Source organism: Ruegeria sp. CF8, assembly GCF_056537285.1.
In genome coordinates this window covers 1-181,362 of sequence record NZ_JBQFRG010000010.1, presented here as the reverse complement: position 1 = coordinate 181,362, position 181,362 = coordinate 1, and the positions used below count along the sequence as shown (strand labels likewise).

The 181,362-nt window shown below is 56.1% G+C and carries 176 protein-coding genes, 1 tRNA gene and 1 pseudogene; 79 read left to right on the top strand and 99 right to left on the bottom strand.

All coding sequences use genetic code 11. The features are described from left to right. Positions 1-169 precede the first annotated feature (169 nt). Both msrQ and msrP read right to left on the bottom strand, forming a co-directional pair. Positions 170-784, bottom strand: a complete 615-nt coding sequence (gene msrQ, locus ACR0EV_RS20130) for a protein-methionine-sulfoxide reductase heme-binding subunit MsrQ (protein WP_480801740.1) — start codon at positions 782-784, stop codon at positions 170-172. Positions 785-788: 4 nt separating this feature from the next. Next, positions 789-1,691 carry a protein-methionine-sulfoxide reductase catalytic subunit MsrP gene (msrP, locus tag ACR0EV_RS20125; RefSeq protein WP_480801739.1) on the bottom strand — a complete coding sequence of 301 codons (903 nt, stop codon included), beginning with the start codon at positions 1,689-1,691 and terminating at the stop codon, positions 789-791. A 302-nt stretch (positions 1,692-1,993) separates the two neighbouring features. Here msrP and ACR0EV_RS20120 point away from each other — a divergent pair, with 302 nt between their 5' ends. Continuing rightward, positions 1,994-2,809, top strand: coding sequence for a cyclase family protein (locus tag ACR0EV_RS20120; protein ID WP_480801738.1), 816 nt, complete (start codon positions 1,994-1,996; stop codon positions 2,807-2,809). 53 nt (positions 2,810-2,862) lie between these two features. Here the strand turns inward: ACR0EV_RS20120 and ACR0EV_RS20115 are convergent, their stop codons facing one another. From ACR0EV_RS20115 to ACR0EV_RS20105, 3 genes are all read right to left on the bottom strand, one after another. Next, positions 2,863-3,702, bottom strand: a complete 840-nt coding sequence (locus tag ACR0EV_RS20115; protein ID WP_480801737.1) for a hypothetical protein — start codon at positions 3,700-3,702, stop codon at positions 2,863-2,865. Between the two features lie 126 nt (positions 3,703-3,828). After that, complete coding sequence (gene clpB / locus ACR0EV_RS20110; protein WP_480801736.1) at positions 3,829-6,447, bottom strand: ATP-dependent chaperone ClpB; 2,619 nt, start codon at positions 6,445-6,447, stop codon at positions 3,829-3,831. A gap of 126 nt (positions 6,448-6,573) precedes the next feature. Then, on the bottom strand, positions 6,574-6,891 hold the full coding sequence (locus ACR0EV_RS20105) for a hypothetical protein (protein ID WP_480801735.1): 318 nt from the start codon (positions 6,889-6,891) through the stop codon (positions 6,574-6,576). A gap of 141 nt (positions 6,892-7,032) precedes the next feature. On the opposite strand from ACR0EV_RS20105, the gene pyrF reads away from it, so the two are divergent. Both pyrF and ACR0EV_RS20095 read left to right on the top strand, forming a co-directional pair. Further along, positions 7,033-7,737 carry an orotidine-5'-phosphate decarboxylase gene (pyrF, locus tag ACR0EV_RS20100; RefSeq protein ID WP_480801734.1) on the top strand — a complete coding sequence of 235 codons (705 nt, stop codon included), beginning with the start codon at positions 7,033-7,035 and terminating at the stop codon, positions 7,735-7,737. A 350-nt stretch (positions 7,738-8,087) separates the two neighbouring features. Next, positions 8,088-9,341, top strand: a complete 1,254-nt coding sequence (locus tag ACR0EV_RS20095; RefSeq protein WP_480801733.1) for a DNA polymerase IV — start codon at positions 8,088-8,090, stop codon at positions 9,339-9,341. A gap of 2 nt (positions 9,342-9,343) precedes the next feature. Here ACR0EV_RS20095 and ACR0EV_RS20090 read toward each other — a convergent pair whose 3' ends face one another. After that, positions 9,344-10,204: an N-formylglutamate amidohydrolase gene (locus ACR0EV_RS20090; RefSeq protein ID WP_480801732.1), complete on the bottom strand. Its 861-nt coding sequence runs from the start codon at positions 10,202-10,204 to the stop codon at positions 9,344-9,346. 148 nt (positions 10,205-10,352) lie between these two features. On the opposite strand from ACR0EV_RS20090, the gene ACR0EV_RS20085 reads away from it, so the two are divergent. The 5 genes from ACR0EV_RS20085 to ACR0EV_RS20065 all read left to right on the top strand — a co-directional run bounded on the left by ACR0EV_RS20085 (position 10,353) and on the right by ACR0EV_RS20065 (position 12,308). Next, positions 10,353-10,427 (top strand) — tRNA-Val (locus ACR0EV_RS20085). Between the two features lie 90 nt (positions 10,428-10,517). After that, positions 10,518-10,643 (top strand): type B 50S ribosomal protein L36, encoded by a 126-nt coding sequence (gene ykgO / locus ACR0EV_RS20080; RefSeq protein ID WP_008755722.1) that lies wholly within the window; start codon positions 10,518-10,520, stop codon positions 10,641-10,643. Positions 10,644-10,850: 207 nt separating this feature from the next. Then, positions 10,851-11,228 carry a hypothetical protein gene (locus ACR0EV_RS20075; protein ID WP_480801731.1) on the top strand — a complete coding sequence of 126 codons (378 nt, stop codon included), beginning with the start codon at positions 10,851-10,853 and terminating at the stop codon, positions 11,226-11,228. Next, a complete protein-coding gene (locus tag ACR0EV_RS20070; protein WP_480801730.1) occupies positions 11,221-11,724 on the top strand; it encodes a hypothetical protein in 504 nt (167 codons plus the stop codon). The genes ACR0EV_RS20075 and ACR0EV_RS20070 overlap by 8 nt, the downstream gene beginning before the upstream one ends. 26 nt (positions 11,725-11,750) lie before the next feature. Further along, positions 11,751-12,308 carry a hypothetical protein gene (locus ACR0EV_RS20065; protein WP_480801729.1) on the top strand — a complete coding sequence of 186 codons (558 nt, stop codon included), beginning with the start codon at positions 11,751-11,753 and terminating at the stop codon, positions 12,306-12,308. Between the two features lie 170 nt (positions 12,309-12,478). Here the strand turns inward: ACR0EV_RS20065 and ACR0EV_RS20060 are convergent, their stop codons facing one another. Then, a complete protein-coding gene (locus ACR0EV_RS20060; RefSeq protein WP_480801728.1) occupies positions 12,479-12,802 on the bottom strand; it encodes a SemiSWEET transporter in 324 nt (107 codons plus the stop codon). A gap of 248 nt (positions 12,803-13,050) precedes the next feature. Between ACR0EV_RS20060 and ACR0EV_RS20055 the strand changes: the two genes are divergently transcribed. The 3 genes from ACR0EV_RS20055 (at position 13,051) to ACR0EV_RS20045 (ending at position 15,257) form a co-directional block, all read left to right on the top strand. Continuing rightward, complete coding sequence (locus ACR0EV_RS20055) at positions 13,051-14,067, top strand: Fe(3+) ABC transporter substrate-binding protein (RefSeq protein WP_480801727.1); 1,017 nt, start codon at positions 13,051-13,053, stop codon at positions 14,065-14,067. A 117-nt stretch (positions 14,068-14,184) separates the two neighbouring features. Continuing rightward, a complete protein-coding gene (locus ACR0EV_RS20050; RefSeq protein WP_480801726.1) occupies positions 14,185-14,739 on the top strand; it encodes a helix-turn-helix domain-containing protein in 555 nt (184 codons plus the stop codon). Continuing rightward, positions 14,736-15,257, top strand: a complete 522-nt coding sequence (locus ACR0EV_RS20045; protein WP_480801725.1) for an N-acetyltransferase family protein — start codon at positions 14,736-14,738, stop codon at positions 15,255-15,257. Before ACR0EV_RS20050 ends, ACR0EV_RS20045 begins: the two co-directional genes overlap by 4 nt. 15 nt (positions 15,258-15,272) lie before the next feature. Here the strand turns inward: ACR0EV_RS20045 and phhA are convergent, their stop codons facing one another. Continuing rightward, a complete protein-coding gene (gene phhA, locus ACR0EV_RS20040) occupies positions 15,273-16,073 on the bottom strand; it encodes a phenylalanine 4-monooxygenase (RefSeq protein WP_480801724.1) in 801 nt (266 codons plus the stop codon). A 119-nt stretch (positions 16,074-16,192) separates the two neighbouring features. Between phhA and ACR0EV_RS20035 the strand changes: the two genes are divergently transcribed. Further along, positions 16,193-16,651: an Lrp/AsnC family transcriptional regulator gene (locus ACR0EV_RS20035; protein ID WP_480801723.1), complete on the top strand. Its 459-nt coding sequence runs from the start codon at positions 16,193-16,195 to the stop codon at positions 16,649-16,651. Between the two features lie 111 nt (positions 16,652-16,762). On the opposite strand, the gene ACR0EV_RS20030 is transcribed toward ACR0EV_RS20035, so the two are convergent. Together ACR0EV_RS20030 and ACR0EV_RS20025 are read right to left on the bottom strand one after the other, a co-directional pair. Continuing rightward, the gene (locus ACR0EV_RS20030) at positions 16,763-19,552 is read right to left on the bottom strand and encodes a bifunctional aconitate hydratase 2/2-methylisocitrate dehydratase (protein ID WP_480801722.1); all 2,790 of its coding nucleotides are present in this window, start codon (positions 19,550-19,552) and stop codon (positions 16,763-16,765) included. Positions 19,553-19,733: 181 nt separating this feature from the next. Further along, positions 19,734-21,080, bottom strand: coding sequence for a serine hydrolase domain-containing protein (locus ACR0EV_RS20025; protein WP_480801721.1), 1,347 nt, complete (start codon positions 21,078-21,080; stop codon positions 19,734-19,736). 346 nt (positions 21,081-21,426) lie between these two features. Between ACR0EV_RS20025 and ACR0EV_RS20020 the strand changes: the two genes are divergently transcribed. Then, positions 21,427-22,413 (top strand): DMT family transporter, encoded by a 987-nt coding sequence (locus tag ACR0EV_RS20020; RefSeq protein WP_480801720.1) that lies wholly within the window; start codon positions 21,427-21,429, stop codon positions 22,411-22,413. A gap of 162 nt (positions 22,414-22,575) precedes the next feature. Here ACR0EV_RS20020 and ACR0EV_RS20015 read toward each other — a convergent pair whose 3' ends face one another. Continuing rightward, positions 22,576-23,340 carry an alpha/beta hydrolase gene (locus tag ACR0EV_RS20015; RefSeq protein ID WP_480801719.1) on the bottom strand — a complete coding sequence of 255 codons (765 nt, stop codon included), beginning with the start codon at positions 23,338-23,340 and terminating at the stop codon, positions 22,576-22,578. Between the two features lie 9 nt (positions 23,341-23,349). Continuing rightward, on the bottom strand, positions 23,350-23,523 hold the full coding sequence (locus ACR0EV_RS20010; RefSeq protein ID WP_480801718.1) for a hypothetical protein: 174 nt from the start codon (positions 23,521-23,523) through the stop codon (positions 23,350-23,352). 129 nt (positions 23,524-23,652) lie between these two features. On the opposite strand from ACR0EV_RS20010, the pseudogene ACR0EV_RS20005 reads away from it, so the two are divergent. Together ACR0EV_RS20005 and ACR0EV_RS20000 are read left to right on the top strand one after the other, a co-directional pair. Next, positions 23,653-23,802: pseudogene (locus tag ACR0EV_RS20005) on the top strand (TetR/AcrR family transcriptional regulator); the annotation flags it as partial. A 21-nt stretch (positions 23,803-23,823) separates the two neighbouring features. Further along, on the top strand, positions 23,824-24,234 hold the full coding sequence (locus ACR0EV_RS20000; protein ID WP_480801717.1) for a TetR/AcrR family transcriptional regulator C-terminal domain-containing protein: 411 nt from the start codon (positions 23,824-23,826) through the stop codon (positions 24,232-24,234). Between the two features lie 51 nt (positions 24,235-24,285). Here the strand turns inward: ACR0EV_RS20000 and ACR0EV_RS19995 are convergent, their stop codons facing one another. Beyond that, positions 24,286-25,299 (bottom strand): AraC family transcriptional regulator, encoded by a 1,014-nt coding sequence (locus ACR0EV_RS19995; protein WP_480801716.1) that lies wholly within the window; start codon positions 25,297-25,299, stop codon positions 24,286-24,288. A 112-nt stretch (positions 25,300-25,411) separates the two neighbouring features. Between ACR0EV_RS19995 and ACR0EV_RS19990 the strand changes: the two genes are divergently transcribed. The 5 genes from ACR0EV_RS19990 (at position 25,412) to ACR0EV_RS19970 (ending at position 32,543) form a co-directional block, all read left to right on the top strand. Next, complete coding sequence (locus ACR0EV_RS19990; protein ID WP_480801715.1) at positions 25,412-27,175, top strand: acyl-CoA dehydrogenase family protein; 1,764 nt, start codon at positions 25,412-25,414, stop codon at positions 27,173-27,175. Between the two features lie 21 nt (positions 27,176-27,196). Then, positions 27,197-28,006: a methylthioacryloyl-CoA hydratase gene (gene dmdD / locus ACR0EV_RS19985; protein WP_480801714.1), complete on the top strand. Its 810-nt coding sequence runs from the start codon at positions 27,197-27,199 to the stop codon at positions 28,004-28,006. A gap of 16 nt (positions 28,007-28,022) precedes the next feature. Then, positions 28,023-29,636 (top strand): AMP-binding protein, encoded by a 1,614-nt coding sequence (locus tag ACR0EV_RS19980; protein WP_480801713.1) that lies wholly within the window; start codon positions 28,023-28,025, stop codon positions 29,634-29,636. Position 29,637: 1 nt separating this feature from the next. Continuing rightward, on the top strand, positions 29,638-30,741 hold the full coding sequence (locus tag ACR0EV_RS19975) for a dimethylsulfoniopropionate demethylase (protein ID WP_480801712.1): 1,104 nt from the start codon (positions 29,638-29,640) through the stop codon (positions 30,739-30,741). 269 nt (positions 30,742-31,010) lie between these two features. Then, positions 31,011-32,543 (top strand): phospholipase D family protein, encoded by a 1,533-nt coding sequence (locus ACR0EV_RS19970; RefSeq protein WP_480801711.1) that lies wholly within the window; start codon positions 31,011-31,013, stop codon positions 32,541-32,543. 335 nt (positions 32,544-32,878) lie between these two features. Here the strand turns inward: ACR0EV_RS19970 and ACR0EV_RS19965 are convergent, their stop codons facing one another. Both ACR0EV_RS19965 and ACR0EV_RS19960 read right to left on the bottom strand, forming a co-directional pair. Next, positions 32,879-34,246: a sensor histidine kinase gene (locus ACR0EV_RS19965; RefSeq protein ID WP_480801710.1), complete on the bottom strand. Its 1,368-nt coding sequence runs from the start codon at positions 34,244-34,246 to the stop codon at positions 32,879-32,881. After that, complete coding sequence (locus ACR0EV_RS19960) at positions 34,243-34,911, bottom strand: response regulator transcription factor (RefSeq protein ID WP_480801709.1); 669 nt, start codon at positions 34,909-34,911, stop codon at positions 34,243-34,245. Before ACR0EV_RS19960 ends, ACR0EV_RS19965 begins: the two co-directional genes overlap by 4 nt. A gap of 139 nt (positions 34,912-35,050) precedes the next feature. On the opposite strand from ACR0EV_RS19960, the gene ACR0EV_RS19955 reads away from it, so the two are divergent. From ACR0EV_RS19955 to ACR0EV_RS19930, 6 genes are all read left to right on the top strand, one after another. After that, the gene (locus ACR0EV_RS19955) at positions 35,051-36,139 is read left to right on the top strand and encodes a tricarboxylate transporter (RefSeq protein ID WP_480801708.1); all 1,089 of its coding nucleotides are present in this window, start codon (positions 35,051-35,053) and stop codon (positions 36,137-36,139) included. A gap of 76 nt (positions 36,140-36,215) precedes the next feature. Then, complete coding sequence (locus ACR0EV_RS19950) at positions 36,216-38,246, top strand: tripartite tricarboxylate transporter permease (protein WP_480801707.1); 2,031 nt, start codon at positions 36,216-36,218, stop codon at positions 38,244-38,246. After that, positions 38,243-39,310: an isocitrate/isopropylmalate dehydrogenase family protein gene (locus ACR0EV_RS19945; RefSeq protein ID WP_480801706.1), complete on the top strand. Its 1,068-nt coding sequence runs from the start codon at positions 38,243-38,245 to the stop codon at positions 39,308-39,310. The genes ACR0EV_RS19950 and ACR0EV_RS19945 overlap by 4 nt, the downstream gene beginning before the upstream one ends. Continuing rightward, a complete protein-coding gene (locus tag ACR0EV_RS19940) occupies positions 39,307-40,395 on the top strand; it encodes a 4-oxalomesaconate tautomerase (protein ID WP_480801705.1) in 1,089 nt (362 codons plus the stop codon). Before ACR0EV_RS19945 ends, ACR0EV_RS19940 begins: the two co-directional genes overlap by 4 nt. A 50-nt stretch (positions 40,396-40,445) precedes the next feature. Next, positions 40,446-40,682, top strand: a complete 237-nt coding sequence (locus tag ACR0EV_RS19935; RefSeq protein ID WP_171096718.1) for a hypothetical protein — start codon at positions 40,446-40,448, stop codon at positions 40,680-40,682. After that, a complete protein-coding gene (locus ACR0EV_RS19930) occupies positions 40,679-41,659 on the top strand; it encodes a D-2-hydroxyacid dehydrogenase family protein (RefSeq protein WP_480801704.1) in 981 nt (326 codons plus the stop codon). The genes ACR0EV_RS19935 and ACR0EV_RS19930 overlap by 4 nt, the downstream gene beginning before the upstream one ends. Before the next feature lie 188 nt (positions 41,660-41,847). Here the strand turns inward: ACR0EV_RS19930 and ACR0EV_RS19925 are convergent, their stop codons facing one another. The 10 genes from ACR0EV_RS19925 to ACR0EV_RS19880 all read right to left on the bottom strand — a co-directional run bounded on the left by ACR0EV_RS19925 (position 41,848) and on the right by ACR0EV_RS19880 (position 53,464). Continuing rightward, entirely contained in the window at positions 41,848-43,536 is a 1,689-nt protein-coding gene (locus ACR0EV_RS19925) for an ABC transporter ATP-binding protein (protein WP_480801703.1), read from the bottom strand. Then, positions 43,533-44,447 carry an ABC transporter permease gene (locus ACR0EV_RS19920; RefSeq protein WP_480801702.1) on the bottom strand — a complete coding sequence of 305 codons (915 nt, stop codon included), beginning with the start codon at positions 44,445-44,447 and terminating at the stop codon, positions 43,533-43,535. The genes ACR0EV_RS19925 and ACR0EV_RS19920 overlap by 4 nt, the downstream gene beginning before the upstream one ends. Continuing rightward, complete coding sequence (locus ACR0EV_RS19915) at positions 44,444-45,412, bottom strand: ABC transporter permease (protein ID WP_171096722.1); 969 nt, start codon at positions 45,410-45,412, stop codon at positions 44,444-44,446. The genes ACR0EV_RS19920 and ACR0EV_RS19915 overlap by 4 nt, the downstream gene beginning before the upstream one ends. Continuing rightward, positions 45,413-46,966, bottom strand: coding sequence for an ABC transporter substrate-binding protein (locus ACR0EV_RS19910; protein ID WP_480801701.1), 1,554 nt, complete (start codon positions 46,964-46,966; stop codon positions 45,413-45,415). It abuts the gene before it with no gap. Positions 46,967-47,021: 55 nt separating this feature from the next. Beyond that, on the bottom strand, positions 47,022-48,596 hold the full coding sequence (locus tag ACR0EV_RS19905) for an ABC transporter substrate-binding protein (protein WP_480801700.1): 1,575 nt from the start codon (positions 48,594-48,596) through the stop codon (positions 47,022-47,024). A 309-nt stretch (positions 48,597-48,905) separates the two neighbouring features. Then, a complete protein-coding gene (locus tag ACR0EV_RS19900; protein WP_480801699.1) occupies positions 48,906-49,892 on the bottom strand; it encodes a zinc-dependent alcohol dehydrogenase family protein in 987 nt (328 codons plus the stop codon). Between the two features lie 79 nt (positions 49,893-49,971). Further along, the gene (locus tag ACR0EV_RS19895) at positions 49,972-50,817 is read right to left on the bottom strand and encodes an enoyl-CoA hydratase/isomerase family protein (protein ID WP_480801698.1); all 846 of its coding nucleotides are present in this window, start codon (positions 50,815-50,817) and stop codon (positions 49,972-49,974) included. Between the two features lie 91 nt (positions 50,818-50,908). Continuing rightward, the gene (locus ACR0EV_RS19890) at positions 50,909-51,697 is read right to left on the bottom strand and encodes an SDR family NAD(P)-dependent oxidoreductase (protein ID WP_480801697.1); all 789 of its coding nucleotides are present in this window, start codon (positions 51,695-51,697) and stop codon (positions 50,909-50,911) included. Between the two features lie 12 nt (positions 51,698-51,709). Further along, entirely contained in the window at positions 51,710-52,675 is a 966-nt protein-coding gene (locus ACR0EV_RS19885) for an LLM class oxidoreductase (RefSeq protein ID WP_480801696.1), read from the bottom strand. Between the two features lie 12 nt (positions 52,676-52,687). Continuing rightward, the gene (locus tag ACR0EV_RS19880) at positions 52,688-53,464 is read right to left on the bottom strand and encodes a CmcJ/NvfI family oxidoreductase (RefSeq protein WP_480801695.1); all 777 of its coding nucleotides are present in this window, start codon (positions 53,462-53,464) and stop codon (positions 52,688-52,690) included. A 107-nt stretch (positions 53,465-53,571) separates the two neighbouring features. Between ACR0EV_RS19880 and ACR0EV_RS19875 the strand changes: the two genes are divergently transcribed. From ACR0EV_RS19875 to ACR0EV_RS19865, 3 genes are all read left to right on the top strand, one after another. Then, positions 53,572-54,483, top strand: a complete 912-nt coding sequence (locus ACR0EV_RS19875) for a LysR family transcriptional regulator (protein ID WP_480801694.1) — start codon at positions 53,572-53,574, stop codon at positions 54,481-54,483. A gap of 878 nt (positions 54,484-55,361) precedes the next feature. Continuing rightward, a complete protein-coding gene (locus ACR0EV_RS19870) occupies positions 55,362-56,462 on the top strand; it encodes an Acg family FMN-binding oxidoreductase (RefSeq protein WP_480801693.1) in 1,101 nt (366 codons plus the stop codon). Next, the gene (locus tag ACR0EV_RS19865) at positions 56,452-56,901 is read left to right on the top strand and encodes a MarR family winged helix-turn-helix transcriptional regulator (RefSeq protein WP_480801692.1); all 450 of its coding nucleotides are present in this window, start codon (positions 56,452-56,454) and stop codon (positions 56,899-56,901) included. The genes ACR0EV_RS19870 and ACR0EV_RS19865 overlap by 11 nt, the downstream gene beginning before the upstream one ends. 38 nt (positions 56,902-56,939) lie before the next feature. Here the strand turns inward: ACR0EV_RS19865 and ACR0EV_RS19860 are convergent, their stop codons facing one another. The 3 genes from ACR0EV_RS19860 to ACR0EV_RS19850 all read right to left on the bottom strand — a co-directional run bounded on the left by ACR0EV_RS19860 (position 56,940) and on the right by ACR0EV_RS19850 (position 59,555). Next, positions 56,940-57,650: a hypothetical protein gene (locus ACR0EV_RS19860; protein ID WP_480801691.1), complete on the bottom strand. Its 711-nt coding sequence runs from the start codon at positions 57,648-57,650 to the stop codon at positions 56,940-56,942. Positions 57,651-57,755: 105 nt separating this feature from the next. Continuing rightward, positions 57,756-58,928, bottom strand: coding sequence for an adenylate/guanylate cyclase domain-containing protein (locus ACR0EV_RS19855; protein WP_480801690.1), 1,173 nt, complete (start codon positions 58,926-58,928; stop codon positions 57,756-57,758). A gap of 126 nt (positions 58,929-59,054) precedes the next feature. Further along, positions 59,055-59,555 (bottom strand): CIA30 family protein, encoded by a 501-nt coding sequence (locus ACR0EV_RS19850; RefSeq protein ID WP_480801689.1) that lies wholly within the window; start codon positions 59,553-59,555, stop codon positions 59,055-59,057. Positions 59,556-59,647: 92 nt separating this feature from the next. Between ACR0EV_RS19850 and ACR0EV_RS19845 the strand changes: the two genes are divergently transcribed. Further along, the gene (locus ACR0EV_RS19845) at positions 59,648-60,010 is read left to right on the top strand and encodes a MipA/OmpV family protein (RefSeq protein WP_480801746.1); all 363 of its coding nucleotides are present in this window, start codon (positions 59,648-59,650) and stop codon (positions 60,008-60,010) included. 167 nt (positions 60,011-60,177) lie between these two features. On the opposite strand, the gene gyrB is transcribed toward ACR0EV_RS19845, so the two are convergent. Together gyrB and ACR0EV_RS19835 are read right to left on the bottom strand one after the other, a co-directional pair. Then, positions 60,178-62,595 carry a DNA topoisomerase (ATP-hydrolyzing) subunit B gene (gene gyrB / locus ACR0EV_RS19840; RefSeq protein WP_480801688.1) on the bottom strand — a complete coding sequence of 806 codons (2,418 nt, stop codon included), beginning with the start codon at positions 62,593-62,595 and terminating at the stop codon, positions 60,178-60,180. Between the two features lie 114 nt (positions 62,596-62,709). After that, the gene (locus ACR0EV_RS19835) at positions 62,710-63,282 is read right to left on the bottom strand and encodes a TetR/AcrR family transcriptional regulator (RefSeq protein ID WP_480801687.1); all 573 of its coding nucleotides are present in this window, start codon (positions 63,280-63,282) and stop codon (positions 62,710-62,712) included. A 100-nt stretch (positions 63,283-63,382) separates the two neighbouring features. Here ACR0EV_RS19835 and ACR0EV_RS19830 point away from each other — a divergent pair, with 100 nt between their 5' ends. Continuing rightward, the gene (locus ACR0EV_RS19830; RefSeq protein WP_480801686.1) at positions 63,383-63,949 is read left to right on the top strand and encodes a carboxymuconolactone decarboxylase family protein; all 567 of its coding nucleotides are present in this window, start codon (positions 63,383-63,385) and stop codon (positions 63,947-63,949) included. Here ACR0EV_RS19830 and recF read toward each other — a convergent pair. The 6 genes from recF to mutM all read right to left on the bottom strand — a co-directional run bounded on the left by recF (position 63,946) and on the right by mutM (position 70,576). Further along, positions 63,946-65,043 (bottom strand): DNA replication/repair protein RecF, encoded by a 1,098-nt coding sequence (gene recF / locus ACR0EV_RS19825; RefSeq protein ID WP_480801685.1) that lies wholly within the window; start codon positions 65,041-65,043, stop codon positions 63,946-63,948. The two genes, ACR0EV_RS19830 and recF, sit on opposite strands and share 4 nt — an antisense overlap. A gap of 59 nt (positions 65,044-65,102) precedes the next feature. Beyond that, positions 65,103-66,224 (bottom strand): DNA polymerase III subunit beta, encoded by a 1,122-nt coding sequence (dnaN, locus tag ACR0EV_RS19820; protein WP_480801684.1) that lies wholly within the window; start codon positions 66,222-66,224, stop codon positions 65,103-65,105. Positions 66,225-66,449: 225 nt separating this feature from the next. Beyond that, entirely contained in the window at positions 66,450-67,835 is a 1,386-nt protein-coding gene (gene dnaA, locus ACR0EV_RS19815) for a chromosomal replication initiator protein DnaA (protein ID WP_480801683.1), read from the bottom strand. A 554-nt stretch (positions 67,836-68,389) separates the two neighbouring features. After that, entirely contained in the window at positions 68,390-68,653 is a 264-nt protein-coding gene (rpsT, locus tag ACR0EV_RS19810) for a 30S ribosomal protein S20 (RefSeq protein ID WP_039541017.1), read from the bottom strand. 228 nt (positions 68,654-68,881) lie between these two features. Continuing rightward, positions 68,882-69,658, bottom strand: a complete 777-nt coding sequence (locus ACR0EV_RS19805) for an enoyl-CoA hydratase (protein WP_480801745.1) — start codon at positions 69,656-69,658, stop codon at positions 68,882-68,884. 66 nt (positions 69,659-69,724) lie between these two features. After that, positions 69,725-70,576, bottom strand: a complete 852-nt coding sequence (mutM, locus tag ACR0EV_RS19800) for a bifunctional DNA-formamidopyrimidine glycosylase/DNA-(apurinic or apyrimidinic site) lyase (RefSeq protein ID WP_480801682.1) — start codon at positions 70,574-70,576, stop codon at positions 69,725-69,727. An 86-nt stretch (positions 70,577-70,662) separates the two neighbouring features. Here mutM and ubiE point away from each other — a divergent pair, with 86 nt between their 5' ends. Further along, a complete protein-coding gene (gene ubiE / locus ACR0EV_RS19795) occupies positions 70,663-71,415 on the top strand; it encodes a bifunctional demethylmenaquinone methyltransferase/2-methoxy-6-polyprenyl-1,4-benzoquinol methylase UbiE (RefSeq protein ID WP_480801681.1) in 753 nt (250 codons plus the stop codon). Next, the gene (ubiB, locus tag ACR0EV_RS19790) at positions 71,415-72,944 is read left to right on the top strand and encodes a 2-polyprenylphenol 6-hydroxylase (protein WP_480801680.1); all 1,530 of its coding nucleotides are present in this window, start codon (positions 71,415-71,417) and stop codon (positions 72,942-72,944) included. The genes ubiE and ubiB overlap by 1 nt, the downstream gene beginning before the upstream one ends. Before the next feature lie 95 nt (positions 72,945-73,039). On the opposite strand, the gene ACR0EV_RS19785 is transcribed toward ubiB, so the two are convergent. Continuing rightward, positions 73,040-74,215: an acetyl-CoA C-acyltransferase family protein gene (locus tag ACR0EV_RS19785; RefSeq protein ID WP_480801679.1), complete on the bottom strand. Its 1,176-nt coding sequence runs from the start codon at positions 74,213-74,215 to the stop codon at positions 73,040-73,042. Positions 74,216-74,328: 113 nt separating this feature from the next. On the opposite strand from ACR0EV_RS19785, the gene ACR0EV_RS19780 reads away from it, so the two are divergent. The 5 genes from ACR0EV_RS19780 to ACR0EV_RS19760 all read left to right on the top strand — a co-directional run bounded on the left by ACR0EV_RS19780 (position 74,329) and on the right by ACR0EV_RS19760 (position 79,003). Beyond that, complete coding sequence (locus ACR0EV_RS19780) at positions 74,329-74,892, top strand: helix-turn-helix domain-containing protein (protein ID WP_480801678.1); 564 nt, start codon at positions 74,329-74,331, stop codon at positions 74,890-74,892. Positions 74,893-75,002: 110 nt separating this feature from the next. Continuing rightward, a complete protein-coding gene (locus tag ACR0EV_RS19775) occupies positions 75,003-76,187 on the top strand; it encodes a glycine C-acetyltransferase (protein ID WP_480801677.1) in 1,185 nt (394 codons plus the stop codon). Positions 76,188-76,201: 14 nt separating this feature from the next. After that, positions 76,202-77,230: an L-threonine 3-dehydrogenase gene (tdh, locus tag ACR0EV_RS19770; protein ID WP_480801744.1), complete on the top strand. Its 1,029-nt coding sequence runs from the start codon at positions 76,202-76,204 to the stop codon at positions 77,228-77,230. A gap of 63 nt (positions 77,231-77,293) precedes the next feature. After that, on the top strand, positions 77,294-78,172 hold the full coding sequence (locus ACR0EV_RS19765; RefSeq protein ID WP_480801676.1) for a tryptophan 2,3-dioxygenase: 879 nt from the start codon (positions 77,294-77,296) through the stop codon (positions 78,170-78,172). Positions 78,173-78,175: 3 nt separating this feature from the next. After that, complete coding sequence (locus ACR0EV_RS19760; RefSeq protein WP_480801675.1) at positions 78,176-79,003, top strand: alpha/beta hydrolase; 828 nt, start codon at positions 78,176-78,178, stop codon at positions 79,001-79,003. Positions 79,004-79,239: 236 nt separating this feature from the next. Here the strand turns inward: ACR0EV_RS19760 and ACR0EV_RS19755 are convergent, their stop codons facing one another. The 7 genes from ACR0EV_RS19755 to pip all read right to left on the bottom strand — a co-directional run bounded on the left by ACR0EV_RS19755 (position 79,240) and on the right by pip (position 87,879). After that, positions 79,240-80,178: an HlyD family secretion protein gene (locus ACR0EV_RS19755; RefSeq protein ID WP_480801674.1), complete on the bottom strand. Its 939-nt coding sequence runs from the start codon at positions 80,176-80,178 to the stop codon at positions 79,240-79,242. A 407-nt stretch (positions 80,179-80,585) separates the two neighbouring features. After that, the gene (gene infB, locus ACR0EV_RS19750) at positions 80,586-83,060 is read right to left on the bottom strand and encodes a translation initiation factor IF-2 (protein ID WP_480801673.1); all 2,475 of its coding nucleotides are present in this window, start codon (positions 83,058-83,060) and stop codon (positions 80,586-80,588) included. An 8-nt stretch (positions 83,061-83,068) separates the two neighbouring features. Further along, positions 83,069-83,692: an RNA-binding protein gene (locus tag ACR0EV_RS19745; protein ID WP_480801672.1), complete on the bottom strand. Its 624-nt coding sequence runs from the start codon at positions 83,690-83,692 to the stop codon at positions 83,069-83,071. 22 nt (positions 83,693-83,714) lie between these two features. Further along, on the bottom strand, positions 83,715-85,334 hold the full coding sequence (nusA, locus tag ACR0EV_RS19740) for a transcription termination factor NusA (RefSeq protein ID WP_480801671.1): 1,620 nt from the start codon (positions 85,332-85,334) through the stop codon (positions 83,715-83,717). After that, complete coding sequence (rimP, locus tag ACR0EV_RS19735) at positions 85,334-85,924, bottom strand: ribosome maturation factor RimP (RefSeq protein ID WP_152459779.1); 591 nt, start codon at positions 85,922-85,924, stop codon at positions 85,334-85,336. Before rimP ends, nusA begins: the two co-directional genes overlap by 1 nt. 159 nt (positions 85,925-86,083) lie before the next feature. After that, complete coding sequence (locus tag ACR0EV_RS19730; RefSeq protein ID WP_480801670.1) at positions 86,084-86,905, bottom strand: ABC transporter substrate-binding protein; 822 nt, start codon at positions 86,903-86,905, stop codon at positions 86,084-86,086. Then, positions 86,902-87,879 carry a prolyl aminopeptidase gene (gene pip / locus ACR0EV_RS19725; RefSeq protein ID WP_480801669.1) on the bottom strand — a complete coding sequence of 326 codons (978 nt, stop codon included), beginning with the start codon at positions 87,877-87,879 and terminating at the stop codon, positions 86,902-86,904. Before pip ends, ACR0EV_RS19730 begins: the two co-directional genes overlap by 4 nt. 48 nt (positions 87,880-87,927) lie before the next feature. On the opposite strand from pip, the gene ubiG reads away from it, so the two are divergent. Both ubiG and ACR0EV_RS19715 read left to right on the top strand, forming a co-directional pair. Next, entirely contained in the window at positions 87,928-88,674 is a 747-nt protein-coding gene (gene ubiG, locus ACR0EV_RS19720) for a bifunctional 2-polyprenyl-6-hydroxyphenol methylase/3-demethylubiquinol 3-O-methyltransferase UbiG (protein WP_480801668.1), read from the top strand. 10 nt (positions 88,675-88,684) lie between these two features. Continuing rightward, positions 88,685-89,275, top strand: a complete 591-nt coding sequence (locus ACR0EV_RS19715; RefSeq protein WP_480801667.1) for a hypothetical protein — start codon at positions 88,685-88,687, stop codon at positions 89,273-89,275. 100 nt (positions 89,276-89,375) lie between these two features. On the opposite strand, the gene ACR0EV_RS19710 is transcribed toward ACR0EV_RS19715, so the two are convergent. The 4 genes from ACR0EV_RS19710 to ACR0EV_RS19695 are packed head-to-tail and all read right to left on the bottom strand — an operon-like array spanning position 89,376 to position 91,703. After that, complete coding sequence (locus ACR0EV_RS19710; RefSeq protein WP_480732813.1) at positions 89,376-89,816, bottom strand: MarR family winged helix-turn-helix transcriptional regulator; 441 nt, start codon at positions 89,814-89,816, stop codon at positions 89,376-89,378. Positions 89,817-89,830: 14 nt separating this feature from the next. Beyond that, positions 89,831-90,661 (bottom strand): carbon-nitrogen hydrolase family protein, encoded by an 831-nt coding sequence (locus ACR0EV_RS19705; RefSeq protein WP_480801666.1) that lies wholly within the window; start codon positions 90,659-90,661, stop codon positions 89,831-89,833. Beyond that, entirely contained in the window at positions 90,661-90,918 is a 258-nt protein-coding gene (gene grxC / locus ACR0EV_RS19700) for a glutaredoxin 3 (protein ID WP_050605571.1), read from the bottom strand. The genes ACR0EV_RS19705 and grxC overlap by 1 nt, the downstream gene beginning before the upstream one ends. Before the next feature lie 38 nt (positions 90,919-90,956). Then, a complete protein-coding gene (locus ACR0EV_RS19695) occupies positions 90,957-91,703 on the bottom strand; it encodes a ComF family protein (RefSeq protein WP_480801665.1) in 747 nt (248 codons plus the stop codon). On the opposite strand from ACR0EV_RS19695, the gene ACR0EV_RS19690 reads away from it, so the two are divergent. Both ACR0EV_RS19690 and hemH read left to right on the top strand, forming a co-directional pair. Continuing rightward, complete coding sequence (locus tag ACR0EV_RS19690; protein WP_480801664.1) at positions 91,702-92,532, top strand: class I SAM-dependent methyltransferase; 831 nt, start codon at positions 91,702-91,704, stop codon at positions 92,530-92,532. The two genes, ACR0EV_RS19695 and ACR0EV_RS19690, sit on opposite strands and share 2 nt — an antisense overlap. 57 nt (positions 92,533-92,589) lie before the next feature. Beyond that, positions 92,590-93,639, top strand: coding sequence for a ferrochelatase (hemH, locus tag ACR0EV_RS19685; RefSeq protein ID WP_480801663.1), 1,050 nt, complete (start codon positions 92,590-92,592; stop codon positions 93,637-93,639). A gap of 112 nt (positions 93,640-93,751) precedes the next feature. On the opposite strand, the gene ACR0EV_RS19680 is transcribed toward hemH, so the two are convergent. Further along, positions 93,752-93,934 carry a hypothetical protein gene (locus ACR0EV_RS19680; protein WP_170433947.1) on the bottom strand — a complete coding sequence of 61 codons (183 nt, stop codon included), beginning with the start codon at positions 93,932-93,934 and terminating at the stop codon, positions 93,752-93,754. Between the two features lie 139 nt (positions 93,935-94,073). Beyond that, positions 94,074-94,673, bottom strand: coding sequence for a L,D-transpeptidase (locus ACR0EV_RS19675; RefSeq protein ID WP_480801662.1), 600 nt, complete (start codon positions 94,671-94,673; stop codon positions 94,074-94,076). Positions 94,674-94,843: 170 nt separating this feature from the next. Between ACR0EV_RS19675 and dalA the strand changes: the two genes are divergently transcribed. Continuing rightward, the gene (gene dalA, locus ACR0EV_RS19670; protein ID WP_480801661.1) at positions 94,844-95,359 is read left to right on the top strand and encodes a divisome-associated lipoprotein DalA; all 516 of its coding nucleotides are present in this window, start codon (positions 94,844-94,846) and stop codon (positions 95,357-95,359) included. Between the two features lie 53 nt (positions 95,360-95,412). Here dalA and ACR0EV_RS19665 read toward each other — a convergent pair whose 3' ends face one another. From ACR0EV_RS19665 to ACR0EV_RS19635, 7 genes are all read right to left on the bottom strand, one after another. Beyond that, the gene (locus tag ACR0EV_RS19665; RefSeq protein ID WP_480801743.1) at positions 95,413-95,877 is read right to left on the bottom strand and encodes a PTS sugar transporter subunit IIA; all 465 of its coding nucleotides are present in this window, start codon (positions 95,875-95,877) and stop codon (positions 95,413-95,415) included. Between the two features lie 58 nt (positions 95,878-95,935). After that, positions 95,936-96,499: a ribosome hibernation-promoting factor, HPF/YfiA family gene (hpf, locus tag ACR0EV_RS19660; RefSeq protein WP_050605577.1), complete on the bottom strand. Its 564-nt coding sequence runs from the start codon at positions 96,497-96,499 to the stop codon at positions 95,936-95,938. Positions 96,500-96,751: 252 nt separating this feature from the next. Beyond that, entirely contained in the window at positions 96,752-97,510 is a 759-nt protein-coding gene (gene lptB / locus ACR0EV_RS19655) for an LPS export ABC transporter ATP-binding protein (RefSeq protein WP_480801660.1), read from the bottom strand. Continuing rightward, complete coding sequence (locus ACR0EV_RS19650) at positions 97,510-97,995, bottom strand: LptA/OstA family protein (RefSeq protein WP_480801659.1); 486 nt, start codon at positions 97,993-97,995, stop codon at positions 97,510-97,512. Before ACR0EV_RS19650 ends, lptB begins: the two co-directional genes overlap by 1 nt. 3 nt (positions 97,996-97,998) lie before the next feature. Next, entirely contained in the window at positions 97,999-98,598 is a 600-nt protein-coding gene (gene lptC, locus ACR0EV_RS19645; RefSeq protein WP_480801658.1) for an LPS export ABC transporter periplasmic protein LptC, read from the bottom strand. Positions 98,599-98,609: 11 nt separating this feature from the next. After that, entirely contained in the window at positions 98,610-99,572 is a 963-nt protein-coding gene (locus ACR0EV_RS19640; protein WP_480801657.1) for a KpsF/GutQ family sugar-phosphate isomerase, read from the bottom strand. Further along, the gene (locus tag ACR0EV_RS19635; protein ID WP_480801656.1) at positions 99,569-100,183 is read right to left on the bottom strand and encodes a ribonuclease D; all 615 of its coding nucleotides are present in this window, start codon (positions 100,181-100,183) and stop codon (positions 99,569-99,571) included. Before ACR0EV_RS19635 ends, ACR0EV_RS19640 begins: the two co-directional genes overlap by 4 nt. A 133-nt stretch (positions 100,184-100,316) precedes the next feature. Here ACR0EV_RS19635 and ACR0EV_RS19630 point away from each other — a divergent pair, with 133 nt between their 5' ends. The 8 genes from ACR0EV_RS19630 (at position 100,317) to ACR0EV_RS19595 (ending at position 107,481) form a co-directional block, all read left to right on the top strand. Beyond that, the gene (locus ACR0EV_RS19630) at positions 100,317-100,574 is read left to right on the top strand and encodes a metal-sensing transcriptional repressor (RefSeq protein WP_480801655.1); all 258 of its coding nucleotides are present in this window, start codon (positions 100,317-100,319) and stop codon (positions 100,572-100,574) included. A gap of 3 nt (positions 100,575-100,577) precedes the next feature. After that, positions 100,578-101,897 carry an MFS transporter gene (locus ACR0EV_RS19625; RefSeq protein ID WP_480801654.1) on the top strand — a complete coding sequence of 440 codons (1,320 nt, stop codon included), beginning with the start codon at positions 100,578-100,580 and terminating at the stop codon, positions 101,895-101,897. A gap of 54 nt (positions 101,898-101,951) precedes the next feature. Beyond that, a complete protein-coding gene (locus ACR0EV_RS19620; protein WP_171096551.1) occupies positions 101,952-102,380 on the top strand; it encodes an Lrp/AsnC family transcriptional regulator in 429 nt (142 codons plus the stop codon). Between the two features lie 73 nt (positions 102,381-102,453). Further along, positions 102,454-103,152 carry a transglycosylase SLT domain-containing protein gene (locus tag ACR0EV_RS19615; protein ID WP_480801653.1) on the top strand — a complete coding sequence of 233 codons (699 nt, stop codon included), beginning with the start codon at positions 102,454-102,456 and terminating at the stop codon, positions 103,150-103,152. A gap of 9 nt (positions 103,153-103,161) precedes the next feature. Further along, a complete protein-coding gene (gene flhA, locus ACR0EV_RS19610) occupies positions 103,162-105,249 on the top strand; it encodes a flagellar biosynthesis protein FlhA (protein WP_480801652.1) in 2,088 nt (695 codons plus the stop codon). After that, positions 105,246-106,019, top strand: a complete 774-nt coding sequence (locus tag ACR0EV_RS19605; protein ID WP_480801651.1) for a flagellar biosynthetic protein FliR — start codon at positions 105,246-105,248, stop codon at positions 106,017-106,019. The genes flhA and ACR0EV_RS19605 overlap by 4 nt, the downstream gene beginning before the upstream one ends. Next, complete coding sequence (locus tag ACR0EV_RS19600; RefSeq protein WP_480801650.1) at positions 106,016-107,104, top strand: EscU/YscU/HrcU family type III secretion system export apparatus switch protein; 1,089 nt, start codon at positions 106,016-106,018, stop codon at positions 107,102-107,104. The genes ACR0EV_RS19605 and ACR0EV_RS19600 overlap by 4 nt, the downstream gene beginning before the upstream one ends. A 29-nt stretch (positions 107,105-107,133) precedes the next feature. Continuing rightward, positions 107,134-107,481, top strand: coding sequence for a hypothetical protein (locus tag ACR0EV_RS19595; protein WP_480801649.1), 348 nt, complete (start codon positions 107,134-107,136; stop codon positions 107,479-107,481). A 17-nt stretch (positions 107,482-107,498) separates the two neighbouring features. Here ACR0EV_RS19595 and ACR0EV_RS19590 read toward each other — a convergent pair whose 3' ends face one another. From ACR0EV_RS19590 to ACR0EV_RS19550, 9 genes are read right to left on the bottom strand one after another with little or no spacing between them, the layout of a single operon-like run. Further along, the gene (locus ACR0EV_RS19590) at positions 107,499-107,999 is read right to left on the bottom strand and encodes a flagellar basal body-associated protein FliL (RefSeq protein ID WP_480801648.1); all 501 of its coding nucleotides are present in this window, start codon (positions 107,997-107,999) and stop codon (positions 107,499-107,501) included. 24 nt (positions 108,000-108,023) lie between these two features. Then, a complete protein-coding gene (gene flgH / locus ACR0EV_RS19585) occupies positions 108,024-108,755 on the bottom strand; it encodes a flagellar basal body L-ring protein FlgH (RefSeq protein ID WP_480801647.1) in 732 nt (243 codons plus the stop codon). Beyond that, complete coding sequence (gene flgA, locus ACR0EV_RS19580; protein WP_480801646.1) at positions 108,755-109,171, bottom strand: flagellar basal body P-ring formation chaperone FlgA; 417 nt, start codon at positions 109,169-109,171, stop codon at positions 108,755-108,757. The genes flgH and flgA overlap by 1 nt, the downstream gene beginning before the upstream one ends. Beyond that, on the bottom strand, positions 109,171-109,956 hold the full coding sequence (gene flgG, locus ACR0EV_RS19575) for a flagellar basal-body rod protein FlgG (protein WP_480801645.1): 786 nt from the start codon (positions 109,954-109,956) through the stop codon (positions 109,171-109,173). Before flgG ends, flgA begins: the two co-directional genes overlap by 1 nt. 21 nt (positions 109,957-109,977) lie before the next feature. After that, positions 109,978-110,688: a flagellar hook-basal body complex protein gene (locus tag ACR0EV_RS19570; RefSeq protein WP_475191727.1), complete on the bottom strand. Its 711-nt coding sequence runs from the start codon at positions 110,686-110,688 to the stop codon at positions 109,978-109,980. Further along, positions 110,688-110,960 (bottom strand): flagellar biosynthetic protein FliQ, encoded by a 273-nt coding sequence (locus ACR0EV_RS19565; RefSeq protein ID WP_171621143.1) that lies wholly within the window; start codon positions 110,958-110,960, stop codon positions 110,688-110,690. Before ACR0EV_RS19565 ends, ACR0EV_RS19570 begins: the two co-directional genes overlap by 1 nt. A gap of 4 nt (positions 110,961-110,964) precedes the next feature. After that, positions 110,965-111,255: a flagellar hook-basal body complex protein FliE gene (fliE, locus tag ACR0EV_RS19560; RefSeq protein ID WP_480801644.1), complete on the bottom strand. Its 291-nt coding sequence runs from the start codon at positions 111,253-111,255 to the stop codon at positions 110,965-110,967. Between the two features lie 12 nt (positions 111,256-111,267). Further along, complete coding sequence (gene flgC, locus ACR0EV_RS19555; RefSeq protein WP_480801643.1) at positions 111,268-111,654, bottom strand: flagellar basal body rod protein FlgC; 387 nt, start codon at positions 111,652-111,654, stop codon at positions 111,268-111,270. Positions 111,655-111,665: 11 nt separating this feature from the next. Further along, positions 111,666-112,052 (bottom strand): FlgB family protein, encoded by a 387-nt coding sequence (locus tag ACR0EV_RS19550; RefSeq protein WP_480801742.1) that lies wholly within the window; start codon positions 112,050-112,052, stop codon positions 111,666-111,668. Between the two features lie 87 nt (positions 112,053-112,139). Here ACR0EV_RS19550 and ACR0EV_RS19545 point away from each other — a divergent pair, with 87 nt between their 5' ends. The 6 genes from ACR0EV_RS19545 (at position 112,140) to ACR0EV_RS19520 (ending at position 119,376) form a co-directional block, all read left to right on the top strand. Beyond that, positions 112,140-113,477: a FliI/YscN family ATPase gene (locus tag ACR0EV_RS19545; protein ID WP_480801642.1), complete on the top strand. Its 1,338-nt coding sequence runs from the start codon at positions 112,140-112,142 to the stop codon at positions 113,475-113,477. An 86-nt stretch (positions 113,478-113,563) separates the two neighbouring features. After that, positions 113,564-114,403 (top strand): flagellar motor protein MotB, encoded by an 840-nt coding sequence (locus tag ACR0EV_RS19540; protein WP_480801641.1) that lies wholly within the window; start codon positions 113,564-113,566, stop codon positions 114,401-114,403. Between the two features lie 91 nt (positions 114,404-114,494). Beyond that, positions 114,495-115,790, top strand: a complete 1,296-nt coding sequence (locus ACR0EV_RS19535) for a flagellar hook protein FlgE (RefSeq protein WP_480801640.1) — start codon at positions 114,495-114,497, stop codon at positions 115,788-115,790. Between the two features lie 33 nt (positions 115,791-115,823). Next, on the top strand, positions 115,824-117,275 hold the full coding sequence (gene flgK / locus ACR0EV_RS19530; protein ID WP_480801639.1) for a flagellar hook-associated protein FlgK: 1,452 nt from the start codon (positions 115,824-115,826) through the stop codon (positions 117,273-117,275). A gap of 2 nt (positions 117,276-117,277) precedes the next feature. Beyond that, positions 117,278-118,285 carry a flagellin gene (locus tag ACR0EV_RS19525; protein ID WP_480801638.1) on the top strand — a complete coding sequence of 336 codons (1,008 nt, stop codon included), beginning with the start codon at positions 117,278-117,280 and terminating at the stop codon, positions 118,283-118,285. Then, a complete protein-coding gene (locus ACR0EV_RS19520) occupies positions 118,282-119,376 on the top strand; it encodes a flagellar basal body P-ring protein FlgI (protein ID WP_480801637.1) in 1,095 nt (364 codons plus the stop codon). The genes ACR0EV_RS19525 and ACR0EV_RS19520 overlap by 4 nt, the downstream gene beginning before the upstream one ends. A 48-nt stretch (positions 119,377-119,424) precedes the next feature. Here the strand turns inward: ACR0EV_RS19520 and ACR0EV_RS19515 are convergent, their stop codons facing one another. Genes ACR0EV_RS19515 through ACR0EV_RS19475 form a run of 9 tightly spaced genes read right to left on the bottom strand, consistent with a single transcriptional unit; the run spans position 119,425 to position 127,003 of the window. Continuing rightward, positions 119,425-120,069 (bottom strand): DUF1523 family protein, encoded by a 645-nt coding sequence (locus tag ACR0EV_RS19515; RefSeq protein WP_480801636.1) that lies wholly within the window; start codon positions 120,067-120,069, stop codon positions 119,425-119,427. A 10-nt stretch (positions 120,070-120,079) separates the two neighbouring features. Then, positions 120,080-120,346, bottom strand: coding sequence for a hypothetical protein (locus tag ACR0EV_RS19510; RefSeq protein ID WP_480801635.1), 267 nt, complete (start codon positions 120,344-120,346; stop codon positions 120,080-120,082). Position 120,347: 1 nt separating this feature from the next. Next, positions 120,348-121,685, bottom strand: a complete 1,338-nt coding sequence (locus ACR0EV_RS19505; RefSeq protein WP_480801634.1) for a DUF6638 family protein — start codon at positions 121,683-121,685, stop codon at positions 120,348-120,350. Next, entirely contained in the window at positions 121,682-122,074 is a 393-nt protein-coding gene (locus ACR0EV_RS19500; RefSeq protein ID WP_480801633.1) for a hypothetical protein, read from the bottom strand. Before ACR0EV_RS19500 ends, ACR0EV_RS19505 begins: the two co-directional genes overlap by 4 nt. 40 nt (positions 122,075-122,114) lie before the next feature. Next, positions 122,115-122,405, bottom strand: a complete 291-nt coding sequence (locus ACR0EV_RS19495; RefSeq protein WP_480801632.1) for a hypothetical protein — start codon at positions 122,403-122,405, stop codon at positions 122,115-122,117. After that, a complete protein-coding gene (locus ACR0EV_RS19490) occupies positions 122,405-124,336 on the bottom strand; it encodes an AAA family ATPase (protein WP_480801631.1) in 1,932 nt (643 codons plus the stop codon). The genes ACR0EV_RS19495 and ACR0EV_RS19490 overlap by 1 nt, the downstream gene beginning before the upstream one ends. Before the next feature lie 54 nt (positions 124,337-124,390). Further along, complete coding sequence (locus ACR0EV_RS19485; protein ID WP_480801630.1) at positions 124,391-125,509, bottom strand: hypothetical protein; 1,119 nt, start codon at positions 125,507-125,509, stop codon at positions 124,391-124,393. A 33-nt stretch (positions 125,510-125,542) separates the two neighbouring features. Further along, on the bottom strand, positions 125,543-125,917 hold the full coding sequence (locus ACR0EV_RS19480) for a hypothetical protein (RefSeq protein ID WP_480801629.1): 375 nt from the start codon (positions 125,915-125,917) through the stop codon (positions 125,543-125,545). A gap of 6 nt (positions 125,918-125,923) precedes the next feature. Next, complete coding sequence (locus ACR0EV_RS19475) at positions 125,924-127,003, bottom strand: hypothetical protein (RefSeq protein ID WP_480801628.1); 1,080 nt, start codon at positions 127,001-127,003, stop codon at positions 125,924-125,926. A gap of 268 nt (positions 127,004-127,271) precedes the next feature. On the opposite strand from ACR0EV_RS19475, the gene ACR0EV_RS19470 reads away from it, so the two are divergent. The 4 genes from ACR0EV_RS19470 to ACR0EV_RS19455 all read left to right on the top strand — a co-directional run bounded on the left by ACR0EV_RS19470 (position 127,272) and on the right by ACR0EV_RS19455 (position 132,116). After that, positions 127,272-128,747: an NAD-dependent succinate-semialdehyde dehydrogenase gene (locus ACR0EV_RS19470; protein ID WP_480801627.1), complete on the top strand. Its 1,476-nt coding sequence runs from the start codon at positions 127,272-127,274 to the stop codon at positions 128,745-128,747. Positions 128,748-128,875: 128 nt separating this feature from the next. Further along, positions 128,876-131,059, top strand: a complete 2,184-nt coding sequence (locus ACR0EV_RS19465; RefSeq protein WP_480801626.1) for an esterase-like activity of phytase family protein — start codon at positions 128,876-128,878, stop codon at positions 131,057-131,059. 165 nt (positions 131,060-131,224) lie between these two features. Continuing rightward, a complete protein-coding gene (locus ACR0EV_RS19460) occupies positions 131,225-131,566 on the top strand; it encodes a hypothetical protein (RefSeq protein WP_480801625.1) in 342 nt (113 codons plus the stop codon). 178 nt (positions 131,567-131,744) lie between these two features. Beyond that, positions 131,745-132,116 carry a hypothetical protein gene (locus ACR0EV_RS19455; RefSeq protein WP_480801624.1) on the top strand — a complete coding sequence of 124 codons (372 nt, stop codon included), beginning with the start codon at positions 131,745-131,747 and terminating at the stop codon, positions 132,114-132,116. Positions 132,117-132,240: 124 nt separating this feature from the next. On the opposite strand, the gene ACR0EV_RS19450 is transcribed toward ACR0EV_RS19455, so the two are convergent. The 6 genes from ACR0EV_RS19450 to ACR0EV_RS19425 all read right to left on the bottom strand — a co-directional run bounded on the left by ACR0EV_RS19450 (position 132,241) and on the right by ACR0EV_RS19425 (position 138,491). Further along, complete coding sequence (locus ACR0EV_RS19450; RefSeq protein ID WP_480801623.1) at positions 132,241-132,708, bottom strand: Hsp20 family protein; 468 nt, start codon at positions 132,706-132,708, stop codon at positions 132,241-132,243. A gap of 123 nt (positions 132,709-132,831) precedes the next feature. Then, positions 132,832-133,632 (bottom strand): trypsin-like serine peptidase, encoded by an 801-nt coding sequence (locus ACR0EV_RS19445; protein ID WP_480801622.1) that lies wholly within the window; start codon positions 133,630-133,632, stop codon positions 132,832-132,834. 11 nt (positions 133,633-133,643) lie between these two features. Continuing rightward, entirely contained in the window at positions 133,644-134,435 is a 792-nt protein-coding gene (locus ACR0EV_RS19440) for a trypsin-like serine peptidase (RefSeq protein ID WP_480801621.1), read from the bottom strand. 118 nt (positions 134,436-134,553) lie between these two features. Next, entirely contained in the window at positions 134,554-135,867 is a 1,314-nt protein-coding gene (gene glcF / locus ACR0EV_RS19435; protein ID WP_480801620.1) for a glycolate oxidase subunit GlcF, read from the bottom strand. A 4-nt stretch (positions 135,868-135,871) separates the two neighbouring features. Further along, complete coding sequence (locus ACR0EV_RS19430; RefSeq protein WP_480801619.1) at positions 135,872-136,990, bottom strand: FAD-binding protein; 1,119 nt, start codon at positions 136,988-136,990, stop codon at positions 135,872-135,874. Positions 136,991-137,051: 61 nt separating this feature from the next. After that, the gene (locus tag ACR0EV_RS19425) at positions 137,052-138,491 is read right to left on the bottom strand and encodes an FAD-linked oxidase C-terminal domain-containing protein (RefSeq protein WP_480801618.1); all 1,440 of its coding nucleotides are present in this window, start codon (positions 138,489-138,491) and stop codon (positions 137,052-137,054) included. Between the two features lie 82 nt (positions 138,492-138,573). Here ACR0EV_RS19425 and ACR0EV_RS19420 point away from each other — a divergent pair, with 82 nt between their 5' ends. After that, the gene (locus ACR0EV_RS19420) at positions 138,574-139,284 is read left to right on the top strand and encodes a DUF599 domain-containing protein (RefSeq protein WP_480801617.1); all 711 of its coding nucleotides are present in this window, start codon (positions 138,574-138,576) and stop codon (positions 139,282-139,284) included. Positions 139,285-139,319: 35 nt separating this feature from the next. Then, positions 139,320-139,667: a hypothetical protein gene (locus ACR0EV_RS19415; RefSeq protein WP_480801741.1), complete on the top strand. Its 348-nt coding sequence runs from the start codon at positions 139,320-139,322 to the stop codon at positions 139,665-139,667. A gap of 3 nt (positions 139,668-139,670) precedes the next feature. Here the strand turns inward: ACR0EV_RS19415 and ACR0EV_RS19410 are convergent, their stop codons facing one another. The 4 genes from ACR0EV_RS19410 to ACR0EV_RS19395 all read right to left on the bottom strand — a co-directional run bounded on the left by ACR0EV_RS19410 (position 139,671) and on the right by ACR0EV_RS19395 (position 142,549). Then, on the bottom strand, positions 139,671-140,156 hold the full coding sequence (locus tag ACR0EV_RS19410) for a flavodoxin family protein (protein ID WP_480801616.1): 486 nt from the start codon (positions 140,154-140,156) through the stop codon (positions 139,671-139,673). Between the two features lies 1 nt (position 140,157). Beyond that, the gene (gene rlmH / locus ACR0EV_RS19405; RefSeq protein WP_480801615.1) at positions 140,158-140,628 is read right to left on the bottom strand and encodes a 23S rRNA (pseudouridine(1915)-N(3))-methyltransferase RlmH; all 471 of its coding nucleotides are present in this window, start codon (positions 140,626-140,628) and stop codon (positions 140,158-140,160) included. Positions 140,629-140,672: 44 nt separating this feature from the next. Beyond that, positions 140,673-141,032 (bottom strand): ribosome silencing factor, encoded by a 360-nt coding sequence (rsfS, locus tag ACR0EV_RS19400; protein ID WP_058276550.1) that lies wholly within the window; start codon positions 141,030-141,032, stop codon positions 140,673-140,675. Positions 141,033-141,196: 164 nt separating this feature from the next. Continuing rightward, on the bottom strand, positions 141,197-142,549 hold the full coding sequence (locus ACR0EV_RS19395) for a mechanosensitive ion channel family protein (RefSeq protein WP_480801614.1): 1,353 nt from the start codon (positions 142,547-142,549) through the stop codon (positions 141,197-141,199). A gap of 90 nt (positions 142,550-142,639) precedes the next feature. On the opposite strand from ACR0EV_RS19395, the gene ACR0EV_RS19390 reads away from it, so the two are divergent. The 7 genes from ACR0EV_RS19390 to ACR0EV_RS19360 all read left to right on the top strand — a co-directional run bounded on the left by ACR0EV_RS19390 (position 142,640) and on the right by ACR0EV_RS19360 (position 149,638). Beyond that, entirely contained in the window at positions 142,640-142,747 is a 108-nt protein-coding gene (locus tag ACR0EV_RS19390) for an isopropylmalate isomerase (RefSeq protein ID WP_171096595.1), read from the top strand. A gap of 44 nt (positions 142,748-142,791) precedes the next feature. Beyond that, the gene (gene leuC / locus ACR0EV_RS19385) at positions 142,792-144,195 is read left to right on the top strand and encodes a 3-isopropylmalate dehydratase large subunit (protein WP_480801613.1); all 1,404 of its coding nucleotides are present in this window, start codon (positions 142,792-142,794) and stop codon (positions 144,193-144,195) included. Positions 144,196-144,232: 37 nt separating this feature from the next. Further along, positions 144,233-144,787, top strand: coding sequence for an HdeD family acid-resistance protein (locus ACR0EV_RS19380; RefSeq protein WP_480801612.1), 555 nt, complete (start codon positions 144,233-144,235; stop codon positions 144,785-144,787). Between the two features lie 42 nt (positions 144,788-144,829). Next, on the top strand, positions 144,830-145,435 hold the full coding sequence (gene leuD, locus ACR0EV_RS19375; RefSeq protein WP_480801611.1) for a 3-isopropylmalate dehydratase small subunit: 606 nt from the start codon (positions 144,830-144,832) through the stop codon (positions 145,433-145,435). 333 nt (positions 145,436-145,768) lie between these two features. After that, positions 145,769-146,599 carry a hypothetical protein gene (locus tag ACR0EV_RS19370; RefSeq protein ID WP_480801610.1) on the top strand — a complete coding sequence of 277 codons (831 nt, stop codon included), beginning with the start codon at positions 145,769-145,771 and terminating at the stop codon, positions 146,597-146,599. Beyond that, a complete protein-coding gene (locus ACR0EV_RS19365; RefSeq protein ID WP_480801609.1) occupies positions 146,596-147,624 on the top strand; it encodes an endonuclease/exonuclease/phosphatase family protein in 1,029 nt (342 codons plus the stop codon). The genes ACR0EV_RS19370 and ACR0EV_RS19365 overlap by 4 nt, the downstream gene beginning before the upstream one ends. Before the next feature lie 166 nt (positions 147,625-147,790). Then, positions 147,791-149,638 carry a dihydroxy-acid dehydratase domain-containing protein gene (locus ACR0EV_RS19360; RefSeq protein WP_480801608.1) on the top strand — a complete coding sequence of 616 codons (1,848 nt, stop codon included), beginning with the start codon at positions 147,791-147,793 and terminating at the stop codon, positions 149,636-149,638. Positions 149,639-149,829: 191 nt separating this feature from the next. Here the strand turns inward: ACR0EV_RS19360 and ACR0EV_RS19355 are convergent, their stop codons facing one another. Continuing rightward, positions 149,830-150,753 (bottom strand): Rossmann-fold NAD(P)-binding domain-containing protein, encoded by a 924-nt coding sequence (locus tag ACR0EV_RS19355; RefSeq protein ID WP_480801607.1) that lies wholly within the window; start codon positions 150,751-150,753, stop codon positions 149,830-149,832. An 84-nt stretch (positions 150,754-150,837) separates the two neighbouring features. Between ACR0EV_RS19355 and ACR0EV_RS19350 the strand changes: the two genes are divergently transcribed. Next, positions 150,838-151,731, top strand: a complete 894-nt coding sequence (locus ACR0EV_RS19350) for a LysR family transcriptional regulator (RefSeq protein WP_480801606.1) — start codon at positions 150,838-150,840, stop codon at positions 151,729-151,731. Between the two features lie 3 nt (positions 151,732-151,734). On the opposite strand, the gene ACR0EV_RS19345 is transcribed toward ACR0EV_RS19350, so the two are convergent. Next, complete coding sequence (locus ACR0EV_RS19345) at positions 151,735-152,262, bottom strand: redoxin domain-containing protein (protein ID WP_480801605.1); 528 nt, start codon at positions 152,260-152,262, stop codon at positions 151,735-151,737. 91 nt (positions 152,263-152,353) lie between these two features. On the opposite strand from ACR0EV_RS19345, the gene leuB reads away from it, so the two are divergent. After that, complete coding sequence (gene leuB, locus ACR0EV_RS19340; RefSeq protein ID WP_480801604.1) at positions 152,354-153,457, top strand: 3-isopropylmalate dehydrogenase; 1,104 nt, start codon at positions 152,354-152,356, stop codon at positions 153,455-153,457. 54 nt (positions 153,458-153,511) lie between these two features. Here leuB and ACR0EV_RS19335 read toward each other — a convergent pair whose 3' ends face one another. Further along, positions 153,512-155,686 (bottom strand): transglycosylase domain-containing protein, encoded by a 2,175-nt coding sequence (locus tag ACR0EV_RS19335; protein ID WP_480801603.1) that lies wholly within the window; start codon positions 155,684-155,686, stop codon positions 153,512-153,514. 258 nt (positions 155,687-155,944) lie between these two features. Between ACR0EV_RS19335 and ACR0EV_RS19330 the strand changes: the two genes are divergently transcribed. Together ACR0EV_RS19330 and ACR0EV_RS19325 are read left to right on the top strand one after the other, a co-directional pair. Next, positions 155,945-156,283 (top strand): P-II family nitrogen regulator, encoded by a 339-nt coding sequence (locus ACR0EV_RS19330; protein WP_170537262.1) that lies wholly within the window; start codon positions 155,945-155,947, stop codon positions 156,281-156,283. A gap of 34 nt (positions 156,284-156,317) precedes the next feature. Next, entirely contained in the window at positions 156,318-157,631 is a 1,314-nt protein-coding gene (locus tag ACR0EV_RS19325) for an ammonium transporter (protein WP_480801602.1), read from the top strand. A 69-nt stretch (positions 157,632-157,700) separates the two neighbouring features. On the opposite strand, the gene ACR0EV_RS19320 is transcribed toward ACR0EV_RS19325, so the two are convergent. From ACR0EV_RS19320 to ACR0EV_RS19305, 4 genes are all read right to left on the bottom strand, one after another. After that, positions 157,701-158,885 carry an amino acid aminotransferase gene (locus ACR0EV_RS19320; protein ID WP_480801601.1) on the bottom strand — a complete coding sequence of 395 codons (1,185 nt, stop codon included), beginning with the start codon at positions 158,883-158,885 and terminating at the stop codon, positions 157,701-157,703. Next, positions 158,885-159,739 (bottom strand): 3-mercaptopyruvate sulfurtransferase, encoded by an 855-nt coding sequence (sseA, locus tag ACR0EV_RS19315; protein WP_480801600.1) that lies wholly within the window; start codon positions 159,737-159,739, stop codon positions 158,885-158,887. The genes ACR0EV_RS19320 and sseA overlap by 1 nt, the downstream gene beginning before the upstream one ends. A 93-nt stretch (positions 159,740-159,832) precedes the next feature. After that, positions 159,833-160,102 carry a CBU_0592 family membrane protein gene (locus tag ACR0EV_RS19310; protein WP_171096622.1) on the bottom strand — a complete coding sequence of 90 codons (270 nt, stop codon included), beginning with the start codon at positions 160,100-160,102 and terminating at the stop codon, positions 159,833-159,835. Next, positions 160,099-160,662, bottom strand: coding sequence for a helix-turn-helix domain-containing protein (locus ACR0EV_RS19305; protein ID WP_480801599.1), 564 nt, complete (start codon positions 160,660-160,662; stop codon positions 160,099-160,101). The genes ACR0EV_RS19310 and ACR0EV_RS19305 overlap by 4 nt, the downstream gene beginning before the upstream one ends. Positions 160,663-160,770: 108 nt before the next feature. Between ACR0EV_RS19305 and ilvD the strand changes: the two genes are divergently transcribed. Continuing rightward, entirely contained in the window at positions 160,771-162,603 is a 1,833-nt protein-coding gene (ilvD, locus tag ACR0EV_RS19300; protein ID WP_480801598.1) for a dihydroxy-acid dehydratase, read from the top strand. A gap of 233 nt (positions 162,604-162,836) precedes the next feature. Next, entirely contained in the window at positions 162,837-164,537 is a 1,701-nt protein-coding gene (locus ACR0EV_RS19295) for a sulfatase-like hydrolase/transferase (RefSeq protein ID WP_480801597.1), read from the top strand. 135 nt (positions 164,538-164,672) lie between these two features. Here ACR0EV_RS19295 and ACR0EV_RS19290 read toward each other — a convergent pair whose 3' ends face one another. After that, positions 164,673-165,491: a sulfotransferase family protein gene (locus ACR0EV_RS19290; protein ID WP_480801596.1), complete on the bottom strand. Its 819-nt coding sequence runs from the start codon at positions 165,489-165,491 to the stop codon at positions 164,673-164,675. A 143-nt stretch (positions 165,492-165,634) separates the two neighbouring features. Here ACR0EV_RS19290 and ACR0EV_RS19285 point away from each other — a divergent pair, with 143 nt between their 5' ends. Both ACR0EV_RS19285 and ACR0EV_RS19280 read left to right on the top strand, forming a co-directional pair. After that, entirely contained in the window at positions 165,635-167,212 is a 1,578-nt protein-coding gene (locus ACR0EV_RS19285; RefSeq protein ID WP_480801595.1) for a DUF5928 domain-containing protein, read from the top strand. A gap of 327 nt (positions 167,213-167,539) precedes the next feature. After that, a complete protein-coding gene (locus tag ACR0EV_RS19280; RefSeq protein WP_480801594.1) occupies positions 167,540-171,139 on the top strand; it encodes a flavoprotein in 3,600 nt (1,199 codons plus the stop codon). On the opposite strand, the gene ACR0EV_RS19275 is transcribed toward ACR0EV_RS19280, so the two are convergent. The 6 genes from ACR0EV_RS19275 to ACR0EV_RS19250 all read right to left on the bottom strand — a co-directional run bounded on the left by ACR0EV_RS19275 (position 171,136) and on the right by ACR0EV_RS19250 (position 179,729). Further along, complete coding sequence (locus tag ACR0EV_RS19275) at positions 171,136-172,299, bottom strand: hypothetical protein (RefSeq protein ID WP_480801593.1); 1,164 nt, start codon at positions 172,297-172,299, stop codon at positions 171,136-171,138. The genes ACR0EV_RS19280 and ACR0EV_RS19275 overlap by 4 nt on opposite strands. Continuing rightward, positions 172,300-175,587 carry an ATP-binding protein gene (locus tag ACR0EV_RS19270; protein ID WP_480801592.1) on the bottom strand — a complete coding sequence of 1,096 codons (3,288 nt, stop codon included), beginning with the start codon at positions 175,585-175,587 and terminating at the stop codon, positions 172,300-172,302. 272 nt (positions 175,588-175,859) lie between these two features. Then, positions 175,860-176,363: a hypothetical protein gene (locus ACR0EV_RS19265; protein ID WP_480801591.1), complete on the bottom strand. Its 504-nt coding sequence runs from the start codon at positions 176,361-176,363 to the stop codon at positions 175,860-175,862. 24 nt (positions 176,364-176,387) lie between these two features. Beyond that, complete coding sequence (locus ACR0EV_RS19260; protein ID WP_480801590.1) at positions 176,388-177,596, bottom strand: glycosyltransferase family 39 protein; 1,209 nt, start codon at positions 177,594-177,596, stop codon at positions 176,388-176,390. Between the two features lie 793 nt (positions 177,597-178,389). Continuing rightward, entirely contained in the window at positions 178,390-178,533 is a 144-nt protein-coding gene (locus ACR0EV_RS19255) for a hypothetical protein (protein WP_480801589.1), read from the bottom strand. 398 nt (positions 178,534-178,931) lie between these two features. Then, positions 178,932-179,729 (bottom strand): glycosyltransferase family 32 protein, encoded by a 798-nt coding sequence (locus ACR0EV_RS19250; protein ID WP_480801588.1) that lies wholly within the window; start codon positions 179,727-179,729, stop codon positions 178,932-178,934. Positions 179,730-180,157: 428 nt separating this feature from the next. Here ACR0EV_RS19250 and ACR0EV_RS19245 point away from each other — a divergent pair, with 428 nt between their 5' ends. Beyond that, positions 180,158-181,027, top strand: coding sequence for an amino acid ABC transporter substrate-binding protein (locus ACR0EV_RS19245; RefSeq protein WP_480801587.1), 870 nt, complete (start codon positions 180,158-180,160; stop codon positions 181,025-181,027). The last annotated feature ends 335 nt before the right edge of the window (positions 181,028-181,362 follow it).

Below are 181,362 nucleotides of genomic sequence, written 5' to 3'. Positions count from 1 at the left end.
AAAAAAACAAAAAACCAAAAGTTTTTTGAAAACACCCAAATACCTAAACAAAATCAACCGGTTAGACTGATGAAGAGAAGAGGGAACGGGCCAGAAATTGCTTGCAACACCCCAAAACTCGCAGCACCGCACCCTTATGCACACAGTTACCCACAGACTCGCTTCCGCATCAGGCTGAATCGGCCGTCTTCGATCCGGAAACGAGTCGTGGCATCGGCAAACGCAGGGCAAGAAGTACGAGAATGATCGTCAGATAGACCAGCGGCTCGATCTGGAACCCTTTGGCCAGCATCACGTAGTGCAAGGCACCCAACAGCGCGATTGGGTACACCAAACGGTGGAGCTTGCGCCAACGCGGTCCTAACCTGCGCACCGACCAATTGTTGGATGTCACCGCCAGCGGCACCATGAGGAGAAATGCCGCCATGCCTACTGTGATATAGGGGCGCTTGAGAATATCCGCCCAGATCTGGCTGGGAAGCTGCACATCCAAAACCAACCAAACTAAAAGATGCAGGCTTACATATGAGAACGTCAGCACTCCGATCGCACGTCGAAACTTCATCAGATTCAGACCTGCAAACCTGCGTAGGGGCGTGATTGCCAGACCAGCGATCAAAAGTTGCAGCGCCAGTTCCCCATAGCGATGTTCCAGCGCTTCGATCGGGTCGATACCCAGCCCCCCGGTCAGGCCCAGATAGAACAGCCAGGGCGCAGGTAGCGCCCCAAGCAGGTAAACGGCCCATACCGGAATACGGCGGAATATCTGGTTCACGGCCTGCATGGTCTTAGTAGTTTTTGGTCAGATCCAAGCCTTCATACAGGCTGGCGACCTCTTCCTCATAGCCGTTGAACATGAGAGTGGGGATTCGTTTGGCAAACAGACCGCCCCCAATGCGACGCTCGGACGCCTGTGACCAACGCGGGTGATCTACATTTGGATTCACATTGCTGTAGAATCCGTATTCGCGGGGGTTGGACATGTTCCAGCTTGTGGGCGGCTCTACGTCAGTCAGAGTGATGCGCACAATCGATTTGATCGACTTGAACCCGTATTTCCACGGAACCACCAAACGCAAAGGCGCGCCATTCTGGTTCGGGATCGTTTTCCCGTAAATTCCTGTGGCCATGATCGTCAGCGGGTGCATCGCCTCATCCAGACGCAGCCCCTCGCGATAGGGCCATTCGAGAATCGGGAAACGGGTTCCGGGCATTTCATCCGGACGGTATGCAGTTTCGAAAGCGACATATTTCGCACCTTCCTGAACGCCGGCCATGTTCAGCAAGTCGGCAAGTTCAAACCCGTTCCAAGGAATAACCATGGACCAGGCCTCGACGCATCGGAAACGGTATATCCGCTCTTCGATGGTCATCTCTGACAGAATGTCTTTGAAGTCATACTCACCCGGGCGATCCACCAAACCGTCGATCTTGACGCTCCAGGGTTCAGTCACCAGAGATCCGGCATATTTGGCAGGATCGTCTTTACCGGTCCCGAACTCATAATAGTTGTTGTAGGTCGTGATCTCTTCCCATGTGTTGGGTTCTAACGCGTCTTGCGCTGCAGCCGGGCGCGCCATCGCGGTCAGTCCGACACCCGCCAGCCCGGCCATCACCTGCCGCCGGTTCAGGAACGCCGCCTGTGGGGTGACGTCGGCTTGTGTCAAAGAATTAGTCCAGCGATGCGCCATATGGGTCTCCGTTCGGTACTTACGTCTGTATTGACGTAATGCGCTGATAGCACAGCGCCAGCGAAACAGGCGTAACGATTGAGCGAAGTGACTGTAACGTTCTCAATTCAGGCCACCTGCAACGACCAGAGTAATTCTACCTGTTCAGCTCTTATTTGCACCGGGTTTGGCCGAGCTGTTTTCCAGAAACCTTTACAAAAGCGCCTACCGGACTGCACTCTGTCACGCAGGCATCTCACGCGATCCTGCGCGTTGCTTGCCTGCCATTGCAGCCGTATCGCTGCAGAAAGGGAGGAAGAATTATGTGTGACATCTGTGTAATGAGCGCCGTCAAAGACAGGATGCTGTCTCGGCGCGGGTTCTTCAAAGCTGCAGCTGCGACAAGCGTCGCCGCCGTCGCAACCGGTGGCACAGCCCCCGCGGCACTAGCCGCAGGACATGGCAGTGTCGAGGACATGACCCACACGCTCAGCCCGGAATTTCCGACATGGGGCGGGGATCCCGGTATTTCGGCTGAACAGGCTTTCAACTTTGCAGATCACGGATTCAACCTGTTCAACCTTTCGATCAATGAACATACCGGCACCCATATCGACGCCCCACTGCATTTTTCGGCGGATGGCACCTCGGTGGATGAGATCCCGGTCAACGATCTGGTGGCCCCATTGTGCGTCGTGGACATCGCCGCCCGCGCGGCAGACGATGCAGACACACGTGTCACCCCGGACGACTTGAAAGCGTGGATCGCAGCAAATGGTGACATCCCAGATGGTGCCTGCGTTGCGATGCACTCAGGTTGGGGCGGCAAGACCGCAACCGACGGGTTCCGTAACTTCGATGGCGAAGCGCAGCACTATCCCGGTTTTCATGTCGAAGCGGCGCAGATGCTGATGGAGGACACCGGCGCGCGGTCAATAGCGGTGGATACACTGTCGCTGGATCACGGCATGTCGGCAGATTTTGCCACCCACTACGCATGGCTGCCCTCAGGTCGGTTTGGGATTGAATGCCTGGCCAATCTGGATCGGGTGCCGACATCCGGTGCAACACTGGTCATTGGTGCACCAAAACATGCAGGCGGCACAGGAGGCCCAGCGCGGATCTTTGCGTTGGTGTGAACTCACTGAATGACGACTGACAGAACTCCACCATCCCGGTGGTGTTCTTTCTCTCATTGACGGCATTTGGACCTGACCGCACGCACGGTGACTGCGGATTGGTACTGATCCTCAACAGAGCCTGCTTCCAGATTAAACGCCCTCAGCTCTGCCAGCGCATCCGCCATTGGCGCCAAAGTCTCGCAGGGCTCCCCAAGCCAGGCTTCGTTAATCAGACGCACCTGCAACATTTTCTCCTGCATCAGAAACTGGCTGCCCGATAGTTCGATTTGCTCGACAAGCGGAACAGCCTCTCGCAGGTGCTCCCGCGCGGCTTCAATGTCATGGGCAGGACCTTGCGCAAATTGAATACGCGCCTTGAGTATCTGCTGGTCAATCGCGTCGATCGGTTTCAGATCATCCACCTCGACTGTACCGGCAACTCGCAACGCGTCGTCAGTCCGACTCTGCACCAACAATGCCTCTGCCAACGCATTGAGGTCGTGACGCTTCAGCATCTCGGGCTGCTCATCCCAGGTCAAATAAACGGTGTCAGTCAAACGCGCAATCTGACCACGTTTCGCTTCGATCAGCGCAAAGGCGACATTTTCATCGCCCTGAGTCTGAAGCTGATAAATCTCGCTGTTGATATCCTGTAGCTGGTCCAGTCGCGATATAGCCGTATTACGCTTTTCCTCGAGCCGGATGTCCTCGCGACTGAGATAAAACTTGTCGAATTCCAGATAGGTTGTGAACAGCAGGGCCGGGATACCGACGATGTAGATGGCGTCTCGAATTTTGTCGGTGGGAATCCGATCCCAAAAGGTCTTTGGTTTGGGCGTGGATAGTTCCGTGAGCAAGACAATTGCGTCTTCAATCTTGTCCAATCTCTGGTTTGAGTCATCCTGAGACATAAGAAAATTCACTCGCAAAAAAGGTTCAAACAGTATTAGTTACGCGCGCCCTAGCCGAATAATGCGGACGGCTAAGTCAGAATAACAAAAAACCCGCCGGAATGGCGGGTTTTCTGAGTTGGGAAATTAATGCACCACGGCATCATCCGGGCGGGGTCGGTCTGACGTCCCCAGCCGATCGCCAATGATCAACCCGTCCGAACCCGCGGTGACGGGAACGGTCTCGCCGTCCTTGATCTCACCGGCCAGCAGCGCTTCGGCCAACGGGTTCTGAAGCGCGCGCTGGATCACGCGCTTCAACGGGCGCGCGCCAAAGACCGGATCATAGCCTTCGTTGGCCAGCCATTCCTTGGCACCGTCGTCCAGCGCCAACTCGATCTTGCGGGCAGCCAGACGTTTCTGCAGACGCGCCATCTGGATATCAACGATGCCATCCATATCGGCCCGCTTGAGCCGGTCAAAGATGATGGTTTCGTCCAGACGGTTCAGGAATTCCGGCCGGAAATGCGCCCGGACCGCATCCATCACATCCCGTCGTGCCTGCGCGCTGTCCGCACCTTCGGGCAACTGGCTGAGCGCCTGAGACCCAAGGTTCGACGTCAGGATGATCAGCGTCTGCTTGAAGTCCACGGTGCGGCCCTGACCATCGGTCAGCAAACCATCGTCAAGAACCTGCAACAGCACGTTGAACACATCCGGGTGCGCCTTTTCGACTTCGTCAAACAGCACAACCTGATAGGGCCTACGCCGCACGGCTTCGGTCAGCACACCGCCTTCGTCATAACCGACATAGCCCGGAGGGGCACCGATCAGACGGGCGACCGCGTGTTTCTCCATGAACTCGGACATGTCGATACGCACCATCGCGTTGTCGTCATCGAACAGGAAGTTCGCCACGGCCTTGGTCAGCTCAGTTTTCCCCACGCCGGTAGGCCCGAGGAACAGGAACGAACCCAGCGGGCGACCTTCGTCATTCAGGCCCGCACGCGCACGACGCACGGCGTTGGCAACAGCAGTGACCGCCGCATCCTGACCGATCACGCGGGAATGCAGATCGTCTTCCATCCGCAGCAGCTTCTCACGCTCACCTTCCAGCATTTTCGAGGTCGGGATACCCGTCCAGCGCTCGACCACAGCAGCGATCTGAGTCGGGCGCACCGTTTCCTCGGCCATCATCGCATTGCTTTCGGCGTTTTCGGCCTCGGTCAACTTTTTCTCAAGCTCTGGGATGACGCCATAGGACAGCTCACCGGCTTTTGCGAGATTGCCTTCGCGCTTGGCGATTTCCAGATCAGCGCGCGCCTTGTCGAGCTGTTCCTTCAGATCACGGGCACCGGCCAGCTTGTCGCGTTCGGCCTGCCATTGGGCCGTCATCTCGGCGGATTTCTCCTGCAGGTCGGCCAGATCCTTTTGCAAGGTTTCCAGGCGATCTTTCGATGCCGCGTCGTCTTCAAGCTTCAGCGCCTCTTCCTCGATCTGCATCTGCAGGATCTGGCGATCCAGCTGATCGAGTTCCTCGGGCTTACTATCCACCTCCATCCGCAGTCGCGACGCTGCCTCATCAACAAGGTCGATGGCTTTATCTGGCAGGAATCGGTCAGTGATATAGCGATGCGAGAGCGTCGCCGCCGATACCAGTGCCGAGTCCGAGATGCGCACGCCGTGGTGCAGCTCGTACTTTTCCTTGATGCCCCGCAGGATGCTTATCGTATCCTCGACGGTTGGCTCGGTCACCATTACAGGCTGGAATCGACGGGCAAGTGCCGCATCTTTTTCAACGTATTTACGGTACTCATCCAGCGTGGTCGCGCCGATACAATGCAGCTCACCCCGAGCAAGCGCAGGCTTAATCAGGTTTGCAGCGTCCATCGCGCCGTCGGATTTACCAGCGCCGACCAGTGTGTGCATCTCGTCGATGAACAGAATGATCTCACCAGCGGCCTCGGTCACTTCGGTCAAAACGGCCTTGAGGCGTTCTTCGAACTCACCACGGTACTTCGCACCAGCGATCAGCGCACCCATGTCGAGCGCCAGCAGCTTCTTGTCCTTCAGCGATTCCGGCACATCTCCGTTGACGATGCGCAGGGCCATACCTTCGGCAATCGCGGTTTTACCGACGCCGGGTTCCCCGATCAGAACCGGGTTGTTCTTTGTGCGGCGCGACAGAACCTGCATCGAGCGGCGGATTTCCTCATCCCGCCCGATGATCGGGTCGATCTTGCCCTCTGCCGCGGCCTCAGTCAGGTCTCGCGCGTATTTCTTGAGCGCATCATAGCCCTCTTCCGCCGAAGCGGTGTCAGCGGTGCGACCCTTGCGGATGTCGTTGATCGCTTCATTTAGTTTCTGGGCGGAAACAGCTCCGGCTTCCAAAGCTTCCTTGGCTTTGGATTTCACCATACACAGCGCCATCAAAACGCGTTCGACCGGCACAAAACTGTCGCCCGCCTTGGTGGCAATCTTAGTGGCCTCGTCCAGAACCTTGGCGGTCTGGCCATCCATGTAAATCTGGCTCGCGTCACCGCTGACCTTAGGGATTTTCCCCATCGCGGCGTCCAGCGCCTCGACCACGCGGTTGGGCGCGCCGCCCGCGCGTGTGATCAGGTTGCTGGCCAGCCCCTGATCGTCATCCATCAGTGCTTTGAGTATATGTGTGGGCTCCAGCCTCTGGTGCCCTTCGCGCAGCGCAATGGTCTGCGCTGCTTGCACGAATCCCCGTGCCCGCTCGGTGAACTTGTTCAAGTCCATGATATTCTCCTTCTCCAAGCGCCCCGTTTTGACATGCCCGCTTGGCGGCACATATCGGTCGAAGCCTCACATTCAATCTGGGAAATATCTTTTCCGGTTCAAGAGGCTAAGGCGCAGAAATCACGCCTATTCGCGCTGTATGGTGTAAACGGTGTAACCCCCGGTCTCGGCAACCTGGATCGCACCCAGATCATCCACCAAAGACTGCGCCGCCGCACTTCCCGTCGGGCATGACACCAGATCGGCCGTGTGATCCAGGAAATTGCCGGTAAAGGCCGTTTCGCCCGTAAGCTGACACCAATCACCCTCGGATCTGTAGCCGCCCACAAGACGCAGATCATCATTCGTCGGTGCAGGTGCAGCCCCTGTTTCAGGTGTTTCGGGTGGGGTTTCGTCACATGCAGCCAGCGCAACCAATACGCCCAGCACAACCAGCTTTTTCATTTTCTGTCCCTTGTTCTGAAATCAAGTGCTCAATACCCGGCACGATAGCACAAAATGAACGTGCCCGCGCCCGGCTTCGAAGATGGACAGAACCGCCTGAACCCGCTAGGACGCAGACGTTTGCCAAAAAGGAGCGCCCCCATGTCCGATGACCGTCTGATCGTAGCCCTCGATGTCCCCAATGCCCTGCAAGGTCTGGCCATGGCTGAACGGCTGGGAGACAGCGTCTCGTTCTACAAGATCGGTTTGGGTATGCTGACCGGTGGTGGGTTGGCTTTGGCCAACGAACTGAAACAAGACCACGGCAAACGCATCTTCCTGGACATGAAACTGTTCGACATTGGCAACACAGTGGAAAACGCCGTGCGTGGGCTGACACAGTTCGATCTGGATTTCCTGACCGTGCATGGCGACCCGCATGTGGTGCGCGCCGCGAAAGAGGGAGCGGCGGGCAAGGATCTGAAAATCCTCGCTGTGACGATCCTGACTTCGCTGAACCGTGACGATCTGGACGCCAGCCTTCTGAAAGACGGCGACGTGCAGGATTTGGTTGTCGAACGCGCCGCCAAGGCGCTGGAAGCCGGAGCAGATGGCGTCATCGCCAGCCCGCAGGAGGCCGCCCTGATCCGCGCCCTGCCCCAGGCCGAAGGTCGCCTGATTGTAACCCCCGGTGTGCGACCTGCCGGTGCTGCGCTGGGTGATCAGAAACGTGTGGCTACGCCAGCCAGTGCGATTCTGGATGGTGCAGATCACATCGTGGTTGGCCGTCCGATCTATCAGTCACAAGACCCGAAAGCCGCTGCCGAAGCCGTTCTGGCAGAGCTAAATTCTTTGAAAGTTCACTGACTGAACCAGATCAATTCGTCAGGTTTGCACGTTCGGTTTGCCAGATAACAAATTGACCTTACGTCACTTTGCGGGGAAACCGCGCCAAATCGTCCCTGTGCCGGAAAACACACATTCAAGTTGCGAGTTTTTACAAAACCGTCATCGGCCTATCGAAACTTGGGAAATTCAGCGATTCTGAGGGCAATACTCCCCAACGAACCGCTTCTTCCTGAGGTTCGTTACTTCCCCCCGCCACGCAGCGGGGGGCTTCTTTTCGGAAGGCCACACCGCAAAACCGGACCTTTGATCCAGCACCGAAGCTGGTATAAGTGACCTCCAAGCCAACTGCGGAACGCATGAGGGCGCAGATGCCCGGTCTTTGCCGAGATTGCCTGACACCTTTGACAAACGAACGGCGCTGTCCGGCCTGCGGCAGCCCCAGGGTCAAGTTGCACCCCGAGCTCTTTGACCTGTCCATCGCTCATATGGATTGCGACGCCTTCTATGCATCGGTTGAAAAGCGCGACAATCCCGAGCTTGCTGACAAGCCCGTTATCATTGGCGGCGGCAAGCGAGGCGTCGTTTCAACGGCGTGTTACGTGGCCCGGATCCGGGGGGTGCGTTCCGCGATGCCCATGTTCAAAGCGCTGCAACTCTGCCCGGACGCGGTAGTTATAAAACCGCGCATGTCCGTTTATGCTGAAGTGTCGCGCGACATCCGCGCCATGATGGATGAGTTGACGCCGGTCGTCGAACCACTGTCCTTGGACGAGGCGTTCATGGATCTGTCAGGCACCGAAAGACTGCACGGTGCTCCGCCTGCCATCATGTTGGCCCGGTTGGTCAAACGGATGAAAAACGAATTGGGCGTGACAGGGTCCATCGGGCTGAGCCACAACAAGTTCCTTGCCAAGGTTGCGTCGGATCTCGACAAACCGCGCGGGTTTTCGGTGATCGGCAAGGCCGAAACGGAGACGTTCCTAAACGACAAACCCGTGCGGCTGATCTGGGGTATTGGCCCAGCGGCACAAGAATCGCTGGACCGGGCGGGGATAAGAACCTTCAACGATTTGCTGCGCTGGGATCAAGAGGCGCTGACGGCACGCTTCGGCGCAATGGGGTATCGCCTGTGGCATCTGGCCCGGGGGCAGGACAAACGACGTGTCTCGGCCCATGAGCCGATGAAGTCGATCAGCAATGAGACCACATTTTTCGAAGACACGGCCAACCCCGAGATTCTGGACGGGCATTTGTGGCGCATGGCCCTGAAAGTTTCGGACCGGGCCAAAGCCAAGGATCTGGCGGGGCGGGTAGTGACGCTCAAGCTGAAGAAAGCCAATCACAAAACCCTGACCCGGCGTGTGTCGCTTCGCGATGCAACCCAGATCGCCGACCGGATCTATCGCACTGCAAAAGGGTTGTTTGATCAGGTCGGCGATCAGGGGCCTTACCGCCTATTGGGGTGTGGTCTGTCTGATCTGTGCCCGGCAGATCAGGCCGACATCTCGGGCGATCTGCTTGATCCCGGCGCTGCACGCAGGTCGCAGGCGGAACGGGCCACCGACGAGATCCGACAAAGGTTTGGCTCGGATGCCATTGTAAAAGGCCGCGCGCTGCGCTGACGCTACTCTGCCGCCAGGCGAACCGGTTCCGACCCGATGCTGGCAATTTCGCGCACCACCTGCCGCAAGAGTTTCGAAAACGCCATAAAATTGGCGTTTGGTGCGATCTTCTCTTCGTCCATATAAAGCGCGCGGTCGATCTCGATCTGAATGGCGTGCTGATGGCGCCCCGGACGACCGTAGGTCTGGGTGACATAGGCACCGGCGAAGGGCGCGTTTCGCGCCACGTTCAATCCCGCCGCAGCAAAGGCCGATTCAACAAGGTCCACGACTTCGGAAGACGCTGACGCGCCAAACCGATCGCCCAGAACAATATCTGGACGTTTGCTGCGCGCCGTGCCGGCCATCGAGACCGCCTCATGCGGCATCGAATGGCAATCCACCAGAATTGCCTGACCAAATGTCTCATGCGATTCGGCCAGCAGGGATTTCAATCTTGCGTGATAGGGACGCCAATACGTATCGATACGCAAACGTGCTTCATCCATGGTCAGCTTTCCGCTGTAGATTGCACGACCGTTGGCCACGACGCGGGGAATCACCCCCAACCCAGAAGCGACGCGCGGATTGTGCCCATGTCTGCGCGCACCGCTGATCAGGGCCGGGTCCAGTTCATCCAGACTGCGATTCAAGTCCAGATATGCACGGGGCATGGCCGCTTTGATGAAGGGCGCTCCATGTTCGGCCGCAGGTGCAAACAGTTGATCCACAAAGGCATCTTCCGATGACCGAATCACATTTTGATTCAGCACCGAACGTTTCAGAAAAGCCTCAGGATACTCTCGCCCACTGTGCGGAGATGAAAAAACCACACAAGAGGTTCGGTTTTCGGGCATATCCAAGACATAGGCTGTGTTCTGCATGATCCCTCCGCGTTCGCAATCAACATAGACCGGAAAATAGTTCTTCCAAACCCCTTGAACCCCTGAACGACTCCTTTTATAGACCCCGCTACCGGCGCGGGTATCCGCGCCCCATTTCGTTATGGGGCTGGGCACGCAAAGGGAAAGTGGGCGGTTAGCTCAGCGGTAGAGCACTTCGTTGACATCGAAGGGGTCACAAGTTCGATCCTTGTACCGCCCACCATCTATTCACTGTTCCGGTCTTCCGGGGCACCCGACTAACCCAGGCGCTGGCCACGTCTTTGATGAAGGCGCCGCAGATTGGAGACAGACCATGAAGGTCAAGAACTCGCTCCGCTCGCTCAAGAACCGGCACCGTGATTGCCGGATTGTGCGTCGCAAAGGCCGCGTCTACGTGATCAACAAGACGCAGCGCAAGTTCAAAGCGCGTCAGGGCTAAGAACTGCATAAATCTTTTAAAGAACCGCGCCTTTCAGCGCGGTTTTTTTGTGCCTGAAATCAACCTGCAAATGGTGAGTCTGCCGCACGTACGCTACTGCGGTAATTCGATGAGTAAAAGCGGCTAAGTCTTAGACTGACATTTCTCATTGTTATAAGTCGTTCTCGTGTTAACGTTTGACTGTTTTATGATGTCAGGAGGTCTGTTTTGGCCAACGATGACCCTAATGCGGTATTTGGGACAACGCTGACGGACATGGTTGCCGATATTGGCAAAAGCGTTGCCCAGGCTGCGGAACAACTGAGCCGAGACCAGTTGGAAGCACTAAAGAACTATCCGCAAGAACTGCGCGACATGGGCATACCGCCTGTCTTTTATCATATGCAAGATGTCGACGTTGAGCTGAAAGTGGTCATGGAAATGTCCAGCGAGCAAGGGCAAGAAGACAGGCTGTTCAGCTTTCTTTGGGGTCCCAAGCTGACGCAGACCGATACGCTCGACTCAAAAAGCGCGTCCACCATGCGCATGCGTTTTGTCCCCGGACCCGTTCACGAGGATGAGACCGGCAGGCCCGAAGATGGCTAAACCTGATCGAAAGCAACCGATGGAAGTTCGGGTTACCGAAATGCCCGAAGCGTTTACGCTTTTGCTCAAGTCGCTTTCGGACAGGCTGACCGCCATGGAGACACGCGAAAACGAACTCAGGCAGACCATCTCGGACCTGGAAGACAGGATCGAAGAGTTGGAGAATGGCGGTGAAATGATGGTCGGGGCCGGTTTGCCGCCCGTGACGAACCCATTGGCCAGTGCTGCCGCCGAGGTGATGGCAGACGATAAAGACACGCAGATCGTCGACGCCCAGAAATTCTCGCAAGCACTGGGAGAACAGATTCTGGCCGGATCTAACGACAGCGACGATTTCACCATCGACAACGTGAAAGTCGAAGCCTTCGTTGGATTGGGCCAGGATGGTGAAACGGCCCAGATTGCGACCAATGCAAAGAAGCAGGTGATCAGCCAGAACGCTTCAAAAGTTACATTTTCCGTCAGGAGGCGGTCCCCCACAAAGATTATCAAGTAGACTGAATTTGGAACAGGAGTTCGAAGATGAGTATCGGGCAGGAATTGCTAAACGTCCCATTTGCGGAAATGGTTCAGAAACTGGCCCTTTCCGTAGCCGAGTCGCAATCAGAACTGGATCGTCATTCGACCGATGTCGCCAAATACATGGCCGACCAAAAGATTATGCTGCCCGACCTGTCCAACCCAAGTGGACCCGGCAAAGAATTCAGCCTTGTTTCGATGGGCTTTCTTCCCGCGTTTTATGCTGTTCAGGAAGCTGAGATCGAAGTGAAAATGGCGATCTCGATGACGAAACAAAAGGAAAAGTCAGGCAGTGCATCCGTCAAAGGCGGCTGGGGGCCGGTGGCCGCACAGGTCAATGCCAGCTATTCCTCTCGCTACGCATACAGCCAGGAAGGCGCGAGCAGATTGACCATCAAATTGGCACCTGCAGATCCCCCTATTCTGCTTCAGAAATATATGGAGGCTGTGACCGCGGCGATGCTTGCCGAAAATCCGGTGATGGGTGAAGACCCCGACCCGGAGCCTGAGCCGGCCCCGCAGCCTCGTCTGACAGGAAAGCAGTCAAAGAAACGGCAATAACTTAGTCGTGGACGGCTCAGATTGTCGCAATCTGAGCGGTACGTCGCAAAGGCGGCAGTTTTTGAGTCCTGTGTGACACAGCGCCAGTTCTATGTACTTCTGCGCCTAGACCCGAAGTGAAAGGTAACGAACTGCGCCGTTTGGCGCGGTTTTTCTACGCACGACGCTTTTTAGAACGTGACCCCGGCGTGAATCAGAATCCCGATGACCATCAAAATGTTTAGAACCATTGAGATGCCATTGCCGACATAGATCGGAAGCTTTCCCACAACCAGACCGTAAGCGAACCACAGGAAAGAGACAGCAGCATAAAGCGACCATGACACCAACGATTGGCCAGTCGCGTGTTCTGTATGCGTAAAATAGAGCTTCATCAGTTGCGGCAGGGTCGCAAATGGTCCGACGACGCCTACAAAAACCATAAAGCTTTCGTAGCGCGCCATCCAATGGCCTAGGTTTGATTTTTCCAGTTTTTCCGCAAGTGTTTCGGGCATCAACCGATCCTTTTCGTGCACTAATCAATCCGACTCTGCCTGTCGCAGAAAAGCTGTAAGCCCAAACTAACTCGCGCGGCCCCTGCGGCCAATACGTCTAAAAACGTTTCTGGTTTACACTCAAAACCCCTTTCAGACACTTACCCAACTATTTTCGTCGGATTTCCTTGCATCCCGCCGGGAATCGTATAATTGATCAAATCAGTCGGATTAATGTCCGCTCTCTGAATTCAACAATGGGACGCATCATGCTGAACTCCTCCACCTGCATCGTCGCCGCACTGTCGGCATTGATCGCCACCTCCGCCGTCGCTGAAGGGGAACTGAACCTTTATTCGTCGCGCCACTATGACACCGATGAACGTCTGTATACCGATTTCGAAGACGCAACCGGTATCAAGATCAACCGCATCGAAGGCAAAGCCGACGAATTGATCGCGCGTATGGAAGCCGAAGGCGCAAACTCGCCTGCTGACGTGATGCTGACGGTCGACACATCGCGCCTGGCTCGTGCCAAGGACGCAGGCATCTTGCAGGCTGTCGAAAGCGCAACGCTGGAAGAACGCATCCCTGCAAATCTGCAAGACAGCGACAACCAGTGGTTTGGCTTTTCGCAGCGCGGTCGGATTATCTTTTACAACAAAGAAAACGTCGCCAACCCACCGGCCACATATGCCGATTTGGCCAAGCCAGAATACAAGGGCCTGATCTGCATCCGCTCGTCGACCAACACGTACAACCAGACCCTGTTGGCTTCGATCATCACCCATGAGGGCGCCGACGCAGCGAAATCCTGGGCCGAAGGCATTGTCGCCAACATGGCGCGTGAACCGCAGGGCGGCGACACCGATCAGCTGCGTGGCATCGTATCGGGCGAATGCGACATCGCAGTCTCGAACACCTATTACTTTGCACGGGCAATCCGCAAAGATGTCAAAGGCCTGTCTGCTGACCGCGACATGATCGGGTGGGTCTTCCCGAACCAGGAAGGTTACGGGGCGCACATGAACCTGTCAGGCGGCGGCGTTGCAGCAAACGCGCCGAACAAAGAAAACGCGATCCTATTCCTTGAGTATCTGGCAGGCGATCAGGCGCAGCAATATTTCTCGGCAGGTAATGACGAATACCCGGCTGTACCTAGTGTCGCGCTGGCCGAATCTGTCGCCACCTTGGGAGAGTTCAAGGCCGACGAAGTTAACCTGTCCGAAGTTGCCAAGAACATTCCCGAAGCACAAAAGATCTTTAACGAGGTTGGCTGGAAGTAACCTTCCAATTCCACGCAAACCACAAAGGGTGCGAGGTTTCCGCACCCTTTTTCGTTTACAGTTTATTTATTTTGTACTATTTTTCTCGTATCTGGAAATTTTTCTATTATTTGATCCATGCTCGACACGCTTTCGAACCGCCTTGCCAGCCGATTGAATGAACTGCGCCGTGGGCGTGGATGGTCTCTGGACCAATTGTCTGAGCACAGTGGCATCAGCCGCGCCACCTTGTCTCGGATGGAGAAGGGAGACGTCAGCCCCACGGCAGAAAACCTTGGTCGTTTATGTGCCGCGTACGACTTACCGATGTCACGCCTGTTGATGATGGTCGAAGACAGTTTTGATCCCAAGGTTCCGTTTGAACGTCAGACGGAATGGAGCGATCCCGAGACAAGATACACCCGCCGCGCCGTGTCTCCACCTGCAAACGGTCTGAATGCCGAGGTCGTGGAATGCCACCTGCCGCGTAACACCGTGATCACTTATGAGACGCCGCCCAAGTCGGGGCAAGAACATCACCTGATCCTGATCGATGGCGCGCTTACACTGACGGTTGACGGAACGCCACACGATCTGAGCGCGGGAGATTGTCTGCGCTATCACCTGTCCGGTCCGACCCGGTTCGAAACAGGCGCCGAACGAGGCGCACGGTATCTATTGGTGCTGGTATGATCACGCGTCTGACCTGTTCCGAATTTGATGTCGCCGTGGATGATCTGGCTGAGATTTTGCACGCCTGTGTCCATGACGGAGCCAGTATTGGGTTTATCCTGCCCTTTGCGAAGGAAGACGCGCGGAATTATTGGCAGCAGAACGTGCGGCCGGGATTAAACGCAGGCGCTTTAGAGATCTTTGCGGCCTGTGACGGCGCGCGCGTTTTAGGAACCGTGCAGCTTATCCCGGCAGCCATGCCCAACCAACCCCACCGTGCGGATGTCGCAAAGCTGCTGGTTCACCCAAACGCGCGGCGTCGCGGGTATGGCCGCGCTTTGATGGCGGCGCTTCTTCACCACGCCCGCAGCTTGCACCGCACGATGCTGGTGCTGGACACGCGCAGCAGCGATCCCTCACTACTGCTGTATCAAAGCCTCGGGTTTCAGATTGCAGGTGAAATACCGAATTATTGCCGCAACCCGTTCGAACCCCAGTTGGAACCAACAACATACATGTACAAAGACCTGTCCGCCTGAAGATGGGCGGCGCGGCTACTCCGCTGCCGTAACCTTTTCAGGGAACTTGTTTGGCAAAAGCCCCAGACGACGCGCGTGCCGCACATCGGCCAATAGATCGCGCTCGGCTGCTTCGAACAGATCCTCAGGGTCGTCCAGGACAAAGTACCCCATCTGGTGCATGTCGATCCGATAGGGCGTGCGCAGAATAGTCAGGATATCAAACGCGTCGCGATCCGGGATGTCGCTGGTTACGGCATAAACCAGTTCGGTCGGCGACGACGCCAGCCCCGATCCCAAAGCCTTGATCTGACCATCCTGTCGGCGCAGCCCAAATTCGATGGAAAACCAGTATAGCCTGATCAGCCACGCATAGTCTGCATCTGTCGCCTGCTGGCCTGCCTTCCCGATGGCGTGGCTGAACGCGGCAAAGCGTGGGTCACTGAGCAACGGGGTGTGGCCGAAGATCTCATGAAAAATATCCGGCTCTTCGATATAGTCGAAATCCTCGCGCGAGCGAATAAACGACGCTGCGGGAAAGACGCGATCTGCGAGCATACCAAAAAACGTCTTGAACCCAATAAGGGCCGGAACCGGCTTCACCCGCCACCCCGTCAGGTCCAGCAGCCGATCCGAGATATCAGCGCAAGACGGCACCTTGGTCTTTGGCAACTCAAGACGCGCAAGTCCGTCCAGATATTCGCGCGCCATGTAGCGCTGAACATTATCCTCCTGCGCTGCGTATAGATCGGCCCAAACGGCGTTTTCTTCATCCGTATAGGCGATATGGCCACGCGCGTCGGCGACTTTGGCAACGTATTTGGTCGATTTAGGCATCCGCTTCCTCCTGATGAGGAACAGGATACCGCGTCACACGTGAGGGATTTGTTTTGATTACTGACGATTTCTCGCTAGTTTGACCGAAATAGACCGTAAAATCTGAAATAGCGAAACATATGCTTCATCCTGCTGATATCGATATCCTGCGCGAGCTTCAGATCAGTGGACGTCTGTCAATGCAGGAGCTGGCGGACCGAACCGGATTATCGGCCTCGCAATGCTGGCGGCGTGTTCGCGATCTTGAAGCGTCCGGAGTGGTTACAGGCTATCGCGCGCAGGTGCCCGCCAAGGCCGTTGGTCTGAACGCGATCGCGTATGTCCATGTTGCGCTCAAGGATCATCAGGAAAAGAACATTGCAGATTTCCTACGTTTGGTCGAAACCGAACCTCAGATTGTTGAATGTGCTTCGATCACCGGGGATCACGATTTCATACTAAAAGTCTATGCTAAGACGCCCGAAGATCTGGAGGTCTTCATCATGCAACGTCTCTTGAAGTCTGGACTGGTCCGCGACACGCGCAGCAACTTTGTTCTTCGCCAAACTAAGACCCGCGGACCCTTACCTATACTTTGAAGGCGGATCTCCTTCTCAGCAAACGAAATCACACCTTAAACTCAACAAATGAAAACGCCCGGCCACCTTCAGGGTGCCCGGGCGAACTATACTCGGTGTCAACGACGTCGATTAGAAGTGAGCTGACTTCGTGCCCGCCGGTTTTTCAGTCAAAGGCGCGAACTTGGTCAGGTCGATGCCTTCAACAGCGGTCTTGTACTCGTCGATATTTGGGGTGCGGCCCAAGATGGCCGACAGCACGACAACCGGGGTCGAGGCCAGCAGGCTTTCACCTTTCTTGTCCGGCGCATCCGCCACGACGCGGCCCTGGAACAGGCGGGTCGAGGTGGCCAGAACCGTGTCGCCCTTGGCGGCTTTTTCCTGGTTACCCATGCACAGGTTACAACCCGGACGTTCCAGGTACAGGATATTTTCGTACTCGGTGCGGGCATTCTGTTTCGGGAAAAGATCGTCGAATTCGAAGCCCGAGTATTTCTCAAGCACTTCCCAGTCACCCTCTTCCTTCAGCTCGTCGATGATGTTGTAGGTTGGGGCCGCGACGACCAGCGGTGCCTTGAATTCGACCTTACCGGCTTCCTTCTCAAGGTTCTTCAACATCTGGGCGACGATCTTGATGTCCCCCTTATGCACCATGCACGAACCAACAAAGCCCAGATCGACATGCTTTTCAGCGTTGTAGTACGAGATCGGGCGGATCGTGTCGTGGGTGTAGCGTTTGGACACATCGGCGTTATTGACATCCGGGTCGGCGATCATCGGTTCGACAATCTGATCCAGATCGACAACGACTTCAGCGAAGTATTTCGCGTTGTCATCCGGTTGCAACGCGGGCTTTTCACCCGATTTGATCTCGGCGATGCGCGCGTCCGCGATATTGATCAGCTTTTGCAGCATGCCGTTTTCATGTTCCATGCCTTTGTCGATCATGATCTGGATGCGCGACTTGGCCAGTTCCAGAGAACCGATCAGGGTCTCATCATTCGAGATACAAACCGAAGCCTTGGCTTTCATCTCGGCTGTCCAGTCGGTGAAGGTGAATGCCTGATCCGCCAGCAGCGTGCCGATATGAACTTCAATCACGCGGCCCTGGAACACGTTATCGCCATGCTGGTCCAGCATCTGCGCTTGGGTAGCGTGAACCACGTCGCGGAAATCCATGTGATCGGCCATTTTGCCTTTGAAGGTCACCTTGACCGACTCCGGGATCGGCATCGAGGCTTCACCGGTCGCCAGTGCCAGCGCCACGGTGCCCGAATCTGCGCCAAAGGCGACGCCTTTGGACATGCGGGTGTGGCTGTCGCCGCCGATGATGACCGACCAGTCATCTACAGTAATGTCATTCAACACTTTGTGGATCACGTCCGTCATCGAATGATAGACGCCTTTGGGGTCACGTCCGGTGACAAGGCCGAAATCATTCATGAACTTCATCAAACGCGGCGTGTTGGCCTGCGCCTTGGCATCCCAGACCGATGCGGTGTGACAACCGGATTGATAGGCCCCATCAACGCCGGGCGCCACAACGGTCGCGGCCATCGCCTCAAGTTCCTGCATGGTCATCAGACCGGTGGTGTCCTGCGAGCCGACAATGTTGACCTTGACGCGAACGTCCGAACCCGCGTGCAGGGTTTTGCCCGGCGTGGTGCCCAAGGCGTTCTTGTTAAAGATCTTCTCGACAGCGGTCAGGCCTTGGCCCTCGTGGCTGATTTCTTTGGACGGGGCAAAGACCACAGGTGCTTCGACACCCAGCGTTTCGGCTGCGAATGTTTGCAGCTTTTTTCCAAACACAATGGCGTAAGAGCCACCGGCCTTCATGAATTCCACTTTTTGCGGGGTAAAGGACGAGGAAACGTCGACCAGCTCGTCGCCATCTTCGCTCAGCAGTTTGTGGTCTTTGGTGTTGATCTTCAGAACCGTACCTGTGGCCACCGAGTACTTCTCTTCCAAGATCGGGTTGCCGTCGTTGTTCAGGATCGCGTTGCCGTCTTCGTCGACTTTCTTGACCCAGTTTTTCAGGTCAAGACCGATGCCACCGGTCACGCCGACGGTGGTCAGGAAGATCGGAGAGATGCCATTCGTACCCGCGACAATTGGGGCAAAGTTGACGAAGGGCACATAGGGGCTGGCCTGCTTACCGGTCCAAAGCGCCACATTGTTTACGCCGGACATACGCGAAGAGCCAACACCCATGGTTCCCTTTTCAGCGATCAGCATGACACGTTTGCCGGGGTGCTGAAGCTTCAGATCCTGGATTTCCTGCTGCGCCTTTTCCGAGATCAGGCACTTGCCGTGCAGTTCGCGGTCGGCGCGCGAGTGTGCCTGATTGCCCGGCGACAGAAGGTCTGTGGAAATGTCACCTTCGGCAGCAACATATGTGACGATTTCGATTTCCTCGTCGATGTCGGGCAGCTTGGTGAAAAACTCGGCCTTGGCATAGCTTTCCAAGATATCCCGCGCGACGGTGTTGCCGTCCTCGAGCGCGGCTTTCAGTCGGTCGGTATCGGCGTCGTACAGGAAGACTTGTGTTTTCAGCACTTCCGCCGCTTTGCCAGCAACCGCCGCGTCATCGCCCAGCGCAAGGTCAAGAAGAACCTCGACCGAGGGGCCACCTTTCATGTGCGACAACAGCTCGAACGCAAAGTCCTGCGAGATTTCTTCGACGTCAGCTTCGCCCAGAATGATCTCTTTCAGAAAGCTGGCCTTTTCGCCGGCAGCGCTGGTTGTACCAGGCAGCGTGTTGTAAATGAAGTAGTTCAGCGAATCCGCGCGATGTTCGTGCTGAGGATCACGGATCTGGTCAATGATCTCTTTCGTCAAGGCGCCATCATCGATGGGTTTTGGGCTCAGGCCCTGTTCTTTGCGGGTTTCGATTTCGTTCAGGTAATCAGTATAGAGGCTCATGACGGGTCCGACCATTTTGCTGGGTGTACCGGCAGTCAAAAAAGCCGGTAAGTTATAATTTGTATGCGGCGGTATACTAAAACTGCGCCACATGCAAGTCCCAGACCTGCGACCCGGTGTCCCGAGCCGGTTGCAGCCTGCCAAGGTCGTTACCCTCGCAGGAGCGAGATGAAGAGGTCAGCTAAGACGGATCGTCCCCAAAGGCTGTAATCAACGCTTGCGCCAACGGCAAGGAAGAGTAACCCAACCGAGACGGGGTCAATCCCATCCGCAGAACGATCATGTCATGAGACGGGAACACACCGATGAACTGGCCATCATGCCCCTGTAGCCAGTATGCGTCTTCAAAGGGCGGAAAATCTCCCGGAGAGTCCAGCCAAAGATGCCCTTTGGCATAGCGCCCATCCGAGGCACCCACCGGTTCGACCATCCAGTCCACAAACCCCTCGGGCAAGATCCGGGTATTGTCCCAAATACCCTTTTGCAACAAAAGCTGACCAAACCGGGCCCAATCGCGGGCCGTGGCATACATATAGCTGGACCCGATGAACGTATCGTTGGCATCCGTCTCAAGGATCGCCGAGGTCATGCCCAGCGGCTCAAACAGCGCAGTTTGCGGGTAAGTTAGCCCGCCATCTGGCAACTGATCCTGCCAAACACGGGACAAAACAGTGGTTGTTCCGGAAGAGTAATTGAAATCCGTACCGGTTTCAGCTTCAGGTGCTCGATCCGCTGCAAAGCCAGCCATATCATTGCTGAGATACAGCATTCGGGTCACATCAGAGACGTCGCCATATTCTTCATCCCAGTTCAAGCCGCTGGTCATGGACAGCATGTCAGCCAAGGAAATGTCACGACGAGAGTCCTCGGTCCAGTCCGGAAAGCTATCGACCAGATTATCTGCAAGGTTCATCTGACCTGCTTCAATTAACGTTCCAATCAATCCGGCCGTGACGGTTTTGGTCATGGACCACCCCAGCAAAGGGGTTTGAGCGTCAAACCCGTCGGCGTAGCGTTCAGCCACGATCCGCCCGTTTCGAACCACGACGACCGCGCGATACCCTTCACCAAGCAAGCTTTCATCAGACATGACGGCCTGAACCTTTGCATCCTGCGAAAGGGCCGCGTCGTTGCCTTTTGGCCAAAGGCCAGCAGGCAAAGGGTCGGGCGCCACAAGCGTTTCTGCGCTTAGAGCAACATCATGAACGTTGGTGCAGCCAAGCCCGTCGCGATACTGAGAGGTTGCGGGGGCAAAAAACCGAAAAAGCCTGGCTTGAACTATTTGCGCCTCTTGATCAACCTCTATCGAGACTTGTTTGAGAAGCGGATGTCCCGGAGCTTGCACATCTACGGCCAGCACCTCATCGGGATCACGTCCGGCAATGAAAACGTTCGAACAGACGATTTTGGCCGAGTAATTTGTACCGACCTTCAGCAGATCGGGTGGCGCAATCAGCAGGTAGCTTACCAGCCCCACGACGCCCACGATCACTATACCGCCAATTGTTTTCACTATTTTCCCGAACATCTGACTGCACCGCCTCTATTGTCATTATGCCCAGTGACGTTAGCGGCAACGTGGCCGCGTTTTCCACACTTCCGTTACGTAGAAGTCAGCCCCCCATTGTCAGATTCATGCGTTACGCATCATCCCAATGGTGCCACTTCCGACCGAACCGAGCGACCAGTCCTCGCGGGAGTCGGCGCTTCAATGACATAGCCGTTATGCCGGGGCTGGAAATCCAAAGAAACAAACTTGCCCTAACGCACAATACAAGTTGAGTTTCACGTCGGCACGCGGCGACCAAAGAACGTCGCAAAGTGACGTGACCCGTTTGCTGGCTCGTGTTAGTGGCCCCATGAAAGGGCACCTCATGACGGCCGATGTAAAGCTGCAAAACCCAACAGCAGGTATTGCATTCATTCTGATAGGAATTTTGGCGATTTCTATCAACGATATGCTGATCAAGTTCCTGTCTGGCGGTTACCCCCTGCATCAAATGGTTTTCACCAGATCATTGATCGGGATCGGGTTCAGCCTGGCTTTGGTGCAGATGGAAGGCGGTTGGCGCATCTTGAAAACCGATCAACCCGGGCTTCATCTTTTGCGTGGGGTTCTCATCGTTGTTGCCAATTTGACATTCTTTACGGCGTTGGCTGTCATGCCTCTGGCCGAAGCAACCGCAGTATTCTTCGTTGCGCCCCTGATGATCACTTTGCTTAGCATTCCGTTGCTTGGGGAAAAGGTTGGCCCCATGCGCATCGGCGCCGTGATTGTGGGTTTCCTCGGCGTGGCAATTATGACTCGCCCTTGGGAAGCCGGCGGCGCGCGCGACGTCAGTCTTTTGATGTATGCCCTGCCTGTGGTGGCGGCATTTACCTATGCCCTCAACAACGTGCTCACCCGTTTGCTTGGTGCGAAATCCAAAGCATCAGCGATGGCTGTCTATATTCAGGCGTGTTTTATCGTTGTCAGTTTACTGTTCTGGTCTGTAGCAGGGGACGGGCGCTTTGCCGACGCATACGAAAATGAAAGCTTGATCTTCTTGCTAAGGGCTTGGGTTTGGCCAGAAGGCACTGATCGATGGTTGTTTGTCGGGCTAGGGTTCAATTCGGCAATCATTGGGTATTGCCTGGGTCAGGCTTACCGAATGGCTGACGCCGCCACGGTGGCACCGTTCGAATATGTCGGTCTTCCTTTGGCAGTGTTTTGGGGATGGGCGATTTGGGGCGAACTGCCAAATCTACCTGTCGCGACTGGCATCGTGCTGATCTTGGGATCTGGATTGTTTGTCTTTTTGCGCGAGCGCCAGAAAAAGAGGAACGTGATTACTCGAAAAAGAGTGCATCGTCGTTATTAAGTATCACCGCTGGCTCAACTGCACTTGGCAGCGCTTTTTTTGAGCGTGAATTGCACGCAACGCTGACCTCGTTCTAAACGTTTTTAAACTGCATGACTTCACTGATGTCGCGCTCGTGCCCAAAAAAGGTAGAGGCCTGGCAGCGGCCTCTACCAAGTCAGGTCACTTATTGAAGAACTCCGCTACAGCATCGGTCGATGCCTTTACCGCCTCGGGCTTGTAGAAGAAATCCACATGCGAGAAGTCATCAAACGCCAGTTCCTCGTGCTCATTCGTCAACTTCTCAACAAACTGCGTTGAGCAGAGCGCTGTGGAAGCATTTGTGCCGTAGATGGTCAGGGACGGCTGCGCAATCTTGTCTGCATAGGCTTCACCGATGGAAATCAGCGACTGCATGGGCTGATCGCCGATGTGCATGTTTGTGTAGGTCGCAACCGAAACCGGACCTTTGACACCATCACGGCCGTAGTAGTCATAGGTCTCGCCTGCCATCGCAGGGTAAGCGGCCGCGTCAACGAACTCTTCGCGAGACATTTCGTCGGTCAAACCGAACGGCGCAACGTAGTCGGGATCGCCCGTTTCATACATTTTTTGTGTTGATGCGTTCGCGGAAGCGATCAACTGGTTTGCTGCGTCACGGTCGGCCCACTGGAAGGCATCGGCTGCCATCATGCCCGACACCATTGCGATCTTCTTGATCCGATGATCGGTCACAGCGGCGGATGCGATGATCGAGCCGCCTTGGCAAACGCCCAAACCGTAGACTTCATCCACGAACGGAAGCGTGCCTAGGTAGGAAACAGCGTCCCAGGTGTTTTCGATTAGCCGGAACATGTAGCGGGATTGCTTGTGCTCTCCGGGCAGCGCAGGGGACGAGCCCATGCCGAGGTAATCAAACCCGAGATAGATGAAGCCCCGTGCGGCCATTTCCGGGCCCTATGTGGCCGGGATCTGATCTTTGACCTGCGGGAGCGGGCTGGCGCCAACGATTGCTTTGTATGTCTTGGTCTCATCAAAGCCTTCGGGCAGGTAAAGATCGCCCGCCAAATCCACGCCAAAGGATTTGAAGGTGACTTCGTTCTTACCGGCTGTGAGGTTTTGGGGTGTCATGGTCTTGTTCCTTTCGGGGTCAGACGGCTTTGCGCCTTGCTAAAGTAAATCGTTTTGTTTACTTATGGTGAAGAGCGATAAATTGTAAACTAATCTTTTTACTTTTTGAGGCAAGAATCGTGAAACGTACTGAAAAAAAAACGAAAAGATATCATCGATGCGGCCATCGACGAGTTTCGTGAACAAGGTTTTCTGGGCGCAAAAACCACTTCAATCGCCAAAAAAGCGAACGTATCGAGTCGCACGCTCTACAATCACTTCGAGAGCAAGGAGGCCCTGTTTGAAGCGATCTCACAAATCATGCTGGAGCAGAACCGAAGTATGGAGCCAGTGCCCTACGACCCGGATCGCGATTTCGTTGAACAATTGAAGGAAGCACTTTGGAGCTACATCGGCGTGATCACCGAAGAGACAGCGATCGGATTAAACCGGATGGTCATTTCGGAATTGATCCGTGACATAGACCGGTCACGGCAATTCTTCACTGAAACCGCAACACACGACTACCCGATAACAAGGCTGGTCAGCGAGGCGATGGACGCAGGTGTAATTCGCAAAGCCGATCCGGTTTTCGCGACCAACCAGCTTTTGGCGCTTATCAAAAACTTCTTCTTTTGGCCCGAGTTCTTTCTCGGTGAGAATCCGACACCCAAAGAGGCGTTGGACGATTGTGTCGCGATGTTTCTGGCCTACTACACAGCAGACGCCTGAACCATTGGCGCAATTGAACGCTTTGTATCTCGGAGCCTACAGAAATCGAGTTCACATCCGGTATGATCCCGGTGTCCGGCTTGTCCACTTTCGGAACGCTCTGTGGAAATTCGCAGGGGCCGAAAAGCCGGTGTCGAAGGCGATTTGATCGATACTGTCCGTGCTTTGCTGTAGTGCACGGATCGCGATATCGCGGCGCAGGGCATCCTTGATGTCCTGAAAGGATGTTCCTTCGTCTTTCAAGCGTCTGTTCAATGTCCGGGGCGTCATTTTCAAGGCTCGGGCTGCATCCGTAAGCTGGCAAGATTGCCATGTCGCTCCGTAAAGAAAGGCCCGAACACGAAGGCTGTTTGTATGCGCCCGAGAGCCTGTGAATATCCAATCCAGCGGCGCGCGCTCAAGAAACACCGACGCCTCCTCAGTGCTGCGGGTGATCGGGCGGGTGAATTGGCGAGGGTCAAAACGAATGCTGGTTTGCGGGGCGTCGAATTCGACAGGGCACGGGAAGACAACCGAATAATCCGCAGCAAATTCCGGGCGGGGAAAGGCAAAGCAAACCATTTGAACTGGCGTTTCCGACCCGCTGAGCCAGGACAACAACCCGTGCGCCAGTTTCAGGATCAGCATGTGGCCAAAGCGCTGCGGTTGGGTTTCGCCCAAGTAAGGCACCAGAGCCAGTTCTACCTCATTTGGCCTGTTGCGCAGGTCAAAATAGAAGTCATCCAAAAGCAGGTTCCAGAACGTCGAGAAACGATAAAGGGCCGAGGTCAGGCTGCTTGCTCCGCGCTGCACCGTCACTAGATGTTGCAGGGCGCGGGGCCGGATCGGGCGGCTCCAAAGCCCCATCATTTCGTCCCCGGTTTCAGGCGCAGCAAGCTGGTAAAGCTGCGCAATTTCATTGAGGGTAACACGTTGATTTGGTGCCATCGGACCGGCCTGAAGACCAGCGCGCCCTAGCAGAGAAGTCATCTCTTTCGGCGCGCAACGGGATCTAAGTGCGTCCAGCCAGTCCTGAATGAATTCTACTGAGACGGTCGTCAGCGAGATAGGGTCATGACTGGTCACAGGAACCTCAGAGTGGCGTGATCGGATAGTATTTTGGCAAAATATGAGCTTATAGGCAATCCAGTCGACAGGTAGATGACGTAAACCCATAGTTTTCTACAGTGAGCCTGGAATGTCCTATCAGCCGCCCGTTCAGGATTTGATGTTTTGCGTCGAACACTTGTCTCATTGGGAGCAGGTGTCTTCCTTCGCGGTGTATTCAGACTATGACCTGGACGATATTGGCGCTGTACTGGAAGGCTATGCCCGGTTCTGCAGCGAGCAGATCGCACCCTTATCGCATATCGGCGACACGCTGGGCGCCCGGTTTGACAACGGGCGCGTGACCATGCCTGAAGGCGATGCCCAAGCTTACGCTCAATTTGTTGAAATGGGATGGCAAGCGCTGGCTCACCCGGTGGAGTATGGCGGCATGGGGTTGCCGAAGACCGTCGGCGCGGCTGCGGTCGAGATGCTGAATGCCGCCGATATGAGCTTTGGCCTGTGCCCTTTGCTGACCGATGGGGCCATTGAGGCATTGCTGCTGACTGGTTCGGACGAACAGAAAGCCACCTATCTGGAGCCGCTGATTGCAGGGCGCTGGTCTGGCACGATGAACCTGACCGAACCGCAAGCGGGCAGCGATTTGGGCCGGGTGGCAACAAAGGCGGTGCAGCGTGAGGATGGCAGCTATGACGTGTCGGGCACCAAGATTTTCATCACCTATGGAGCCCATAACCTGACCGAGAACATCATCCATTTGGTGTTGGCCCGCACGCCTGACGCACCTGCCGGGCCAAAAGGGTTGAGCCTGTTTATCGTGCCGCAGAAACTGGTCGACGCAGATGGAACGGTCGGGTCCGAAAACACAGTCAACTGCGTGAGCATTGAACACAAGCTGGGTGTTCGCGCCAGTCCGACGGCTGTATTGGAGTACAAACAGGCCACTGGATTCTTGATCGGCGAAGAAAATCGTGGGCTGGAATACATGTTCATCATGATGAACGCTGCGCGTTTTTCCGTTGGTGTGCAGGGTATTGCGACGTCAGAGCGAGCCTATCAACGTGCGCTGACCTATGCGCGCGAGCGCGTGCAAAGCCGCCCTGTCAACGGTCAGAGCAAGGATGCAGTCGCCATCATCGAACACCCGGACGTGCGCCGTATGCTGATGCGGATGCGCAGCTTGACCGAAGGTGGGCGTGCAATGGCGGCGGCGACTGCGGGGTTGCTGGACATCGCACACCATCAGGACAATCCAGAGATGGCTGCTCTGGCCGAATTCATGGTTCCGCTGGTCAAAGGTTTTTGTTCGGAACGCGCAGTCGAGGTTGCCTCGTTAGGTGTTCAGATCCACGGTGGTATGGGTTTTATCGAGGAAACCGGTGCCGCGCAACATTATCGCGATGCCCGCATTCTACCGATTTACGAAGGCACCACCGCCATTCAAGCCAACGACCTTTTAGGGCGCAAGGTGATGCGCGACGGTGGCGAAACTGCCCGTCTCTTTGCTGCCCGAATTGCTGAGACCGAAGCACTATTGACGGAAGGCGACACAACTGCGCAAGCGATAGGTGCAAGCCTTGCGCAAGCACGCGAAGCGTTTGAATCGGCGCTGAACTGGTTGTTGGAAAACAGCCGCAAGGACATCGACGCAGCATTTGCCGGCTCTGTCCCCTTTCTTATGCTGGCAGGAACCTTGGCTGCCGGTTGGAAGCTGGCAAAGGGCGCTTTGGCCGCGCAAGCATCGCTGGACGCCGGGCAGGATGCTCAATTCATGGCCCAGAAAATCGCGACTGCGCTTTTCTTTGCACAACACATTCTGCCCGAATGCACCACAGAACACAGCCGAATCCTGCTGGGCGCGCGCAGCCTGCTTGACGCGAATTTCCCCGAATAACTCCTCCAAAGGACCCGACCCATGAATGACGTCGTGAACCCCGACACATATGAAAACCTTGCAATTTCAGAGCGTGAAAACGGCTTGTATGTCGTTACGTTGAACCGTCCTTCAAAGCGCAACGCGCTGGATGTGGCCACTATCGAGGAACTGATCCGCTTTTTCAGCGGTGCCCGTATGGCTGGTGTCAAAGCTGTGGTGCTTGCTGGTGAAGGCGACCACTTCTGCGCGGGCCTTGATCTGGTTGAGCATTGGAAGGCCGACCGCAGCCCGGATGACTTCATGCATGTCTGCCTGCGCTGGCATGAAGCGTTCAACAAGATGGAGTACGGCGGCGTGCCGATCATCGCGGCATTGAAAGGTGCGGTCGTGGGCGGAGGGCTGGAACTTGCCAGTGCGGCGCATATCCGGGTCATAGACCCTGGCACCTATTTCGCCTTGCCTGAAGGCCAACGCGGGATTTTCACCGGTGGTGGCGCGACAATCCGAGTGTCCGACATGATCGGCAAATATCGCATGATCGACATGATCCTGACGGGTCGCGTTTATCAGGGGCAAGAGGCCGTCGATCTGGGGCTGGCGCAATACATCACCGAAGACGGCGGCAGCATGGCAAAAGCGATGGAGCTCGCAGAGCAAATCGCACAGAACCTGCCCCTGACCAATTTTGCAATCTGCTCGGCGATCAGTCACTTGAACAACATGTCAGGCATGGACGCAGCCTATGCCGAGGCTGTGGTAGGCGGTGTGGTCAACACCCAACCCGCCGCTCGGGCGCGCCTTGAAGCCTTTGCAAACAAAACTGCCGCCCGTGTGCGGCCAAACAGCTAAGTCAGGCGGAATCGGGATGCGCCATCATTTCGAAGCTCTTCAGAAGACGCGGGCAAATCACGTCCCCTTGTCACCATTGTCCTTTCTGCACCGCGCCGAAAGCTTACACGGTGCGCGAACAGCAGTGGTTTATGGCGATATCCAAAGAACATGGGCCGAAACTGCAAACCGCATTCGCGCAGTTGCCGGTGGGCTGGTCGAACTTGGCGTGCGGAAGGGCGACACTGTTTCGGTGCTCAGCCCGAACATCCCAGAGCTCTTTGAGCTGCACTTTGCCCTGCCTTTGACCGGCGCAGTGCTCAACACGCTGAACACGCGTCTGGAACCGGAAACCATCGCCTACATCCTGGATCACGCGGACACCAAGCTGGTGATCGTGGACCGGGAGCTTGTACCGCTTCTGTCCAAAGCTTTCGACCTGCTCGGTCGAACTCTGCCGGTGGTCGAAATCGCTGATCCTGCAGTTACTGGGGAGAGCCTTGGTGGTCAGACCTATGAAGCGCTGACCAAAGCCGCGCCCCTGTCGATCGAACTGCCGGAAGATGAGTGGGATGCCATTGCGTTGAACTACACGTCCGGCACATCCGGGCGCCCAAAAGGCGTGGTTTATCACCATCGCGGCGCTTATCTGATGGCTCTTGGCACCGGGACGGCATGGCAGATGCCCCCCTATCCCGTCTATCTGTCGGTGGTGCCGATGTTCCACTGCAATGGCTGGGGACACCCTTGGTTGATGGCTATGCTTGGGGCAAAAGTTGTGTTCACGCGCGCTCCAGCCGCTGACCGCATTCTGGGCGCGATCCGCACCCACGGCGTAACGCATTTCGGTGCCGCGCCTATCGTGTTGCAAATGCTGGCCGAAGCCGAAAGTGGCGCGACCCCATTTGAACCCGCAATCCGTGTGTTGACCGCGGGTGCACCACCACCGCCTTCAGTGCTGGAAAAGACCCGTGCAATGGGGTTTGACGTCATGCAGGTCTATGGGCTGACAGAGACCTACGGCCACATCTCTCAATGTCTTTGGCAGGACGACTGGGATGATCTCAGCCCGGCTGAACAAGCGGAATTGCAGGCCCAGCAAGGTATTGCCTTTCCAATGGTCGAACAGGTCACAGTGATCGACCGCGAAACCGTAGAACCGGTTGCGCGTGACGGTTCGACACAAGGCGAGATCGCCATTCGCGGTAACACGGTGATGGCAGGGTATTACAAGGACCCAGCGGCCACCGCGACAGCTTTCGAAGACGGTTGGTTCTGGTCCGGCGACGGCGCGGTCATTCACCAAAACGGCTATATTCAGATACGCGACCGCCTGAAGGACGTGATCATTTCGGGCGGCGAGAATATCTCGTCCGTCGAGGTCGAAGCCGTATTGTACCGTCATGAAGCAGTTCAGGCCGCAGCGGTCGTGGCGATGCCCCACGAGAAGTGGGGAGAAGTCCCCTGCGCTTTTGTCGAACTGCGCGAAGGTTCCGAAACAACGTCTGACGAGATCATCGCCTTCTGCCGTGACCATCTGGCGGGGTTCAAAGTGCCCAAAGCCGTTATCTTCGAATCCCTTCCCAAAACCTCCACAGGCAAAATCCAGAAGTTCCAACTTCGGGACCGCGCCAAAGCAATGGACCTTTGATATGCGTCTGCTGTCCCAATCCCGCCGCCTGCGCCAAACACCTTTTTCCGAAGGGGTCGAGGATAAAGGCGTTACTGCCTACACCGTCTATAACCGGATGCTGCTGCCCACAATGTTCGAGAGCGTCGAGGCCGATTATCGGCACCTCAAATCTCATGTGCAGGTCTGGGATGTGTCTTGTGAGCGGCAGATCGAACTGAATGGGCCTGATGCGGGTCGTCTGATGCGGCGGTTGACCCCCCGCAACCTGGAAAAAATGCAGGAAGATCAGTGTTACTACGTTCCAATTGTCGACGAGAACGGCGGCATGCTGAACGATCCGGTGGCGATCAAACACAGCGCGGATCGCTGGTGGATCTCAATCGCCGACAGCGACCTGTTGCTGTGGGTCAAGGGCCTTGCAGTCGGCGCGGGCATGGATGTGCGGGTTTTTGAGCCTGACGTTTCGCCGCTGGCCATTCAAGGGCCAAAGTCGGATGATCTAATGGCTCGCGTGTTTGGAGACGAAGTGCGCGACATTCGCTTTTTCCGTTACAAACGGATGGTGTTTCAGGACACATCCTTTTTGGTCGCGCGCTCTGGTTACTCGAAACAGGGTGGGTTTGAGATCTATGTCGAAAACGGTGCCTACGGGATGCCGCTGTGGAATGCGCTGTTCGAAGCCGGAATGGATCTTAACGTTCGTCCGGGATGTCCAAACCTGATCGAACGGATCGAAGGCGGGCTGTTGAGCTATGGCAACGATATGACCATGGAAAACTCTCCGCTGGAGTGTGGTTTGGGCAAATTCTGCAAACCGGGCGAAGACAGTGACCACATTGGCAAGCACGCACTTGCGCGCGAGGCCGCAACTGGTCTGGCCCGACAGATCCGCGCGATCTCTATCCCCGGTGATCCCGTGCCACCTGCCCGCTCAGCTTGGCCACTGCTCAAGGATGGAAAACGGGTTGGTCAGGTCACGTCCGCTGCCTGGTCACCGGATTTTGAAACCAATGTCGCTATTGGCATGGTCGATGCCGGACACTGGGATGCTGGTTCTGTTCTGACGGTCAGAACCCCAACCGGTGACCGACAGGCCAAGATTCAGGAAACGTTCTGGATATAGCCCAAACCAAGGTGACGCCCGCGTCTGAAATTTTGGTTCGACAACGCCGCTATAACAAGACACGCATTCTCCAGCGCTTCGACGCATTTGGGTTCTGCCGGGGGACTGTTTGAATTGCGGTTGCGTTACGTCGCGAACCGATAAGTTGGCAGTTGAGGGTTGTGCGAAACCAACGCTGACGACCCAAACAACCTCAGGCTTCAAAGAACACTCTTGCAATCGCGTGCGCTGGCATAGTCACCTAGGCCAAAGGAGGCCGGAGGAAGCCTATGGCGCGTTGGAAGTTTGTGATTTGTGTTTGGAGCGCGCTGGTACTTGTCGCATGCGCTCCTAAAACCCGCACTTACGAAAAGACGGTATCGGCCGCATTGCCAGCCTATTCGGGCACCGCTCTGAGTCAGTTGGCCAATCGCTTGGGGGATCCCAAAGACGGCCGGTCAGGTGTCAAGCTGATCAGTGATGGTGAAGAAGCGCTTGCCTCACGGCTGTTGATGGCCGCCGCCGCCGAAAGAACGTTAGACGCTCAGTACTACCTTCTGCATGACGACCCGACGGGACATCTTTTTGCAGCCAGTCTGTTACAGGCCGCAGATCGGGGGGTTCGTGTCCGGCTGTTGTTGGATGACATGGATACGTCCAGCTACGACGCGATGACCGCCGCATTGGACCATCACAAAAACATTGAGATCAGGCTGTTCAATCCGTTCTGGCGAGACCAAAGCCTGTTGGTCGCTGGACTGACGGACTTCAAGCGCATCAATCGCAGAATGCACAACAAATCCATGACAGCTGACAACGTGTTTACGATTGTGGGTGGAAGGAATATCGGCGCCGAGTATTTTCTGGCGCGGAAAGAAATGAACTACGCAGATCTGGACGTGCTGGCCGCTGGCCCTGTTGTAGGTGAAGTTTCACAAAGCTTCGACGCTTATTGGAACAGCGAATTCGCAGTCCCCGCCCGCGTGGTTGTGGGAGAGCCCGAAGATTTTGACCTAAGCGATGCGCGAAGCAGGTTGAATGAACTGGTCGAGGAAGCAAAGCAAACACAGTATGGCGCTGCCCTTAGAAAGTCAGCACAAGAGAACTTCGCAGATGGGGCCTTTTCACTGGATTGGCTGCCCGCGAAGCTTTACGCTGATCCGCCTTCAAAAGCGGCCGGACTTGAAGGTTCAGACCCCATTCTTGCATCGCAATTGCTTCCGTATTTTGAGAATGCCAGCAGTGAGGTGAATATCGTTTCTGCCTATTTCGTACCGCGCAACAACGGTGTGAAATGGCTGACCGAACTTGAACGTCGTGGTGTCGAGGTAAAGGTGGTAACCAATTCGCTGGCCTCCAACGACGTTGCACCCGTTTACGCGCATTATGCCAAAAAACGCCGAGCGCTTTTGCGCGGTGGAGTAGAACTCTACGAGTTGCGACCCGACGCCTATCAAGTCCAACGCCGCGGCATAAACTGGGCTCAGTCCAGATCCGGCCTGCACTCCAAAGCTTTCGCCGTTGATGACCGGTACTTGTTTGTGGGATCTTTCAATTGGGATCCGAGGTCAGTCAAAATCAACACCGAGATGGGAATTCTTATAGACTCGCCCGCATTGACCACACAAACCATGAGTGCGCTAGACGACGCGCTACCCGCATACACTTACAGTGTAACCCTTGAGCAAGCTGGTCAGCTTAAATGGACGACACGAAGCGATGATGGCGAAGTTCTTGAATATCAATCCGAGCCAACGGGATCAGCCTGGGACCACATAGTTGCCGGGTTTCTGAGTATATTGCCAATCGGGTCTCAGCTTTAGGTCTATTGAGAAATAGTTTGACGACATGTCGTGGGTAAGTTGGCTTCGGTGTCCCACTCGTCCAATTGAGAAAACGTTTTAGCGGGAGAATAGTCGTTCCGGACCTTACCCACCGCCGTCTTGGGCGCGTTCTTGCGTGGCACGGTACCCTTGTTCTCTAGGTAACCGTTCACCGTCTTCCAATCCGAGGCTGCCCACGGCCTGAGGTTGACGTGACTGGCACCGTTGTCTGACCAACCTCCTCCTCGAAGTTAGGCAGAAATTGGTCGATGACGTGCTCGTATAGAGCCCGAGGTAATCAGGGCTTTTTTCAGGCAATACCGCCCAGACAGAGCTTATTGAATCCTTGGAAGCTCAAGCGTAAGGCTCGCTCCTGCTACAGCTGGATCGATTGAGACCTGCCCCCCGTGGCGGCGGGCTACGGCTGAAACGATCGACAAACCTAACCCGCTTCCCTCCGAGGGTTCCAGTTGTGAAAACCGGCTGAATACGGCGTCGCTTTGGTCCGGTGTAAGGCCGGCACCATCGTCGGCAACAGTCAGCCGGACCGTGTCCCGAGCGCTCTGTAAAACAACCGAAATTCTGGTCAGTTCAGAACCTCCATGTTTCAGCGCATTATCAAGCAGGTTTTTGATTGCCTCCGACAGAAATATCCGGTCACCCGCGACAGCGATTGGTGAATCTGGCATCGTGACTTCAAACTCGATACCCTTTGCGAGGATGTGAACGCCCATCTCTGCGCAGGCCTCTTCAACCACCGAGCGGAAGTCAATCTTTTCCATCTGATCCTGATGCGTTGGTTGCCTCAGCCGTTCCAACGACAACAGTTGCTCGGCAACTGTGGCCGAGTTTTTAGCCGCCGCTATAAGTTCTACAATACGTTTGTCTCTGTCTGCGTCTGTTTTTGCGCCTCGCAAAGCCTCGGCCATCGATTGGACTGCAGCGGCTGGATTGCGCAGCTGATGCGCGGCTTCAGAAATGAACACCTGATGCGCGTGGATACTGTGTTCGACTTGCTCAAACAGCCGGTTCAGAGTTTTTACAATCCCATGGACCTCGACCGGAACCTGGCGTTTGATTTCACTCAGGTCATCGGGTGAGCGCAAGTCGATGGCGTTCTGTAAATCCAGTAAGGGCCGCAGACCACGCGCGACGCCGAACCAGACAACAATAGCGAGGGTCACCAGCAGGATACCCATCAGGATCGCCGCACGGATTGACAACTCATTGGCAAAGGCATTGCGATCCGCGATGCGTTGCCAGACCGTGACCGTTGCATCACCTACCAGATTTTCTAAGGTGACCCGTTCAGTCATTTTCAGAACGCGCACCGGCTCGTCCCGATATAGCGCTTCAAAAAACTGAGGTTGGAACACGTCCTGCTCCGTTGGGTTCGGGGCAGCCGGTGGATAGGCATAGCCGGTTACGTAAATACCGCCAGGGCCAGTTACGTGGTAGAATATCTCTCCGCCCGACGCATCGCGGATCAAGCTGCGGGTGGTCGGCGACAGGGCATCACCTTCTGAAATCGCCACATCACGCGAAATCGCCAGACCCGCAGCTAGCAGGCTGTCATCAAAAAGTTCCTGTGCCGTTTGCTGGGCAACCGTGTAGCGCCAATATCCAAGCAGGATCGCAAGCAGAACCAACGGCGTCAGGATCAGCGTGAAAAGCCGGAGCCGGAGCGAACCTTGTTTGATCACTTCTGAACCTCAAGCAGATAGCCAAGGCCACGGGCAGTCTTGATCCTGATGCCAAGGTTCTGAAGCCGCTTACGCAAACGCGACACATGAGGTTCGACGGCAGAATCCTCGACATCGGCCCCCACACCATAGACGTAGTCGGTAAGCTGGCTTTTTGGCACAATCCTGCCCCGCCGTTCCAGCAGGCATTCCAGGACGGCCATTTCACGGCGTGGTACATCAAGCACCTGGCCTTTTGCGCTCACCTGACGAGAGGTGCGGTCGAATTCCAGATCTCCGATGGTTTCGCGGGACCCGTAGTCCAGTTGCTTACGACGAGAAAGAGCGCGAATGCGGGCCTCAAGCTCGTCCATTTCGAAGGGTTTGACCAGATAATCATCGGCGCCCATATCCAGACCCGAGACCCGATCACTGGTTTCGGTGCGCGCAGTCAGCAGGATGACAGGCGCACTGTCACCCCTATTGCGCAGAGACCGCAGAACCTCGAGCCCTGACCGGCCAGGCAGATTGATATCCAAAACGATCAGATCCGCGCCTTCCTGTTCAAGATATTGGTCGGCTGCGTCTCCATCCGTCAGCACGTCTGCGGCATGGCCACGGTCCCGCAGGCGATAGGCAATGGCGTTGGCGAGGGTTTCATTGTCCTCGACGATAACAATCCGCATTTGGGCTCCTGCAAGTTTCGCGCAAGGTTGGCCCTCCATGATTGCCAGATGGGAGGGGGAATCAACCCCGCAGTTCTATTTGCGATCATGGTAGCGCCAAGGGCGCTGGCGTGGTTGTCTGGTCAACAGGGAGGAACCAATGGCCATTTCCAAATTCACCCGCCGCGCGGTCGTGGGGCTGATCGCCGCCGCCGGAATCGCTGCACCTGCCGCCGCCGAGGTTGATTTCTCGGGCAAGACAATTGAGTGGGTTATACCCTTCTCGGAAACAGGCGGCTCTGCCAAATGGGCCAACTTCTTTGCGCCCCTTCTGTCCGAGGCGCTGCCTGGTCAGCCAACCGTTGTGGTCAAATTCATGCCCGGCGCAGGCTCAACCAAAGGAGCCAACTGGTTCCAAAAGCAGAGCCACGATGATGGAACACTCCTGTTCGGCACGTCGGGTTCGACTCAGTTTCCCTATCTGCTAAGCGACCCGCGCGTGCGCTATGAATACAACGACTGGATTCCGGTCATGGCATCGGGCACCGGCGGTGTCGCCTATCTGAACGCTGAGGATGGCGCCAAGTTTGACGGTTCGGCAAATGCACTGAAAGACATCAACTTTATTTACGGCTCGCAAGGGGCCACACGTCTGGATCTGGTGCCGCTGCTGGCCTGGCAGATGTTGGGCATGAATGTAGAGCCTGTCTTCGGCATCAAAGGCCGCGGTGATGGTCGTCTGATGTTCGAACGTGGCGAAGCCAACATCGACTACCAGACATCTTCCGGCTATCTGGGCGGTTCCGCCCCACTGGTTGAATCCGGTCAGGCTGTGCCGATGATGACATGGGGTGCACTGGACGCCGACGGCAATATTGTCCGAGATCCGACCTTCCCTGATATTCCAACCTTCAAAGAGGTATGCGAAGCCACCGATGGCTGTGAAACAAGCGGTCCGGCATGGGACGCCTGGAAAGCCTTTTTCGTGGCCGGCTTCCCGGTGCAGAAACTGGCCTTCCTGCCGGGTGACACCCCGCAAGAGGTCGTTGATACCTATACCGCCGCGTTCCAGGCCGTGACCGAGCGTGCTGACTTTGCAGACATCTCCTCAAAGCGGGTGGGTAAGTACCCTGTATTCGTGGGTGACGGCTCGCAAGCCGCACTGCAGACGGCCACGAGTGTCGATGACAATGCCAAGGAATTTGTCCTGAACTGGCTTAAAGAGGCCTATGGCGTCGAGCTGAACTAAGTCGATCCTCTCAGCGCGTGCCCAGCTGCGGGCACGCGTTTTTCCTACACTAGACAATCTATGAAAGGCGGCCGCTATGGAGGTTTTCGCCACCGCTCTTCCTGCGCTCAGTGACGCGTGGGGTCTGATCCTGCAACCCATCGTTCTGGGATATCTTGTTCTCGGTGTCGTTATGGGGCTGGCCGTAGGTGTGTTCCCAGGACTAGGAGGCATTGCCGGATTGTCCTTGCTGTTGCCTTTCATGTTTGGAATGGACCCGATCCTTGGGCTGGCACTGATGATCGGTATGGTTGCCGTTGTCCCGACCTCTGACACTTTCGCTTCGGTTCTTATGGGCATCCCCGGTAGCTCTGCCTCGCAAGCGACAGTACTGGATGGCTTCCCGATGGCCAAAAATGGCGAAGCAGCCCGCGCGTTGTCGGCCGCCTTCGCCTCTTCGCTGTTTGGTGGGCTTGTCGGTGCAACTTTCCTGACCATGTTCATTCTGGTCGCGCGGCCCATCGTACTGGCCTTCGGTTTGCCCGAGATGCTGATGATCACCATCCTGGGCCTGTCGATGGTTGCCATTCTGGCGGGGCGCATCCCTTTGAAGGGTGTTGCCGCAGCCGGATTGGGGTTGATGGTCGGCACCATCGGAGAGGCCGATGCGGGTGGCTCTTTGCGTATGGCGACCTATGACATTCCTTATCTAACGGACGGTCTGAAACTGGTAATAGTGGGTTTGGGCATCTTTGCCGTTCCCGAAATTGTCTCACTGCTGCGGCAGGACCGATCCATTGCCAAAGGTGCCTCGCTGGGTGCCGGTTGGTTTGACGGGGTCAAAGACTGGGCGGCAAACATATGGCTTTCGGTCCGCTGTTCGATAATCGGGGTGGTCGTTGGCGTCATTCCCGGCCTCGGTGGCTCGGTCGTGGACTGGATTGCCTATGGCCATTCAGTGCAATCCACGAAAGACAAAAGCAAATTCGGTAAGGGCGAAGTGCGCGGTGTCATCGGGCCTGAAAGCTCGAACAACGCCAAGGAAGGTGGCGGGCTGGTACCAACGCTGCTGTTCGGCATCCCGGGCTCCGGGTCTATGGCGATCTTCATCGGCGCGGTGGCTCTGTTGGGCTCCGGCGATATCGAAGTTGGACCGAGCATGCTCAAAGACAACCTCGATATCACGTATTCTATCGTCTGGTTGCTGGCGTTGGCCAATGTCGTGGGGACGATCCTGTGTATCGCGGCCTCAGGCGGCATCGCAAAACTGACCACGATCCGATTCACGTATCTGGCACCGTTTCTGTTCATGCTGATCAGCTTTGCGGCTTTTCAGTCCGGTCAAAACTTCGAAGACCTTCTTGCCTTGTTTGTAATCGGTCTGATTGGCATCTTCCTGCGCCGTTTCGACTGGTCGCGCCCGGCCTTTCTGATTGGGTTCGTGCTGTCGAACCCGGTTGAGAAGTTCACCAATCAGGCTTTCCAGATTGCCTCATTCAGGTTCCGAAAGAGCTTTGCTGAAGGCATGGAGTATGTCTTCAGCCCCATCGTAATCGTTCTGATCATCGTCACCGTGGTGTCCGTCATTCTTGGCATTCGGCAGGCCAAAATGATCATGTCCGAGGGTGAAGTCCAATCAGGTAGCAAGCGCGCTCCGCTGGTCTTCCTGCTGGTGATTATGGCTTATCTGATCGTGGCGTTGGTCAATGCCAACATGATCCCTGACTACAACATGACCGATAAGATCATCCCGCTGGTGATCGGCGGTGTCTCATTGTTCTGCTGCGTGATCCTTTTGTTCCAGATGATGCGCCGACCCGAAGGCGATCCGATCTTTGCCGACAAGGAACTTGCCGGCGAGGACGCCAGCGCGCCGCACGGCCTTTGGTCAACTCTGGCGTGGTTTGCTGGTTTGATTGCAGCCACATGGGTCGTCGGCTTCATCCTCGCCCTGATCGGGTTCCTGATCTCATTCTTCCGCGTTCGTGCCGGTTCCAGCTGGCCGATGACCCTGATCCTTACCGCCTGCGGCATTGGTTTCATGTGCGTGATGGCCGGGGCGTTGAACAGGGATTTCCCACCCGGTCTGCTTCAAGACATGGTGAACCTGCCGTGGCCGCTGAAATGAACGATGCACTGACACTACTGTGCCTTGAAGGGGACGGCATCGGGCCAGAGATCATGGCCGCAACGCTGGCGGTTCTGCAAGCCGCCAGCCCGGTTCTGAACCGAGAGATCAAGATCGAGCAAAAGGATATCGGTTTTACCGCGTTGGAGGCGGAAGGGTCGACGCTCCCACAAGCAGTAATTGAAGCCGCCAAAACTGCAGACGGCGTTATACTTGGACCGGTATCGCACAACAGCTATCCATCCGTCGATCAAGGCGGGCACAATCCGTCAGGCATTCTGCGCAAAGAGCTTGAGCTTTTTGCCAACCACCGCCCAGCCAGAACATGGCCGGGATTGGATGCACCGTCCCGCAAGGCGTTTGATCTGGTGGTGATGCGTGAAAACCTCGAAGGCTTTTACGCTGACCGCAACATGTACGCTGGTGGTGGTGAATTTATGCCCGAACCGGACATCGCGCTGGCTTTCAGGAAAGTCACGCGTGCGGCCAGCATGGACATTGCTCGAGCCGGGTTCGAAGTGGCCGGGTCGCGCCCTTCCAAAAAGGTGACCGTAGTTCACAAGGCCAACGTCATGCGCATGACCGACGGCTTGTTCCTCGATTGCACCAGAACCATGGCCGACGAGTTCCCTAATGTGGCTTACGACGAAATGCTCGTGGATGCTGCGGCAGCTCATCTGGTTCGGGACCCTTCGCGGTTTGATGTGCTGATCACGACAAACATGTTTGGTGACATTCTCAGCGACCTGGCTTCGGAACTGGCCGGAGGGCTGGGATTAGCCGGATCTCTCAACTTCGGATCTCGACACGCAGTGGCGCAGGCCCAGCACGGTTCTGCACCGGATATCGCGGGCAAAAATTTGGCCAACCCGGTCTCGCTGATTTTGTCCGCGGAAATGTTGCTGCGGCATTTGCGCGAAACCGCAGCGGCCGATCTGATCCGCACATCTGTGGGCTTGGCTCTGTCCTTGCCCGAAACGCGCACGCGCGACCTTCGCGGCGCGCTTGGCACCCGTGAGTTCACCGAAGTTCTGACAAACCTTGTCGAGGAAGGCACGAGATGACCCAAACGGCAATCCCCTACATTTTCATGCGAGGCGGCACCTCGCGAGGCCCTTATTTCCGCAGGTCGGACCTCCCCGAAGATCTGGATACCTTGGCTGAAGTTCTAATCTCGGTTGTCGGAGCCGGCCATCCTCTGAATATCGACGGCATCGGCGGTGGCGCGGCAGTCACCACCAAGGTCGCGATGCTGTCGATCAGCGACGATGACTGGGCGGACATCGACTATTTCTTTGCCCAGGTGTCCGTTGAGGAAAAGCTGGTGGATTTCAAACCGACCTGCGGCAACATCCTGTCTGGGGTCGGCCCCGCCGCAATTGAGATGGGGTTGATTAAGCCCAAAGGCGATCTGACCGAAATCCGTATCCGAGCTGTAAATACTGGGGCGCGGGTCGTAGCCAAGATACAGACACCAGGCGGTGAGCTGACCTATGATGGTGACGCAGAAATTGCGGGTGTCCCGGGAAATTCCGCGCCGGTGCAATTGAGTTTTATGGGGGTCGTCGGCTCCTCTACCGGGGCCTTTTTGCCCACGGGTAATCTGCGCGATACTGTTCAGGGTGTCGAACTGACTTGCATGGATGTCGCCATGCCAATGGCCATTGCCCGCGCGGTCGATTTTGGCCTGACAGGGTATGAAAGCGCCGAAGAACTGGACACAAATCGTGAATTTTTCGATCGGATGGAAGCCATTCGGATAAAAGCCGGACAATTGATGGGCATGGGGGATGTTTCACAGTCGGTGACACCCAAGTTCGGGATTTTGGCGCCAGCCAAAGACGGTGGAACTATTGCCGTCAGATACTTCATGCCGTGGAAGACACATCCAACGATGGCGGTGACCGGCGCGCAGTGCATGGCATCATGCGCTTTGACACCTGGCTCAGTTGCGGAAGGGCTGCTTGAGCGTGTCGACAAGAGCCCCGCAGAGGTCGTTTTGGAACACGCTTCGGGGAAAATCGACGTCCTCGTGGATTTTTCAAATGAAGACGGGTTTTCGTTGAATGCTGCTGGGTTGGTGCGCACAGCGCGCAAGCTGGCCGAAGGCTCAATCTACGTGCCGCAAAGTATTTGGGTTAGCAGTTGATAGGGTGCATTTCAATTGGTATACAGTGGTATACAATAGGAGATGTTGCGATGGATGACTACTCGGAATGCCTCGACATTGCCCGCCAGGAACTCAAACTTGCGCAAGCGGCGCTACGGCGAAACATGGCAGAATACCCAACACCGATTGCAGGGTGCGATGAGCAGTTCAATCACTTGCTTGATCAAAGCCAACGCGTTCGCAACGCGCTGGCCGCACTTGAAGCACCAAATTTCATTCCAACACCAAGAAAACTCACCCCGGGTCGGAGTTTAGAAAGCCGATGAAAGTTCACATTCTGGATGACTGGTTCGACACCCTGCGCGGTTTGCCTTGTTTCGCCAAGCTTGCTGAGCACGACGTGACGATCTGGACCGATCATGTTGAAGATATCGACAAATTGGCGTCCCGGTTGCAGGACGCAGAGGCCATTGTGCTGTTCCGCGAACGCACCAAAATCACACGAGAGTTGCTCGCGCAACTTCCTAATCTCAAACTGATCAGCCAACGCAGCGTATATCCTCACGTCGACCTGGACGCTTGTTCGGATCAAAACGTGTTGCTCTGTTCAAACATGCACGGCGGAACGCCTTCCTATGCTGCAGCAGAACTGACTTGGGCGCTGATTATGAGTGGTGCGCGCGATTTACCGTCGCAGATGGCTTCGGTCAAAGCTGGGCGTTGGCAAGCTGGGGTGGGCAAGACTCTGCGAGGCCGCCAACTGGGTCTCTATGGCTACGGTCGCATCGCTCGCGCAGTTGCCGACTATGCCAAAGCTTTTGGGATGAAAGTGGTCTGGTGGTCCTCAGACGAAGGTCGGGCACGTGCCATGGCGGATGGGGTCCAAATTGCGTCCAGCCGCGAGGCATTCTTCACCGAAAGTGATGTCGTTTCGCTTCATGTGCGGCTGAAACCGGGCACGCATGGCATAATAACTGCGTCTGATCTTGGACGCATGCAGCCGGGTGCGTTGTTTGTGAATACATCCCGCGCAGGGCTTATCGCGCCAGACGCGTTGCTGAACGCGCTCAACACCGGTCGTCCCGGAAAGGCGGCCATTGACGTATTCGACACCGAACCCCTGACCGACCCGAACGATCCGTTGCTGTCTCATCCGAACCTGATCGCCACCCCACATATTGGGTTTGTGACCGAGGACGAATTCGACCTGCAATTCGCTGATATCTTCGATCAGGTGAATGCATACGCCGACGGCGCGCCGATCCATATGATCAACCCCGAAGTCTGGAACAACACGAACTAGGTTTCACCGAAACTACAAGTTTGCAACCTGAGCCTTCAACGATCGTAGGTCCAAAAGATCGACCTTACACTCTGCGACGGACTCGTTACAAAAGGGCCTCCACGCGGATTCTTCCGTCGGTCGCTTGCATCAACACCTCTCAAGTCAATTTCTTCTTAAAAAGAGGATGCAGAACAACGGCCGTAGGGTTACGCCAACTGCTTTAGGCGAGGCATCAAATCCAAGAGCTCCCGAGTATACGAATGCTGCGGAGCTTCGAACAACGAATCCGTCTCCTGAACCTCAAGCAACTTCCCATTACGCATCACGCCCACACGGTCACACATCTGACGTACGACCGGAAGATCATGGCTGATAAAGAGCATAGTCAAGCCGAGATGTTCCTGCAGATCTTTGAGAATATTCAGGATTTGCGCTTGAATGGATACGTCTAAGGCGCTGGTCGGCTCATCGCAGATCAGAAAACGGGGCTGAGTTGCGAGGGCGCGCGCAATACAAATGCGCTGACGCTGTCCACCGGAAAACTCATGCGGATACTTGCGCCACGCGTCCTTGGCTAGCCCAACCCAGTCAAGCAGTTCGCGCACACGCGGTTCGATAGCGGGCTTGGGCAGGATTTTGTGATGATGGATGGGCTCGGCCACGAGGTCCCCGACCCTCATGCGGGGATTCAGGCTGGAGAACGGATCTTGAAAGATCATTTGGATCTGGCGGCGGTAGGCTTGCAGGGCCTCTGCCTCCATGACTGTGACGTTTTCGCCATCAAAGATAACCCGTCCGCCATCTACGGGATAGAGCGTTCCAATCATCCGCGCGACCGTGGACTTGCCAGAGCCACTTTCGCCGACAAGACCGAAAACCTCACCGTCGCGAATGTCGAAACTCACCTGATCGACGGCAGTGAAGTACTTGCGTTGCGATGGCAGCAGCCCGCCTTTTTGCAGGAACGTTTTAGTAATGTTTTCGACTTCCAGCAGCTTGCCTGTTTTGGACAGATCGGTCTTGTCCCAATGAGCTGCCAGATCGTCGATCTTGAAAGTTCTTTCCCGCTCGCCATAATTGACCACTGGGAAACGCTCGACCTTGGTGTGCGGGCGCGGCACGGCGGCAATCAGGGATTTGGTATACTCATGTGTCGGTGCGCCGAGGATCTGATCGGTCGTGCCGCTTTCAACCACATGACCGGAGTACATCACGGTCACCGTGTCGGTGGTGTCGGCGATAACGCCCATATCATGGGTGACGAGGATCACGCCGACCTGACGCTCTTTCGCGAGTTCCTTGATCAGATCCAGCACCTGCGCTTGGACAGTCACATCCAAGGCCGTTGTGGGTTCGTCCGCGATCAGAACACTGGGCTCGGTACAGAGTGCAAGCGCGATTACCACCCGCTGACGCATCCCGCCGGAAAACTGGTGCGGGTACTGGTTGAAACGGTCCGCCGGGTCAGGGATGGACACGCGATCCAGCAGGGCAATGGCGCGCTTTTTTGCCTCGGACGCGGACAGGCCAAGATGCAGTTGGATCGTCTCGACCAATTGCTCACCAACCGTGAACAGCGGGTTTAGCGAGGTCAGCGGGTCCTGAAAGATCATCCCGATCTCTTTGCCTCGGATTCGGCGTTTGTCTTCGGCGTCCAACTCGTCAATGCGGCGCCCATTCAGCCAGACCTCACCCTCTGAGACATGGGCCGGAGGGTCTAGTAGGCCGATCACAGCGTTGCCGGTCATGGACTTGCCTGCACCGCTTTCGCCGACAACGCCCCGGATTTCACCGGGGTGGAGGTCATAGGTGACATGCTCGACCGGCTTGAAGATGCCGTGGCGGGTGGGGATTTCCACCGTCAGGTTACGGATCGAAAGAACGGGATCGGTCATTTCAGCCTCGGGTTCAAAACATCGCGCAGCCAGTCACCCAGCAGGTTCACACTCAGCGCCAGTGCCAGCAGGGTGCAAGCCGGGAAGAACAGAATCCACCACTCGCCTGAGAACAGGAAACCCTGCCCGATACGGATTAGCGTGCCCAGCGACGGTTGCGTAGGTGGCGCACCAACGCCCAGGAAACTAAGAGTCGCCTCGGCAATGATCGCCAGCGCCAATGAGATGGTCGCAATCACCAGCACCGGTGACAGCACATTGGGAAGGATATGGCGCAGCATGATTGTCAGCGGGCTTTGCCCGATGATGCGTGCAGCGGCGACGTAGTCCTTGTTTTTCTCGACCAGCGTTGCGCCCCGGACGACCCGCGCGAACTGGACCCAATCGGACAGGCCAATGGCCAGGATCAGCACCCAGATCGCCATCTGGTCGCGATACTCCACCGGAGTAATGCCTTTGGCGATGCCAAAGATCAGCATGGCCAAAAGGATCGAGGGGAAAGTCAGCTGAACATCCGCCGTGCGCATGATGATCGTTTCAGTCCAGCCACCGAAATAGCCTGAGAGCAGGCCCAGAATGATACCCAGAACCATGGCGAACAGAACGGCCGCCACCCCAACAAATAACGAGATCCGCATTCCATATAGGATGGTCGAGAACACGTCCCGTCCCTGATCGTCTGTGCCCATCAGGAAGCTTTCGCCAGTAAAGGCATTCGGTTCCATCGGTGGGGTGAAGCCGTTCATCAGGTTCAGGCTCGACGGATCGAACGGATTGGTCGGCGCAATCAGCGGAGCAAGGACGGTGGCGAGGATCAGGATCAAAGCCACCGTCGCCGAGACCATGGCGACGGGCGAGCGACGAAAGGCGTAGAACTGGTCGCTGTCCAGAATGCGTCTCACTCGGCTCATGCGCTGACCCTCAGGCGCGGGTCGATGAAGGCATAAAGGATGTCGACCGCAAGGTTGATGGTGACGAAGATGACTGAGATCATCATCAGGTAAGCTGCCATGACAGGGATATCCACGAACTGGATTGCATTGATGAACAGAAGGCCCAGGCCCGGCCACTGGAACACCGTCTCAGTGATGATGGCGAAGGCAATAATGGCCCCTAGTTGCAGGCCGATGATGGTGATGACCGGGACCATAGTATTCTTCAGCGCATGGCGGAAATTGATGGTCCGGTCGCTGAGGCCGCGGGCGCGGGCAAAACGGATATAGTCTTGCCGGAGGACTTCCAGCATTTCGGACCGGACCAGCCGCATGATCAGGGTCATCTGATACAGACCCAATGTAATCGCTGGCAGGATCAATGCCTTAAGCCCGCTGCTGGTCAGCAAGCCGGTGTTCCACCAGCCCAGATCCACCACTTCTCCGCGCCCAAAGCTGGGTAGCCATCCAAGTTCGACTGAGAAGACGTAAATCAACAGGATGCCGATCAGGAAGGTCGGCAGAGACACACCGATCAGTGATGCCGACATGATGAAATTCGCGGCAAACCCGTCTCGCCGAATTGCGGTGAAAACACCCAATGCGATGCCTAAGACTATGGCAAATACGGCCGAGACCAGCGCCAGTTCCAGCGTGGCTGGAGCGCGCTCGGCCAAGATTTCAGCGACCGGACGCCCCTGACGGAAGCTGACGCCGAAATTGCCCTGTACCGCTTCTTGCAGAAACTTCACATATTGCACCGGAAACGGCTGATCGAGGCCCAGCTGAGCCCGCAGACGTTCCACATCTTCCATAGTCCGCTCTTGCCCCAGCATGTTGTCGATCGGGTCACCGACAAAACGGAACATGGAAAAGGCGACAAGGCCCACAACGAACAGAACCAGCGCCGACTGGGCAACGCGCCTGATAATGTATGACAGCATTTAGTTGACCGTGACCCATCGCAAAAGGAAGAAGTTATCCGTCCGCTGCGTCAGCTCGATATTGCTGCGCGCACCCCAGACCAGAGCCTCGACGTACAGCGGCACATAAGCCACTTCGTCCTGTAGGATGGCTGCGACTTCATCCAGCATGGCCTGACGGGTGGATTCATCAATCTCGGACTGGATCATCGGCAGCAGCTCATCCACGCGCGCGTTCGAATAGCCGCCGAAGTTCCATGATCCCAGCTTCTTTTCTTCGTTCGGGGTAGAAGCAAGGAAGCGCACGGGATGTTCGGCATCGAAAGTACCGGGCGACCAGCCCAGCAGGTACATGTCGAAATTATCGGCCCGCAGCTCAGGCCAGTAGTTCTGAACCGGCATAGCGTCGAGCGTCACATTCAATCCAACTTGGGTCAGCATGGCGGTGATTGCCTGACAAACGGATTCGTCGTTCAGGTATCGGTTGTTGGGACACTTAAAGCTGATCTCTGCCCCCTCTGCCCCAGCCTCAGCCAGCAACGCCTTGGCACCTTCGGGATCAAACCCATAGGGGTCTGCGTTTGCAGCCGAATAGCCGCGCATCGCAGGACTGACCAACTGGCTCGCCACCTCTGCATTACCGCGCATGATGGTTTGCAGGATAGCGGGAACGTTAACTGCCTTTGCCACCGCCTCGCGGACGCGCGCGTCTTGGAACAGGTCTGAGCTACCCTGCCCGGCTTCGCTCGCGCCTTCCTGCTGGTCGAGTCCCAGCATGATTACGCGCGCTTCGACGCCCTGAATGACCTTCACATCCGGATTGCCTTGCAACCGAGCCACGTCCTGAATGGGGACCGGGTTGATGAAATCCACATCTCCTGAAAGCAAAGCCGCCAGAGCGGTTGCCGGATTCTGGATGGGCACCAGTTCGGCGCGGGTCAGGTTGTGTTCTGCTTCGCCCCACCAGCCTTCGAAGGGCTCGAGAACGGTACGCAGGCCAGGCTCACGTGCGGTGACTCGGAAGGCACCTGTGCCATTGGCGTTCAGGGTCGCATAGTTACCTGCTTCTTTGTCGGGAAGGGCTGCGTCGTTTGCCTCGGCCCAGCCGCTATCCATGATCATCCAGTTAGCAATGCTGTCCGGGAAGATCGGGTTTGGCGCGGTGGTCATCACGTCGACGGTGTAATCGTCAACCTTGACCACCTCGCTGACGGGCGCGAACCAGCTGCGCGTGTCGGAATTTTCATCGGACGCGCGCTGGTACGAGAATATCACGTCATCCGCGTTGAATTCGGACCCATCATGAAACGTCACGCCCTCGCGCAGGTTGAACCGCCAGCCTGCGCCGTCCCCAATGGTTTCCCAACTGGTGGCCAGCGCCGGTTCGATGGTCATATCCTTGCCCCGGCGCACAAGCCCTTCGTAGACATTGTTCAGAAACCCCAAAACGGGGGCAGAGTTGACCGCATGAGGATCCATTGTTTGCGGGTCCGTTGTAACGGCAAACGTGAACTCTTTGGCTGAGACAGGAAAGGCAAGCGCGCCCAAAAGCGCGGCAGTGGTCAGACGTTTCATGATAGCTCCCACTTTTTGGTGGCGGGCCCCTTAGTTCGAGGCCCGGCCACGTTTCTTAGTTCAGGCCGAAATGCTTGACCATAGGCTGATCTTCGGGATCAACGTTGATATCCAGGTTTTCAGCCATGCCCCAGTTCAGCACTTGATGGTGGATCGGAATATAAAGCTGTTCGTCCTGCACCACACGCCAGATCTCGGCGATTGCCTGATCGCGAGCAACTAGATCAGTGTTCGACGCCAGCGACTTGATCTTGGCGTCCAACTCATCGTTGTCGTAACCCGTGCCATTCCACGTCCCAATGTCGCTTTCACGGCCATGGACGAGGAAGTTAAAGATGTACTCTGAGTCGTAAGTTGGTACGCCCCAACCCAGCATGTAGAAATCGGTCTTGCCATCCGTGATCAGCGGGAAGTGCTGCGCCTTCGGTTTGGCATCCAGATTCACAGTAATACCAATCTGACCCAACATCCCGACAGCGGCCTGACAGATGCCTTCATCGTTGATGTAACGGTCGTTGGGACAATCCAGCCGGATCGAGAAACCGTCGGGATAGCCCGCCTCGGCCAACAGAGCCTTCGCGCCTTCGACATCCGTGCTGCTTTCACCGTCCATCTCGGCGGTCCAGCCGTTCACGAAGGGCGGAGCGATCATCCCCGCAGGTTGCGACTGACCGCGCATGACCACCTGTTGGATGGCGTCTCGGTTGATCGCCTTGGACATGGCCTGACGTACCCGGACGTCGGCAAGGGGGTTCTTGCCATCGACGTTATCCGCCTCGATGTCGTCCCCACCTTGGTTCATACCAAAGAAGATCACCCGGTTTTGCGGTGCTTGCTTGACGACCAGCCCGTCTACGGCGTTCACACGGTCCAGATCCTGCACCGGCATATCCTGAAGAAAGTTCACCTCGCCCGACAGCATCGCCGCAACGCGGGTGGCGTCGTTCTGGATGGGTGTATAGATGATTTCGCTGATTGCCATTGGGAACTCATCACGACCCCAATAATCCTCGTTCCGCTCCATCACCGTTCTGACGTCCGGTTCGCGGCTGACCAGTTTGTAGGGGCCGGTTCCATTCACATTGACGGTCGCAAAGGTGATCTCTCCGCCTTCAAAGTCCTGAACGTTGATCGCGTTGTTCGCCTCGGTCCAGCCTTTGTCCATAATGAACAGGTCAGTGAGGTTCGCAGGCAGAATGGGGTTCGGACCGTCCGTCTCGATCTCGATCGTGTGGTCGTCGACGGCGCGTACCTCAACAATCGAGTTGATCAACTCTTTCATGTCCGAGTTCGGCTGCTTCGCACGATTGATGCTGAACACAACATCCTCGGCGGTGAAATCAGCGCCGTCATGGAATTTCACACCCTGACGCAGGTTGAACACCCAGACATTCGGATCGCTCTCGCTGGGGGCCCAATCGGTGGCCAGCGCAGGCTCAAAAGCGCCGGACGTGTCGCGGATAATCAGAGGTTCATACATCTGGTGGCGCACAGTATGCGTCGGCCCTTCGTTCTGCGAATGCGGGTCAAGCGTCAGCGCATCCCCCGAGCGCGCCCAGCGCAGGGTTTCTGCATTGGCCATCGACGTCGTCGTCATCAACAGCGCAAGCGCGAGTATTGGTTTGTTCATGTTTTTCTCCCATTTTGCAGATGCTTATCTGCTTTGAATTCACGATGCTCTGTCGCAAATTTCTGTGAACGTTATGGTTGTGGATAGCATACCAACTGCGAATGCATGTCAATCGTTCAACGCGGTGCTGAGTTGCCAAACGTTTGCAACACGGAATTTTTTGATGGCAGCTACTCTCTAAAAAACATCGTAACCTGCGCTTCAATTGTCGTTGAAGTCAAAGAACTTTTATAAGGCGGCACCAATTGCAAACCGTACTAGGGCGGTGAGCAAGACTATCGTCCACTCACCAATCCCAGCGGAACCAGACTACAGCTCTAAAACAACTTTTCCGACCGCAGCTCCGGTTGTAAGGCGCTTGTAAGCTGCGTCGACATTGGTCCATCCGAACTTATGTTCGTCAACAATCGGTTTAAGCCCGCCAGCGTCGACAAGATCTGCCAGCTTCTGCAGGGTTTCACCATGGGTTTGCCGCCCGACATTGTGCATCATCGGGATCAACATGAAGACGACGTGCAGGGACAAGCCTTTGAAATGCACAGGCGTCAAATCGATTTCGACCATAGCGACCGTTGAAGCGACATGGCCGTTGAGTTTTGCAGCTTCGAACGAGTTCGTCATGTTCGCTCCACCCACAGTGTCAAACACCACGTCGAAGCCTACGCCTTCGGTATGTTCAGCCACATAGTCCGCGACTTTTTGGGTCGTGAAATCCACGGGCCGTGCACCCAGACCCTCGATCAACGCCAATTGATCCGAACCGCGACCAGTTGCGGACACGTTGGCACCAAGGTAACGGGCGATTTGGACGGCGACATGGCCAACGCCACCTGCGCCGCCCTGAACCAGCACATTTTGCCCTTCGCTGACACCGGCGCGGGTCAACCCTTCGTAGGCGGTGATACCGACAAGAGGTAACGCTGCGGCTTCTCGCATGCTCAGAGTCTTCGGCTTGTGTGCAATCAGACGGGCGTCCGAGTTGATATACTCTGCCAAGGCACCCGGCAGGTTCATCAATCCACCGGCGCAGCCGTAAACCTCATCACCGGGGGCAAAATCGGTTACGCCTTCACCAATTGCGACAACCGTACCAGCAAAGTCCATGCCAAGCACGGCGGGTAATGCAGGGGACAGGGGCAGGTCTGCTCCCATGCTTCGGATCATTGTGTCGACGGTGTTGACACTGGTCGCGGCCACTTTGACAACCACATGTCCAGAAGTCACGACCGGGTCGGGCATTTCAACACGCTCGAATGGTGCGTTTGGTCCATAGGAGTTTAGAACCATTGTTTTCATTGGGATGTTCCTTTTGCAACGTAGCATCGGGCGCATCGCTTTTTTGCGCACCCGATGGGATCAGCGTTTTGGTGGTTGGTCAGTTGATGTCCTGCACCTGCATCACGAGATCGCCCCATTTGCGCTGGTTTTCGATGTCGTGTTCCAAACCTTGTTCATCCGCGATGGTGAAACGTTTGACGGCCGGAGTTTTGCTGGTGGCCTGATAAAGCCAATAGGCTTCTGCCTTCAGCGCTTCATCAATGGGTTTGTCGATGGATTCATAAACCATCTGCTTGCAGGCATTGATCGATTCCGCCGGGAATTTTGCGATCCGTTCAGCCAGCGCGGTCACATACGGGCCAATTTCATCCGGCTCTAAAGCCTTGTTGATGGTGCCCAGGCGTTCTGCGTCATCCGCGTCATAGTCCTGCGCACTCAGGATGATCTCAAGCGCTTTGCCAAGGCCGGTCTGACGTGCCATGCGCGAGGCGCCACCACCGCAGGGCAGAATTCCCATGCCGACTTCCATCTGCATAAACTTGAACTTACCCCGCGCGGCAAAACGCATGTCGAGCGCCAAGGCCAATTCGTGCCCACCGCCACGTGCAAACCCTTCCAGCTTTGCGATGGTGGCTTGTGGAACTTTGCTTATCCGCTCGCATACTGACTGAAGATCCAGAAGCTGTGCATCCTCGCGGGATACTGCCTCGGTCGACATGTCTTTGAGCAACTCGGTATCGTAGTGGCAGACCCAGATTTCTGGATTGGCAGACTGAAAGATCACGACCTTGGTTTCGCGGTCCCGCTCTAACCGCATGGCCAGACTGTTGAGATCGGCCAGCATTTCCTGGCCTTGAACGTTTACGGAGCCGAAATTGAACGTCACTGTGGCGACGCCGTTTTCAACCGCAACTTCAAAGGTTTGAAAGTTCTCATATTTCATCAGGCAATCCTTTCTTGGGCCTCGACGCGGTGTGCGCGAGGGATAGGGGAGTGTTGAATGTGGCGTGTGTGGCGCTTCCACGCCGCTTTGGTCAGGCCTTCTGGCTGACCAAAACTCTGATTGTGTTCATGACGTCGGCAACATGATCTTCGTTAAGCGCTGCAGCATGCGGGTTAGCGAAAGCGCCGCTATCATTGTCGAAATAGGCACCAGACGCACCAGCGAAGCGCTCACCCAAGGCAGCTTCAATCAGGATAGCCGCGCCAATGCTCATGTCGTTCCCGGATACGCCGAAGCCTTCTTTGACCATTTTTGAGGCCAACAGAGATCCGGGATTTACGGCTACCATGACCGGTGCTTCGGTATGCGACTTGGCCCATTCCTGGGTCCAAATGGTGATGGCCAACTTGCTCTGAGCATAGGCTTCCATATCCGCCATCGGCACATTGCCTTGCATGGCGGTCGTATTTACGGGCGCTTGTGCCGCCGATGACAGATTCACAACGCGACCGTCTTTGGGAATGATCGGCAGCAGCAATTCGGTCAACAGATACGGTGCAAGCGTGTTGACGACAAAGCGGATGTCCTGCCCATTCTCTAGCACGGTTTGCGGGGCTTTCAGCACTCCGGCGTTGTTGATCAAAACATCCAGCTTGTCATGTTTGGCCCGTACACTTTCGGCCAGTTTTTGCACAGCAGACAGATCGCTCAGATCAGCGGCGTAGCTTTCAACGTTCCCGCCGATTGCGGCGGCGGCGCTCTCCAATTTGGGCAAACTGCGCCCATGCAGAAGTACTTTGTGCCCATTGGCGGACAGTTTCTGTGCCGTGAGCAAACCAATACCGTCGGTTGAACCTGTAATGAGAATAGTCTTGGTCATTGGTCTGATCCTCTAGGAAAAGTCAGGCAGCACAACGTCCGCCAAGTGTTTAAGGGTTTGGTCGATTGGGGCCTGATTGAATCTCAGGTTCAGTGCGACGTGATTGACCCCGAGAGCTTCGATCTCACGCAGATAGCTAAGCAAAAATTCGGCGCCGGACTGAAACCCAAGATGGATTGAACGCGGTGGTGCAGCGGGGTCGGCAATGACATCGACATAGAGCGATTGCATAACGGGCTTATCCGGTTGGCCCGCCGCCTTCACGCGTTGTCGGTAATCCGCAATGACTTGCCCTTGGGCCGACGCGTTGCGCGGATAGGTCATCCAACCGTCACCGTTCTGTGCCACCCAATCGGGTGTTTGCTGGCTGCCACCGGTAATGAGCATCGGCAGGCGGGTTCCATGCGGTTTGGGCAACAGGTCAATCCCACCAGATAGCGTACCTTGCGCGTTTTCATGTGTAGGGTAATCCGATCCAACCGCGCGAATGTATTCCACGCTATCGCGGAAACGAGCCCCGCGGTCATCATAGCTTTGGTTCATCGCCGGGTACTCCTCGGGCCGATCACCGGAAGCAACCCCCAACAGCAATCGCCCACCCGAGAGTACATCTGCGGTCGCCGCCGCCTTGGCGACATGGGCTGGGTGACGCAGTGGCAGGATCACACTCGACGTTCCAAGCGCAATCCGGTCCGTCGCCGTTGCCAACGCACCCAGATAAACAAAAGGATCGAAAACCTGTCCCGGATCACCGAAACTGGGCACATTAAACGGAACGTCCCGCAGCCAAAGTGCCGCGAACCCAAGATCCTCTGCATTCTGAGCAGCTTCCAAATGACCTTGCAGCTTCGGTTTTGCGCCGACGGCGTATGGCTCGAGCGGTAACACAAGACCAATGCTCAACCGCCCCGGACGAAACACCCGATTGTAGGCCGTGTTGATCTTCGCAAACTCAGTAGGCTGCCTATCATCCAACATGTCTGTGCCCCTTTAATAACGAACCAAAGTACGGCTCTCGATGCTTTTACGGATGGTTGTAACGTTTGGGTCCTCGACCATGTCGAGCGCGCTATGCGCAATCGAAGGTAGCCCTTGATTGTCATAGATGTTGAAGATCGCGACCTCATCCGGCGTCATCTTGGAACGATAAATCCATTCATGCTTGGGGTTTCCTACCAGCCCCATGACTTGCCCTTTGCGGTCAGGATAGATCAGGTCCAGAAGAACCCAGTCTGACGGGTCAACAGATGACGGATGAACAAAGCCTAGGGGAGCCGAGTTAATTGGATCATCCACAGGACGCCATACATTGATAAAGGCATAGTGACCTTGCGCCCATTCAGCCGCGACTTCATCGCCCAACAGGTCGACGAGCCGCTGTTCAGCCCCCTCCTTACTATAGTCACTATGGACGTTGCGTGCGGGTTTACGCGTCGCGTTCGGGGCATCTACCCGAACCGTATGATCAAAAACCAAAACCTCGCGAACGCCCAACTTGTCCGCAAGCATCGCTGTCAGCTCGGCATCGTATGTCGGTTTCCAAGCCTCACCCGCAAAGTCATTCACCAGCGTTTCCTGAAGCGTGAATTCAACAGCATCAGACGAAAATGAAGTTGAGTTGGTCGCCGCACGGGTATCTGCCAAAGCGACGACGGCGGGGGTCAGCACGGGGGAAACAAGGTTACCAGCAATCCCGCCTGCATCCAGTTCAAAAGCCTGCCGATAGGGCTTGTGAACGTGGTAGTTGACTGTGGCTGTCCGCGTCATCGGCGCCTCCTCTCCAAGCTGTGTTGCATCGGTGAGGGGGATTTAACGCCGATCCAATTGCATATAAACTGCCTATTTATGGATTTATAATTCGGGAATTATATATAATGGGACTTGATACAGACGCGCTGCGATTGTTCGTTATGGCAGCAGAAATGCTGAATATCAGTGCGGCGGGGCGTGCATTGGGTATGGCTCCAGCCGTCTCAAGCGCAAAGCTCGCCAAGTTAGAGCAAAGTCTGGGTTCCGAACTTTTGCACCGTACGACTCGCAAAGTGTCGCTGTCGGTCGAAGGTGCAGATTTCCTGCCTTTCGCCCGAGAGATCATCGCACAGGAGGAGGCTGCACTTACAGCGTTGGGCAAACAAACACCCACCATCCGAGGCACCTTGCGCTTCGCCGCGCCGAGCACCTTTGCACAGCTCTACATAGCGCCGATTGTACCAAAGTTTCTCAAACAGCACCCCGACCTCACACTCGATTTACGCCTATCGGATGTTCAGTTTGATCTGATTGAAGGGAGTTTTGATCTTGCGCTCAGGAACGCGCCGCTTGTCGACACCAGCCTCAAAGGTCGAAAGCTGGCAGATGACCGCCGCATTCTTTGTGCTGCACCTCACTATCTGGAAACGTACGGCACCCCCAAAACACCTGACGATTTGACCAACCACCACCTGATCGCTTTCCAAAATCGCCAACCGCGCCCGCTGACGGGACCAGCGGGCGAAAAAGGGGTTTTCGATCCAGGATCAGCAAAGGGAAAATTGATTATCGATGACGGCCAAAGCCAGGTGTGTGCCACGTTGGCAGGGGCAGGAATTTCTTTGAACGCCCTGTGGAGTGTGCACGAGCATCTGAAATCGGGCCGATTGGCGCACGTCTTACCGAACTTCAATGCCAAAGAGGACAATGTTCTTTGGCTTATCTATCCCAAGTCCAATGTGTTGTCCCCTAAGGTTCGCGTTTTTATGGATTTTCTGATCGAAGAGATTGGCGCGAGACCGCCTTGGGAATTTTGAACCCAAAGTCAGTCAACGGCTTCAAAGTGTCAGCAAGCCAAGGTTTATGAAGACGCTAAACGGACGCGCAATGTAAAATCGTATACGTCTTCTTTGTCCGCAACAGGTGAACTCATAACTCTCTGTGTATTGTCCTCACAGCGAACAACTGCTTTCGCGGGCCGCACCGCACCATTTCATTAATGTAGTCGAAATTCCGCTTTGGTCCGGTCAGACTGATCCTACAACCTGTGTAGGTATGCTCATAATGCTGCGCTTCCTTCACTGATTTCATTGAAGAAGACCTTGAGTTTTCGCCCATAGATTTGCACGGTGTTTGCGCAAAACTTTGCACGATTAGCCCAAAAGCCTGCACTCCAACTCGAAAGCACTCTGGCCTCTGTCCTTAGGTGCCCGAAAAAGTGACCCAAAGCCAGCGCCTAACAGCTTTTAGCGCATCTTAGGCAGCATGTCTCAATGCTGGGTTGCAGAAAAAATACTAAAGGCTATCGACGACAAACCTAAACCGATGTCCGGCTCAAGACACCAAATACTGCGCAGCTGTCTAAGCGATTAGCGAAGGTCGACCGGATGTCGACCCTGTGAACGTCATCGAGCACAAAGGCTCCAAGCCAAAGCTATGCTTTGTGGGATACTCAATAAGCAACGCCTTAATAGCCTCCGATCTTCTCGTGCTCGTTCTTTAAGCGTCTATAAGAACTGATTGTTTTAACATCCCTAGCACCCCGAATACTTGTCGGACACGGTAGTCCGCAATGGCGCCCGGCTGTTCTAGTTTTCTTTTCTCCAAGTCATAAAACCAGTCAACGCATCCATCGAGGTTGATTTAATACGATTTCGTATTATTTAGTTCGATATCGTACTATTGGAGACTCAAGATGCCAAATCGAAGACGTTTTCTCAAGATTCTAGGCGGAGGCACAATTCTGGCGGCAACGGGCGCGGTCGCGTTCCTCGCTACACGCACGCCGCATGACGCGTTGGCTCCGTGGACGCCAAAACCGTATGACGACCCACGCAAGGCTGCTTTGTCCTACGCAATTCTCGCCCCCAATCCACACAACTTGCAACCTTGGCTGGTCGAGTTCGTTGGGCAAGACAGGGTGCGCATCCACCGTGATCCTAATCGCGAGCTTCCGGAAACCGATCCTTTCCACCGCCAGCTCTATATTGGCCTTGGTGCATTTGTTGAGACGATGGTACTGGCAGCAGGTGCTCTCGGGTTTGATACCGAGGTCAAATTGCTGCCAGATGGGGATGAAGGGCCTATTGCAGAAGCAGTGTTTGTACCTGGAGGGGCAACCGATCCACTTTCAGATCAAATCCTCAACCGACATTCAAACAAAGAACCGTATACTGAACAGCGGCTGTCCGAGGCGGAATTGTCGGTCCTTGAAGACTACGCCACTCTGATAACCGACGAAGATTTAGTGGCCCGTATTCAAGACCTTACGAAACGCGCTTTCGAAATCGAAATGCGAACACCGCAGACCTTGAAAGAATCCGTTGACCTCATGCGGATCGGGAAAGCAGAAATCAACGCCAACCCGGACGGGATTGAATTACGCGATCCGTTTCTGGAAACGCTGCGACTTACTGGCCTATTGGACAATGAGACCCTGATGAACGTTGACCACCCAGGCACTCAGTCACACATGCGAGGCTACTTCGCCATGCTAGACGCGACGCCGCAATACGCTGTTCTCACGACAGCCACAAATACGCGAAGCGATCAACTCAATGCCGGGCGCCAATTGATGCGTTTTTGCTTGAAGACAACCGAAATGGGCCTGGGCGTTCATCCGGTTAGTCAGGCGCTTCAGGAGTATCCTGAAATGGCCGATGAATACGCTCTCGCGCATGAGCTTCTTGCGTCACCGGGCCACACGGTGCAAATGTTGCTGCGTTTGGGGTATGGACCCGAGCCAATTGCTACACCCCGCTGGCCGCTGGAGACACGAATTCTGAATGAAGCCTGAAGATGAGACCAACGAAGTTTACCGGTTCTTCACCGAGGTCGGGATCATCAACCAGCTGATCTCGACCAAGCTTGAAGCGTTCTTACCTGGCAGAATGACCGCAACCCAATTTGGTATATTGGGCCACCTGGTCCGGCGCCCCGAGGGGGAAACGCCACTACAGCTATCGAACGCTTTTCAAGTGCCTAAGACGTCGATGACGCACATGCTCGCGAGCCTTGAAAATCATGCTCTGATTAACCTTGAAACCAACCCCAATGACAAGCGTTCGAAAATAGCCCGGTCCACGTCGCAAGGCGCGGAGTTTTTGAAAGCTTGTACCGAGCGGATGTCGGAATCCCTGGATCCAGTTTTGACCGAACTCGGTTCAGGTCCGTTTCACAATTCGCTGCCGCATCTGACGCTCATACGCGAAGCTTTGGATAGCGAACGGGACTAGACAAAAACTAGTATTGGCCAGAATACGAAGCCAAATTCTCAGAACATCATGCAATCTCCGCCCGGCGGCAGCGGCGGTGATCCTTCAGGTAAGGTGGGCGTGTAGTCAAATGTCACAATCTTCGCGCCGCCGTCGAATGCCACGAACAGTTGGTTAGATCCCGGCCTAATGGCGATGCCTTCCGGGTCAGTTCCGAATTCCAACAGACTTTGCTGGGCGAGCAGTTGGCCATCTGCCGTGAACTCATACAGGCTGTTTGACCCTTCCCAGTCATCAACAATCAACATGTGACCGGTGCGTGGGTCAATCGCAATGCCTTGTGCCTCGCTTAACGGGGGAGAGAGCTTCATGGTATCCAACCTCGCCGTCAATGCACCCTCTGAAGTGAACCAAGACAACCGTTCCGGGTCATCTTCTACGGTCACGATCTGCCCCTGGGCATTGATCGCGATGCCTTCGGTATCCGCAAAACCACCTTCAAGTTCAAAGGGTGCTCCTAAAGTGACTCCTTCTTTAGAGACACGTTGAAGACGGCCGAGACCATCACCCAGTAACAAGTGATCCCCTTCAACAGCAATTGCTTTGATCCGAAAGAGATCGCTGGATATTCGGCGCAACTCATCCCCTTGCAATGTAACGAGAATTGCTTCGGGCCCCTCGTTGGCAATCCACAAGCCACAAAACGTTGGATCGTAGTCAAGGCTTGCGGGTTGGTTGAGCTCGTAGCGCCCAGTTTCGCGAAGCTCCAATGCCGTGGCCGGAGAAGCCCCAGCGCAGATCAATAAGGCTATGGTTCTTGCAAACACTCAGGATGCTCCCGGAAAGGTATGTTGTTTTAAAAAAACTATACCTGATTATTGCGCCCCTTCAGTGAGAAAGAACAGTTCAATGGGTTGAGCAAGGCCACGTATTTCGTGATCCCCACAGCTAACGAACATGTTCGGCGCAGCACTTGCAACGGCTGACGTCGCCAACACCCTCTGACCAATTGATTTTGTTAAGTTTTCAATTCGGCTTGCGACGTTCACCGCACCACCCAAAACCGTAAAATCAAGCCTGCCGGGGCTGCCGATGTTACCGTAGCTGACCTGCCCAACGTTGATCCCAATTCCAATGTCCAAGGGCGGTTTGTGGAACTCGTCTCGTCTAGTGTTGAGAGCTTTCAAACCACTCAGCACACTCTGCGCTGCAAGAGCCGCCATTCTGCAACGGTCGGCATGGTTTTTTTGAGCTTCAATAGTGAAGATCGACAGGATGCCATCACCCATGAACTTGAGGACGTCTCCACCGTTGTCTTCTACGGCTTTGACTACCAGATCAAAATAGTCGCTGAGCGTGTCGAAGACTTCTTCTTCCGAAGAGGTTTCGGAAAGTGCCGTAAAGCCTCGCAGATCAGAGAACATAACCACGGCATCCAGAGTTGTTCGCTCACCGCGCTTGATGTTGCCGCTCCAGACTGCCTCGGAAGGCCCATCTCCTAAATAGGTTCGAAGTAGACCTTTAGACGATTTTCGCATCGTCACAGGTTCCAGAGCGGAAGAAAGGGCAGGTAAGACCGCTTCAATCAGCCTTAGATGTTCCGGCGAGAATCCATCCGGCGCCTGTGTAACGAACGTACAACCATGCAGCGATCCATCACCGTAATAAAGCAAAGTAGCGTAGTAGTCGGTGCCGCCTTGCTCTGCAAATTCCAAATAGGATGAATGCTCTGTTTCTGAGTCCAGTTGCTGGAGACTTTTGTGAAGCGGCTTTCTATTCGCCAGAATATACTCGAATGAGCTCCCAACATAACCATCCGTCAACGTCGTCTCATGTGTGACATCGTAGCTGTCGGTGCCGTTGGGCGTCCAAACCACGCCCCAAGCAATAAGCAGTGGATTGGCAAAGCGCTGGCCAATGTTTGCTCGCCACAGCGGAACTCCGGCTTCGACCAAGGAAGAACAAAACTGTGACACCACCTTTACGGGATCGCCGGAGCGACGACCTTCTGTAATCATCCATTCGGTTAGTCGAGTGACTTCTTCCATGTACCCAAGTTAGTCGCTTGCAAAGGATGAGCAAAGACTACTGGAATTGCATTGTCGCTTACATTTATTGAGCCGCCTGATCTGATTGGTTCAACAGAAGATTGTAGCCCCTCGCTTGGGCGAACTTCAGTAGAATCCAATCTCGCTGACGTCTACGCGGGCCTCGTGATCGCGCCCGTAGGCTACAACTCCAAGTGAGGTGATTGCGTCCGCAACAGGAATAGCGCGCAATATGGCGCCAGAAGCCTTGAAACCTGACAGAGGCAAATAGACTTCGGTCCAGCCTTCAGAAGTTGCGAAAGCGGCCTGATAGTATTGCCACGGAAGCACCGTGCCGCGTGTTCTGAGGTGAACGAAATATTGCTCACCGTTCCCCCGTACCAATAATCTGACGCCTGATACACCCTCATCTGGCCGGTCAGACAACTTGCGCCGGAACTGGATGAAGCCGCCGTTATTGTCCGTACTGACGGTTCCGGTCAGCCGCGCGAATGCAACATCACCTTCCGAAGGAAACTGCACCTGATCTGAGGACACTCCTCCCATGACGGTGTCGGCAACGTAGTCCCAACGTGTCTCCGGAGACTTGGAAAAGTCTTCAGTCAGTTTTTCATCAGCCTGAGCCATTGTGCATCCGATGATAACAAGACCTGAAACAAGCCCAATGAAGTTGGCACGCATATTGTTCCGTCTCAGTTCAACACCGCAATGGAAAGGTTATACGCTATGGTGCTGTCGGCCATCAGAGCCTCGTTGGAGAACTCTCCGCTTTCTATATTCTGAAGCCTTACGAGAAGCTCGCGCTTCGCATCGGACCACGGCTGACTTTCGGCAGCGGCCAGTACAACCGCACCTACTTTGGTGTTTCCGGAGCCGAGGCTAAAGCCTCAGATTTCCGTGCATTTGCGCCGTCAAGTGGCCTTACTAGCACCAGCATCGATCTGATCGGAACCTACCAGTTAGGATCAGACTGGTGGATTGAAGTGAACGCCCGTTATGAGCGATTCAGCGACGATATCGCACGTTCGCCAAGTGGACTTTCTGCGCGTCGCAGACCTTCGCGAGAATCCAAGGCTCCTTAGGGAGGCCCTTTGCGGGATTGAGCAACGCAAAGGGCCATAACCGCAACGACTAAGCCAAAAACTGATTGAATTCATCGCTTAGGCAAACAATCGCGCAGCGCAAAACTATGGGCGAACTACGCAAACTTATGGGGTGCGCGAAGTCTTATGCGCAAACCTACAACCTGTCAGAAATCAAGATTCTCCACGCTCAGGGCGTTCTTCTGGATGAATTCCCGGCGTGGCTCGACAACGTCGCCCATGAGCTTGGTAAATAGATCATCTGCTTCAACCATGTCATCGACGCGGACTTGCAACAGCGTGCGGGCATCCGGGTCAAGCGTGGTTTCCCACAACTGGTCGGGGTTCATCTCACCCAAACCTTTGTAGCGTTGCAGCGACAGGCCCTTTTCGCCTTCTTCCAGAATGGCGCGCAGCAAATCCAGCGGCCCGTGGATAACCTGAGACCGGTCGCGGCGAACCAACGTTGCAGGCGTGTTGTACACTTCTTGCAGGCTTTGGGTGAAACTGCCGGTCTTACGCGCCTCGCCCGAGCGCAGCATCGGGCCATCCAGCGTACGCACCTCTTCCACACCCCGAAGGATACGGGCCAAACGGATACCGTGATCCTGTGTGATCCGGCCTTGCCAACCGCGCTCATATTCCAGCGCGATCAGGTCCAGTCGGGCTGCAACCTTGTCAGCCACGCCCTGCAGGTCGGCATCAACCGCACCCGGAACGAAGGCCCCGGCGACGGCGGCCTGTTCCAGAATATGGCGCGGATAGTGCGTCGGGAAAGCGTCCAGAACACGCTTCAATTGACGCGCTTCGTCCACCACCCGCGTGAGGTCTTGGCCGATGATTTCTTCACCCGAGCCAAGTTTCAGCACAGCGCCCTCGACGCCCTGATTGATCAGGTAGTCATCCAGCGCTGCCTGATCTTTCAGATAAACCTCTGATTTACCTCGAGAAACCTTATAGAGAGGCGGTTGGGCGATGTAGAGATACCCACCCTCGATCAGTTCCGGCATCTGCCGGTAGAAGAAGGTCAGCAACAGCGTCCGGATGTGTGCACCGTCCACGTCGGCGTCGGTCATGATGACGATCTTGTGGTAGCGCAGCTTTTCGATGTTGAACTCATCGCGACCAATACCAGTGCCCAGCGCCATAACCAGATTGCCGATTTCCTGCGACGACAACATCCTGTCAAACCGGGCGCGTTCCACGTTCAGGATTTTCCCGCGCAGGGGCAGAACAGCCTGAGTCAGACGATCCCGGCCTGTTTGCGCGGAACCACCCGCCGAGTCCCCCTCGACCAGAAAGACTTCGGTCTTGGACGGGTCTTTCTCCGAACAATCCTTCAGCTTACCGGCCAGATAGTTCACATCCATCGCCGTCTTGCGGCGGGTCAACTCGCGAGCCTTACGCGCAGCCTCACGGGCCAGAGCGGCCTCAATGATCTTGCCAACGATGCCCTTGGCTTCATTGGGGTTTTCTTCAAACCACTCGGCCAGTTTTTCGTTCATCAGGCTTTCGACCGCAGGTCGCACCTCGGACGAAACCAGTTTGTCTTTGGTCTGGGACGAGAATTTCGGATCCGGTACCTTCACCGACAGCACGCAGGTCAGACCCTCACGCGCGTCGTCCCCTGTAAAACTGACCTTTTCCTTCTTTGCGATCCCGCTGGACTGCGCATAGTTGTTGATCGTCCGGGTCAGAGCGCCCCGGAATCCGGCGACATGCGTCCCGCCATCCCGCTGCGGGATGTTGTTGGTAAAGGGCAGAACCGTCTCGTGATAGCTGTCATTCCACCACATCGCGATTTCAACGCCGATGTCATCCCGCTCGCCCTTGATATAGATCGGCTCAGGCATGGCCGGGGTCTTGGACCGGTCCAGATATTTGACGAATTCCTTGACGCCGCCTTCATAGAACAGCTCGGTTTCCAACCGCTCGGCAGGGCGTTCATCAATCAGGATGATCCGTACACCCGAGTTCAGGAAGGCCAGTTCGCGCAGACGCTTTTCCAGCGTGTCGAATGAGTATTCGAGGTTCGAGAACGTGTTGGTCGAGGCCAGAAACCGCACCTCAGTCCCAGTGCGATCCCCGCATTCGTCAACGACTTTCAGATGTTCCGCCGTTTCACCACCTTCGAACCGCGCGACGTGCTCTTTACCAGCCCGCCAGATGCGCAATTCCAGCCAGTCGGACAGAGCGTTCACGACTGAAACGCCCACACCGTGCAAACCGCCCGACACCTTGTACGAGTTGCTGTCGAACTTCCCGCCCGCATGCAGCTGGGTCATAATGACTTCAGCCGCTGAAACACCCTCTTCCGGGTGAATATCAACAGGAATTCCGCGCCCGTTATCACTGACCGATACGCTGGAATCCGCATGGATTTTCACGGTCACATGGTCAGCATGACCCGCCAAGGCTTCATCGATCCCGTTGTCGACCACCTCATACACCATGTGGTGCAGGCCCGAGCCATCATCCGTGTCCCCGATATACATGCCGGGGCGCTTTCGAACAGCCTCCAACCCTTTGAGAACCTTGATGGAATCTGCGCCGTATTCTTGAGGAGCCTGTGCGTCTTCGGACATTCAGTCAGTACCTATATTATTTTGGTAACTTATACGTTTTCTGGTGGGGAATGTCACGCGATCCCCCAAGATTTTGTGTTTGCGAGGGTCGTTTTTTGCCTGCTGGTTACAGGCTCACAAGCGATCAATGTCAGCGGCGATATCCGCAGCGATTTCATCTGCGTCGACATCCTCGCGCTCTGCCGACAATCGCAACCCAAGAATGTCAGACTGATACCGCGCCGCCAGTCGATCCGGGTCATGTTCAGACCGAATTTCACCAGCATTCTGAGCGCTTCGGAACAGCTCAGCAAAACACGCTTTCATCTCAGTCATGTGCCGCGCAGCTTGATCTGCAAGATCGTGATCTTTCGCCTGCAACTCCGCATATGTCCTTGCCAACATGCAGGCTTTCGTCGGGTTTTCGACCGCTTCAATCACCAAACGGGGCTGCGCTTTCAACGCCCCTTTAGGCCCCAACTTTTCCGCCAAAGCCTTTAGACGCTTTACGCCCTCTTGCGTGTAGCTTTCCAACGTCAGCGCATAAAGCGCGTCCTTCGATCCGAATGCCGCATAGAAACTACCGGGCTTCAGCTTCAGCTCCCGCTCCAGATCCTTGAGCGAGGTTCCGGCCCAGCCCTGACGCCAGAAGATGTCCTTTGCTTTCGCGATCAGTGCATCACGATCATATGCGGGTTTCCGAGGCATCAGCATCACCAATTCTTGAACGATCACTCAAATATATACTTGAGTGATCACTCAAGAAACCCTAAATACGACTCATCGCGCCAGAAACAGGAGTTCCGACATGGCCAATTTCCCGTCTCACGACCTCGAGTCCGCCCCTGAAGGGTCAAAACCGCTTCTTGAAAAATCGCAGGCCGCATTTGGCCGCTTGCCAGGTCTGCACAAGGTGATGGCCGAAAGTCCCCAGCACCTGGAAGGCTATCAGGTTCTGCACGGCCTCTTCCTGCAGACCGATTTCGACAATGATGAGAAAACCGTTGTCTGGCAGACCATCAACGTGGAAAACGAATGCCACTACTGCGTGCCCGCGCACACCGGTATCGCCAAGATGATGAAAGTCTCGGACGAAATCACCGAGGCACTGCGCAATGAAACTCCGCTGCCTACAGCCAAGCTCGAGGCACTGCGCACCTTCACTCTGCAAGTGATGGAAACACGCGGCAACCCGACCGAAGAACAGCTGCAGGCGTTCTTTGACGCGGGCTACTCGCACCGCGCGGTTCTGGATGTGGTGTTGGGTCTGGCACAGAAAACCATGTCGAACTACGTCAATCACATGGCCAAAACCCCGGTCGACGAAGTTATGCGTGGCTTCCTGTGGGAACGTAAAGTCAGCGAACCGGCCTAAGCGGTCACGACCGAGCCCTCATCCCCTTCGGTGACAACCACCGTCTGTGCCCGGTCCCCCAATTCAGCAAACAACTCAGGCCCGGTACCCGTCATCCAGGCCTGAGCACCCAGAGCGCAAATTTCCTCATAAAGCGCCGCGCGCCGATCTGCGTCCAGATGGGCAGCCACTTCGTCCAACAGAACAATCGGAGGCGCCCCAACCATCTCTGCCAGTGCCCGCGCATTCGACAAAATCAAAGACACAAGCAACGCCTTCTGCTCACCGGTCGAACAATCCTTGGCCGGAACGCCTTTGGCAGCAAACACCCCATACAGGTCTGACCGATGCGGCCCTACCAAAGTCCGACCCGCCGCCAGATCCCGGAATCGGCTCTCATTCAAGGCGTCACGCAGATCCTCTGCTGTCTCAGGCATCGCACCTTCAGTCTGGACCAGCTCCAGCTCAGCCGAAGGAAAAGCCGTCTCCGCCCGATCCTGCGCGGCGCGCAGATGATCCAACGCCGCAACGCGAGCGGCATGTATGCGATGCCCGGACTCGGCCATCTGACCCTCAAGGGCCGCATACCAATGGGCATCCCGGACCTGCTCTTTCAGTAAACGATTCCGCTCGCGCATGGCTTTTTCATAGATCAAAGATGCTTCGGCATGGGCTGGGTCAAAACTCAGCGCGATACGGTCCAGAAATCGCCGCCGCCCTTCAGCTCCTTCGATCCAAAGCCGATCCATCGAAGGGATCAGCCAAACAACCCGCGCCAGTTTCCCCAGTTCAATCTGGCTCGTGGTTTTTTCGTCAATCCGAACCTGCCGCGCCGCGCCGCCCTCGGACCAGGTTTCCACCTCGTAACGCTGCCCCTGCGCATCCAATATCCCCGACAGCTTCCACCCCAACGCCTCAGGCCGTCGTGTCATCTCAGCCGCGCTTGCCCGACGCATACCACGACCGGGCGAAAACAAAGATACCGCTTCCAGAATATTGGTCTTGCCAGCCCCATTGGGCCCGTGAATCGCAACCGGCCTCCCGTCCAGCGACAGGCGCGCCAGTTTGTGAGACCGAAAATGCGAGACCGTAAGCTCGGTCAGGGCCAATCCCATGACCCCTCCCTTCATCTTTTCAAAAATACTCCCGCCGGAGGCGTCGCGCGTCAGCGCGATCAGACGCGCATCGGCATCACAACGTAAACCGCGCTTTGATCATTGCCTTCACGCATCAGGGTCGGATCACCTGCCGAATTGAACAGGAACACAGCGTTTTCACGATCGACCTGAGATGCAATCTCCAGCAGATACTTGGCGTTGAACCCGATCTCCAACCGCTCGTCTCCATACGCGACGGCCAGTTCTTCTTCAGCCGCACCGCTATCCGGAGCGTTGACGGACAGGACCAACTTGTCGCCATCCAACTGAAGCTTGACCGCACGCGACCGTTCTGAAGACACTGTCGCGACCCGGTCTACGGCCTGCGCAAACTCGGCAGCATCGACCTCAAGCTTGCGGGTGTTTCCTTGCGGGATGACGCGTGTGTAGTCGGGGAAGGTGCCGTCGATAACCTTCGAGGTCAGGGTTATATCCGGCGTGGCAAAACGCACTTTGGTTTCGCTGACCGAAACAGCAATATCCATCTCGTCATCGTCCAGCAGCTTGCGCAGCTCGCCTACGGTTTTGCGTGGCACGATCACACCCGGCATATCTGCGGCCCCGTCCGGCAGATCCGCATCAATACGCGCCAGACGGTGGCCATCGGTGGCAACGCAACGCAGCACTTTACCGCCATCCGAGCCGTCAGCGACATGCATGTAGACACCATTCAGATAATACCGGGTCTCTTCGGTCGAGATGGCGAATTTCGATTTGTCGAACAGCCGACGCAGCAGCGCCGCTGACGCGGTGAAATTCGACTGATATTCCGAGGACGCCATAACCGGGAAATCCTCTTTTGGCAGCGTCGCCAGCGAGAAGTTCGACCGGCCTGCTTCAACGGTCAATCTACCAGCCGCGCTGTCTGCTGTGAGGGTCACCAATGCCCCGTCCGGCAGTTTGCGCACGATTTCATGCAAAGTGGTCGCTGCAACCGTGGTCGCCCCGGCTTTCTCGACTTGCGCAGGGGCTTTGTCGACCACTTCGATGTCCAGATCAGTGGCGCGGAATTGGGCCACATCGCCCTCGGCCTCAATCAAAACATTCGCAAGTATGGGTATGGTGTTGCGCCGTTCCACAACGGATTGGGCCTGCGAAACGGCCTTGAGAAGGGTGCCGCGTTCAATGCTGATCTTCATACCCTCAGTTCCTCTGACTTGCGTACCGACATGGGCGGGACTGGCACGTTAGCGGTTCCACCCTGAGGCACAAGGATTTTTTACGGATTTCTGGGTTGGAAAGCCCGTAGCGTCAAGGGCATCGTGCCCGACAAGCCTCAGTTCTGGTCCAACCGTGGATTAATGCGCACAAGAAAACACCCCGGACGCAAAGTTCCGGGGCGTTTGCTTCATGAAAAGCGCAGATCAGGCTTCCAGCGACCGCCGTAGCATTTCAACATCTTCAGCGATCTGACCATCGGTCAGCTTCAGTTCCTCGATGCGCTTCACACCGTGCATGACCGTTGTGTGGTCACGCCCGCCAAAACGGCGGCCAATCTCAGGCAGCGACCGACTGGTGAGCTGCTTGCACAGATACATCGCAACCTGACGCGGGCGCGCGTATGACCGCAGGCGTTTGGGGCCGATGATGTCGGACAGTCGAATATTGTAATACTCGGACACTTTCCGCTGAATCTCTTCAACGCTGATTTTGCGTTCCGAGGCGCGCAGGACATCGGCCAAACAATCCTGTGTCAATTCCATATCGATTTCGCGGCCCACCAGCGATGCGAAGGCGAACAGACGGGTCAGAGCGCCTTCCAGAACGCGGACATTGGTCGAGATGCGGTGGGCCAGAAACTCCAATACACCGTCAGCAATCGCCAGATCAGGATAGGTGCTGCTGTACTGCTGTACCTTGTTCTGCAGAATGCCCAGGCGCAGCTCGTAATCGGTCGGATGCAGGTCGACGACCAAACCGCATTGCAGGCGCGACTTCACACGGTCTTCCAGATCCTTGATCTCACCCGGCGCGCGGTCGGCGGAAATGATAATCTGCTTATTCTGATCCACCAGCGCATTGAAGGTGTGAAAGAACTCTTCCTGAGTTGAATCCTTACCCGCGATGAACTGCACGTCATCCACCATCAGCACGTCAACCGACCGGAACAGGTGTTTGAAATCCATCATCCGGCGTTCGCGCAGAGCCTGAACAAAACGGTACATGAATTGTTCGGCGGACAGGTAGAGCACATTCAGTTCAGGATGCTTGGTTTTCAATTCCCACGCGATCGCGTGCATCAGGTGGGTCTTACCCAAGCCCACGCCGCCATACAGCACCAGCGGGTTGAATGTGACCGGACCCCCTTCAGACACACGGCGCGCAGCGGCATGTGCGAGTTCGTTGGGTTTGCCGACAACAAAACTGTCAAACGTAAAACGGACGTCCAACGGTGCAGCCTGCAACGACTCGAGCGCATCCTGAGCACCCTCGGTCACCGGCGCGGCCACAGGATCTGCGCGCACCTCGGGAGCAGCTTGTACAGCAGGCTTCGGACGCGCAGGCGAATTTGCAGGAACCCGGAAATCCAGCCGCTGCACAGTTTCCCCTGCTGTGTTCAATTCATACAATATCAGATCTGCAAAGTTCTGGCTGACGTAGTTGCCCACAAAATTGGTCGGCACGGAAAAAACCGCCACACCGTTTTGCAGCTCTTTAAATTCCAAAGGCTCGATCCAGGTGGTGTAGTTGTTCCGACCAACAGCCTTTAGCAACTTGTTTCGAAGTAGTCCCCATTTCTCTTGTGTCATTCAGCGCCTCACGCATCCCATTCTTATTGGCCTGTCGGCCTTATTCATACGAATCCGGTCACCCGGTTATGGATTCACGCACACAAAGGTATCCCTGCGCCAAAACCTGCCCGGTTTGGCGGGATGTCTTTCGAATGCGCACGTGTCCCGTAAAACGCCCGGAAATAAGTGAGCGTCCGGTAAACCGGGTTGCACGTCGCACTCTCAATTTTTAGACAGGGCCGAGAAGACCGGGTTGACCCCGGGTTTCACGGCAGATCGGCAGCCTGGCGTCAGCCAGTCGTCGCCCACTTCCTCAAGTCGACCTGATGCCCGTCAGTTCGACCGAAGAAACAGCCTGTCCCCCCAAGCGAGTGAATCGCTGATAACAGTGGTAACAACTCCAAGCGGGGCGCGGCAACGAAACTCTGATATTGACTCGGTTCTTTGGCCGAAAGAATCTCTCAGTTTTGTGAAGGCGCGGTTTTCCGGCAACACGAAAAAAGGCGCCGCTTCACGCGACGCCTTAAATATAGATCAGCGTTGCTGACATGACCATTGGTCAATCTGAGGTATTAGCCCAGTGCTTTGACGCGGGCCGACAGACGCGACATTTTGCGGGCGGCTGTGTTCTTGTGGAAAACACCTTTGGTGACGCCGCGCATCAGCTCGGGCTGAGCGGCACGCAGAGCGGCAGTTGCCGCGTCCTTGTCACCAGAAGCAATCGCTTCTTCGACTTTACGCAGATAGGTGCGGATGCGCGAACGACGCGCTTTGTTTACTGCGAAACGCTTTTCGTTCTGACGTGCGCGTTTCTTTGCCTGGGGCGAATTTGCCATGTGTCTCTGACCTTCGTTCGGTACGGTTATCTTGGTTTGCGCGCCACGGACGTATCCGCACCGGATCAGAAATCACGAGTGTGAGTCGGGCCAAGCGGGCCGCACGCGCATGTATGGCGGCGGTATGTATCCAAGTTTTTTAGGTTTGCCAAGCCGATTCTCAGACCCTCTACAATGAAAACAAGAAGGCGGGCACATGGCCCGCCTTCGAACATGATCTGGAAGGTTTTACTTGTCGCGAAATTGCGGCGCCCGCTTTTCGAGGAATGCGGCCATGCCCTCTTTCTGGTCTTCGGTTGCAAACATCGAGTGGAAAACACGACGTTCAAACAAAAGCCCTTCGCTCAGCGGCAATTCATAGCTACGGTTCACAGCCTCCTTGACGGCCCCAGCTGTCAGCAAAGATTTTTCCGCGATCTTCTGAGCTGCACCCACAGCTTCTTCGATCAGTTTTTTGGCTGGAACGACACGGCTGACAAGACCCGCACGCTCTGCCTCTTCGGCGTCCATGAAACGACCGGTCAGGTTCATATCCATCGCCTTGGACTTGCCAACAAAGCGCGTCAGGCGCTGCGTTCCGCCAATACCAGCGACAACACCTAAATTGATCTCAGGCTGCCCAAACTTGGCTGTATCCGCAGCAATAATAAAGTCACACATCATGGCCACTTCGCAGCCACCGCCCAGAGCATACCCAGCCACGGCCGCTATGATCGGTTTGCGGATGGCCGAGACACGATCATTTGCCGAAGCAAACAAATCTGCGCTCAAGACATCGACAAAGCTCATCTCGGACATTTCCTTGATGTCCGCGCCTGCGGCAAACGCTTTGTCGGATCCGGTGAGCACGATGCACCGAACCTTGTCATTGCGATCGGCTTCTTCCAGCGCGTCGCAAAGCTCTCCCACCAATTGGGAGTTCAATGCGTTCATTGCATCCGGTCTGTCGAGTTTGATGAGGGCGACGTGGTCTTCGATTTCGACGATGATCGTCTCAAAAGCCATGAGTTGAAAGCTTCCGGTTGTTCCGTTCAAGTACGATTCCTTATCACGCGAATTCTCTGGATCAAGTTATCTTTGGCATTGCGCACAGTAGAAGGATGAGCGTCCCGATTGGGTGATTCTCTTAATTGGAGCGTTACAGCCCTCAGTCCGGCAAGGCTCACCTTCACGCCCATAGACATCAAAGCTGTGCTGAAAATATCCAAGTTCTCCATCGGCTTGCCGGAAATCTCGCAAGGAAGAACCGCCCGCTTCAATGGCGTCCTGCAACACTTTCCGGATGATCGGAACCAATGCGGCAACACGTGATGCAGAAATCTGCCCGGCTTTGCGACGTGGCGACACCTTGCCGCGATAAAGCGCCTCGCAGACATAGATATTGCCCAATCCGGCAACGATTCCCTGATCCAGCAGCGCGGATTTGACCGGAGAGTTCTTACCTTTGAAGGCCTCGATCAGATGGTGTTCGTGGAAGTCATTGCTCAAGGGCTCTGGCCCCAGAACCGACAGCAGCTTGTGGTCATCGGCCGTGGCCGTCGGCAACAGATCCATCGCCCCGAACCGTCGCGGATCATTGAATGTGATGCGCGCGCCGTTAGCCATGTGAAACACAACATGGTCGTGTTTCTGAGCCGCTGGGTGCTCATGCACAAACTGCCCAAGTGGATCACCCGAAACCGTCATGCGACCTGACATACCCAGGTGAATCAGCAAAGTCTCTCCGCTGCTGAGATCGGCCAGGATGTATTTCGACCTCCTTCGCAACCGCTCCACCCTCTGGCCACTAAGTCGCTCGGCCATGCGCCCGGGAAAGGGCCAACGCAGATCCGGGCGGTTCACATCCGCTCGTTCAATCACCGCCCCTTCCATGGTGGGACTCAGGCCGCGTCTAACTGTCTCGACCTCGGGCAATTCCGGCATTACACGGCTCCTAATCCAAAGGGCCGCATTGTGCCCGCCTCTCTTGGCCCTATAACAGAGGCGAAATTCGACAAACGGCAAGGCAAATGTCCGACAACAGCGACAAGACCACTCATTTCGGGTTCGAAACCGTACGCGAGGCCGACAAGGCCGGTCGTGTACAGGGCGTGTTCAACTCGGTCGCCTCGAAATATGACGTGATGAACGACGTCATGTCGATGGGCATCCACCGGGTCTGGAAAGATGCGATGATGGACTGGCTGGCGCCACGTCCCGGCCAACGTCTTCTGGATGTGGCGGGCGGTACGGGCGACATCTCGTTCCGCTTCCTCAAGCGCGCTGGCCATGGACACGCCACCGTTCTGGACCTGACCGAACCTATGCTGGTCGAAGGCCGCCAACGCGCCGAAGCCGACCAGATGTCAGACAGCCTGAACTGGGTGGTCGGCGACGCCATGGCCCTGCCGTTCGAAGACAATACGTTCGATGTCTATACGATCTCTTTCGGCATCCGAAATGTGACCCGTCCACAAGAGGCACTAAACGAAGCGTACCGCGTGCTGAAACCCGGAGGCCGTCTGATGGTGCTGGAATTCAGCCAGTTGCCCAATGACGGTCTGCAAAAGCTTTATGACCTCTACAGCTTCAACGTAATTCCCCGCATGGGCAAGCTGATCGCCAATGATTATGACAGCTATCAGTATCTGGTGGAATCAATCCGCAAGTTCCCTGATCAAGAGACATTTCTGAGCATGGTTCGTACCGCCGGGTTCGAAAATGCCAAATATCGAAACCTAAGCATGGGCATCGCCGCTCTGCATTCCGGCTGGAAGATCTGATGCGCGGCCCTCACAACATCATCCGCCTGATCCGCACAGGCGCCACTTTGGAGCGCACGGGTGCCATGAACGTGGTGCTGGACGCTTTTGAGGCCCCCCGGTCGCTGCGGATTGTTGCCCATGTGCTGGGCAAACCGTTTCAATGGCTGGGCTACAAGGGCGATCCCGATATGCCGCCCGCTACACGTGCTCTGACGGCGCTGGGTCCGGCCTACATTAAATTTGGTCAGGTGCTGTCCACCCGCCCCGATGTTGTCGGCAACGAACTGGCCGAGCAGTTGCGCGTTCTTCAGGACAAACTGCCCCCCTTCTCTAAAGCCGAGGCCATGGCCGAGGTGGAAAAAGAGCTGGGACAACCCGTCGCCGAGTTATTCAGCGATTTCAGCGAACCCATCGCTGCAGCCTCCATCGCGCAGGTCCACAAAGCCAAACTGGTCAGCACGGGCGAAGACGTCGCCGTCAAAGTGCTGCGCCCCGGCATCGAGCGCGCCTTCCGCAAAGACGTAGACGCGTTCTACTTCGCGGCCCGTATCGTGCAGCTTTGCGCACCTGGGGCCCGGCGACTGCGCCCGATGGAAGTGATCGAACATTTCGACGGGGTTGTCCGCGGTGAACTAGATCTGCGGCTGGAAAGCTCTGCCGCATCGGAATACGCAGCCAACACCAAGGACGACGCCGGGTTCTGGTTACCACCGGTGGTCTGGTCCCTGTCCGCGCGTCGCGTTATGACCCTCAGCTGGGCCGACGGTATCCCGCTGGGCGATAACGCAGCCCTCGACGCGGCGGGTCACAATCGTCGCGATCTGGCCGAACGTGTGCTGCGCCTGTTCCTGCTGCACGCCCTTCGCGACGGCTATTTCCATGCCGACATGCACCAGGGTAACCTGAAGGTCGCCGCAAACGGTGACATCATTGCCTATGACTACGGCATCATGGGCCATATCGACGAGTACACCCGCCGGGTCTATGCCGAGATCCTCTTTGGCTTCATCCGCCGCGACTACAAGCGCGTGGCCGAGGTGCATTTCGAAGCAGGTTACGTGCCCGCAAACCAAGATGTGGACGAATTCGCCCGTGCCCTGCGCGCAGTCGGCGAACCCATCTTCGGCATGGACGCTTCACATATCTCGATGGGCCGCCTGCTGAATTATCTGTTCGAGGTGACAGAACGCTTCGGTATGGAAACAAGAACCGAACTGATCCTGCTACAACGCACCATGGTGGTGGTTGAAGGCGTGGCGCGCTCACTCGACGATCACATGAACATCTGGGAGGTTGCCCGCCCCGTGGTCGAAGACTACATCAAACGCTCGATTGGTCCGCGTGCTGCACTTAGAGATTTTGGAAAAACCGCGATGGTGCTAGCCCGTTTCGGCCCGCGCCTGCCAGCGCTGGTCGAAAACGCACTGATCGCGCAAACCCAAAAAGACGACCAAAAGAGCAATGGCTTTAGTGCGTATGCCCTACCTGCCGCGATTGGTGCCGGGTTCGGCATAGCCGCAACGCTGATAGCCATAGCACTCAGCTAAGGCAAACCTGCCCGCTTCATCTGGCTAAAAATACCTTCGGGGGGAATTGCGCATGGCGCAATGGGGGGCAGACAGCCCCCCTGCTCCGTTCTGGCTCAGAGCCGCTCGATGGCAAGGGCAATCCCCTGACCACCGCCAATGCACATGGTGATCAAAGCTTTTGACCCACCCGTACGCTCCAACTCGTACAGCGCCTTGAGGGTAATGATCGCGCCGGTCGCGCCAACCGGATGGCCCAGCGCAATGGCACCCCCGTTGGGGTTTACCTTGGCCGCATCCAGACCAAGTTCCTGATTGACAGCCAAAGCCTGTGCGGCAAAAGCTTCGTTGCTTTCGATCACATCGAAATCACCTGCCGACAAACCGGTCTTTTTGAACAGGTTTTGCACCGCCGGGACCGGGCCTATTCCCATAACTTCGGGCCGCACACCGGCATGGGCATACCCGATTACGCGTGCTTTCGGTTTCAAGCCCGCTTTTTCCGCCGCGTCCGCCGTTGCCAGAACCATCGCCGCCGCGCCGTCATTGATACCAGAGGCATTCCCCGCCGTGACTCGTCCGTCCTTTTTGAACACGGGCCTCAACCCGGCCAGCGCCTCTGCCGTAGTCGCTTTGGGGTGTTCATCGACCTTGAAGTCGACCATGTCGCGCTTGATCTTGACCTGCACCGGCGCGATTTGGCTTTCGAAAAACCCGCCTTCAATCGCCGCTGCCGCGCGGGTCTGGCTGGTCATGGCGAACTCGTCCATCTGCTCACGGCTGATCTGATGTTCGTCCGCCACGTTTTCGGCGGTGACACCCATATGCCCTGTACCAAACGGGCAATTCAGGGCGCCCAGCATCATATCGAGCGAGGTAACATCGCCCATCTTCGCGCCCCAACGCGCCTGAGGCACGATGTAAGGGCTGCGCGACATGCTCTCGGCACCTCCTGCCACAGCAAACTCTGCATCGCCCAGCATTAGGGACTGCACGGCGGATACAATGGCCTGAGCCCCCGAGCCGCACAGACGGTTCACATTCATCGCTGGCGTACCGTTGGGGATACCCGCCTGTATCGCAGCCACGCGCGACAAATACATGTCTCGTGGTTCGGTGTTGATGACATGACCAAAGACAACGCTGCCGATTTGCGCGCCTTCAACACCTGAACGTTCAAGGGCCGCTTCGGTGGCAACAGTGGCCAGATCGATCGGAGCGGTCGAGGCCAAAGCGCCACCAAATGTGCCGATGGCGGTACGCGCACCATCCAGAATCACTACGTCAGTCATATTTTCTCCTCCAAAACCCGCGCGCATTATGCACTTGCAGCATGATCTTCAAATTAGACTCACTGTCACGCCCGGAATTGACATTACGTTGCGCAACACGCATGGATTCCGTCATGACGGAAAACACAGACGATATCCTGAACCTCCTGCCGGCACGCCTGAAAGAGGCACGCCGGGCAAAAGGACTGTCGCTTGAGGCGGTTGCAAACCTCAGCGGTGTATCCCGGTCGATGGTCAGCCAAATCGAGCGCGGCGAAAGCAGCCCGACGATCTCGACCCTGTGGAATTTGACCCGAGCCTTGCAGGTGGATTTTGCAGGTCTGTTGGAAGGTGCAAAAGCCAGTGACCAGATCGAGGTTCTGCGAAGCTCTGAGGTCCCAAGCATCGACAATATGGGGCAGAATTGCCGTATTCGCATCCTGTCCCCGCCCGAAGAAGCCGGAGGTCACGAGGTTTATGATATTGAGTTCGACAAAGATGGGGCTTTGAACAGCCAGCCCCATGCCCGCGGTGCGCGTGAACAGTTGACAGTTCTGGAAGGTTCGGTCCGGGTCACATCGGGCAGCGCCATCTCAGATCTCAGCCAAGGTGACACCGCTCGCTATGCCGCGGACATTGTGCATTCCATTTCCGCCAATGGGCCCGCACGGGTTTTTTTGATCGTAAAGAACGCGTGATACCGGCAATATTCCGCCTTCACGGATTTTTTTCCTTCATATTGTAATTCCCCTATTTGGGAAATTCATCCGCTATGTTAGATGTGCGACTCAGTTGAACGGAGGTCGCCATGGCAGATGCATTCTTGTCCCACATCACGGACACACTCGCGCAGATCGAATCCGAAGGTTTGTACAAACGCGAACGAATGATTACCTCGCCTCAGGGCGGTGAGATTTCGGTGGGTGGCAAGCAGGTAATCAACCTGTGTGCCAATAACTACCTGGGTCTGGCCGATCATCCGGCGCTGATCGACGCCGCAACGAACGCTATGGGCCCAAAAGGCTTTGGCATGGCCTCGGTCCGGTTCATCTGCGGCACGCAAGACATTCATCGCGAACTGGAGCAGAAGCTGGCCGCATTCCTGAACAAGGACGATGCGATCCTGTTTGCTGCCTGTTTTGATGCCAATGGGGGGCTGTTTGAGCCTTTGTTAGGGCCTGAAGACGCGATTATCTCAGACAGTTTGAATCACGCCTCGATCATCGATGGGGTGCGGCTGTGCAAGGCCAAGCGCTATCGCTATTTGAACAACGACATGAACGACCTCGAAGCCTGGCTGAAACAGGCACGCGAGGACGGGGCACGGCATATCATGATCGCAACGGATGGCGTGTTCTCGATGGATGGTTATCTGGCCAACCTGCCGAAGATTCGCGAGCTGGCGGACAAGTACGACGCCATTGTCATGGTTGATGATTGCCATGCCACTGGCTTCATGGGGCCGAACGGTGCGGGCACGCCGGATCATTTTGGTGTCGACGTGGACATTCTGACGGGAACCTTGGGCAAGGCACTTGGGGGGGCAATCGGCGGTTACATCGCCGGGCCGCAGCCAGTGATCGACCTGCTGCGGCAGCGGGCGCGGCCCTATCTGTTCTCAAATTCGCTGCCGCCCTCCATCGTCGCTGCTGGTCTGGAAGCCATTCGTTTGGTCGAAGAAGGCGACATGCTGCGCGCCCAGTTGTTTGGCAACGCCAAATACTGGCGTGCGGGGCTGGAAAAGCTGGGCTTTGATCTGCTGCCCGGCGAACACCCGATTATCCCCGTCATGCTGGGCGAAGCAACACTGGCGCAGGACATGGCGTCAAAGCTGTTTGATGAGGGCGTCTATGTCTCGGGCTTCTTTTTCCCTGTCGTTCCGCGCGGACAAGCGCGGATCAGAACTCAGATGAATGCGGCTCTGACCAAGGATGAATTGGATCGCGCGCTGACCGCCTTTGGCAAAGTCGGCAAAGAACTGGGAGTGATCTGATGCGCCCCAACACCATGAAGGCACTTGAGAAATCCAAGCCCGAGGAAGGGCTGTGGATGGTGCAGGCCCCGGTTCCTGAAATTGGCCCGGAAGAGGTGCTGATCAAAATCAACAAGACTGGCATCTGCGGTACCGATATCCACATCTGGAATTGGGATGAATGGGCCTCTGCCACGGTGCCGGTTCCGATGATCACCGGTCACGAATTCGCCGGAGAGATCGTCGAGATCGGGCGCAACGTGACCGGGCTTGAGATCGGTCAGCGGTGTTCCGGAGAGGGGCATCTGATCACCACCGATAGCCGCCAGAGCCGCGCGGGCAAGTTCCACCTCGACCCCGGCACTCGGGGCATTGGCGTGAACGAACAGGGTGCATTCGCACAGTATCTCAAGCTACCTGCTTTCAATGTGGTGCCCTTGCCGGATGACGTTCCGGATGAAATCGGAGCGATCCTCGACCCGCTCGGCAACGCGGTACACACCGCGCTGAGTTTCGATCTGCTGGGTGAGGATGTTCTGATCACCGGCGCGGGCCCGATCGGCATCATGGCCGCCGCCGTTGCGCGCCACGCCGGCGCACGTCATGTCGTGATCACAGACATCAACCCAGACCGTCTGAAACTTGCCGAGCATGTGGTGCCGACTCTGCGCACGGTTGATGTGTCCAAAGAAGACCTACAGGACGTCATCACAGACCTTGGCATGAAGGAAGGCTTTGACGTGGGCCTGGAAATGTCTGGTTCTCAAGCTGCACTGGACCAGATGGTCGAAGCACTGGTTATGGGCGGCAAGATCGCCTTGCTTGGCATTCCACCGGGCAAATCCCCGGTCGATTGGTCTCGCATCGTCTTCAAGGCGATCACTATCAAAGGTGTTTATGGACGTGAAATGTTCGAGACATGGTACAAGATGATCGCCATGTTGCAGAACGGTCTGGATGTCAGCCGCGTGATCACACACCAAATGAAAGTCGATGATTTCGCCGAGGGTTTTGCCGCGATGAAATCCGGTCGATCGGGCAAAGTGGTTCTGGACTGGACCTGAGACTCTGGCCCTGCGCCGCGTCACCCCCTAAACAGGGTGAAACAGAAGCGTCTGGAGGGGCACATGGGCGACAAGGACAAATTTTTGGAGCGCGGGATCGAGGAGTCCCTCGTCACCGATTTCACGCAGGCCCATCGCAAGAGCTATGGCGATTTTCTGCAACTCAAGACCCTGCTGAACCTGCAAAAGACCTTTCAGGACCCTGCACAACCCGATGAGATGCTGTTCATCATCATCCATCAGGTCAGCGAGCTGTGGTTGAAACTGATGCACCACCAACTGGTTGAGGTGCGTCATTACCTGCAACAAGACGAGTTTGGCCCGGCGATGAAGAACCTCGACAGGGTCAAGGCGATCCAGCGCCAGTTGATTGCGGCTTGGGAAACGCTGCTGACCATGACGCCTGCCGACTACATGACCTTTCGGCAAGCACTGGGCAGTTCCTCTGGGTTTCAAAGCTATGGCTACCGTCAGATCGAATTCATTCTTGGGAACAAGGATGCCGCAACACTGAAAGTACATCAGCATGATCCGGAAGTGATGGGGATGCTGAATGATGCGCTGACCAAACCGTCCCTTTATGACGAAGTTCTGTTCATGCTGGCCCGCAAAGGGTTCGATGTTCCCCCAGATCTGTTGGAGCGCGACTTTGCGCACCCCTATTCCGGTGACCCGCGCGTGGTGAAGATTTGGGTGCAGGTGTTTCAGGACACCGGCGCGTATTGGGATCTCTACGCACTGGCCGAAAAGCTGATGGATGTGGAATCCCTGTTCCAGCGATGGCGCTTTGATCATGTCACGGCGGTCGAGCGGGTGATCGGCAATCAACCCGGCACCGGTGGTTCCAGTGGTGTGTCGTTTTTGCGTAAAGCCTTGGATTTGCGTTTTTTCCATGATCTCTACGATGTACGCACCGAATTGATGTATGCGGATCAGGAGTAAGCAATGCTGTATCGGGGCTTCACGCAGGCCGAGTTGGATCAGGAGTATTCCCCCTCTTCGATGATCGGCGGAGACCTCACACCCTATCTGGACAGCTACGCCGCGCTCAGCGCTCAGCACCGCGCGCAGATGGAGGTGATCGGGAACATCTCTTACGGTGAGGGAACCGCTCAGGTTCTGGATTTCTTTCCCGCTAAAGGGGCCGGTGCGCCGCTGCATGTCTTTATTCACGGGGGCTATTGGCAAGCCCTCAGCCAGCGCGATTCGGCGATGATGGCTCCTGCACTGATCGAGGCTGAACAGTCGTTTGCGACCCTGAACTACACTCTCGCACCGGATGCGCGGATCGGAGAGATGGTCGAAGAATGCCGCGACGCATTGCTCTGGCTGGCAACCAATGCGCCTGATCTGGGTTTTGACCCGTCGCGGATCACGTTGTCCGGGCACAGCGCCGGAGCGCAATTGGCGAGTATGGTCATGGCCAGTTCAGCCAACGACCTTGCCCGCGCGGGTTTGCGCGTGCGCGACGTGATCCTGATCAGCGGCATCTATGATCTGGAGCCGATCAGCCTGACGCCGATCAATGACCCGCTGCAACTGACCCCGGTTGAGATCAACGACCTGTCACCCACCCGCCACCTTCCGCCCCCCGGCCCGCGCTATCACGTGACGGTGGCGGAAAGGGACACGCCCGAGTTCATCCGCCAGAGCCGGGATTATGCCGAGTTACTGCGCAAGGCCGGGCATTCGGTCGGTTTCGAGTTGAAGCAGGGGATGCAGCATTTCGACATCATCATGCATCCGGGGACGTTTTTATCGGACACGCGGTAGTTAAAGGTATTCGAAATCAAACTGCTTTGACCCGTTCGCCGAGATCCAAGTTAACAGTTTTTATCCGAGGTTTTTGCCGGAGCTATGGATGACTGCTTCCTAACCCAAAGCGGACTGGTTTTTCATGGCTCTAGGTTAAACCTTTGTGTCCACCAAAGCTGAACCGATCTCGACCCGATAACGCCTAGAAAAAATCAGTTAACAGCTTTCCGTACAAAATTGGCTGCGGACGAGGCTCAGAGATAAGCAACCAGCCCCCGAATTCTAAGGAGGATCTTCGCAAGTATCTCAAATGGTCCGGCATCAGGACTGTAGACTGTCGCTGACCCAACCATACCAAGCTGTGCCGCATGCGCCGGTAGATCATCCGGCCAATCCAGAATAACTAGGACTTCAGAGCTTGATCCTATGGAAGCGGCAGAAAGCAGATCTGAACTCACCGGTATTTGTCCACCTGAAGTACCCGGAGAGATCAGTGAAACGCTGGAATTCAGGATCTTTCCTGGTGCCGCGTCCAAAACAAGTTCCGCCGGCATGCCTGCTGTCAACACACCTGATCCGTTTTGTTTGAACACGCCAACCAAGCGTAAAGAATCTGTTGCGATAAAGGGCATGACCGACGCTGTGGATCGAACCTGATTGCCCGGCGACAGATTTACGGCTGTAACTATACCGGCCTGCGGTGCAAATACTGTAGTGTCTTCCAAGTCAATCAGCGCAGAACGCAATTGTGCCTTCGCGGCATCCAACGCTGCGCGGCCTTCATCAAGATCCTGTTGCGAAACCGACAATCCCGGGTTCTTGTCAAACGCGGATTGTTGTCGATCCAATGTCAATGTTGCGATTTCCACCGAGGCTTCAGCCTCGTCAACAGCAGCCTGATAAGGTGCCGGGTCTATTCGGAAGAGCACGTCTCCGGCTGCGACGGATTGATTAGGCGTTACTGGAACTTCAGTAACGACACCGCGCACAGACGGTGCAATTTCCACTACCACACCCATGACGGCAACACGACCCGACGGCGTGGTCGTATTCAATTGCGCTACAACGTAAAGACAAATACCCAAACCAACGAGTGCAGAGATAGTTTTGCTGGTTCGGTTCCATGGCAGCAGTTTCAATTTGAAGAAGATCAGCCAAAGAACCCCGAAATACAGCAGCAGAATAAGTACCATGTAACTCCCTAGCGCATAACAGATTTACACATCTTGATAGAATTATAGGAAAACTCGACCCGCTCGACTACCGAATCTGCATCAATCAAGTTGACTAAGGCTTAGACGATGGCGATTCAGCTTGCCCCAAAACGGCCCATTACAATGCGCAAACACGGGACCAATAGCCATTTTAAAAGAAGGATTCTTGGTCCCTGAATTTCGGACCCAAAATACTGCATGCAACGCACGCAAGTCATTGAGTGTGTCAATCCAGCCTTATTGAGACGAACCAACAAGAGAAGGTTTGCCGTTACTGCTCGCAACGCCAATGTCTGCCTTGCCCAATCAGCAGGCTTTAAAGTTCAGAAATAGCGAAAAAAAGCGGCCCAAGGGGGCCGCTTTTGGTAACTTAGTTCTGAACCGGATCAATCCAGTGTCCGGGTGACCTCTTCGCGCTCGAAGATTTCGATCACGTCGCCCGCGCGGATATCGTCGTAGTTCTCGAACGCCATACCGCATTCCTGACCCGACTGAACTTCGGCCACTTCGTCCTTGAAGCGCTTGAGTGTCTTCAGCGTGCCTTCGTGGATCACCACGTTGTCGCGCAGCAGGCGGACGCCTGCGGAACGGCGGGCAACGCCTTCGGTGACCAGACAGCCGGCCACTTTGCCAACGCCTGTGACCTTGAAGACTTCGCGGATCTCGGCATAGCCGATGAACTTCTCGCGGATTTCGGCGCTCAGCAGCCCGGATGCAGCTGCTTTCACGTCGTCCACAAGGTCATAGATCACCGAGTAATAGCGGATCTCAACGCCCTTCTGGTTCGCGGTGTTCCGAGCCGATGCATTGGCACGAACGTTGAAGCCCATGACCGGCGCGCCCGAGGCTTCGGCCAGGCCGATATCCGTTTCGGTGATCGCACCCACACCCGAGTGCAACACGCGTACGCGCACTTCGTCGTTGCCGATTTTTTCCATCGCCTGAACGATGGCTTCGGCAGACCCTTGCACGTCGGCTTTGACGAGGATCGGCAGCTCGGCGACGTTCTCGTCTTCCTTGGCCTTCTGCATCAGCTGTTCAAGGGTCGTCGCGGCACCTGCGGCGGCGCGTTTGTCCTTGGCGGCTTGTTCGCGATAAGCGGCGATTTCGCGGGCCTGCGCTTCGGTCTCGGTCACGTTCAGAACGTCACCGGCCTCGGGCGTGCCGTTGAGACCCAGAACCTCGACCGGAACCGAGGGGCCAGCTTCTTTGACGCGGTCGCCCTTGTCGTTGATCAGCGCGCGGACCTTACCGTATTGCTCACCCACAACAAAGATGTCGCCCTGACGCAGCGTGCCGTTCTGAACCAGAACGGTGGCCACTGGGCCACGGCCCACATCCAGCTGCGCCTCGATCACGGCACCTTGGGCGGCGCGGTCGGGGTTGGCTTTCAGTTCCAGAATCTCGGCTTGCAGCGCAATGGCTTCCAACAGCTCGTCCAGACCCTGACCGGTGATGGCGGACACTTCGACGTCCTGAACCTCACCCGACATTTTCTCGACGATCACTTCGTGTTGCAGAAGATCGGTGCGAACCTTGTCCGGGTTTGCATCCGGCTTGTCGACCTTGTTGATCGCCACAATCATCGGCACTTCGGCCGCTTTGGCGTGGTTGATCGCTTCGATCGTCTGCGGCATCACCGCGTCATCCGCCGCGACCACCAAAACCACGATATCCGTGACCTGAGCCCCGCGCGAACGCATCGAGGTAAAGGCCGCGTGGCCAGGCGTATCCAGGAAGGTCAGCGTGGTGCCGCCATCGGTTTTCACCTGATAGGCGCCGATATGCTGGGTAATGCCACCGGCTTCGCCAGCCACGACGCGTGCGTCGCGGATTGCGTCCAGCAACGAGGTCTTACCGTGGTCAACGTGACCCATGATGGTGATGACCGGCGGGCGCGGCTTCAGATCTTCATCGCTGTCTTCGACCTCTTTGATGACGTCTTCAACATCCGAATCAGAAACACGCGTGACCTTGTGGCCAAATTCTTCGATGATCAGTTCAGCAGTGTCAGCGTCGATGGTCTGGTTCTGCGTGACCATCATGCCCATCTGCATCAGCGATTTGACAACGTCAGCTACGCGCTCGGCCATACGGTTAGCGAGTTCCGAGACCATAATCGCCTCGGGCAGCTGTACGTCGCGGATCACCTTTTCCCGCTCAACCGTGCCGCCCATGGCTTTCTGGCGCGCACGCTCTTGCTTGCGCTTCATCGCAGCCATCGAGCGTTGGCGGTTGCCTTCGCCACCAGTGGCCTGACCCAGTGTCAGCTTGCCCGAACGGCGGTTATCGTCACGACCTTTGCCGCGACCGCGCTGTTCGCGTTCGCGATCCTGTTTTCGCGGGGTCGCAGCAGGTGCAGGCTTGCTCGCCGGAGCGCGTGCCGCTTTGGGCTCTTCCGGTGCGGGCGCTGCAGCGGCGCGTTTGGCGGCTTCTTCCGCCTCTTTGCGCTTACGCTCTTCTTCTTCCGCCTTTTGACGGGCGCGCTCTTCCGCTTCACGCTGCTCGCGTTCCTTGGCTTCCTGTTCCGCACGGCGGCGGGCACGCTCTTCTTCGCGCGCCTTTTCAGCAGCCTCACGTGCAGCGGCCTCTTCAGCCTCGCGGGCCTTGGCGGCCTGCAATGCCTTCATCCGGCGTGCCATTTCCGCGTCGGAAATACCTGCAGGGCGACGCGACGGATCACCCGAAGGTGCAGCACCGCCACCCGGCTTTGCCGCGCCCGGCTTGGGGACCACCACGCGCTTGCGTTTGGTTTCCACCACGACATTCTTGGTGCGTCCGTGGCTGAAACTCTGTTTCACATTTCCGGGGCGTGCCCCGCCACGAAGACCCAATGTCTTTTTGCCGTCATTATCGCTCATAAAGCTTCTTACCCTTCCGCGCGGCCCCTGCCGCCGTCATCCGTTTCGCGCAAGCCACGCAGGCGCTGCGCTTCCTCTACAACACGTTTGGCGAGTCCGCCAGAGGCCATGGCAGCATGAATCACCGTTTGGCGCCCAAATGCCTGCCCTAATTCGTCCGCAGTCAGCCAACCGATGTATTTTCCGAAGTGCGGCGTGCTGAGTTTGGACTTGCCGCGCCCCGATCCATCAATGGCCTGAAGCAGCACGTGCGCCTCTTCCCGGTCCAGCCACGTCTTGACCTTTTCATATCCGGCAACCGCGTCACCGGACTTGCGCGCCAGACTGAGCAACTCAACCACGCGGCGCGCGATCTGTTTTTCAACTTCGTCGCTCAGATCCTTCGACACAGAAACCTGTGCCTTGAACCCGCGCGCAAACAGTTTCTTGCCAACGGCCTTGTCCAGTGCGGCGCGATCTGCTGCCACATACACCCCACGCCCCGGCAGTTTTGCCGCAACATCGGGATAAACCTGACCGTCCGGTCCCGTCACAAAGCGGATCAGCCCGAATTTGGGCTGAACCTCGCCCGTGGCGATGCACTTGCGTTCGGGTCCGTCAGACCGATCTTTATGTACGCCACCGCGACCCATACGCGCCACCCGAGGCCTGAGATCAGGCCTCGACCTCCTCGTCTGCAGCGTCGCCGTCGACATCCTCTTCCGCCTGCTCCAGCTCGGCTGGATCAACCCAACCCAGCAGGATACGTGCGGTCATGACCATGTCCTGCGCTTCTTCCAGCGTCACACCGAAAGGTTCAAGTACTCCGTCATCCTTGATGCGTTCGCCATCGACCGTGGTCCAGCCACCGGCCAATTCCCAGTCCGCGCAGGTTGCGAAGTCTTCCAAGGTCTTCACATCATCCTTGGCCAGCGCTTCTACCATCTGGGGTGTCAGGCCCTCAAATTCAATAAGGCTGTCCTCGGCGCCCAGCGCACGGGCCGCGTCCAAAGCCGCTTTCGCCTGTGCTTCCAGGAATTCGCGGGCACGGGTCTGCAGTTCCTGTGCAGTGCCCTCGTCAACACCGTCAATGACCAGCAGTTCTTCGATTTCAACATAGGCAACCTCTTCGAGGTTGGTGAAGCCTTCGGAAACCAGCAATTGAGCAAAGAATTCGTCCAGATCGAGGCTGTCCATGAACAGTTTGGTGCGGGCCTCGAATTCCTTCTGACGACGTGCCGATTCTTCGGCCTCGGTCATGATGTCGATGTCCAGACCGGTCAGCTGGCTGGCCAGACGCACGTTCTGACCGCGACGGCCAATGGCAAGGCTCAGCTGTTCTTCGGGGACCACAACTTCGATCTTGCCGGCTTCTTCGTCCAGAACCACCTTGGAAACCTCAGCGGGCTGCAACGCATTCACCAGGAAGGTCGGCTGGTCTTCGTTCCACGGGATGATGTCGATCTTCTCACCCTGCAATTCGTTCACAACCGCCTGTACACGGCTGCCACGCATACCAACGCAAGCACCGACGGGGTCAATCGAACCGTCATACGAAATCACGGCGATCTTCGCGCGCGAGCCGGGGTCACGGGCCACGGCCTTAACCTCGATGATGCCGTCATAGATTTCCGGCACTTCCATTTTGAACAGCTCGGCCATGAATTCCGGCGCGGTACGCGAAAGGAAGATCTGGTGGCCGCGAACCTCACGACGCACTTCCTTGATATAGGCGCGCACGCGGTCATTCGGGCGATAGCTTTCGCGACCGATCTTGTCATTTCGGCGCAGAACAGCCTCGGCACCACCCAGATCGACAATGACATTGCCAAATTCTTCGCGCTTGACCGCGCCGTTGATGATGGTGCCTGCGCGATCCTTGAATTCTTCGTACTGACGATCACGCTCGGCTTCGCGAACCTTCTGCAGAATGACCTGCTTGGCAGACTGAGCAGCGATACGGCCCATTTCAACCGGAGGCACTTCTTCAACAAAGACGTCACCGACCTCGGGCGCTTCCATGTACTGGCGCGCCTGCTCAACAGTCATCTCGGCCTGATAGTTCTCAAGTTCTTCATCCTCGACCACGGTGCGCACGCGGGTAAAGGTCGCCTTGCCGGTCTTGCGGTCGATGGACACGCGAATGTCCATTTCCGCGCCGTAACGGCTCTTGGCGGCACGGGCGAGCGATTCCTCCATCGCTTCGACAACCAGACCGGGGTCGATCATCTTTTCACGGGCCACGGCCTCGGCGGTCTGCAGCAGCTCCAGCTGGTTGGCTGAGGTGATTGCCATCAGTTCGTCTCCTCTTCGGACCCTTCGGTCTCAATCTCGTCGAAAGCGTTTTCGTTCAGGGCACCGGCGTCTTTACGCTGGCGCAGCATTTCCTTGATCAGATCGTCGGTTAGGACCAGCTTGGCGTCGCTCAGCCAGTCGAATTGCAAACCGATGGTGATCGTCTCGTCCCCCTCGGGGATGTTGATCAGAACCTCATCCCCTTCGATCCCGGCCAATTCACCCTTAAAACGGCGGCGGCCGTCGATCAGTTCGGCGGTCTCGATCTTGGCCTCATAGCCTTCAAACGTCTCAAAATCCTTGAGGCGGGTCAGAGGGCGGTCGATGCCGGGGCTGGACACTTCCAGCGTGTAGGCGTCAAGGATCGGATCTTCGACGTCCAGCGTGGCGCTGACCGCATTGGAAATCTCGGCGCAGTCATCCACTTCGATGCCGCCATCAGGCTTGTCAGCCATGATCTGCAGCGTGGTCTGCTTGCCGCTCATCAGGCGAATACGCACGAGTTCATACCCCAGATCTTCGATCACTGGGGTGATGATCTCGGCCAGTCGCCGATCAATAGCAGCTTTGGCTATCAGGTCGTTTGTCATCTGGTTCCCTACCCTTCAAACGGGCACAAAAAAACGGGCGCGCGGCCCGTCGAATTTTCCGGTGGAGCCTTGAACCAGAAGTCCAACGCGCCGCTGTTGAAACTGCATATACGCAGGATGGTCCGAGTCTGCAACCCCCGGCAGGAGCCGCAGCCGAATTTACGCCATCCACCACCGTTCTGCGATACGGCCATCGTCCAGCACCGACGACCCGGCAATCTGGCGTGGCATCCCGACAGCACCTGCTACGGCAAGGGCTAGGTCCGCCTCGGACGGGTGAAACCGAAGACCGCGGACGCCCTGCATTTCCGCCTTATCCGGCAGAGCCGCCACATCTACATAACCATCGCGCAGCGCTTCGGCCCGCACGCTGGCATCCGGGATCACGATGACCTCTATCGCATCGACCCATCCGGCCTGACCGTCCTTGTAATGCCCCGCCACTCGACGTCCCAGGAAATGTCGCCCATCTTCGGCACGTTCGACGCGGTAACAGCCAGTGCCGTTGGCGGCGTGCAATGGCGACACAGTTTGCCCCGCTCGCGTAATGACAAACCGACTGTCCGCCAACATAAATGGCAAACCCGGATTGGCCTGAGCCAACTCCAGGTGCAGGCGATTGGGCGCCAGAGCTTCGGCGTGCCCAACTTCCGCCAAAACGGCCAGCACGTCCGCAATATCCAATGCTGCATCGTCGTGGAACACCGCATCATCGCGCAAATCGAAGGTCCAGATGCGCGCTTCGGCATCGGTCTGCCATCCTGTTGCAAGCTCGCCCCTGAGCGTGCCGTCGGGCGCGATCTCGGTCAGAGTGTCGAAAACAGCCCCGCGCGCAACTTGTTCCAGGCTGTCGTCACGTGGAACGGCCAGTCGCAACGTGCCACCCTTCTTCGGCGTATCTGCCAAAGACGCACCAGTTGCCGCCAACAGCGCGGCAGCAGCACCCGAAGCAAACAAAGCACGGCGGTCAATCCGGGTCATGCCACACCCTCCGCCACGCGATCCATGATGCGCACAAGCTCGGCACTGATGCCGGGTTCAGACAGAGCATGTCCCGCCTGCCGCACCATCTTCAACTCGGCATTTGGCCAGCGTTCAGCCAGATTCCATGCGGCCTGAGGCGGGCAGATCATGTCGTAACGCCCCTGAACGATATGTCCGGGGATATCGGCGATCCGGTCCATCTGATCCAGAATCTGCCCATCCTTTTCCAAAAACGCCTTGTTGATGAAATAGTGATTCTCGAGCCGCGCGAAGGTGCGGGCATATTCGCCCGGGCTTTCGCCCACCGATCCGTTGGTATGGATCGAAGCCAGCGCATTTTCCCAATGCGACCAGGCGCGTGCATATAGAATTTCGGTCGCGCGATCGCCCGAGAACAGGCGTTTGTTATAGGCGGCGATTGTATCGTCCAACTCAACCTCGGGCAGCAGAGACGTGAATTTCTGCCAGTGTTCAGGCCAGAACCGCCCTGCACCACCTCCGTAGAACCAGTCCAACTCGGCCTGTGTGGCCAGAAACACACCACGCAACACCAAGCGGCTGACCCGATCCGGATGCGTCTGCGCATAGATCAACGCCAGCGTCGCCCCCCAGCTTCCGCCAAACACGATCCACTCATCAATTTCGAACAGTTCACGCAGCCGCTCGATATCAGCGACAAGATGCCACGTCGTGTTGTTTTCGACCGATGCAGTGGGTCTGGACCGACCACATCCACGCTGATCAAACAGAATCACCCTGTACGCACGCGGATCAAAATAGCGCCGCATAGCAGGGCTGCAGCCGCCCCCCGGGCCTCCGTGAAGGATAACAACCGGTATCCCATCGGGATTGCCGCATTGTTCCACATAGATACGGTGCCCATCGCCCATATCGACCATGCGCTGATCGAACGGGTCGATCGGCGGGTACAGATATTGAACTGCGCGCTTTTGGTCCGGGTACTTGTCCATTATGGCCCTATATAGTCCTTAAGCGTAAAAGAGCACACGGAGACAGGAATGCAAGCGCATCCGAACACGGTGGACCCTTCCGAGATCGCAAAATTCGAGGCGATGGCGGCAGAATGGTGGGATCCTCATGGGAAATTCAAACCTCTGCACATGCTGAATCCGTGCCGTCTGGACTATATCACACAGCAGATCGCAGGTGAGTTTGACCGTGATCTGACCGCGCCGAACCCGTTCGAGGGCCTGCGCCTGCTGGATATCGGCTGCGGTGGCGGGTTGCTGAGCGAACCCATGGCCCGTCTTGGTGCCACTGTCGTGGGCGCCGACGCCGCCGAACGCAATCTGCCTGTGGCCCGCATCCATGCGGAACAATCAGGGCTTGAGATTGACTATCGCCACACCACGGCCGAGGACATGGCCGCCGCTGGCGAGCAGTTCGACGTGGTTCTGAACATGGAAGTTGTCGAGCATGTCGCTGACCCGCAAAGCTACCTGACCGCCACGCAACACTTGCTGAAACCCAGCGGGCTGCAGATTTGTTCCACCATCAACCGAAATCCGAAATCCTATGCGATGGCTATCTTCGGGGCCGAGGTGGTCATGCGCTGGCTGCCGCGTGGTACGCATGAATGGAACAAGTTCATCACACCTGATGAACTCTTCGACCTGCTGCGCCAGGCTGGGCTTGAACCAGTGGATCGCAAGGGGTTTGTGTTCAACCCCATTCTATGGAGCTGGTCGATCTCGGACCGGGATCTGAGCGTGAACTATGTGACGGCGAGTGTGAAGCCGAAGTGAGGCAGGTTTTTTGAATCGACTTTTAAGTTGCGCGCCATGGCGCGCGGTATTTTGTGGTGCGGCAATTTCCACTTCTACCCTGTTCAATAGCTTGCATGTCGCAGCACAAGAAGCAGGAAACGCACCGGGAAGGTTCGTGTACGAGCATGACGGTGTTCCGCTGTATGGCTATGTAAGCGATCCAAAAGTTTCAGAGTCGGTTCAGGAAATTGCAGATCAATACCTGTCCTCGAACTTGAATCAGTATGATCTAGTAAGGGCGGTTTCTTTTATTGTTTTTATTGACCCCGAAATAGTTTCGGAACGCAAATTTGTGAAACCAGTCGATTTAGAACTGACGGAGGAGATGACAGAACCATTTGCCAAACACGAACTCTCTAACGAAGCATGCAATGTAGGAAGAATATTCTCCACGAATGAAGAAGAAAAAGGAGAGTATTTGGTGTGGCTTATCCATGGTGGGCAATTTGAGGGCAAAGAAGGAATTGAATCTTGCCTTCTTTTCGCGGCGGCGGCTTCGGCCGGAATTTGGTTGGGTGATTTTCCAGCTTTGGATCCCCGTGATTTAAGGCAACTTCTGGATAGAATGCACTTGGAATGAAGCGGCCGTTTAGACCGCATTACATTGCATGAGCATCAAGTCTGCCAGCGCCCGACCAAACCAGTCCTAGATCCACCTTGGGACAACGGTTCGCTGATCCCTACTCCCCCTCCAACTGCAACCGTAAATCTCTCAACACCGGAAGCGTGCTGCGGACGCGCTCCAGCCCAAGCTCTCCGACCACGCGGTTGATCAGGGGGGCAATCGAAGAAATCGCCTGATCGCGCGCGCGCCGACCAGCGGGGCTGATCGCCACCATCTTGCGGCGGGCATCGTCCCAGTCGGGGCGGATGTGGATGTATCCGGCCCATTCCAGCTTGGCCAAAGTGTTGGTCATGGCTCCGCGTGTGACATGGAAGGTGCTGGCCAGTTGCGCCGGGGTGCGCTCGTCGCCGACATAGACCAGATGGTTCAACACCGAGAAATGCGAGATTTCCATGCCCTTGGGCAGCACACGGCTCAGCCGGTTGCGCAACAATTGGTCTGCAGTCAGAATCTCGCTGAACAGCGTGACCGCCAGGGCATTTTTTTCGTCCGTCATAGCTCGGTTCTGGATCAGGGGCCGTCGAAAGGCCGCACATGCGTCAATGAGGGCACGCGGCGGCGCGCCTCTGTCACAGAACTATCATCCAAATCAAAAAAGTGAATGCCCGGATCGGTACCTGCGTCGATCAGCACCTCTCCCCACGGGGCGACTACCATGCTGTGGCCGTGCGTGTAGCGGGTTTTTCCGCGCGTCTTGGGATGTTCCCCGGTCTGCGCCGGAGCCAGCACCCAGCAGCCGGTCTCGATCGCGCGGGCGCGCAACAGCGATTCCCAATGCGCGGCACCTGTGACGGGTGAAAACGCCGCCGGAACGGTCAGGATGCGTGCCCCCGCCTGCGCCAGAGCAGTGTGCAAAAGGGGGAAGCGGATATCGTAGCAGATGGTCAGCCCCACCTTGCCAAAATCGGTCTCGGCCACAACCGCGCGGTCGCCGGGCCGGTAATTGGCCGATTCGCGGAAGGTCTCGGTTTCCGTGACCTGCACGTCGAACATGTGGATTTTGTCATACCGCGCCACGATCTGACCCTGCGGGTCGATCATGAAGCACCGGTTGGCAAAGCGGCCATCCGCGTCATGGGTTTTGATCCCCAGCGAACCGATCAAAAGCCACACATCCAGTCTGACGGCCTCTTCTCGCAAGCCCGCCAGGGTGATGTCGTCTTCTTCATGCTGCAGAACCTCGCGCTGGCGCGTGGTGCTGGTCGAAACGCAGTTCGTAACCTCGGGCGTCAGAATGAACCGCGCGCCTTGCCCGGCCGCCTGGGCCATCATGGAGCGCACCAAATCCAGATTTTCGGCCGGATCGTCCGACGAGGTGATCTGCAGCAGCGCGGTCTTCATCAGGCCGCCAGCAGCCGGTCGAGCTTGCCCTGACGTTCCAGTTCATACAGATCGTCACAACCACCCACATGCTGTGTGCCGATAAAGATTTGCGGTACAGTGCGCTTGCCACCGGCCCGCTGGATCATCTCGGGTTTGCGTTTGGGGTGCATCAGCACGTCGACTTCCTTGAACTCGACGCCCTTCTGTTTCAGCAGACGTTTGGCCGCATGGCAAAAACCGCATAGCGGCGAGGTGTAGATTTCTACCGGCTTCATTTTCCGTTCCCTTTGGGTTTCGCGCAATCTTGGGCGAATTAGGCATCCTTGGCAACGCGCGCCAGTGCCAACACGAAAATATGATTTGCCCCTGCGGCCTGACACACACGGGTGCAGGCAGCCAGAGTCGCGCCAGAGGTCATCACATCGTCCACCAGCAACACGTCGCGGCCTTTCAGATGCCGTTCCCTGCGCGGGTGGACGCGAATCGCATCTTTCAGGACCTCGGCCCGTTCTTGCGCCGTTTTGCCATCCAGAACCGGTGTTCGTCTGCTTCGCACCAAAAGGTCCGGCACACAGTCCAGCCCACTTTCCTGAGCCAGATGCTGCGCCAACAGAGCCGACTGATTGTAGCGCCGTTTGAGCAGACGAGACCAATGCAACGGCACCGGGGCGATCACCATTTCCGGTCGTAGCAGTTCACGCCCTGCCTGCGCCATCCATCGTGCTGCGGGCCGAGCCAATTCAGGCCGGTCACCATGTTTCAAAGCAAGGATCAGCGCACGCGCCTTGCCATCATACAACAACGCTGATCGGCCTGCATTCCACGGCGGTGGGGCGTTCAGGCAGTCGTCGCACTCGATCCGATACCCATCCTGCGCGCCCATCAGCGGCACCCCGCAGCTTTCGCAAACGGTGCCGCCAATAAAAGGCGTTTCGCGCCAGCAGGATCCGCACAACCCAAAATCTGACTCGGTCAGCGCGCCGCATCCCATGCAACGCGGCGGGTAAATCAGTGCAAGTGCGGTTTGAATCCGCTGCGCGATGCGATACTTGCGAGCCATGAAACTGCCTGAGCCCAACACACCCTCTCTGTTTGATCGCAAAACCATCCTGCGCCACCGCGCCCGTGTGCTGGATGACGCCTTCTTCCTGCATCGCGCTGCAATTGACGAGGTGCAGGATCGGCTCTCTATGGTTAACAAAGCCTTTACAGTGCCTGCGATCGTGAGCCCGTTTGCACAGCTTTGGGACGGTGTTCTTTCGGATGCTGTCTTGGTCCAGGATGACGACGTACTGGCGCTTCAGCCCGGCGCCCATGATCTGGTCATCCACGCGATGGCCCTGCACTGCGCCAATGACCCCATTGGGCAACTGATCCAATGCCATAGGGCGCTGCAACCCGATGGGCTTTTGCTGGTCGTGTGTTTGGGCGGGGAAACTTTGCAGGAACTGCGCGCCGCTTTGGGACAGGCTGAGATCGAAATCACGGGCGGCCTGAGCCCCCGCATCGCACCGATGGCGGAACTTCGAGACATGGGTGGATTGTTGCAACGGGCCGGTCTGGCTTTGCCTGTAGCGGATTCGGTGCCGCTGACGGCGGAATACCGCGACATTTGGCATCTGATGCGCGATCTGCGTCATATGGGTGAAACCAACGCCTTGTCTGCACGGCTAAAGCGTCCGACCAGACGGGCCGTATTCGAGACCGCACAGCGTATATATGCGGATCACTTTTCGACCGCTTCAGGCCGCTTGGCCGCCACGTTCGAACTGATTTGCCTGACCGGATGGTCACCGCATGATAGTCAACCCAAACCGCTGCGCCCGGGATCTGCCCAAGCCCGTCTGGCCGACGCCTTGCGCACCACCGAGGGCAAACTGCCTGATTGACGTGCGGATAAATCCCCTTATCTCAGGCCGGACCACAAGAAATTCAGGAAGTCCCATATGTTCGACGCTATCCGCCCCGCACACGCTCCTACGGATCATCCCAAGATCAGGATGGGTCGCGTCGGCATTTTGCTGGCCAATCTGGGCACGCCGGACGATTACACTTATTGGCCCATGCGGCGGTATCTGAATGAGTTTCTGTCAGATCAGCGGGTCATCGATTACCCGAAATGGAAATGGCAGCCGATTCTTCAGGCTATTATCCTAAGCAAACGGCCATTCAGCTCGGGTGAGGCTTATAAGTCGATCTGGAATCACGACAAAGGCGAAAGCCCGCTGATGACGATTACCAAGGATCAAACGGCAAAACTGCGTGCGGCAATGCACGACCGCTACGGCGATCAGGTGATGGTCGATTTCTGTATGCGGTACGGAAATCCCTCAACCAAATCCAAAGTACGTGAGTTGGTGGCGGCAGGATGTGATCGCATTCTGTTCTTCCCGCTTTATCCGCAATATGCAGGCGCAACGACGGCCACAGCCAATGACCAGTTTTTCCGCGCGTTGATGGAGGAGCCCTGGCAACCTGCATCCCGCACTGTACCCGCCTATTTCGACCAACCAAGTTACATTGACGCGCTGGCACAATCTGTTGAGCGCGCCTATGCGGAAATGGAGACAAAACCGGACATTCTGGTCTGTTCGTACCACGGAATGCCGGATCGCTATCTTCAGCAAGGGGATCCCTATCATTGCCAATGTGCCAAGACGTCCCGGCTGCTGAAAGAACGGTTGGGGTGGTCGGACGATCAGCTTGTGTCGACATTTCAATCGCGATTCGGCCCGGAAGAGTGGCTGAAGCCTTACACGGTGGATCACGTGGCGGACCTGGCAAAGCAAGGCAAGAAGAACATCGCCGTCATCGCCCCTGCTTTCTCGGCCGACTGCATCGAAACGCTGGAAGAGATCAACGAAGAGATCAAGGAAAGCTTTGAAGAAGCGGGCGGTGAAACCTTCACCTATATCCCTTGTCTGAACGACGACGACGCGCATATCGCGGCGCTGGGAAAAATCGTCGAGGACAATCTGCGCGGCTGGCTGGACTAACGCTGGCCGACGCCAAGCACGGCGCAATCGTTTCAACTGGCCGGTTTTAACTTTCTGAAACAAAAAAGGCGGTGGATTGCTCCACCGCCTTTTTCATGAATTCCGTGTCGGCTTAGCTTGCAGCAACAGCAGCAGCAACAACAACCAGCAGGATCAGCGGCAGCAGGATGCCCTGCGAAGTGCCCTGAGTTTCTTCAACAACAACCGGTGCTTCAACAACCGGCTCTTCCAGGTTGCCTGCGTATGCGGTCGAAGCTGCGGCTGTCAGAGCTGCGGCGAGAACGAGTTTTTTCATATTAACCTCCAGAATTTGCACGGTTCCAATGCCCGGAACCGCGCACCTAAGACTTACCTCGTGTTTTTTTCTAATCAGCATTGGCGCTGGATTGCAATTGCAACTTGAGCGCTAAGCGGGTTCGCGCAGGAAAATGTCGTCAAATTAGCAACACTTGCGTGCCGACCTTCGTCATAGAAAAGAGTTCAGCAATATCGTCGTTGAAGAGCCCGATACAGCCATTAGACGAGCGACGCCCAATTTTGCGCGTATCGTGGGTGCCGTGGATACGGTAATACTTCCAACCCAGATATAAAGCGTGCGTTCCCAAAGGGTTATCTGGCCCCGGCGGGATATAGTCCGGCCATTCGGGGTTTCGTTTCTTCATCGACGGTGTTGGCGACCAGCTGGGGCCTTCAACTTTGCGGATGACGCTGGTGCGTCCGCGGCGGGTCATCTCTTCGGTCAAAGGCACAGATGAGGGGTAGAGTTTGTATGTTGATTGATCATCTGACCAATAATGCAGCGCGCGCGACACCGTATCGACCAAAATGGCGCCGTTTCTTGTGTTCGAGAAATACGGCTGCCAGTCCAAGGCTCGGAATCCGGACACATTTCGGCGCACGGGCGGTTCGGGCTCGGGCGCAGGGCGCAACGGGTCGCCTGGAATGTACTGGGCCAGTGCAGGTGACGCCAGCGAGGCGGATACACCGGTCAGAAACACCCGGCGAGTGGGCGACAGAATACGCTTTTTAACCATGACTATCGGGTCCTGTGTTCTAGTAAGCTCTGAAATCTGACCTATTCTATTGCGAGAATGCTTCAGTCGCAAACCAAACCGGCAGAATCACGCAAGCCGGAACGATTGTACGTTTGCTCCGCGCACTCAGGCGCGTTATGCCGTGTTGAAACACAATAATCAGGTCGATCATGACGCGTATCGTTTCTTTACTGTTGATTTGCTTTGTCGCGCTGGCGGCATGTACAAGCACCCAGCCCACCAGTCTTGGTGCGGATGGCCGCCCATTGCCCACAGTCTACAAAATCCGTGGCAACCCGGAAAAACTTCAATTCCGGATGCTGGACTCGGTCAACGCGCTGCGTCAGGCCCAAGGCCTTCAGGCAGTGCAATTGAACTCACAACTGAACGCTGCAGCAGCAACGCATTCCAAGGATATGGCGCGCCAGAACCGCCCCTGGCACTTTGGGTCAGACGGTTCATCCCCGATCGATCGTGCCGCACGCGTCGGGTATTTCGGCACGTTTCTGGGTGAAGCGATATCCGAAACTTACGAGACTGAGACCGAGACACTGGCCGCCTGGATGCAGGAGCCTGGACCCCGCGCTGTCATTATGGACCCGAAGGCAACCCAGATGGGATTCGCCTGGCACCAGGAAGGCGGTGGCAAAATCTGGTGGACACTGGAAATGGGAACTGGCGGCTGATCCAGATCAGACTGAAAACAAAAAAGTCCCCTGTTTTCGGGGACTTTTCTTTTTTATGCAGCTTGCATGGACTGGGCTTCGGTCAAGATCGCATAAAGCTTGACCGGATCAGGGTTCGCCCGAAGTTTGTTACAGACCGAAGTATCGCGCAGCGTACGCGACACCAAAGCCAACGCTTTCAGATGATCCACGCCAGCCTCTTCCGGCGCAAACAGCGCAAAGGCTATATCCACGGGCTGACGATCAACCGAACCGAAATCGATGGGTTTTTCCAGCATGACAAAAGCGCCTGCAACCGCTTCCAGTTCGGACAACCGCGCGTGCGGCAGGGCAACACCATGTCCAACGCCAGTCGGACCAAGGCTTTCACGCTCAAGCAGAGAGTCGACCACCATCTGGGCGTCCAGACCCATGGTAGCGGCCGCAACTTCGCCGATCTCTTGAAACAGCCGCTTCTTGCTGGAAACAGCAGAAAGTACACGCACTGCCTCGGGCTTCAAAATGCTCGAAAGCTCCATGATCACGCTCCATGGCACGGCACCCGCATAAGCGGGTGCGGCCCCGTTGTCTTGCCTGTTACGGATCGATCCAGCCGATGTTCCCGTCATCGCGACGGTAAACAACGTTCAATCCATCCTTGTTCTCATTCCGGAACACCAGCACCGGAGCGCCAGCAAGTTCCATTTGCATCACGGCTTCCCCAACGCTCAGAGACGGAATTTTCGTCTCCATCTCAGCCACAATCATGGGCTGCAGCGATTCGGGCTCGTCCGCCGTGTCCGATTCGTCAGAGGCGAGGATATAAGAGGACGCACCAAAGAGTTCAACCGGCTCTGCGCGGTCCTTGTGGTGGTCCTTCAGACGGCGCTTGTAGCGGCGCAATTGGGTTTCCATCTTGTCGCAGCATGCCTCAAACGCTGCGTAAATCTCGGTAGCGTGCGCCTTGGCTTGGGCAGTCAGGCCCGTGGACAGGTGCACCGTTGTTTCGCATACATATTCATGCGCTGAACGGGAAAAGACGACGTTGGCATCTGTCGGCCGCTGAGCATATTTGCCCACAACCTCGCCCAGCTCGGTTTGCACGTGTGTCTGCAAGGCCGCGCCGATGTCGATCTGTTTTCCGCTGATTTGGTAACGCATGTGATCTCCTTCACAATTCACACCCATTCTGACGTCACGGTACGCGACGAACTTGTTTTTATCGGGTGGGGGGTCGCGGCATTTTCTGCGGTTGCCTTAAAACCTGCCCTTCAATGAAGGGACATCGAGATCCAGACTGGAACCGAGTAAATGCCATGGTCCAATTGAGGCAAGAGACGAAGGAAGAGTCAATCAAAACAGGCGTGTATATACGCGATTTCCGTCATGCATCTGATGCAAACCGGCACAAGCCTATGAAATACGGAAGTTTTCGCCCAGATAGACCCGACGCACGTTCTCGTTTTCCACCACTTCATCAGGGGTGCCGGACATCAGCACTTGGCCGTCATGCAGGATGTAAGCACGATCTACAATTTCCAGCGTTTCCCGGACGTTGTGATCCGTGATCAACACACCGATTCCCCTTTTTTTGAGGTCGGCCACCAGATGCCGAATATCCCCGACACTAATTGGATCAACACCTGCAAAAGGTTCGTCCAACAGCAGATATTTCGGATCGGCGGCCAAACAGCGCGCGATCTCGACACGGCGGCGTTCTCCACCAGACAGGGCCAAGGCGGGCGCACGGCGCAAGTGTTCGATGGAAAAATCCGACAACAGTTCTTCCAGACGTTCTTTACGCCTGTGTGCGTGTGGAACCGTGATGTCCAAAACAGCAGCAATGTTGTCTTCGACACTCATTCCGCGGAAAATCGACATTTCCTGAGGCAAATAGCCGATCCCCAACCGCGCACGCCGATACATCGGCAGCGTTGTGACGTTCTGACCATCAATTGTCACTTTACCTGCTTCGGGAAACACAAGCCCAGCCACGGAATAGAATGTTGTGGTTTTGCCCGACCCGTTCGGCCCCAAAAGCGCTACGACCTCAGACCGGTCCAGCGTCATGGAAACATCGCGGATTACCGTCTTTTTCCGGTAAGATTTCCGCAGCTTCTCGATGCGCAGGCCTGAACTGCCTTCGGCCAATGTCAGGCTGGGGCGCGCCATCAGTTGTTTCCCTGCTGCAAGATCGTTTTGACCCGCCCGGTCATGGTCGCTGTGCCTGTTGTCAGGTTGGCGTTCATCTGGTCGCCACTGATGACGCTGGGTCCCTGAGTCAGAAGGACATTGCCTTTCATTACAATCACACCGGAATCGATTGTGTACTCGGCCCAATCGCCTTCGGCCGCATCGGGTGGGCTGACCAGAACCACGTTTTCGGTCGCTTCCATCCGTTCAATGGCCGAACGTTCCTGATTATAGATCACCAGAACACGTTCCGCCGTAAGCCGCATTTCGCCTTGCACAACGATGACATTCCCAATGAACTCGGCAGATCCATCTTCCTGATTGACGTTCAGTGTCTCCGAAGTCACCTCAACCGGCAGGCTTGGGTCGGCATTTGCAGAACCAAAGGCCACCTGCGCCTCTTGCGCGGTCGCGGTACCCGCGATCAAAGCGAGGCACAAAGGAACAAATCGAAAATCGAACACAGGTTATCTTTCTGCTTTTTCAGGCTCGTATATCAGCTTCACACCATCTGTAAAAACAATATGGACCGGGCCGTCCTTTTTTTCCGTCCCAAAGGTCATTCGTCCGGCGGAAAAGTTGCCGATCGGCCCGGTTCCATTCACCTGCCCCGGAGTGTCGCCACGGATTTCATCCAAAGACGTGTTGAGAAGATCGGTTGTGACCTGAAGCCCGTCAGCGGTGGTGATCACCACGTCGCCGACAAAAGTGGCTGTGCCTTCATCAGGGCGGATCAAACCCGAGTTGGAATCCAGCATTATCGTTCCACCGCTCAGCAGGCCAAAGCGGCCGCGGAACTCCGATGCTGTCGGAGTCGCGTTCTCGTTGCCCTGGGTCGCTTGCGTCGCCTCGATATGCACGTCCTCACCCTTGCGCGTGGTCCCCTGGTAGTTTGGCTGAGTTACAATTTGCTGCGCCAACCGCTCATCGATGTCATTTTGCGCGAAAGGCACAGATACATTTGTTTCGATACTGCGGGATAGCAAGAAGACAGTGGAAAGCATGACAATCGCCGCGAGCGGCAACAGCACCTTCAGGAACTGCACCATGCGGGAATATCTGTCCACGTCGCTCTCCCTCAGCCCAAGCCGACGCGCAGGCAGTCGTGGATGTGCAACAAGCCCTGCGCCTGTCCGTCAGCGTCAGGGTCGACTACGAACAAAGATGTTATCTTGCGCTCATTCATGATCGCAACGGCTTCTTCCGCCAGCGCATTTGGCGCAATCGTCATCGGATCGCGGGTCATGACCTCTTGGGTGCTCTTGTCCAGCAACCCGTCCATATTGCGGCGCAAGTCGCCATCCGTAACAATGCCCAGTAAGCGGCCTGCGTCATCGGTGACGCCAACAACACCAAAGCTTTTTTGGCTCATGACCAACAGAGCCTCGCTCATCCGAGTATCAAGCGTGACCACGGGCATATCCACGTGCATCAGATCGCGCACCTTGCTGAGCTGCGCGCCAAGCTTGCCCCCTGGATGAAAGTCACGGAAATTCTCGGGTTTGAAATCCCGGTACTTCATCAAAGCAATCGCCAGCGCATCGCCCATTGCTAAAGTCAATGTTGTCGAGATCGAGGGCACCATTCCAAAACCGCATGCCTCGCCTACAGACGGGATCAGAAGATGCACGTCCGCCTGTTTCATCAGCGTGCTTTCAGGCTTGCTGGACAGGCCGATCAGCAGAATTCCGAACCGTCGGGTAAAGGCCAGCAGATTGGCCAATTCCGGCGCCTCGCCCGAATTGGAAATCGCCAATACCACGTCGCCCTTAGAGACCATGCCCAGATCACCATGGCTGGCCTCGGCCGGGTGTACAAAATAGGCCGGCGTGCCAGTGCTGGCCAAAGTGGCGGCTATCTTGTGACCGATGTGACCAGATTTACCGATCCCGCTTACGATGATGCGACCCTTCGCCTGCAAGATCGTTTGCACGGCTTCTACAAAATGCTCGTCCAGACTTTCGGCCAACACGTCCAGCGCGCGGGCTTCATCTGTGACGACCTGACGGGCGGTTTTCAGAAAGGACTCGTTTTCAGTCATGAGTGTGCAAAAATATCCGTTTCGGGCCAGCCTGCGAGATCCAGTTTCGCACGCATCGGAAGGAAATCAAAACAGGCTTGCGCCATTTCGGTCCGATCTTCGCGTGCAAGGCGCTTGTTCAATTCATCCCGCAGACGGTGCAGGTACAAAACATCCGAGGCCGCATAATCCAGTTGAGCATCACTCAGGGTCTCGGCTCCCCAATCGCTCATCTGCTGTTGTTTCGAAATGTCGACACCGATCAGTTCCTGGCACAAGTTCTTCAAGCCGTGGCGGTCAGTATATGTGCGCACCAGACGGCTGGCGATCTTGGTGCAGTAAACCGGAGCGGCCAACGCGCCAAAGGTGTGGTACATGGCGGCGATGTCAAACCGCCCAAAATGGAACAGCTTAAGCACGTCGGGGTTTTTCAGCATGGCGCACAAGTTTGGCGCTTTGGTTTGGCCTTTTTCAACCTGAACGATATGGCTGTTTCCATCACCACCTGACATCTGGATCACGCACAGGCGGTCGCGATGTGGGTTCAACCCCATGGTTTCACAGTCTATGGCCACAATGGGGCCCAGATCCAGCCCGTCCGGCAGATCGTTTTTGTACAAATGGTTCGCCACGCGATTAATCCTCTGAGCGCTATTGTCCCCGAGATAGGCGGTTTAGCCCCTAAACTCAACGCCGTCCAAAAGTCGCGGGCTGTTCAGCACCAATCACTTGATCTTATCCCTATGGGGAGGATAAGGATAAACCATGTCTAATCATACACATGAGTCGCATCCACAAATCACGGCCCGTCTAAAGCGTGCCCACGGGCATCTGGCCAAAGTCATTGCCATGCTGGAAAGCCAGGCCCCCTGTTCGGACGTTGCCCAACAATTGTTCGCCGTGGAAAAAGCCGTCACCAATGCCAAGCGCGCGTTGATTCACGACCACATCGATCATTGTCTGTCCGGCGGTGACGCCGGCAGCGGGATCGAAGATTTCAAAGCGATTACAAAATACCTTTAAGCCATGCTGAGCATTCTGAAAAACCGCACCTACCGCCACCTGTTCGCCGCTCAGATCGTCGCGTTGACGGGCACCGGGTTGGCGACAGTTGCCCTTGGTCTGCTGGCGTTCAATCTGGCGGGGGATGCTGCGGGTCTGGTCCTGGGCACTGCGCTCACGATCAAGATGGTTGCCTATGTCACTGTTGCACCGCTGGCGGCCGCCTTTGCCGAGCGCCTGGATCGCCGCAAGATGCTGGTCGTTTTGGACCTGATCCGCGCGGCAGTTGCACTTTGCCTGCCCTTCGTGACGGAAATCTGGCAGATCTACGTGTTGATCTTTGTGCTGCAATCGGCATCGGCCGGGTTCACACCTGCCTTTCAGGCAACGATTCCTGATGTGTTACCTGATGAGGCGGAATACACACGGGCCCTGTCCCTGTCGCGCCTGGCGTACGACATGGAAAGCCTGCTGAGCCCGATGTTTGCCGCAGCCCTGCTGCTGCTGGTGAGCTTCAACAGCTTGTTCTGGGGGACGGCATTGGGCTTTGTCGCTTCAGCATTGCTGGTGGTCTCGGTCGTCCTCCCGTCGCCCAAACCCACCAAACCCCGCGGAATCTATGACCGCACCACACGCGGTATTCGAATCTATTTGAAAACACCCCGGTTGCGCGGGTTGCTCGCACTCAGCTGGAGCGCGGCTGCGCTGAGCTCGATGGTGATCGTCAACACCGTCGTTATCGTGCGCGCCAATCTGGGACTGTCGGAAAGCGCAGTGGCCATCGCGTTGGCCGGATTCGGAGGCGGTTCGATGTTGGCGGCCTTTACCCTACCCCGCCTTTTGGATCGGATCGAGGATCGTCGGGTTATGATCTCGGGGGCCGTTTTTGCCACAGGGTCCATGGCTGTGGCCGCAATTCTGGCAGCAACTGTTCCCTTGTCACTTGGCCTGCTGACCTTGTTGTGGGCGTTTACCGGTTTTGGATATTCCACCACTCTGACACCCTCGGGTCGCTTGTTGACCCGGTCAGCCCATCCCGAAGACCGCCCTGCCGTTTTTGCAGCTCAGTTTACTCTGTCGCATGGCTGTTGGCTGGTGCTTTACCCGCTTGCAGGGTGGCTGATGACTGCATTCGGACCAACAGTAGCGCTCAGCAGCATGGCAACGCTGTCTGTGGCCGGTGTGGTTGGCGCGCTCAGCATATGGCCACGCCTTGATCAGGAAGTGATTGAACACGATCACCCTGATCTGCCGGCCGATCACCCGCATCTGACCGGATCAGGCCCGCACGCACACCCAATCATCATCGACGACCTTCATCCGAACGTGCCGCACAGATCTTGAGCAGCTGCCCCGATCTGCCCTAAACCGGGATCGCACCCATCAGCCGGAGCCCCAATGGACCAGCTAGACCGCCGAATTATCGCCGCCCTGCAAGCCAATGCCCGGGCCTCGACCACGCAGATTGCGGCTACTCTGGGTGTGGCCCGTACGACGGTTCACGAACGGATCAACCGGATGGAGCAACGCGGCGTGATCACGGGGTATTCCGTGCGCCTTGGGTCAACGGAAGATACTCCCAAAGTGCAGGTCATCGTCATGCTTGAGGTGCAGCAGAAAGAGACGACCCGTATCATCAAGCGGCTCGAAGCTTACCCCGAGGTCAAATTGTGCCTATCCATCAATGGTGAATTTGATCTGATGCTTTCGGCTGAGGCTCCACGGCTTGAAGATCTGGACATTCTGGTCGATGATCTGGCCAAAATTCCTGGCGTCCTGCGCACCAATACCAGCGTTGTCTTCGGGCGCAGGATTGACCGAAATTGAAGCGACGATAACTCTCTGTAAACCGATCATTGGCTAACTTGGCCGGGACAGATCAGAATCCCGGACCGGCAGAATGCCAATTCAAAAGATCCCGTTTTGTTTTATGTTCTTGCTCGTGGCTGCGGTCCAGGCAGGCTTTGCCATGCCCAATGCGCGCACATGGGATCTGTGCGATCAGGCCGCGCGGCGTGCGGCGCTGTCCGAAGGGGTGCCGTTGGACGTTCTGCGCGCGATCTCACGTGTTGAAACGGGTCGTACATTGGACGGGCAGTTTCTGCCCTGGCCGTGGACCATCAACGTTGAAGGTAAAGGGTATTGGTTCCCCTCTGAAAGCGAGGCCAAAACCTATGTGTTCAAGATTTTCAAAGCAGGCGCGCGCAGCTTTGATGTGGGCTGTTTCCAGATTAACTACCGCTGGCATGGCAAGGGTTTTCGCTCACTCGACGCGATGTTCGACCCTGTTGAGAACGCAACATACGCCGCCCGCTTTCTGAAAGACCTTTATGCTGAGCTGGGCTCGTGGCCCGCCGCCGCCGGAGCCTATCATTCCCGAACGGAGTCGCTGGCCAAAGCCTATACAGAGCGTTTCCAGACCGTGCTGCACCAGTTCGGCGGCACAACTAAGCCTAGGGTCGCGTCGATACCAAGTGATCCGTTCACGAGGGCCGGAACCCCTTTGATCTCCTCGCAATCACCCACGCATGAAACCGGTGCGCTAGGGTCCTTGGTTCCTGCCGCAGGCAGCGCCACCGCGTTCATCGCCTTCAACTAGGAGTTCCGCGTGCCCAAAATCGACGCCCGGTCCCTTTTTTCGCCCACGGTTCTTCTGGCAGTGGCTTTGATGACAGTCATCGTGATGATGATCCTGCCGATGCCAGCCTGGGTGCTGGATGTGGGGCTGGCCGCCTCTTTTGCTTTGGCCATCCTGATTTTTACTCTGACCTTGTTCATTGAACGCCCGCTGGATTTCTCGTCCTTCCCGACGATCCTGCTGGCCTCCCTGATGCTGCGGCTTTCGTTGAATGTGTCCTCGACGAAATTGATCATCGGACAAGGGCACACTGGCCCTAATGCAGCAGGCGATGTCATCGAAGGGTTTGCCAATTTCGTCATGGGCGGCAGTATTTTTCTGGGACTTGTGGTGTTTGGCGTCTTGCTGATCGTGAACTTCATGGTCATCACCAAAGGTGCCGCCCGCATGGCAGAAGTGGGTGCACGTTTTGCACTGGACGGAATGCCGGGCAAGCAACTCGCCATTGACAGCGATATGTCTGCAGGGGCCATCGACCACCAGCAAGCCAAAGAGCGGCGCGAACGCGAACAGCAGGAAACGACCTTTTTTGGCTCGCTCGATGGGGCGTCAAAATTTGTGAAAGGCGACGCTATCGCCGGTCTTCTGATCACCTTGCTGAACCTTGTTATGGGTCTGATCATGGGCGTGATCGTGCACGGCATGCCCGTCGCGTCCGCTTTCGAGACTTACGCGATTCTGACCGTTGGCGACGGGTTGGTGTCTCAAATCCCGGCCGTGATCATCTCTATCGCTTCGGCGTTGTTGCTGGCGCGCGGCGGTACGCAAGGGGCCACAGACACCGCCATCTTTTCGCAATTAGGCCGCCACCCTGCGGCTCTGTCCACGGTGGCGGTTTTGATGGTCCTGTTTGCGCTGGTGCCCGGACTGCCATTTCTGCCCTTTATTCTTGGTGCAGGTGTTTTGGGATATGCAGCTTTTACCGTTCACCGCAAACGGCAAGAGGAAGAGACCTCGACACAGCTGCCTTCGACCGCCACGGAAACTCCGGTATCTCAAGCCATCGGGGATATTCTTGATCTGGATGACGTGCATCTTGAATTTGCCCCTGATCTGGTCAGCATGGTATTGAACCCCGGCACCGGTCTGGACGCCCGGATCGCCAATATGCGTACCTACGTGGCGTCGACCTTTGGCCTGATCCTGCCAGAAATTCGCCTGACAGACCGCGCCGATCTACCGACTGGGGCCTATGTGATCAAAGTTCAGGGCGTCGAGCAGGCGCGCGGCGTTCTCAATCCCGATCTGGTTTTGGCCCTTGTGCAGGACGAGTTCGATTTGCTGCCCGAAGGCAACGACGTGACCGAGCCCGTTTACGGGGCGCCAGCCCGATGGATTTTGCCTAAACATCAAGAAGATGCAGCGCTGAGCGGCGCAACCATTGTCTCTCCTCCGGAAATTTTGGCCACCCATCTGCTTGAGATTATCAAACAGAATTTCTCGCGTCTTCTTACATTGAAATCCCTGCGTCGCCTGTTGTCTGAAATGACCCGCCTCAGCGACCCTGTCCGCGCCGAAGCCAACCGCAAACTGCTGGACGAGTTGATCCCAGACAAGGTGCCAATCGACACCCTGCACGCGGTTCTGCGCCTGCTTCTGGATGAACGTGTTTCGATCCGAAACATGGCCCTGATCCTGGAAAGCGTGGCCGAAGCACGGCTGACCACCACGCAACCGGAGGGCATCTGTGAACTGGTGCGCCAGCGCTTGGGCTTCCAACTGGTCGCTGACATGAAACGCGAGGACGGCTCGATCCCGCTGATCCAATTGGCGCCCGAATGGGAAGACACGTTTGCCACATACCAGATCGACGCCCCCACCGCCGGATTGGATGTGGCGCTGCCGCCCAACCTGTTCAACAAACTGGCCGACGGCGTGGTGAACAGCGTCGCAAAGTCAGCGGATAGCGGCCTGTTTCCGGCTGTTGTAACCTCGACCCGGCGGCGGCGATTGCTGCGCACGATCATGTATGCACGTGGTATCGCCAACCCGGTTCTCTCGTTTGAAGAAATCGGTCTGGAAGCTAAGCCAGCGCTGGTTGGAACCGTTCCGGCGTGATTGCGCTGCCACCAGAGTTGCTGTCACAGCTCTCCGACGCCCTCTGGCAAAGTTTTGTCGTGTTTCTGCGTGTATCCGCCCTTGTTTCATTGTTGCCCGCCTTTGGCGAACGCAGCATTCCCATCGGGCTCAAGCTGGGTATTTCCGTTGCCTTTACTCTGATCATCCTGCCTGCAACTCCACCCATTGGTTTTGAACCCTGCCTGTGGACCATGGTTCGCTTGGTGGCCACTGAAACTCTGATTGGTCTTGCTCTTGGAATCGGGTTGCGTCTGTTTGTTCTGGCACTGCAAACGGCGGGATCCATCGCGGCGCAGTCCACATCCCTTTCACAGCTTCTTGGCGGCGCTGCCGCCGACCCGGTTCCCGCCATGGGGTATCTTTTGACTCTCGCAGGGCTGACCCTTGCTGTGATCATGGGTTTGCATGTGCGAGCCGCGCAATTTTTGATCCAAAGCTACACCCTGTTTCCAGCAGGTTTGCTTCCCGGTTCCGCAGATATGTCACGCTGGGGCGTTCAACAGGTTACACATAGTTTTGGCCTGGCCTTTGCGCTGGCCACACCTTTCGTCATTGCTTCGTTGATCTACAACCTTGCGCTGGGCGTCATCAATCGGGCCATGCCTCAATTGATGGTTGCCTTCGTTGGCGCACCCGCGATCACCTTTGCTGGCCTGTTCCTTTTGTTTGCGGGAACACCGCTGATCCTTTCTGTATGGTCTGACGCGTTACTGGCATTCTTTGTGAACCCGGTCGGGGCGCGACCATGAACGCGGGCGATGACGACAGCGACAAGTCGTATGAACCGACACCGCAGAAGCTGCAAAAGGCGCGCGAAAAAGGTGAGGTTCCAAAATCAAATGACCTGTCCGTCGTGGCCGCGTACACCGGATTGTTGATCGCGCTCATGATGGCTGGAACATACACGGTCGAACACATGGGCACCGTTTTCATGGTGTTGATCGACCAATCCGACGACATTTCACAGATGCTGACTGACGGCCCGGCAAACGCTCCGATTGCGGGGATCTTACAAGGTGCTCTGCTGCCTGTGGCTTTACTGTTCTGCCTGCCCGCCGCTGCGGTATTGCTGAACCTGATCGCCCAGCGCGCCCTGATCTTTGCACCCAGCAAACTAAAGCCAAAGCTTTCGCGCATCTCGCTTATATCGAACGCCAAAAACAAATTTGGTCGCGGTGGACTGTTTGAATTTGCCAAAAGTGCGGTCAAGCTGGTGATCTACAGTACCTGCCTTACCCTGTTTCTTAAGGCCAATCTGACCGAGATCCTTTCGGCCAGTGCAGCCCCGGCCAAGTCATCCATTCTTTTGATGATGAATCTTTTGTTTCGCTTTCTGTTCATTGTGATCGCGATCGCTCTGGCCATCGGCGTTGTTGATTTCCTATGGCAATACGCCGAGCACATGCGCAAGAACCGGATGTCGCGAAAAGAAATTCAAGACGAAACCAAGGACGCCGAAGGTGATCCCCACGTCAAACAGCAACGCCGCCAACGTGCGCAAGAGATAGCCACCAACCAGATGATGGCAGATGTACCAGGTGCAGATGTTGTGATCGTCAACCCAACGCATTTTGCCGTTGCGTTGAAATGGTCCAGAACCGTGGGCAGCGCGCCTGTGTGCGTCGCCAAGGGCGTGGACGAGGTGGCCGCAGTCATTCGCTCTGTCGCAGCCGAAGCAGGAGTTCCTGTCCACTCGGACCCACCAACAGCGCGCGCGCTGCACGCAACCGTCGAAATCGGTCAGGAAATCCCCGAAGAACACTACCGGCCGGTCGCGGCTGCGATCCGGTTTGCTGAAACGATGCGAAAGCGCGCCAGTGAGCAGATCAGATGAAAAGTAATCAAATTCTGCTACTGGAAAAGGTGACCGACGCCGCGTTTCAAAAGCAGTTTCAACAGCTGCGTCCAATTCTGGAGGCCGAAGCCAGGATTCAGCAGCAGTTGATGAAACTGGATATGCAGCAGAGCCAGGTTCGAATAGAAAGCCGCCAAACCGAAGGCTACCAGATTTCAGGAACCGATATTCTGTGGAACGGCTGGGAATCCATTACGCGGCGGCAGCTCAATTTGCAACTCGCCCAAATTCGCGCGCAGAAACTTGCAGGATTAGAAACGCTCCGCTTAGCTTTTGGGCGTAAGCAAGCTGTCGAAACTCTGACCAAGCAGGCGCAGCAGAAGCACCGTCGCCATGTGGCCCGAAAGCAGGCCTAATAACCGACCAATCACGCTCAGATATCCTGACGGTTTACACTCTGGATCAGCACTTTCTTGACGTCATCGCCCAGATCTTTGCGCGCCGCCTCCAACAAGGATTTACGCAGGATATCCAGATTGCCGGATTCCGTGAAAACCCCGTCGAAACCACCCGTATTTGCGTGGTCAAACAAAACCTGAAGAAAAGCGTCACGCAATTTCGGCTCAATCGCGTAGAACCTGTCGGTAATGGCTGGATCAGCCTCCAGGCTAAGCGTCATTGTGACCATGGCGTCTATCGCGTCGTCTTTCACAACGGGGACGACAAACTGCTTGGTCAGCTTCAGAAACCCATAGTCGCCGTCTTTTTCTTTTGCTTCCGATGACTTGGGCTTGTCTGGTTTTTTGCTATCGGCATTTTCCTCATAAGCATCGACCTTTTCGTCTGCACTGTCCCCAGACTTTTGTGCAGGTGCCAGAAACAGACCTGCGCCGACACCTGCCCCTAACCCCACGACAAGAAATATTACGGGCATCAGCTTTGCAATCACACCTTCACCTCAGAATGGAAGAAGAGAATCAAGAATTTGCTGGCCGTAACGGGGTTGCTGAACATCCGTAATCTGCCCCCGACCGCCATAGGACACCCGCGCCGACGCGATCTTGTCATAGGTGATTTCGTTCTGACGCGAGATATCTTGTGGGCGAACATAGCCGGCCACCAAAAGCTCGCGCAGTTCGAAATTAACGCGCAGTTCCTGCGAGCCCGATATGGCCAGTACGCCATTCGGCAACACATCCAGCACCGTGGCAGCCACGCGCAGTGTCAGCTTTTCGTTCCGCCGGACGGATCCCCGCCCGGAACTTGAAGAGTCCGACTCGATTGCGACGGCGTCGTCCAAGGACGCGCCTTCCGGCAAATTCTTTTGTACGCGTTGCGGCAGGCCAAAGAAGCTACCAACCCCCAGCTCTTCCGACCCGGATCTGGAGCGACGCGTGTCATTGGATATCTCGGCCTCTTCATCCAGCTCGATCACAACGGTCAGGATATCCCCTTTCTTGATCGCCCGCTGATCACCCAACAAAGATTGTTGACCACCACTCCAAAGTGAGGATCGGTCCACGTTACGCTGAGGTTGCGTGTGCAACGGCAGGCCCGGCCACAGCATGGCCACCTGTTCCGGCGAGTCTTCATTTGGTGTGAAACTCGGTGGTTTGCCCAAGTGATCCAACCGCCCGCACGCAGACAAGGCAAACGCCGTCAGAAGAATAGTTTTCGGAAGTCTGTACATCACTGCACCTCGATTTGACCATCCGGACGGATTCGTCCTGTTACCGTTGTTCTGGACGAAAGGTTCATCACCCGAATGCGATCGCCGACTGCGCCGCGCCCCAAGGCCCGGCCCTCTGTTGTGATTGACAAGGGTTGGCTGTTGAACACCAGAACAACAAGGTCGTTGCGATCCACTACAGCGGGCGGACCAACATCCACGCTTCTAATGGGTCTGCCGGGGTAAAGAGCCACCCGTGCTTCCTGCCCGATCAAGACGTTGGGATCCGTCACTGCGCCGGGGATTTCTGCGGATTTCTTTTCCAGATCCGCAGCGGCGATGATCTCTTTTGCCCTTATCGTTCGGGTTGAGACCACGATGTCAGAATGCGCAGCAAATGGGATCAGCGTCACCAGGCCCAGAAAGAGAACTCGCATCAGCGCACCTGTGTTGTTGCGCTCATCATCTGATCGACAGCCGAAATGACTTTGGCGTTCATTTCATAACCGCGCTGCGCCTCGATCAGTTCTGTCACCTCGCGCACTGCATCGACCGAGCTGTCTTCCAGGTAGCCCTGCCGTATGGTCCCCAGTCCATCTTCGCCTGGCGTGCCCAAAACGGGCGAACCTGAGGCCTCGGTTTCTTTGAACAAATTGCTTCCGATTGCCTCAAGCCCCTTGGCGTTCGAGAAGCTGGCAAGCGTGAACTCTCCCAGCAGCTGACCTTCCGGAGCGTCGTCGAAATAGGCGTAAACTTCACCGCCTGCGTTGATCGAAATCGACCGCGCGTCGTCGGGAACTGTGATTTCTGGCGATACCGCAAATCCATCAGAGGTGACAATCAGACCTTCGGCCGAACGTTTCAGGCTGCCATCGCGTGTATAGGCTGTCTGGCCGCTTGGAAGCGTCACCTCAAAATATCCGCGACCTTCGATCGCAACATCCAGATCACTGCCTGTGGCCGACAAAGCGCCCTGTTCCAGCTGCACCGTTACAGCGGCGGGTCGCACACCCAGACCCAGCTGAATCCCAGTGGGCAGAACCGTGCCGTCCGACGCATTGACTGCCCCGGCGCGTGCCATCTGTTGATAGTGTAAATCTGCAAACTCGGCCCGCCGGGCATTGTAGCCGGTGGTGTTCATATTCGCCAGGTTGTTCGAGATCGTCTCAACCCGCATCTGTTGCGCACTCATTCCGGTGGCGGCAATTTTAAGGGCTCGCATTTCACACTCTCCTTGTTCTGATCAACGCATCAGGGCGTCCAGCGCCCCACGCACCCGCTTGTCTTCACTTTCCAGAAAACTCTGCCCCAATTCGTAGGCCCGCTGGATCTCAACCAGACGGGTCACCTGCTCGATGGCATTGACGTTGGAGCCTTCTAAAAAACGGTGAAGAACAACCGGCTCGTCGACCGGGTCTATGGCCTCTTCCGTACGGAAACGGGTGTTACCTTCGCGGACGAGGGTCTTGGGGTCACCGACGTTAAAAACGCCTAACTGACCCAACAATTGCCCGTCGACACTCAAGGTTCCGTCACTCCCGACATCAATTGTGGCTGCATCGGGCGGGATAAAAACCGGGGCACCGTTGGCGTCCATCACGCGTGCGCCATCCATGGCAACCAAATCCCCTTCCGCATTGGGTGAGAAACTGCCGGCGCGCGTCAGCCGATTTCCATCCGGCGTTTCGAGCATGAAAAAGCCATCACCTTCGATGGCAAAATCAAACTGGCCGCCGGTTTCCGTCAGCACGCCTTGCCGCAAGGACGTGTTGCGTGCTTCGGCCCGGCTCATGGACAGCGAAGGGCTTTTCGGCATGTCCTGAATGAACTCGGAAAACACCAGTCCTTGCTGGCGATAGCCCGTTGTGTTGGCGTTGGCGATGTTGTTCGCTACCAGGCGCATTTCGCTCATCAAACCGGACTGGCGGGACAGGGTGACATAGGCAGTGTCCATCAGCGACCTCCTGCAATCAAAGGGACAAGTGTTCCGGTAAAAAACGTGACAAGGGTCTGTGTCATGAACCCCATCGAGATCCAGAACACGACAACGATGGCGATCAGCTTGGGAACAAAGGTCAGTGTCATTTCCTGAATCGACGTCAGTGCCTGAAACAGCCCGACGATCAGACCCGAGACCAAGGCAACCGCCAAGATCGGGACCGACGTGATCACGGCGACCCAAAGAGCCTGACGTACGATGTCATAGAAAAGACCTTCGCTCAGCATCTCGTCAGACCGGCATGCGCAGGATTTCCTGATACGCCTCGACCACTTTGTTGCGCACGACCACGGCCGTCTCAACGGCCAGTTCGGTCTGCGCCAGAGCCTGCACCAGTGCATGAGGATCGGCCTGCCCAACCATCGCGGTCTGAGACATCTGCTCGCTGTGTTTCAATGTGGCCGCAAAGTCCTGGAAACTGGCCTTCAGCCCCTGCGCCATCCCGGTATGTTCGGGGTCGGCCTGTGTTGCGGGGCGTGCGCCGGCATAGTTCTGTGCGGCGGTCAGGGATCGGATATCCATTCTGGCTGTCCTTTATTTTCTGAGCAATTCCATCAACGACGACGACATCTGCCGTGTCTGATCAAACATCTTGAGATTGGCTTCGTAGCTGCGCTGCGCCTCACGCGCGTCAGCGATTTCGATCATCAGATCGACATTCGATCCCTGATAGTGGCCACTTTCGTCGGCCATTGGGTGGGCGGGATCGTAAATCCGGCTCAGGTCACTCCTATCGAGTGTCACTCGACCCGCCTGCACCATGTCGCGCCCATCTTCTTGAACAGTTTCAAACGGCACGGTTTTTCGCCGATAACCGGGCGTATCCGCGTTTGAAATGTTTTCGGACACGTGACGCAAGCGGGTGGCCTGTGCACGCAGGGCGCTGGCGGATGCGGTCAGAGAATGGGAAAAATCGCTCATCTTCTTTCCCCTTAACCACGACCCAGGCTGGTGCGCAGGATATTCATGGATGACTTGTAGATCGCCAAAGCCCGGTCATGCTGGCGCTTCACCTCGACCGATTTCAGCATCTCTTCTTCCACGGACACACCGTTGCCGTTGGGATCACCCGAAGAGATTGCATCGAACTCGGCCCAGCTTTTTGCATCGGAACCTCCGTGCAGATGACCCTGTCGCGTGGCGGCCATAGTCGCTTCACGCTGTGAGGTTTCGAAAGCTGTCTTGAAGGATTCGATATCGCGCGGCTGGTAGCCGGGCGTATCCGCATTGGCCATGTTGCGCGCAATGACCGCCTGCCGTTGCCCGGCATGGGTTGCCATTGCGTACGCGGTCTTAAAGACGTTCAGGTCATAGAACATCGGGGCTTCTCGCTCGATCAATTTCAATCAAGGCTTAACCCCGATTCCTTTAGAAAGCGTTTTCAGAACTCAGTTGGAGAACCCACAATGTCCGATCTCGACCCCATGCTTCTTAAACATGAATTCGACAGGATGATCGCAGTCCGGCATGTGGGTCTGGTCAGTGGAGTCGCACAAGGCCTGATCGAGATCAGCGGTCTGAACAGCCACGCGCGAATCGGCGACCTGCTAACATTGCAACGGCGCTCGGGGCCTGATCTTTCCGGTGAAGTGCTGCATGCGGATGCGGAGTATGTCCACATGATACCGGGTGCTGCACCAGATGGTGTCAGTCTGGGAGACCGCGTGTATCTTGACCCTTCTCCTGACTTTGCTCCTGGCCTGCATTGGTTGGGGCGCGTCATCGATCCTTTTGGCAAACCACTGGACGGGAAACCTCTGCTAAACGGGGCGCAGGACCGCGACATCATGCAGGCCCCGCCGCCCGCCGTTTCGCGCAAACCATTGGGAGAGCGCATGGCCACAGGGTTGTCCGTTCTCAATACAATGCTGCCGATTGTACGTGGTCAGAGAGTCGGGCTGTTTGCCGGATCGGGCGTTGGGAAGTCCTCGCTTCTATCAACCCTCGCACGCTCCATGCAGGCCGATGCGGTCGTGGTCGCTCTGGTGGGTGAACGGGGGCGCGAAGTGAATGAGTTTGTCGCCCACGCGATCGGTCCCGAGGCCATGAAACGGACCATCGTCATTGCTGCCACCTCGGATCAGTCGGCCTTGTCGCGCAGACGTTGCGCGTGGTCGGCGATGTCGACAGCCGAATTCTTGCGCGATCAGGGCCTGAACGTTCTGTTTCTGGCCGATTCTGTGACCCGTTTTGCTGAAGCGCACCGGGAAATTGCCGTCGCAACGGGGGAATCACCTTCTTTGCGGGGATATCCGCCGTCGGTTACGCCCCTGATTGCAAACCTGTGCGAACGCGCAGGACCGGGCGCACAGGATCAGGGGGACATAACGGCTGTGTTCAGCGTTCTGGTGGCCGGGTCAGATATGGATGAGCCTGTCGCAGACATTCTGCGCGGCGTGCTGGATGGGCATATCGTGCTTAGCCGGGACATTGCTGAACGCGGGCGGTTCCCGGCGATTGACCTCAGCAAATCTGTATCCCGCAGCTTACCGGCTGCAGCTTCTGACGCCGAGAATCAGATGATCGCGGAAACCCGCAAACTTGTCGGCAGCTACGAACAGTCAGAGGTCATGATTAAGGCCGGGCTTTATGTCGAAGGGTCTGATCCACTTCTGGATCAGGCCGTGCGCGTTCATGACGAATTGGATGCGTTTTTCGGCAAACTGGACCCGGAAGGGATCGAAAACAGTTTTAACCGCCTGTCTCTGATTTTACGCCGTGCCTCGGTCGGTGTGCCGCGTTAAGGGAATTCTGAACAGTTTTAAGTGTTAAGGCCACCTTAAGACCTGCGCTGCTAGTCACAGAGTCGGGTGATAAAAAGGTGGTGGACATGGGTGCGCAAACCAATGCGGCGCCAATCATCATCAAGAAGAAGCGTGTATCAGGTGGCGATGGCCACCATGGCGGCGCGTGGAAAGTCGCGTACGCCGACTTTGTTACGGCCATGATGGCCTTCTTCATGTTGATGTGGCTGCTTAACGCGACAACGGAACAACAACGCAAGGGGTTGGCGGACTACTTCGCGCCAACAATCCCGCTTAGTCCGGAATCCGGCGGGGGTGACGGGGCATTTGGCGGTGACAGCATGTTGTCCGAAGACACACTGTTGCGGGGTGGCCTTGGCGCCACAGACAAACACGCAACTGAGTCGCGCCAGGCACGTGGCTCAATTGGTGTGGATGCCAAACGCGGTGGCAAAGGGAACAAAGAAGATTTCTCAACGCTTGAGGCAAAGCTGCTGGGGCGTACCGGTGAAAGCGAGGTGTCGGACAAGCTGCTCAAACATATTGTCACGCGCGTGACCGATGAAGGGCTTGTCGTTGAACTTTTCGACACCGAGGACCAGGCATTGTTCGAATCAGGATCCGCGATACCCACCCGTTTTCTGAGGGCACTGGCGCTGATCATTGCCCGATCTTCGGATCTGGTGACAAATCCAATCGCTGTTGAGGGTCATGTGAGCGCATCACCGGTGGTTCAGGTACGCAATACAGCATGGGATCTGTCGACAGCCCGTGCTCAGAAATTGCGTCAGTTGTTGCAAGACAAAGGTGTCATGGCGCAACGAATGGATCGCGTTACCGGTCACGCAGACCGGGAATTGTTTACCGAAAACCCTATGGCCGCGCGGAACAACAGGGTAGAGGTGATCTTCCTGCGCCAGCCCTAAAGGATAGAACGCATTTTACATGTTAGCGCGCTGTTAAGAGGCAGCGCGTTACCTGTTGCATCAACGACTGACGCAACAGAAGGGCGCGCCCATGACCATTTCCTCTTCGCTCAATGCCGGTGTGGCAGCGCTGAAGGCCAACGCCAACAGGCTGGCGACGATTTCCGACAATATCGCGAATTCCTCGACCTATGGGTACAAACGGGTCGAAACCGATTTTCATTCGATGGTCACGTCGGGTCAGGGCGGCAGCTACTCGGCAGGCGGTGTGCGCACGACAAGCCAGCGCATGATTGATCAGCGCGGGCCTTTGGTAACAACCAGCAATTCCACTGACCTCGCCGTGCGCGGGCGCGGGATGTTGCCTGTGCGTCCCAGTTCGCAGATCGACAACAACTCGAATGAGATGCTGCTGACCACAACCGGATCTTTCCGCACCAACGAAGAAGGATATCTGGTGACCGAATCGGGCCTTGTTCTTCTGGGTTGGCGCGCAGCACCGGACGGAACTATCCCGTCTGTACCGCGTGACACGCCAGCCGCCCTTGAACCCATTCAACTAAGTGTCAATCAGCTGTCAGGCTCTCCTACGACGGAAATGAACCTGCGCATGAATCTGCCTGCCACCGCTACGGATGCGGGTGCTCCGGGTGATATTCAGCCCTTGTCTGTCGAGTACTTTAACAATCTCGGCAAATCCGAAAGTGTGGACATCGAACTGATCCCGACCGTTCCGGCGACGGGCAGCAGTAATGAATGGACGATGGTTCTGCGCGACTCCGCCTCTGGTGGGGCAATCATCGGAGAATACACACTGACCTTCACCGACAACCGGACAGCAGGCGGTACCCTGGCCAGTGTCACGGCGGTTTCAGGCGGTGCATATGATCCAACGACGGGCAGCGTCATGGTCAACGTCGCCGGAGGCCCGATGGAGATCAATATCGGTATGATCGGGGACTCTGATGGCATTACCCAACTCTCCGATACATTCGCACCGGTCTCAATCACACGAGACGGTTCTGCCGTTGGCACGATGACCAGTGTGCAGGTGGATGAAAACGGATTTGTTTACGCGTTCTACGACACCGGTGTCAGCCGACTGATGTTCCAGATACCGCTGGCGGATGTTCCCAATCCCAATGGTCTGACGGCACTGGACAGTCAAACTTACGCGCCATCCCGTGAAAGCGGCACCTTCTTTCTTTGGAACGCAGGCGAAGGCCCGACCGGAGACCTTGTTTCCTTCGCCCGTGAAGAATCCACCACGGATGTCGCCACCGAGCTCACCTCACTGATCCAGACACAACGCGCCTATTCATCAAGCGCCACGGTGATCCAAACAGTGGATGAGATGCTGCAAGAAACGACAAACCTGAAACGCTGATTCAGGCTCTGACCCGAGGAAAGGAGCGGCCTCATGAACATGTCGACGGCACTCAACAACGCATTGGGTGGGCTGACAGCGGCCAGCCGAGGGGCCGCCGTGGTGTCAGGAAACATCGCTAATGCCCTGACACCGGGCTATGCGCGCCGATCCCTTGAACTGGCAACAAGCCAGATTTCCGGCAACAGCGTCCGCACGGTTGGCATTGTACGGCACCAGGACCCGGTTCTGACCGCCAACAGACGGTCCACTGACGCCGACTTGGCACTTCACTCTGCGGTATCGGATTTTCACGCAAGATTCGAACAGCTGGTGGGGTCTCCGGCAAATGGACCGTCATTGTCCACGCGTCTGACGGACTTGGAAAACAGCTTCCTGACGGCGGCCAGCCTGCCGGACTCGATCGAGCGGCTGGATCAGGTCGCACGTTCGGCAGGTGATCTGGCCAACGCGCTGAACACAGCGTCTGAAGGCGTGCGGCAGGCGCGATCGGATGCAGATCGAAAGATCGGTGCGCAAGTGGAAAGCTTGAATCAGGCTTTGAAAGATATCGAAGATCTGAACGCCAAAATTCCAGCCATCAAGAACTCTGGTGGCGACATTGGTGCCCTGCTGGACCAGCGGCATGTTCTGATTGATCAGGTCAACGCTCTGATTCCGGCCAATGTCGTGCCGCGTGCAAATGAACAGGTCTCGTTGTATTCGGATGGCGGGTTGATCCTGTTAGAGGGCAAAGCGTCCGAGTTCACCTTTGCCATCACAGGCGAGACCAAGCCAAACATGACGGTTGCAAATGGCCTTCTGTCCGGGCTGGAGATGAACGGGAATCCGGTGCGCACCGGCGGTGACACCGCCCAAATCCGTGGTGGGGCATTGATGGCCCAGTTTACCATCCGCGACGCGCTTGCGGTTGAGGCTCAACTTCAGCTCGACACTGTTGCCCGCGACTTGATCGAACGGTTCGAGACGCCCGGTCTGGACCCGACTGCGCTGGCCACCGATCCCGGCCTATTTACCGACAGTGGCAACCGGTTTGATCCCACAGCATTTGTCGGGCTTGCCTCTCGGGTTTCGGTCAACGCGAGCGTGGATCCTGACATGGGCGGTGACAGCTGGAAACTGCGCGCGGGTTTGGGGGCTGGCACGGCAGGTGATCCCGGACAATCTGCACAACTGCGCGCCTTCGGCAACATCCTGAACGACGCGCACCCAGTAGCTGGCGGGCTGTTCGGCACAGGAAACATGCGGGCCGCGGAACTGACCGAGGCTTTGCTGTCCAAAGCCGGTGCAAACGCCCATGTTGCAGATCAACGCCAGGCCTTCGCCAACACCGCGCAACAGCAAATGGCCCAGATTGAGGCCGAACAAGGCGTGGATACAGATCAGGAACTACAACGCCTGATGCAGGTCGAACAGACATATGCAGCAAACGCCCGGGTCATCTCGGTCGTGGATGAACTGCTTGAAACTCTGCTGAGGTTGTGATGATGACTTTGACTTCAATCGGCGATCTGGCGCGCGGTATGACACTGCGCACACGTGCCACGGACATAAAAACGCAGATCGAAACGCTTTCCTTTGAGATGTCCACTGGACAGGTACAGGATATCTCGGGCCGGTTGGGGGGCGATTATTCACAGCTTCTGGACCTGGATCGCAGCCTCGCCCGCCTCGATGCTTTTGGTATAGCAACGTCTGAGGCCGCTCTGTTTACCGATGCCATGCAATTGAGCCTGAATACCTTCGGAGATTCCGTTGGAGATATGACAGCGTCCCTGCTGGCATTTGGAACCGCAAATCAGCCCGTGAATCATGAACAAGCGTCGGTGCAGGCGAAAAACGAACTGGACACGATGATCTCGGCATTGAACACACGCGTCGGTGGGCGCAGCCTGTTTTCCGGGACGGCCACTGATGTGTCCCCCCTTCCCTCTTCAGACGATCTTTTGGCAGCGCTGAAACCGCAGCTGACCGGGCTTGTAACCGTGGCAGATATTCGGCTGGCGGCAGACACTTGGTTCAACGATCCGGCCGGGTTCGACGCCGCGATTTATCAGGGATCGAACAACACTCTTTCACCGATGCAAGTATCGGAAAACGAAAGCGTTACATTGCCGATCACCGCAACGGACCCGGCCTTTAAAGCCGCTCTGCGGGACGTTGCAGTGGCTGCGTTAGCTACAGATAGCACCTTGGCGCTGTCCTCCGATCAGCGCACAGCATTGTTCACACAGTTGGGTGTTGATCTGGCCAACGCGCAGGACGCGACTGTGCAGCTTCGGGCCGAGGTCGGCACAGCCGAGGCTCGAATAGAAGAGGCCGCGACACGCAATTCTGCTGCCCGCACCAGCCTCGAGTTCAGCCGAAACGAACTGATTGCTGCCGACCCTTATGAAACAGCGGCCAAATTGCAAACGGTGCAGTTCCAATTGGAAAGCCTCTATTCCGTAACCGTTCGCAATGCGAACCTTTCGCTGGTGAACTTTCTGAGATGAGGGCGCTGATACTTGTTCTGATCTTCCTTCCCAGCTTGGCGTGGGCAGGAGCGATACGCCTGAAGGACTTGGTCGATTTCGACGGCGTGCGCGGCAACGATCTGGTCGGTTACGGCCTTGTTGTCGGCCTGAACGGAACAGGTGATGGATTGCGCAACGCTCCTTTCACCGAAGAGATAATGTCCAACATACTCGAACGTCTGGGCGTTAACGTGAACGGCGAAGACTTTCGCCCAAAGAACGTTGCAGCCGTTTTAGTAACCGCCAGCCTCCCACCCTTTGCCAGGGTGGGTGGTCAGATCGACGTGACGGTTTCGGCCATTGGCGATTCCAGCAGCCTGTTGGGCGGAACGCTGATTATGACCCCTCTAAATGCCGCCGACGGTCAAATCTATGCCGTTGCACAGGGCACAATCCTGGCGGGAGGCGTTTCTGCCGAGGGTGAGGCCGCTTCGGTGGTGCGCGGGGTGCCGACTTCGGGCGTTATACCATCTGGCGCAAGGGTTGAGCGTGAAATTGACTTTGACCTGTCGACTCTGACCCAAATGCGTCTTGCGCTGAGAGAACCCGATTTCACCACTGCCGCGCGGATCGAATCCGCAATCAATACCGAGTTCAACAGGGCCGTGGCCATCATGCGAGATTCCGGCACGGTCGAGCTGAATGTCGCCGCGACTCAGGCGGTGTCAACGGCCCATGCCATCGGGCGTATCGAAAACATACTGGTTGAACCTGAATCAAAAGCACGAGTCGTCGTCGATCAGCGGTCGGGTACCATCGTTATGGGGCAAGAGGTCCGTATTTCGCGCGTCGCAGTCTCTCAGGGCAATCTGACGTTAACGGTGCAAGAGGCACCAATTGCCGTTCAACCCAACCCGTTTGCCAGGGGTGAAACAGTGGTCGTGCCCCGCACCATCGCTGGCATCGAAGAGGACGAAGGCACAGGTCTTGCCGAAATCCCCGAGGCCACAACGCTGTCCGAAGTGGTTGCTGGATTGAACGCGTTGGGAGTGTCGCCCCAGGACATGATCGACATTTTGAAGACCATAAAGGCAGCGGGCGCGTTACACGCAGAGTTCATCGTCAGGTGACACGCAGTTCACGCAATAAGGGCGTGCTGATCGCACGCCCCTTGCACTTTATTTTGACTTCCAGCTGTCCAGCCAGCGTCGAAACCTGGTGCGACGTTCTTCAATCGCGTCACCGGCCGCATATAGCCCGTCTTCAACATTTTCGAGCATCGGGTCGATCCGGGCCTGCCGGAACCTGCGCCAGCGCACCCAAATCGCCCAAACCAACGCGGCGAATATCGTCAGGAAGATGATATTGAACCAAGGGATAATCCGCGCATCCGGCCCATCCACATGGTTGATGAAGATGGCGTTTGGAAAGATCGAAAGGAATTCGTTGCGCCACCCGTAATGAGTAACGACCACCCATTTTGGATTCTCTTTCGTCGATTTGGCATCATTGGCTTCGGTATACAGGTTGGCTGTGTCGAACTTGAAATAGGGGGGCCAGCCCCAGCCGGTATCCTCGTTTCGGTAGACGATGGGTTTACCGCTGTCGCGCACAGCCTGAATGAACTGCACGTCCCGGTTGGACAGGCTCGCGGACTGGTCCTGCGGTTCGGACCAGAAAATCCGGGTCCAGTCGTTCAGGTCCTGCCGTTCTTCGTAGGTGTTGACGATGCGCACAATGTCATGCTGCGGCAACGAGTACTGCAGGACCGCCGCAATCGAGCCCCAGAAGATGATAATGAACGCCCATTTCACATAGGCCATGCCTAAATCCTCACATGTAATTCACAATGTAGATTAGCGCGCTAATCGCCACCCACGGAACAATATAGACACCCAGGATCAGTTTACGCCGGAACGAATTGTCATACACATGCAATCCGCGTTCGACAAAGGCTTCTTTGTTGCCCGTTTTGCCTTTTTCGTCCCACCAGTCCTCAAGTTTGCGCCGCCGAATGCCGCGCGAATAGAAAGACAACGCCACATAGGCAATCGTCTGAATCACCAGCAAGATCAGCAACAGGCGCAACAATCCGAACATATCAGCCTTTCCTCACCGAACCCCAGGGACCGACCCGAGCAATTATGTCATCGCTGACCCGGTCATTGCCGCTCATATCCGGCTCATGCCCAAACAACGCAGCACGAGCGCCTTGCTTGTCCACCTGATACTCGCGCGCAAGGAAGTCGGCAACATAGGCTTTCTTGCGCTCGGGCCAGCCCGAATATGTCCGGTAGAACAGCTCTTTATGGCAGATGAACATCTGGCGCGGGTCCAACGGGGCCAACTCGGACAGCAGCATGTTCACCAGATCCCTGTTCGGCGTATCCGCCGCACGCAAGGTATAGAAATAGGCCGGATGGTCCGAGGTGATGCGCGGCCACGGCCCACCGTCGTTTGCCCAGCGCAGTAATTGGACAAGCCCGTGATAGGCTTCGGGCAATCGATCCGAGTGGTTGCGCGCAAGCCGACGCATGTCACTGCGATCCAGCCCGGTCAGGTCGACATCAGCATCCGCAGCCGCATCGACGGTCAGGAAATCCATCTTCTGCTGCAAGATCGCGGCGGCATCCACGCCCCGCGCTTTGACAATCGGTTCGACCAGATTGTTGTAGTCCAGAAACTTAGCAATCTGGTTCCGCTGTGAAGGGTCGAAAGTGTATTTGATCGACAGATCGTCCGGCTTTTCGGCCATACAGATGGCCGCTGGGTGATCCAGATCAGGGAATAGGTAAAGCCCGCCAAAATGCGCGGTCCAGAAATTGCGCTGCTCAAAATCCGTGTGGCGCAGACGGACCGGATTGCGGGTAACGTCGCCGGTTTCCTTGGCGGTTTCGATCATCTTGGCGATCAGCACATCGTCGAACCAGGCGTCCTCTTCGGTCTTGAACTGTTCGACCATGCCCGCCAGCTGTTGTGCCTTGCGTAGGGTTCCGCCTGCGGTGTCAGCCTCAATCTCGATCTTGCGCAGGTTCAGCAGATCGCGGGGCGTCGTAAGTTTGATGACCGAGTTCACCAACTCTCCAGCCACCGCATCGGTGGCGGTCAGGGCGAACAGCTGCGCCTCATTCATCTCGATGAATTCGCGTAGGATATCGCGCGAGGTCGAGAATTTGACGTTCAGCAGCGGCGCGCGTTTCTGCTCGGTCGTCAGCAGAATGAACTGCCGGTTGACCCCGTTGGGGTTGAGGTAGAGCGAGTCCTCCAGCTCAATCCCCACCTCTGGTGAATAACCCGAGATATCAACATGGAAATCCGTCAGCGCCGTGGTCTTGCCCGCCAGATGCCGCAACGCGCGATTATACCGCTCGACCAGAGCCGGGCTGGAGATGTGGACGAGATTGCCGAACATCAGGCCTTTTTCGATGAGGCGGATCATGCGTTGTTCTCATTTATCTCTGGAGTTGCACACTCTGTGTCAAACAGTTTTCTTTTTAAATACATGAACATCACACCCGCAAAGACTAACCAAGGAAGTGCTAGCACGATTGTGCCAACGAACCACCACCACAACGCAGACAGGACTTCAAAGTCCTCTGAGGCGATCAGAATCCATGTCAAAAATGTCATTAGCATCGGTACGATAGTCAAATTTAGCAGTAGCGACCATCCAGCGATCGGTCCGAGTTCAAATTCATCATAGAGACGTTTCTGTGCCTGATGATGTTCGAATTTTTTACGCGCAACGAAATAGACAACCACCAAACCTAAAGCAGCGGGTAGAGCCAACGATACAAGCACAAGGGGCAAGACGCTGAATTCGTTCACCTGCTCCCCTCCAGAAAGGATCGAAAGTCATGTTCATGCATCATTTCGACCGAGACACTCTTGCTACATATATTGCCGCCAGCACCAACAAAGGCAGCGCAAACGCCCGGGCCGTGATCTGCAAGTTGAACCCGATGTAAGAGACCACGCTGCCCTCAAACAGGATCAGGGATTCTTCCCACGAAGTACCCTCAAAACCGCTGCCCGCGTTCACGCCGAACTGGGTCAGGAACAAGACAAGCACGGCGCCTAGAAACCCGAAAACGCCCCAACGCACAGGCAGGATCAAACCCAAAACAAGCGCCAAACCGGAAACCGCGAAGACAAGCATCACCCCTTCCCCTCCAAATACCGCCGCTTGGCCTCTTCCATCCGGCCCATCTCGCGGACGGCGTTCTCGATTGCGACCTCGTCGCTCTTGTCGGCATAGCGGAACTCGCTGTCGGCGTAGCGGTTGATCTCTTGGATCACCATCTCAACGGTGATCGGCTGGCGCAGGTCGTCGATCATCGCCTTCTTGGTGTCGTAGTCGCGGAACAGGAACAGGTCGGGGTTTTCCATCCATTCGTCGGGCAGCTCGAAGTCCATCGCGCGGACCTTGACCGCGTCGGTGATGTTCTTGATTGCACGACCGGTAAAGCGCTCATCCGCGGCTTGGATCGCCTTGAGGTAGGTGCCCAGCTTGGCGATCGTGTCCATCTGGCCGATCTCACCTGAAACCCGGTCATAGACCTGCAACAAAGCATCCTCATGCGGGCGCGAGTGGCTTTCGAAGCTGGCGGCGACGGCTTTCTTGATCTCCTGCGCGGCATAGGCCTCGTGTTCGCCCAGCGGGATGTCGTGGTTGCGGCCCATCAGCAGGTGCAGGATGTCGATGTAATCCTCGCGCGTCTGCGGCCCGTCCACCAGAAACCGCGCGCCCGCCCGCTGGCGCAGGGCGTCGTCCACATTCTCGGGGTAGTTCGAAAACATGCCAAAGGTGCAATTGCCGCGCACGACGGTGTTGGCACCCGCAAAGCTCTCCATCAGCACAGCGGTGATTTCCAGCTGGCCTGCGCTGGACTGCCGGTCGCCACGTTTGCCAGCCAGTTGGTCGATATCATCGATGGTGCCGAAGCCGATGACCGACGGGTCGATGATCGTGTTGATAAACGCCTTGGCGTTCTGGCCGGATTTGCCCTGATAGCTGTCGATATTGTCGGTGCTCAGATTTTGATAGCGGAATGGATAGCCCGCGTTCTGGCAATAATCATTGATCAGCCCCGCCATCATCTGGATCAGGGTGGTTTTGCCGGTGCCCGGTTTGCCGTCACCCATGAAGGTAAAGATGAACCCGCCGAGTTCCGCAAAGGGGTTCAGGCGACGGTCGAAGTCATAAGCCATCAGCATCTTGGCCAGCTTCATCGCCTGATACTTGGCGATATGGTTGCCCACTACCTCGTTCGGCTTCTTGAACGTCATGGTCAGCGTGGTGGATTTGGCCTTGGACGCTGGCTCAAACCCTCGGATCGTCAAATCATCGGCCTCGATATGCCAAGCAGCGTTCTGGAACGGGGCCAAATGACCCGCGGATTGGGCGCGTAAGGCGACCTTTTCCATCAACTGCTCGGCATAGGCACTTGTGGCTGCGATCAGGTGGGCGTCGTCAGGCGCGTGTTTGGCGAACGTCTGGTCCAGCTCCCACAACGCACCATGCAGGGCAAGTTGGCCATTGTCTGTCAAAACCTCTTCGATCTCGCCCAGATCAACCGTGGATTCGCCCAGATGCGAGGACATCAGATAGGCCAGCGCATTGCCGAACGTGTGCAAGGTGATCAGAGCCTCAGCCGTCAGCAGCTCCGAAAACTCGGTCTTGCGTGGAGCAGGGAGGTCTCCGGCCAGATTGGCCCGTTTCAGATCGGCTAGTGGCGTCTGGTCCGCATAAGCATCGGCCACAGCCAAAGCGATGGCAATCGCGCGACGAATGGCTTGCTGTGTCGTAGCCTGAGGCGGAGACACCAGCGTGTCCCCATCGTCCGACGCCTCGATCCGTTCAACCAGATGCACGCCGTCCGAACGCACCGTGCGCCGCGTGACCAACCCCGGCGTTGTGGATCGAAACCGCCGCCCCGTAGAAACCCCCGGAGACCGCTCAACAACCGCTTCCACTGCTTTGCCAATCCTCGGCGCATGCTCGAACCCGTTCAGCAAGGCGGTCGCTGCCGGGTAGTGCTTGCGAATGTCGTCCTCGCGTAGTTCCATCTGATCTGACATCAAACTCATCTCTTGAACCGCTCTTGCTTCATCTTTTCAAAAATACTCTCGCCGAAGGCGAAACTAATAGCGCAAAACCTGCCCCGCTTTGCTGACGACAAACTTGTTCACATCGGCAAACCCCGGCGGGTTGCGCTCGGCCAGCACCTGAAACGTCCGTTGGGGCAGGATGATCGACCTCTGGGTGCGCGTCGCCCCCGTCTCGGCCCCCTGCCCGCCAAAGGGGTCCAGCGCGAAGATTTCGCGCTCGACGGTGGAAAACCATCCTGCGCGTTCCTCGATCACCTGTTCACTTTCCAGCTCCTCGGTGGTCCAGGCCAGCGCCCAATCTTGACCTGCGGGGGCTTGCGCGTCCTCCAGCACCTGCCGCAGAGGACCTGATTGCTCGGTATAGGCCGAGGAGTACATCGGCCCAACATGAATGCGGCGCAGGTGTTTGGGATGCAGGTTGTCGAAATCCTGATCGAAGCCTTTGGCGATGGTCACCAGCTTCAACCCGCCCAACGACTGCGCCATCAGATGCGCCTGCACTTCGGGCCAGCGGCGCTGGTCCTTGGGCAGGGCGGTTTTACCACTGTCCTCCAACTGCATCAGGTAAATGACCGGCAGGTTGATCTGGCTGTCATAGACCGCCCAGTGGATCAGGAACTTACGCCGCTCGCCCTCATTCCCGATCCAATGGCATTCGGGATCGTTGCGGGCCCAGAACAGCTGACCTTTCAGCAATTCTTCGTAATAGAGCCTTTGAGACAGCGCGAATTGCAGCTTGGTGGGGATTTCCTGATCCCCAATGATCGTCCGCACCATGTCGGTTTTCAGATCATCTTCCGACGGCATATTCGCCAGATGCACCTGCGCCTGTTGCGCGTCATTGGCCATGGTCAGCAATTCCGCCGCCACTGGAAACCCGCTGTCGCGCTTGTCCATGGCGAGACTGCCAAAGAACCGCCCCGTATCGCGCCCTACCAGCAGATATTTCATAGAAAGCGCCCGGAACGTGTAGAGCAACCCGGAAAGGTAGCGCGACACGATCCGCACCTCTTGCTTGCTGATCGCGCCCTCAGCCTCCATCGTCGCGGCCACGCGCAGAAGGTGGACGGTGATCACCTCGAATTTGCGGAAATAGCGGCGCGAGGCAAAGGTGTCGGTCAGGCCGACATGGTCTTGGGAGGGGTCAGTCATTTGCAGATCTCGGCAGCATTTCAACTTCTGAAATCACAGCCCTTCATCCTTTTCGGAATGCGCTCTTCCGAGTGCATCAAGTTCAAAGAAGCTGAAGAGCATACTGGCCTCCGATTGGCGCCCATTGAAAAATTGTAACTCGCGGCTCCGAATGGTGTGAGCAGTCATGGAAAAGAGCGCGCGGGCAAGATTTCCAAAAGACCCAACCAAAACAAATAGAATTGCTAGGAAGAGTGCCGAAAAAATTGTCCCGTTCACACCTTTCTGACTGGCCATTTGAAATGGCGCGTCGGCACCAATTTCCGCTAAAGAAATATCGTGGCCAGCGAACAAAAAGACTATTGCCCCTGCGATGGTGATAAAAACGCCCAGAAGGCCAAATTTACGAAATACCTTCCAGCTCCACATCAGGGTTTAACCCCCATACAAATTCTTATCGTGCTTCTCGACAATCGAGGCAAACCGGCGGGCAAAGCGTTCATCCGCCTTGGCCTTCTTCTCCAGCACGTCGCGGGCAAAGACCATGTGGTCCTCATGCGCCTCAAGCATGTCGGCCATCTTCTGGTTAGTCGCGGTGCCGATGGCGGCCATGGCGGTTTGCGCCTCTTGGTCGGTCTGTACGCCGATCTCGTTGATGCGGTGGGCCACGTCCTGCTGCTGCGCGGTTTTCAGCGATTTGGTCAGCGCGTCATACAGCACCACGCGTTGTTGCGTGTCCGTCTGCAGCTTGTTGATCAGCACCATCTGCGTCGCCGCCTGGTTCTGCAGTGAATCGACCCATGTCTTGCCCTTTTCGATGTAACGCTCCAGCGTCTGAGACTTGGCCAGCTTAACCTGTTCTTCCTGAACCTTGGCGTTGTATTGCTTGTTCAGCTCGGCCAATTCAGTCTCTAACTGGGTGCGCGCGGCGGCATCCTGTTCGACGCTGATTTTGTTCTCCAGCGTAATGATCGTCGGGTCCATGCCCTGAATCTCAGTACGCAACGCCTCAAGCTCGGCCACCGTTGCTTCGCGATCGTCCAGCGTTACGGTCAGGTTGTCCTCAACCTTGACGCGCTGCTCTTCCAACACCGACAATTGCCCCTGCAGCAATTTCACGATCACGTCGGATTTGGCGATCAGGTCTTGCAGCTTGTCGTCGATATTGGCGGTGCGCATCCGTTCCTGCCGCATCGACTCGGATTTGCCTTTCGAGAAGATGCCGACAAACGACTCCCACCCGGTTTTCGAGCGCATCTCATCGAAATCCTTGGAAAACGCGTTGGTGACGTCGTCCAGACCCATGATCAGCTCGGCGATATTGGCGTTCATTACCTCGGTATGGGCATGCACATCCTCAAGCGTGGCGTTTTCGATGTCGATATCCGCCTCGGCGGTGCCGATCTTGGCCCGTGCCGCTTCGATGCGTGATGTCAGCCCTTCGATCTGCGACTGGCTTTCACGCACTTTTGCCTGAGTTTCTTCAATCAGGGCTTCGAATTGCTGGTTCGACATCTGCTGTGTCCCTTTTTGTATGTTTAACCAATGAGATAGGGAATGTTATAAGTATTTACATCCCCCCGCGCCTATATTTCCACCAGACTTTTGCAAACTCGGAGCGAAAAAGATAGGCGGATGGCCGCAAACCTAAGTGGATTGATATGCGAAAATCACACTGTGTTCATCCTGAACTGGATTGATTTAGGGGGTAAAGTGGTCATAGACAGTCTCGAACCCAGCTGATTGGGTGCGCGCAAACAAAATCCTTGCCGGAGACTGGCCTATGCTGGACGCAACAACTGATCTGAAGTCGATTCTAAAGAACCCTGAAATGCTGGCGACCAAGGCCTATATCGGTGGTCAGTGGGTGGATGGAGACAATGGTACTTTTGAAGTGACCAACCCCGCCCGCGGCGACGTGGTGGCCGAGGTGGCCGATGTCAGCCGTGCTCAGGTGGCAGGCGCTATTGCACAGGCTGAGGCTGCCCAAAGAGAGTGGGCCAAGCTAACCGGTAAAGAACGCGCGGCGATCCTGCGCCGCTGGTTCGATCTGATGATGGAAAACGCCGAGGATCTGGGCAAGATCCTGACGGCCGAGCAAGGCAAACCCCTTGCCGAGGCGATTGGTGAAATCGGATACGGCGCGTCCTTCATCGAGTTCTTTGGCGAAGAAGCCAAACGTATCTACGGCGAGATGATCCCGGGCCACCAGCGTGACAAGCGGATCATGGTTTTGAAACAGCCCATCGGTGTTGCTGCGTCGATCACGCCCTGGAACTTCCCCAACGCAATGATCACCCGCAAGGCCGGGCCTGCCCTTGCTGCTGGTTGCGCCTTTGTGGCGCGCCCCGCGAAGGAAACACCCCTGTCTGCTCTGGTGCTGGCCGTTTTGGCCGAAAAGGCCGGCATCCCGGCTGGCGTGTTCAACGTCGTGCCCTCGTCGCGCGCCAGCGAGATCGGCAAAGAATTCTGCGAGAACCCCGGTGTGCGCAAGCTGACCTTCACCGGATCGACTGAAGTCGGGCGCATTCTGCTGAAACAAGCCGCTGATCAGGTGATGAAATGTTCGATGGAACTGGGCGGCAACGCGCCGTTCATCGTGTTTGACGACGCCGATCTCGACGCAGCGGTCGAAGGCGCAATGATGTGCAAGTTCCGCAACAACGGCCAGACCTGCGTCTGCGCAAACCGTATCTACGTGCAGGCCGGTGTCTACGATGCCTTTGCGGCCAAGCTGAAGGCCGCTGTTGAGGCGCTGAAAGTTGGTGACGGTCTGACAGACGGAACCACAACTGGCCCGCTGATCAACGCTGAAGCCGTCGCCAAGGTTGAAGAGCACATCAAGGACGTCACTGACAAGGGCGGTGCTGTTTTAACCGGCGGCCTGCCACACGACCTGGGCGGCACGTTCTTCCAGCCGACCATCGTGACAGGTGTGACCCAGGACATGATGGTGGCACAGGACGAAACCTTTGGTCCGCTGGCCCCGTTGTTCAAATTCGAAGATGAGGATGACGTCATCGCCATGGCGAATGACACGATCTTTGGTCTGGCCTCGTATTTCTATGCCAAGGACCTGAGCCGCGTGTACAAAGTGGCCGAGGCGCTGGAATATGGCATCGTCGGTGTGAACACCGGCATCATCTCAACCGAACTGGGCCCGTTTGGCGGCGTCAAGCAATCCGGTCTGGGCCGCGAAGGCAGCCATCACGGCATGGAAGACTATCTGGAAATGAAGTACGTCTGCCTGTCGGTTTGATCCTTTAGTGCCCCGGTGCAAGGTGCCGGGGCCGTTCGGTTTGTCATAAAACTGCAAATAAACCGTCACATCCCTGCAATGACCCGGGTTCATCCCCCTCATATCCAACTGAGAGGGGAAACTTACCGATGTCATTGCGTTATGCCTGCCTGACATCTGCCCTTGCCCTGACCGCCGGTCAGGCCGTGGCAGAGATGAACTTCAACCGAATTGCGTCCTTCCCGGTCGTCAAGAACATGGCCGAGGGAGCGGATACAACCCGTGAGACCTCGCCCGAGATCATCGCGGCCACCGCTGACGGCATGACGCTGGTCTATACCGACAGCCCGCTGGGAGTGATCGGGATGATCGATATAACCAACCCTGCAAGCCCGGCCCCGTTGGGTGCGATGGAAGTGGGCGGCGAGCCGACATCCGTTGGCATCGTTGGTGCAACGGCTTTTGTGGGCGTGAACACGTCGGAAAGCTATACCGCCCCGTCCGGCAAACTGATCTCGGTCGATATCGGGGGCAAATCGGAAACCGGTGCGTGCGATCTGGGCGGCCAGCCTGACAGCGTCGCCATCGCCCCCGATGGCAGCTTTATCGCTGTGGCAATCGAAAATGAACGCGACGAAGACCTGAATGACGGCATCATCCCGCAGCTGCCCGCTGGGTCGTTGGCTTTGGTGCCGCTGAAAGACGGCGCGCTGGATTGCTCGGGCATGAAAATGGCTGCGCTGACCGGTTTGGCCGAGGTTGCCCCAACCGACCCTGAACCCGAGTTCGTTGACATCAACACTCTGGGTGAGACCGTCGTCACATTGCAGGAAAACAACCACATCGCGGTGGTCGACAAGGACGGCAACGTGGTCAGCCATTTTTCAGCCGGTGCAGTTGATCTGGAAGGCATCGACGCCACTGATGAGCGCGGCGCGCTGATCTTCACCGAAAGCCAGCTAGGCCGCCTGCGCGAACCGGACGCGGTGAAGTGGATCGACGACAATCATTTCGCTACCGCCAACGAAGGTGACTATGAGGGCGGGTCGCGTGGTTGGACCATCTTCCACAAAGACGGCACCGTTGTTTACGAAAACGGCACCGATTTTGAGCAGGCTATCATCCAGATCGGCCACTACCCTGACAAACGCTCGGACAGTAAAGGCGTTGAGCCGGAAAGCGTAACAGCAGCCACCTTTGGCGGCACACCGATGATCTTTGTCGGGGCCGAGCGCGCCTCGGTCGTGGGTGTCTATGACGCCACCGATCCGGCCAACCCGGTGCTGAAACAGCTGCTGCCCTCGGGCGTTGGTCCGGAAGGCTACGTTGCGATCCCCGAACGCAACCTGCTGATCTCGGCCAATGAAAAAGACCTGATCGAAGACGGCGGCCCGCGCGCGCATGTTTCGATCTTCGAATATCAGGACGCCCCGGCAAACTATCCGCATTTGACGTCGGAAGGTGCGGATGAACTGATCGGATGGGGTGCTCTGTCCGGTCTGGTCGCGGATGAGGACGGCATGATCTATGCGGTCAATGACAGCTTCTACGGCTTCCAGCCGTCGATCTTCAAGATTGACCCCAGCCAGCAACCGGCCCGCATCGTGGACGTGATCCGCATTCACCGTCAGGATGGCAACCCGGCACAGAAGCTGGATCTGGAAGGTATCACGCTGGATGGCAAGGGTGGTTTTTACGTCGCCTCCGAAGGTCGAACCGATCGCGTCATCCCGCACGCGATCTATCACGTCTCGGCTGACGGTCTGATCAAGGACCGCAAGGGCGAGATCGGCCTGCCGCCGGAACTGATGGCCGTTGAAAAACGCTTTGGTTTTGAGGGTATCACCAAGGTTGGCGACACCCTGTGGATGGCTGTACAACGCGAATGGAAAGACGACCCTGAGAACCACGTAAAACTGGTGGCCTATAACCTTGAGACCAAGGAATGGGGTGCCGTTCATTATCCTAAGATGGACCCAGATAAGGGCTGGGTAGGTCTGTCGGAAATCGTGGCCTATGGTGATCATATCTATGTCATCGAGCGCGACAACCAGCACGACCACCGCGCAGTGACCAAAAAGATCTACCGCATCCCGCTGTCCGAGATGACCCCGGCCCCGCTGGGAGGCACATTGCCTGTGGTCAGCAAGCAAGAGGTCCGCGACCTGCTGCCTGACCTGACCTCGACCGGTGGATACGTTCTGGACAAGATCGAAGGTCTGGCCATCTTGCCCTCGGGCGAGGCGTTTGTGATGACCGACAATGACGGCGTCGACGATGCCTCGGGCGAAACGATGTTCTGGTCAATCGGGTCAGTCACGGCTGGGAACTAAGCTTCAAAATTGAAAGGCTGCCCCGCAATTCAACGTTCGGGGTAGTCCTTTTTTCGCGGTATAGTTTAGTGAGCATTACCCTGAGAAACGTTTAAGTATTTGAGTATTGACACAAACAACTTGCGCAGCGTTTGCTGACTGCACTTTTTTAAATAGGGGGAAGTTATGAAACTGATTAATATTCTTGTGCCTACTGCCTTGCTAGGTATCAGCGCTTGTACGGACACCAGCGTAGAGGATCCGCTTGTTGCAGCTCTTTCCGGTAAAACGCTATCAAACGGCGGCACAGTTATTGATGTATTGGAAGACGGTACATTTACCGGCACAAGCAAGAATGGAAATTCATTCAGCGGAACGTGGGAGATTATCGGCGGTCAATGGTGCCGTGCGCTTAACCCGCCATCACCTTTGGCTGACGCGGGTCAGGTTTGCCAGGAAACAGTTCTGGGCGAAGAACGCGTGACCATTACCGGAGCGAACGGGCCACTCGTTTGGGTGATTGAATAAGCCTTTTCTTGCTTCTTTTTGAGTGGCTCGAGCCGTAATTTTGCACTTTCCACCAACCAAGCCCGTATGTTTTCCACGGATAACGACCTGATAGATTGCAACGTTTGAGGCGCGAAAGAAAGCAGCGACAATATTCTCGAAGTTCGTTAAAACAAGTGAATTAACGAGGAGTTGAATTATGCTGAACAATTTGGGGCTACCAGCAATTGTCCTATTAGTGATCGCTATTGTAATTGTGTATGTCTTAGCGATTCGTCCTGCAATACAGCGCGCCAAGACAAACGGGACCAATACGATGTACGAGATTTCGCCAATATTCTGGATGTTTTGTAGCGTTCTTTTTGGTGGCCTTGGAAGCATCCTGCTATACTATGCGAGCGATCCGCAATTGTTCAAAGACGCACTACTCAGTGGTGCCAACCCTTTTGAATTGGCTCAAGTACAGAACTCGATGAAAACATACGGCTACATAGGGTTGGGAATAGGGGGAATTCTGTTAGCGTTGGGATTGGCGCGCGGAATACTCTTTTCAAACCGTCAAAGCCCGTAGCCATTTGATTACCGACCCATATAGCAAAACTTCACAGCAAAACAACGCCCCGCGTCTGGAGGAACGCGGGGCGTGTGTTGCGGCAGTCTGGGAGGAGGCGACTGCCGCAGAGCTTTCAAGCGCTTTAGTTCACGGCTTTGGCGTCAACCACATCTTTCTCAATGGCTTTGGCCGAAGAAATCTCGATCCGGCGCGGTTTTAGGGCCTCGGGCACCTCGCGCTTCAGGTCGATGTTCAGCATGCCGTTCTCGTGGCTGGCGCCCGTGACTCGCACGTGATCAGCCAGCGCAAAACGGCGTTCGAATGCGCGGGTGGCGATGCCACGGTGCAGATAGCTGCGATCTTTGTCCTCGGCAGCTTTCTTACCCGACACGACAAGCGAGTTTTCCTTCACTTCGACGGACAGGTCTGCTTCGGAAAATCCGGCGACAGCTACGGAAATGCGATAGGTGTCGGCATCGGTTTTTTCGATGTTGTAAGGGGGATAGCTGGGCTGAGCCACATCATTGGTCAGAACGCGATCCATCATGTCGGCGATCTGGTCAAATCCAATAGTGGCGCGGTGCAGCGGTGCAAAATCAAATGTACGCATGTGTCGTATCCTCATCTTCGAGCGATTTGCGATTTGTGCCCTCCAACTGGACGGGCATTGGTTGATACCGGACCCCGTTGTGGCGATCCGATACACTTCACATGGGTAGCGATTTGACCGAGTTCAACCCCCGCCGGAACTGATGAATTTCGCACCGGATCCAGACTTTCCGGACCCAACCTGCAACCGGCGGATCGACGCTTTTGGCTGCGGTGCGTCGCGCCGCATGATCGCCTTAAGCTCAGCGACAATTCCGTCCAATTCCATACCAAAGCCTATCTTTCGGCTTCCGTTTGTACCAACCGCCGAAACAACGGACAGAATCTGCCAACGCGACCCGTTCTTTGCCAAAATAGCGGACCCGGACGACCCGAAGGTAATGTCACAGTCAAACAGGATCAGACCTTGCTGACGATCGATGATCCGGCACGAACGTTCCCGCGTGATCGCCTCGGACCGCCCGCGGCCATAAGAGGCAATGCTGACCTCATTTCCCAGAACACGCCCGCTGTGCAGTGCAAAAGGGTCTGCAACGGAGTAAGGGATGGGCTTATCGAGGCGCAACAGCGCGACGTCAATCCGAACGCTGTCATGGGAAAGCGGCGGTTTAGAACCATAGCTGGGATGAATAGCGACCTGTGTAATCCGACTCTCGGCCAGGGCGTTACCGTTGCTTAGCCCCGCACGAAAAGTAATGTCTTCCGGGGCAAATGCCTTTCCTGTGCGCCCATTCACGGCGCAATGCGCTGCGGTCAGAACCATATCCTGCGCGATCAGTGTGCCCGTGCAAAATGACCCGTCTCCCATGTCCAGTCGGCCAATCGCCTCCCAGCCGTAAAGGTCGTCGCGATCCGTCAACTTGCGCTTGTTCGCCTGGGCAAAGGACGCCGTCCCAAGAACGCTCAACCCTAAAATGAGGCTCATTAAAACTCTGATCATGGCCGAATAAACCTCGCGCCAATGTTCTTACCCGTCCCGGATCCTGGCGTTGAAAGCCCAAATCCACGCCCGGCAGACAGCTCATTGCGCAGTAGTTGCAGCGAGTGTTCAACAGCAGTGCCAATTGCCACGTTTTGGCCGTCCAAACTGGCCTTGGCCGCGACGACCGACACGATCTGGGGTCGCGAGCCCTCAAATGAAAAGACCGGTGCCCCGGACGAGCCAAAGTCAACGTCGCAAGACATGACCATGACACCCTGCTGCCGGTTCATCACGGAACAGACCTGTTGCAGCGAAGGGGCCTCGGACCGATCATGGGCGTAAGACACCACACCAACTTCTGCGCCACGGCGCGGCTGATCCCCCGATTCAAATGGAACAACGGCTGTGTTTCGGATCGGTTGCCACAGCTCGATCAAGGCCACATCGGCACTTACCCGGTCGGTCGTCGAGTCCGCACCATATTGATAGTCCGGGTGGATCACGGCTTGCCGTGCGGTCCGATAGGCCAAAGCGCGCCCCAAACGCCACCCGGCCAGAAACTCAATGTCCGAAGGGTTGATCCGTTGTCCGGAAACCTTATCAAATAGGCAATGCGCAGCGGTCAGCACCAACGTTGGCGACACCAGCGTCCCGGTGCAAAACCCTCTGCCAGCAATGTCTAGCCGTCCCACGGCCATCCACTCGCGCCCGGAATCCGAGGTTTCCAGGCTTTCCAGCCCGGTATCTTGTGCTGTGGCCGCCATCGGCATGACACAGAACACAATCGCCTTGATCCAGTTGCGCACGCGGTTCTCCGGGACTCATTCTGACCAATTTGTCCTACGGGTCGCGTTGGGCGAAAATAGGGCAATCAAGAGCCGTCAGAAATTCCGGGTCAACTGATGCGGGTCGGCATCATACGCTTTACTTCAGGATCGGCACGGCATCTCCTTGCTGGTGCAAGGACCTTGGTTTTGGGCCACCAGTCGCCCAATCCAGCAATTCGACGGTGTGAACGACCGGCAATTGAGTCCCCGACCCGATCTGCATCATGCATCCGATGTTTCCGGCGGCAATCAGGTCCGGCTTCTTTGCCTCCAGCGTTTTGACCTTGCGCTGTTTCAACTGGCCCGAAATCTCGGGCTGCATCAAGTTGTATGTGCCAGCGCTACCACAGCACAAATGACTGTCAGCAGGCTCAACAACTTTGAACCCGGCCCGTTTCAGCAAATCCTTGGGATAGGTCTTGATCTTTTGTCCGTGCTGCAATGAACAAGCCGCGTGATAAGCGACCGTAAGGTCCTGGTCACGCCCTACAGGCAGGTCCAGTTGCATGACCAACTCGCTGATATCCATGGCAATATCCGAGACACGCGCCGCGTCCTTGGCCAGAGGGTCATTGCGGAACATATGCCCATAGTCTTTCACCGTCGTCCCACAGCCAGACGTGTTGATGACGATGGCATCCAAACCGTCTCCGTCCATTTCGCGCGTCCAGGCCTTGATATTGGCTGCGGCCGCCGCGTGGCTTTCACGACTTTTGCCCATATGATGCGTCAATGCTCCGCAACATCCGGCCCCTTCGGCCACCACAACCTCGCACCCCAAACGCGTCAGCAACCGGATCGTAGCATCGTTAATGTCGGTATTTAGAGCCTTTTGCGCGCAGCCAGTCATCAGCGCGACGCGCTTTCTTCGGTCTCCCTTGGGTGCAAAGCTTTGTGGGTCGTCATTGCGACTGACCGGCGGGATGTACTTTGGGGCCATATCCAGCATCGCCCGCAACCGGGCATCGGGCATCAGAAACCGAAACGGACGGCCCAACTTTGCTCCGATCAGGGCCCAACGGAATCGCATCGGGTAGGGTAGGATTTGGGCCAGAACCGAACGCAGGATACGATCCGTCAAAGGGCGTTTGTAATTCGCCTCGATATATTCGCGCGCATGATCAACCAGATGCATGTAGTGCACACCTGATGGGCAGGTGGTCATGCAGGCCAGACAGGACAGGCAGCGGTCGATGTGCTTGACCGTCTTTTCATCCGGGACACGTTCGTTTTCCAGCATGTCCTTGATCAGGTAAATACGGCCGCGCGGGCTGTCCAATTCATCCCCCAACACCTGATAAGTCGGGCATGTCGCAGTGCAAAATCCGCAATGCACACAGCTGCGCAGAATCTCGTTCGAGCGCTGGGTCGCCGGATCTTCCAGCTGTTTTTCCGTGAATGTTGTTTGCATTGCCCTATCCCATGAGCCCCGGATTGAACACAGATCGTGGGTCAAACCTTGCTCGAATGCCGCGTGTTAGAGCCGAAACAGCTGCATTTTCCGGCTGAAACCGCCCCAGCATTTGCATCTCATCCGGGTTTGCACGCACCAGGGTCGAATGTCCCTCAACATCACTCAGTTCAGATCGCAGATCCTTGCCTTCGGGCGCCAAAGTCCAGATCAGACCCCCACCCCAATCCACGACCCTGTTCGGGTTATCGTCACCGACCACACGGGTCATGTCAGTCGGTTTGACAGAGGTTTTCCAGACATTGCCCGGCTTGTCGGAAAATGGTTCAATATCACGCACTTCGCGCCAAATGGCGGTGTTTTCGACTGCATCAGTGACAACCTGATCCGGCTTCCTTTCCGCAAAAAGCTCCAGCAACTTGGAAACGCGATACTCGACGGATTGCTCGAACCCCTCGATCCGCAGCACCGTCCGGGACAGCTTGCCGCCACCCTCGGGCAACCGCGCCGCACCGTTGACTTCGAATGGCGATCCTAACGCGTCACAAAACAGTTTGGACGTCGTAACCCACCCGCAATCCTCCCAAACAAGAGTTGCAACGGCCTCTGGCTTGGGCAGAACTTTCAACGACACCTCGGTCAACACACCCAAGGTGCCCCAGGACCCGGCCATTAACTTCACCAGGTCATACCCGGTGACGTTTTTCATCACCCGCCCGCCATTCTTGACCACCTGCCCTTGCCCATCGACAAAGCGAACGCCCAACAGAAAATCCCGGCACGCTCCGGCCTGAATCCGCCGCGGCCCAGAAACGTTTGCCGCCACAACACCACCGATGGTCGGTTCGCCCGATGTTCCAAGCAATCCCCGATGGTCCATCGGCTCAAACGCCAGTTGTTGACCTTCTGCGTCAAGTAGGGCTTCAATCTCGGCCAACGGCGTGCCCGCCTTGGCCACAAGTGTGAGGGCTCCGGGCTCATATAGAGTGATGCCGCTCAAGCCAGAGACGTTCAGTTCATTGTCCGGCCCGGTCACACCCCGTGTGCCGCCCCCAGCTATCCGAACCGGCCCGTTCAGCCCGGCCACCAGGTCCGCCAATTCGTCTTCCGTCTCAGGTCTCATGTGCTTCATCTTTTCAAAAATACTTCGGGGAAATCGCGCCTGCGCGATTGGGGCAGAGCCCCTATTCCGCCGCCAGACGTCGCGCCTCGGATGCGTCCAAGGGGAACACCTTCGCGGGATTCAACAACCACTGCGGATCGAACACATCTTTAATCGCCATCTGCGCCTCAAGATCAGCTGGTGCATACTGATGCGCCATCAGATCCCGCTTTTCGATGCCAACACCATGTTCTCCGGTCAGGCACCCGCCTACATCGACACAAAGCTTCAGGATATCTGCACCAAACGCTTCGCATTTCTCCAGATCGCCCGGTTTGTTGGCGTCAAACAGGATCAAGGGGTGCATATTGCCGTCGCCTGCGTGGAAGACATTGCCCACGGGCAGGCCGTATTCTTCGCTCAACTCTCCGATCCGGCGCAGAACCTCTGGTAAGGAGGATACCGGGATGGTTCCGTCCAGACACATGTAATCGTTCATTTGACCCATCGCGCCGAAAGCCGATTTGCGGCCCAGCCAAATCTTCGCGCTTTCCTCTGCCGACTGGCTTTCACGCAGCTCAACGGGATTGTGGCGCTTGGCGATCTCTATGATTTTCGCCAACTGATAGTCGATCTCGGCCTCCGAGCCTTCGACCTCGACAATCAGCAACGCGGTGCAATCGGGATACCCGGCATGAGCGAAATTTTCACAAGCCCTGATACAGAGCGTATCCATGAATTCAATCGCTACCGGCAAAATGCCCGATTTGATAATGTCAGAGACACATTGGCCTGCGACCTCATTGTCATCGAACCCCATCAGAACCGGCCGCGCCCCTTCTGGTTTACGCAGAATGCGTAGCGTGGCCTCGGTCACCACGCCCAGCTGCCCTTCTGAGCCACAAATAACGCCCAGCAAGTCCAGGCCAGAGGCATCCAGATGCGCGCCGCCGATTTCCACAACACTGCCGTCCATCATCACCATGGTCACACCCAGCAGGTTGTTCGTGGTCACACCGTATTTCAGACAATGCGCGCCACCCGAGTTCATCGCTATGTTTCCAGCAATGGCACAGGCCAGTTGCGAGGACGGGTCGGGTGCATAGAAGAAATCCTCCTCCTCAACCGCGCCGGTCACGCTTAGATTGGTCCGTCCGGTCTGCACCTTTATGAAGCGGTTGTCATAATCGACTTCCAGCACCTCATTCATCCGGGCCACGCCCAGAATGACACAATCCGCCGTTGGCAAGGCCCCACCCGCCAGCGACGTACCAGAGCCACGTGGCACCACGGGAACCCCTTCTTCATGGCAGATTCGCAGGACTTCGGACACGTCCTGCGTCGATGACGGAAGAACTGCCAGCATCGGTGGACAGCGATAGGCGGTCAGCGCGTCACATTCATAGGCCCGCGTCTCAGCCGGATCGTGAATCACAGCATCCTCGGGCAAAACCTGCAGCAAGCGCGCCAGAACGGCTTGCTTGCGGGCAAGAACATCGGGATTTGGCTGGGGCATTTTCATCGCTGATCCTCCAATTTGGTAAAATAATATTACCAATTTCGTGATCTGGCAAGTTCTTCCGTTCAGTTTTAGTGTCACGCCCATGACCTGGATCGAACGCGCTGCTTTGTTTGCCCCTCTGGACTACGCCGCCCTCGGCTTGCTGCTGGGCGCTTGGCTGTGGATCGGGTGGAAGATCGAGCATCCGTCACCACATAGGCGATCTGTTTCTCAAATGATGGACAATTACCGCAGAGACTGGATGCGCGAGATGGTGACGCGCCAGCCGCGCATGTTTGATGCGCAGGTCGTGGCCGCCATGCGCCAGGGCAGTACGTTCTTTGCCTCCACCACGATGATTGCCATCGGCGGCGGGCTGGCCCTGCTGGGCAATACCGAACGACTTGCCGGTGTGGCCAGTGACCTTGCGATAGGCAGCGCGCCTGCTTTGGTGTGGGAAATCAAGATACTTGTTGTCGTACTTCTGCTGGCCAACGCATTCCTAAAATATGTCTGGGCGCATCGCCTGTTTGGCTATTGTGCGGTGTTGATGGCCTCGGTCCCGAACGATCCCGAAGATTCGCAGGCGTACCCGCGCGCCGCTCAGTCGGCCGAAATTTGCGTCACAGCCGCCCGTAGCTTTAACCGTGGCCTGCGCGCGACCTATTTTGCGCTGGCCTCGCTGGCATGGTTCCTCGGGCCAATCGCTTTGATGCTGAGCACCATAATTACGTTCGGTGTTTTGTATCGGCGCGAGTTTGCTTCGCAGTCCCGCACAATTCTGATATCCCAATCCCCTTACACAGAGACGTGATCCCGATGCGCCGTGATAACCCGTACATTCGCGCCATGCGATATGTGATTCTCAGCGCCTTGTTGGCCGTCCCCGCCCTTGCTGACCCACCAACGATCGAGGAGGTCTCGGCCCGACAAAGCGGCGATACATGGCGTTTCGACGTGACGATCCGTCATCCCGACACCGGATGGGATGACTACGCTGATGGCTGGCGTGTGCTGGACATGGACGGGAACGAGCTGGGAATGCGCGTGTTGCATCATCCGCATGTGGATGAGCAGCCCTTTACCCGCTCGCTCAGCGGCGTGGAGATTCCCGAAGGCACCAAGCAGGTCCAAATTCAGGCACGTGACAATGTTGGTGGCTGGGCCAAAGACAAAACGGTGATTGACCTGAACTGAACTTCAGAACACCCCAAGGGCCAAGCCCGCCGCCATCGCGGCCCCGATCTCGCGGCATTTCTCAAGCTGTTCTTCAGGGATGGTCTTTTCGGCCAGAATAGCTTCGGGCGTTTGTGCATGAGTGCAAAGGATCAAAGGTGGCTGCACTTCTTTCAACCGCCAGCCGGTCGCGATCCGTGCGGTTTGGCGCGCGGCATTTTCGCCGTCGGACCCAGCACAGACCATTTGCGCATAAGGTCGACCTTCGATCTTACCCAAGACAGGATAATACGAACGGTCGAAAAACTCTTTCATCAGACCCGAAATCGCCGCCAGATTCTCGGGCGCGCAGAAGATATAGCCATCGGCGGCCAGCAAATCCTCTGGTCCTGCCTGATCCGCGAGTTTCAGAACAACCTCTGCCTCTTCACGCCCGGCCTCGGCCGCAGCTTCGGCCATTTGCCGGGCTCCTCCGGTGCGCGAATGATAAACGATCAGAAGCTGCGCCATGTCAAACCCGGTGATAAGGGCCGCCCGACAGAATGGTTGCGGCCCGATACAGTTGCTCGGCCAGCATCACACGGACCAACATATGGGGCCAGACCATTGACCCGAATGAGATGGAAAAATCGGCCTCGGCCCGCAGATTAGGGTCTATTCCGTCTGCTCCGCCAATGATCAGCGCCAGATCCTGCCGCCCGGCATCACGCCAGCCGCCCAGTTTCTTGGCAAAATCAGGCGAGGACATAACCCGCCCGCGTTCGTCCAAGGTACAGATCACTGCGCCCTTGGGCAGGGCTTTGCGCAGCAGGGCGGCCTCTGCCCCCATGCCTGCGTTTTTCTTGTCTTCGACCTCAATCACACGCGCCGGGCCAAGGCCCAGCGCACGGCCGGTCCGGTTAAATCGGGTCAGGTAGTCATCAAGCAGGGACTTCTCCGGTCCGGCACGCAATCGCCCGACCGCAACTATGCTGATACGCATATCTCTCTCGCCTCTGGCCCCTCAATGCGGGCCAGGATGGCGCCTCAGTTCGCCGAGGCGCTGCCGCCCTGAGGCAGCCACATCTTTTCCAGCTGATAGAATTCACGCACTTCGGGGCGGAAGATATGGACGATCACGTCGCCCGTATCGATCAGCACCCAGTCGCCGGCATCCTTGCCTTCGACCTTAGACGTGAAACCGAATTCCTGCTTGATGCGATCCGTCAATTTTTCCGCCATGGCCGAGACCTGACGGGTCGAACGACCCGATGCGATCACCATGTGATCCGCAACAGAAGATTTGCCTTGCAGGTTGATCTGCACGACGTCTTCGGCCTTGTCATCGGAAAGTGAGGAAAGGATACGCTCAAGCAGCTTGTCGCTGATTGACTGAGAGTGGGCCATTACACTGACCCCTTCATCGGCGGGCAAACCCGCCTGTGTATGTAGAGACAGGACATAGTCCTCCTTTGCTGCGCGCCGTGAAACCCCGGCGCCGGGGTAGTAATAAGGTAACAAGGGGATTGCAACATTTCAATGAAGCCGGGCCTCAGGTCGCGCACGGGCACTCACTCTTCAGCGATCTGTTGCGCCATTGCGCCGTCAGGTAGCAGGCGAACCTCGCGCTGCGGGAATGGGATTGAGATGCCTTCACTCTTAAACGCATCCCAAAGCGCCAGATACACATTGCCGCGAATATTGGTCAGCCCTTTGGTCGGATCGCTGATCCAAAAACGCAGAACATAATCCACACTGCTGTCGCCGAAACCGGTGATGTGGCAAACCGGTTCATGCGACCCGCCACTCAGCACGCGCGCCACTGCTTTGACAGCCCGGATCGCCGTTGCGCGAACCTTGTGAGGGTCGTCCTCATAGCTGGTGCCAAAATCCAGGTCCAGACGCACGAACTTGTCGGAATGCGACCAGTTCACGACCTGATTGGTGATCAGGTCCTCGTTCGGGATCAGGTATTCCCGCCCATCCCGTGTGACGACCGAGACATAGCGTGCGCCCAGGGCGTTGATCCAACCGAATGTATCGCCCAGTGAAATCACGTCGCCGGGTTTGATCGAACGGTCCATCAGAATGATGATTCCCGAGATCAGGTTTGACACGACTTTCTGCAAGCCGAACCCGATGCCCACGCCAATTGCGCCCGACAGCAATGCAATCCCGGTCAGATCAAATCCGAGCGTTCGGATAGCTGCCAAAAACACAGCCCCATAGAGCAAAACTTGAATGCCCTTCGCCAATAGCACCTGCATTGAAGGGGTGATGTCATCGTTGCTTTGCAATCCACGCTCTGCCGCGCGGGTGCCAACGCGGGCCAGCGTCAGCAGGATACCGATCAGCAGGATCGCCTTAAGAATGCCCAGTGCCGAAATGTGCAGATCCCCGATGGAAATCGCTACACCGTCCAGAAAGCCTGCAACGTCGTCGGTCAGGTTCAATGCAATTAGCGTTGCATAGACCCACATCGCCCATTTAAAGATCCGCCGCAGCGTTCGGTTACGGACAAGCCTTGCAACAAGCGCAATCGCCAGCCAAGCCGTTGCCAGCGTCGCCAGCACACCGATGAAATAGCTGCGCGACGGCCAGGTAACGTGCTGCATGATCAGATACAGCGACCAAGAGAAAAGAACGAAATACACCAGTGTCAGTCGCTGCATAAGCTGCACCAGCACTCGCAAGCGCCACTTTGGCCATCCGCTGCGCGCGCGTGCCCAAGCTTCCCATCTGGATTGCGTCAGGACCTTCAACAGGAACGCCAGCAGCCACAGAAACAGGATGATGATCAGCTGATACTGCCGCCAGCCCGGAGTAACGACCAGCTCGATTAGTCTTTCAAACTGAATTGAAAAGGCCCCGACCATGTTGTTGTAGAGGTCCGACAGGGTACTGGGGATCAGGTCCTGGTTCATATTCACAGCTTGGACAGCAATGCCGGGCGATGCAAGTGTGACACCGGATTGAACCTTGATTGACGGCCAAGCCCGATATATCTGGACCGCATGAGACTCAACTTGGCCCCTGCTCCGAAACTGCAAGACCGCACGCGCCTGCGTGAACGGTTCTTTGGGGCCGCCCGCACGGTTCTGGCGCGCCTAACCGCGGCCTGAGCCAATTCGCCAGCCAATTCTCATTAAAATACGGGAGAGGACCGATGTCCCCCAAAACACTCTATGACAAGATCTGGGATGCCCATGTCGCGCACGAAGCCGATGATGGCACCTGTTTGCTGTATATCGACCGCCATCTGGTGCACGAAGTGACCAGCCCGCAGGCGTTCGAAGGCCTGCGTATGGCAGGCCGCAAGGTGCGTGCGCCAGAAAAGACCATTGCTGTGCCGGACCATAACGTTCCGACCACACCGGACCGCGTGAACGGTATCGAAAACCCGGAATCGCGCATTCAGGTTGAAGCTTTGGACAAGAACGCCAAGGATTTCGGCATTCACTATTATCCGGTGAATGACGTCCGTCAGGGCATCGTGCACATTGTCGGCCCCGAGCAAGGCTGGACCCTGCCCGGCATGACCGTCGTGTGCGGCGACAGCCACACTGCGACCCACGGTGCGTTTGGCGCACTGGCCCATGGTATTGGTACGTCGGAGGTTGAGCACGTTCTGGCTACGCAGACCCTGATCCAGAAAAAATCCAAGAACATGAAGGTGGAAATCACCGGCAAACTGCAGCCGGGTGTGACCGCCAAGGACATCACTCTGGCTGTGATCGGTGAAACCGGTACTGCTGGCGGTACAGGCTATGTCATCGAGTATTGCGGCGAAGCCATCCGCAACCTGTCGATGGAAGGCCGCATGACGGTTTGCAACATGGCAATCGAAGGCGGTGCCCGCGCCGGCCTTATCGCGCCGGACGAGACCACGTTCGAATACGTCAAAGGTCGCCCGCACGCCCCCAAAGGCGCGCAATGGGAAGCTGCGATGGACTGGTGGAAGACGCTCTATACTGACGAGGGCGCGCATTTCGACAAGGTCATCACCCTGCGCGGCGAGGATATTGCTCCGGTCGTGACCTGGGGCACCAGTCCCGAGGACGTTCTGCCGATCACCGCATCTGTGCCCCACCCTGAAGACTTTGAAGGCGGCAAGGTCGACGCGGCCCGCCGTTCTATCGAATACATGGGTCTGGAAGCCGGTCAGAAGCTGAGCGATGTGGAAATCGACACCGTTTTCATCGGATCATGCACCAACGGTCGTATCGAAGACCTGCGCGCCGCGGCCGAGATTCTGAAGGGCAAAAAGATCAAGGACGGGATGCGCGCCATGGTCGTGCCCGGCTCGGGTCTGGTCCGTGCGCAGGCCGAAGAGGAAGGTCTGGCCGAAATCTTCAAAGAAGCCGGATTCGAATGGCGTCTGGCCGGATGTTCGATGTGTCTGGCGATGAACCCCGATCAGCTGCAACCGGGCGAGCGCTGTGCCGCGACCTCGAACCGCAACTTCGAAGGGCGTCAGGGCCGTGGTGGTCGGACCCATTTGCTGAGCCCCGCAATGGCTGCCGCAGCGGCAATCACAGGACGGCTGACAGACGTCCGTGAATTGATGTAAGCTGCCCTCATATCTAGATATTTGAGGGATTGAAGACATGAGTGACTGGATCAAATGGCTCTTGCTGGGGCTTCTGTCCATAGCGTTCGGCATTATTGTGCTGGGCGCACCTGTAGTGGCGTCTGTCACGTTAACGGTTGTGGCCGGTGTGCTGCTACTGATCTCGGGCGTATTGCAGATTGTCGGCGGTTTCACCGTTGAAGGCACCGGCAACAAGATTCTGTCGCTCATCATGGGTGCGGTCATGGTGTTTCTTGGATGGTCCTTCTGGGCGCATCCGTTGGAAGGCACTTTGACGCTGGCCACGGTGATGCTGATCCTGTTCATGGCAGGCGGTATTGCGCGGGTTATCCTGTCATTCCAGATGCGCGGGACAGAGTTCTTCTGGGCCACGTTGATCTCGGGCATCATCTCGATCCTGCTGGCCTTTTTCATCTGGAGGCTGGCCACGACCGACCCAAGCGTCTTGTTCCAATTGCTTGGTATCCTGCTGGGCATCGAGATGCTGTTCAACGGGTTTGGATTGGTCTTCATGGCGTTCTTCGTCAAGAACGCACCCAAAGACGAAACAACTGAAGCGAAAGAAGCTTAAACGCGGGACACGGGCGCGGCCCTCTCTCGCAGGAGTGTGAACATGGAAAAGTTTGACAAAGTCCACGGGGTGGCCGCCCCAATGCCACTGATCAATATCGACACCGATATGATCATTCCGAAAGTGCACCTGAAAACCATCAAGCGGTCCGGCCTGGGTGTCGTTCTGTTTGACGAAATGCGCTATCACGATGATGGGCAGGAGAATGAAGAGTTTGTTCTGAACAAACCCGCCTATCGTGAAGCCGAGATTCTGGTTGCCGGTGATAATTTCGGCTGTGGCTCTTCGCGTGAGCATGCGCCCTGGGCGATCAAGGATTTTGGTATCAAGGTGGTGATCTCGACCAGCTTTGCCGACATCTTCTTTAACAACTGCTTCAAGAACGGCATTCTTCCCATCGTGGTCGAGGAAGAGCACCACGTTACTCTGATGGAAGACGCGCACAAGGGTGAAAACGCCCGCATGACCGTTCATCTGGAAGATCAGCAGATCACAACCTCCGACGGAGTGGTCATCGAATTCGACATCGACCCGCACCGTAAGCACTGCTTGCTGAACGGTCTGGACGATATCGGTCTGACGATGGAAAAAGACCACCACATCGACAAATTCGAAGATCACGCCAGTCAAGCCCGCCCCTGGGTATGATTCTGTGGGCGAATCTGTGGACACTCAACCTTACGGGGTCGCCTAGGCGGCCCCGTTCTCATTCTTGGGGTTGATTTTCGAGCAACCACAACATCTTGGTCTCAGATTGAGATACACGTCGGATTTGCGTCCAAAATGATGCAATCCCGCACCAGTTGCGCCATCATTTTGCCCGAAATCACGTGTTTTCTGCACCCTGTCTTGAGCGAAATGCCGCTTATCGTTCATCTTGGCGCTAACGAGGCATCCGTCGCAAAGACGAGAGGAGACGGGCACAAGTTGGATTCAAGTCGGCGAAGATCGGCTGGTCTGGTTTGAAAAAGGGTTCGGAATGTGATTGCACGCACAACAGGGGCGGCGATACGCGGAGTACTTGTGGCACTTATGGTGCTAACCCCCGCGTTGTACCTGCCTGTATCATCGACGAACGGGACCGAGATTCTGGTCTTCCTCGCGATCCTCGCGTTCATACTGACGTTCGCAGAGTATAACTCGGCCTTTCCCAGCTTTATCGAATTCCGCGATGCGCCGCCGGTAAACCGCCTCCGGTTTGTTGGCCTGATGTCGATGGTCACGTTCCTGACACTGATCTGCAAAAACATCTTTGATCCAACAGAGCTAACAGCTTTTTCGTATGGCGTCGGTCTGGCCGTCGCCAACGTGGTGGACTTCCCTTATTCTCCGGTGCGCCTCATAGTTCTTATGCTGCCAGCAGATGCCAGCCAGTCGCTGATCGAACTGGTTCGGGTTACAGCCAGCGTGGCCTATGTCGCGGCGTTGGTGACGATCGCCAGCTTTGCATATGCGGTCAAAGTTCGTGGATGGCCAACGGGAAATGGGGCCTTCAATGTTTGGACCAATCTGCCGCTGTTTGACCCCACTAAAGGCGGGGATGTGGTTACCCGACTACAACGAGATGGCCGCCTGAACATCTGTATCGGCATTCTGCTGCCCTTCCTCATTCCGGCTGTTATCAAACTGATGAGCAGCATGATCGCTCCGATTTCACTGAGCAATCCTCAGACGCTAATCTGGACAATGAGCGCTTGGGCCTTCCTGCCCGCCAGCATGATCATGCGCGGTGTCGCAACCCTGCGTATTGCGGGTCTGATCGTTGAAAAGCGCCGTGCTTATTCAACAAGCGAGACAACTCAGGCCGCATGATCCGCGCACTTGTTCTGTTTCTGCTGCCGTTTGCGGCGCAGGCAGAGGTCGTGCGCATCGCCACCTATAATACCGAGCTTAGCCGAAAGGGCCCCGCGCTGTTGCTGCGGGACATTAGCAGGGATGACCCGCAGGTTCTTGCGGTTGTCGACGTGATTTCAGCTGCACGACCCGACATCATCGCCCTTCAAGGTATCGACTGGGATCTGGAGGGGGCCGCGATCCAAGCCCTGTCCCAGAAACTGCGCAATGCTGGTGTAGGTTATGGCTACTTCTATGCTGCGCAGCCCAACACTGGCCTTGAAACATCGCTGGATCTGGACGGCGACGGTCGCACACAAGGCCCCGGTGATGCGCAAGGGTGGGGACAGTTCACCGGACAGGGCGGGCTGGCGATTCTGTCCCGTTATGAAATCGTAACCGGCGAGGTTTTGAATTTTTCTGAACTGCTTTGGCAAGATCTTCCGGGTGCGGTTTTACCCTTTGTGGATGATCATCCTTTTCCATCTGAAGAAGCCCACAAAACACAACGCCTGTCCTCAACCGCGCATTGGGTGGTGCCCATTGATACCCCCTTGGGGCGTCTCAACCTGATGACCTTTCACGCGGCCCCACCGGTTTTCGATGGGCCAGAAGATCGCAACGGATTGCGTAATCGGGATGAGATACGGTTCTGGTCCGTCCTGCTGAACGGCGATCTGGGACCGGTTCCCAAAGGTCCCTTCGTCATCGCCGGGGATGCCAATCTGGACCCGTCGCGCGGCGAGGGCCACAAACAGGCTATTCATGCCCTTTTGGAACATCCTATCTTACAGGACCCAATGCCCAAAGATCCGACAGGTTCATCCGCGACCGTCGACTGGAAGGCTACTGGTGAAATGCGTGTTGATTATGTTTTACCGTCCCGCGACCTGCGTGTCCTGGAGTCAGGCGTTCTATGGCCCAAAGGTGACGCGCCGCTGCGGGAAGACGCTTCTCAAGCAAGCAGGCACCGGTTGGTTTGGGTCGACGTCACACTGCCGTAAGGCAATGCCCGAGATTCTTTAAGCAAACGAAGTCAATTTGAGTTTCATTGACGGAACCACCCGTATGCGTTTCACTGCTTAGGAACTTTCATACCTGCCTGCGCACAGTGTTAGGCGGAGCCGATAAAAACAGGTTCCGCTCAAAAGTACATATTGGAGGAAACCCGTGGCTAAGAATCCTGTACTGATCGACGACCATCCTGGACGCAACTCTCAGGCTTATGGCATTGCGCGTGAACTTGGCACGGACGAGGATTTGATCCATGCGCCCTCGGTTGGGGTTGTGGGCACAAAAGGCGACAGCCAGTGTTATCTTGGCGTGCAGCCCAAGGTCGAAGTAATACACGCCGCTCTGCGAGACCAGATCGGCAAAGACGCAGGTAAGATCGCCATGCGTCTGGTTCAGCCCGAATACTCTATCGCCACATCCGATGGCATCCGTAACGGAACGCGAGAGATGCGCTATTCACTCATCGGGCGCGAAGTAACCAACGATGTATTTTCCGAACATCTCTCAGCCTCCGGCCTGGGTGGCACAATTGCTGTGGTGGCGTGTGACAAGCCACCGGTTGGTACGCTGGCTGCTTTGCTCGAACACAACCAGCCTGCGATTATGATGTCCGATGGCTCCATTCATCCCTCGAAAGACCCGGAAACCGGCGAAATGTTGGATATCATCGCTGCCTATCAAGTTGCCGGCAGCGAGGACGCAGCATACCGCAAACGCATTGCCTGCCTGGCCTGCCCCGGTATCGGATCGTGCGGCGGGATTTTCACCTACAACACGATGCAGACCTTTATCGGCGTTGTGGGCATGCAGCCATTGCATATGGTGGCACCGCCTTCTGACGACCCGCGCCGCATGGAAGAGTTTCCGTCGCAGTTGGTAGGCTATCTTGCCAAGTTGATTGAAAACGGCACGCGACCCCGCGACATCGTCGGGCGCGACTCGCTGCGCAACGCGTTGACCGTTGCAATGGCGATCGGCGGCTCGACCAACGTGGTTCTGCACGCACCCGAGATTGCACGTGCCGCAGGTTACGCGAATTTCTGGAAAGACATTGTTACGCCAGAAGAGTTCAATGAATGGTCGCAGAAAATCGTTCCGGTCCTGACAGACGCTCGACCCTATGGCCGCTATTCAATGGTAGACATCGACAGGGTCGGCGGTGTGCAGGTGATCGTCAAGGAACTGATCGACGCGGGTATGGTAAATGGCGACGCACCAACCTGCACTGGCGAAACTCTGGCGGAACAGGTCGAACGTCTGGGCGCTGCCGCACCGGACGGCACGGTGATCTATCCTGTGTCAGCGCCCTTCAAAGAAACGGGCGGCCTGCGTCTGCTGGGTGGGAATCTGTCACCGGAATTCAGCGCCATTCTGAAGCTTGCAGGTGTCGAGCGCGGACTTGAGGGCAATGTCTTCCGAGGTAAAGCGAGAGTCTTCGAAGGCGAAGCCCGCCTGCTTGAGATGCTCGACACCAACCCAATGGGATTTGAAGACAATGATATGATCATTGTTCGATACGAAGGCCCTTCGGGTGCACCGGGTATGCCCGAGATGCTGGACGCAACGGCACGGATCACGACCCTGTGCCGCGAGCGGGGAATCACGGTTGCTCTGATGACCGACGCGCGTTTTTCGGGCGGATCGGTCGGGCTGGTCATTGGGCATGTCGGACCTGAGGCCGCATTGGGTGGCCCGATTGCTCTGGTCGAAGACGGCGACGAGATCATTGCCGATCTGAATGTGAACGAGCTGAACGCGCCGGTTTTGGATGACCCGAATGTAGTTGCTGAACGCAAGGCGCGTTGGGAAGCCGAAGTGGCCGGAAACGGCGGCGTACATCCAAATTGCGGCACAGCGGATACCCGCCTTTTGCACCGGATGCGGTCATCTGCCGTGCCCGCTGTGCGCGGTGGCGGTATGCACCCGGGTCGTGAGCTGTGGGTCAACACGCCTCGTGAACCTCAGCTCTCAGGGTTTTTGCCGACAAACAGGTCGAGGTCATAAAACCTCAAACGACGCGGTGGTTGATCCTTCTAGGGTGTTGGCGCACCCGTTGAAGGATCAGATCCAATAAACAGGAAAACTGGTCGCAGTGGCATCCGCCGCTCCGCCACAGCCACTTGGACTGGCAGCGCGAGGTCTGGCGCGCTCTTGAGCCGCGTACCCCTCACCGTCCAAAGTAACCGCGACGAAGGTCAGTTGTTGGCAGGTTTCAACAGACCGCCGCCGACGGACCGGGTCGCAGGCGGCGCGGCTACAAGCTGCGTTGGAATCGCAGAACCTAGGGCAACATCCAAATCAGTCTGCGGCACCGCGCCCAGCAACTCGGTAAGGTGCGTGCCGTCCAACTGATGAGGCACCTGCCAAAGATACCGCATCTCAAGCAGGTGCGGGGCCATACGCCAAAACGGGCGAGCCAAATGCAACGGCCACCACTGCATTGGCTTCACAGCAATTGACCGTCCTGTGACTCGCGACAGTGAGTGTGCAATCTGGGATCCGGTCAAGGTGTAGCCCTCGAACGGGACATCGCAAAACCGGGGCAACTCATGGCGCTTTTCGGCCAACAGCACTGCAGCACGGGCCAGATCCGGTAGATAGGCCCATGCATGCGGGATGTCAGGGTTGCCGGGGTAGACCAGCCGTCCTTTGGCAAGATGTTTTATCATGACCTGATCAAACCAGTTGCCCGAGGCGCATGTGTCAATGAAATCCCCGGCACGCAGAATAATGGTACGCGCGGTCGAGCGGCGATATGCTTCCTCCATCTCTATTCTGACCCGACCCAACGGGTTGCGCGCCCCGTGCGGCGTACCACCGAACCAGGGACCCGGTGCATCGGGTCCAAAGACATAGACATTTCCCGGCACCAAAACGGTGGCCCCGGTCGCCTCTGCCAACTCAATCACCTGTTGGTGCAGGCTCGGCACCAGGCGTGCCCAATCTGGGTAGGGTGGGTTCCAGCCATTGACGATAACGTCCACTCCGTACGCCGCTTGTTCCAGCGTATCGCGCGTGCGGTCAAAGCTGCGCACGGTCCACCCGGCATTGCGAAACGCCAGCGCGGCATTGCGCCCAAATCGGCCGGTGGCGCCAAGAATAAGTACGGATTGCGGCATGACTCCCTCCTGTTGGGACAAAGATTACCCAAAGGAAAGCAATAGGGAATTGCCCCAAATTGCAGATCATGTATTCATTTTTGAATGGACAAAGCCCTTACACATGCCGACTGGTCCCTGATTCAAAGCTTTCTGGCGGTGGCCGAAACCGGATCCCTTTCTGCCGCTGCCCGACAGCTGGAGCGCAGCCAGCCCACATTGGGGCGACAGATCCAAACACTGGAAGCCGAGCTGGAGGTTTCTCTTTTCGAACGACACGCAAGAGGGCTGAAGCTGAGCGATGTGGGTCATCAATTACTGCCCATGGCGCAACAGATGCACACGGCCATGAACGCCTTCAGCATGACAGCAGCCGGTCAGTCGCAGCAATTGGAAGGAACAGTACGCATTACCGCTTCGGTCTTCGCTTCAAATCACATCCTGCCGCCGATTCTGGCCCATATCCGGCAACAGGAACCTGCGATTCAGTTGGAACTGGTGGCCACGGACGCCACCGAAAACCTGCTGTTCCGCGAAGCTGATATTGCCGTGCGCATGTACCGCCCCGAACAGATGGACATTCTAACCCGACATCTGGGCGAGATCTCATTGTGTTTTTGCGCCGCCAAAAGCTATTTGGATCGCGCAGGTCGCCCGACCTCGCCAGAGGAAGTGTTCCAGCATGATCTGGTGGGGTTTGATACGGATGACCGCATCATTGCTTCGATGCAGGAAAGGGGTTGGAACGTTGGGCGCGATGCCTTTGCCACACGATGCGACCACCAGACCGTGTATTGGGAACTGATCCGAGCAGGCTGCGGACTGGGCTTCAGCCAGGTTCAAGTAGCCGAGGCCGATCCGCTGGTCGAAATTCTGGATATTGGGGTCGAGATCAAGAAAATGCCGGTCTGGCTGGCTGCGCCGCAAGCCATGCGCCAGACCCCGCGTATTCGCAGGGTCTGGGATCTGTTGGCCGAGGGACTCAAAGCCAGTCTTTGAAGGTCAAAGCGGCCCTGTATAAGTACCGCGCGCAGGGTAATTGTTGCCCAGCGTGAACTTCAGACCACCCGCAATATCCGCCATGGAAGGGCGCCCAAACGGTGTGGTTTGCTGCCACGCGTAATAGAGCGTCTGATCCGGTGCGATATAGAAATGGCCGGGCTCGGCGAAAAGGTCCGGCTCGGCGCTGCCCTCGCGCTTGGTCGAGATGTTCAGACCCCAATCTTCGCGCGCGGCAGCCAATGGCAGGCTGTGACCCACGCGCAGTCGTTTTGCCCCGGCTTTCTCGGCTGTTTCGGCGGCACGTTCGGCGGTATCGGTTGTGATCATGATGACCTCGACGCCCAGCGCCGCAAAATCGTCCAGCACCGCCTCGACCTCGGTCATCTGCTTGACGCAGATCGGGCAATGCAGCCCGCGATATTGAATCACCAGCGTCCCGTTTTCGCCCTTGTCCGCCTCAAGATCGAAGCTGCCATGTGCCACGGTTTCGATTTTCAGCGCAGGAACCGGATTTCCAGGTGTCAGCATGTGTTTTCCTCGTATTTTGACGGGTTCGTCTCATTGACCCGATGCACCGCAGACGCTAGGGCCTGTGCAACAAAACGCAAGGAGACCCTTCATGTCCAACCCCTCGCTCCTCATCCTGCCCGGAGACGGAATTGGCCCGGAAGTTATGGCCGAAGTGCGCAGAATCATCGATTGGTTCGGCACCAATCGCGGTCTTCAATTTGACGTGAGCGAGGATCTGGTCGGCGGTGCCGCCTATGACGCCCACGGCAAGCCGCTGTCTGATGAGACGATGGCCAAAGCGCAAGAGGTGGACGCGGTGCTGCTGGGTGCTGTTGGCGGCCCGAAATACGACGATCTGGATTTCAGCCTGAAGCCTGAGCGCGGGTTGTTGCGCCTGCGCAAGGAGATGGACCTGTATTCGAACCTGCGCCCGGCCCAGTGCTTTGACGCGCTGGCCGATTTCTCGTCGCTGAAGAAAGACATTGTTGCTGGCCTCGATATCATGATCGTGCGCGAGCTGACCTCGGGCGTCTATTTCGGCGAGCCGCGAGGCATCTTCGAAGAAGGCAACGAACGCGTCGGCATCAACACTCAGCGTTACACCGAATCCGAAATTGAACGCGCCGCACGCTCGGCCTTTGAACTGGCCATGCGCCGGAACAAAAAGCTGTGCTCGATGGAAAAAGCCAACGTCATGGAATCGGGCATTTTGTGGCGTGAAGTAGTGGACCGGGTCGCAGCAGACTATCCCGAGGTTGAGCTGAGCCATATGTATGCCGACAACGGCGCCATGCAGCTGGTGCGCGCACCCAAGCAATTCGACGTTATCCTGACCGACAACCTGTTTGGCGACATTCTGTCCGACTGCGCCGCGATGCTGACGGGCTCTCTGGGCATGTTGCCATCGGCTTCGCTGGGCGCTCCGATGGCCAATGGCCGCCCCAAGGCGATGTACGAACCGGTGCACGGCTCGGCCCCGGATATCGCGGGTGAAGGCAAGGCCAACCCGATCGCTTGTATCCTCAGCTTTGCCATGGCGCTGCGCTATAGCTTTGATCAGGGTGAAGAAGCAGACCGCCTTGAAGCCGCGATCGAAAAAGTTCTGGCTGATGGCGTCCGCACCGGCGACCTGCTGGCGGATGAAGGCGTCACACCGGTGTCCACCACCGAAATGGGTGACGCGATCCTGGCAGCATTGGATGCCAGCGTCTAAGTCATACTGGAATTGAATTGCAAAAGGCGGTGCCCAGCGCACCGCCTTTTTTTGTTAATTGCCGCCGAATATGTTTCTCAGCAGGTTATTGATATCCTCGGCAAAGCCGCCTCCCCTGCGCCGGGGCTGTGGTTGCGCAACCTGAACCGGTGGTTCAGGTGCCATCATCGGCAAAGGTGTGGGTGTCATCCCTTCGGTAACGCGCACCATGGTCTCTTTCCAGATTTCGGCAGGAAGCCCGCCCCCGGTTACACCAGACAGCGGAGTGTTGTCGTCATAGCCCATCCAGACACCAGTCACGTAGTCAGCTGTAAAGCCGATGAACCAAGCGTCCCGCGCGGCTTGGGTCGTGCCCGTTTTGCCCGCAACCTGCCAGCCCGGCAGTTTCGCACGCCCACCGGTACCTTCGGACACCACACGCTCCATCATCCAGGTCAGCTGTTTAGCGGCTGCGTCGTTGATGACCCGCTCACCAATACCGGTCGTTGTGACCATAACTGGCGTGTCATCCCCCAACAGCTTCAGCTCGGTCAGGCCATAAGGTTCCACGGCCGATCCACCGTTCAGAATGCCGGCGTAAGCTCCGGTCATCTCGATCAACGTGCTTTCCGACGCCCCCAAAGCCAGGGCAGGACCTTGCGCCAGGTCGCTGGCAATTCCAAAGCCGCTGGCGATTGTGCGGACGTTATCCAAACCCGAAATCTCGGCCACCTTGACAGCCGGAATGTTCAAAGAGTTCATCAACGCATCTGCCAACGTCACCCGCCCATAGAACTTGTTGGTGTAGTTCTTAGGGCACCACTGACCTGATCCGGGGATGTTCACGCAGTAAGGTTCGTCCATCACTGTATCCAGCGGAGAATACCCAAGTTCCAGCGCGGTGGCATAGACGAACGGCTTGAAAGACGATCCTGTCTGGCGCAATGCTTGCGTTGCCCGGTTAAATGCACCTGACACGCGCGTCTTACGCCCACCAACCATGGCACGCACCGCGCCGTCTGCCGACATCACGACAATTGCGGCCTGCGCCTCGGACCCTTCGCGCACTTTTTCTTGGAAAATGAACTTCAGCGCTTCTTCAGCAGAGGTTTGAATGCGTTGATCCAGAGTGGTGCGGATCACCACATCCTCGGTCGTGTTGCGGGTAAAGAATTCGGGTCCACTTGCCATGACCCAATCTGCGAAATATCCGCCTGCGCGCGCAGCAGCAGCTTCTGAAAGCTCGGCAGGTCTGGCGCGCGCTTCGCTGGCTTGTGCAGCGCTTAGATAACCCTGATCTTCCATCAGACCGATCACAAGCCGTGCCCGGTCCTGAGAACGTTGCAAGTTGTTCGTTGGCGCATACCGGGTGGGTGCCACCAGCAGACCGGCCAGCATCGCAGCCTCAGCAGGGGAAACTTCTGCCGCAGACTTTCCAAAGTATCGCTGGCTGGCCGCTTCGAACCCGCGCGCGCCTGCACCCAAGAAGGCCCGGTTCAGGTAGATCGTCAGAACCTCGTCCTTGGAGTATTTGACCTCCATCGCCATGGCGTAAACGGCTTCCTTGGCCTTGCGCCAAAGCGAGCCCTGGCGGCAATCGGCCTCGTAAGCGGCTTCAGATTCCCATTCAGACGGATCATAGGGCTCTCCCAGACACAGCAACTTGGCTGTCTGTTGGGTGATGGTTGACCCGCCATGGCCTGACAAGGGCCCGCGTCCTTCGCTCAGGTTAATGCGCACGGCGCTTGCGACACCGCGCGGGCTGACACCGAAATGGCGATAGAATCGCTTGTCCTCGGTCGCGATCACCGCGTTCTTCAGATGGGGCGACACCGTATCCGCCGTGATCACACCGCCAAACTGGTCCCCGCGCCAGGCAAATACCTTGCCATCGCGATCCAGCAAGGTCACTGACCCGCGCGCGCGCCCGTCCAACAAGGCGTCCACGTCGGGCAGAGTTGTATAGACGATACCGACCGCCAAGGCGATCAGCGCGACTACTATTGCGCCCACACGCCAGGTCAGGCCCCAGATCAGCCTCCAGATCCAGCGGAACAGACGACGAAAGATTCCACCTCCGCTTCCGCCCGAACTTTTGCGTTTGGTCTTTCGCGTGGTTTTTCGGGTGGTGGTCTTGCGCGCAGTCGATTTCTTGCCCGCCGGACGCTTGGACGCCGACGGTTTACGACCCTTTGACGGGTATCTTTTGTCCGCAACCAATCGCGGCTTCCGGCGCTTGGACTCAGTCATGCTCAAACTCTGCCCGTTGTTCTTTTGCGCCACCATACCCCGGCGACCCGTCTATGTAGAGGTCCGAATTTTCGGAATTTCCCCTCTTCATTTTGCCTGTTTTTTAGCCATCTTGCATATTTTGTGCAAAAATTGTGCAACATCGCGCCATTTTGCTGCGCAATTACGACCGGTCACCGTTTCTTACGCCGCTCCGTCACGCTTTTTTTCTGCAGGTGCAAACAAACCGGTCCCGCCGGACAATCAGAGGGGAAAGACGTGAAACTGATCATTGCGACAATCAAGCCGTTCAAGCTGGAGGAGGTGCGCGAGGCACTGACCCAAGCTGGCGTGCGCGGCATGATGGTGACCGAAATCAAGGGCTTCGGCTCGCAGTCCGGTCACACCGAAATCTACCGTGGGGCCGAATACGCCGTGAATTTTGTCCCCAAGATCAAGCTCGAGATCGTGGTGCCGGCCACAATGGCCGACCAGATCGTCGAGACCATCACCAACACCGCCAAAACCGGCAAAATCGGTGACGGCAAGATTTTCGTTCTCGATGTCGAGCAGGCCCTGCGCGTGCGGACCGGGGAAACGAACGAAGAGGCGCTGTAAGGCGTCCGGACTCACAAACATTCGAGGACTGACAATGAACCTGATGAAATCTCTCATCCCTGCTGCCGCGCTTGTCGTGCTGCCGCAGATGGGTCTGGCGCAAGAGGATGCCGCCACCGGCGAAGCTGCGCTGCACACCCAGTATATCTTTACCACCCTGCTGTTCCTGATGGCGGGCTTTCTGGTTTTCTTCATGGCAGCAGGCTTTGCCATGCTGGAAGGCGGTCTGGTGCGGTCCAAGAACGTCGCCATGCAGATGATCAAGAACATCGCGCTGTTTTCCATTGCCGCGATCATGTACTGGCTGGTTGGCTTCAACACGATGTATCCGGGCGACTTCAATGGATTCTTTGCCATTGGCGGCCCAACCGTGCTTGATCCGGTTGGTGTTGATCCTGCCGAGGCAGCTCTGGACTACGCCTCGATCGGGTCGGACTTCTTCTTCCAGCTGGTCTTTGTGGCGGCAACTGCGTCGATCGTGTCGGGTGCCGTGGCTGAACGTATCAAGCTGTGGCCCTTCCTGATCTTCGTCGTCGTGCTGACCGGTATCCTGTACCCGATCTCGGGGTCCTGGAAATGGGGCGGCGGCTGGCTGGATGCCATGGGCTTTTCCGACTTCGCCGGTTCGACCGTCGTACACTCGGTCGGTGGCTGGGCCGCTCTGGCTGGCTGTCTGATCCTTGGCCCACGTATCGGCAAGTACAAGGACGGCAAGGTTCACCCGATGCCCGGTTCAAATCTGGCGCTGGCGACCTTGGGTACGTTCATTCTGTGGCTGGGTTGGTTTGGCTTCAACGGCGGCTCGCAGCTGGCGATGGGCACCGTGGGTGACGTAACCGACGTTTCGCGCATCTTCGCCAACACCAACATGGCCGCCGCATCCGGCGCTGTTGCAGCCCTGATCATGACCCAGGTCCTGTACAAGAAGCCTGACCTGACCATGGTGCTGAACGGCGCGCTGGCCGGTCTGGTGTCGATCACCGCTGAACCTCTGGCCCCGACCCTGTTCGGCGCGCTTTGGATCGGTGCTGTGGGCGGTATCATCGTGGTCTTCGCGGTTCCGATGCTGGACAAGTTCAAGATCGACGACGTGGTCGGCGCGATCCCGGTTCACCTGTTCGCAGGCATCTGGGGTACCATCGCTGTAATCTTCTACGGAGAAGCCAGCCTGATCACCCAGTTGACCGGTATCGTAGCCTACGGTGTCTTCACCTTCGTCGCTGCTCTGATCCTGTGGTCAATCCTGAAAGCCACCGTTGGCATCCGGGTTAGCGAAGAGGACGAGATCAACGGCCTGGATATGGCGGAACTGGGTATGGAAGCATACCCTGAGTTCTCGAAGGGCTAAGATTTTATTAAATCAACAAAAAAACCCGGGCGTTCGCGCCCGGGTTTTCTTTTTTGGAATGTTTTGAGATCAAACGCCGACGTCGACAATCGCTTGCGCCAGAATCGGAACGGTTGTTGCGTTCAGGCCAGCGATGTTCAGGCGGCTGTCGCCTACCATGTAGATACCGTGATCGGCGCGCAGTTTTTCGACCAATTCCGGTGCCGCGCCCAAACGTGAGAACATGCCCCGGTGCTGGGCGATGAAACCGAAACGGTCGGAGCCGCTCAGGCGTTGCAGTTCGTCTGCCAATTGTTGGCGCAGGCCCAGCATGGACAAACGGATCTCTTCCAGCTCGGTGGCCCAGTCAGCCCGCAGCGCGTCATCCATCAGGATTGTCGTCACAACCCGTGCGCCGTGATCCGGCGGGAAGGAGTAGTTCTGACGGTTCAGAAACGCCAAAGTCCCCTGATTTAGGGCGGTTTGACCTGCATCGGCACTGATGGCCATCAGCAAACCAGTGCGTTCACGGTAGACACCGAAGTTCTTCGAGCAAGACGCAGCAATCAGGCATTGCTTGACCGAAGAAGCAACCAGACGCGCCGCTTGTGCGTCTTCTTCCAGCCCGTCACCAAAGCCCTGATAGGCAATATCGATCATCGCCACGAGGCCAAGCTCGTTGATCAGGTTCACAACTTCTTGCCATTGTACCATGTTCAGGTTGGCACCGGTCGGGTTGTGGCAGCAGCCATGCAACAGAACCACGTCACCTGCTTTGGCGGTTTTCAGATCGGCCATCATCCCGTCGAAATCAACGCCGCGGGTTTCGCCATCGAAATACCGGTACTGAACGGTCTCCATCCCCAAATAGTTCAGGATCGACAGGTGGTTCGGCCAGGTCGGGTTCGACACGAACACACGCGCCGAAGGGTTCGCCATGCGGATCATCTCGAACGCCTGACGGCAGGCACCCGTGCCGCCGGGTGTCGCCACAGCGGCAATGTTAGCACGCGGAACCGAGGTGCCCAGAATCAGCCCGATCATCACATCCGCATAGGCAGGGTCACCTGCAAGGCCGGTATAGGCTTTGGTTTCCTGTTCTTCCAAGATGCGCTGCTCAGCAGCTTTCACCGCGCGCATTACCGGGGTCACGCCCTCGGCATTCTTGTAGACACCAACACCCAGGTCGATCTTCTGATCGCGCGGGTCTTCGCGGTACATCTGCATCAATGCCAGAATCTTGTCGGCAGGCTGCGGCTTGAGGTTCTCGAACATCAGTTCTCTCCGGTTGCGACGGGAAGGGTTGGGAAGGCACCCCATTCAGCCCAGGAGCCGTCATAAAGCGAGTGGTCTTTCTTGCCCATACGTTCAAGCGCAAGGCTCAGAATCGCAGCCGTGACGCCTGACCCGCATGAGGTAATCGCAGGTTTGGACAGATCGACGCCAGCGGCCTCGAAAATCGCACGGCAGTCTTCGGGCGATTTCATTGTGCCATCTGCGTTAAGCAACTGGCCGAACGGGACGTTGCGGGACCCGGGGATATGGCCCGAACGCAATCCTTCGCGCGGCTCGGCTTCAGCCCCGGCAAACCGACCGGCAGAGCGGGCATCGATGATCTCATGATCGGCCAGCTTGGCTGCGGCGGAAACCTGCGTGACGTCCCGGACAAGCTGGTTTTGAACGCGCACAGTCATGTGACGATCGCGGATGACCGGCGGCAGATCCTCAAGCTCGCGCCCTTCGGCTTGCCACTTGGGCAAACCGCCATCCAGAACCGCGATGTTTTCCTGACCCATCAGACGGAACAACCACCAAACGCGCGCCGCTGACATTAGCCCAGCGCCGTCATAGACGACAACCTGATGACCATCGCCCACGCCCATTGCCCGCAGGCGCGACATGAATTTCTCGACCGGAGGAGCCATATGCGGCAGCTCTGATCGGTGATCCGAGATTTCGTCAATATCGAAGAACCGCGCTCCGGGGATGTGGCCGGCATCGTATTCGGCTTTGGCATCGCGGTTCTGCGCAGGCAGATACCAAGACCCATCCAGAATCCGCAGATCCGGGTCTTTCATATGCGCGGCCAACCATTCAGTCGAAACGAGGGTTTTTGGATCGTCCTGCATCAAAGCCTCCCCTAAGCGAGCTTGGATTTTCCCTATACCCCGCGTCTTTTAGGTTCAAGTCTGGATAGCGCTAGCGCCTGATACCCGCTTGATTTATCGCGCCCGGCGCAGGCGAAAGTGCTGAATGATGCCGATGATACTGATCAAAATCCAAAACCCTTCGATCAGCATTGAGGCCAGATTGAAATTCTCAAGCAAGGAATAGACGATCAGCACTGACCCCAGCAGGTTGACGACCGGAAAGGCCAGATCGTCAGAGTTCATCATCCGCATTTGCGTCGCGAAATACGCTGCGACCACAATAAGGGCCCCGAACGAGCCGATGGCGTCAACGATGGTGAGGCTGTCAAAAAATGCGGTCATGACTCTGTCTTGGTCGTTTCTGAATACTCGGTGTGTTGGGCGTAATGGTGCATGTTCAGAAAAGTTGCCCCCTTCGGACCCGCGCGATAGCCATGCGGAAGATCAGCGGCAAACCGCAAGCCCTGCCCTGCCTGCAAAGGCACCCAATCCCCATCGCGCAATATGTCGAGGGAACCGTCAAGAACAAAGACTTCTTCCGTCACGCCCGTTGCGTGCGCCGGTGACTCGTGACTTTGGTTCGGGGTCAGACTGACGTGAAACGTCTCGGCCCTCAGCGCAGGATCGAAAGGGAAGACGATCTTGACTTCGATACTGCCGGGAAAGGTGACAGTCTGAAAAACCGACGGATCGCCCTTGGCCGTGTCGATCAACGCACTCAGCGGCACCTGAAAGCCTTTGGCGATCTTCCACAGCGTGGCGATTGTCGGGCTGGATTCACCACGCTCGATCTGACCCAGCATGGCTTTGCTGACGCCGGTCAGCTCAGCCGCTTTTGACAGGCTCAGACCCGAAGCCGACCGCACATCTCGCAGCCTAAGCGTAATGTCATCAGCATCCATTTCTGCGCCTCGCGAATCCTCTTGTACGTTATAACGCACATGTGCTACGTGCGCTATAACGTACGGACCCAAAGACATGCAACCCGAGGAAATAGGGAAAACAGCATCATGCCATTGTACCGATCCAGAACCTCTACCCATGGCCGCAACATGGCCGGTGCCCGCGGATTGTGGCGTGCCACAGGCATGGGCGATGATGATTTCGGCAAGCCGATCATCGCCATCGTCAACTCGTTCACCCAATTCGTGCCCGGCCACGTGCACCTGAAAGATCTGGGACAGATGGTGGCGCGCGAGGTCGAAGCCGCCGGTGGCGTCGCAAAAGAGTTCAACACCATCGCGGTGGATGACGGTATCGCCATGGGCCATGACGGGATGCTCTATTCGCTACCCTCGCGTGAGGTGATCGCAGATTCTGTCGAATACATGGTCAATGCGCACTGCGCTGATGCGATGGTCTGCATCTCGAACTGTGACAAGATCACTCCGGGCATGCTGATGGCAGCCATGCGCCTGAACATTCCGGCGATCTTTGTATCTGGCGGTCCAATGGAAGCGGGCAAGATCGACATCGCAGATCTGGAAGCGAAGAAGATCGACCTTGTGGACGCCATGGTTGCCGCCGCAGATGACAAATTCACCGACGAGCAGGTTCAACATATCGAAGAGAACGCCTGCCCGACCTGCGGGTCGTGCTCGGGGATGTTCACTGCCAATTCGATGAACTGTCTGGCCGAAGCGCTGGGTCTGGCCTTGCCGGGCAACGGTTCGACACTGGCAACACATGCCGACCGCAAAGAGCTGTTTCTGGAAGCGGGTCGTCGCATCGTTGAGATCACCAAACGGCACTATGATCTGGATGAAAAAGGCTTCCTGCCGCGTGAGATCGCAACATTCGACGCGTTTGAGAACGCCATGAGCCTCGACATTGCCATGGGTGGGTCGACCAACACGGTACTGCACCTGCTGGCCATCGCACATGAGGGCGAGGTGGATTTCACCATGACCCACATGGACCGCCTAAGCCGTCGCGTGCCGTGCCTGTGCAAGGTCGCGCCAAACACCGAGAACGTTCATATGGAAGACGTCCACCGCGCTGGCGGCATCTTCTCGATCCTCGGAGAACTCAGCCGCGCGGGTCTGCTGCACGAAGACTGCAGCACGGTGCACTCGGCCACGATGGGCGAGGCAATTGCCAACTGGGACATCAAGGTCGCCAATAACCCCAAGGCACAAGAGCTGTTCAAAGCAGCCCCCGGCGGTGTGCGCACCACGCAGGCGTTCAGCCAGTCGAACCGGTACAAAGAACTGGATACTGACCGCGAAGGTGGCGTGATCCGGTCTAAAGAGCACGCTTTCAGCCAGGATGGCGGCCTTGCGGTTCTGTTCGGAAACATCGCCCGAGACGGCTGTATCGTAAAAACGGCTGGCGTTGATGAAAACATCCTGAAGTTCACCGGCTCTGCCTATGTTTGCGAAAGTCAGGATCAGGCCGTCAGTGATATCCTGACCGGCAAGGTGAAAGAGGGCGACGTGGTTGTCATCCGTTACGAAGGACCGCGTGGCGGTCCGGGGATGCAAGAAATGCTCTACCCGACCTCGTATCTGAAATCCAAAGGTCTGGGCAAAGCCTGCGCCCTTCTCACTGATGGACGTTTCTCGGGCGGTACTTCGGGCCTTTCAATTGGCCACGTCTCACCCGAGGCGGCCGAGGGTGGTGAAATCGGACTGGTCAGGAACGGCGATACAATTGAGATCGACATCCCCAACCGCTCGATCCATCTGGCCGTGTCTGATGAAGAACTGGCTGAGCGCCGCCAGGAGCAAGACGCCAAAGGCTGGGAACCTGCCGCGCCGCGCAAACGCAAGGTCTCTACCGCACTGAAAGCCTATGCCAAGCTGACCACCAGCGCGGCAAAAGGGGCCGTGCGCCAGCTTTGAGTTAGAAACCGCTTAAAAACGGCCCACCCATTCGGTGGGCTGTTTTGTCTGCTATGCGGACTAAATGCACATTGCAGCAATTTAAGTCGGATGAGATTTAGTGAAACATATATTTAACTTGATATATGCATGGAGTTGTTTTCCAGTCGACTAAAGAGTTGCCCGGGTAAGTGGAGGTAGAGGTGAAGGTGCAATCAGAAACATGCAGCAATCTCCTCACTTGGAAGGTGGGATTGGCGCTGGCATTTGGATATGCGTCACAAGTCGCCGCTCAGGATCAAAGAATTGTTCATGATGCCGAGTATTTCATTCTGGAAGCTCAAAACGGCTCAGTGTGGCAGATAGAAGACCAACAACTTGACGCAAAACTCGCCGAGTTGAGGGAGAAATACGGTTCTCCTCCTAACCTCATCCACTTAATGTGGGATGACCAGCCACTCGGCGCAGTCGGCATCCCAGCCATGCAACAAATCCGTGGATACGAGACGCCGAACCTCAATCAGATGGCCGAAGAGGGTATGCTGTTCACGCGTATGTATACGGAGCCCGCGTGTACACCTACAAGAGCCGCAGCTTGGACGGGTCAATATGCTGTGCGGTCCAGCATGTTTTCAGTCGGTTTTCCTATAGAGTACGAAGGAATTGCGGCTGAGAATATCACGATTGCGGAAGTCTTGAGCGATGCCGGATATGCGACTGGATTTTTTGGCAAAACGCACCTTGGCGATATCGAAGAGGCCTATCCGCATAATCAAGGATACGACGAAGCGTTCACCGCGCTCTACAACCAATCGACGAGTCTTTGGAACATCGAAGCCGAAGCCGCCAACGCAGTCGTAGGGTTGAAAACCGAGCTTCTGCCCGAGAACCCGTATCAGAAAGACAAAGAGTTTCTTCAGGATGGCTATGTCTTTTACGTAGAAGGCACAAAGGGTGGTCCAACGCGAGAATGGTGCGGCACGACAAACGAGTGCTACCGCGCATTTGACGGCGAAGCGCGGGATCGAACGTTTGATTTCATTCGCAGAAACGCCGAGGAAGGAAACCCTTTCTATGCTGCATGGTGGCCCATGTGGATAAGCTTTTTGCCAGACCCAAACAAAGAAACACTACAACGTGGTCTGGTCGGAGAGGCTTATCACAAATACCTTGATCCGGACGTCGGACAGTTGATTTCGCTTCTCAATGAGTTGGGCATAGCCGAGAACACACTTGTTATCGCCATGTCGGACAACGGTCCTATGACCCATAATCCGCCTGCTGGAGCAGGCCTTGGGGAAGGACCATTCCGAGGTGGCAAAGGTGACTTTCTCGAAGGCGGCGTCCGCGTTGCTGCTCAAGCTTGGTGGCCCGGGATGATCGAAGAAGGGCAGATTGTCGGAGACATCATCCATGTCACGGATCTTTTCACGACATTTGCACGCATCGGCGGCGCGTTGGAATTCGTTCCCAAAGACCGTGTGATTGATGGCGTCGATCAAACTTCTTTGCTGATCAATGGCGACAGCTTTAGCCGCCGAGACAGCGTAATGATCTATTCCGGTCCAAACCTCGGAGCGAGTGTGAAAGATCACTACAAGATGCACTGGATATCGTCTGACCCCTCACAAGCGTCCGCTGGCATCACTTCAGTCTTCGACCTTTTGAATGACCACCGCGAAGTTAATCCCATTGTGGTTGGCGGTTTTCACTTCAAGGAGCCATTCCGTCGTATGCGAGCGCGGCACGAACAGTGGATTGCAAGATACCCCCATTTGCCCCGTGCGTATGGCCCCGCCTACACCGGGATTGAAAACGCAAGGCCTGAGACCTTGGCGCTAAGCAATCCGCCCGAAGCACTGAATAACCTGCCTTTCGGATTGTTGGACTTCATTGAGCAATTGCCAAGTCTTCCCTTCGACCCGACCGGAGACGTAGGGTTGGATTTAGATTAAATGTGGCGTTCGGCTTTGAATGCACAACTGGCGCAGGTTCAAATCATTGAGCTTCTGCTTCGGGCTCAAAGCAGACACTCACCTGCCAATCATGTTCTAGGCAGATAGATCTCTGCCGGGGGCACCTATTGCTTCTCAATCACCCAGTTTGGCGTGAATTTCATCCAGATCGATTTCGCCGATCGGCATCTTGTTGGCCGGGTTTTCGAAATCGTATTTGAACAGCTCAAAATCCTGTTTGTAGATTTCGTAGACCAGATGCATCGACAGATCGTCGAAGTAATCCTCGACCGGATGGGCGCGTTTGGGGCCGTGGCCTTCGGATTCGTTGAACCGCGGAATCTCGGACAATGTTACAGGGTGCTTCAATTCGACATGATCCAGAACACCCTGCATCCCGTCGTTGAACGCTTCGGTCCAGAAAATCCTGTCGTAACGCCCGCCATTCACGATGAAGGTCGACACATGACCCGACATGGCTGACCAGTGAATGTCCGGATCCATCGGACGCCGCCAGCGGATCGTGTCGCGGGCAAACAGCAGGAACCGGCGGAAGCTGGCGATTTGATCGAATTCACCCTTACCGTCATCTCCACCCACTTCAATGCCGTAGTTGTAGATCAGCGTCGGCACCAGATTGCCCCGGTACCGTTTGCCGTTGCGTTGGATGCCGCAGATCTTGTCGAAGAACGAACTGAGGATGCGGGTATAGGGGTTGCGCACGCAGGTAAATGAATATGAGGCGTGGCTGCGCACGTTATTGGTGATCAGGCCCTGACTCTGGTCAAAAGCCCATTTGTGCATGCCATCCTTGGCATCGTGGATGTCGCCATCAAAAAACTGACCGTGATCCGAATAATACATGATCTGGCCAATGGTCGAGCACGCGCATTTGGGCACCACACGGTACACCATGCTTTCACTCTCGGTCATCCAGGTACCGGGAAACCCCATCTGCTGTGCCTCCTTCGCTGGTCAGGTCTCGATCCGATACGCCAGCGTTTGGTAATAAAGAACCAAAATTATTCTGTTTATTCAATCGCGCATCCTCAGTATCACGGTTGAAACCGGGCAGAAACGGAAATTACCTGATCTCAATGGCAAAGATCGCCTACATATTGCTGTGCCATAAGGACCCCGAGGCCATCATCGCGCAGGCCGAACAGCTGACCGCTGCAGGCGATTGCATGGCGATCCACTTTGATGCGCGTGCCAGTACTGCTGCGTATGACGAGATCCGCAGCGCGCTGCGCGAAAACCCCAATGTGACCTTCGCTGCAAAGCGCATCAAATGCGGGTGGGGAGAGTGGTCACTGGTGCACGCCACGCTGAACACCTTGAAGGCCGCGGTCGAGGCATTCCCCCGCGCCACGCATTTCTACATGCTGTCTGGCGATTGCATGGCCATCAAAACTGCCGAATATACCCACCGTTTTCTGGATGATCGCGACAAGGATTTCATCGAAAGCCACGATTTCTTTGAAAGCAACTGGATCAAGACCGGTATGAAAGAAGACCGTCTGATCTATCGCCATCATTTCAATGAACGCACGCAGCCCAAACTGTTTTACTCCGCCTACGAGATGCAGAAACGTTTTGGTCTGACCCGGGGTATTCCCGAAGACTTGCAGATTATGATCGGCAGCCAATGGTGGTGCCTGCGCCGCCGAACCGTTGAAATGATCCTGGATTTTTTGCGCCAGCGACGAGACGTGATCCGGTTTTTCTCAACCACCTGGATCCCCGACGAGACCTTCTTTCAAACACTGGTCCGCCATCTGATACCGAAGGGTGAGATCGAAAACCGCACACCAACCTTCCTGATGTTTTCCGACTATGGAATGCCGGTCACTTTCTACAACGATCACTATGACATGCTTTTGGGTCAGGATTACCTGTTTGCCCGCAAGATCAGCCCCGAAGCACACGAGCTTAAGGATCGCTTGGGGTCACTTTACGCCAGTGAAGGTATTGAGTTTCCGGTTTCGAATGAAGGGCGCAACCTCTTTGCATTTCTGACCGGACGCGGGCGTATTGGCCGCCGATTTGGGCAACGTTTCTGGGAAGCCGGTCACGCGTTGGGCCCCGAGCGCGAGCTTTTCGTCATCGTCTGCAAGAAATGGCACGTCGCCAAGCGATTGGTTGATCAGATCGCATCCGAAACTGATATCCCCTGTGTAGAGTACCTGTTCAACGAAGAAGAGACACGGATGCCCGATCTGGGCGGAGTCGAAACGAGCCTCGCCAAACGCTCGCGACACAGACGGGCCGTGGTGAGAATGTTGTTTGACAGTTTCGGGTCGGATCAACTGGTTCTGTGCCTCGACCCCGCCAATCTTGACGTGCTTGAGGATTTCTGCGGCGATCAGGCCAAAACCCATGTGCTCGAGATCGAATGCGAGTATTCGGACGACTACCTGATCGGCCATGCGCGCCGCGTTGGGCTGGCCGGAGAAAACAGCCCTGCAGAAAACGTGGCACAACTGGTGCCAACGCTGCGCAATGATCTGAACTATGAATCACAACAAATCCGGGCGGCCGGGCTTGAGAATTATCTGCGCCTGCGTGAAACGGCCCCGCGCAGCGAAAATGAAACCGTCATCGCCGGGTTTCTTGGTGTGAGTCAGGAAAAAGCCAGCGCCGTTATGCGGCTGGACTATCTGTTCCTCGATTAGACGAAACACCGGCCCGCTCTCTGGATGACGACGGGCCTTGAGGTGGAGTGCGGCAAGCGCCGCCTCAACCTGCTTTTGCCCCATGGATCCGCAACCCGGCGATCAAGTTCACTGCATTCGTGATTTTTGTCTAAAAATCGGATACTGTTCGTCCAATTAGGCCGATTTGTTTATACTTTTTTGACCGACAGATCAGTCTCGACCAGTGAAAAGACACCGTACTGGACGATCTTTGTTGCACAAAGAGCAATGCCCGTCCGGGAAACACACAGACATTCTGCTGGTCCAAATTTGAAATTTGAAACGCAACTCCGGGGGGACATAGTTGTGACCACAGATCAAATTGCCAATGCCAGATCATACATTCCAAGCGACGCAGACTGGACCCTGATTTACAAAGTCCTGCCGGGCGAGGCCGAAGTGGCGAACCCTGCTGTCATCAATCCACATTTCGAGTGTATCGAAGTGACCGGAAACACGGTCCTGCCCGCAAAGGGCATGTATGTTGTGCTGCGCGGTGTCGTTCAGTTGCGTCAGAATGGGCACCCTCTGGCCAGCGCAGATGTGGGCGATTATTTCTACGAAGAACACCTTCAGATCTCGGACATACCTGTCAGCCTCGAAGCACTTGCATTAGACGGCACACGTTTGGCCTATTTGTCGAGCGACAACTGGCGGAAGATACCGGAAGAGGTACGCAAACCCTGTTTAGCCACCATGTTCGGCGATCTGGTGAGCGTCCAATTGCAGAATTTCCAACAGCCAATCAACTGTTGCAGCGTGACAGCGGCGGCGCTCAGCATGTCGGCGCTTGGGTTCAGTTGCGAGGTGAATGACATCTTCCGCGAATGCGCGTTACCGTCGTCCTTTGTGGTGAATGACGGAATCTCGCTGGGGGAACTGTTTGACGTTGCCTGCACCTACATTCATTCGCAAGGACTTCAAGACCGGGTTCAGGTTCAGGCCTATTTCATGGATGAAGACACAACCAGCGTTCCCCTGCTGCTTGAGGCAATCGACGAATCCAATCGGTTGGGGGGTGACAACGATATTCTGGTGGCGAATTTTCAGGTCGGCGTCGCCCATGGCAAAGAAAACATGCCAGGCGGCCATTTCGCCGTCATCGCCAAGTGCAACCCAAGCACCGGTCTGGTGCATATGATGGACGTGCATCCTGAAAAATACGGAAAGCTTTGGGTGACAACGATCGAACGGCTGTGGAAGGCCATGTCGGACCGCGACGGAACCTCGATGCGGTCGCGGGGCATTCTGCGCTTCTCGGCGCGTGCTGCGGTCAAAACCCATTTGAAAACGTTCAAACAGCGATGCAATTACGTCGACAGCACGCGCTATCTGGCGAAAGATCCCAAAAAGCGCCGCAACCTGTTCCGCCGGGCGACGCCCAACATGAACTCGCTGGGTGTGCTTGCGGAAAGCCTGGCCATTCACGGTGACAACCGCGTGGACGAGGATGAGTTGCTGCGGGCGACCGAGGCATCATTCACGGAAGCTGTTAGCCGGGTCGCCACTGCAAAAGACATGCACGAAATGGCGGAAAAATACCTTAGCCAGTCTGAAAACGTGCATCTGGGCAGTACGTTCCAAAGCTTTGCAACACGCAAGGACACATCGATTCAAACACCGCAGGATTGGTTCAAGGAACAGTTGAAAAGCCTGAATACCAACAAAGATCGTCACCTGATGATCAATATCGATTTCAACCGCGTCACCGGGATCGAAGCGATCCGTTCGCCGGAAAACGTCTATCGGGAAACTGCCCTGCTGGAAGAGTTCTGGTGTCTTTGCATTGCCTATGACGAAGCCACCGATGTTGTCACCATTGTCGACATGAGCCCCGCGACCTCTCAGGTCTGGCAAGCGCCACGCGGCAATATTTTTCGTGGACTACGCGATCTGGAAGACCCCGCATTGGTGATGATCGAAGAAATCGACCCGCCCGAGGACCCAAGCGATGTTGTCAGTATCCTCAAGCACAACACGATGGTTCTGTTTTATGAAGATGAAGACCCCTGGTCCTATATGCTGCGCAGCATTCTGTCGAATATCGGCGCGACAACCGTCAAGCAGATCGACGTAGGCGGGCGCGATCCCAATATGATCCGGATGCGGCGACAACTGGTAACGCTTGGTGAGCGACCAGACGTGCCTTACTTGTTTTTCCAAGGAGAGTGCATCAGCAAAAGCGAAGAGCTGGAAGACATCGTGGACATGATCCGGGCCGGTGAATTGCAGGCCAGGATGCGCAAGGAAGGGCTGCCTGTTTCTGATCTGAATGAAACACCAAGCCTTGAAAAAAACCCGTTCGGCTATCCCAAAGGGGTGATGAATCAAGTCAACGCCGGCAAGCGCAACGTATTGTTGTGTGCCTGCGGCTCGTCTGCGGCAGATAAGATCCCTGAACTTGTCGAACGCATCGTCGATGCCGGGCACAACGTGAAACTGATCCCCTCGGTCTCGGCCGAAAAGTTCTTTCGCGATTTCGGGGCCGAGAGGATCGACGCCAAGATCACCCATCACGATTATTACCGGGACGATGATGAGTGGAATTTCCGCTATATGAAGTTTGACATGCCGGTGAGGGCCTCGCATCTGGCGCTGTGCGACTGGGCCGATTGCGTCATTGTGGCCCCCATCACCTGCAACACGATGGGCAAGGTGGCCAACGGTATTGCTGACAACCTTCTGACCTCGGTCTTTGTGGCGTGGCAATACCAGAAGAAACCGGTGATCCTTTGCCCGGCCTGCAACACGAATATGTGGAACAACATCACCACGCAGAACAACGTCGACAAGCTGAAGACGCTGGGCGTCGATTTCATCGGTCCGCGCGAAGGGCGCTTGTCAAATGGCCGGATGGGTATCGGCATGATGGCCACGCCGGATCAGATCATGGAAGCTTTGGCAGACGCCTTCGAGGAGTTGGACGATCAGAAATACCGTGTCTGCAAATGGGCGCGCGAGGCCGCCGCCGCCGATGACATCAACGAATGGAGACGCGTGTTCCGCGCCATCGACGAAGGCATCGTCGGGGTCAATATCGTGGACGAGGCGCATGGCGATTCCTTGTTGCATTACGCAGCCGGTGGCGAAGGTGAACTGAACGAAAGCGGTCATGATCTGGGCAAACCGGACTATGAGGCCGCTCAGGACCTGATCAAACGCGATATCGACGTCAACATCGTCAACGATCACGGGTTCACTGCGCTGCATGTGGCAGTAATGAACAAAGCGCCCAGGATGGTTGAAATCCTGCTGGGGGCCGAAAACATGGACGCGACCTCGTGCATCGATTTTGTGCAGAGCATGACGATCGAACCCGAAATCCGGACCATGCTGGACAACTGGGCGCGCGATCACAACGTGAAGGTTGCTGACCCTGAAGAAGGCCGCGATGAAAGCTTCGTGGCCGTGCAAGAGCCGACATATCTGTATTTCACCTATGGTTCACTGAAACAGGGATTCCCGAACCACGAAGCGCACAGCAAAGTTCTAAACGACTTCGTGGGTCCGGCCCGCACCCGGCAACCGATGCCGCTGATTGTCCCGAAAGAGCCATTCTGTGACAATCCGAACTGCGGGTATCTGCACCGAATGGCGACGCTTGTGGATCAGCAGGGCATGGGCAAACAGGTCAGTGGTGAGGTCTATCGTGTAACGGAATCCGGTTTGCACGAGCTGGACAAGCTGGAAGGGTATCACGGCCCCAACTCGACCGAAAATGTGTATGTCCGCAAGAAGATCAACGTGGTCGTGAACGGCGTAATGAAACCTGCATACGCCTATGTGATCGCGGAGCCAGAGAAATACCTGAAGAACTTGCGCGACGGCACGTCAGAGATGGTCAGCGATTACACATTGGACATGGCGCAGGGCGAGCCCAAACCGGGGTTTGAACCTGTAGCTTAACCGTCTTGCGTGCTGATTGGCGGCGGTTCAGGGCTTTCCTTCAGGCTGAGGTTGTAAGCCGTGATCGCCACCATGCACAGCAGCACAAACGGCCAGAAACTGGCCTTGGGAATAAGATTGTCCCGGTAGTGGATAATCCGCAGCGACGGCACCGCCTCGGAGGCGAAGAGGTACGTATTGACCGATACCGCCAGAAGCAAGAAGTACATCAGGAAAAAGAACGACTCCATGTAGATCACAGGCGAACCCGCAAAGCCTTCGCGCAGCTGCACATGTGCCAACAGGATCACAAAGAACAGAACCGAACAGGTACCGATTACACTGGACGTGCTGAAATCATGCCGCTCGGCCAGACCCTCGCGACGGGTGACTGTCATGACCGCTCCGAACAGCAACATCGTCACAACGATCAAAGGAACCATGTGAACGATAAACGCATTGGCAAAATTGCGTTTGATGACGAAGTTATAGTGCAACTCGGGCGCGTTGGTTTGATAAGCGTTCTGACCGATGCCCAGCGTTGTATCCAGATTTGACAGTTTATAGTCGAAATAGGTGTTTTCCCGCTCCCACGTTCCCATCACGATCTGATTGTCGATCCCAAAAATATCATCCGGTCCGGTTGCCGGATACGCCGCGAAATCAGGAACCAACGCGACGGCGTCCTCAAATGAAGACGGCCAGAACCGCACCCAGACCGTTTTGTGATCAAAAGGGTAACTGGTGTAATCAAAGCTCTGGCGCAGGGTTTGTTCGAAGTACCAACCCACCAATACGCCGTCAGGTTGCGGCAGTCGGTACGCCTCGGCGATCAGGCCGTTTGCACTATCTACCGCTTCGGGCAGAAGAAACCCGACCTCATCCTCAGTCGGGAGGATCTGGTCATGCACGCCCGACTCATAGTGCTGCCAGATATAACCCGTGACCTGAACATCGCTGGCCCCCAGAAAACTGAATGACTTTATGAAAATCCCTGTCCGTACATAGTAGTCAGGCTCTACATCCAGCTTACCCAGATATGAGTCTACTGCGGCCTGATCTGGCAACTGCGTCGGATCACCTTCGAAATGGTTCAACTCGATCCAGAGTTTCAGCAAAAGACCCGCCAGCCCAAGGGTCAGCAGGCCAGAGATAAGCCAAACCTTCTTCTCGACGCTCATTCAGCCTCCTGCCTGTTCCGTCAGAAAATCAGCTGGCCCCAGCAGGGATTGAGTGATGCCCATCTCGGCAAATTCGGCTTGCAGGTTAGCAAAACGCTCATGTTCGCTTGGCGCGATGCCTTTTTGTCCGCATTCCGACAGAAAACGCGTCTGGCGGATGGACAAATCGACCATTGGCAATGGTTCCCCGGCCGTAAAGGCCGCCAGCCCATCCGCATAGTCATTTGCCGCTTGCCAATCACCTCGCGCCAGCATGACTGCGCTGGCATCGGGGTAAAAGTGCAGATGGCTATGACCGACACACCCTTCTGCAATGATTTCGGTCCCCAATTTCAACAGGCGCATTTGTTCATCCGGGTCAGTTTCTGCCATCGCCAACGCCGATAATGCCTTGGGCCCTACAAAGTTCCGCCCATGCTCCAAGGCGATCTCAACCGCGCGGCGGCCCGCTTCCAAAGCCTGATCCATTTGTCCGGCGTAAACCTGCGTGCGTGCCAGATGTTCCAGCGCCTGTGCCTCAAGCCGCTTTGCCCCAACGCGTTCTGCGATCTCGGCCGAAACCCGAAAAGCCTCAAGCGCGCGGTCGAGATCACCCAAAAAGGTCTCAGCCACACCCAGGCAGGTCTGAGCCACACATTCAGGCACGAAAGCAAAATACTTCTGGGATACTTCAATGGCTTCATTTGCGTCGGCGCGCCCTTGTTTCACATCTCCTGTGTAGCTGCGCGCGACGCTCAGGTTGTGCAGATTGGCCGCCAAATCCCGAACCAGCCCCTTTTCACGCGCCCGGTCAACGGCTTGCGTGTAAAAACCAGTCGCCGTCTTCATGGTGGCCTTCATGAAGTTGGCATCACCAAATCCGCTGAGCGCCCCCACTTCAAGGCGAACGGAATCCAGTTTGCGGGCCAAGGTGAGCGCCCGCTCATTCGCACTCAGCGCTTCCTTGTCACGGCCCAAGGGGAAATACACATTGCCGCGCACATAGTTGATCTGGGCCACGTCCCGTTCAGAACCCGCACGCTCAGCCGCAGCCTCTGCCGTATCCAGCGCCTCAAGCGCGTCCTGATACAGGCTGGCCTGTCGCGCAGCCTGTGCCAACCCGATATGCGCCCGGCTGATTTGCTCATCCGTTTCTGCCAAGTTTGCCGCGTCTCGGAACTCCTGCAAGGCTTCGTTGGACAGGCCCTGCAAACGATGCGTCTCACCCCGTGCACACAGCAGATCAAACCGGACGCCTGCGGGCGACGGCAGTTCCAAAGCACGTTCGATCAAAGGGCTTGCGTCGTCGAACCGGAACGCATTGATCAGCTTATCGGCCGCATCCAGATAGGCTTGCGCCGCATTGTTGGCCCCCGCCCTGTCCAGATGTTGTGCGCGCAGGGTCGCATCACGATCTTCGAACCATTTGGCCGCCTGTCGATGCAAGCGCGCGCGTTCCGATTTAACCAACGTGGCATAAGACCCATCACGGATCAGCGCGTGTGCAAACATAAGATCTGCCCCGGCCTCTCGTATCAGGGCCGAGCGGATCAGATTGGTGGTATCCAGATGCCCTTCGCCGAGTATGTAATTCAGAACCTCGGGCGAGAATCTCTGCCCCAGCACTGACGCCGCCTGAATTGCGCTGCGACTTGTACGGTCCAACGCATCCAAACGTGACTGAACGATCCCCTGAATGCTTCCGGGCACAGTTTCCTGCTTGAGTACATCGATGTTGCGCAACAACTGTTCCAGGAACAAAGGGTTTCCGCCTGCGCGTTTGACGCATGTGTCCAAAAGCTCGGGATCAATGGCTGTAAATTCCTCAACCAGTTGCCGCGCCTGGTCTTCCCCCATCGGAGCCAATTCCAACTTGGACACAAGCGCGCCGTCTGTGGCCATTTGCCAATCTCGATCAATCGGGTCCCCTTCGACCCGACTGGTCATCATCAAGACACAAGGGATTTGCCGCGTTGCTGCTGCGATATGTGCGCAGGCCGCGAGAATGTCGGGTGACGCCCAATGGATATCTTCGATCTGGATCAGCAAGGGCGCGTCCTGACTGCGCGCCATCAGCAACTCATCAATGACCTGCCTACGCCCACGCAACCGGGTCTTGTTGTCCATGACGGCATAAACCTCCGCCAAACCCGGATCTTGCTCAAGCTCAAGCAAAGCGTTGAGATGCGCTGCATTGGATGGGCTGACCCAGCCTTTGGCGACCGCTTCCTTGGCCACGGTGGCGCCAGTTTCTGGCCCATCCGACGGGTCAAGTCCCAGAACACTACGGGCAACGGACTGAATGGCCGAGTGCCCCTCACGGGCCCCAAAATCCATAACAACGCCATTGTGGATCGAATAGGACAGGCTTTTGGCCAGCTCGGCAACCTGTTCAGACAAATGAGTCTTACCGATCCCCGGTTCGCCCAGAACCACGTGGACTTCGCCTTCACCGTGTCGTTTGCACCGGTCAAATGTTGCCGAAAACAATGAAATCTCACGGTCGCGCCCTATGAACTTATGGCGTCTTGTCCGAATGTTGCGGGCCAAACGGTCCAGACGCCAGACTTCGACGGGTTCAGTCAGTCCCTTGATAGCCTGAACACCGATGGATTCGCCCACAAACAGCGGACCCAATGCGCGTTGGATGTCATGAGAAACAAGCGTTTCTTCACCTTTTGAGATGTCGGTCAAGCGCGAGGCTAAATTGACCCCATCGCCGGTAACGGTGTATTCCGTGTGCGCTTGGCTGCCGGTTGTGCTGGCAATGACCTGCCCCGAAGCAATACCGATATGACAGGACAGTGGTGGCGTCAGTGTCGGCAATACTGCATGTATCTCGGCCGCTGCTCTGGCTGCCCGTTCTGTGTCATTTGTATGTGAGATAGGTGCGCCGAAAACCGCCATGACCGCATCGCCAATATGCTTGTCTATGCGCCCCCCAAATTTCTCAACAACATTGTCCACTTTGCCAAAGAACTGGTTAAGCAAGGCGTGCAGATCTTCGGCGTCCAAGTCACTGGACATCTTTGTAAACCCAGTCAGGTCAACAAACATCACGGTGACCTGCCGTCGCGCAGGTTCTATCGACGCCGTAGTGTCTTGCATTGTGGCTACTTCGGTCACGTCGAGAGTTTCAATCGCACGCAATAACCTTCGACGATCACCAACAGCAGTGACTCCGATTTCAATAAGATCTTCTGCCGTCAAATCTGGCAGAATAGAAAAATCGATCTTGTTGTCTAGAAAGGCTTGCGCGTAGTCAGACAATCCAATTGCGCTTAGCCACTTGCTCAGGTCCTGAGACATGTCGCCCCTCTGAAGTCCCCCTACTTCAAATACACCTCTAGCACGGGCACTACGCTTGAGTCTGCAAAAACCAAATTAATTTGTGAATATGTGTGTGTTTATTTGGGGTTTAGCTCCGATACTTCCGCCGACCGGACCAAAACTTTGTTTAAGTTTTGACTGAAATACCGAAACCAATAAATCGGCACCTTTTTCTTCCAATCTGGAAATCCGTTGGACGTGCCGCCTATCTTGTCAACGACGGGATCTTTGAAAACCCAGAGCAGGTCAGGTCATTGACGAGCGTTCGATCGTTTTTCGCGGGCCATTTTCCGCAAGCTTTCGTTGACGTACAAGTCAGCAACAGCTCCAAAGCTTTGCACTGAACCTGACTTTGCGAATTCTGTAAGGGGAAGGCGCAGAATGTCTGTCGAGCCAATGTCATAATCCCATTCAACAACCCAAACCCGTTCGGTATCCGGGTTCGTTTCCATGTAGTTTTCCCATTCCGCAGGAACGAAATGGCCCCATTCACTTTCTGGGAAGTAATACAACAGTGGCGGATCGGCGTGAGTATTTCTAATAAAGACAACATCATCCTTTTGAAGATTTGGTCTCAGAACCTCCGCAAGACCGGCATAGTCCCGAGGACTGCTTTGTGCGTGGCTGGCGTAACGGACGGAGTCTACATGCATGACGACTAAGGCGGCGGCTGCAGCCCACCAAAAGCGGTGCCGATGAATAAGCCACGACAAACCATAAGCCATCGCCAGTATGAGAAAGGGAATAAAAACCAAAGATCCACGTGCAGTCAGAACTGGTCAAGCAATAGAAACCAACAAAAGGAGCGCCATAGGCAGGAAAGCCAGCCAGACGGACAATCGAATGTTGGACATCCCTGCAATCGTCATCACCCAGCCCGGCGACCAGGCACTCAGAAGATTCAGAAAAAACAAAATGACCAGTGACATGACCGCGCCGATCAGGGGCAATATTGAAACGGCATACAGCAACACTCGGGTTGTCGGACCACTCTCTTCACTGACAGAAGAGGCAAATATGAACATCAAGCCAGAAGCAACTGCCCCCGCACCCAACGCACAAATCGTTTTTGGCCAAAATATACTGCGGTTTTCAGTTTTAATCCCTTGGACGTCGCCCGCTTTTGAAGGCAAAAATTGTCCTAAAAAAACGAGCGTGACGGTCAGAGGCGCAAGGATCCAGGGCTGAAAAAACAACTCCGGTGGAGTACCCCAGAAAAAGTCCTGTGTAGGGAAAATCAGGTGGCCGGATTCCAGGTAAGACCATTGAGGCTCCAGCCAACGGCTGGGTGGGTTCTGAAAGATCGCTAACGACAAGACAGGAAGAGACACAATTACGCATATGCATTGCGTGAAAAACACTGTGCTTGAAATTCTACTGCGGACTATCTGAAAGCTCGTCCAGATCATGTGAGTCAGTAAAAGTGGCCAGCAATATATGTAGGTCCACAAGGCTGCCACTGTAACCGCGGCATAAGCAAGTAGATCAGTCCGCCGATGTTTGTCGATGACGCGGTAAAGCAACCATGTGGCAATCACACATAGCAGTGCGGCCATGACATACATACGCGTCATTTGACTCCAGTAGATGTGAAAACCACTGAGCGCCAGAAACAACGACGCGAAAAATGCAGATCTCTGATCCGCCTCCCTTTTGGCGATCAGATAGACAAACACGACGGTTAAAACGCCAAAGATTGCAGATGGGAGCCGCAATGCCAGAAGGCTGGTTCCGAAGGTTTTGGTCCAGCCGAACATGAACAGAAAGTACCCGGGTGGGTGGCCGTCTGCGAGTGTGCCCTTGTACAATGTATCCCAATCCGTCCGGTTCGCCGCCTGGTTGACCCATTCTGGCATTTTGATCCCTGAAACAAAGTTTTCGGGGTGAGAAAAAGTACGCTCTTCAATCCCCCACAACCGCAAGGTGACAGCAGCAAGAGCAATTAGCATAAGGCCAATAATCTCGGGGGTTACATAACGACGGATCAAAAAATACCTGAAAAAGGACACAAGAGACTAGATGGTTGGCGTAAATCTAAGCCAGACAGAACTGGACAAAAAAACGAAATCGATTGCAGAAGGCATTTTGGTTGGCCCTCCTGTGCTCAACTTTAACTTGCCAGTAGGGATGTCGCATTACCTTCTTGAGGAACTCCCTAACAGCGATCCTAGGTGCTGTTAATTGAAACTTCGGACGTAAAGCGATTTGGAAGTCAGTCGGCGTCCCTTGAGAACCAATTTGACGGAAAAGCTACCATTGTCCACATTTTGAGCTTCAAATTTCTAACATAGTTTTGGAGCCCCCCCTTGCCCTTTGTCTTTCTCATTATGGAAGGGCAATTCGTTTGCTTGTTTGAAGTTGTTTACGTGTGAATGCGGTGAGGTTTGGAAAATTTCGATTATTGTGTGGTGGCGGTCAGTTTGAGATTCTCGAACGTTGCTTTTTGGGATTATGTTTGGGACTTTTTTGTCTAGCGCATTACACGTTGGTCGAGCGATTGTTTTTGTGGATCGCTTTTAGTCTGAAGTGGCTGTTTTGGTATTATTCGACCTGGTTTCGGGAGTATGATTTGAACGTCTGACCTTCAGGTTATGAGCCTGACGAGGTGAAGACGTTAAGCAATTGATCCGGGGGATCAATTGTAGTCTGAACGGGCTGCTTTGAAGGTTTCCGACCTGGTTTCGGGAGCAGGATTTGGCCTTTGCCGAACGTCAACGAAACTCCTTTTCTAGGCAATAGGATGAGCGTGGAGTCCCTGTGTCAAAGCCTGTAAACCGGTATTTACACCCCTCCAAGAATTGCCGAAGCCCCGCTAATCGACTGATGCAGAGTTTCTTGCTCTAAGTCAGCGTTGTGAACTTTTGAAACAAACGTCACGAACACCGCAAGCGTGACAATTACCGTAATCATCCATCGGTGTGTCATCAGTGGCCTCCTTCAATCCAACTTACACATCTTCTTTGGCTCAAAGATGGGATTGAGAAGAGATTGACGGTAGGAAATTACATGTTGCTATACAGTAGTTGTTGGTAACACACTTTGCTTCGTGAAAGTGCAGGGGAATAGTCGTGGCGGAAAATGTCGATAAGGCGGATATTCTCAAACAACTGGAACGCATCACAACGTCCAAGGATTTCCCATGCAGTACCCGAACAAAGACGCTCCTGGAACACCTTGTTCATCGAGAACTTGAAGGTCGTCAGATGTCCACTCCGAGCCCAAAAACTGTTATTCTTCGCAACAAGTCCGCCGCAAACATCGCCGGAAGGATGTAAATTTGAAGTGTTCCTCTTGTGGCGAAGCTGGGAAAATTGCCGATCATTTCACGAGAAGTCTTTAAGAGCTTTGTGCCAAAGGCTGCCTGGCTCTGAACCCTCGATATGTTCATTCGACTTTTTATGGATATGCAAACCGATGTGGCAAGGATCATCGTAAAAGAATTGCCAGGGAACGTCGCGAAAAACGTCAAAATTCTTCGCATCAGACCAATGATAGAAGGTCGCTGGTGGTTGTGCACGACCATAAAGGTCGTGTCTTTTCGCAAGCTGCCGGAAGGCCTCGTTGCCGTAGATCGTAATCCCAAGGTCCGAAGCGGAATAGGACGTTCCGGTCAGGCGATACCACATTGGACGCAAAATGCGGCGTTTAAATTCGAGCCAGTCTGGTACCAGACAATCCTGTTCAAGTAGACGCTCATATTCTCCAATAATCGGGTTTCCAGGGGGAAGGTAGAAAACAGATGCGCCGATTCCGCCGGATTCCTCTCGCACGAAATAGACGTCATCTGAAGGATATTCAAAGGGCCGAAACATCAACACATCACTATCAAGCCACAAACCTCCGCCAGCCCGTTGCAGAAAGACCCTGAAAAAATCACTGAATTGAACAGTTGGCAGCCAGGTAGCTTGATCTTTTTTAGCCACAGGCACCAGCCGCTTGACTAACGCCCTATCAAGTACTTCGTTGCCGTCCCTGATTTCGACGCCAGGCGGTGCATTCGGAATGTCCCCATAGGTGTATAAGGTGACAGGCATATCTGTGGCGAGCATTGACGATATACACACCCGGTCAACTAACCTCAAAGGGCCGTCGAACCACATTGTGGCTAGCTTGTTTGCCATTTTTTTCGTTTTCCTTAAGCCTGATAGAAGTAGCTTTCCAAAGGATAATCTACAACCGGACCTGATGTCTTTTACTAATGGCTTTTATTGATGGATGTTGTGGTAAAGGCTTGGTCCAAATAACAGCCGTTCGTCAGATCGGAACGAAGGGCCGCTCCCAGCCCAAAGCGGACTGTTTCAACGTTTGCGTCATTAAAATAGTCAGTTCGGTGTTGGTTTGATACCGCGGCATCCAAATGAGTTAACCCGCACTAGACATTTGCACATAAGCCCGGCCTAATAGGCTTTGCATTAATCTAACTGAGTTAGCTACCCATGGTGCAAGGATGTGGTTTTCTTTCCTCGCCAAGCGACTCTTGCTATCAGCTATCAGCCTACTTTGCGTCTCAATGTGTTTTGATCTCGACATAGGATAATTTGTACCTCCAATGGAATGGAAACCGGACAAAGAAGGAAAACCCATGCGTTTGTTATCTGTACTTATCGCAACAGCTCTTTTCTCAACCGGAGCGGTTGCTCAGACAATCGAAAGGATAACAAAAAACAACGAAATCCGATTTGGTTTTCGAACAGACGCTGCGCCACTATCTTACCTCAACGACCAAGGTCGGCCGTTTGGCTTGTCACCGTTAATCTGCGATCAGGTCGCGCAGAGGCTTGCGAAGAAACTTGAATTAAAGGAATTAAACGTCCAGTTCATTCCGGTCGACGCCAAGGATCGTTTCGACAAAATTGCCTCAGGAGAGGTCGATGTGCTTTGTGGGGCTGCGACCATAACACTTTCCCGTCGCGAAGTTGTTGATTTCTCGATTCCAATTTATGTCGACGGCACGTCCATATTACTGCCAATCGAGGCCGAGGGCACCATGAGTGCGTTAGCGGGTAAGAGGGTTGGCATGAGAAGCAACACAACAACAGAGGCATCCGTTCTTAATTCTTTTGAGGCGGCAAGTATCGATGCAAATATGGTACGGTTCGCCTCACACCCAGACGGCATCAAGGCGCTGCGAGACGGCGAAATCGATGCGTATTTTGCAGATCAGTCGATTTTATTAGTCAATTACATTGCTGCCGGACTAAAAGGCAAATTCAAGCTATCCCAAGAAATATTGACAATAGAAAAGCAAGGATTAGCGATACCGAAAGGAGATTATGATTTTCGATTGCTTGTAGATCGTATTTTGTCAGAGATGTATGCTCAAGGTACAATGGAGGAGATTTTCCGTATTGCCTTGCCGGGGATAGAGCCCAGCGAAGCATTGAAAGCTCTGTATGTAATCGCCCCTACCAATCCTTGACACGTATCGCATAAAACAGTGCTTTTTTGCGTGTCAATTTCGCACTGCGATTTAGGCTGAGTTACCTGCAGAGCAAACGTTGGAAAAAGTTAAATCAAGGTCTGCTATCGGAAATTGAGAACCCCTTAGATGAAATCTTCGAGGGGACCGTGGTCGCTAAAGCCAGCCAGATTAGGGGTCAGACCGCATTCTACTCAACATTTACGGCTTGTGCTGTGTGCGACGGTCCACCGATATTAGTGTCTATGAGCCTGACGAGGTGAAGACGTTAAGCAATTGATCCGGGGGATCAATTGTAGTCTGAACGGGCTGCTGTGGATTTTCCGACCTGGTTG

Bases quoted from the DNA above. Each gene is read 5' to 3' on its own strand.
- msrQ (WP_480801740.1), bottom strand. From the start codon at position 784: ATGCAGGCCGTGAACCAGATATTCCGCCGTATTCCGGTATGGGCCGTT.
- msrP (WP_480801739.1), bottom strand. From the start codon at position 1,691: ATGGCGCATCGCTGGACTAATTCTTTGACACAAGCCGACGTCACCCCA.
- ACR0EV_RS20120 (WP_480801738.1), top strand. From the start codon at position 1,994: ATGTGTGACATCTGTGTAATGAGCGCCGTCAAAGACAGGATGCTGTCT.
- ACR0EV_RS20115 (WP_480801737.1), bottom strand. From the start codon at position 3,702: ATGTCTCAGGATGACTCAAACCAGAGATTGGACAAGATTGAAGACGCA.
- clpB (WP_480801736.1), bottom strand. From the start codon at position 6,447: ATGGACTTGAACAAGTTCACCGAGCGGGCACGGGGATTCGTGCAAGCA.
- ACR0EV_RS20105 (WP_480801735.1), bottom strand. From the start codon at position 6,891: ATGAAAAAGCTGGTTGTGCTGGGCGTATTGGTTGCGCTGGCTGCATGT.
- pyrF (WP_480801734.1), top strand. From the start codon at position 7,033: ATGTCCGATGACCGTCTGATCGTAGCCCTCGATGTCCCCAATGCCCTG.
- ACR0EV_RS20095 (WP_480801733.1), top strand. From the start codon at position 8,088: ATGCCCGGTCTTTGCCGAGATTGCCTGACACCTTTGACAAACGAACGG.
- ACR0EV_RS20090 (WP_480801732.1), bottom strand. From the start codon at position 10,204: ATGCAGAACACAGCCTATGTCTTGGATATGCCCGAAAACCGAACCTCT.
- ykgO (WP_008755722.1), top strand. From the start codon at position 10,518: ATGAAGGTCAAGAACTCGCTCCGCTCGCTCAAGAACCGGCACCGTGAT.
- ACR0EV_RS20070 (WP_480801730.1), top strand. From the start codon at position 11,221: ATGGCTAAACCTGATCGAAAGCAACCGATGGAAGTTCGGGTTACCGAA.
- ACR0EV_RS20065 (WP_480801729.1), top strand. From the start codon at position 11,751: ATGAGTATCGGGCAGGAATTGCTAAACGTCCCATTTGCGGAAATGGTT.
- ACR0EV_RS20060 (WP_480801728.1), bottom strand. From the start codon at position 12,802: ATGCCCGAAACACTTGCGGAAAAACTGGAAAAATCAAACCTAGGCCAT.
- ACR0EV_RS20055 (WP_480801727.1), top strand. From the start codon at position 13,051: ATGCTGAACTCCTCCACCTGCATCGTCGCCGCACTGTCGGCATTGATC.
- ACR0EV_RS20050 (WP_480801726.1), top strand. From the start codon at position 14,185: ATGCTCGACACGCTTTCGAACCGCCTTGCCAGCCGATTGAATGAACTG.
- ACR0EV_RS20045 (WP_480801725.1), top strand. From the start codon at position 14,736: ATGATCACGCGTCTGACCTGTTCCGAATTTGATGTCGCCGTGGATGAT.
- phhA (WP_480801724.1), bottom strand. From the start codon at position 16,073: ATGCCTAAATCGACCAAATACGTTGCCAAAGTCGCCGACGCGCGTGGC.
- ACR0EV_RS20035 (WP_480801723.1), top strand. From the start codon at position 16,193: ATGCTTCATCCTGCTGATATCGATATCCTGCGCGAGCTTCAGATCAGT.
- ACR0EV_RS20030 (WP_480801722.1), bottom strand. From the start codon at position 19,552: ATGAGCCTCTATACTGATTACCTGAACGAAATCGAAACCCGCAAAGAA.
- ACR0EV_RS20025 (WP_480801721.1), bottom strand. From the start codon at position 21,080: ATGTTCGGGAAAATAGTGAAAACAATTGGCGGTATAGTGATCGTGGGC.
- ACR0EV_RS20020 (WP_480801720.1), top strand. From the start codon at position 21,427: ATGACGGCCGATGTAAAGCTGCAAAACCCAACAGCAGGTATTGCATTC.
- ACR0EV_RS20015 (WP_480801719.1), bottom strand. From the start codon at position 23,340: ATGGCCGCACGGGGCTTCATCTATCTCGGGTTTGATTACCTCGGCATG.
- ACR0EV_RS20010 (WP_480801718.1), bottom strand. From the start codon at position 23,523: ATGACACCCCAAAACCTCACAGCCGGTAAGAACGAAGTCACCTTCAAA.
- ACR0EV_RS20000 (WP_480801717.1), top strand. From the start codon at position 23,824: ATGCTGGAGCAGAACCGAAGTATGGAGCCAGTGCCCTACGACCCGGAT.
- ACR0EV_RS19990 (WP_480801715.1), top strand. From the start codon at position 25,412: ATGTCCTATCAGCCGCCCGTTCAGGATTTGATGTTTTGCGTCGAACAC.
- dmdD (WP_480801714.1), top strand. From the start codon at position 27,197: ATGAATGACGTCGTGAACCCCGACACATATGAAAACCTTGCAATTTCA.
- ACR0EV_RS19980 (WP_480801713.1), top strand. From the start codon at position 28,023: ATGCGCCATCATTTCGAAGCTCTTCAGAAGACGCGGGCAAATCACGTC.
- ACR0EV_RS19975 (WP_480801712.1), top strand. From the start codon at position 29,638: ATGCGTCTGCTGTCCCAATCCCGCCGCCTGCGCCAAACACCTTTTTCC.
- ACR0EV_RS19970 (WP_480801711.1), top strand. From the start codon at position 31,011: ATGGCGCGTTGGAAGTTTGTGATTTGTGTTTGGAGCGCGCTGGTACTT.
- ACR0EV_RS19960 (WP_480801709.1), bottom strand. From the start codon at position 34,911: ATGCGGATTGTTATCGTCGAGGACAATGAAACCCTCGCCAACGCCATT.
- ACR0EV_RS19955 (WP_480801708.1), top strand. From the start codon at position 35,051: ATGGCCATTTCCAAATTCACCCGCCGCGCGGTCGTGGGGCTGATCGCC.
- ACR0EV_RS19950 (WP_480801707.1), top strand. From the start codon at position 36,216: ATGGAGGTTTTCGCCACCGCTCTTCCTGCGCTCAGTGACGCGTGGGGT.
- ACR0EV_RS19945 (WP_480801706.1), top strand. From the start codon at position 38,243: ATGAACGATGCACTGACACTACTGTGCCTTGAAGGGGACGGCATCGGG.
- ACR0EV_RS19940 (WP_480801705.1), top strand. From the start codon at position 39,307: ATGACCCAAACGGCAATCCCCTACATTTTCATGCGAGGCGGCACCTCG.
- ACR0EV_RS19935 (WP_171096718.1), top strand. From the start codon at position 40,446: ATGGATGACTACTCGGAATGCCTCGACATTGCCCGCCAGGAACTCAAA.
- ACR0EV_RS19930 (WP_480801704.1), top strand. From the start codon at position 40,679: ATGAAAGTTCACATTCTGGATGACTGGTTCGACACCCTGCGCGGTTTG.
- ACR0EV_RS19925 (WP_480801703.1), bottom strand. From the start codon at position 43,536: ATGACCGATCCCGTTCTTTCGATCCGTAACCTGACGGTGGAAATCCCC.
- ACR0EV_RS19920 (WP_480801702.1), bottom strand. From the start codon at position 44,447: ATGAGCCGAGTGAGACGCATTCTGGACAGCGACCAGTTCTACGCCTTT.
- ACR0EV_RS19915 (WP_171096722.1), bottom strand. From the start codon at position 45,412: ATGCTGTCATACATTATCAGGCGCGTTGCCCAGTCGGCGCTGGTTCTG.
- ACR0EV_RS19910 (WP_480801701.1), bottom strand. From the start codon at position 46,966: ATGAAACGTCTGACCACTGCCGCGCTTTTGGGCGCGCTTGCCTTTCCT.
- ACR0EV_RS19905 (WP_480801700.1), bottom strand. From the start codon at position 48,596: ATGAACAAACCAATACTCGCGCTTGCGCTGTTGATGACGACGACGTCG.
- ACR0EV_RS19900 (WP_480801699.1), bottom strand. From the start codon at position 49,892: ATGAAAACAATGGTTCTAAACTCCTATGGACCAAACGCACCATTCGAG.
- ACR0EV_RS19895 (WP_480801698.1), bottom strand. From the start codon at position 50,817: ATGAAATATGAGAACTTTCAAACCTTTGAAGTTGCGGTTGAAAACGGC.
- ACR0EV_RS19890 (WP_480801697.1), bottom strand. From the start codon at position 51,697: ATGACCAAGACTATTCTCATTACAGGTTCAACCGACGGTATTGGTTTG.
- ACR0EV_RS19885 (WP_480801696.1), bottom strand. From the start codon at position 52,675: ATGTTGGATGATAGGCAGCCTACTGAGTTTGCGAAGATCAACACGGCC.
- ACR0EV_RS19880 (WP_480801695.1), bottom strand. From the start codon at position 53,464: ATGACGCGGACAGCCACAGTCAACTACCACGTTCACAAGCCCTATCGG.
- ACR0EV_RS19875 (WP_480801694.1), top strand. From the start codon at position 53,572: ATGGGACTTGATACAGACGCGCTGCGATTGTTCGTTATGGCAGCAGAA.
- ACR0EV_RS19870 (WP_480801693.1), top strand. From the start codon at position 55,362: ATGCCAAATCGAAGACGTTTTCTCAAGATTCTAGGCGGAGGCACAATT.
- ACR0EV_RS19865 (WP_480801692.1), top strand. From the start codon at position 56,452: ATGAAGCCTGAAGATGAGACCAACGAAGTTTACCGGTTCTTCACCGAG.
- ACR0EV_RS19855 (WP_480801690.1), bottom strand. From the start codon at position 58,928: ATGGAAGAAGTCACTCGACTAACCGAATGGATGATTACAGAAGGTCGT.
- ACR0EV_RS19850 (WP_480801689.1), bottom strand. From the start codon at position 59,555: ATGGCTCAGGCTGATGAAAAACTGACTGAAGACTTTTCCAAGTCTCCG.
- gyrB (WP_480801688.1), bottom strand. From the start codon at position 62,595: ATGTCCGAAGACGCACAGGCTCCTCAAGAATACGGCGCAGATTCCATC.
- ACR0EV_RS19835 (WP_480801687.1), bottom strand. From the start codon at position 63,282: ATGCCTCGGAAACCCGCATATGATCGTGATGCACTGATCGCGAAAGCA.
- ACR0EV_RS19830 (WP_480801686.1), top strand. From the start codon at position 63,383: ATGGCCAATTTCCCGTCTCACGACCTCGAGTCCGCCCCTGAAGGGTCA.
- recF (WP_480801685.1), bottom strand. From the start codon at position 65,043: ATGGGATTGGCCCTGACCGAGCTTACGGTCTCGCATTTTCGGTCTCAC.
- dnaN (WP_480801684.1), bottom strand. From the start codon at position 66,224: ATGAAGATCAGCATTGAACGCGGCACCCTTCTCAAGGCCGTTTCGCAG.
- dnaA (WP_480801683.1), bottom strand. From the start codon at position 67,835: ATGACACAAGAGAAATGGGGACTACTTCGAAACAAGTTGCTAAAGGCT.
- rpsT (WP_039541017.1), bottom strand. From the start codon at position 68,653: ATGGCAAATTCGCCCCAGGCAAAGAAACGCGCACGTCAGAACGAAAAG.
- ACR0EV_RS19805 (WP_480801745.1), bottom strand. From the start codon at position 69,658: ATGGCTTTTGAGACGATCATCGTCGAAATCGAAGACCACGTCGCCCTC.
- mutM (WP_480801682.1), bottom strand. From the start codon at position 70,576: ATGCCGGAATTGCCCGAGGTCGAGACAGTTAGACGCGGCCTGAGTCCC.
- ubiE (WP_480801681.1), top strand. From the start codon at position 70,663: ATGTCCGACAACAGCGACAAGACCACTCATTTCGGGTTCGAAACCGTA.
- ubiB (WP_480801680.1), top strand. From the start codon at position 71,415: ATGCGCGGCCCTCACAACATCATCCGCCTGATCCGCACAGGCGCCACT.
- ACR0EV_RS19785 (WP_480801679.1), bottom strand. From the start codon at position 74,215: ATGACTGACGTAGTGATTCTGGATGGTGCGCGTACCGCCATCGGCACA.
- ACR0EV_RS19780 (WP_480801678.1), top strand. From the start codon at position 74,329: ATGACGGAAAACACAGACGATATCCTGAACCTCCTGCCGGCACGCCTG.
- ACR0EV_RS19775 (WP_480801677.1), top strand. From the start codon at position 75,003: ATGGCAGATGCATTCTTGTCCCACATCACGGACACACTCGCGCAGATC.
- tdh (WP_480801744.1), top strand. From the start codon at position 76,202: ATGAAGGCACTTGAGAAATCCAAGCCCGAGGAAGGGCTGTGGATGGTG.
- ACR0EV_RS19765 (WP_480801676.1), top strand. From the start codon at position 77,294: ATGGGCGACAAGGACAAATTTTTGGAGCGCGGGATCGAGGAGTCCCTC.
- ACR0EV_RS19760 (WP_480801675.1), top strand. From the start codon at position 78,176: ATGCTGTATCGGGGCTTCACGCAGGCCGAGTTGGATCAGGAGTATTCC.
- ACR0EV_RS19755 (WP_480801674.1), bottom strand. From the start codon at position 80,178: ATGGTACTTATTCTGCTGCTGTATTTCGGGGTTCTTTGGCTGATCTTC.
- infB (WP_480801673.1), bottom strand. From the start codon at position 83,060: ATGAGCGATAATGACGGCAAAAAGACATTGGGTCTTCGTGGCGGGGCA.
- ACR0EV_RS19745 (WP_480801672.1), bottom strand. From the start codon at position 83,692: ATGGGTCGCGGTGGCGTACATAAAGATCGGTCTGACGGACCCGAACGC.
- nusA (WP_480801671.1), bottom strand. From the start codon at position 85,334: ATGGCAATCACCTCAGCCAACCAGCTGGAGCTGCTGCAGACCGCCGAG.
- rimP (WP_152459779.1), bottom strand. From the start codon at position 85,924: ATGACAAACGACCTGATAGCCAAAGCTGCTATTGATCGGCGACTGGCC.
- ACR0EV_RS19730 (WP_480801670.1), bottom strand. From the start codon at position 86,905: ATGACCCGGATTGACCGCCGTGCTTTGTTTGCTTCGGGTGCTGCTGCC.
- pip (WP_480801669.1), bottom strand. From the start codon at position 87,879: ATGGACAAGTACCCGGACCAAAAGCGCGCAGTTCAATATCTGTACCCG.
- ubiG (WP_480801668.1), top strand. From the start codon at position 87,928: ATGCAAGCGCATCCGAACACGGTGGACCCTTCCGAGATCGCAAAATTC.
- ACR0EV_RS19710 (WP_480732813.1), bottom strand. From the start codon at position 89,816: ATGACGGACGAAAAAAATGCCCTGGCGGTCACGCTGTTCAGCGAGATT.
- ACR0EV_RS19705 (WP_480801666.1), bottom strand. From the start codon at position 90,661: ATGAAGACCGCGCTGCTGCAGATCACCTCGTCGGACGATCCGGCCGAA.
- grxC (WP_050605571.1), bottom strand. From the start codon at position 90,918: ATGAAGCCGGTAGAAATCTACACCTCGCCGCTATGCGGTTTTTGCCAT.
- ACR0EV_RS19690 (WP_480801664.1), top strand. From the start codon at position 91,702: ATGAAACTGCCTGAGCCCAACACACCCTCTCTGTTTGATCGCAAAACC.
- ACR0EV_RS19695 (WP_480801665.1), bottom strand. From the start codon at position 91,703: ATGGCTCGCAAGTATCGCATCGCGCAGCGGATTCAAACCGCACTTGCA.
- hemH (WP_480801663.1), top strand. From the start codon at position 92,590: ATGTTCGACGCTATCCGCCCCGCACACGCTCCTACGGATCATCCCAAG.
- ACR0EV_RS19680 (WP_170433947.1), bottom strand. From the start codon at position 93,934: ATGAAAAAACTCGTTCTCGCCGCAGCTCTGACAGCCGCAGCTTCGACC.
- ACR0EV_RS19675 (WP_480801662.1), bottom strand. From the start codon at position 94,673: ATGGTTAAAAAGCGTATTCTGTCGCCCACTCGCCGGGTGTTTCTGACC.
- dalA (WP_480801661.1), top strand. From the start codon at position 94,844: ATGACGCGTATCGTTTCTTTACTGTTGATTTGCTTTGTCGCGCTGGCG.
- ACR0EV_RS19665 (WP_480801743.1), bottom strand. From the start codon at position 95,877: ATGGAGCTTTCGAGCATTTTGAAGCCCGAGGCAGTGCGTGTACTTTCT.
- hpf (WP_050605577.1), bottom strand. From the start codon at position 96,499: ATGCGTTACCAAATCAGCGGAAAACAGATCGACATCGGCGCGGCCTTG.
- lptB (WP_480801660.1), bottom strand. From the start codon at position 97,510: ATGGCGCGCCCCAGCCTGACATTGGCCGAAGGCAGTTCAGGCCTGCGC.
- ACR0EV_RS19640 (WP_480801657.1), bottom strand. From the start codon at position 99,572: ATGACTGAAAACGAGTCCTTTCTGAAAACCGCCCGTCAGGTCGTCACA.
- ACR0EV_RS19630 (WP_480801655.1), top strand. From the start codon at position 100,317: ATGTCTAATCATACACATGAGTCGCATCCACAAATCACGGCCCGTCTA.
- ACR0EV_RS19625 (WP_480801654.1), top strand. From the start codon at position 100,578: ATGCTGAGCATTCTGAAAAACCGCACCTACCGCCACCTGTTCGCCGCT.
- ACR0EV_RS19620 (WP_171096551.1), top strand. From the start codon at position 101,952: ATGGACCAGCTAGACCGCCGAATTATCGCCGCCCTGCAAGCCAATGCC.
- ACR0EV_RS19615 (WP_480801653.1), top strand. From the start codon at position 102,454: ATGCCAATTCAAAAGATCCCGTTTTGTTTTATGTTCTTGCTCGTGGCT.
- ACR0EV_RS19600 (WP_480801650.1), top strand. From the start codon at position 106,016: ATGAACGCGGGCGATGACGACAGCGACAAGTCGTATGAACCGACACCG.
- ACR0EV_RS19590 (WP_480801648.1), bottom strand. From the start codon at position 107,999: ATGCCCGTAATATTTCTTGTCGTGGGGTTAGGGGCAGGTGTCGGCGCA.
- flgH (WP_480801647.1), bottom strand. From the start codon at position 108,755: ATGTACAGACTTCCGAAAACTATTCTTCTGACGGCGTTTGCCTTGTCT.
- flgA (WP_480801646.1), bottom strand. From the start codon at position 109,171: ATGCGAGTTCTCTTTCTGGGCCTGGTGACGCTGATCCCATTTGCTGCG.
- flgG (WP_480801645.1), bottom strand. From the start codon at position 109,956: ATGCGAGCCCTTAAAATTGCCGCCACCGGAATGAGTGCGCAACAGATG.
- ACR0EV_RS19570 (WP_475191727.1), bottom strand. From the start codon at position 110,688: ATGGACACTGCCTATGTCACCCTGTCCCGCCAGTCCGGTTTGATGAGC.
- ACR0EV_RS19565 (WP_171621143.1), bottom strand. From the start codon at position 110,960: ATGCTGAGCGAAGGTCTTTTCTATGACATCGTACGTCAGGCTCTTTGG.
- fliE (WP_480801644.1), bottom strand. From the start codon at position 111,255: ATGGATATCCGATCCCTGACCGCCGCACAGAACTATGCCGGCGCACGC.
- flgC (WP_480801643.1), bottom strand. From the start codon at position 111,654: ATGAGCGATTTTTCCCATTCTCTGACCGCATCCGCCAGCGCCCTGCGT.
- ACR0EV_RS19550 (WP_480801742.1), bottom strand. From the start codon at position 112,052: ATGTTCTATGACCTGAACGTCTTTAAGACCGCGTACGCAATGGCAACC.
- ACR0EV_RS19545 (WP_480801642.1), top strand. From the start codon at position 112,140: ATGTCCGATCTCGACCCCATGCTTCTTAAACATGAATTCGACAGGATG.
- ACR0EV_RS19540 (WP_480801641.1), top strand. From the start codon at position 113,564: ATGGGTGCGCAAACCAATGCGGCGCCAATCATCATCAAGAAGAAGCGT.
- ACR0EV_RS19535 (WP_480801640.1), top strand. From the start codon at position 114,495: ATGACCATTTCCTCTTCGCTCAATGCCGGTGTGGCAGCGCTGAAGGCC.
- flgK (WP_480801639.1), top strand. From the start codon at position 115,824: ATGAACATGTCGACGGCACTCAACAACGCATTGGGTGGGCTGACAGCG.
- ACR0EV_RS19525 (WP_480801638.1), top strand. From the start codon at position 117,278: ATGACTTTGACTTCAATCGGCGATCTGGCGCGCGGTATGACACTGCGC.
- ACR0EV_RS19520 (WP_480801637.1), top strand. From the start codon at position 118,282: ATGAGGGCGCTGATACTTGTTCTGATCTTCCTTCCCAGCTTGGCGTGG.
- ACR0EV_RS19515 (WP_480801636.1), bottom strand. From the start codon at position 120,069: ATGGCCTATGTGAAATGGGCGTTCATTATCATCTTCTGGGGCTCGATT.
- ACR0EV_RS19510 (WP_480801635.1), bottom strand. From the start codon at position 120,346: ATGTTCGGATTGTTGCGCCTGTTGCTGATCTTGCTGGTGATTCAGACG.
- ACR0EV_RS19505 (WP_480801634.1), bottom strand. From the start codon at position 121,685: ATGATCCGCCTCATCGAAAAAGGCCTGATGTTCGGCAATCTCGTCCAC.
- ACR0EV_RS19495 (WP_480801632.1), bottom strand. From the start codon at position 122,405: ATGCTTGTCTTCGCGGTTTCCGGTTTGGCGCTTGTTTTGGGTTTGATC.
- ACR0EV_RS19490 (WP_480801631.1), bottom strand. From the start codon at position 124,336: ATGAGTTTGATGTCAGATCAGATGGAACTACGCGAGGACGACATTCGC.
- ACR0EV_RS19485 (WP_480801630.1), bottom strand. From the start codon at position 125,509: ATGACTGACCCCTCCCAAGACCATGTCGGCCTGACCGACACCTTTGCC.
- ACR0EV_RS19480 (WP_480801629.1), bottom strand. From the start codon at position 125,917: ATGTGGAGCTGGAAGGTATTTCGTAAATTTGGCCTTCTGGGCGTTTTT.
- ACR0EV_RS19475 (WP_480801628.1), bottom strand. From the start codon at position 127,003: ATGTCGAACCAGCAATTCGAAGCCCTGATTGAAGAAACTCAGGCAAAA.
- ACR0EV_RS19470 (WP_480801627.1), top strand. From the start codon at position 127,272: ATGCTGGACGCAACAACTGATCTGAAGTCGATTCTAAAGAACCCTGAA.
- ACR0EV_RS19465 (WP_480801626.1), top strand. From the start codon at position 128,876: ATGTCATTGCGTTATGCCTGCCTGACATCTGCCCTTGCCCTGACCGCC.
- ACR0EV_RS19460 (WP_480801625.1), top strand. From the start codon at position 131,225: ATGAAACTGATTAATATTCTTGTGCCTACTGCCTTGCTAGGTATCAGC.
- ACR0EV_RS19455 (WP_480801624.1), top strand. From the start codon at position 131,745: ATGCTGAACAATTTGGGGCTACCAGCAATTGTCCTATTAGTGATCGCT.
- ACR0EV_RS19450 (WP_480801623.1), bottom strand. From the start codon at position 132,708: ATGCGTACATTTGATTTTGCACCGCTGCACCGCGCCACTATTGGATTT.
- ACR0EV_RS19445 (WP_480801622.1), bottom strand. From the start codon at position 133,632: ATGAGCCTCATTTTAGGGTTGAGCGTTCTTGGGACGGCGTCCTTTGCC.
- glcF (WP_480801620.1), bottom strand. From the start codon at position 135,867: ATGCAAACAACATTCACGGAAAAACAGCTGGAAGATCCGGCGACCCAG.
- ACR0EV_RS19430 (WP_480801619.1), bottom strand. From the start codon at position 136,990: ATGAGACCTGAGACGGAAGACGAATTGGCGGACCTGGTGGCCGGGCTG.
- ACR0EV_RS19425 (WP_480801618.1), bottom strand. From the start codon at position 138,491: ATGAAAATGCCCCAGCCAAATCCCGATGTTCTTGCCCGCAAGCAAGCC.
- ACR0EV_RS19420 (WP_480801617.1), top strand. From the start codon at position 138,574: ATGACCTGGATCGAACGCGCTGCTTTGTTTGCCCCTCTGGACTACGCC.
- ACR0EV_RS19415 (WP_480801741.1), top strand. From the start codon at position 139,320: ATGCGATATGTGATTCTCAGCGCCTTGTTGGCCGTCCCCGCCCTTGCT.
- ACR0EV_RS19410 (WP_480801616.1), bottom strand. From the start codon at position 140,156: ATGGCGCAGCTTCTGATCGTTTATCATTCGCGCACCGGAGGAGCCCGG.
- rlmH (WP_480801615.1), bottom strand. From the start codon at position 140,628: ATGCGTATCAGCATAGTTGCGGTCGGGCGATTGCGTGCCGGACCGGAG.
- rsfS (WP_058276550.1), bottom strand. From the start codon at position 141,032: ATGGCCCACTCTCAGTCAATCAGCGACAAGCTGCTTGAGCGTATCCTT.
- ACR0EV_RS19395 (WP_480801614.1), bottom strand. From the start codon at position 142,549: ATGAACCAGGACCTGATCCCCAGTACCCTGTCGGACCTCTACAACAAC.
- ACR0EV_RS19390 (WP_171096595.1), top strand. From the start codon at position 142,640: ATGAGACTCAACTTGGCCCCTGCTCCGAAACTGCAAGACCGCACGCGC.
- leuC (WP_480801613.1), top strand. From the start codon at position 142,792: ATGTCCCCCAAAACACTCTATGACAAGATCTGGGATGCCCATGTCGCG.
- ACR0EV_RS19380 (WP_480801612.1), top strand. From the start codon at position 144,233: ATGAGTGACTGGATCAAATGGCTCTTGCTGGGGCTTCTGTCCATAGCG.
- leuD (WP_480801611.1), top strand. From the start codon at position 144,830: ATGGAAAAGTTTGACAAAGTCCACGGGGTGGCCGCCCCAATGCCACTG.
- ACR0EV_RS19365 (WP_480801609.1), top strand. From the start codon at position 146,596: ATGATCCGCGCACTTGTTCTGTTTCTGCTGCCGTTTGCGGCGCAGGCA.
- ACR0EV_RS19355 (WP_480801607.1), bottom strand. From the start codon at position 150,753: ATGCCGCAATCCGTACTTATTCTTGGCGCCACCGGCCGATTTGGGCGC.
- ACR0EV_RS19350 (WP_480801606.1), top strand. From the start codon at position 150,838: ATGGACAAAGCCCTTACACATGCCGACTGGTCCCTGATTCAAAGCTTT.
- ACR0EV_RS19345 (WP_480801605.1), bottom strand. From the start codon at position 152,262: ATGCTGACACCTGGAAATCCGGTTCCTGCGCTGAAAATCGAAACCGTG.
- leuB (WP_480801604.1), top strand. From the start codon at position 152,354: ATGTCCAACCCCTCGCTCCTCATCCTGCCCGGAGACGGAATTGGCCCG.
- ACR0EV_RS19335 (WP_480801603.1), bottom strand. From the start codon at position 155,686: ATGACTGAGTCCAAGCGCCGGAAGCCGCGATTGGTTGCGGACAAAAGA.
- ACR0EV_RS19325 (WP_480801602.1), top strand. From the start codon at position 156,318: ATGAACCTGATGAAATCTCTCATCCCTGCTGCCGCGCTTGTCGTGCTG.
- ACR0EV_RS19320 (WP_480801601.1), bottom strand. From the start codon at position 158,885: ATGTTCGAGAACCTCAAGCCGCAGCCTGCCGACAAGATTCTGGCATTG.
- sseA (WP_480801600.1), bottom strand. From the start codon at position 159,739: ATGCAGGACGATCCAAAAACCCTCGTTTCGACTGAATGGTTGGCCGCG.
- ACR0EV_RS19310 (WP_171096622.1), bottom strand. From the start codon at position 160,102: ATGACCGCATTTTTTGACAGCCTCACCATCGTTGACGCCATCGGCTCG.
- ACR0EV_RS19305 (WP_480801599.1), bottom strand. From the start codon at position 160,662: ATGGATGCTGATGACATTACGCTTAGGCTGCGAGATGTGCGGTCGGCT.
- ilvD (WP_480801598.1), top strand. From the start codon at position 160,771: ATGCCATTGTACCGATCCAGAACCTCTACCCATGGCCGCAACATGGCC.
- ACR0EV_RS19290 (WP_480801596.1), bottom strand. From the start codon at position 165,491: ATGGGGTTTCCCGGTACCTGGATGACCGAGAGTGAAAGCATGGTGTAC.
- ACR0EV_RS19285 (WP_480801595.1), top strand. From the start codon at position 165,635: ATGGCAAAGATCGCCTACATATTGCTGTGCCATAAGGACCCCGAGGCC.
- ACR0EV_RS19275 (WP_480801593.1), bottom strand. From the start codon at position 172,299: ATGAGCGTCGAGAAGAAGGTTTGGCTTATCTCTGGCCTGCTGACCCTT.
- ACR0EV_RS19270 (WP_480801592.1), bottom strand. From the start codon at position 175,587: ATGTCTCAGGACCTGAGCAAGTGGCTAAGCGCAATTGGATTGTCTGAC.
- ACR0EV_RS19255 (WP_480801589.1), bottom strand. From the start codon at position 178,533: ATGACACACCGATGGATGATTACGGTAATTGTCACGCTTGCGGTGTTC.
- ACR0EV_RS19250 (WP_480801588.1), bottom strand. From the start codon at position 179,729: ATGGCAAACAAGCTAGCCACAATGTGGTTCGACGGCCCTTTGAGGTTA.
- ACR0EV_RS19245 (WP_480801587.1), top strand. From the start codon at position 180,158: ATGGAATGGAAACCGGACAAAGAAGGAAAACCCATGCGTTTGTTATCT.